General features: G+C 46.5%; 203 protein-coding genes, 1 tRNA gene, 1 pseudogene and 1 riboswitch (2 of these 206 running past the window's edge). Of the genes and pseudogenes, 175 read left to right on the top strand and 30 right to left on the bottom strand.

Translation table 11 applies throughout. From position 1 onward, the window contains the following. The 3 genes from AR543_RS17840 to AR543_RS17830 all read left to right on the top strand — a co-directional run. Positions 1-340, top strand: the end of a protein-coding gene (locus AR543_RS17840; RefSeq protein ID WP_060535761.1) for an Ig-like domain-containing protein. It extends 1,550 nt beyond the left edge of the window; 340 of the gene's 1,890 nt are visible here — the last part of the coding sequence; its start codon lies off the left edge, out of view; the stop codon is at positions 338-340. 211 nt (positions 341-551) lie between these two features. Next, positions 552-833: a hypothetical protein gene (locus tag AR543_RS17835; RefSeq protein WP_060535760.1), complete on the top strand. Its 282-nt coding sequence runs from the start codon at positions 552-554 to the stop codon at positions 831-833. 243 nt (positions 834-1,076) lie between these two features. Continuing rightward, positions 1,077-1,148, top strand: a tRNA-Val gene (locus AR543_RS17830). Positions 1,149-1,296: 148 nt separating this feature from the next. Here the strand turns inward: AR543_RS17830 and AR543_RS17825 are convergent. Beyond that, the gene (locus AR543_RS17825; RefSeq protein ID WP_060535759.1) at positions 1,297-1,767 is read right to left on the bottom strand and encodes a GNAT family N-acetyltransferase; all 471 of its coding nucleotides are present in this window, start codon (positions 1,765-1,767) and stop codon (positions 1,297-1,299) included. A 314-nt stretch (positions 1,768-2,081) separates the two neighbouring features. Here AR543_RS17825 and AR543_RS17820 point away from each other — a divergent pair, with 314 nt between their 5' ends. From AR543_RS17820 to murI, 7 genes are all read left to right on the top strand, one after another. Next, the gene (locus tag AR543_RS17820) at positions 2,082-2,324 is read left to right on the top strand and encodes a hypothetical protein (protein ID WP_060535758.1); all 243 of its coding nucleotides are present in this window, start codon (positions 2,082-2,084) and stop codon (positions 2,322-2,324) included. 124 nt (positions 2,325-2,448) lie between these two features. Continuing rightward, entirely contained in the window at positions 2,449-2,757 is a 309-nt protein-coding gene (locus AR543_RS17815; RefSeq protein ID WP_060535757.1) for a hypothetical protein, read from the top strand. Positions 2,758-3,161: 404 nt separating this feature from the next. Beyond that, the gene (locus tag AR543_RS24365; RefSeq protein ID WP_158523989.1) at positions 3,162-3,320 is read left to right on the top strand and encodes a hypothetical protein; all 159 of its coding nucleotides are present in this window, start codon (positions 3,162-3,164) and stop codon (positions 3,318-3,320) included. Between the two features lie 310 nt (positions 3,321-3,630). Beyond that, positions 3,631-4,185: a DUF3841 domain-containing protein gene (locus AR543_RS17810; protein WP_060535756.1), complete on the top strand. Its 555-nt coding sequence runs from the start codon at positions 3,631-3,633 to the stop codon at positions 4,183-4,185. 396 nt (positions 4,186-4,581) lie between these two features. Next, entirely contained in the window at positions 4,582-5,190 is a 609-nt protein-coding gene (locus AR543_RS17805) for a YdhK family protein (protein ID WP_060535755.1), read from the top strand. Between the two features lie 238 nt (positions 5,191-5,428). Continuing rightward, positions 5,429-6,424: an alpha/beta hydrolase gene (locus AR543_RS17800; RefSeq protein WP_060535754.1), complete on the top strand. Its 996-nt coding sequence runs from the start codon at positions 5,429-5,431 to the stop codon at positions 6,422-6,424. A gap of 113 nt (positions 6,425-6,537) precedes the next feature. Next, positions 6,538-7,308, top strand: coding sequence for a glutamate racemase (gene murI, locus AR543_RS17795; protein ID WP_060535753.1), 771 nt, complete (start codon positions 6,538-6,540; stop codon positions 7,306-7,308). Positions 7,309-7,502: 194 nt separating this feature from the next. On the opposite strand, the gene AR543_RS17790 is transcribed toward murI, so the two are convergent. Beyond that, a complete protein-coding gene (locus AR543_RS17790; protein ID WP_060535752.1) occupies positions 7,503-7,943 on the bottom strand; it encodes a hypothetical protein in 441 nt (146 codons plus the stop codon). A gap of 319 nt (positions 7,944-8,262) precedes the next feature. On the opposite strand from AR543_RS17790, the gene AR543_RS17785 reads away from it, so the two are divergent. Both AR543_RS17785 and AR543_RS17780 read left to right on the top strand, forming a co-directional pair. After that, positions 8,263-10,542 carry a glycoside hydrolase family 3 C-terminal domain-containing protein gene (locus AR543_RS17785; protein WP_060535751.1) on the top strand — a complete coding sequence of 760 codons (2,280 nt, stop codon included), beginning with the start codon at positions 8,263-8,265 and terminating at the stop codon, positions 10,540-10,542. Positions 10,543-10,707: 165 nt separating this feature from the next. Next, on the top strand, positions 10,708-11,151 hold the full coding sequence (locus tag AR543_RS17780; RefSeq protein ID WP_060535750.1) for a GNAT family N-acetyltransferase: 444 nt from the start codon (positions 10,708-10,710) through the stop codon (positions 11,149-11,151). A gap of 328 nt (positions 11,152-11,479) precedes the next feature. Here the strand turns inward: AR543_RS17780 and AR543_RS17775 are convergent, their stop codons facing one another. Further along, positions 11,480-12,220 (bottom strand): MBL fold metallo-hydrolase, encoded by a 741-nt coding sequence (locus tag AR543_RS17775; RefSeq protein ID WP_060535749.1) that lies wholly within the window; start codon positions 12,218-12,220, stop codon positions 11,480-11,482. Between the two features lie 279 nt (positions 12,221-12,499). Between AR543_RS17775 and AR543_RS17770 the strand changes: the two genes are divergently transcribed. Continuing rightward, positions 12,500-13,054: a stalk domain-containing protein gene (locus AR543_RS17770; RefSeq protein WP_060535748.1), complete on the top strand. Its 555-nt coding sequence runs from the start codon at positions 12,500-12,502 to the stop codon at positions 13,052-13,054. A 162-nt stretch (positions 13,055-13,216) separates the two neighbouring features. After that, complete coding sequence (locus AR543_RS17765; protein ID WP_060535747.1) at positions 13,217-13,528, top strand: DUF1292 domain-containing protein; 312 nt, start codon at positions 13,217-13,219, stop codon at positions 13,526-13,528. Between the two features lie 216 nt (positions 13,529-13,744). Here the strand turns inward: AR543_RS17765 and AR543_RS17760 are convergent, their stop codons facing one another. Then, entirely contained in the window at positions 13,745-15,223 is a 1,479-nt protein-coding gene (locus tag AR543_RS17760; RefSeq protein WP_060535746.1) for an aminotransferase class I/II-fold pyridoxal phosphate-dependent enzyme, read from the bottom strand. Positions 15,224-15,513: 290 nt separating this feature from the next. Between AR543_RS17760 and AR543_RS17755 the strand changes: the two genes are divergently transcribed. Continuing rightward, the gene (locus tag AR543_RS17755) at positions 15,514-16,833 is read left to right on the top strand and encodes an MFS transporter (protein WP_060535745.1); all 1,320 of its coding nucleotides are present in this window, start codon (positions 15,514-15,516) and stop codon (positions 16,831-16,833) included. 281 nt (positions 16,834-17,114) lie between these two features. Here the strand turns inward: AR543_RS17755 and AR543_RS17750 are convergent, their stop codons facing one another. After that, positions 17,115-17,750, bottom strand: a complete 636-nt coding sequence (locus AR543_RS17750; protein WP_060535744.1) for a YktB family protein — start codon at positions 17,748-17,750, stop codon at positions 17,115-17,117. Positions 17,751-18,019: 269 nt separating this feature from the next. Between AR543_RS17750 and AR543_RS17745 the strand changes: the two genes are divergently transcribed. The 3 genes from AR543_RS17745 to AR543_RS17730 all read left to right on the top strand — a co-directional run bounded on the left by AR543_RS17745 (position 18,020) and on the right by AR543_RS17730 (position 21,182). Further along, complete coding sequence (locus AR543_RS17745; protein ID WP_060535743.1) at positions 18,020-18,616, top strand: hypothetical protein; 597 nt, start codon at positions 18,020-18,022, stop codon at positions 18,614-18,616. Positions 18,617-18,818: 202 nt separating this feature from the next. Next, a complete protein-coding gene (gene gndA, locus AR543_RS17740) occupies positions 18,819-20,234 on the top strand; it encodes an NADP-dependent phosphogluconate dehydrogenase (protein WP_060535742.1) in 1,416 nt (471 codons plus the stop codon). A 423-nt stretch (positions 20,235-20,657) separates the two neighbouring features. Beyond that, positions 20,658-21,182, top strand: coding sequence for a shikimate kinase (locus tag AR543_RS17730; protein ID WP_227871773.1), 525 nt, complete (start codon positions 20,658-20,660; stop codon positions 21,180-21,182). A gap of 264 nt (positions 21,183-21,446) precedes the next feature. Here the strand turns inward: AR543_RS17730 and AR543_RS17725 are convergent, their stop codons facing one another. After that, entirely contained in the window at positions 21,447-21,752 is a 306-nt protein-coding gene (locus AR543_RS17725) for a rhodanese-like domain-containing protein (RefSeq protein WP_060535739.1), read from the bottom strand. Between the two features lie 191 nt (positions 21,753-21,943). On the opposite strand from AR543_RS17725, the gene aroA reads away from it, so the two are divergent. The 4 genes from aroA (at position 21,944) to ptsP (ending at position 27,725) form a co-directional block, all read left to right on the top strand. Further along, entirely contained in the window at positions 21,944-23,233 is a 1,290-nt protein-coding gene (aroA, locus tag AR543_RS17720) for a 3-phosphoshikimate 1-carboxyvinyltransferase (RefSeq protein ID WP_060535738.1), read from the top strand. 36 nt (positions 23,234-23,269) lie between these two features. After that, positions 23,270-23,701: a CoA-binding protein gene (locus AR543_RS17715; protein WP_060535737.1), complete on the top strand. Its 432-nt coding sequence runs from the start codon at positions 23,270-23,272 to the stop codon at positions 23,699-23,701. Between the two features lie 377 nt (positions 23,702-24,078). Beyond that, entirely contained in the window at positions 24,079-25,959 is a 1,881-nt protein-coding gene (locus AR543_RS17710) for a glucose PTS transporter subunit IIA (protein ID WP_060535736.1), read from the top strand. Then, positions 25,956-27,725 carry a phosphoenolpyruvate--protein phosphotransferase gene (ptsP, locus tag AR543_RS17705; protein WP_060535735.1) on the top strand — a complete coding sequence of 590 codons (1,770 nt, stop codon included), beginning with the start codon at positions 25,956-25,958 and terminating at the stop codon, positions 27,723-27,725. The genes AR543_RS17710 and ptsP overlap by 4 nt, the downstream gene beginning before the upstream one ends. Before the next feature lie 70 nt (positions 27,726-27,795). On the opposite strand, the gene AR543_RS17700 is transcribed toward ptsP, so the two are convergent. Next, positions 27,796-28,323, bottom strand: a complete 528-nt coding sequence (locus AR543_RS17700) for a type 1 glutamine amidotransferase domain-containing protein (protein ID WP_060535734.1) — start codon at positions 28,321-28,323, stop codon at positions 27,796-27,798. A 370-nt stretch (positions 28,324-28,693) separates the two neighbouring features. On the opposite strand from AR543_RS17700, the gene ytxJ reads away from it, so the two are divergent. Both ytxJ and ccpA read left to right on the top strand, forming a co-directional pair. Next, entirely contained in the window at positions 28,694-29,035 is a 342-nt protein-coding gene (gene ytxJ / locus AR543_RS17695) for a bacillithiol system redox-active protein YtxJ (RefSeq protein ID WP_060535733.1), read from the top strand. Between the two features lie 116 nt (positions 29,036-29,151). Continuing rightward, positions 29,152-30,156 (top strand): catabolite control protein A, encoded by a 1,005-nt coding sequence (gene ccpA / locus AR543_RS17690; protein ID WP_046214835.1) that lies wholly within the window; start codon positions 29,152-29,154, stop codon positions 30,154-30,156. Between the two features lie 284 nt (positions 30,157-30,440). On the opposite strand, the gene AR543_RS17685 is transcribed toward ccpA, so the two are convergent. Next, the gene (locus AR543_RS17685) at positions 30,441-33,545 is read right to left on the bottom strand and encodes a transglycosylase domain-containing protein (protein ID WP_060535732.1); all 3,105 of its coding nucleotides are present in this window, start codon (positions 33,543-33,545) and stop codon (positions 30,441-30,443) included. A gap of 599 nt (positions 33,546-34,144) precedes the next feature. On the opposite strand from AR543_RS17685, the gene tyrS reads away from it, so the two are divergent. The 3 genes from tyrS (at position 34,145) to AR543_RS17670 (ending at position 40,296) form a co-directional block, all read left to right on the top strand. After that, on the top strand, positions 34,145-35,401 hold the full coding sequence (gene tyrS, locus AR543_RS17680) for a tyrosine--tRNA ligase (RefSeq protein ID WP_060535731.1): 1,257 nt from the start codon (positions 34,145-34,147) through the stop codon (positions 35,399-35,401). 269 nt (positions 35,402-35,670) lie between these two features. Beyond that, positions 35,671-37,929, top strand: a complete 2,259-nt coding sequence (locus AR543_RS17675) for a methyl-accepting chemotaxis protein (protein ID WP_060535730.1) — start codon at positions 35,671-35,673, stop codon at positions 37,927-37,929. A gap of 315 nt (positions 37,930-38,244) precedes the next feature. Beyond that, a complete protein-coding gene (locus tag AR543_RS17670; RefSeq protein WP_082472269.1) occupies positions 38,245-40,296 on the top strand; it encodes a methyl-accepting chemotaxis protein in 2,052 nt (683 codons plus the stop codon). 147 nt (positions 40,297-40,443) lie between these two features. Here AR543_RS17670 and rpsD read toward each other — a convergent pair whose 3' ends face one another. Next, positions 40,444-41,043: a 30S ribosomal protein S4 gene (gene rpsD / locus AR543_RS17665; protein ID WP_060535728.1), complete on the bottom strand. Its 600-nt coding sequence runs from the start codon at positions 41,041-41,043 to the stop codon at positions 40,444-40,446. A 394-nt stretch (positions 41,044-41,437) separates the two neighbouring features. Between rpsD and AR543_RS17660 the strand changes: the two genes are divergently transcribed. The 4 genes from AR543_RS17660 to AR543_RS17645 all read left to right on the top strand — a co-directional run bounded on the left by AR543_RS17660 (position 41,438) and on the right by AR543_RS17645 (position 45,712). After that, positions 41,438-43,402, top strand: coding sequence for a sensor domain-containing diguanylate cyclase (locus AR543_RS17660; protein ID WP_060535727.1), 1,965 nt, complete (start codon positions 41,438-41,440; stop codon positions 43,400-43,402). Positions 43,403-43,555: 153 nt separating this feature from the next. Beyond that, positions 43,556-44,671, top strand: a complete 1,116-nt coding sequence (locus tag AR543_RS17655; RefSeq protein WP_060535726.1) for an aminopeptidase — start codon at positions 43,556-43,558, stop codon at positions 44,669-44,671. A gap of 233 nt (positions 44,672-44,904) precedes the next feature. Then, positions 44,905-45,159 carry an HPr family phosphocarrier protein gene (locus tag AR543_RS17650; protein WP_060535725.1) on the top strand — a complete coding sequence of 85 codons (255 nt, stop codon included), beginning with the start codon at positions 44,905-44,907 and terminating at the stop codon, positions 45,157-45,159. Between the two features lie 253 nt (positions 45,160-45,412). Further along, complete coding sequence (locus tag AR543_RS17645; RefSeq protein WP_017814671.1) at positions 45,413-45,712, top strand: Fpa/YlaN family protein; 300 nt, start codon at positions 45,413-45,415, stop codon at positions 45,710-45,712. Between the two features lie 235 nt (positions 45,713-45,947). On the opposite strand, the gene cax is transcribed toward AR543_RS17645, so the two are convergent. Further along, positions 45,948-47,009: a calcium/proton exchanger gene (gene cax, locus AR543_RS17640; protein ID WP_060535724.1), complete on the bottom strand. Its 1,062-nt coding sequence runs from the start codon at positions 47,007-47,009 to the stop codon at positions 45,948-45,950. Positions 47,010-47,430: 421 nt separating this feature from the next. Between cax and AR543_RS17635 the strand changes: the two genes are divergently transcribed. Next, positions 47,431-47,823, top strand: a complete 393-nt coding sequence (locus tag AR543_RS17635) for an Asp23/Gls24 family envelope stress response protein (protein ID WP_060535723.1) — start codon at positions 47,431-47,433, stop codon at positions 47,821-47,823. Positions 47,824-47,919: 96 nt separating this feature from the next. On the opposite strand, the gene ftsW is transcribed toward AR543_RS17635, so the two are convergent. Beyond that, positions 47,920-49,242, bottom strand: a complete 1,323-nt coding sequence (gene ftsW, locus AR543_RS17630; protein ID WP_174703753.1) for a putative lipid II flippase FtsW — start codon at positions 49,240-49,242, stop codon at positions 47,920-47,922. Between the two features lie 288 nt (positions 49,243-49,530). On the opposite strand from ftsW, the gene AR543_RS17625 reads away from it, so the two are divergent. From AR543_RS17625 to AR543_RS17595, 7 genes are all read left to right on the top strand, one after another. Continuing rightward, on the top strand, positions 49,531-50,745 hold the full coding sequence (locus AR543_RS17625) for a M20 metallopeptidase family protein (protein WP_418304202.1): 1,215 nt from the start codon (positions 49,531-49,533) through the stop codon (positions 50,743-50,745). A 157-nt stretch (positions 50,746-50,902) separates the two neighbouring features. Then, positions 50,903-51,346 carry a YlbF/YmcA family competence regulator gene (locus AR543_RS17620; protein WP_060535721.1) on the top strand — a complete coding sequence of 148 codons (444 nt, stop codon included), beginning with the start codon at positions 50,903-50,905 and terminating at the stop codon, positions 51,344-51,346. Then, positions 51,318-51,638, top strand: a complete 321-nt coding sequence (locus AR543_RS17615) for a YlbG family protein (RefSeq protein WP_060535720.1) — start codon at positions 51,318-51,320, stop codon at positions 51,636-51,638. The genes AR543_RS17620 and AR543_RS17615 overlap by 29 nt, the downstream gene beginning before the upstream one ends. 435 nt (positions 51,639-52,073) lie before the next feature. After that, entirely contained in the window at positions 52,074-52,511 is a 438-nt protein-coding gene (locus AR543_RS17610) for a hypothetical protein (protein ID WP_060535719.1), read from the top strand. Positions 52,512-52,680: 169 nt separating this feature from the next. After that, positions 52,681-53,583, top strand: a complete 903-nt coding sequence (locus AR543_RS17605) for a LysR family transcriptional regulator (protein WP_174703752.1) — start codon at positions 52,681-52,683, stop codon at positions 53,581-53,583. Between the two features lie 131 nt (positions 53,584-53,714). Next, on the top strand, positions 53,715-54,590 hold the full coding sequence (locus AR543_RS17600) for a PHP domain-containing protein (protein ID WP_060535717.1): 876 nt from the start codon (positions 53,715-53,717) through the stop codon (positions 54,588-54,590). Positions 54,591-54,673: 83 nt separating this feature from the next. Next, positions 54,674-55,420, top strand: coding sequence for an NAD-dependent epimerase/dehydratase family protein (locus AR543_RS17595; RefSeq protein ID WP_060535716.1), 747 nt, complete (start codon positions 54,674-54,676; stop codon positions 55,418-55,420). Between the two features lie 180 nt (positions 55,421-55,600). Here the strand turns inward: AR543_RS17595 and AR543_RS17590 are convergent, their stop codons facing one another. Then, the gene (locus AR543_RS17590; protein WP_060535715.1) at positions 55,601-57,421 is read right to left on the bottom strand and encodes an Rqc2 family fibronectin-binding protein; all 1,821 of its coding nucleotides are present in this window, start codon (positions 57,419-57,421) and stop codon (positions 55,601-55,603) included. Positions 57,422-57,766: 345 nt separating this feature from the next. Here AR543_RS17590 and dapF point away from each other — a divergent pair, with 345 nt between their 5' ends. The 16 genes from dapF (at position 57,767) to rpe (ending at position 76,070) form a co-directional block, all read left to right on the top strand. Beyond that, on the top strand, positions 57,767-58,603 hold the full coding sequence (gene dapF, locus AR543_RS17585) for a diaminopimelate epimerase (protein WP_060535714.1): 837 nt from the start codon (positions 57,767-57,769) through the stop codon (positions 58,601-58,603). Positions 58,604-58,703: 100 nt separating this feature from the next. Next, complete coding sequence (locus AR543_RS17580; RefSeq protein ID WP_060535713.1) at positions 58,704-60,596, top strand: bifunctional homocysteine S-methyltransferase/methylenetetrahydrofolate reductase; 1,893 nt, start codon at positions 58,704-58,706, stop codon at positions 60,594-60,596. 32 nt (positions 60,597-60,628) lie between these two features. Further along, a complete protein-coding gene (locus AR543_RS17575; protein WP_060535712.1) occupies positions 60,629-61,516 on the top strand; it encodes a YicC/YloC family endoribonuclease in 888 nt (295 codons plus the stop codon). A 63-nt stretch (positions 61,517-61,579) separates the two neighbouring features. Beyond that, positions 61,580-61,840 (top strand): extracellular matrix/biofilm regulator RemA, encoded by a 261-nt coding sequence (gene remA / locus AR543_RS17570; RefSeq protein WP_017814687.1) that lies wholly within the window; start codon positions 61,580-61,582, stop codon positions 61,838-61,840. Between the two features lie 67 nt (positions 61,841-61,907). Then, the gene (gmk, locus tag AR543_RS17565; protein ID WP_060535711.1) at positions 61,908-62,480 is read left to right on the top strand and encodes a guanylate kinase; all 573 of its coding nucleotides are present in this window, start codon (positions 61,908-61,910) and stop codon (positions 62,478-62,480) included. Between the two features lie 46 nt (positions 62,481-62,526). Continuing rightward, positions 62,527-62,760: a DNA-directed RNA polymerase subunit omega gene (gene rpoZ / locus AR543_RS17560; protein ID WP_017814689.1), complete on the top strand. Its 234-nt coding sequence runs from the start codon at positions 62,527-62,529 to the stop codon at positions 62,758-62,760. A 465-nt stretch (positions 62,761-63,225) separates the two neighbouring features. Then, positions 63,226-64,455, top strand: coding sequence for a bifunctional phosphopantothenoylcysteine decarboxylase/phosphopantothenate--cysteine ligase CoaBC (gene coaBC, locus AR543_RS17555; protein ID WP_060535710.1), 1,230 nt, complete (start codon positions 63,226-63,228; stop codon positions 64,453-64,455). Then, positions 64,452-67,004, top strand: coding sequence for a primosomal protein N' (gene priA / locus AR543_RS17550; RefSeq protein ID WP_060535709.1), 2,553 nt, complete (start codon positions 64,452-64,454; stop codon positions 67,002-67,004). The genes coaBC and priA overlap by 4 nt, the downstream gene beginning before the upstream one ends. 252 nt (positions 67,005-67,256) lie before the next feature. Beyond that, positions 67,257-67,736, top strand: a complete 480-nt coding sequence (def, locus tag AR543_RS17545) for a peptide deformylase (RefSeq protein WP_060535708.1) — start codon at positions 67,257-67,259, stop codon at positions 67,734-67,736. A 9-nt stretch (positions 67,737-67,745) separates the two neighbouring features. After that, on the top strand, positions 67,746-68,696 hold the full coding sequence (fmt, locus tag AR543_RS17540; protein WP_060536835.1) for a methionyl-tRNA formyltransferase: 951 nt from the start codon (positions 67,746-67,748) through the stop codon (positions 68,694-68,696). Beyond that, a complete protein-coding gene (rsmB, locus tag AR543_RS17535; protein WP_174703751.1) occupies positions 68,693-70,168 on the top strand; it encodes a 16S rRNA (cytosine(967)-C(5))-methyltransferase RsmB in 1,476 nt (491 codons plus the stop codon). Before fmt ends, rsmB begins: the two co-directional genes overlap by 4 nt. 220 nt (positions 70,169-70,388) lie before the next feature. After that, positions 70,389-71,435, top strand: coding sequence for a dual-specificity RNA methyltransferase RlmN (gene rlmN, locus AR543_RS17530; protein WP_046214858.1), 1,047 nt, complete (start codon positions 70,389-70,391; stop codon positions 71,433-71,435). Positions 71,436-71,441: 6 nt separating this feature from the next. Beyond that, a complete protein-coding gene (locus AR543_RS17525; RefSeq protein ID WP_060535707.1) occupies positions 71,442-72,215 on the top strand; it encodes a Stp1/IreP family PP2C-type Ser/Thr phosphatase in 774 nt (257 codons plus the stop codon). Continuing rightward, on the top strand, positions 72,212-74,434 hold the full coding sequence (pknB, locus tag AR543_RS17520; protein ID WP_060535706.1) for a Stk1 family PASTA domain-containing Ser/Thr kinase: 2,223 nt from the start codon (positions 72,212-72,214) through the stop codon (positions 74,432-74,434). Before AR543_RS17525 ends, pknB begins: the two co-directional genes overlap by 4 nt. A gap of 47 nt (positions 74,435-74,481) precedes the next feature. Continuing rightward, complete coding sequence (gene rsgA / locus AR543_RS17515; protein ID WP_060535705.1) at positions 74,482-75,405, top strand: ribosome small subunit-dependent GTPase A; 924 nt, start codon at positions 74,482-74,484, stop codon at positions 75,403-75,405. Positions 75,406-75,407: 2 nt separating this feature from the next. Then, the gene (gene rpe / locus AR543_RS17510) at positions 75,408-76,070 is read left to right on the top strand and encodes a ribulose-phosphate 3-epimerase (RefSeq protein WP_060535704.1); all 663 of its coding nucleotides are present in this window, start codon (positions 75,408-75,410) and stop codon (positions 76,068-76,070) included. A 290-nt stretch (positions 76,071-76,360) separates the two neighbouring features. Here rpe and rpmB read toward each other — a convergent pair whose 3' ends face one another. Continuing rightward, the gene (gene rpmB, locus AR543_RS17505) at positions 76,361-76,549 is read right to left on the bottom strand and encodes a 50S ribosomal protein L28 (protein WP_082472268.1); all 189 of its coding nucleotides are present in this window, start codon (positions 76,547-76,549) and stop codon (positions 76,361-76,363) included. Between the two features lie 458 nt (positions 76,550-77,007). Here rpmB and AR543_RS17500 point away from each other — a divergent pair, with 458 nt between their 5' ends. The 3 genes from AR543_RS17500 to recG all read left to right on the top strand — a co-directional run bounded on the left by AR543_RS17500 (position 77,008) and on the right by recG (position 81,838). Continuing rightward, positions 77,008-78,816, top strand: a complete 1,809-nt coding sequence (locus AR543_RS17500; RefSeq protein ID WP_060535702.1) for a DAK2 domain-containing protein — start codon at positions 77,008-77,010, stop codon at positions 78,814-78,816. Between the two features lie 96 nt (positions 78,817-78,912). Further along, a complete protein-coding gene (locus tag AR543_RS17495) occupies positions 78,913-79,773 on the top strand; it encodes a DegV family protein (RefSeq protein WP_060535701.1) in 861 nt (286 codons plus the stop codon). Positions 79,774-79,786: 13 nt separating this feature from the next. Then, entirely contained in the window at positions 79,787-81,838 is a 2,052-nt protein-coding gene (gene recG, locus AR543_RS17490; protein WP_060536834.1) for an ATP-dependent DNA helicase RecG, read from the top strand. 407 nt (positions 81,839-82,245) lie between these two features. On the opposite strand, the gene AR543_RS24360 is transcribed toward recG, so the two are convergent. After that, on the bottom strand, positions 82,246-82,527 hold the full coding sequence (locus AR543_RS24360) for a hypothetical protein (RefSeq protein WP_060535700.1): 282 nt from the start codon (positions 82,525-82,527) through the stop codon (positions 82,246-82,248). A gap of 521 nt (positions 82,528-83,048) precedes the next feature. On the opposite strand from AR543_RS24360, the gene AR543_RS17480 reads away from it, so the two are divergent. The 31 genes from AR543_RS17480 (at position 83,049) to AR543_RS17335 (ending at position 117,776) form a co-directional block, all read left to right on the top strand. Further along, positions 83,049-84,743, top strand: coding sequence for a sensor histidine kinase (locus AR543_RS17480; RefSeq protein ID WP_174703750.1), 1,695 nt, complete (start codon positions 83,049-83,051; stop codon positions 84,741-84,743). Continuing rightward, on the top strand, positions 84,740-85,600 hold the full coding sequence (locus AR543_RS17475) for a LytR/AlgR family response regulator transcription factor (RefSeq protein WP_060535699.1): 861 nt from the start codon (positions 84,740-84,742) through the stop codon (positions 85,598-85,600). The genes AR543_RS17480 and AR543_RS17475 overlap by 4 nt, the downstream gene beginning before the upstream one ends. A 207-nt stretch (positions 85,601-85,807) precedes the next feature. Beyond that, a complete protein-coding gene (locus AR543_RS17470; protein ID WP_227871905.1) occupies positions 85,808-87,148 on the top strand; it encodes an L-lactate MFS transporter in 1,341 nt (446 codons plus the stop codon). Positions 87,149-87,416: 268 nt separating this feature from the next. After that, positions 87,417-88,022 carry a HEAT repeat domain-containing protein gene (locus tag AR543_RS17465; RefSeq protein WP_060535698.1) on the top strand — a complete coding sequence of 202 codons (606 nt, stop codon included), beginning with the start codon at positions 87,417-87,419 and terminating at the stop codon, positions 88,020-88,022. A gap of 439 nt (positions 88,023-88,461) precedes the next feature. After that, the gene (locus AR543_RS17460; RefSeq protein WP_060535697.1) at positions 88,462-89,484 is read left to right on the top strand and encodes a serine/threonine protein kinase; all 1,023 of its coding nucleotides are present in this window, start codon (positions 88,462-88,464) and stop codon (positions 89,482-89,484) included. A gap of 744 nt (positions 89,485-90,228) precedes the next feature. Continuing rightward, complete coding sequence (locus tag AR543_RS17455) at positions 90,229-92,397, top strand: hypothetical protein (RefSeq protein ID WP_060535696.1); 2,169 nt, start codon at positions 90,229-90,231, stop codon at positions 92,395-92,397. A 310-nt stretch (positions 92,398-92,707) separates the two neighbouring features. Continuing rightward, complete coding sequence (locus AR543_RS17450) at positions 92,708-93,133, top strand: hypothetical protein (RefSeq protein WP_017814712.1); 426 nt, start codon at positions 92,708-92,710, stop codon at positions 93,131-93,133. A gap of 82 nt (positions 93,134-93,215) precedes the next feature. Continuing rightward, a complete protein-coding gene (locus tag AR543_RS17445; RefSeq protein ID WP_060535695.1) occupies positions 93,216-93,668 on the top strand; it encodes a DnaJ domain-containing protein in 453 nt (150 codons plus the stop codon). Between the two features lie 27 nt (positions 93,669-93,695). After that, the gene (locus AR543_RS17440; RefSeq protein WP_017814714.1) at positions 93,696-94,232 is read left to right on the top strand and encodes an FHA domain-containing protein; all 537 of its coding nucleotides are present in this window, start codon (positions 93,696-93,698) and stop codon (positions 94,230-94,232) included. A gap of 19 nt (positions 94,233-94,251) precedes the next feature. Then, positions 94,252-94,788 carry an FHA domain-containing protein gene (locus AR543_RS17435; protein ID WP_017814715.1) on the top strand — a complete coding sequence of 179 codons (537 nt, stop codon included), beginning with the start codon at positions 94,252-94,254 and terminating at the stop codon, positions 94,786-94,788. 13 nt (positions 94,789-94,801) lie between these two features. Continuing rightward, the gene (locus AR543_RS17430; RefSeq protein ID WP_060535694.1) at positions 94,802-95,665 is read left to right on the top strand and encodes a PP2C family protein-serine/threonine phosphatase; all 864 of its coding nucleotides are present in this window, start codon (positions 94,802-94,804) and stop codon (positions 95,663-95,665) included. Between the two features lie 11 nt (positions 95,666-95,676). Next, on the top strand, positions 95,677-97,440 hold the full coding sequence (locus AR543_RS17425; RefSeq protein ID WP_060535693.1) for a PP2C family protein-serine/threonine phosphatase: 1,764 nt from the start codon (positions 95,677-95,679) through the stop codon (positions 97,438-97,440). Between the two features lie 54 nt (positions 97,441-97,494). Next, positions 97,495-98,820, top strand: coding sequence for a hypothetical protein (locus AR543_RS17420; protein ID WP_060535692.1), 1,326 nt, complete (start codon positions 97,495-97,497; stop codon positions 98,818-98,820). After that, complete coding sequence (locus AR543_RS17415; protein ID WP_060535691.1) at positions 98,817-99,506, top strand: hypothetical protein; 690 nt, start codon at positions 98,817-98,819, stop codon at positions 99,504-99,506. Before AR543_RS17420 ends, AR543_RS17415 begins: the two co-directional genes overlap by 4 nt. Before the next feature lie 22 nt (positions 99,507-99,528). Next, positions 99,529-102,216 (top strand): acetate and sugar kinases/Hsc70/actin family protein, encoded by a 2,688-nt coding sequence (locus AR543_RS17410; protein WP_060535690.1) that lies wholly within the window; start codon positions 99,529-99,531, stop codon positions 102,214-102,216. A 715-nt stretch (positions 102,217-102,931) separates the two neighbouring features. After that, the gene (locus AR543_RS17405) at positions 102,932-103,708 is read left to right on the top strand and encodes a hypothetical protein (RefSeq protein ID WP_060535689.1); all 777 of its coding nucleotides are present in this window, start codon (positions 102,932-102,934) and stop codon (positions 103,706-103,708) included. Positions 103,709-103,831: 123 nt separating this feature from the next. Next, positions 103,832-104,491, top strand: a complete 660-nt coding sequence (locus AR543_RS17400) for a hypothetical protein (RefSeq protein ID WP_060535688.1) — start codon at positions 103,832-103,834, stop codon at positions 104,489-104,491. Continuing rightward, positions 104,472-105,887: a phage baseplate assembly protein V gene (locus tag AR543_RS17395; protein WP_060535687.1), complete on the top strand. Its 1,416-nt coding sequence runs from the start codon at positions 104,472-104,474 to the stop codon at positions 105,885-105,887. Before AR543_RS17400 ends, AR543_RS17395 begins: the two co-directional genes overlap by 20 nt. A gap of 61 nt (positions 105,888-105,948) precedes the next feature. After that, positions 105,949-107,253 carry a pentapeptide repeat-containing protein gene (locus AR543_RS17390; RefSeq protein ID WP_227871772.1) on the top strand — a complete coding sequence of 435 codons (1,305 nt, stop codon included), beginning with the start codon at positions 105,949-105,951 and terminating at the stop codon, positions 107,251-107,253. Beyond that, positions 107,250-107,795, top strand: coding sequence for a hypothetical protein (locus AR543_RS17385; RefSeq protein ID WP_060535685.1), 546 nt, complete (start codon positions 107,250-107,252; stop codon positions 107,793-107,795). Before AR543_RS17390 ends, AR543_RS17385 begins: the two co-directional genes overlap by 4 nt. Positions 107,796-107,912: 117 nt before the next feature. Next, the gene (locus AR543_RS17380; RefSeq protein ID WP_060535684.1) at positions 107,913-108,332 is read left to right on the top strand and encodes a DUF4280 domain-containing protein; all 420 of its coding nucleotides are present in this window, start codon (positions 107,913-107,915) and stop codon (positions 108,330-108,332) included. Between the two features lie 18 nt (positions 108,333-108,350). After that, positions 108,351-111,260 carry a contractile injection system protein, VgrG/Pvc8 family gene (locus AR543_RS17375; RefSeq protein ID WP_060535683.1) on the top strand — a complete coding sequence of 970 codons (2,910 nt, stop codon included), beginning with the start codon at positions 108,351-108,353 and terminating at the stop codon, positions 111,258-111,260. 21 nt (positions 111,261-111,281) lie between these two features. Further along, positions 111,282-111,782, top strand: coding sequence for a hypothetical protein (locus tag AR543_RS17370; protein WP_060535682.1), 501 nt, complete (start codon positions 111,282-111,284; stop codon positions 111,780-111,782). Positions 111,783-111,820: 38 nt separating this feature from the next. Further along, complete coding sequence (locus AR543_RS17365) at positions 111,821-112,039, top strand: hypothetical protein (protein ID WP_087071283.1); 219 nt, start codon at positions 111,821-111,823, stop codon at positions 112,037-112,039. 551 nt (positions 112,040-112,590) lie between these two features. Continuing rightward, the gene (locus AR543_RS24760; protein ID WP_060535680.1) at positions 112,591-113,817 is read left to right on the top strand and encodes a CdiA C-terminal domain-containing protein; all 1,227 of its coding nucleotides are present in this window, start codon (positions 112,591-112,593) and stop codon (positions 113,815-113,817) included. 6 nt (positions 113,818-113,823) lie between these two features. Beyond that, positions 113,824-114,339, top strand: a complete 516-nt coding sequence (locus AR543_RS17355; RefSeq protein ID WP_060535679.1) for a hypothetical protein — start codon at positions 113,824-113,826, stop codon at positions 114,337-114,339. A gap of 483 nt (positions 114,340-114,822) precedes the next feature. Continuing rightward, the gene (locus AR543_RS24755; protein WP_227871771.1) at positions 114,823-115,035 is read left to right on the top strand and encodes a hypothetical protein; all 213 of its coding nucleotides are present in this window, start codon (positions 114,823-114,825) and stop codon (positions 115,033-115,035) included. After that, the gene (locus tag AR543_RS24750; RefSeq protein WP_227871770.1) at positions 115,032-115,172 is read left to right on the top strand and encodes a hypothetical protein; all 141 of its coding nucleotides are present in this window, start codon (positions 115,032-115,034) and stop codon (positions 115,170-115,172) included. The genes AR543_RS24755 and AR543_RS24750 overlap by 4 nt, the downstream gene beginning before the upstream one ends. Positions 115,173-115,569: 397 nt before the next feature. Further along, entirely contained in the window at positions 115,570-115,779 is a 210-nt protein-coding gene (locus AR543_RS17345) for a hypothetical protein (protein WP_060535678.1), read from the top strand. Between the two features lie 112 nt (positions 115,780-115,891). Continuing rightward, complete coding sequence (locus AR543_RS17340) at positions 115,892-117,262, top strand: nucleic acid/nucleotide deaminase domain-containing protein (protein WP_060535677.1); 1,371 nt, start codon at positions 115,892-115,894, stop codon at positions 117,260-117,262. A 4-nt stretch (positions 117,263-117,266) separates the two neighbouring features. Further along, the gene (locus AR543_RS17335; protein ID WP_060535676.1) at positions 117,267-117,776 is read left to right on the top strand and encodes a hypothetical protein; all 510 of its coding nucleotides are present in this window, start codon (positions 117,267-117,269) and stop codon (positions 117,774-117,776) included. 294 nt (positions 117,777-118,070) lie between these two features. Here AR543_RS17335 and nfi read toward each other — a convergent pair whose 3' ends face one another. Continuing rightward, positions 118,071-118,790: a deoxyribonuclease V gene (gene nfi, locus AR543_RS17330; protein ID WP_060535675.1), complete on the bottom strand. Its 720-nt coding sequence runs from the start codon at positions 118,788-118,790 to the stop codon at positions 118,071-118,073. Positions 118,791-119,153: 363 nt separating this feature from the next. Here nfi and AR543_RS17325 point away from each other — a divergent pair, with 363 nt between their 5' ends. The 7 genes from AR543_RS17325 to AR543_RS17295 all read left to right on the top strand — a co-directional run bounded on the left by AR543_RS17325 (position 119,154) and on the right by AR543_RS17295 (position 127,828). Next, entirely contained in the window at positions 119,154-119,663 is a 510-nt protein-coding gene (locus AR543_RS17325; RefSeq protein WP_060535674.1) for a hypothetical protein, read from the top strand. A 38-nt stretch (positions 119,664-119,701) separates the two neighbouring features. Then, entirely contained in the window at positions 119,702-121,021 is a 1,320-nt protein-coding gene (locus tag AR543_RS17320) for an MFS transporter (RefSeq protein WP_060535673.1), read from the top strand. 280 nt (positions 121,022-121,301) lie between these two features. Continuing rightward, a complete protein-coding gene (locus AR543_RS17315) occupies positions 121,302-122,168 on the top strand; it encodes a DUF6612 family protein (protein WP_060535672.1) in 867 nt (288 codons plus the stop codon). A 413-nt stretch (positions 122,169-122,581) separates the two neighbouring features. Next, positions 122,582-123,292, top strand: coding sequence for a YitT family protein (locus tag AR543_RS17310; protein ID WP_227871769.1), 711 nt, complete (start codon positions 122,582-122,584; stop codon positions 123,290-123,292). Positions 123,293-123,491: 199 nt separating this feature from the next. Next, the gene (locus AR543_RS17305) at positions 123,492-125,399 is read left to right on the top strand and encodes a hypothetical protein (RefSeq protein ID WP_060535670.1); all 1,908 of its coding nucleotides are present in this window, start codon (positions 123,492-123,494) and stop codon (positions 125,397-125,399) included. Between the two features lie 26 nt (positions 125,400-125,425). Then, positions 125,426-126,088, top strand: coding sequence for a DUF1266 domain-containing protein (locus tag AR543_RS17300; RefSeq protein ID WP_060535669.1), 663 nt, complete (start codon positions 125,426-125,428; stop codon positions 126,086-126,088). A 36-nt stretch (positions 126,089-126,124) separates the two neighbouring features. After that, positions 126,125-127,828 carry a molecular chaperone HscC gene (locus AR543_RS17295; protein WP_060535668.1) on the top strand — a complete coding sequence of 568 codons (1,704 nt, stop codon included), beginning with the start codon at positions 126,125-126,127 and terminating at the stop codon, positions 127,826-127,828. Positions 127,829-127,889: 61 nt separating this feature from the next. Here AR543_RS17295 and AR543_RS17290 read toward each other — a convergent pair whose 3' ends face one another. Then, the gene (locus tag AR543_RS17290; protein ID WP_060535667.1) at positions 127,890-129,095 is read right to left on the bottom strand and encodes an MFS transporter; all 1,206 of its coding nucleotides are present in this window, start codon (positions 129,093-129,095) and stop codon (positions 127,890-127,892) included. A 101-nt stretch (positions 129,096-129,196) separates the two neighbouring features. On the opposite strand from AR543_RS17290, the gene AR543_RS17285 reads away from it, so the two are divergent. Further along, the gene (locus AR543_RS17285) at positions 129,197-129,748 is read left to right on the top strand and encodes an RNA 2'-phosphotransferase (RefSeq protein ID WP_060535666.1); all 552 of its coding nucleotides are present in this window, start codon (positions 129,197-129,199) and stop codon (positions 129,746-129,748) included. A gap of 263 nt (positions 129,749-130,011) precedes the next feature. Here AR543_RS17285 and AR543_RS17280 read toward each other — a convergent pair whose 3' ends face one another. The 3 genes from AR543_RS17280 to hxlA form a co-directional block, all read right to left on the bottom strand. Next, the gene (locus AR543_RS17280; RefSeq protein ID WP_060535665.1) at positions 130,012-131,031 is read right to left on the bottom strand and encodes an LLM class flavin-dependent oxidoreductase; all 1,020 of its coding nucleotides are present in this window, start codon (positions 131,029-131,031) and stop codon (positions 130,012-130,014) included. Between the two features lie 342 nt (positions 131,032-131,373). Further along, entirely contained in the window at positions 131,374-131,946 is a 573-nt protein-coding gene (hxlB, locus tag AR543_RS17275; RefSeq protein WP_060535664.1) for a 6-phospho-3-hexuloisomerase, read from the bottom strand. Between the two features lie 4 nt (positions 131,947-131,950). Beyond that, on the bottom strand, positions 131,951-132,583 hold the full coding sequence (gene hxlA / locus AR543_RS17270) for a 3-hexulose-6-phosphate synthase (protein ID WP_017815318.1): 633 nt from the start codon (positions 132,581-132,583) through the stop codon (positions 131,951-131,953). Positions 132,584-132,964: 381 nt separating this feature from the next. Here hxlA and AR543_RS17265 point away from each other — a divergent pair, with 381 nt between their 5' ends. Beyond that, complete coding sequence (locus AR543_RS17265) at positions 132,965-133,324, top strand: transcriptional activator HxlR (RefSeq protein WP_060535663.1); 360 nt, start codon at positions 132,965-132,967, stop codon at positions 133,322-133,324. Positions 133,325-133,417: 93 nt separating this feature from the next. Continuing rightward, positions 133,418-134,071 (top strand): SDR family oxidoreductase, encoded by a 654-nt coding sequence (locus AR543_RS17260; RefSeq protein ID WP_060535662.1) that lies wholly within the window; start codon positions 133,418-133,420, stop codon positions 134,069-134,071. A gap of 149 nt (positions 134,072-134,220) precedes the next feature. On the opposite strand, the gene AR543_RS17255 is transcribed toward AR543_RS17260, so the two are convergent. After that, a complete protein-coding gene (locus tag AR543_RS17255) occupies positions 134,221-134,406 on the bottom strand; it encodes a DUF2188 domain-containing protein (RefSeq protein ID WP_060535661.1) in 186 nt (61 codons plus the stop codon). 430 nt (positions 134,407-134,836) lie between these two features. Continuing rightward, positions 134,837-135,796 (bottom strand): peptide-methionine (S)-S-oxide reductase MsrA, encoded by a 960-nt coding sequence (gene msrA / locus AR543_RS17250; RefSeq protein ID WP_060535660.1) that lies wholly within the window; start codon positions 135,794-135,796, stop codon positions 134,837-134,839. A gap of 490 nt (positions 135,797-136,286) precedes the next feature. On the opposite strand from msrA, the gene AR543_RS17245 reads away from it, so the two are divergent. The 4 genes from AR543_RS17245 (at position 136,287) to AR543_RS17230 (ending at position 139,353) form a co-directional block, all read left to right on the top strand. Then, positions 136,287-136,979, top strand: coding sequence for a TerC family protein (locus AR543_RS17245; protein WP_060535659.1), 693 nt, complete (start codon positions 136,287-136,289; stop codon positions 136,977-136,979). A gap of 317 nt (positions 136,980-137,296) precedes the next feature. Further along, positions 137,297-138,250 carry a Gfo/Idh/MocA family protein gene (locus AR543_RS17240; protein ID WP_060535658.1) on the top strand — a complete coding sequence of 318 codons (954 nt, stop codon included), beginning with the start codon at positions 137,297-137,299 and terminating at the stop codon, positions 138,248-138,250. Between the two features lie 72 nt (positions 138,251-138,322). Then, positions 138,323-138,676 carry a hypothetical protein gene (locus AR543_RS17235; protein ID WP_082472264.1) on the top strand — a complete coding sequence of 118 codons (354 nt, stop codon included), beginning with the start codon at positions 138,323-138,325 and terminating at the stop codon, positions 138,674-138,676. 413 nt (positions 138,677-139,089) lie between these two features. Continuing rightward, on the top strand, positions 139,090-139,353 hold the full coding sequence (locus AR543_RS17230; protein ID WP_060535657.1) for an AbrB/MazE/SpoVT family DNA-binding domain-containing protein: 264 nt from the start codon (positions 139,090-139,092) through the stop codon (positions 139,351-139,353). 119 nt (positions 139,354-139,472) lie between these two features. On the opposite strand, the gene AR543_RS17225 is transcribed toward AR543_RS17230, so the two are convergent. Next, positions 139,473-140,297, bottom strand: coding sequence for a helix-turn-helix transcriptional regulator (locus tag AR543_RS17225; RefSeq protein WP_060535656.1), 825 nt, complete (start codon positions 140,295-140,297; stop codon positions 139,473-139,475). 218 nt (positions 140,298-140,515) lie between these two features. Between AR543_RS17225 and AR543_RS17220 the strand changes: the two genes are divergently transcribed. From AR543_RS17220 to AR543_RS17190, 7 genes are all read left to right on the top strand, one after another. Beyond that, positions 140,516-141,598 (top strand): Gfo/Idh/MocA family protein, encoded by a 1,083-nt coding sequence (locus AR543_RS17220; RefSeq protein WP_060535655.1) that lies wholly within the window; start codon positions 140,516-140,518, stop codon positions 141,596-141,598. A 126-nt stretch (positions 141,599-141,724) separates the two neighbouring features. Continuing rightward, the gene (locus AR543_RS17215; protein ID WP_060535654.1) at positions 141,725-142,492 is read left to right on the top strand and encodes a sugar phosphate isomerase/epimerase family protein; all 768 of its coding nucleotides are present in this window, start codon (positions 141,725-141,727) and stop codon (positions 142,490-142,492) included. Beyond that, positions 142,485-143,573, top strand: a complete 1,089-nt coding sequence (locus tag AR543_RS17210) for a Gfo/Idh/MocA family protein (RefSeq protein WP_060535653.1) — start codon at positions 142,485-142,487, stop codon at positions 143,571-143,573. Before AR543_RS17215 ends, AR543_RS17210 begins: the two co-directional genes overlap by 8 nt. A 179-nt stretch (positions 143,574-143,752) precedes the next feature. After that, positions 143,753-144,721, top strand: a complete 969-nt coding sequence (locus AR543_RS17205) for a sugar phosphate isomerase/epimerase family protein (protein ID WP_017815305.1) — start codon at positions 143,753-143,755, stop codon at positions 144,719-144,721. Positions 144,722-144,742: 21 nt separating this feature from the next. After that, entirely contained in the window at positions 144,743-145,474 is a 732-nt protein-coding gene (locus tag AR543_RS17200; protein WP_060535652.1) for a ThuA domain-containing protein, read from the top strand. Between the two features lie 285 nt (positions 145,475-145,759). After that, complete coding sequence (locus AR543_RS17195; protein WP_064505686.1) at positions 145,760-146,458, top strand: uracil-DNA glycosylase; 699 nt, start codon at positions 145,760-145,762, stop codon at positions 146,456-146,458. Positions 146,459-146,602: 144 nt separating this feature from the next. Further along, complete coding sequence (locus tag AR543_RS17190) at positions 146,603-146,920, top strand: winged helix-turn-helix transcriptional regulator (RefSeq protein WP_060535651.1); 318 nt, start codon at positions 146,603-146,605, stop codon at positions 146,918-146,920. Positions 146,921-147,066: 146 nt separating this feature from the next. Here the strand turns inward: AR543_RS17190 and AR543_RS17185 are convergent, their stop codons facing one another. After that, a complete protein-coding gene (locus tag AR543_RS17185; protein WP_060535650.1) occupies positions 147,067-147,795 on the bottom strand; it encodes a Crp/Fnr family transcriptional regulator in 729 nt (242 codons plus the stop codon). Positions 147,796-148,129: 334 nt separating this feature from the next. On the opposite strand from AR543_RS17185, the gene adhE reads away from it, so the two are divergent. The 10 genes from adhE (at position 148,130) to AR543_RS17130 (ending at position 165,695) form a co-directional block, all read left to right on the top strand. Further along, positions 148,130-150,742, top strand: coding sequence for a bifunctional acetaldehyde-CoA/alcohol dehydrogenase (gene adhE / locus AR543_RS17180; RefSeq protein ID WP_060535649.1), 2,613 nt, complete (start codon positions 148,130-148,132; stop codon positions 150,740-150,742). Positions 150,743-151,858: 1,116 nt separating this feature from the next. Beyond that, positions 151,859-154,126, top strand: coding sequence for a formate C-acetyltransferase (gene pflB, locus AR543_RS17175; protein ID WP_060535648.1), 2,268 nt, complete (start codon positions 151,859-151,861; stop codon positions 154,124-154,126). Between the two features lie 320 nt (positions 154,127-154,446). Continuing rightward, positions 154,447-155,184 carry a pyruvate formate-lyase-activating protein gene (pflA, locus tag AR543_RS17170; RefSeq protein ID WP_060536829.1) on the top strand — a complete coding sequence of 246 codons (738 nt, stop codon included), beginning with the start codon at positions 154,447-154,449 and terminating at the stop codon, positions 155,182-155,184. Positions 155,185-155,516: 332 nt separating this feature from the next. After that, positions 155,517-157,139, top strand: coding sequence for a glycoside hydrolase family 3 protein (locus AR543_RS17165; protein ID WP_060535647.1), 1,623 nt, complete (start codon positions 155,517-155,519; stop codon positions 157,137-157,139). Positions 157,140-157,393: 254 nt separating this feature from the next. Further along, on the top strand, positions 157,394-159,628 hold the full coding sequence (locus AR543_RS17160; RefSeq protein WP_060535646.1) for a stalk domain-containing protein: 2,235 nt from the start codon (positions 157,394-157,396) through the stop codon (positions 159,626-159,628). A 286-nt stretch (positions 159,629-159,914) separates the two neighbouring features. Beyond that, positions 159,915-160,460 carry a Fur family transcriptional regulator gene (locus AR543_RS17150; protein ID WP_060535644.1) on the top strand — a complete coding sequence of 182 codons (546 nt, stop codon included), beginning with the start codon at positions 159,915-159,917 and terminating at the stop codon, positions 160,458-160,460. Next, the gene (gene yidD, locus AR543_RS17145; protein WP_060535643.1) at positions 160,457-160,777 is read left to right on the top strand and encodes a membrane protein insertion efficiency factor YidD; all 321 of its coding nucleotides are present in this window, start codon (positions 160,457-160,459) and stop codon (positions 160,775-160,777) included. Before AR543_RS17150 ends, yidD begins: the two co-directional genes overlap by 4 nt. A 431-nt stretch (positions 160,778-161,208) precedes the next feature. Further along, on the top strand, positions 161,209-163,236 hold the full coding sequence (metG, locus tag AR543_RS17140) for a methionine--tRNA ligase (protein WP_060535642.1): 2,028 nt from the start codon (positions 161,209-161,211) through the stop codon (positions 163,234-163,236). A 219-nt stretch (positions 163,237-163,455) separates the two neighbouring features. Continuing rightward, entirely contained in the window at positions 163,456-163,881 is a 426-nt protein-coding gene (gene mntR / locus AR543_RS17135) for a transcriptional regulator MntR (RefSeq protein ID WP_017815291.1), read from the top strand. A 182-nt stretch (positions 163,882-164,063) separates the two neighbouring features. Further along, positions 164,064-165,695: a family 10 glycosylhydrolase gene (locus AR543_RS17130; RefSeq protein WP_060535641.1), complete on the top strand. Its 1,632-nt coding sequence runs from the start codon at positions 164,064-164,066 to the stop codon at positions 165,693-165,695. A 152-nt stretch (positions 165,696-165,847) separates the two neighbouring features. On the opposite strand, the gene AR543_RS17125 is transcribed toward AR543_RS17130, so the two are convergent. Both AR543_RS17125 and AR543_RS17120 read right to left on the bottom strand, forming a co-directional pair. After that, entirely contained in the window at positions 165,848-166,243 is a 396-nt protein-coding gene (locus AR543_RS17125; protein ID WP_145953930.1) for a hypothetical protein, read from the bottom strand. A gap of 5 nt (positions 166,244-166,248) precedes the next feature. Next, positions 166,249-167,241 (bottom strand): DUF1385 domain-containing protein, encoded by a 993-nt coding sequence (locus tag AR543_RS17120; protein WP_060535639.1) that lies wholly within the window; start codon positions 167,239-167,241, stop codon positions 166,249-166,251. A gap of 275 nt (positions 167,242-167,516) precedes the next feature. Between AR543_RS17120 and AR543_RS17115 the strand changes: the two genes are divergently transcribed. From AR543_RS17115 to AR543_RS17020, 20 genes are all read left to right on the top strand, one after another. Continuing rightward, positions 167,517-168,593 carry a M24 family metallopeptidase gene (locus AR543_RS17115; RefSeq protein ID WP_060535638.1) on the top strand — a complete coding sequence of 359 codons (1,077 nt, stop codon included), beginning with the start codon at positions 167,517-167,519 and terminating at the stop codon, positions 168,591-168,593. Positions 168,594-168,889: 296 nt separating this feature from the next. Further along, on the top strand, positions 168,890-169,447 hold the full coding sequence (efp, locus tag AR543_RS17110; RefSeq protein WP_060535637.1) for an elongation factor P: 558 nt from the start codon (positions 168,890-168,892) through the stop codon (positions 169,445-169,447). Positions 169,448-169,701: 254 nt separating this feature from the next. After that, positions 169,702-170,955, top strand: coding sequence for an aspartate kinase (locus AR543_RS17105; protein ID WP_060536828.1), 1,254 nt, complete (start codon positions 169,702-169,704; stop codon positions 170,953-170,955). Between the two features lie 184 nt (positions 170,956-171,139). Then, positions 171,140-171,625 carry an acetyl-CoA carboxylase biotin carboxyl carrier protein gene (gene accB / locus AR543_RS17100; protein WP_060535636.1) on the top strand — a complete coding sequence of 162 codons (486 nt, stop codon included), beginning with the start codon at positions 171,140-171,142 and terminating at the stop codon, positions 171,623-171,625. 41 nt (positions 171,626-171,666) lie between these two features. Further along, positions 171,667-173,010 carry an acetyl-CoA carboxylase biotin carboxylase subunit gene (gene accC / locus AR543_RS17095; protein ID WP_060535635.1) on the top strand — a complete coding sequence of 448 codons (1,344 nt, stop codon included), beginning with the start codon at positions 171,667-171,669 and terminating at the stop codon, positions 173,008-173,010. Positions 173,011-173,072: 62 nt separating this feature from the next. Further along, positions 173,073-173,480, top strand: coding sequence for an Asp23/Gls24 family envelope stress response protein (locus tag AR543_RS17090; RefSeq protein WP_017815282.1), 408 nt, complete (start codon positions 173,073-173,075; stop codon positions 173,478-173,480). 82 nt (positions 173,481-173,562) lie between these two features. Further along, on the top strand, positions 173,563-174,102 hold the full coding sequence (gene amaP / locus AR543_RS17085) for an alkaline shock response membrane anchor protein AmaP (RefSeq protein WP_060535634.1): 540 nt from the start codon (positions 173,563-173,565) through the stop codon (positions 174,100-174,102). A 15-nt stretch (positions 174,103-174,117) separates the two neighbouring features. Further along, positions 174,118-174,351 carry a DUF2273 domain-containing protein gene (locus tag AR543_RS17080; RefSeq protein ID WP_046214944.1) on the top strand — a complete coding sequence of 78 codons (234 nt, stop codon included), beginning with the start codon at positions 174,118-174,120 and terminating at the stop codon, positions 174,349-174,351. A 259-nt stretch (positions 174,352-174,610) separates the two neighbouring features. Further along, a complete protein-coding gene (nusB, locus tag AR543_RS17075; RefSeq protein ID WP_060535633.1) occupies positions 174,611-175,063 on the top strand; it encodes a transcription antitermination factor NusB in 453 nt (150 codons plus the stop codon). A 132-nt stretch (positions 175,064-175,195) separates the two neighbouring features. After that, the gene (gene folD / locus AR543_RS17070; RefSeq protein ID WP_060535632.1) at positions 175,196-176,053 is read left to right on the top strand and encodes a bifunctional methylenetetrahydrofolate dehydrogenase/methenyltetrahydrofolate cyclohydrolase FolD; all 858 of its coding nucleotides are present in this window, start codon (positions 175,196-175,198) and stop codon (positions 176,051-176,053) included. A gap of 13 nt (positions 176,054-176,066) precedes the next feature. Beyond that, complete coding sequence (gene xseA, locus AR543_RS17065; RefSeq protein ID WP_060535631.1) at positions 176,067-177,452, top strand: exodeoxyribonuclease VII large subunit; 1,386 nt, start codon at positions 176,067-176,069, stop codon at positions 177,450-177,452. Beyond that, positions 177,421-177,681: an exodeoxyribonuclease VII small subunit gene (gene xseB, locus AR543_RS17060; protein ID WP_060535630.1), complete on the top strand. Its 261-nt coding sequence runs from the start codon at positions 177,421-177,423 to the stop codon at positions 177,679-177,681. Before xseA ends, xseB begins: the two co-directional genes overlap by 32 nt. 43 nt (positions 177,682-177,724) lie before the next feature. Then, positions 177,725-178,576 (top strand): polyprenyl synthetase family protein, encoded by an 852-nt coding sequence (locus AR543_RS17055; RefSeq protein ID WP_227871903.1) that lies wholly within the window; start codon positions 177,725-177,727, stop codon positions 178,574-178,576. 187 nt (positions 178,577-178,763) lie between these two features. Then, positions 178,764-180,665 carry a 1-deoxy-D-xylulose-5-phosphate synthase gene (gene dxs / locus AR543_RS17050; RefSeq protein ID WP_060536827.1) on the top strand — a complete coding sequence of 634 codons (1,902 nt, stop codon included), beginning with the start codon at positions 178,764-178,766 and terminating at the stop codon, positions 180,663-180,665. 313 nt (positions 180,666-180,978) lie between these two features. Beyond that, positions 180,979-181,839 carry a TlyA family RNA methyltransferase gene (locus tag AR543_RS17045; protein WP_060535628.1) on the top strand — a complete coding sequence of 287 codons (861 nt, stop codon included), beginning with the start codon at positions 180,979-180,981 and terminating at the stop codon, positions 181,837-181,839. A 489-nt stretch (positions 181,840-182,328) separates the two neighbouring features. After that, a complete protein-coding gene (gene ahrC / locus AR543_RS17040; RefSeq protein ID WP_017815272.1) occupies positions 182,329-182,778 on the top strand; it encodes a transcriptional regulator AhrC/ArgR in 450 nt (149 codons plus the stop codon). 137 nt (positions 182,779-182,915) lie between these two features. After that, positions 182,916-184,655 carry a DNA repair protein RecN gene (recN, locus tag AR543_RS17035; RefSeq protein WP_060535627.1) on the top strand — a complete coding sequence of 580 codons (1,740 nt, stop codon included), beginning with the start codon at positions 182,916-182,918 and terminating at the stop codon, positions 184,653-184,655. A 449-nt stretch (positions 184,656-185,104) separates the two neighbouring features. Next, positions 185,105-185,929: a sporulation transcription factor Spo0A gene (gene spo0A, locus AR543_RS17030; RefSeq protein WP_060535626.1), complete on the top strand. Its 825-nt coding sequence runs from the start codon at positions 185,105-185,107 to the stop codon at positions 185,927-185,929. Between the two features lie 303 nt (positions 185,930-186,232). Next, complete coding sequence (locus AR543_RS17025; RefSeq protein ID WP_060536826.1) at positions 186,233-187,090, top strand: pentapeptide repeat-containing protein; 858 nt, start codon at positions 186,233-186,235, stop codon at positions 187,088-187,090. Between the two features lies 1 nt (position 187,091). Continuing rightward, positions 187,092-187,595, top strand: a complete 504-nt coding sequence (locus tag AR543_RS17020; protein WP_060535625.1) for a GNAT family N-acetyltransferase — start codon at positions 187,092-187,094, stop codon at positions 187,593-187,595. Between the two features lie 954 nt (positions 187,596-188,549). Here AR543_RS17020 and AR543_RS17015 read toward each other — a convergent pair. Then, positions 188,550-189,416, bottom strand: a complete 867-nt coding sequence (locus tag AR543_RS17015) for an AraC family transcriptional regulator (protein ID WP_060535624.1) — start codon at positions 189,414-189,416, stop codon at positions 188,550-188,552. Between the two features lie 1,016 nt (positions 189,417-190,432). Here AR543_RS17015 and AR543_RS17010 point away from each other — a divergent pair. The 11 genes from AR543_RS17010 (at position 190,433) to lipB (ending at position 203,012) form a co-directional block, all read left to right on the top strand. After that, positions 190,433-190,897 (top strand): HNH endonuclease, encoded by a 465-nt coding sequence (locus tag AR543_RS17010; RefSeq protein ID WP_060535623.1) that lies wholly within the window; start codon positions 190,433-190,435, stop codon positions 190,895-190,897. A 368-nt stretch (positions 190,898-191,265) separates the two neighbouring features. Continuing rightward, positions 191,266-191,751 (top strand): hypothetical protein, encoded by a 486-nt coding sequence (locus AR543_RS17005; RefSeq protein WP_060535622.1) that lies wholly within the window; start codon positions 191,266-191,268, stop codon positions 191,749-191,751. A 366-nt stretch (positions 191,752-192,117) separates the two neighbouring features. Next, positions 192,118-192,657 (top strand): VanZ family protein, encoded by a 540-nt coding sequence (locus AR543_RS17000; protein WP_060535621.1) that lies wholly within the window; start codon positions 192,118-192,120, stop codon positions 192,655-192,657. A gap of 230 nt (positions 192,658-192,887) precedes the next feature. After that, complete coding sequence (locus AR543_RS16995) at positions 192,888-195,215, top strand: heparinase II/III domain-containing protein (protein WP_227871768.1); 2,328 nt, start codon at positions 192,888-192,890, stop codon at positions 195,213-195,215. A gap of 418 nt (positions 195,216-195,633) precedes the next feature. Beyond that, positions 195,634-195,849 (top strand): hypothetical protein, encoded by a 216-nt coding sequence (locus AR543_RS16990; RefSeq protein ID WP_060535619.1) that lies wholly within the window; start codon positions 195,634-195,636, stop codon positions 195,847-195,849. Between the two features lie 147 nt (positions 195,850-195,996). Then, a complete protein-coding gene (locus tag AR543_RS16985) occupies positions 195,997-196,788 on the top strand; it encodes a class I SAM-dependent methyltransferase (protein WP_060535618.1) in 792 nt (263 codons plus the stop codon). Between the two features lie 49 nt (positions 196,789-196,837). Continuing rightward, positions 196,838-198,256, top strand: a complete 1,419-nt coding sequence (gene lpdA / locus AR543_RS16980; protein ID WP_060535617.1) for a dihydrolipoyl dehydrogenase — start codon at positions 196,838-196,840, stop codon at positions 198,254-198,256. A gap of 342 nt (positions 198,257-198,598) precedes the next feature. After that, positions 198,599-199,627 (top strand): thiamine pyrophosphate-dependent dehydrogenase E1 component subunit alpha, encoded by a 1,029-nt coding sequence (locus tag AR543_RS16975; protein ID WP_017815250.1) that lies wholly within the window; start codon positions 198,599-198,601, stop codon positions 199,625-199,627. Then, entirely contained in the window at positions 199,627-200,610 is a 984-nt protein-coding gene (locus AR543_RS16970; RefSeq protein WP_060535616.1) for an alpha-ketoacid dehydrogenase subunit beta, read from the top strand. The genes AR543_RS16975 and AR543_RS16970 overlap by 1 nt, the downstream gene beginning before the upstream one ends. Before the next feature lie 83 nt (positions 200,611-200,693). Beyond that, complete coding sequence (locus AR543_RS16965) at positions 200,694-202,109, top strand: dihydrolipoamide acetyltransferase family protein (protein ID WP_060535615.1); 1,416 nt, start codon at positions 200,694-200,696, stop codon at positions 202,107-202,109. 192 nt (positions 202,110-202,301) lie between these two features. After that, positions 202,302-203,012 (top strand): lipoyl(octanoyl) transferase LipB, encoded by a 711-nt coding sequence (gene lipB, locus AR543_RS16960; RefSeq protein ID WP_060535614.1) that lies wholly within the window; start codon positions 202,302-202,304, stop codon positions 203,010-203,012. On the opposite strand, the gene prli42 is transcribed toward lipB, so the two are convergent. Next, entirely contained in the window at positions 202,989-203,084 is a 96-nt protein-coding gene (prli42, locus tag AR543_RS16955; RefSeq protein ID WP_087071281.1) for a stressosome-associated protein Prli42, read from the bottom strand. The genes lipB and prli42 overlap by 24 nt on opposite strands. Before the next feature lie 166 nt (positions 203,085-203,250). Here prli42 and AR543_RS16950 point away from each other — a divergent pair, with 166 nt between their 5' ends. The 7 genes from AR543_RS16950 (at position 203,251) to AR543_RS16920 (ending at position 209,518) form a co-directional block, all read left to right on the top strand. Next, positions 203,251-204,378 (top strand): M20/M25/M40 family metallo-hydrolase, encoded by a 1,128-nt coding sequence (locus AR543_RS16950; RefSeq protein ID WP_060535613.1) that lies wholly within the window; start codon positions 203,251-203,253, stop codon positions 204,376-204,378. Between the two features lie 199 nt (positions 204,379-204,577). Next, on the top strand, positions 204,578-205,144 hold the full coding sequence (locus AR543_RS16945) for an NUDIX domain-containing protein (RefSeq protein WP_060535612.1): 567 nt from the start codon (positions 204,578-204,580) through the stop codon (positions 205,142-205,144). Further along, positions 205,141-206,325, top strand: a complete 1,185-nt coding sequence (locus AR543_RS16940) for an endonuclease Q family protein (protein WP_060535611.1) — start codon at positions 205,141-205,143, stop codon at positions 206,323-206,325. The genes AR543_RS16945 and AR543_RS16940 overlap by 4 nt, the downstream gene beginning before the upstream one ends. A gap of 281 nt (positions 206,326-206,606) precedes the next feature. After that, a complete protein-coding gene (gene fur, locus AR543_RS16935; RefSeq protein ID WP_060535610.1) occupies positions 206,607-207,080 on the top strand; it encodes a ferric iron uptake transcriptional regulator in 474 nt (157 codons plus the stop codon). 134 nt (positions 207,081-207,214) lie between these two features. Then, on the top strand, positions 207,215-208,114 hold the full coding sequence (xerD, locus tag AR543_RS16930; protein WP_060535609.1) for a site-specific tyrosine recombinase XerD: 900 nt from the start codon (positions 207,215-207,217) through the stop codon (positions 208,112-208,114). 87 nt (positions 208,115-208,201) lie between these two features. Further along, a complete protein-coding gene (locus AR543_RS16925) occupies positions 208,202-208,681 on the top strand; it encodes an Imm26 family immunity protein (RefSeq protein WP_060535608.1) in 480 nt (159 codons plus the stop codon). Between the two features lie 12 nt (positions 208,682-208,693). After that, positions 208,694-209,518 carry a purine-nucleoside phosphorylase gene (locus AR543_RS16920; protein ID WP_060535607.1) on the top strand — a complete coding sequence of 275 codons (825 nt, stop codon included), beginning with the start codon at positions 208,694-208,696 and terminating at the stop codon, positions 209,516-209,518. A 287-nt stretch (positions 209,519-209,805) separates the two neighbouring features. On the opposite strand, the gene AR543_RS16915 is transcribed toward AR543_RS16920, so the two are convergent. Both AR543_RS16915 and AR543_RS24355 read right to left on the bottom strand, forming a co-directional pair. Continuing rightward, positions 209,806-210,681, bottom strand: coding sequence for a DNA/RNA non-specific endonuclease (locus AR543_RS16915; RefSeq protein WP_060535606.1), 876 nt, complete (start codon positions 210,679-210,681; stop codon positions 209,806-209,808). Between the two features lie 82 nt (positions 210,682-210,763). Continuing rightward, on the bottom strand, positions 210,764-212,278 hold the full coding sequence (locus tag AR543_RS24355; RefSeq protein ID WP_158523988.1) for a M14 family zinc carboxypeptidase: 1,515 nt from the start codon (positions 212,276-212,278) through the stop codon (positions 210,764-210,766). Positions 212,279-212,515: 237 nt separating this feature from the next. On the opposite strand from AR543_RS24355, the gene AR543_RS16905 reads away from it, so the two are divergent. From AR543_RS16905 to AR543_RS16875, 7 genes are all read left to right on the top strand, one after another. Next, positions 212,516-212,830: an ArsR/SmtB family transcription factor gene (locus tag AR543_RS16905; protein WP_017814346.1), complete on the top strand. Its 315-nt coding sequence runs from the start codon at positions 212,516-212,518 to the stop codon at positions 212,828-212,830. A 35-nt stretch (positions 212,831-212,865) separates the two neighbouring features. After that, positions 212,866-213,333 carry a DMT family transporter gene (locus AR543_RS16900; protein WP_418304229.1) on the top strand — a complete coding sequence of 156 codons (468 nt, stop codon included), beginning with the start codon at positions 212,866-212,868 and terminating at the stop codon, positions 213,331-213,333. Between the two features lie 12 nt (positions 213,334-213,345). Continuing rightward, positions 213,346-213,810 carry a DMT family transporter gene (locus AR543_RS16895; protein ID WP_060535604.1) on the top strand — a complete coding sequence of 155 codons (465 nt, stop codon included), beginning with the start codon at positions 213,346-213,348 and terminating at the stop codon, positions 213,808-213,810. A 237-nt stretch (positions 213,811-214,047) separates the two neighbouring features. Beyond that, the gene (locus tag AR543_RS16890) at positions 214,048-215,436 is read left to right on the top strand and encodes a TldD/PmbA family protein (RefSeq protein ID WP_060535603.1); all 1,389 of its coding nucleotides are present in this window, start codon (positions 214,048-214,050) and stop codon (positions 215,434-215,436) included. Positions 215,437-215,440: 4 nt separating this feature from the next. Next, the gene (locus AR543_RS16885) at positions 215,441-216,784 is read left to right on the top strand and encodes a TldD/PmbA family protein (RefSeq protein ID WP_060535602.1); all 1,344 of its coding nucleotides are present in this window, start codon (positions 215,441-215,443) and stop codon (positions 216,782-216,784) included. Between the two features lie 322 nt (positions 216,785-217,106). Continuing rightward, positions 217,107-218,441: a diaminopimelate decarboxylase gene (gene lysA / locus AR543_RS16880; RefSeq protein WP_060535601.1), complete on the top strand. Its 1,335-nt coding sequence runs from the start codon at positions 217,107-217,109 to the stop codon at positions 218,439-218,441. A gap of 187 nt (positions 218,442-218,628) precedes the next feature. Beyond that, positions 218,629-219,060: a peptidylprolyl isomerase gene (locus AR543_RS16875; protein ID WP_017814352.1), complete on the top strand. Its 432-nt coding sequence runs from the start codon at positions 218,629-218,631 to the stop codon at positions 219,058-219,060. A 273-nt stretch (positions 219,061-219,333) separates the two neighbouring features. Here AR543_RS16875 and AR543_RS16870 read toward each other — a convergent pair whose 3' ends face one another. Beyond that, entirely contained in the window at positions 219,334-219,534 is a 201-nt protein-coding gene (locus tag AR543_RS16870) for a helix-turn-helix transcriptional regulator (protein WP_060535600.1), read from the bottom strand. 208 nt (positions 219,535-219,742) lie between these two features. On the opposite strand from AR543_RS16870, the gene AR543_RS16865 reads away from it, so the two are divergent. The 10 genes and pseudogenes from AR543_RS16865 to ribH form a co-directional block, all read left to right on the top strand. After that, positions 219,743-220,909, top strand: coding sequence for an amidohydrolase/deacetylase family metallohydrolase (locus AR543_RS16865; protein WP_060535599.1), 1,167 nt, complete (start codon positions 219,743-219,745; stop codon positions 220,907-220,909). Then, complete coding sequence (locus AR543_RS16860) at positions 220,863-221,966, top strand: DgaE family pyridoxal phosphate-dependent ammonia lyase (protein ID WP_060535598.1); 1,104 nt, start codon at positions 220,863-220,865, stop codon at positions 221,964-221,966. The genes AR543_RS16865 and AR543_RS16860 overlap by 47 nt, the downstream gene beginning before the upstream one ends. Positions 221,967-221,969: 3 nt before the next feature. After that, on the top strand, positions 221,970-222,725 hold the full coding sequence (gene dagF / locus AR543_RS16855) for a 2-dehydro-3-deoxy-phosphogluconate aldolase (RefSeq protein WP_060535597.1): 756 nt from the start codon (positions 221,970-221,972) through the stop codon (positions 222,723-222,725). Beyond that, positions 222,718-223,767 (top strand): sugar kinase, encoded by a 1,050-nt coding sequence (locus AR543_RS16850; protein WP_060535596.1) that lies wholly within the window; start codon positions 222,718-222,720, stop codon positions 223,765-223,767. Before dagF ends, AR543_RS16850 begins: the two co-directional genes overlap by 8 nt. A 24-nt stretch (positions 223,768-223,791) precedes the next feature. Then, positions 223,792-224,508, top strand: coding sequence for a GntR family transcriptional regulator (locus AR543_RS16845; RefSeq protein ID WP_060535595.1), 717 nt, complete (start codon positions 223,792-223,794; stop codon positions 224,506-224,508). A 265-nt stretch (positions 224,509-224,773) separates the two neighbouring features. Further along, positions 224,774-226,378 carry an amidohydrolase gene (locus AR543_RS16840; RefSeq protein WP_060535594.1) on the top strand — a complete coding sequence of 535 codons (1,605 nt, stop codon included), beginning with the start codon at positions 224,774-224,776 and terminating at the stop codon, positions 226,376-226,378. 107 nt (positions 226,379-226,485) lie between these two features. Further along, positions 226,486-226,667: riboswitch (FMN riboswitch) on the top strand. A gap of 571 nt (positions 226,668-227,238) precedes the next feature. Beyond that, positions 227,239-228,339: a bifunctional diaminohydroxyphosphoribosylaminopyrimidine deaminase/5-amino-6-(5-phosphoribosylamino)uracil reductase RibD gene (gene ribD / locus AR543_RS16835; RefSeq protein WP_060535593.1), complete on the top strand. Its 1,101-nt coding sequence runs from the start codon at positions 227,239-227,241 to the stop codon at positions 228,337-228,339. 168 nt (positions 228,340-228,507) lie between these two features. Further along, positions 228,508-229,179 carry a riboflavin synthase gene (ribE, locus tag AR543_RS16830; protein ID WP_060535592.1) on the top strand — a complete coding sequence of 224 codons (672 nt, stop codon included), beginning with the start codon at positions 228,508-228,510 and terminating at the stop codon, positions 229,177-229,179. A gap of 57 nt (positions 229,180-229,236) precedes the next feature. Continuing rightward, positions 229,237-229,868, top strand: a pseudogene (gene ribB / locus AR543_RS16825) (3,4-dihydroxy-2-butanone-4-phosphate synthase); the annotation flags it as partial. Between the two features lie 459 nt (positions 229,869-230,327). Beyond that, a protein-coding gene (ribH, locus tag AR543_RS16820; protein WP_060535591.1) for a 6,7-dimethyl-8-ribityllumazine synthase crosses the window boundary here: on the top strand, positions 230,328-230,686 show its 5' portion. The gene runs 109 nt beyond the window's last position; 359 of the gene's 468 nt are visible here — the first part of the coding sequence; it begins with the start codon at positions 230,328-230,330; the stop codon falls past the right edge of the window.

Raw genomic sequence — 230,686 nt, 5'->3', positions numbered from 1 at the left:
TGTTGGTTCTGCGACACTGACAGGCTCTTATCAGGGTCTTACGGCAACAGTCAAAGTCAATGTAACATCCAAGCTGAAAAAGCTGACGATTTCCGAGAAATCCCTGAAGCTGACTACTGGTGATGCCAAGACAGTAGTCTTGACAGCTGAGTACGATACCGGCGAAATTGTGGATGTTACCAAAGCTGCAATCTGGACCACCAGCAAAGTAACGGTAGCGACTGTAAAAGAAGGCAATATTACAGCAGTAGCGAAAGGCTCTTCTTCGATCAAAGCTGATTTTGGCGGCAAACGTGCTTCGGTAACAGTAGCTGTCAAAGATGTCGCAGCTGCCAAGTAAGATAGCTATTATAAACAAAATAAGTATTGGTACGTCTGTAGATCATTAGTCCAAAATTCCAACCCCCTGCTGCAAGAAAGCAGGGGGTTTTTGTTGCCATAGAGGAAAATAACAATCTTTTCCTTGCCAAAAAGCAATAAGCCTTTTAAGATGTAGGAACATAAGTTCTTGTGTGAAATTAAGAGTTCTGATAATCAAAAGGAGGAAAACAATGCTGGATGATCAGGAGAGGAAATTGCTGCGTGTGCTGTATAACTATTTTGCCCGTCAGCGCCGGATGCCTGACTGGCGTGAACTGTCGGCCATGACATATCGCTCAGTCGAGGAATTGGTACATATATTGACTGCACTGGAGAATAAGAATTACATATATTGGGATAACAAAGAGGACCTGGGGACTCTGGTTATGATCGAGGGTTGGGAGCGTCAAACCAGACAGCCACGAACAGCGGTATCGCGCTCAGAGAATGCTTCGTACTGGACACAATATTGATGATTGCGATAAGCTGCAGATTCAGCTGCATCTATACGAGGCAGTATCAGGATCGGCAAATGGAGATAGCTGGGTTGCAGACATCGTTACAGGATTTATACATTCCGCCTATTGTTTATACGGACAGGCGATCTCAGCCGGATAACGGAATAATGACTCTGATTATCCGGGTTTGAAGATCAGCAAGTTAGATATTGACAGTCCTGATGCGATTTGGTATATTACTTCTTGTGATTATTATACGACCTGTTAGCTCAGCGGGAGAGCACTATCTTGACAGGGTAGGGGTCAGTGGTTCGATCCCACTACAGGTCATACCGAGAAAGTCCTTGTATATCAAGGGCTTTTTTCTTTTTTTATAAAGCAAATAATTGGGATCCATGATTCATAAAGAACAGAATGGAGACGGTCTATTCTGTCTTCTTATAGGATAGCTTCAATCTTCGTATTTTTTCCTCTAGATCTATTGGTTAGACATGCTGGTAGATTCACTTCTAACCATAATTTTCTCCCCATTAATATCCAGTTCCCCGTTGAATCGAAATCCGAATTTCTCATATAGATACAGTGCACCTTTATTATCTTCAAAAAGACTTAGATAAATATCGGGTGAACCGTATAGACCTTGCAAATGATCGATTAATGCACTTAGCATGATCGTACCCAGTCCACGTCCTTGATACTTTTCATCAATCAGAAAGCGATCCAGCCATACTCGTCCTGCATTTCCTTCACTAGGAAACCAGCCATACATAGCAAAACCAACAAGTGCATTATCAGCATACAGCCCCGCTGGTTGGTAAAAGGAGCATTCCTTCGCCTCCTCCAGACATTGAGCTGTATTCTCGATATAAGAGGCTTGATTTGGAGCAACACGCAATGCCAGAATAGCCAGAAGATTGGCTGGAGTCACGTTTTTGATTTCTATATTCATAAAGTTCACCTGGATTTCTGAAGACCACGGAGTGGTTCTCCTCATTTTGATTATTATGATTTAGAATAAGGGATATTGTTATAATCCTACCGACAGCTAGATGTTTATTTAATTATGTATATTTTAAAAGAATGAAGGAAGCTACTCCAACCTATCCATCATAATCTGGATCATTATACAGTAGAATATAGACTTGACGAAGTAACAGTGATCGATTTCTGTAATGAGTTTACGGGAACAATATCTGTAATAATATTACACGAGCAACAATTGAATGCATCGTTAAAAATGAATAATACCCGGAGGTAAACGGCATGGACGAAAAAGCGTATGCTTATATTGATCGTACAGCAGAACAAGTATTTCATGTACTGGATAATTACGAAATGGCTCAAAAAGAAGCAAAAGGAACGGTGATCGAATACCGTGGTGAACATGCCGGTGGTTATCCAGTTGTAAATCAGCGACAGCTGATCATTTATGCTGGACGCCGTATCGAAAAAGAGAATCAGCCGATTCCGCCGTATATCCAGGCTGCTATTGACGCACTTTCCTAGTTTTCAAGATTCTGGATACAATATTTTATAGGCTTTTAGTAGCAAGGGCTTTTGGCTTTGTGTATAATTGAAGTTTGAAATTAGAGCAAAACAATAGTCTTTTATGTAAAGGAGCTAACACAATATGGGTCAGCGTTACCGAATTACCCGGGAAATGCAGCAGGGCGATGGAGCACAGCAACCGATCACGCTTGAAGAATGCAAAGCTTATTTTGAATTGCATCCTGATATCGTATATACACCGGTCTTCACGGTCAAAGGAGAAACTACAATGTCGATCGAAGGAGATTTTTTCCTCTGGGAGATCGAAGGAGCTACGATTCCTTTCCGCCATTTTGATGGTGATCTGTATGTATCCGGCATGAATGAAGCGGTTATTCCCAAAATGATCGAGATTGCCAGCGCGCTGCGCGCTGATATTGCCGAAGATTGATAAATACAGCGGCTGAATACAGTTAGCTTATTGCATACTTAGTGCGGTTACACCTTATCCAGCTGACCCCTATCTTGACAGGGTAGTGGTCAGCTAGCTGTATAGCTTAAACACCAAAAATAAACACATTAACTATAGTGGGTCAGGAAAATAAGTCAGGAAGTCAGAGGAAGTCAGCAATCATTTTTGACATCCTGACCTATACACAAAGTTCCTGTCTTGATAAAAAGCTCCTGTCCCCGAATGGCATGGGGCTTTTTATGTTCTCAGCTTCCTTATCCAGAGCATGTAATGAATTATTTCTGAAAATAAATAAAAAAATGTACAAATTACTGTTTTAAATTTACAGTCAGAGGGTGATATTAGATAGACAACGAATTTACAATTTTGGAGGCATGAGAAACGTGGAAAACAGAAACGAACAGTATGAATTTAACATAGAGAACGAAATGGATTCCTTTATGATGCAAGTGAGTCAAATCGTTAAAAATCGTGATAACTCGGATCTGGCTGTACGAGGCAAAGTGACTCAGCTTCTTAGTCAGTATATGGAAGCCAACTAAAACAATCATCTAATATGGCATCGTAACCATGGATTATATCCTGGCTACAGATCATGCCTATAACCTACAACGTGCAGTTCTGGATATCGAACAGATATCGGGCTGCACGTTTTGATTTTATTGCCAGTCTTTCGGTGTAAATGAAGGGGAGACCGGATTGCACTTAAATTTTGCTGCTTTTTTTGTTATGATACATAGATTATGAACAAGTCTGCTATACTAACCAAGCTGATCGGATACAATTACCGGCTGCCGGTGGATACATATAGGATTGCGCCGTATCGTTATGCAGGAAAGGAGAGCAATTATAATGAAAAGAAAATATCCTGCTGCTTCGACATCTAAATATTGGACGATACAGTCCCTGTCTGCCTGGGAGCAAGCTCAGCAGACAGGCTTTTTGGAAGGGCATATCGATCATATCTCCTATCCGGAAGCTTATCACTGGATGATGGATCAGATGACGGAACGGTTGCCTTTTTATGATGGCAGCTATCCGGTATGGGTATGGAAAGAAAAGCCCGATCTGCTGCAACTGAATCATTTTACCGGCCGCGAACAATGCGTGTGTCTGACGCTGTCTCTGCATCCGCTGAATGTACTGTTGTCGGATTTTCAAGAATGGCATTCGGTATTAAATAATACATTTAATGCGGTGGATCACATAGAGTGGGAGGAATTCCGGACGGGCTGTTCGACGCTAACCAAGGAACAGAGCTGGCTGCGTATCTTCGATCTTGATCGCCTGAAACATGAGGAGGACAGACGCTTGCAGGGAGTCACCGGTCGTGTACGCCTGCAGCAGGTTCTGAAAGCCGAATACCTGGTCGAGCCAAGTCTGGCGAAACGGTATTATTATTGCTAACCGGATACCAAGATTAGGCAAAGGGCCAGAAGATTACATAGAAGATGAGCTGAATTGGAATACGTGAGTAGAATCGCTGACGGAATCCTGTAGATTGCCTGACACAATCATCATAAAGACACAATGAGAGTACCGGCTTAAAGAGAGGTACTCTTTTTGTGATATGGTATCTAAGTATGCAATGCAAGTATGTTTTAGAATATGTATTTGACTATATTTAAAGTGCTGAATATTGATATTGTCAGACTAATCTGCCTAGTTAGCGGTGGGATTGTCAAAGTATATTCATATTTATTTTATTCAATATACCATACAGGGGTATAGTATATAGAGAGAGGGGTAAGGAAATACAAAGTATTAAAAGAAAAATAAAACACAAAAAAGGAGCATGAAATTATGAGAAAAGCGCTAATGTCTGCCGGAATCGTTACACTGCTTATTATGACTGGCTGCAGCAATAGCGATGCAACCCATTCTGCTGCAACCGACAAAAATGCATCAAATACTGTACAAGGTGAAACGGCACCTGATGATTCCATGGCGATGGGAAATGAGACTGCCGGCGGACAGATGCATCACTCCGGCTCTGCGGAACTGCCAGCAGGTCTGCAAACTGCCCAGAATCCTGAATTTCCAGTAGGAACTACTGTTATAATGAATATGGATCATATGCCGGGTATGAAAGGTGCACAGGCTACGATTGCAGGAGCATATGATACAACAGTCTACAGTGTATCGTATACGCCTGTTACGGGAGGAGAACCGGTCAAGAATCATAAGTGGGTTATTCATGAAGAACTGCAGGATGCCGGTCAGTCTCCACTCAAGCCGGGAAGCAAGGCAATACTGAATGCAGATCATATGCCAGGCATGAAAGGCGCTCAGGCAACTATTGATTTGGCGCAGCAGACTACCGTCTATATGGTCGACTATACACCAACTAACGGCGGAGAGCCTGTCCGGAATCATAAATGGGTTACCGGCGAAGAATTGTCTGCAAAATAAGCAGGATAGCCGCTGAACTGATTCAATTGTATAAACAACGGATATACAATATATGCAGGAGATCAATGATATCCCTCGATAGATAAGCTGCTATTGTTTATTTCGGGGACTGTATATTAATATGAATACAGCGTTACGCTTTTACCAAGCAAGCCTTTTGCGAGAGGCTTGCTTTATTTGGGCCGTATGTGCAGAATAGACAGGGGCCCGAACCCACTACATTTATACAGGAGGTCCCATGGCGCAGTTTACATATACAGGGTTGCTTAATCGGACAATGGAAATCTACGAACAGCATGGAAGCGCAGAAGCGTATCATTTTATAACAGAGCATCAGGCGGATGGGGTCGGCAATCCGGCACAGATCTACAATCTGCGCTATAGTCTGGCTACGGCTGCAGATATGCATGAGGAAGCATTGCAATTACTCCGGGAAGCGATAGAGCAGCAGGAGTACTGGTATTCTCCGGAATACCTGATGGAAGAAGAAATGCTGGAGCCTTTGCGGCACGATCCCGAGTTTGAGCGGCTGATTGGAATCTGCCGGGTCCGCGAAGCGCAGGCTCTCACCGAAAATAGTGCCAAGCTGAATATTGTGTTGCCTGATCAGGAAAAGCCGGCAACTGCATTCCATACGATCTTTGTCCTGCATGGAGAACAGGAGAATATGGATATCGTGCAGCCTTACTGGAGCTCTCTGCTCGATCGAAACTACAAGCTGGCATTGCTCCAGTCTTCCCAGATTCAGTTCTCAGGAGCGTATGACTGGGTGGATATCGATACCGGAATGGAAGAACTCAAGCAGTCCATGGAAGAGCTCGTTCGTATCGATAATCCGCAAATGGAGATTCGGGATTGTCTGCTGCCCGAAAACGCGTTGCCTTCCGGTAAAAGACCTATTCTGGCAGGGTTTTCTGCCGGTGCCAGAGTGGCAATGAATACAGCGGCTGAATATTCATCTGGTGTACGAGGGCTGATCCTCGTCGCTCCCTGGATGCCTGATCGGGAAGAATGGGAATTGGGATTGAATGCCTGGAAAGAGCATGGCGTGAAGCTGTATATGATTTGCGGCGAGAGTGACGAAGAATGTCTGCCTGGTGCACAGGAACTGGCAGAAGCGCTGGACTTCAAGGGTATTCCATATGTATTCAAAAATATAACCGGTCTGGGTCACGATTATCCGGCCCATTTTAACCAGCTCTTGCAGGAAGCTGCGGCATTTATCGAAGGCTAATGCGCCAATCTCCTTTTATTTTCAAATGGAATCGAAAAAGTTATAATCAGATATAGATAACAAAATGATTAGACAAGACATATCGTGAATGGACAGAGGGAAGAGTGAACGGAGTGAAGATAGGAATTTTTGATTCCGGTGTTGGCGGTTTGACCGTGATGCATGAAGCGTTAAAGCTGATGCCGAACGAAGATTATGTATTTTATGCGGATACCCGGCATGTACCTTATGGAGAAAAGTCCAAGGATGAAGTCCGGCAGTATGTGATCGAGGCTGCAGATTATCTGGCTGCTCAGGATATCAAGGCACTCGTGATCGCCTGCAATACAGCGACCAGTATCGCTGTAACAGATCTGCGGCAAAGATATGACTTTCCGGTAATCGGGATTGAACCGGCTGTCAAACCTGCAGTGCAGAATAGTATTATCAAGCATAAAAAAGTATTGGTGTTGGCGACCCGGCTAACGTTGAATGAAGAGAAGTTCCATAATCTGGTCAAAAGTATCGATACCGAAGATATTGTGGAAAGTGTACCAATGCCCGGTCTGGTACAGTTGGCGGAGGAGCGCAAGTTTGGAGATGAGGACGTCATTCCTTATTTGCAGCAAGCACTGGGGGATTTGGATCTGCGCCAGTACGGTACTGTAGTATTGGGCTGTACACATTTTCCTTATTTCCGCAGTAACCTGCGACGTTTCTTCCCCGAGGAAGTCGATATTATCGATGGAAGCAATGGCACAGCCAGACATCTGCAGCATGTTCTGCAGGAATGCGGCCAGATCGGGGATGGCACCGGACAGATGAACTTTGTCAAATCTGGTGTACCCGCAGAGAGCCCGGAAGAAATGATGGATTACCGGCATCTGATGAGCTTGTTATCCTGAGCAGAGACAATGACCTGAATCAATAGCAATTATTCCAATAGCGGATACCTTGAAGCAGAGGTATCCGCTATTTTTTGTGAGTATGCGCGAATAGGTGGATAGTTGGATGAAAGCGGTTAGATTACCTGATCGTGTGAATAATAGTATGAATAGATTATAGCGCTGGCATAGAGCAGTCAGATATCAGGGATAGATTAGGATATGTGAGAAACCACCTGGGTACGTGATTTTTGGGAAGTATAGGAATTGTGCTTGCGATATGATTTGGACGAAGACGAAGAATGTCTGGACGCTGTCGCTGATTGATGCTGGTGTGCTGCATTAGAAGTGAAAGATTGTAGAGTAGCAGTGAAGGTAGAAGGGGAAGCAGTCACTGACGAAGACGATCTGGCAGCAACCGGAGTGGCCGAAGCAGCAGCCAGCTGTTTAACAGAAATAGTGGGTCTGATCGCCTTGGAAGGCTGCCAGGCTAGAATATTCTCTTCCCGGAATGTACGAGGTTCTCCCGAACGCAAACAATCCGCATATACCAGGCCATTGCGTATTCGCTTAATCTCAATCCGCCGCTGGGACAGTTTGCCGGACTGGTCCATATATACAATTTCAAGTAATTCTCCAATATGTTTGGCTAGCATAATCATCCCTCTAATCAGAACGTTTGTTCTCTTATTTATTCTTATTATATACGAACAAGTGTTCTTTTTCAATCTATTCCTTTTGTTAAATTAAAATGATTTTGATGAAAACTATGCAACGTATCGGTATCGTATTAGGCGATTTCATTTATTATTTTTGGATACCGTACCAATTTTCTGTGGATTTTACCATACACAAAAATTCGTTGGCCTTATGCTAATAAGGGGTAAGTGAATAAAGAGTAACTGTTATAGGCAAGGCAATAATTTTTTGTTGGCAGACTTTACTTTATTTCATTTGAATACGCAGGAGGTATATATGAATTCATCACATTCGATCAAGGAACTGATTTCCAAACTGACACTGGAAGAAAAGGCAAGCCTGTGTTCGGGGCTTGATTTTTGGCATACACAGCCTATTGAGCGCCTGGATATTCCGTCTGTTATGATGACAGATGGTCCTCATGGTTTGCGTAAACAGGATGCAGAAGGAGATCATCTGGGCCTGAATGATAGCGTACCGGCGACATGCTTTCCTACAGCAGCAGGCATGGCGGCTTCGTGGAACAGAGAGCTGATGCACCGGGTTGGGACAGCACTTGGACAAGAATCGCAGGCAGAAGAGGTAGCGGTCATTCTGGGACCAGGCGTGAATATCAAGCGTTCTCCGCTATGCGGACGTAATTTTGAATACTTTTCCGAAGATCCGTATCTGTCCTCGGAACTGGCTGCAGGTCATATTCAGGGTGTGCAGAGTCAGGGAGTAGGAACATCGCTCAAGCATTTTGCCGCTAACAATCAGGAGACCCGACGGATGTCGGTAGATACAATCGTGGATGAACGCACACTGCGTGAAATTTATCTGGCCAGCTTTGAGGGAGCCGTGAAACAGTCACAGCCATGGAGTGTAATGTGCTCTTACAACAAAATCAACGGTGTATATGCCGGAGAAAGCCAGGAACTGCTCACCCGCATTTTACGAGAGGAATGGGGATTCGAAGGATTCGTTGTATCGGACTGGGGAGCGGTGAATGAACGTGTAGCTGCACTGCAGGCAGGCATGGAACTGGAGATGCCGACAAGTGCAGGGATCGGAGATTCCAAGATTGTAGCTGCTATTCAGCAGGGAACGCTGGAGGAATCTGTGCTCGATACAGCGGTAGAGCGCCTGCTGAATTTTGTATTCAAGGCTGCAGCACAGAAAAGAGAAGCTTCCTTTGATTCCCGTCAGCATCACCAGCTGGCTCGTGAGGTTGCTCGTGAAAGTATGGTACTGCTCAAAAATGAAGATCATCTGCTGCCGCTTCGCAAAGAAGGAAAGATTGCAGTAATCGGTGAATTTGCCGTTAAGCCGCGCTATCAGGGCAGCGGCAGCTCTCATATTAATCCGACCCATCTGGATCAAGCGCTGGATGAAATCCGTATACTTGCAGGCGATCAGGCCGAGATTACGTATGCAGCCGGTTATGATCTGGACAGTGATGAAGTAAAAGAAGAACTTGTGCAGGAAGCAGTCCGGATCGCTTCCGAAGCCGATGTAGTCATTCTGTTCACCGGCCTGCCGGATCGTTATGAATCCGAGGGATATGATCGTGAACATCTGGATTTGCCGGATAATCACCAGCATCTGATCGCAGCGCTCTCGGATGTACAGGACAATCTGGTGGTAGTTCTCAGTAACGGTTCGCCGGTAACGATGCCGTGGCTTAACCAGGTGAAATCAGTATTGGAAGGTTATTTGGGTGGACAAGCTGGAGGCGGTGCAGCTGCCGATCTGTTGTTTGGCGAGGTTAGTCCCAGCGGCAAGCTGCCCGAGACGTTCCCTGTGAAGCTGAGCGATAATCCGTCATTCCTGAACTTTCCGGGTGAAGGTGATCGTGTCGAGTACCGTGAAGGCTTATTTGTAGGTTATCGCTATTATGATCAAAAGCAGATCGAACCGCTGTTTCCTTTTGGATATGGACTGAGTTATACCACTTTTGAATACAGCGATCTCACCGTAAATACGTCCAGCTGTACAGACGAAGATACCGTGAAGGTAGAAGTGACTGTCACGAATACAGGTTCGGTTGCGGGGCAAGAAATTGTACAACTCTATGTGCATGATGTAGAGAGCACAGTAATTCGGCCTCAGCAGGAACTGAAAGGATTTGCCAAAGTCAATCTACAGCCTGGAGAGAGTCGGAAAGTTACCTTCGAACTGGGTAAGCGTGCTTTTGCTTATTACAATGTGAATATTGGAGACTGGCATGTGGAGACCGGTATGTTTGCGATCCGTATCGGAGCTTCTTCCCGTGATATTCGTCTGGAAAGTACAATCGAAGTGAAATCAACAGTCAGTCTGCCGGTTACGTTTCACCGCAATACGACGATCGGCGATGTAGCAGCCAACCCGGCAACGGCTGATATGGCCAAGCAGTTTGCCGAACGCTCCGGATTGAATGAAATGATGGGAGACAGCCAGGATCTGCTGCTGGCGATGATCAAATATATGCCGCTGCGTGCAATGATCGGATTCGGACAGGGCAAATATACCGAAGAAATGCTTAGTCGCGATATCGCGGAACTGAACCGTCTTCATGCCGAGTATAACGGCTAATCGTTCGATCAAACGGCTTCTTTCCATTATGGGAGGAGGCCGTTTGCCTGTACACGGACGATCCGCATAGTAGTCAGCTCTTTCAATAAAAGGTACAATAATGACAAAAATCAGAACAATGGATCGACCGTTTGTTGGTTTGACCGGGTGGAGGAGAAGACAGAGATGACAAGAGAAATAATAGAGGTTCAGAATCAGCAGCAGCTGGATGCGTGCTTTGCTATTCGGCGTAAAGTATTTATTGAAGAACAGAATGTGCCCGAGCATATTGAAATAGATGATTATGATCGGCTGGACAGCAGTACTTGTCATGTTCTTTTACTGGAAAAGGGTCAGCCGGTAGCTACGGGACGAATCACGACCTATACAGACGGCTCTGCTAAAATACAGCGAGTGGCCGTATTGCCGGATTACCGTAAAGGTGGATATGGTACTTCCCTGATGAACGGAATAGAAGACTGTGCACGCAGTCATGGGTATACCCGGGCGATCCTGGATGCACAGTGTCATGCCGAAGGATTCTATGAGCGTCTGGGTTATCATACGATTTCTGCAGAGCCTTTTGATGATGCTGGCATTCCGCATGTACGCATGATCAAGGATCTGTAGACTGACAGGTGATCATTCTGCTCCTACTAAACAGCTATATCTAATAGCTGCAGCTATCTGGTAAGCGTATAAATAGGAATGAATACCAGAAAAAAGCTGCTTTTCCGATTAGCGTATCAACCGGGAAAGCAGCTTTTTACTTGAAAAGAATATATCCCATGCTGGCTGGCCGACTTGTGATATCAGGCATGAATAAGTATCTATACGCAGTAGTATGCAATGATACAGCTCAATTCAGCTCGATACAGATCAACACAAGTCAATGCAACTCATTGCAATTCACTGTAGCTCACTGTAGCTCGCTGTAGTTCACTGTACAGCCTGACCGTTATTCGGGAAAGCGATAAATACGATGCTGTTCCAGAAATTCCATACCTGCTGTCTGGCCTTCAAAGTCGTCTTTATCGTCATTATAATGCATTAGTTTCACCCGGGAACGCACCGCTTCGGGCAGCGACATCAGCTCATCCAGCGTAGCATGGACAATACCCGGCGGATGCAGCTGGCAGTCATGCAGGATCTGTTTGACACCGCGATCATGAACAAGCTGTTCCAGCAGATCGGAATGGAACTTCATATCGGCACTGTAGAAAATCTCATTATTGATCAACACGGAGTAGCTGTTTTTGCCTTCGATATGGGGAGTTTGTATCAGTTCGACGGTTAGTCCTTCAGCGAGCTGAACCGATTGGTCGGCTACCAGCGGTTTGACATCAAATACATCTTCCAGCTGTTCAATGCCTTCCTGACTCATACCGCCATACAGTGTATGCTCCCACAACGGACGAATCAGCGTACTGGCAATATACAGTACTGGCTTGCGGTTATGTACAAATTTGCCGCGAAAGCCCAGTTCTTCGAGTCCGCCTACATGATCGCCATGGATATGTGTAATCAGTATGGCATCAATATCATTCAGGTCTTTGCCCAGCTCATGCAGCGCCGCAGGAGCGGTGATTCCGCAGTCGATCATTAACGTATAATCTCCGGCCTGTACCAGTGCATTGTTGTTGTAATATTTTTTGGCAAAGGCATTGCCAGTACCGAGCATCTGTAGTTCAATTGACATATATATCCTCCTGTTCTTGGTCAAAGTATGGATCTGGAGCCAGCCTGGTCACTTTTGCTACATGCTTATTACCCTGTTCTGTTATCACTTTACCATGAGCAGGACCGGGAATGGAAATGCTCTTATCTCCCTTAAATTTCGCTGCAGAATACAGCAGTGCAAAAGATCAAAAGGTTACAATTTTTTTACCGCAACTGATACAGAGTTGAAGAGTATACATGTATGGAAGATGAGTATGTTACTGATTGTTTAGTATACATTTTGAAGGAGGGGCAACGTATGATGTGGAAAAGGGTAGCTGCCTGTACACTGGCTTTCTTTTTGATGGGAAGCTCGGTTCTGTTTGCAGATTCCGCTTATCAGCAGGTGCGGGTCTGGATTAACGGAAATGAAGTAGATGGCGGTTCATATGTAATCAATGGCAAAACGTATGTGCCTCTGCGTGAAATGGACGGATTGGTTGATTATGATAATGATGCCAAAACGGTAAAGCTGTATAAACCGAATGTACATATCTTTTTGTTCAAAGGGGATACTGCCTTCGGCAATGTAAGCAAAGGCAAGCTCAAATTTAATGTATTTACCCAGGTCGATAATCTGGAGACTGATATTGCTGCAGTGAAAGTAGCGATTACCGATCCTTCCGGCAGCCAAAAAGATATTCAGAGTCAGGATATTACCCAGCAAAAAGATAACTTCTGGTTCCGTACGTATGACTTCACTTATAACTTCGCAGCATCCGGTGAATACAAGGTTGGCTTCTATATGAAGAAGTCCAAATCCAGCGATTATGTACTGGTCTCCGAGAAGGTTATAACAGCGCTGAATCAATAAGGGAATCGTATAAATGAACATGTAAATGGTTCAATTGACCTGTACGATGTAAAGTGGTACGATACACAAGTGTTATTTTTAGTATGGAGCTACTGTCCGGATTTGGCAGGTCCATCAAACGTAAAGATATCATCCAAACTTATACCGAAAGTGGGTTATCCTATGAGCGATAAACATGTACACGACGAGAATTGCAACCATGATCATGAACACGATCACGAGCATGAGGAGTTTGTACTCAGTCTGACAGACGAAGAAGGCAACGATGTAGAAATGGTACTCGTTGAGACTTTTGATGTAGGCGAGAAATTGTATGCATTACTGCTGGAGCGTGGCAATCCGGAAGCGGATGGCTATATCATGCGTCTGGAAGAAGAAGAAGACGGTATGGTACTGGAAAATATCGAAGACGAAGCAGAATGGCAAGCGGTAGAGCAGGCATATGCCGAGCTGGTTGCAGAATCTGAAGAGTAATCTTCTATAGGCTGGCAGTTCTACTGTCAGCATTCGGTATTGCATCATAAAGAAAAGAGTTCTGTCCCTTTGCGGAGCAGGACTCTTTTTTTGTATCATCATGTATCGAAAAGCAAAGTAAATGAGTATAACAAAAAGACGACCTGCATAAACAGGCCGCCTTTTTGTTCTATTTTAGAATATATATCAGTTACACACTATCAGAACGACATTTTTTTAGAAAATAGCATCTGTTTCTACAATGACTTTGACATTGCGTACACTGCGATCTTCCGGGCCTTTGACAGGGAGACCGACTTTGACATGGTCGGTAATGTAGTCGATATTCTCCTGGGAGATGACTTCACCCGGCAGGAGGATCGGAATACCCGGCGGATAGACATAGATAAATTCTGCGATAATCCGTCCTGCCGATTCTTCGAAAGCAATGGTCTCGGTATCTCCATAAAAGGCTTCGCGTGGAGTCAGGGACAGCTGTGGAATCTCGGGAATCTTCACGACCAATTCCTTGATCTCGCGGCCGCTGCCATAGAATTCGGTAGCCATCTCGGTCAGAGCACGAATCAGCGTATCCACGCTATCCTGTGTATCACCCGGAGTCACCAGACAGAGAATATTGTACATATCACTGAGTTCAATCTCCAGATTGTAATGGTCACGCAGCCAGTTCTCTGCATCATAACCGGTAATACCCAGATGACGAATATGAATTGTCAGCTTGGTCGGATCATAATTAAAAGTTGCTTCGCCGCCGAGCAGCTCTTCGCCAAAGCAGTACAGTCCTTCGATTTTATTGATTTTGCGGCGTGTTTCCTGAGCCAGTCCGATCGTACGCTCAGCCATTTCGTGTCCATTCAGTGCCAGATTCCGGCGCGATGTATCCAGCGAAGCGAGCAAAATATACGATGTCGAAGTGGTGGTCAGCATACTGATAATCGTCTGTACCCGCTGCGGGTTCACATGACCATTTTTCACATTAACGTTCAGTACGGAACTCTGGGTCATGGAGCCGCCCAGTTTGTGTACGCTGGTAGCAGCCATATCTGCACCGGCAGCCATAGCCGATACCGGCAGCTTTTCATTAAAATGAATCAGTACACCATGCGCTTCATCGACGAGTACCGGAACGCCGCGGCTGTGAGCCAGATCGACGATTTCCTTGAGATCGGCACATACGCCGAAATACGTCGGATTAATCACGAGTACCCCTTTGGCATCCGGATGACGATCGAGCGCCCGGCGTACCGAAGAGGTAGTAATGCCATGATCGATCCCCAGGTTCTCATCACGTACCGGAGAAACGAATACCGGCTTGGCTCCTGCAAAGATAATCGCTGACATAATCGATTTGTGTACATTCCGTGGAACAATCAGTTTGTCGCCGGGTGAGCAGACGGTCATAATCATCGTCATGATCGCACCGCTGGTTCCCTGTACGGAGAAATACGTATAGTCTGCGCCGAATGCATCGGCAGCCAGCTTTTGAGCTTGTTCGATCACACCCATCGGTTGATGAAGATCATCGAGTGGTGCGATATTGATCAGATCTATAGAAAGGGCATTATCCCCAATAAACTCTCGGAATTCCTGATCACTGCCGAGTCCTTTTTTGTGTCCCGGAATGTGAAATTGCACGGGATTGCTTGCCGCATGCTGCTTAAGGGCAGTGAAAAGCGGAGTTTGCGTATGATCCATCGAAGCTGTCACAACCTTTCTAAAGGTGGAATATGGGTAAACATTTTAAAACCAAACAAAAATGAGTATAGCAAAATGAGGGGGGAATGCAATAGTTATCTTGAGAGAGAGTTGCAGACGGCTAATTGCCCCGTGCTACAATACATATGCCTATTCCGACAAATCATGAATTCTTTTCCAGTTTCATTCCAATTTAAAATGACTGTTTATTATTGGCTGAGGATCGGAGCAGCGGATAGACAGAAGAGTGAATATAGTCTATTACCAGGTCAGCCCGAGAGGAGAGTTTCATGTCGGCTACTACCAATCATTCGAACAATCTTCATTTTTCCAAACGCAATCATCGATTCAACTTTATCTGTCTGTGGCTGCTTATTTTTCTTGTTGAATTTGTAAAAGGCGGGCTTCTGGTTACGCTGCTGCCTCTGTATATGGGGCATCTGCTCGGACTGCCTGCTTTTACAATCGGGCTGGCATTCGCTCTTCAATATGTAGGGGATAATGCGCTGCGCAGTCCGGCGGGCTGGTTGGCAGAACGACTGGGGTTCCGAGTGACGATGACGCTGGGAATGATACTTGTGCTGCTGGCGGTATGGATCATGGCGACGGTACAGCATACCGGCTGGCTGATTACGGCCTGCGCCATCATGGGAATCGGCAGCGCCCCACTCTGGCCCTGTGTCATGTCCAAGATTACGGATCTCTCCAGTGACAATGGCCATTATGGCACACCGATGAGTATTATCGAGATCGCTTCGCTGGGCGGAGCCGGACTCGGGCCGGTCATTGTCAATTGGCTGAGTAGCCGCGATTCCTACGATTTTATATTCCATGTCCTGCTTGTTGGTATGGTCGTGGTCATTGCTGTCGCACTCTGTTTGCCAGGCAAAAAGCGCAAACCATCCTTTCCAGACGTTACCGATAGCCCCTCAAAGCAGCAGGAACTGTCCGGATTGCAATCGCAAGCTTCAGAGACAGATCAAGTGACTACTCCGGAAGAAAGCGGCAAGCACGTAGGGAAAATCCACTATTATATAAAGCTGATCCGTTCGCTTCATATTCATCCATTATTGTATCCGGCCTTATTTCTGCAATCTTTTGCACTAGGCATCCTCACGCCGATTATTACGCTGTATGTAGTCAGCGAGCTGGGATTGACACCTGCGTATTTCAATGCGCTGCTGATCGGTGGAGGAGCTGTCACCGTACTTGGGCTGATTCCGGCCGGGAAATTCATTGATCGTCTGGGCAGCCGTCTTTTTTTGCGAACAGGATTTCTGCTAGCAGCTATGGCACTTATTGGACTGGCTTCGACCCGTATGCTATTTTGGATCTGGATATTTGTGCTGGGAGCAGGATTTAGTTATGCGATGATTCTGCCCGCCTGGAATGCGCTGCTGGCCCATCTGGTACCTGCTGAGGAAAAGGCAGCCGTATGGGGATTGTTCCTTACGCTGCAGGGCTCCGGTCTGGTGATCGGTCCGCTTGTCTCCGGTAAATTATGGGATGCTATTAGCCCGCAGGCGCCTTTTTTTGTAAGTGCTATGGCGATGGTATGCTTATTCGTTATTCACTGGGTGATGGTTAGGCATCGGCCGGATTTGAAGTAGAGCAGTAAGAAAAATCATTTACAGGTATAACAAACAAAGTTATCGATTAGATGTATAAATAATAAAAAAATAATATAAACATTCAACATGGACTAACCAAATGCAACAGCCCTTTTTCCCGGAGCCTTGAAGGCTGGAAAAAGGGCTGTTAGTCATGAACAGATTAGTATTTGTACGGAGAAAGGGTTGGTCATACATTGTACTTGCTGTCTATCCATGTACAAGATAGGAGTACAGAATATATTATTTTCGATCCTGCTTTTATAGGGTTTGGAGCTGGTTTAGGCAAAAGCCATTTTGTACAGGGGCAGCAGCTGCTCAAAGGTTTGTTCCACTTTTTGAACAAAAGCATCGCCATCACCCAGCAGCGGATCATCTTTGGCAATACGCAGACCGCAGACAACCTCGGATTTTTTGATGTTTTGAAGTTTGGTACCGATTGCCAGCAGCTGCTGATCATCCATGTCAGATTGCAGGGTGCCCTGTGGAGACATATGATCAGTCGACCAATAGAAATGATCAGGTACGGTTTTTTTGATTTCCTGCAGATGTTCAGCAATTGCTTTACCGAAATCCACTTTGCGCGGGCTCTCATAAATAATGGCAAACACTACAAACACATGGCTGCCAAACATGCCTACTTCAAAATGAGGCAAAGCCTTGTAGCCACGCTTGTTGGCTGCCCACGCCACCCATGTATCTTTGGGAGGGTTAACCGTACGGCGTGCGTGCTTGGCCACATGCACATACATTTCTTCGCCGCTCAGAGCGGACAGATGCGACTGGATCATCTCACCCAGCATAGTGAGCTTCGGACGGACTCGTTCGATCAACGCTTCCATGCGCGGCTCCAGTCCATCGATGGAGAATACTTCAAAATCACGGGTATCGAACCCCGGAAAAACAGTCGAATTCATTTTCAAAAGCCTCTCTTTCTGACAGTTGCCACTTCTAGCCGAATTATAGCACAGGATTCACTACATATTTCATGAAGATTACATGTGTCTGAGTTGTTAACTGCTTAGATGATCCTGCAAACGGGTAAAAATAATCAAGTCAAACCAGTAATTATTCTCATATTCCGTTTTTATCTTACTACCATTTAAACCTGCACAATATCCAGAATGGATCGTTTATACATGAACAGTTATACCAATAAATAATACAGGGAAAAGGAGGGACTACCATGAACAAGAGCTATGAAGTGGAATACTGCAATCTGGAACTTCGTTTTGAACGCCGGGATATTCAGAACCTGATCCGCGATTTGATCAAAGAGGGTTATTCGCTGTACTGGCGTGAAACAGAAGACTCTTTTATCGTATCGATCCGTACCGATGATCATATGACGAAGCTGCGTTTTCAGCAGACTCAGGAAGGCTACAAATTGATCGGTGATTATCGTATCCATGACGCACGTTTGGCAGAATGGATGGAAAAGCTGATTGGTGATACCAAGGGCCATGCGATCGTAAAGCGGTTCCGGGATCAGCAGATTCTGGTGGAAAATATACTGTTTGGCGAAGTAATCCGTATGGTCGAGATTTCCGGATTTGAACAGCGTATTCTGTATCAAAAAGAATCGACACCGACACGTGAATCGCTCAATGCCCTGTATATGTCAACCGAAGGCGAGCAGCGTATTGAAGCGACCGAGCGCAAGATAGACGAATCGCTGGATCTGCTGAACGAAGCAATCAAGGCAGGCGATACCGAGCGAGTAGAAGAGTGCAAAAAAGTGTTGGAAAATCTTCGTTTTGAGCTTGTACGCTTGGAAAAGTAAAGTTTGAGGCGTGATATGCATGGGGTTCGTAAAAATAGTTTGAATTTTACGTAAAAAATTCAACATTTTTATGAACTTTCATGGGATCACGCCTTTAGACTTTCTTTATATCCATAAAACATGTAAAATGTTGAATTGACTCAACTGAGATTATACAGATTAGTGAATAAAAAATATTGTAGTAAAGGATGGAGAACCAGAAATGTCCAAACAACAAATTGGTGTAGTTGGTCTTGCCGTTATGGGTAAGAACTTGGCTCTTAACATCGAAAGCAAAGGGTTCAGCGTATCTGTATTCAACCGCTCCCCGCAAAAAACGCATGACCTGATGGAAGAAGCCAAAGGCAAAAATATGGTTGGTACGTTCTCAATCGAGGAATTTGTCCAGTCTCTGGAAGTTCCACGCAAAATTCTGATCATGGTTCAGGCGGGTCCTGCTACAGACGCTACCATTGAACAGCTGGTTCCACATCTGGATCAAGGCGATATTATTATTGATGGCGGTAACGCCCATTTCCCTGATACACAGCGCCGCAGCAAAGAACTGGAAGACAAAGGTTTCCGCTTCATCGGAGCTGGCGTATCCGGCGGTGAAGAAGGCGCACTGAAAGGCCCGGCGATTATGCCAGGCGGACAGGAAAGTGCCTACAAGCTGGTTGAACCGATCCTGACTTCTATCTCTGCACATGTTGACGGCGATCCTTGCTGTACATATATCGGACCGGACGGTGCAGGCCACTATGTGAAAATGGTTCATAACGGTATCGAGTATGGCGACATGCAGCTGATCGGTGAAGCTTATAACCTGCTTACTTCTGTACTTGGTGCAGACACTAAAGAACTGCATTCCATTTTCGATGAGTGGAACAAAGGCGAGCTGGACAGCTACCTGATCGAAATTACAACTGATATCTTTACCAAATACGACGAAGAAACCGGCAAACCGATGGTAGATGTAATCCTCGATGCTGCCGGCCAAAAAGGTACAGGTAAATGGACGAGCCAAAGTGCACTGGATCTCGGTGTGCCACTGTCCATGATTACCGAATCCGTATTCGCACGCTTCCTGTCCGCGATCAAAGAAGAGCGCGTAGCCGCAAGCAAAATCCTGAGCGGACCAAAAACAGAAAGCTTCTCCGGTGACAAAGCCGAATTTATCGAAGCGATTCGCAAAGCACTGTACGCTTCCAAAATCGTATCCTACGCTCAAGGTTTCGCACAAATGCGTGCTGCTTCCGACGAGTACGGCTGGGATCTGAAATACGGCAACATCGCCATGATCTTCCGCGGCGGCTGTATTATTCGTTCCCGCTTCCTGCAAAACATCAAAGATGCTTACGACAAAGACGGCGGCCTGAAAAACCTGCTGCTCGACGACTACTTCAAAAACATCGTTGAAAACTACCAAGATGCATGGCGTGAAGTGGTAGCTACAGCAGTTAAATATGGTATTCCTGTTCCTGGTTTCTCCAGCGCACTGGCATACTTTGACAGCTACCGCACCGAGCGTCTGCCAGCCAACCTGCTGCAGGCACAACGCGACTACTTCGGCGCTCACACCTTCAAACGTGTGGACAAAGAAGGCACATTCCACTACGAGTGGATGAAAGAACAATAATCCATTTAACCGCTGTACATTTTCCAAAGATCTGTCCAGTCACAAATGAATAATTAATAAATATCAGTACTCTGATATGGTTAATAAAAGCCCCCTCTTTCTATCAAACAGAAAGAGGGGATTTTTTATTAAATTGCCCACTCTCCATTTGTGAGGGACTTGATATTTGCAAATCGCACGGAACGAAGGGGAGGAAAATGCCATAAGGCCGACATGGAAGAGGGAGTTTTTACCCCCATCCCTACCTGTTCGGTCAAAACTCCCCTCTTCACCGGAGGCCGCAGGCATTTTCCTCCCCGAAGTGGTCCATCTGCGATCTGCAACGATCCATCCCTCACCCCCCACCTTCTAAAGGATTGTCTAAACTTTCCCCCATATGGTATGATGTGTGGAATAAAATAGATGCTGAAAGAGGTGTGCATATTGCATCAGGAAAGTGAAATTCAGCATGCCAATATCATTCTTGTCGGTATGATGGGAACTGGCAAAACGACCGTAGGTACGCTGCTGGCTGAGCAGCTATCCTATCCGCTCGTGGATATGGATACGATCATTGCCGAGAGGGAAGGAATATCGGTACAGGAGATTTTCCGTACCAAAGGCGAAGCCTATTTCCGCGATCTGGAAAGCCGGGTGCTGGACGAAATGCTTCAATCAACCGGTCAGGTTATTTCTACCGGAGGCGGATGCGTATTGCGTGAGCTGAATCGTGCCATTATGCTGGATAAAGGACTGGTTGTAGCATTGACAGCTGATGTGGACCATATTGTAGGACGCGTAGCAGGCGATAATAATCGTCCACTGCTTGCAGGTGATACAAGGGAGCGTGTGCAGACCATTATGAAGGAACGCAAGGATGCTTATCGGTTTGCCCATGTCACGGTGGATACATCGTTATTAACCCCGGAAGAAGTCGTTTCTCATGTTTTAGCACGTTACCGCGTCTAAGCTTTTTAGGTTTTAGGCATGGAAGTGAACAATGTTTAGGGTTGAAGTAAAGGAGTATAGTTCATTAGGGTGGATGCTCGTATTAGGAACATGAATCCGTGGTGAACATTCTTTTACAGGGCAGATAGATTGGCTGGATACAGCAGTTCGTATCCATTTGATGATGGAGGAGTGTTCGAAGGACATGCAGTCTGTGTATACAGTATGCTTGAAGAAGGGCCAGAATAGCTGCAGCTTGAAGGCTGACATAAAAAAGAGGAAGGCTTATTCGCCTTCCATCCACTCAATCATACCGCCCGACATATTGAGGCAGTTATCATAGCCATTTTCATTTAAATATTCGCGCACACGTTCACTGCGTGCACCGCTACGGCAGATCAGAACAGTCTGCACATCCGGATCAATCTCTTCCATCCGGCCGGGAATCTGATTCATTGGAATATGTCTGGCACCTTCAATCATGCCATAAATAACTTCATCATGCTCGCGTACATCGATCAGCTGCAGTTTTTCACCATCCGCCAACCGCTGACGCAGTTCGTCTGTTGTAATCTGTGTTTCGTTAGCCATAATATGTTTTACCCCTATTCTTTGAGTTGTGGAATAATTATGAAGAGCAGATAATAGCACTGCTTAAAAATTAAAATGATCTGTGTTCATCATACCGAGCATCATATGTACTGTCAATTTGATAGCTGTTTTGGCAGCAATTTAAGCTTCGTCATACGATTATTATTTTGTATAAATAAGGAGACTGAATCATGGATGTTATCGTTACCCCTACCCCCGTATTAAAAGGAGAGATTGGCGCTTTATCCTCCAAAAACTATACAACTCGTTACCTGCTGGTTGCCGCTCTGGCTGAAGGTACCAGTACGATCCATTTCCCAGCACACAGTGAAGACAGTGATGCGATGCGCCGCTGTATCCGTGATCTGGGAGCCACACTGGAAGAAGACGAAGAAAAGATTGTTATCACCGGTTTTGGCAGTCGTCCCAAAGACATCAAGGAACTGAATGTAGGCAACGCTGGTGCGGTATTGCGCTTCCTGATGGCGATTGCAGCCCTGTGTCCGGAAGTGACATTTGTGAATACATATCCAGATTCACTGGGTAAACGTCCACATGATGATCTGATCGAATCGCTTGGTCAGCTGGGTGTAGAAGTAGAGCATCAGCAGGGGCGTCTGCCGATCACTATTCGCGGCGGACAGCCCAAAGGCGGCAAGATTACCGTCTCCGGCAGTGTCAGCTCCCAGTATCTGAGTGCGCTGCTATTCCTGACCCCGCTGCTTGCAGAAGACAGTGAAATTACGGTACTGCATGATCTGAAATCCAAAGTGGTGGTTGGACAGACGCTTGAAGTGCTGTCCCAGGCAGGTATCGTTATCGAAGCGAGCGAGGATCTGATGCACTACCGTGTACCGGGGCGTCAGCAGTACAAAGCCCAGGAATATACTGTACAGGGAGATTATCCTGGTTCAGCAGCTGTGCTGGCTGCTGCAGCGGTAACCCAGTCCGATGTAACCATTCATCGTCTGCCTGTAGAGAGCAAGCAGGGTGAAAAAGCAGTAGTGGATGTACTCAAAATGATGCAAGTACCGCTTACTCATGAGAATGATATTGTGCATGTACAGGGTAATGGTCATCTCAAAGCAGTAGAGTTCGACGGCGATGCTGCTACCGATGCTGTGCTGGCGATGGTAGCAGCCGCTGTATTTGCCGAAGGAACTTCACGTTTCTATAATGTAGAGAATCTGCGCTACAAGGAATGTGATCGTATCACCGATTATTTGAACGAACTACGCAAAGCCGGTGCCCATGTAGAGGAAAAGCAGGCAGAAATTATCGTACATGGCCGTCCGGAAGGCGTTGAAGGTGGCGTTACGATCGATGCGCATTATGATCATCGTGTCATTATGGCATTGTCGATTGTCGGACTGCGCGCCAAAGCGCCGATTCGTATTCAGGATGCCCATCATGTGGCCAAGTCCTACCCGCAGTACTTTGATCATATCCAGGCGCTTGGTGCCCAGGTAGAATGGGTATAGAGTTGAATATCCCATGTAATAAAGGAGGCGGACAGGATGGCTTTTGAGAATCCTTCCAGAGAAGAAATCAAGAAAATACTTGAAGAGGTAGGTACGATCGCTGTTGTAGGGCTATCGGACAAGCCTGATCGCACTTCATATATGGTAGCAGGAGCCATGCAAAGCCGTGGCTACCGCATTATCCCGGTCAATCCGATGGCAGCCGGTCAGCAGATCCTCGGCGAGACCTGCTATGCCAGCCTTCGCGATATTCCGGAGCCTGTCGATATGGTCAATGTGTTCCGCCGCAGTGAGTTCTGTGCCGAAGTAGCCCAGGAAGCAGCAGAGGTGAATGCTCGTACGCTTTGGCTGCAGCTCGGCGTATTCAGCGACGAAGCAGCCGAGATTGCCCGTCAGCATGAGATGAATATCATTATGGACCGCTGTATCAAAGTCGAAGAAGCTATTTTGCGCCCGGTTCGCAGCTAGTTGCCAAGTTTGCATTTAGGTCCGGGTTGATTGTCTGCATTTTGTATTCCGGTAGGATCAGCTTGAACCAGGCAGTCATGTTTGTCGATGATAGAATAAGAAAAGCTGGAATACAGCCAATCGCATATCATTTTTGGAATGCACCCTTTACAATGAATATGGGACGCCTTTTCAGGTGATCCGGTACGCATTTGGGGTGCATTTTTGCTTTGGATCTGGATAGATACAAAATATGAAATAGTATAAAATTATCAGATATGCGGCTCTTTTGGAGGTCTGTTCCGTTGCGCTGAAAACAAGGTGCACAAAATGTATAAACAGCTTTGACAAATGAATACCAACAGCGTACCATCAGGTATAGGAAGGGGGAAGGCGCGTTGAACTGGCTAGGTTCCCTGCAGCAGTTCGGAAGGGCAATTATGCTGCCAACGATGGTACTTCCAGCTGCAGCCATACTGCTCAGTGTTGGCGGACTGCCATGGGATACATGGGGCGCACCCGTGATCTCGGAAGTCGCTACTGTAGCAGGACAGAGTATCTTTCACTATTTACCTTTCATTTTCGCGATAGGCGTCGCGCTGGGACTTGCCAATCAGGAAGGACCCGCCGGTCTGGCTGCATTTGCCGGTATGGCGTTGTACGACTATGTTATTCGACATTTTAGCAGTGAATTAATCCAGCCTTCCACATTAATCGGCATTATTATCGGTGTTATTGCCGGAGCAGCCTACAGGCGATTCAAAAATGTGCGGCTTCCTGAAGCGATCCAGTTTTTTGGCGGATCGCGTTTTGTTCTTTTATTTATGGGATTATTCTCTTCCCTGTTCGCCTGTCTGATGCTGTGGATGGCTCCACTGCTTCAGGATGTACTTAATGGGCTGACCTGGGTGCTATCTACGATGGGCGGTCTGGGATTGTTTCTGTACGGAGCACTGTACCGCGTGCTGTCGGCTTTTGGATTGCATCATTTGCTTAATAATATTGTCTGGTTCCAGATCGGTTCTTATGAAGCACATGGAGATATTGTGCAGGGCGATCTGCCGCGCTTTTTCAGTGGTGATCCGACGGCTGGTATCTATATGGCCGGATTGTATCCGGTGATGATGTTTGCGCTGCCTGCAGCTGCTCTGGCTATTATTCATGAAGCGAGAGAAGATCTCAAACCCAAAGTCCGTAAAACATTTATGCGGGCGGCTCTTGTCTGCTTTTTGACAGGAGTGTCCGAACAGATTGAGTTTGCGTTCCTGTTTGCTTCACCAGGACTATTCATGATTCATATTTTCCTGTCCGGGCTGGCGATGTGGATTACGTATGCGCTGGATATCCACCATGGATTTTCTTATTCTGCGGGTGTAATCGATTATGTGCTCAATTATCATTTATCCACCAACGCCTGGCTGCTGATCCCGATTGGTATCGCTTATGCGCTGGTCTATTATGCCATTTTCCGGTTTGCTATTCGGCGGTTCCGCATTCCGACGCCCGGACGCGAGGAAGCCTCGACACTCGGCGACTGGGTCGGGAATATTCCGTATCAGGCACCGCTTATTTTGCAGGCACTGGGCGGCAAGGACAATATTGTACAGGTCGAAGCCTGTATTACCCGTCTGCGTCTCACCGTAGTCAATGACCGCCTGCTGGATAACCGGGCGCTCAAGGAACTGGGGTCTGCCGGACTGATCAAGCTGGGTGGAGGCAATGTACAGATTGTATTTGGTACGTATTCCGAGCTGATCCGTGAAGAAATCCGCAAGCTGATGGAACATGATCTGTCTCATGTAAAATTCTGTGCTCCGGTACAGGGTCGCATGATTCCGCTGGCGGAAGTGCCGGATCAGATTTTTGCCGGTAAACTGGTTGGTGAAGGGGTAGCTTTTGTTCCTGACAGCGGCGAGCTGGTCGCACCGGTAGCAGGTACAATTATTCATATGTATCCAACCATGCATGCACTGGGGATACGAACCGTAGAAGGGGTGGAGATTCTGCTTCATATCGGAATTGATACATCCCAGCAAAAGGGATGCTTTGAAGCTTATGTTGCTGCCGGAGATGTGATTGAACCCGGACAGCTGTTAATCAAGTTTGATCTCGATACCTTGCAAAAAAACGCACCGTCTCTTGCGACACCTATGGTTATTACCAACCCTGACCGTGTACGATCCTGGAGCTATGCTCCATTCAAACAGGTGAAAAAAGGACAGGGTACAGTAATGTCGGTCGTACTGCATGATAAGAACGGTGGGGAGGAAAAAGCATGATTCAGGGAATTGCGGCTGCTGCAGGAGTAGCCATTGGAAAAGCATTTGTACTGCCTACCTGGGAATGGGATGTACCCGATCAGAAGCTGGATACGGTCGATCTGACCCAGGAGTTTGAACGTTTATACGAAGGAATACGCACATCCAAGCACGAGATCGAATCGATGAAAAATGAATTCGAGGAAATTGCGGGTCCGGAAGAATCCAGCATTTTCGATGCACATATTGCTATTCTGGAAGATCCCGAGTTTATGAATGAGATCCGGGGTCTGATCGAGCGCCAGTACAAGGCAGCCGAAGTGGCTGTGCAGGAAGCTACGGATCATTTTGTCACCATGTTCGATCTGCTGGATGATGAATATATGAAAGAACGGGCAGCCGACATTAAGGATGTAGGCAATCGTCTGCTCAAGCATCTGCTTGGTGCACCGGAAGTCACACTGCCCACTGACACACAGCCTTATATTCTGGTCGCCAAGGAGCTGCCTCCTTCCCAATTGGTGCATCTCAATCCTCAGCATGTGCTGGGTATCGTAACGATGATGGGCGGCAAAACATCTCATTCGGCGATTATGGCACGTGCCCTGGGAATCCCGCTCGTCTCGGGACTGGAGAATGAATTGGAATCTTTGATCCAGACAGGAGAAATGGTTGTAGTAGATGGCGATCAGGGCAGAGTATATGTAGAGCCCGACGCGCAGACCGTGGAATCCTATCAGCGCCTGCGTACCGAACAGCAACAGCGCAAGCGCCAATTGGCACTGCTCACTTCGGTTGAGCCGGTGACTGCAGACGGCGTGAAAATGCGTTTGTCTGCCAATATCAGTTCAATCAAAGAGCTGGATATTGCACTAAATCACGGAGCCGAAGGCGTAGGGCTGTTCCGGACCGAATTTATGTATATGGATCGAAAATCCCTGCCAGAAGAACAAGAGCAGTTTGAGATTTATCGAATGGTAGCGGAGAAATCCAAAGGTCAGCCGGTAGTTATTCGCACACTGGATATTGGTGGCGACAAAGAGCTTGATTATTTTGAACTACCAGAAGAAGAAAATCCATTTCTCGGTTACCGGGCGATTCGTATCTGTCTGGATCATCCGGAGATGTTCCGGACCCAGCTGCGTGCGATTCTACGTGCCAGTGCGTATGGCAAAGTCAAAATTATGTATCCCATGATCTCTTCACTGGAGGAGCTGCGCCGGGCGAATGAAGCATTGAAGCAGGCTAAGCAAGAACTGGATCAGCGCGAAATACATTATGATTCCGATATCGAAGTAGGGATTATGATCGAAGTGCCGGCAGCTGTAGCTATTGCCGATCTGTTGGCAGAGGAATGCGACTTTTTCAGTATCGGCAGTAACGATCTGGTACAGTATGTGCTGGCGGTAGACCGGATGAACGAGCATATCGCGCATATGTATAATCCTTATCATCCTGCTGTACTGCGTATGCTGCGGACGACTGTCGAGGCAGCGCGTGCCAGCGGCATTCCAGTGAGTATCTGCGGAGAAATGGCTGGAGATGAGCGCTCTCTGCCGTTCTGGATGCACCTCGGTGTACGACAGCTGAGTATGTCACCACAATCCCTGCTGCGCATTAAGCAATCTATTTTGCACACTTCATCAACCGAAGCTGCGCACCAAGCTGCTCATTGGATGAAGCTCAAAACAGCGGCCGAAATCGAGCAGGGGATGAGCAGTTATAACCGGGCACTGCACGAATTGATTGCTGCAGACGAGCAGTTGGCCTGCTCTCCAATATCCTGATAGTATTGCAATAATATATAAAATAAATAACCGCTCCCATACAGGAGCGGTTATTTGTGTCTAAAGACGCTTATTCACCTGCAAGTGCATCGCAGAATGCTTTGCCATAAGGAGGCAGATCCGGCGGCCGACGCGCCGAGATAATATGTCCATCAACGACTACTGCTTCGTCTTTCCAGATAGCTCCGGCATTCTCCATATCATCACGAATACCCGGTGTAGAGGTAACGGTTACACCCTGAAGAATCTTCGCCGAGATCAATACCCAGCCTGCATGGCAGATCTGACCGATCGGCTTGCGTGCTTCATGCATCTCGCGCACCAGTTCAAGTACTTTGGGATAACGGCGGAGTTTGTCCGGCGCCCATCCTCCGGGAACGAGTATACCATCATAATCGGCGCTATCCAGTTCATCAAAGCTGTATTCCGCTTCGGCAGGTACACCATATTTACCGATATACTTTTTGCCTTTTTCCGCACCGGCGAGATGAACTTCAGCTCCTTCTTCGCGCACACGATATACCGGAACCCATAATTCCAGATCTTCAAATTCTTCATCAACCAGAGCAATAACCTTTTTGCCTGCTAATCTCATCATGAACTTCCTTTCTTTACCAATTGGTATTGGATTAAAAATAATAGCCTGATTCAGTCCATTAATCTGCTGCTATGGGCTATATTGTAGCAAAATAACAAAAAGCAATCAAAAAGTAGTGTAAATAAAAGTTGTTTTATTGTTTCAGGGACCTGATGTTAAGGATAAATAGATATAATTGCTTATAATTGTATATTCCATGAAATTGAAATGAGAATGTTCATGAAAGTAACTTTCAAGCGTAGAAGCCGAAAAAAGCGGTAACAATGACAAAAAAATAGATTTTTCGGCCGTTTTTTGGTAAGATACTTATGATAGTTAATCATGAAAACGTTCTTACATTCTGGATAGCAAAAAAGGGGATGTGTGGATAATGACAAATGTAAATCAACTGACAACGATCGACCAATTACAAGAAGCTCTCGACCACACTGCAGAGAGACCACTTCTCGTATTTAAACATAGTACCCGTTGTCCGATTAGTGCAGGCGCATATAGTGAATTTCAATCTTACCTTGGTGGCAGTCCGAGCGAAGAGGTAGATTACGGATTGATTTATGTAGTAGAGAATCGTGATGTTTCCAATGCGGCAGCAGAGAAACTGGATCTCAAGCATGAATCGCCACAGGCTATATTGATCAAAAACGGAGAACCGGTATGGAATACATCGCATTCCCGTATTACTTCAAGCGCATTACGTGAGGCACTATCCTGAGCATCATTTCATATGATTGCATACCATAGTGTTTTATCGTATCATGAACGTAATTGAAAAATTAAGAAAAATGTTGAAAATGTAACGAAAATTTATTGGTAATGGAGAGAAGGCACGTGACAGTAACTATTTACGATGTAGCACGCGAAGCTGGCGTATCCATGGCTACCGTATCCCGGGTAGTAAATAATAATCCCAACGTCAAACCACAGACCCGCAAAAAGGTCTATGAAGCGATTGAACGTCTGGGTTATCGCCCGAATGCCGTAGCGCGTGGATTGGCAAGCAAGAAAACAACAACCGTAGGTGTTGTTATCCCCGATATTTCAAATTCAATCTTTGCCGAAATCGCTCGTGGTATCGAGGATATCGCCAATATGTACCATTATAATATTATCCTATGTAATGCGGATAAGAAAAAAGAAAAAGAGATTCGCGTTGTGAACACTCTGTTGGAGAAACAGGTGGATGGTCTGCTGTTCATGGGTGGAACCGTAACCGAAGATCATCTGCAGGCATTCCAGACTGCTGCGGTACCTATCGTACTGTGTGCAACACGCGACGAAGAAGGTATTATTCCTTCGGTTGATATCGATCATGAACAGGCTGCATTTGATGCAGTAAATACACTGATCCGTCACGGACATCGTGATATCGCGATGATCAGCGGCACACTGCAAGACCCGGCGAATGGTTATGCCCGTTTCCAGGGATACAAAAAAGCACTGGAAGCCGCTAATATCGAATACAAAGAAGACTGGGTACGTATCGGCAACTATCGTTACGAGTCCGGCGTAGAAGCGATGAAGTACTTTATCGGGCTCAAAAAACGTCCGACAGCTATTTTCGCGGCAACTGATGAAATGGCGATTGGTGCTATTCACAGTATCCAGGATGAGGGACTAAAAGTGCCAGATGATTTCTCTGTCATTTCTGTCGATAATATTCGTATGGCATCCATGGTACGTCCGCAGCTGACAACGGTTGCGCAGCCGATGTACGATCTGGGTGCAGTAGCTATGCGTCTGCTAACCAAGCTGATGAAAAAGGAAAACGTGGACAATCCTCGCGTTATCCTGCCTCATGAGACCATTCTGCGTCTGTCCGTAAATCAGCGTTAATTTTGCCATTATACACCTGATTAAGATAAATCAAACCTCCTGTCTCTATTGAGAGCAGGAGGTTTTTGTATTTTATTGGAGTTGCAGCACTAGAGTGATCGCCATACAAGCAGTTAGCAGTTAGCAGTTAGCAGTATATACTAACAAAAAAAGCGCACAACCCGGAATCTGCTGATTTCCAGGTCATGCGCTTTTCATTTAGAACAAAGTTGCTTATGCTTCTATAAAATACACCAGTATATACAGCGAAGCCATCTTGTATCTGGTTATATTTATCATTCTGACTACTCTCTATAGGCTACTGCAGAGGTAGGCTTGGAGGACTGGTCGCCATTTACAGCTACCACATAGAAGAATCCTCTGATTGCCGATCCTGTATTGTATTGATATACAGGATCTTTGACATCCCCGATCAGGCTATACGGGCCACCGATCGAATGGCTAAAGTAAACCTTGTAGCCTGTCGTTGTTTTGGATGGAGCTCTCCAGGTCAGATCGGCAATACCCGAGCCGCCCGACTTGACGCTAAGCGAGGAAGGACTATCCGGTGCGCCGGTATCATTCTCTTCCTGCTGCTCTTCATCATCGGAGCCGGAACCCAGTTCACTGCCTTCCATCGGTTGATCATCCGGAACGACTTCTTCCTGTACAGGTACAGGGCTATAGCTCACGGCACCACTGGAAGACGATTCATGACCGCCTACATCCACGGCAGTAACGTAGAAGGATGAAGCACCGTCACCCGGTACACTGGAGCTGAAGTAGTTGCTGCCCAGCTGGATCGATTTCTGGTATTGATACGATCCGCCACCAGTGGAACGATAGAGACGATAGCCCACTACATCTGCCGAACCGCTGGAGTTAAAGGTAATGCTGGCACTGCCGCCGCTAATTGAGATACGTACATTGCTCGGAGCTGCTGGCGCGCTGCCATCGTCTCTGCGCGGATCTACAGCTGTCGGCGCATCTGCACCCGCATCTTCCGGCAAATAATGGCTCAATGAGTATCTCGTACCAGATGACTTGGACAATGCATTTTGCAGATCCTTGATCAGCTGTGAAATAGGCATCTCACGCTTGACGACAGTTCGCTGATTTACCATATCATCCGGCGTACTGTCCTGCGGAATATAATTGACACCGTTATAGGTAATATATTTGGCATAGGATACACCATCGTCAAAGTCCTTGGGTACAAACTTGGCATTGAAAATATCGGTAACGAGCTTGCCGGATCGCCGTGTAGCGCTGGTCGGCAGCTTGCCGCTGTAACCCGATACGGTCTGGGTAACAATGCCATCCGGTTTGGTAAAGGAATCGGTTTTGAACAGCTCTGGATCGCTATCCGTTACTCGGTTCATAATCGTTGCCCAGAGTGTACGGGCACGCTTCTTGCCGTCTTCGGACAGTGTATTGACTGGCTCACGATAACCAGCCCATACGCCAAGTGTTACATCCGGCGTAAAGCCCATAAACCATACGTCCGCATAATTCTGGGTAGAACCTGTTTTACCGGCGATCGGAATTTTGCCGTATTTGTTGAACAGGCTTTGCAGAGAACGACCTGTACCATCGGAACCCGAGATAACGGTACGCAGCATATCGGTCATCAGATAGGCAGTCTGCTTGGAATAGACACGTTTTGGTTCTGGTTTATGCTGATAGACTACATTGCCATACGGATCCACAATTTTGCTGATCATATAAGCATCATTAAATACACCATTATTCGGAATAGAGCCATATGCATTGGTGAGCTCTTCGACAGTTACTCCGTATTTCAAACCGCCGAGCACGCCGGTCTGAGCGGAATAATCATCCTGGGTAATCGTAGTAATACCGAGCTTTTTGGCAAATGCCCATGCTTTGGCGATGCCGACTTTCTGGTTGAACACTTTGAGGGCAGGCAGGTTCAGCGATTCATTCAGTGCTGTACGTGCAGTAACTAGACCCTGATAGCGTCCATTGGCGTTACCCGGGATATGATAGCCCCTGCTGCCATTTTCCATAATGAGCGGCGCATCGTCCAGAATACTGGCCGGCTGCACAGCTCCGGAATCCAGGCCGGGCAGATAGGCGGCAATAGGCTTCATGGTGGAGCCAGGCTGCCGTGTCATCTGGGTCGCATAGTTCATCTGTTCTTCCTGGAAGCTGCGACCTTCAATCATGCCCAGAATCGCTCCGGTTTTATGATTGATCATCATTGCTGCCGTTTGTTCTTTTCCTTTGCTGCTGCTGTCAGGTGAGAAATTGCTGCTGTCCGCTGCAATTTCATGCATGGTGTTATAGACCGTTTTGTTGATCGTCGTATACACACGGTAGCCACCGGTAAGCAGCTTTTGCCGCGATTCTTCCAGCAATTCACTATATTCCTGGGAAGAAACTTTGGCTTTATCCAGATCCGGGTTATTCAGCTTCAGCAGAATCTGTGCACCCTGCCGCTCTGTCTCCATCATCAGATACGGATACGTAGAATAGGCTTTGGCTGTCGGCTTGGCAAGAGCACCTTTGATATCAAAATCCAGTGCTTCGCGATACTGTTGATCGGTAATTTTACCCAGATCCTTCATACGCTTCAGTACGAGCTGCTGACGCTCTACAGCCCGATTAAAACCGGCTTCGTTAAAACTGCCGCCGCTGTTAAATGCAGAATAGGCACTTGGAAGCTGGGGTAGACCCGCCATATAGGCAGCTTCTGCAATATTGACTTCATTCAGATCATTAATCCCGAAGATTCCTTTGGCGGCTGCTTTGATACCAAAAATATTGTATCCACTGGAGCCTTTACCAAAAGGCATTTTATTCAGATACGCTGTTAAAATTTCATCTTTGGTCAGGAAACGCTCGATTCTCATGGACAACAGCATTTCCTTGATTTTACGGTCATTGGTTTTGTCCGCACTCAGAAATACCCGTCTCGCTAACTGCTGGGTGAGCGTACTGCCGCCTGTCTGAACCGACTCATTGAGCACTTTCTGTTTGACAGCGCGAAGTGTACCATTCATATCCACACCCATATGTTCATAAAACCGGTTGTCTTCTATGGATATAATAGCATTGATAACGGATTGCGGAATTTGGTCAAACGTAACAAGTCTCCGGTCTTCCTCGGTTCTGAGCTGACCTATTGGAGAAGCGTCACTAAAATAGGCAAAGCCGGTTACCGCATTTTCATCAATCGACTTTACAATTTCTGCACGCGAACGTACCGGTTCATCTTTTACAATGGAAGAGACGTAGCCCAGCAAAATACCACCAGCGAACAGGCAGAAGGTAAAGCCTGCAATCAAGATCCACTTGATGGTTGTCCAGATCCTGCGGCCCCGGGAGCGGGTACCGGTGGAACGGTCAGGTTTTTTTGTTGGACGAATGTCCTTCTTTTCAGCCATGATTCTTCCCCCTTTTACCAGCCACTATTATAGCATAAAACATGAGTGTGCAATCAGTTTCTTACGACCGATAAGCAGCGGATAGGCACAAAGTCGGAAGTTATAGCGTTGACTTGACTGTATGAGTGTGATATAAACGTAATATCTTTACAGCAATATCAGACAATTGTATATGGCAAAGGCTGAGAAAGACACCCAGTAGAAGTGAAGATGATCCTGAATCAGAGAGCCGGTGGTTGGTGCAAACCGGAGAGGACTTCCTTTGAATTACAGGTCTGGAGCCGTCCGGTGAAAAATGTATACCTAACCCCGATCAGGGTAGGGAGCAGACAGAAGCCAGGACCGGAATAGAATATTCCGTTATGAATAATGAAGTGAGAATCATGAATGATTGTTCTCAGAATCGGTACTGCCATGATAGCAGCCGAGAGATGAATAATAGATCAGATTCTAATTAGGGTGGTAACGCGAGACCTGCTCGTCCCTTTATAGGGGCGGACAGGTCTTTTTTGCATTCATTTAGGATATCGCAAGCCTGTCCGTCCTGTCAGGAACCGATGAATCAGGATAAAAGAAGGCAACTTAAAGGAGCGATTATGATGACAAAATGGGAAGAATTAACACCAGATCAACAAGCCGAAGTGGAGCGTCAGCTAAGCGTAATCCGGCGCGGCGTAACCGAGATTGTACCGGAGGATGAACTACGCCGCAAAATTATCAAATCCGTGACAACCGGTAAACCTTTGACGGTGAAGCTGGGTCTTGATCCTTCTGCACCTGATATTCATGTAGGCCATACCGTTGTACTGCAAAAGCTGCGCCAGTTCCAGCAACTCGGTCATATGGTTCAGCTGATTATCGGCGACTTTACCGGACGAATCGGTGACCCTACCGGCAAATCCGAGACACGCAAACAGCTTACCGAAGAACAGGTCAAACATAATGCAGAGACTTATCAGAAGCAGATCAACAAAATTCTTGATCCTGCGCAGACCAAAGTATACTTCAACTCGGAATGGCTGAGTCCGATGAACTTTGCAGAGGTTGTTAACCTGGCTGCCAAAGTTACCGTGGCACGCATGATGGAACGGGATGATTTTACCAAACGTTTCCAGGGTGGACTGCCAATCAGTATTCATGAATTTTTCTACCCGCTGATGCAGGGTATGGACTCGGTGGCACTGGAAAGTGATATCGAGCTGGGAGGTACGGATCAGAAGTTCAATCTGCTGATGGGTCGTACACTGCAAAAAGAGTACGGCAAAGAGCAGCAGGTAGCCATTATGCTGCCACTGATCGAAGGTCTGGACGGCGTGCAGAAGATGAGTAAAAGTCTGGGCAACTACATCGGTATCGATGAAGAGCCAAATGAAATCTACGGTAAAGCAATGAGTATCCCTGATGAACTGATGGTGAAATACTACGAGCTGACTACAGACATTTCCAATGAGGATCTGGCTGCACTGCGCAAAGGATTGGAAGATGGTAGTGTACATCCCCGTGATGCCAAAATGAATCTGGCTCATACTTATGTTCGTATGTACCATAACCAGGAAGCGGCAGAAGCGGCGAAAAATCATTTTGTTACCGTATTCCAGCAGCGTGCACTGCCGGATGATATTCAGGAAGTAACTCTGGAACAAGGTATGCTCACAGACGGAAGTATCGGTTTGATCGACCTGATCAGCCATCTGGGCTTTGCTTCTTCGAAGAGCGAAGCAAGACGCAGTGTACAGCAGGGTGCTGTCAAAATCAACGAACAGAAAATCGACGACGTGAATGCTACGATCACACCCGCAGATGGAGATATCGTACAGGTCGGTAAACGCAAATTTGCCAAACTGAAAACCAGCTGATTTATTGAAACAGTACACGCATTCCTAATTAAATATTGCTAATTAGCACATTAAATACACGCTCTTTTCACGGAACCACAGGTGAAAAGAGCGTGTATTTTTTGTGTAGTTTTTTTAAGTGAGAAAACCTGTAGACACTTTCTTAACACAAATATTGCATGAACAATAATTGTATGAATATAGTTCTAAAGTTATAGAAGCAGTAAACCGATATATATATATAGATTGTGGGGTTAATTTGAATACATAATAGAGGAGACAGGATTATCGTGAGACGTTTTCAATTTAAAAGTATCCAGGCGCGCACACTCGCAACCTTATTGCCGATTGTGCTGATCGTGCTGGTACTTATTAGTGTGCTTTCTTACCAGTTCGCCAAGCAAAAGCTTAATGAAGAAATGAATAATACGGCGACCAGCAGCCTGAATGGTGTGACTGCGAGCATCAAGGAGCAGATTACCAACAATTCGACCGTTGCTTCTTCACTGGCAGCTGCAGCCGGGCAGGCTCATGAAACAATGAATATGGATGATTATGCCCAGCTTACCGAACGCTGGACGATGCTGAGTGCAATGACGTATGGCAGCGGCATTTACTTTGCTGCCGATGCATTTGATGACGGAGTCAAATACCACTCTGTCTATGCAGCGCGCAAAGGAGACAATATTTCGGCTACTTTTGAATATGATGATCCGGCGTATGATTATTTGAGCAAGCCATGGTATACAGGCACATTGGGTAATTTTGACCGGATCTATTATACTGAGCCTTTTACCGATGAAAAGACTGGCATTACGATGATTACAGCAGGTAAAACGATCCGCAGTGCTACCGGACAGGCTCTGGGAGTCGCAACATCGGATTTGAATATTAACAGCATTCGCGACTATGTGAATAATATGGATATTGGAGCGATCGGCCACGCGCTGCTGCTCGATCATAATGGTAATGTGCTCGCCAGCAGCGAGACCGGTATCAAAGCAGGCGGTGGATTTACCGGAGCAGATGGTATGAACAAAGCTGCACTGGCTAATGTAATGGCACAAAATAAAGGTCAAACTTCTATTCAGCTGGCAGGTCAAAGCTACACCTTGTATTTTCAGACATTGGAGGGAACTGGATGGAAGACAGGGATTGTTTTGTCCCAGGCTGAAATTCAGGAACCTGCACGCGAAATGCTGCATACCCTGCTGATTATTGGTGGTATCAGTCTGATCGTACTGGCAGTAGCCATACTGTGGAATAATCTGGGCATGATTCGTGAGATTCGCAAAATGATGAACCTGAGCCGCAAAATGGCAGCGGGTGATTATTCCGATCGGCTGGAAGTGAGCCGCCGTGATGAGTTTGGGCAAATGGCTGTGGAATTCAATCATATTCTCGCATCTACCGGCGCGGTAATCCAGAGACTGGATGAACAATCTTCCCTGATCCAGACGACTGCAGCGCATATGGTCGATGATTCCAGACAGACTGCAGTAGACGCGCGGCATAATGTGGATGAGCTGGTAGATATGGAGCAGGGGTCTCAGACACAGCTGCAAGCTACGGATGAAAGTACAACAGCCATGGAAGAAATGGCAGCGGGCGTACAGCGAATTGCCGAATCGGTACAGGAAGTAGCCAGTGCTGCACAGCAGATGGAACAGAAAACCGGAGAAGGCAACCAGCAGCTGCACAAAGTCGTCAAGCAAATGGATTCAGCCAAGCTGGTCATGGACGAAGCTGGTAAAATGGCTGGCTCGCTCAATGAACGGGCACAGCAGATCAGCAGTATTATTGATGTGATTCAGGGCATCAACAAGCAAACCACACTGCTGGCACTCAATGCTTCGATCGAAGCGGCACGTGCAGGAGATGCAGGACGCGGATTTGGTGTGGTCGCTTCCGAGATCAGTAATCTGGCAACCAGTGTAGGTGACTCTACCAAAATGATTACTGCGCAGATTGTCGCTATGCAGGAAGAAACAGCCGCTGTATTGATGGGAATGGAAAGTGGAGCAGTACGCGTGACCCGTGGACTCAGCTCGCTGGAAGATACACGCCGGATGTTTGACTCAATCAAAGGAGATGTGGAGCAGATGTCTGCAGAGATCCAGGAAGTATCCTCAGCTTCCGAAGAAATGTCTGCAGGTGCACAACAGATAACAGCTTCACTCGAAAATCTGGCGGATATCGCCAAAAATACTTTATCCAAAGCAGGCCAGGCCAATAAACGTTCTGTGGAGCAGCTAACTGCGCTTGATCGACTCGAAGGATCTGCCCAGTCGCTGCACCATATCTCGGATACCCTGAATGAGCTGATTGCACAGTTCCAGACAGAACCTGCATCTGTAGCCAATCCAGAGACGGAGGCCGGTTCGTCCGATAAGCATGAGCTTGCTGATGAACAGGAACAGGCGCAGCAACAAGATGAAGTAGATGTGGAGTCCGCAGCAGACACAGATCAAAGACAGCATGAAAAAAATACCTCAGAAAAATATTCAGAACAATCGGAGACCGATACATCCGGACCTCAATCCGCTTGATTCGCAAGTGATACATTCCAGCAGCTACTAAATAAAAGGAATAGAACATGGTTCTATTCCTTTTTGCTACAGACAGATTTATTGCAAGTATATTTGCATACCCAGCTGCAAAAATCTCTCTTCTGCCGCGATGGGATAGCTCTGTCTATGATTTGCATACTGAAGAAGATCACCTGCGATACATACCAGCCCTTTCTCACAGATTTCCATATCGATGTATATTTTATGGTCTGCTTACTTTGCTATATAGATTTTATCCAAAAATGTCGATAAAAGGATTTAGATAACTATCCTACCATGGAAAGGAAGAAGGATTTGACCAAATATCGATTCAAAAGCATCCAGGCCAGAATGATGTGGACTGTCATGCCTATTATATTTGTTGTACTTTTGCTTATCAGTGGTATCTCTTATGAGTTTGCCAAGCAAAAGCTGAACGAACAGATCAACAACAGTGTCAGCCACTCTTTGAACAATGTAACCGACAATATTAACAATCAGCTGTCCAGCCATTCGCTGCTTGTATCTTCATTTGCGAATACAGCAGGGCAACTCGGCTCCGATGTTGATATAGCCAGATATACAGCCATTATCGAAAAAGATCTTAAACAAAGTAATATTACTTATGGACTGGGCGTATTTTTTGCAGCAGATGCGTATGCTCCAGGAGTGAAATATCGTTCTTCTTATGTACACCATGACGGGCAGCAGCTTACGGCTACGAATGAATACGATGATCCGGCTTATGATTATCTGAATCAGGCATGGTATACAGATACTGTAGCTGCCAAGCCCAATATGTATTATTCGGCTCCGTATGTGGATAGTAAGCTCAATGTATCCATGATTACAGCAGGTCAGGCGATCTATGATGCCAACAATAAATTGATCGGGGTAGCGACCGGGGATCTGGATATGAGCAATATTCAGAGTATCGTCAGCAAGCTGAATGTAGGTATGGGAGGAACAGCTGTGCTGACCGACCGTGAGGGCAATATTCTGGCAAGCGGCAATCCGGCTTTGAAAACAGGCAGCTCGGTATCCAATGCTGCCGGCAGCGCCTTTGAACAGCAGCTTCAGAGCAATGCTTCCGGACAGATGAATCTAACTCTCGGTGGTGAAGATCAGCAGTTCCTGTTCCATACAATCGAACAGACCGGCTGGAAAATTGGGATTATGCTGCCTGAAGCACAGGTGCAAAAACCTACCAATGATCTGCTACTGCTGCTCAGTATTATCAGTCTGATCGGCATTGTGATTATTCTAAGCACACTGTGGATGAATAACCGCAGTATGGTCAAAGAAGTTCGCAAAATCCGCCAGTTGAGTGATCAGATGGCACAGGGAGATTATTCCAATGAGCTGACCAGTGATCGCCAGGATGAGTTCGGGCAAATGTCCGATGGATTCCAGCGTGTATTAAAATCAACTTCTGCGGTAATCAGCCAGCTGCGTGAGGAATCCGAGACCGTGCAGGAGACGGCAGGTCATCTGTCTGATGGAATGTCCCAGGCTGCGCGTGAAGCCCAGCAAAACGTGGAACAGATGGAGAAAGTGAAACATGGAGCAGAAGTCCAGATGGTAGCTGCTTCGGAAAGTACAACAGCCATGGAAGAGATGGCTATCGGTATTCAGCGTGTCGCAGAATCGGTACAGCAGGTATCCGAGGCGACCCAGGGAATTGATCACAAGACCCGCCAGGGCAATGCCAAGCTGGCTGAACTGAATCAGCAGATTCATACAGCCAAAAATGCTTTGGATCAGGCAGGAGAAGTCGTACACTCTCTGGATGAACGTTCGATCCAGATCGGCGGTATTATTGATATTATTCAGGAAATCAGTGGACAGACCAAGCTGCTTGCCCTTAATGCTTCGATTGAAGCGGCGCGTGCAGGCGAGCATGGCAAAGGATTTGCTGTAGTCGCTTCGGAAATTAGCAAACTGGCTGAAAACGTAAGCTCTTCTGCAGGGCAGATTACTACCCAGGTAAGTGCCATGCAGTCAGAGACACGTGCTGCTTTGCAGGGCATGAAGGAAGGCAGTATGCAGGTAAATGAAGGACTGCATGTTCTGGAGGAGATCGAAGCAAGATTTATTGCTATTAGTCGTGATATTGAGCGGGTAGCAGATGAGGTGCAGGAGGTGTCTTCAGCTTCCGAGCAAATGTCTGCGGGTTCGGAGGAAGTGAGTGCATCGATTAGCCAGCTGGCTGACATCGCCAGAACGTCTTCGACAGGAGCAGCGAATGCGCTGGAACGCTCGCGGATGCAGTTGAGTTCACTGGAAGAGCTGAATCAGTCTTCCCAATCACTAAATCGGGTATCCGATGCACTGAATTCGGTTGTTTCACAATTCAAAGTTCAATAATAAAAAGAATGGGGCAGGTAGAACAGCCAATTGCCGAGAATAGAAAGAATCTATTGTCAGCATGAATCTGTCGAACCAGCCCCATTAAAATTGTATATAAAGCATAAAAAAACCGCCGGAGATTCCGGCGGTTTTTGATCGTTAAGATTAACGGTTGTACCACTCAACGATTTGTCTTTCATCGATGTCTTGAGTCAGTTCGGAACGCTCAGGCAGACGGATGTATTTTCCTTCTGTTGCGCCTTCGTTGAACTCAACATAAGCTACCAGATGAGTGCGGTTTTCCAGAGCTTCTTTAACGGAAGTCAGGCCACGGCTTTTTTCACGAAGACCGATTACATCGCCTGGTTTTACGGAGTAAGAAGCGATATCTACTTTTTTACCGTTTACAGTCACGTGACCGTGAGCTACCAGTTGACGAGCACCTGGACGGCTGTTTGCGAAGCCGATACGGTAAACGAGGTTGTCCAGACGGCTTTCCAGCAGGAACATGAAGTTCTCACCAGCGATGCCTGGCAGTTTTTGTGCTCTTTCGAACAGTGTAGCGAATTGTTTTTCACCCAGACCGTACATGAAACGCAGTTTTTGTTTTTCTTGCAACTGCATACCGTAGTTGCTCATTTTTCTGCGTTGGTTAGGACCGTGTTGTCCAGGAGGGAAAGGGCGTTTCAATTCTTTACCAGTGCCGCTCAGGGAAATACCTACGCGACGGCTTAATTTAAATTTAGGACCAGTGTAACGTGCCATTTATAGCAAGCTCCTTCGTAATTAAAGTATAGTTTTTGATAAAAATACGGGGCTTTGGGTCTTTGATTCAAGTTGCCGCTTATGATTTGTCGTGAGGCAGGATAGAAAACCACACTACTGACAGGAATGTTCAGCCGCAGTCTTGTCAGCAACCATAAGCGTGAGGGTGAAACAACGTTACGCCCAAATCAGAATCTATCCATTCTTCATCAAGAATAAATTATATCTTGAATATAAACATAAAGTCAATCATTTTCACGCAATAATCCAAGAGAAATTTTCCGGGTTCGTTGTTTGGAATTATACGTGCAATCCGTGGAGTCTGCTTGTAAAATGAAAATGATTCATATCTAATATTCACCGGCTGAATAGGCCGAATGATGAGGAGGATTTTATGCCAGACCATCCATGGAATTCGCCAGCGCAGAGCTGGCGCGCTGAAGCCGGGCATACCTCCTACCCTGTGGTGCCTGTCAATGATGACACGTTCTGGCTGCAAAAGGCAGATATCGGCGAATCTGATTTTCTGCATATTGAAGCATTGCTTGAAGAATCTCTCAAAGACTGGTACGAGCAGAATCGGATGATTGATAAAGTCTGTCATTCTGCCTGGTTTTTGCTGAACCATCAGCGTAAATATATAGGAGGAGTGGGCCTGCTGTCCGGCCAGGAGCTGCTGATCCAGCAGTCTATCAAAGACCGGCAGCAATCTGAAGCAGCTGCAACATCATCTGCAGAACCGTCAGGGGTCATCACATGTCCGCTGTATACACGTACAAAGGGTACATTGTTTGTGCTGCTTGGCTGTATTTCCTCAGCAGACCATCCGGTATCGGCAAATGATTTGGAGATGCTGGGTATGCATTATCGGTCGTTATTTTACAAGCGGTTTGAATATACGTTTGTCGCCGATATGCTGAGTTCGCAGACGGTCATTGAACGTGAGGCACAGCGTCGTACCGTACTGTTCCATATTATTCAGCGGATGTATGACAAGTTCGAGGTAGATGCGATTATTACAGAGATGTTCGCTATAGTGGATCAGATGTATCCGCTTGTTCAATTCGAGCTGTTGGTATCGCAGGGCGCTCAGAATCGGAATCCACGCGTCAAGCCGCTTGTGATGCAGTCTTCTGCAGATGATATGTGTGTACGTACCTTTTCGACTGGTGAAGTATCGGTTGCTGTCCATCCGGGTACAGATGGCAATTCCGATAAAATGGAAGCAGCGCTTCCACTGATGGGCAAACAGGGGATATATGGTGTTTTTCACATTATGGCGGATTATCCGCTGGAGGAAGAAGATCTGGAACTGTTGATGATTATCGCAGAGGCTGCCGGACGGACTTTTGAAAATGCCAGGCTGTATGAACAGTCTCAGATGCTCAATGAAGATCTGCGGCTGATCAACAATATTACCCACCGGCTCAACCAGAGTCTGAAGCTGGAGGAGATATTTCAATTTGCGGTGGGCGAGCTGCTGAAAGTATTCAAGGCCGAGCATGTGATCGTGCTGTACTTGAATCCGAAAACCGATCGATTCGAAATCGTTTCAGGGAACGTTCCCGCGCTGGATGGCGGTTCGGTCGACAAAAATGAAGGCTATACCGGATTGATTTACCGGAACAAGGAGCCGATTATTATGTCCGATTATTGCAGCGTACCGGGCACGGAATCGATTTTTATGAGAGAAACAGGTTCGTGCTCGATGATCGCTTCGCCGCTTATGAGCAGCGGAGAAGTCAATGGCGCTATTTATCTGGGCCATCCGCAGAGTCATTACTTCTCTTATGACAATTTTAAATTGCTGCAGGTTATTACGACCCATATCGGACTCTCGGTATCCAATGCTGCGCTTCATTCAGAAGTTCAGCGGATGGCGAGCCGGGATGCATTGACCGGGTTGTATCAACGGCGATATCTAGATGATTCGATCAGCAATTATCAGAATGCGACGTATAGTGGATCGCTGTTAATGGTCGATATTGATAAGTTCAAGGTAGTCAATGATACGTACGGTCACCAGGTGGGCGACGAGATTCTCAAGCAGGTAAGCCGGATTATTCAGCGGCTGATTCGTGACGGAGATATTGCTGCCCGGTGGGGTGGCGAGGAGCTGGCTGTTTATTTTCCACAGGTGGATAAAAGCCGTGCCTACCATATCGCTGAACGGATCAGGGAGACAATAAGTGAAGAGACGGATCCCAAAGTAACGGTATCCGGCGGAGTGGCTGACTGGAACTGGAAAGATAAGGATGTCAGTGTGGAATCACTCTTTTACAGGGCAGATATGGCATTATACCAGGCCAAACATAATGGACGGAATCAGATCCGGATGGATGCGGAGATGCGGGGTTAAATCCGCAATCGTAAATAAGCAGCACAGCAGATTATCCCTGACAGGGAATCGAGCTGTGCTTTTTTGGTGAGGACAAAAAACAGGTGCGCATGGTACACTGTTTTTTGAATAATTAACCGTTGTTCAAAAACATCATGAAAAGGGGACGAGACAATGCAGGATCCTAGAATAAAAGTACTCGCCAGAAATCTGGTACAGTATTCCATCGATGTACAGCCAGGCGAGAATGTACTGGTCGAAATGATCGGTACAGAGCGTGATCTGTTAAATGCGGTTATCCACGAAGTAGGTGCCAGAGGCGGTAATGTGTTTGTACAGCTGACAGACCGCAAGGTACAGCGTGCAATGCTGATCAATGCGACCGAAGAGAGTCTGGCTGCATGGGCAGCACTTGATCTGGAGCGTATGAAACAGATGCAGGGATACATCGGTATTCGTGCCGGCGATAATATCAATGATCTGGCTGATGTGCCGGAAGAGAAAATCAAAATGTACAACCGACTCTACCAGCACTCGGTACATAGCGAGCAGCGTGTCAAGCATACCAAGTGGGTTGTACTGCGCTATCCAAATGCAAGCATGGCCCAGCTGGCCGGCATGAGCACAGAAGCGTTTGAAGACTTTTACTTTGATGTATGCAATCTGGATTATGCCAAAATGGATAAAGCCCAGGATGCTCTGCAGGCACTCATGGAACGTACCGACAAAGTGCGTCTGGTCGGCAAAGATACCGATCTTGCTTTTTCGATCAAAGATATCGGTGCCAAAAAATGCTCCGGTCAGCGCAATATTCCGGATGGTGAAGTATTCAGTGCACCGGTACGCGATTCGGTCAATGGTACGATTACGTACAATACACCGACTGTATACAATGGCATCAGCTTTGAGCGTGTCACATTCCGTTTTGAAAACGGCAAAATTGTAGAAGCATCGAGCAATGATACCGAGAAGCTGAATAATATTCTGGATTCGGATGAAGGCGCGCGTTATATCGGTGAATTCGCAATTGGCTTCAATCCGCATATCCTGCATCCCATGAATGATATTCTGTTCGACGAGAAAATCGCCGGCAGCTTCCACTTTACTCCAGGACAGGCTTATGAAGAGACCGATAACGGTAACCGCTCTTCTATCCACTGGGATCTGGTATTTATCCAGCGTCCGGAATACGGCGGCGGCGAAATTTATTTTGACGATGTACTGATTCGCAAAGATGGCATTTTCGTACTGCCTGAGCTGGAGCCACTGAATCCCGAGAACCTGAAATAAGGAATATTGGTGTCAATGATAACCGGTTCGCAAAATACTGTTATTCATAGCTTGATCAAATAGGCAAAAAGAGGTTATATATGGATAGGGCGCCTGATAGGCGACTTCACGATATAACCTCTTTTTCTCTGAAAATGGACCTAAGAAAGAAGTTGCATAAGAAAGCGTATTCATTTATGATGTAAGGGAAAACGAGGTTTAGTGAAATTCAAAGCAAAATAGGAGGGTTTCTCATGGCAACCAGTAACACAAATAACGCAGCAGTCGTAGAGATTGCACAAACTGCCGGTCAGTACACTTCTTCAATCGTACTGCAGTATGAAACCAAGTTTATCGATGTCAAAAGTATTCTGGGACTGTTCACTACGCTGGTAGCCAACCATAACTACGAGCTGCACGTACACGGACCAGACGAAGAAGCAGCCAAAGCTGCGGTTGTCGCTGCTTTTGAAAAACATGGTCTAAGCGTCAAACTTGCGGATAATTAATGTATATCAGAAATGCTGCTGTCTATAGGACAGCAGCATTTTTGCTTTCACGCGATGCTCTTCGTGTTCATTCTGCTGTTGTAACAGTACCATACATGCAGAAAATGGAAGGAATAACGAGCAGCATGGATAGATATTTTAAATATAAGATATTTCCGCCCGATTTACAGGGAGGTTCTTGTATTGCCCTTCAATTTCGTCTAATATTAAGAATAGTAATGGCCGAGAGTTCTTGAACATGGGGGGGAAGAACATGACTTCATCTGATTTGCAAGAGCAGTTGAATATAAAAGCATTAAATCTTCTTCAGGAAGATGCACATAAAATCGAAAAGTTGATCGAAATCCAGATGGAGAATTTGGATACCCGTTACTGTCCTCTCTATGAGGAAGTGCTGGATACACAGGTATACGGCTTTTCCAAGGAAGTGGATTTTGCTGTACGTGCTGGTCTGGTGTCGGATCCTGTAGGCAAGCAGCTCATCAGTAATCTGGAGCGTAATTTGTCCGTATTGTATGAAGCCATGAACAATAAGACACAGTCTGCAGAATAGCAGATTTGAATGACATAGAAATGCCTGTACTCTGCTATTTAGGGTACAGGCATTTTTGCTATAAGTACTGTACAATCTGTCAAACCTGCAGATAGGATGTAGGCAGGATGATCGTCAAAAGACCCTCTCCCCAGACTGCACAGGGCAGCTGGTAGACAGGGTCTTTATTTAAACTGGTTTATGATGATCAACAAAGCCTATACTTGGATCATACAGTGGACTTTGAGTCTCTTTTTTAAACGAGATAGAAAGATACACCGAGTATAATGTACACAACCAGCAGCAGAGTACCTTCATACCAGTTGGTTGAACCATCCTGAATGATCGACTTGGCGATAAAGACGGATACCATAATAGCTACCAGTTCCAGCGTAGTGAAAACGATATCCATCGTGTTGCCCAGGAAAAAGCTGACAAAGATCAGTACAGGAGCTACAAATAAAGCAATTTGCAAGCTGCTGCCGACTGCGATTTCGACAGAGGCACCGATTTTATTTTTCATGGCAAGCATAATCGCTGCACTGTGCTCGGCAGCATTACCGATAATGGCAACCACAAAGGCACCAACAAATAACTCGCTGAATCCAAAGTCCTCGGTAAAGGTTTCGAGTGTACCCACGAGCCATTCACTGACAAAAGCAGTCATAACGGTTGCAATAATCAGATAAAGAATAGATCTGCCTTTGCTCCATTCTGGAGACTCATGCTCGTCGTCACCTTCATTGGTGACATCTGCCAGATAGGTCTTGTGAGTAAACATCGAGAAGATCAGCCAGGCGATATAAGCCAGAATGAGCAGTCCGGCTACGATCAGACTGAGTGTGTCCACTTCGGTACTCGTAATAGAGTGCGTATTCAGGAACAGTGCCGGTACGAACAGGGCAATAACCGCTACGATCATAAGCGATCCATTCATGCCTGCCAACGAGACGTTGAAGTTCTGCACTTTGAATTTCACGCCGCCGGCGAAAATACTCAGACCAAGTACCAGCAGCAGATTACCGATAATAGAACCGGTCAGACTGGCTTTGACCATATCGTACAGTCCTTCGCGCAGCAGCATGATGGCGATAATCAGCTCAGCTGCATTACCGAAGGTTGCATTCAGAAAGCCGCCCAGCCGCTGTCCGGCATAGTGTGCTACATTCTCTGTTGCACGTCCCAGGAATCCTGCTACCAGTACAACAGCAATCGCCGATACGATAAACTGGAGGATCGGATTCAGATGGGCATAATGAGCGATTGCACTGAATACGAAGAAAATAATAAGCAGAATAGTAGAAAGATTCTTTTTCATTGCGCCACCTCACTTTTGAATAAATATATGTTTGATATTCTACATATGGTTGATGCTTCCACTACAGAATCAATGACAGGACGAACAGTACGGCAGCGGTCTGCGAATGTACCGTACAGCGTGATCTTCCTATTCATTAACCAATCATCCGCCGCATATGACCAGGTTTTGTTATATTCGCACAGGTCAGGACATGGGAATCGCATCATACTAACTATGTAAATTCTTTAACAATATACCCAAATCTAATGAAAATGTAAACGACACAGCATAAACGTTTCATAAGCAGAAATAGAGGGTATAAATATTGTTTTTGAATATCTGCGCAATATGCAATAAAATAGAGAAGTAAACATTATGGTTAGTTGCATCCAGGTCGCAATATGGCTAACAGGGATGCAAGCTTTGGAGGAGGATGGACATGACCGAATCATTACAATTGGAGATGGGCACAATCAAGATTGCCGACGATGTCGTAGCAAAAGTGGCGGGCATGGCCGCACTGGAGACACCGGGGATTGCTGCTATGTCCGGCGGATTATCCGAAGGATTCGCCAAACGTCTAAGCGGTAAGAATGTACAAAAAGGGGTAACTGTTGAAGTCGGACAACGCGAGGCAGCCATTGATCTGCGCATCATTGTACTGTACGAGACACCGATTCACGAAGTATGCCGTATGCTCCAGCAAAATGTGCGTGAAGCAGTAGAGAACCTGACCGGTCTCAAAGTGGTCGAAGTAAATGTCAAAGTAGAAGGCGTCGCCTTCAAGGATGACATGATCGATTTTGAGCAGCCAGTTCGTTCCAGATCCTAAGCAGCCTATACAAAAGCATACCAGAACTGCACATACAAAAACGGCGGGGATTCCCCGCCGTTTTTTATATTAGTATTTGGTTTGGATACCGGATGATTATTTCATCCGCATCGAGACAGATTGACGACGTGTGTATCCATTGCCGGTCTCCTGCTTTTCAGCAAGAGCACGATTGGTTTCTCTGGAGATACTGAGCATAATACCCATACTCAGCATCATAATAACGAGTGAAGTACCACCATAACTGATAAATGGCAGCGGAACCCCGGTAAGTGGGATCGTCTTGGTCACCCCGCCGATATTGATAAAGGCCTGAATCGCAAACAATCCCATAATCCCGACACCGGCCAGTGTGCCGAAAATATCCGGACACCTGAGTGCGATAATAATGCCTCGCCAGATAAAGTAGGCATACACGAGCAGGAACAATACGGTTCCGATCAACCCGAATTCCTCACCGATAATAGCAAAAATAAAGTCATTGTACGGATTGGGCAGATAATGCAGCTTCTGAATACTTTGACCGAACCCGGCGCCTGTAACGCCGCCTTCGCCAATGGCTATAAGCGACTGAAGCATGTTGTAAGTGCCGCCTGTCGGATCGGCAAATGGGTTGAGATAGGCTTCAATCCGGTCGGCTCGGTAGTTGCCGCTGGCAGGCTCATCTTTAGTGAACAGAGAACTGATGCCAAATACAATTGCCGCCCCGAGTACAAGCAGCATGACAGAAGCCATAATATGCTTCATACTGGCTCCGCCCACATAAATAATGAGGCCTGCTGTTGCGACTAGAATCATACAGGAACCAAGGTCAGGCTGCAGCATGATCAGTCCGGCGACGAGTCCGACGATCAGCATAACCGGAATATAACCGGTTCGCAGATCCCTGAGTCGATCGCCCTTTTTGGCAATCAGAGCAGACAGATAAAGGATAACCGCCAACTTGGCAAATTCCGCTGGCTGCAGTGAAGCACCACCCGGCAAGCGAATCCAGCTTCGTGCACCATTCAGATGTACGCCGACCACAAGTACGGCCAGCAGCAGAACTAGGGTGACGAGGAAAAAGGGCGCAAACCACTTTTTATATTTACTGTAATGGGCTTTCATCGCAAAGAACATGGCGATGGTACCGATAATGGCATACATAATGTGACGCTTCGTAAAGTACAGTGCATCATTATTATAGCTGGCACTGGTCAATGCAAGACTGGAGCTGGCACTGAATACCATCAGAATACCAAAGCCGATCAGCACAAAGGTCAGAACGAGCAGCTGAAAATCCGGTGCTCCTTTTTTGATGACTTTTGGAGCTGTCTGTGAAGGTCTAGGCATGTTACGGACATTGGAATTTTTGGTACGGTAACGATCCGCAATACTCTGGTTGGAAGATCTTGATGTAGTTTGTCTTATTTTATTCATTCATGTATCCCCGGTAATGGAACGGATATGTACAATTGTGCAGCACGGTTGTCTATGTTCAGACGATTTTTCATCATGCACAAATCCTCCTTTGAAATAAAAGCAATCAATTATGTTAAGTTTATCTTTCATGATAGTACGTTTTAAAAGCAGGTGCAAGCTTTTGGTCGCTTTTGGATGAGTGCGCATAAAGGCATTTTACAAACAACTGTTTTTGCTTCAAAATAATGCCTAACAGTTTATTTAACCTTCATTAAGCAACTGAAACATGAAATAAGGTAAAAAAGAATGAATTTAGGTATACAGCGAAGGGATGGAGTGCAGATGGGGGATTACAACTGGCAAGCGTTATATCCGGATATGGTAAAGTGGCGGCGTTATCTCCACCAGCATCCGGAGCTGTCTTATCAGGAACATCAGACCATGGAATTTGTCGCAGAACGTTTGCGATCTTTTGGCGTAGAGATTCAGGTAGGCGCAGGCGATACCGGAGTGATTGGCGTGATCAAAGGCAGCCTGCCTGGCAAAACGGTAGCACTGCGTGCCGATATGGATGCGCTGCCCATCCAGGATGAAAAAGAATGCGAGTATGCTTCACAGGTGCCTGACGTGATGCATGCCTGCGGCCATGATGGCCATACCTCCGGTCTGCTGGCGGTAGCACGTTATTTTAGCGAGAACAGGGAGCAGCTGCGTGGTGAAGTGCGTCTGATTTTTCAACCTGGCGAAGAAGTATGTCCGGGTGGCGCGCTCAAAATGATCGACGCAGGTGCGCTGGAAGGTGTGGATGCGATCTATGGCGTCCATCTGTGGACTCCATTTGCAGCAGGTACGCTGGCAAGCGCGCCAGGACCTGTCATGGCATCAACCGACGAATTTTTTATTACGATTACGGGAAAAGGTGGCCATGGCGGTATTCCGCATGTGACCGTGGACAGTCTGCTGACCGGTGCTCAGCTGGTCGTACAGCTGCAGTCGATTATCAGCCGCAATGTCAATCCGCTTAATCCGGCAGTGCTGACAGTAGGCACGATCCAGAGTGGTACGGCGCAAAATATTATTGCAGAGAACTGCCGGATCACCGGAACTGTACGAACATTTGACGAGGAGACACGGGCATTGATCCGTCAGCGGATTGAAGAGGTCAGTCGTCAGCTGTGTGCGCTGAACGGGGCAACAGTGGATATCGAGTATATGATGGGTTATCCGACGCTGGTTAATCATGCCGGTGAGACCGAACGCTTTTTCCGGGTAGCCGAAGAGATGTTTGGCAAAGAGCAGGTGTTCCAGACTCCGCCGATGATGCCTGCCGAGGATTTTGCCTATTATGTGCAAAAGGTCCCTGGCTGCTTTATCTTTGTAGGAGCAGGCAATGCGAGCAGTGGAGCTATCTATCCGCATCATCATGCCCGATTTGATATTGATGAGTCCTCTATGCTGAATGCAGCCCGCATTCTAGCAGGGATGGCTGAGGATTTTCTGAATCAACCGGAAATAGAATAGTGCTAACTTGCTTATGGCAGAATCCGTAACATGCTGTTTATTGTTTTTGGAAAAAGGCTTCTAATCTGCCAATTCCTTATGCTATGATGGAAAGGACAGCACGTGTGATTTCCACGTATAATCGCTGTCCATTATATACAGGAATGGGATGAACTTCATGAGCGTAACCGAGACCAGAACGGTTGATATGGCCGAAGTCTTGACATGCGCCTATGATTTGGGCGATATGATCAACAATTCTATCGAAGTCGCGAATTATCTATATTGGAAAGAACGGATGCAAGTCCATCCGGAAGTACAGCGCTTGGTAATCAAGCTGAATAGCAAGAAGGAGCTTTTCGAGGAAACCCAGCGTTTTGGTCATTTCCATCCCAATTATCATGCGGCGATGCAAGAAGTCGAAGCTGTGCAGGAGGAAATGCAGCGTATCGAGGAAGTTCGCAGATTCACCGAAGCTGAGAACAACCTGGATCGCATGCTGTATGAGATGTCTGAGATGATCGCACATTCGGTCTCCGAGACAATCAAGGTTCCAAGTAATGATCCTTTACCAAAAGGAGGCGGATGCGGCAGTGGAGGCTCATGTGGATGCGGCGGATAACAATCCGCGCCAAGAACAGGAACAGGCAGTTTTTCCGGAACGGATCGGATATATTATCTGGGTCAGTGATGTAAAAGCAGCCCGTAATCTGGAGAAATACGGATGTGTACATTATATTTCACGCCGTATGCAGTATGTAGTGATGTATATGAATTCCGAAAAAACGGATGATATAATCAAAAATATGCGCAGACTTCCTTATGTACGGAAGATCGAACGTTCCTATCGTAACGAAATCAAGACAGAATACAGCAAAAATGTACCGGATCAGACGCAGTTCTACGGTATTTAATTTTACAATTTATCAATAATGGGGATGCAGGCAGCACTCATTGGCAGAGTGCTGCGGCAGGCCCGACTGAAATATAGCAGCGGCCATTGGGTCGCTTTTTTTATTCTTTTCTGGAAAGCGGTTTCATAAAAGGGTGTAAATTGGTATAAAATAGTAAAATATATGATATAATTTTTAACTTTTTGACTTTATGGGTTAAAAGAGAGTAAGGAACTGTCGATATACTCTGTAGTGGGACTCAAGAACTGTAGGAATAGTACAGTTAATCAATTAATATGATAAAAATGACACCGTAACGTAGTCTGGGCCGTAAAACAATATATCAATTGGTAGCTTTCTCGTCCTATTGTAGGTCTTTAGATTTATAAAACGATAATCAATAGGCACTAATACTTAGGCGGAAAGACCTGCGAAGATGGGGAGTGAATAATTATAATGAGAGACAAAGTAATGGAGCGCTGGAGTACTTATGAACCATTTCATGTTGCACTGGGCGAGAAAAAAGTGGCAGATGTAGTTATTACCAATCATGCTATCAGTCGTTTTAATGATCGGATTGCCAAATCAGATACCCCTACAGAAGATATCGCTTCCTTTATGTGGGATAGCCTGAAGCAGGATCGCATCATCTCCTATTATCGCAAGGAAGAAGATGTGTATCTGATTGACGAAGATGTGGTTGTTGTTGCTGAGTTTGCTGAACTGCCCGGTGAATTTGATCTTGCAGGCAATCCGCTTCACAAAATGATCGTAGTTACTTTCCTTGGGAAAATGTCCGAAACGATCGAACTCCGTGATCTGAAATCTTATTATTCATGGTTGAGACACTCTCGCCGCATGACGCTAATCAAAAATAGCCGTAAACGCAAATAATACTTCATATTTTATCAGGTACATTTATGAATTGGCCTAACTTGCCTTCGTATTGGAGGAGCAGGCTGCCTATCATTAATACGGACCCGGAGAGCCTGCATATGCAGGCTCTTTTGTTATGTGCTTTTTTTGGGGTACAATCAAAGTACGACCAAGGAGGGAAACGGCATTGGCATTTAACTTTCATCAATTACATATATTTTATACAGTTGCCGAGCGGGGAAGTTTTTCGGCAGCAGCCCAGGCGCTGCACATGACCCAGCCGGCAGTGACCATGCAGGTGCAATCGCTGGAAGATCATTTTGGGACCAAGCTGCTGATTCGTACAACCAAACGAATCGAGCTGTCAGAAGCCGGTCATGCGCTGATGCCTTTTGCGCGTCGGGGCATAGAGCTGATGCGAGAAACAGATGCGGCAATGTCGCGATTTACCGATAATATGGCCGGTCGGCTGATGCTGGGGGCGAGTAATACGATTGGTGAGTATGTGCTGCCCCGCCTTCTCGTTCCGCTAGGGCAGCGTTATCCCGATATGAAAATTATGCTTAAGGTTATGAATACGACACAGATTCTGGATGAGATCAGTCGTAACCAGCTCGATTTTGGTCTGATTGAGGCGCCGGTAGAGCATCCCGATATGACGATCAAGCCGGTCATGCAGGATGAACTGAAGCTGATCGTGCCTGCGGGACATCCGCTGGATGAACTGCCCAGGATTACACTGGAAGATGTGCTGAATTATTCTTTTGTGCTGCGGGAGAAAGGATCGGGTACAAGACAGGTTATGGAGGAAGAATTTATCCGGCATCATATGGATCTGGAACGTATCGATACGGTTATGGAACTGGGCAGCACAGGAGCGGTTAAGTCGGCGGTAGAAGCCGGATTGGGCATTACGATCCTCTCGCCGTCTTCGGTGAAGCATGAAGTGGCACTGGGACTGCTCAAGGTACTGGATATCCAGAATGTCTCTTTTCAAAGACAGTTCTATTCGATTCATCTCAAATCGACACTGCTTGGTATCCCGTCGATTGCTTTTTTACAGTTTTTGCAGGAATATTCGTTAACCTAGTGTAGTACCGGATAGGGTGAATACAATTCGGATGTTCTGGACAGACGAATTAGTGTATCCCCTATATCCAAGACAGATGATATAGGCAGATTGTACAGAACATGAATATAAACAGACAGGAGTGAACACAGATGGATAATAAAACAACCCTGCAGCTGGGCTATGTCGATCTGCACAGCCATACACAGGCTTCGGATGGAATGAATACGCCTGCCGAAAATGTGCAGCTGGCTGCTGAAGCTGGCTTGAGCGCACTGGCTATTACAGATCATGACACCGTGGCAGGAGTGGCAGAAGCACTGGCAGCAGGTGAGCGGCATGGAATAACTGTCGTACCGGGAGTAGAAATCAGTACGATGGAGGATGGCAAGGATATTCATATTCTCGGATATTACATGAATATCGAAGATCCCGTTTTTCTGGAAAGGCTGGCCGGACTTCGTCAGATCAGGGATACACGCAATGAGATGATTCTGGAAAAGTTGCGCGGGCTTGGTGTCGAGATTACGATGGAAGATGTATTGAAGCAGCTCGGACGCGAACTGCTGCCGGATGAGAGTATCGGACGACCGCACATGGCAGATACGCTTGTAGCCAAGGGTTATGCCGAAGATATGCGCGATGCATTCAACAAATACCTGGCCCAGGACGCAGCCGCCTATGTATCTCCGCCACGTATCCGTCCCCAAGAAGCAGCACAATGGATTATAGAAGCAGGTGGGGTTCCTGTCATGGCGCATCCAGGAATCTATGGAGATGACGCTCTGGTCGCTCGTATACTTGGTGAAAGCGCACTGGCGGGTCTGGAGGTATATCATTCGGATCATTCACCAGAAGATGAACAGCGCTACTTGGAGCTGGCAGAGCAGAGAGAGCTGATTGTGACGGGTGGCTCTGATTATCATGGAGAGCGTCAGGGCAAAGTATTCCATGGTGCACTTGGCAGCAAACGGGTACCGGCCGATGTATTGACGCGGCTACTTGAACGGGCTTCAAGTCAGGCATAGAGCATATATTGTAAAAGCAGTCCCTTTAGAAGTCTGTCCTGTCATTTTTCGATTCTAAAATGGGTTTCACAAAGGAGCAGTATATGCGGATATTAATTACGGGTTCTTCCGGCAGAATAGGCACGGCGCTTACCGCTTATCTCGTGGACAATCATGATCTGGTGCTGGCAGATCTTCATTTTGATCGGCTGCCTCCAGAGATTCGGGAGCAAACTGAGCAGCATGTTATTGATCTGTCTGATCTGAAAGCCTGCCTGAAATTAACTTCCGGTATAGACAGGGTAGTCCATCTGGCAGGCAATCCTTCACCGGATGCGGACTTTTATGAGCATTTGCTCGATAACAATATCAAAGGTAGTTATAATCTGTTCCACGCCTGTCAGCAAAATGGAGTACAGCGCATCGTATTTGCCAGCAGTGCACAGACGATGGAAGCCTATCCTGTAGATGTTCAGACCACAACTTCCATGCAGGTGCGCCCCAAAAATATGTACGGAGTCAGTAAAGTATTTCTGGAGTCGCTCGCCAGCTACTATGCCTATGAACAGGGACTGGAAAGTGTGGGACTGCGAATCGGTGCATTTGATGACTTCCATCCGGGAGAACCGATGACCGTGCGCGATACGAGTGCTTACCTGAGTCCGCGAGATCTGTGCCAGCTGGTGGAAAAGGGATTGACTGCTCAGCTAAGAGAGCCCTTCCTACTCGTAAATGCGATTTCGGATAATCGCTTCAAACGACTTAATATTGAAGAGGCGATTCGTGAACTGGGCTACAAACCGCAGGATGATGCGTTTGCTTTGCAGGAGATTTTCAAGGATCGGAAATAAGTGTGAGGGAGCTGTTGGTCCATAATATACACCTATGCGATCAGTACGAATAGTATGTATCAAAAAAGCGTTCCAAACGTCTATTTTCGACGTATAGGAACGCTTTTTTATGCATGATTAGGCAGGTGCTATCAGACAAAATAGCTCTACCCATCTTTGCAGACTACCGGATGCAGGCTGTTACATTTTGATCGTGCTGCTCAGGCGTTTGATCATATCTTCTTCCGGTGTGATAAACAGGGTCGTCTGATGATCGTAAATAACGAATCCCGGCTTGGAACCGTTCGGTTTGTGTACATGGCGAATCTGGGTATAATCGACCGGTACACTACTTGATTCCTTGGCCTGGCTAAAGTAGGCAGCGAGCTGCGCCGCTTCGGCCAGCGTAGCATCGCCAAATTCGCTGCTGCGGATAACGACATGGGAACCCGGAATATCCTTGGTATGCAGCCAGGTATCATTATTATTCGCCATTTTGTTGGTAATATATTCATTTTGCAAATTGTTTTTGCCTACATACATTTCGATACCTTCACTGGAAGTATAAATATGCAGGGTCGGACGATTGTCTTTCTTTTTCTTTTTGTTCTTTTTGTTGCGGTTGCGGACGTAGCCCTGCTCGGCCAGTTCTTCACGAATCTCGTCGATATCCTGCAGGGCGGCACTTTGCAGCTGCTGGAGCAGGGAATCGAGATAGGCAATTTCTTCATGCGTACGGGTCAGCTGTTCTTCGATTACCGCAAGGCTGTTTTTGTATTTGTTGTACTTTTTGAAATAGCGCTGGGCATTATCGGAAGGAGATAGCTGCGGATCAAGCTGGATCTTGATCGGGCGCTGCTCTTCATCATAGAAATTGATAAGCTCAATTTCTTTGTCTCCTTTGGTAATCTGATGCAGGGAAGCGAATAGCAATTCACCCTGAATACGGTATTTCTCGGCATCGTCCGCTTCCAGTTGATCTTTGCGCAGATTATCGAGCTTTTTAATGTTTTTGCTGCGTTCGTTTTGCAAAAAGCGCAGCAGATCACTCGTTTTCTGCTTGACGGTATCGCGTTCTGCCTTGTTGCCATAATACGCTTCGATACATTCGCTCATCGAAGCATAATGTTTTTCTTCGTCCTGAATTTGTACAAGCGGTACAGCCGAGAAAACAAGCTTGTTCTTGGCATTGAGTCCGCTCACGGGATCAAACTGTCCCTGACGTACCTGTTCCATTAATGTATCAAAAGAGGTCCACAATGCATCCGCATCTACCCGATCGGGTAACTTGGATGAAGCTGGATCCGATTCATTGGCGTTCAAGTCCGGAGCTGGAGCATCAGAATGTTGTGCAGAAGCAGCAGAAACGGAACTATTCGCTGCACGCTGTACGACTTCGCTCGCAATCAATGGGCTAATACCTGTGAAAGTATCCAGAATAAAACGGGCGGATGTATCTGTATACTCGGCATAGCTGCTTGTAAACGGCTCCCGACCGGTTTCCAGCGGATTCAACTTGTTCTGCTGCGGGGGCTCTTGATAGCTGAAGCCAGGCATAATAATGCGGTAGCTGCTGATTGCCGGAGTCACATGATGGATACCGTCTATAATCGTATTTGTCGACGGATCAAGCAGAATCAGATTACTGTGTCGACCCATTAGTTCCACAATAATCCGTTTGACCGATACATCTCCCAGCTCATCACGCTGACGAACCTGGAAATGAATAATACGCTCCATGCCCACTTGCTCAATTGCCTCAATAATCCCGCTCTCACAATGCTTGCGCAGCAGCATACAGAACATCGGCGCTTCCTGCGGATTCATAAAAGACTGCTCGGTAAACTGCACACGCGGATACGTCGGATTCGCACTAAGCAATAATTTACGATTCTCCCGCTGTGCCCGAATCTGAAAAACAATATCACTATCTGTAGGCTGATAAATCTTATTAATACGCGACCCCACCAGAATCTGCAGATCCTGTACAATCGCGCGAGTTACAATACCATCAAGTGCCATATCAATTCTCCTATTCTAGCGTTTAACTTGTTAAACGCGGTGTTCAAATGAAAAAGCAATTTTTGCGAAGCAAAATATTGTACAGAACAGCGTTTAACTTGTTAAACGCGGTGTTCAAATGAAAAGTGATTTTTGCGAAGCAAAATATCTTGCATTACAAACGTTTAACTTGTTAAACGCGGTATCCAATAAAAAAGCGATTTTTGCAAAGCAAAATATCGCGATATTCTTACTCCCAATACACCTATTCTATCATGCCACAAAGCATTCGCAATTTATAGTCGTATCATGTATGCTTACCCAGTAGGAAGTGATTAAACAGCATATTCAGGGGAGAGAGCAGCGATGGAATTTACCAAAATGAACGGACTTGGCAATGATTTTATCGTAGTGTACGGCGAGCCTTCTCTGCCCGCCAATGCGGCGGAGCTGGCGATTCGGCACTGCAACCGGTACTTTGGGATTGGTGCAGACGGGCTGGTCTTTATACTGCCTTCAGCCCGGGCGGATTATATGATGCGGATTATTAATGCAGATGGATCGGAAGCAGAGCAGTGCGGCAATGCGATCCGCTGTGTAGCCAAATATGTATTTGACCACGGTCTTGCGGCAGGCACCGAGATTCAGATCGAGACGATTGGTGCTGGCGTACAAGCAGTCACTGTACAGGCAGAGAATGGCAAAGCGGTTACGGTACGTGTCGATATGGGCGAGCCTGTACTGGAAGCCGGTCTGATTCCGGTAGCAATAGAAGGCAATCCGGTGCTCAACCAGCCGATAGAGGTGGAGGGAGAGCAGTTTCATTTTACAGCTGTATCGATGGGGAATCCGCATTGCGTGATCTATGTAGAGGATGCAGTGAGTTTTGATCTGCATCAATGGGGACCGCAGCTGGAGACGCATCCACTGTTTCCACGCAAGGTGAATGTAGAGTTTACCACTGTACAGAGCCGCGACCGGATCGATATGAGAGTCTGGGAACGCGGAGCAGGACCGACGCTTGCCTGTGGTACAGGAGCCTGTGCGACACTCGTGGCTTCGGTGCTGAATGGTTATTCCGACCGTAATGCGCATGTCTCGCTCAAGGGCGGAGACCTGTATATTGAGTGGGATGAGAGCAGTAATCATGTCTATATGACTGGCCCGGCAGCAACGGTATATACCGGACAGACGCTGGATTAAGCTCCGGTTATACCTTTTAGCTATATCAGCCATTTCTGCCTCGATTTGCTTGGGATTTATGATACATTTAAGCATAAATCGATACAGCGAGGTGTGGCAGATGAAGCCGGATTTGCGATCAAGATGGACAGACGGTGTTATTGTAGGCGACGGAGCAATGGGAACCTATTTATATCAGCTGGGATTCCCGGTAGGCATTTCCTATGAGGAGCTGAACCTGCTGAGTCCGCATATTATTGAGGATGTGCACCGCCAGTATGTCACTGCAGGAGCAGAGATGCTGGAGACGAATACCTTTTCTGCGAATCACGAGAAGCTCGCCAAATACGGGCTTGAACATAAAGTGGAAGAAATTAATCGTGCAGGGGTGCGCATTGCCCGTCAGGCTGCTGGCGACCAGGCTTATGTCGTGGGTTCGGTCGGCGCAATTCGCGAAGGCAAGCGCTCCAATACACCACTACCACAGCTGCGCAAATATTTCAGGGAACAGCTGAATGCGATACTGGAAGAAGGCGTGGATGGCATTCTGCTGGAGACGTTTTTTGAGCTGGAAGAGCTGGCTGTTGCGCTGAAGCAGGTACGCAAGCTGACCGATATTCCGGTCATTTGCCAGCTGACGGTAGAGGATGCGGTGCGTACATTGGATGGCTACAGTCTGCCGGATGCTTTTGCTATTCTGACAGAAGCAGGAGCAGATATGGTCGGTCTGAACTGCCGTGTAGGCCCCAATGGTACCATGCGTGCGCTGGAATATGTACGCGGCAAAGTATCATTGCCGCTGTCTGTGTATCCGGATGCGGGTGTAGCCAGCTATGTGGATGGTGAATACCGCTATAAGGCGAAGCCTTCGTATTTTGGTCAAAGTTCGGTTCGTCTGGCAGAATTGGGCGCCAGAGTAATCGGCGGCTGCTGCGGAACAACGCCAAAGCATATTGCCGCGATTGCGCGTGCGCTGGCTGATTATGTGCCTGCACCACTCGACTTTTCGAATGTGCAGGTTCCTTCGCCGCAGATCAGTATTACGATGGAAAAGGATATTCTCGGCGGCTGGGGCTCTGATCGTGATGATGTGCCGCCTACGCTGGTTGAGCTGGTCAAAGAACGACCAACAGTGATTGTGGAACTTGATCCGCCGCGTGATCTAGATATTACAGGGTTTATGGCTGGAGCCGAAGCGCTCAAAAAAGCCGGAGCCGATGCGGTGACGATGGCGGATAATTCACTGGCGGTTACGCGGATGAGCAATATGGCGCTGGCTCATCTGGTTCAGCGGGAGACCGGACTGCGTCCGCTCGTGCATGTCACATGCCGGGATCGCAATATGATTGGCAACCAATCGCATATGATGGGACTGAATGCACTGGGTGTGGATCATATCCTTGCCGTCACAGGTGATCCATCCAAATTCGGTGATCTGCCGGGAGCAAGCTCGGTCTACGATATGACTTCATTTGATATGATCCGAATGATCAAACAGCTCAATGAGGGTATCGCCTTTTCGGGCAAAGTGCTCAAACACCGGGCGCGCTTTGTTGTTGGAGCTGCCTTTAACCCGAATGTGAAGCATCTGGACAAAGCCGTGCAGCGTCTGGAAAAGAAAATCGCTGCAGGCGCCGATTATGTCATGACCCAGCCGGTCTATGACGAGCATCTAATTCGTGAGATGCATGAAGCGACCAAGCATCTGAGCGTACCTGTTTTTATCGGTATTATGCCGCTGGCCAGCGGGCGCAATGCGGAATACCTGCATAATGAGGTTCCGGGGATTCAGCTGCCTGACCATATTCGCGGCCGTATGGCTGGTCTGGAAGGACCGGAGGCGAGACAAACAGGTGTCGCTATCGCCCGCGAGCTGCTGGATGTGGCCCTGGAGTATTTTAACGGAATTTATATCATGACTCCATTTATGCTGTATGATATGAGCGCGCAGCTTACAGAATATGTATGGGCAAAAGCAAAGCAGCGTCCGAACCCCTTGTTTCATGGTAAATAATCAATTACAATAGAATAACGGATGTGATGCCGATGTCATTCAGTATGACCGGATACGGTCAGTCCGCCGTTCAATATGGCGGCTACAAAATCCAGATTGAAGTCAAATCCGTCAATCACCGCTACTGTGAAGTGATGCTCCGGCTGCCCCGCGAATGGGCTGGCCTGGAAGACACGCTGCGCAAACTGGTACAAAGCCGGCTAAAGCGGGGACGGATTGATGTGTTTGTAAACAAGGAGCAGGATGGCGGCGAACAGGCAGCACTGAAGCTGGATCAGGCAGCAGTCCGATCCTATATTCAGGCAGCCCGCGAGCTCCAGCAGTTCGGGGAACTGGAAGGTCGGCTGGATATCAATCAGCTGCTGTCGCTGCCCGGGGTCATGACCGTTCAGGAGAATGGGAACGATGATGATCCGGAGCAGTGGAGAGAGCTACTGGAGCAAGGTCTAGGCGAAGCGCTGACAGGCCTGCTTGAGATGCGTGTCAGAGAAGGCCGTCATCTGGCGGAAGATCTGCGCGGAAGGCTTGATCATCTGCAGCAGATTTACGCCGAGATGCGCCGTTTGGCGCCTACAGTCGTAGAAGAGCATCGTGTCCGGCTGCGTCAGCGTCTGTCCGAACTGCAGGACGGAAGTTTTCACTGGGATGAATCCCGGGTGGGGATGGAAATCGCCATTTTCGCGGATCGTTCCAATATTGACGAGGAATTGACACGTCTGGCGAGTCATTTTGAACAGTTCAGAAATCTTCTGCATACCGATGAGCCGATCGGGCGAAAAATGGATTTCTTGCTTCAGGAAATGAACCGGGAAGTGAACACCATTGGTTCCAAAGCTAATCATCTGGCTCTAGTTAACCATGTCGTCGAGATGAAAGCGGAGCTGGAAAAAATCCGTGAACAAGCCGCCAATTTGGAATGAAGACCAACAAGCGACCTTATTTCGGCGCGATTGAGTCAAATGTATAGGGGGAAAAACCTGAAGATGGCAATCAAACTTATCAATATTGGTTTTGGTAATATTGTATCAGCGAACCGGATTATCTCAATCGTAAGCCCGGAATCCGCGCCAATCAAACGTATTATTCAGGAAGCGCGTGATCGTCATATGCTGATCGATGCCACCTACGGAAGACGTACCCGTGCGGTTATCATCACAGACAGCGATCATGTTATCCTGTCGGCTGTACAGCCGGAGACTGTAGCACATCGTCTGTCTCTCAAAGACGACGATAACGACGAATAAACAAAAACAGGCTGTCGGCCTCCTTGCTGTTGCAACGACCGTCGACAGCCCTACATTGGAGTGTACCATGTCTAAGGGATTATTATTTGTATTATCCGGTCCGTCCGGTGTGGGTAAAGGAACCGTAAGCGCAGAACTGCGTATTCGCAAGCCTGAGCTGATTTATTCGGTATCGGCGACGACTCGTCAGCCGCGAACCGGCGAAGTCGATGGAGTGAACTATTTCTTCAAGACACATGATGAGTTCAAAAAGATGATTGATAACGATATGCTGCTGGAATATGCGGAATATGTAGGTAATCATTATGGAACGCCGCGTGATTTTGTGGATAGAACGCTTGAGGCAGGTAATGATATTTTCCTGGAAATTGAAGTACAGGGCGCATTGAAAGTGATGGAGAAGTTTCCGGAGGGCGTATTTATTTTCCTGACACCTCCATCATTTGAAGAGCTGCAGAATCGTCTGCAAAATCGGGGAACCGAGACGATGGATACGATCAACAATCGTATGACCGTTGCTGCGGATGAACTCGAAATGATGAAGCATTACGATTATTCGGTAGTAAATGACGAGATTGATCTGGCGTGCAAGCGTATCGAGAGCATTATTATTGCCGAGCATTGCAAGATCCGCAAATAAGAGGCTGAAGCCTGAGCTTCGAGCCCAATGAAGAGGTGCTTAATTCATGTTATATCCTTCTATTGATGAAATGATGAACAAAGTAGACAGCAAGTATTCCCTCGTTGTAGCAGCTTCCCGTCGTGCAAGACAACTGCGCGATGGCAGCAAAAGCGAACTGCATGATCCACGTTCCCACAAATATGTAGGTGTGGCATTGGAAGAAATCTACAATGACAACATCAAAATCGAGCGCAGAACCGAAGCCGAGCTGGAGCAAAGTGATCGCGAAAACAAATAAATTTTTCTTTAAAGGCATCGATCATCTGGTGGCTATAAGAAAAATGAAATAGTAGCAGCCGGTAATCAGACCGGCAGACAAGGATAACAACCGCGAGGTTGTTATTTTTTGTGCCCAAAAAAGATAAAAATATAACGATTAAGCAGCAGTACAGGGTACAGGTGCTTGGGTGATGCCGATAATATTCTGCGCTGCAGATCATAAACTCATGTCAGAATAACCGGAAGAAGCTCTTTCTTCCGGTTACTTTTTTGGTGAAAAAGAGGTATAATTAAGGGATTGAACATGATGGTGCTAGATAGCGGAATGTTCGATCTTTTTTTGTCCTGAAGGCTGTACAAACAGGCAATCATAGATAATTCTATTATATATTTTTACGATATCGAATACAGGAGTAGACGAAGAAATCCACTCTTTTTTACTTTCTTTATTTCCAATTATTCTATAGGAAAGCAGGGAAAATAGATGCTACGAGGTAAAAAGATCGTACTCGGTATTACAGGTGGTATTGCAGCCTACAAAGCAGCTGCGCTGTGCAGTGGTCTGGTGAAGCAGGGAGCGGATGTACATGTCATCATGACGGAATCGGCTTCCAAATTTATTACAGAGCTGACGCTGCAGACGCTTTCCCGTAATCCGGTTCATATTGATACATTTGACGAACGTAATCCGGAAGTAGTAACACATATCCATCTGGCCGATCTGGCCGATCTGGTGCTGATCGCGCCGGCGACAGCCAATACCATTTCCAAAATGACACTCGGTCTGGCAGACGATATGCTCTCTTCCATGCTGCTGGCAACTACGGCTCCGATTATGGTCGCTCCGGCAATGAATGTACACATGTACCAGCATCCGGCGATTATTCAGAACATGAATACACTGGTCAACCGTGGTGTACTGATGATCGAACCGGGCGAAGGCATGCTTGCCTGCGGATACGTGGGTAAAGGTCGTCTGGAAGAACCCGAGACGATTATTCGTGTCGTTAACGATTTCTTTGCTGCCCAGCAGCAGCGTGAAGCGATGCGTCAGCTGCTGGCTGGACGCAAAGTAACGGTAACTGCAGGAGGCACTATAGAGCGGATAGATCCTGTACGTTATATTACCAATGATTCTTCCGGCAAAATGGGCATAGCCGTCGCTCGCGCTGCACATGCGATGGGCGCAGAGGTACGGCTGATCGCTGGTTCTATACAGGTGCCGCTTCCAGAAGGAATCGATACCGTACAGGTGCAATCGGCACAGGATATGTACGAAGCTGTACTGGGAGAGTGGAATCATACTGATATTATGGTTCAGACTGCTGCAGTTGCCGATTATCGTCCCAAGACTGTACATGCTACCAAAATGAAGAAAAAAGACGATGATCTGGTACTTGAGCTCGAAAAAACAGTTGATATTCTGGAAAGTCTTGGTCAGCGCAAACAGCATCAGTTTTTGATCGGCTTTGCTGCAGAAACGAATAATGTGGACGAATATGCGATGGACAAAGTAAAACGCAAAAATTGTGATCTACTGGTAGCTAACGATGTAACCAAAGCTGGAGCAGGCTTTGGTACCGATACGAATAAAGTACAGATTTATGATGCTGGAGGACTGGTTGAAGATCTGCCGCTGATGAGCAAGGATGAGGTGGCGTTCCAACTGCTGCAGATCGCTGCAGGCCGGTTAAATGGGGTGTCTGCTTCATGAGCAGGATTGCCCAGGTCATTGTCGATGTACCCAGCCGGGGTACCGATCGGCCGTTTGATTATATTATTCCCGAATCCATGCAAGGCTGGCTGGAGATCGGGAGCCGAGTAGGCGTTCCTTTTGGTCCGCGCACTCTGCAGGGATTTGTCGTGGGGTTGAGTATGGAATCGGATACTCCCGCGGTCAAGCTCAAGCCGATCAAAGAGCTGCTCGATCTAACTCCTCCTTTGTCCGAGGATCTGGTCGAGCTGTCGGAATGGATGAGTGCGCGTTATGCGTGCCATCGGATTACTGCACTCCAGGTTATGCTGCCTGCTGCTCTCAAAGGCAAAGCGGAACGTTATATCCGGGTAACTGATCGTTCGGAATGGGCAGAACGCGGGTCGAATCTGCAGCGTGATCCGGATGAACTGGTTTTGTTTGAAAGTGCAGATGAACTGACGGATATGGAAGCGCAGATTGTTGCACATATCCAGAAGCAGCAGGAAGTTCGGATGGAACATCTAACCCGCAAGTTCGCCAGTCACGCGGATGTGATCAAGCAGCTACTGCAGCGCGGCGTATTATCTGAGAGCCGCAGCATTCGCGATAAAGTACAGAAAAAAACAATCCGTACCGTATCCCTGCATTTGCCCGAAGACGAGATTCGTACCATTATCGAAGAATTCCCGGCCAAAGCACGGCGTCAAAAAGAAGTGCTTACCTTTATCGCAGATACCGGTGGCGAGATTCCGCTCAAGGATATTATGACCGTACTCGGCGTAACCGCAGGCACAGTCAAATCGCTGGCAGACAAAGGTTATATTGTTATCCGTGATATGGAAGTATTCCGTGATCCGTACAAAAACCACAGCTTTGCACCGAGCCAGCCGTTTGTGCTAACAGATGAACAGCAGATGGTCTACAATGCTATTGTTCAGCGCCTGGATACACGCACTGAAGGAGAATTTCTTGTACACGGTATTACAGGGAGCGGCAAGACCGAAGTCTACTTGCAATCGATCCAGCGTGTGATTGAGCAGGATCGCCAGGCGATTATGCTCGTGCCCGAGATTGCTCTGACTCCCCAAATGGTAGAGCGCTTCAAAAGCCGTTTCGGCGATCATGTCGCGGTGATGCACAGCCGTCTATCCAGTGGAGAGCGTTATGATGAATGGCGCAAAATCCGCGAAGGTCAGGCACTCGTGGCGATTGGTGCGCGTTCGGCGATTTTTGCTCCTTTTGCCAATCTGGGTCTGATTATTATGGATGAAGAGCATGAGACTTCCTACAAGCAGGAAGAGAGCCCCAAATATCATGCCCGCGACGTAGCAGTACATCGTGCTCATCAGCATGGAGCGGTTGTGATTCTGGGTTCGGCGACGCCTTCACTGGAAAGCTACCATGCAGCCCGTTCCCAGAGCAGCGACGAATTCAATCCGGCACTGCTGGAAATTCACGGACGGGCGCTGGGAAGCGAGCTGCCCGAAGTTCATATCGTCGATATGCGCGAAGAGCTCAAGGAAGGCAATCGTTCGATGTTCAGCCGCCCTCTGCATCAGGCGATCGAAGATCGTCTGGAGAAAAAGCAGCAGATTGTACTGCTGCTGAACCGCCGCGGTCATTCGACCTTTGTCATGTGCCGTACATGCGGCTATGTAGCAGAATGTCCCAACTGCGATATTTCCCTCACGTTCCACCAGCGTTCCAACAATCTGCGTTGCCATTACTGTGGGCATGCACAGCCGGCACCTGAGATCTGCCCGGAATGTGGCAGCGAGCATATCCGTTACTTTGGTACAGGGACGCAGCGGGTGGAGGAAGAACTGGCCAAACTGTTCCCGGGCATCCGCGTCGTACGTATGGATGTGGATACCACTACACAAAAAGGCTCGCATGAGAAGCTGCTGAACCAGTTCAGGGATAAGCAGGCAGATCTGCTGCTCGGTACGCAGATGGTCGCCAAAGGACTGGATTTTCCGGATGTAACACTGGTCGGCGTTATTGCTGCCGATTCGGCGCTGCATCTGCCGGATTTCCGTGCTGCGGAGAAAACATTCCAGCTGCTTACCCAGGTAGCCGGACGAGCGGGGCGACACCATTTACCCGGTGAAGTTATCGTGCAGACGTATAATCCCGATCATTACTCGGTTGTCCATGCCAGCCGTCACGATTATGCATCCTTTGTACGTGAGGAGCTCAAGCATCGCCAGGTGCTCAGCTATCCGCCGTACTGCCGACTGGCACTGATTACCTTTTCCCATGAAAAGCTGCCGCTGCTCGTGCGGATTGCGGAAAATTATGTGCAGATGGTCAAGGATCATTCGCATAAGCTGGGCTGGCTCGGTAGTCTGGAGCGTTTCTCCGCCGAAGCGCTGGATGTACTGGGACCTGTCGCTTCCCCGATTCCGAGACTGAAAAATAGATACAGATTCCAATGTATGATAAAATGGCGTGGAGATATGGACGTTGCCCGGCTGGCAGAGCATATATCGGAGCAGCTTCAGGACAGCGTACGGGATAAGGATCTTCAGATCAGTATCGACGTAGACCCACAGGTATTGATGTAATCATCCGTCAAATAATGATCCGGGATACATTTCCAGTATTATAATGGATCGCGACCAGGCGGTATAACGGATATGGGATAGCCAGAGCAAAGGGGCAGCAGCTGTTGAAGTGCTGCCCTGTACTCTGCGTACAAACAGGAATACCTGTCAGACCGAGAATAACAGTATGCACTGCACCTATGTGTGATTGAAATCTGTAATGCACAGCAATAAACACTTGTAATGTAGAATAAATAAAGGATGGGATACCCGATGGCAATTCGTATTATTGTAAAAGAACCTGATGAAGTATTGCACAAAAAAGCAAAAGAAGTAACCAAAATTACTCCTAATGTACAAAAACTGCTGACTGATATGGCGGATACCATGTATGACGCAGATGGCGTCGGTCTGGCTGCACCGCAGGTTGGTATACTGAAGCGCGCGATCGTCGTGGATGTAGGAGATGATCATGGTCTAATTGAACTGATCAATCCGGAGATTGTATCCAGCAGCGGAGAACAGTTCGGTTCGGAAGGCTGCCTGAGCATACCTGCACTGAATGGCGAAGTTCGTCGTGCAATGGAAGTGACTGTCAAGGGGCTGGATCGCAACGGACAGGAAATTACCATTACCGGACGTGAACTGCTCGCACGTGCGCTGCAGCATGAGATCGATCATCTGAACGGTGTACTGTTTACCGATATTGCCGAGCGTGTCTATGACCGCAGACTGGACGAGGAAGGAGAATAAGCGTTGACTATTAAAATTGCATTTATGGGAACACCTGATTTTGCTGTAGCCAGCCTGAACGTGTTGCTGGAAGAAGGCCTGAACGTGGTCTGTGTAGTCACGCAACCGGATCGTCCGCAAGGACGCAAAAAAGTACTGACGCCTACTCCGGTCAAAGCAGCAGCGCTGGAGCACGGACTGCCTGTTCTTCAGCCGCAGCGTATGCGCAGTCCCGAAGCGGTAGCTCAACTGGCTGCTTATGAACCGGATCTGATTGTAACTGCTGCCTATGGACAGATTCTGCCCAAAGCGGTGCTGGAGCTGCCTCGTCTGGGCTGTGTCAATATTCATGGTTCCTTGCTGCCCAAATACCGCGGTGGAGCACCTATTCAGCGTTCTATTATTAACGGAGAGACCGTAACCGGTATTACGCTGATGTACATGGCGGAAGGACTGGATACCGGAGATATGATTTCCCGTCTGGAAGTTCCGATTACCGATGAAGATACCTCAGGAACATTGTTTGCCAAAATGAGTGAAGCCGGGGCGGTACTGCTACGTCAGGAACTGCCGCGTCTGCTGCAAGGACCGCTTGAAGCGGAAGCGCAGGACGATGAGCAGGCGACATATGCGCCTAACCTGACACGGGACGATGAGAAAATTGACTGGTCGAAAAACAGCCGTGCTATTTATAACCAGATTCGCGGACTTGTACCTTTTGCCGGTGGATTCACCCTCTGGAATGATGAAGTATTCAAAGTATGGAAAACCCTCCACCCTGATCCATCGGCTTCGTTGCCTGCAGGTGCGGCAGACGCTGTGCCGGGTACAGTCGTGGACATAGGAGCCGAAGGCATTACCGTGCGTACGGGAGATGGCGTTATTACATTGACCGAAGTGCAGCCAGCAGGTAAAAAAGCACTGCGCGCAGCAGATTTTGTACGCGGCACATCCCTGACCAAAGGCACGGTGTTCCAGTGAGCGACCAGAAGAAAAATAATAGCAATAGCGGTCAGTCGCGTCCTGCCGGAAATAGACATAATACGCAGCGGCAGCGTACTGGCAGCGGCTCACCTCGCAAATTGTCAGCCCGTGATGTAGCGCTGAATGTACTGACCGATGTAGAAGTAGAAGGTGCTTACAGTAATCTCAAGCTGAATCAGGCACTAATTCAGGCGGATCTGGAACGTTCGGATACGGGTCTGGCTACAGAGCTGGTCTACGGCACCGTCGCCCATCTGAATACGATTGATTATTTTCTTGACCAGCTTGTCGCCAAAGGCATCCAAAAGCTGCAGCCATGGGTACGCAATCTGCTGCGCATGAGCTTTTACCAGATTTATTACCTGGATCGCATTCCATCCCATGCTGCGGTGAATGAAGCTGTCAATATCGCCAAGCGTCGTGGACATCAGGGTGTATCCGGTATGGTAAATGGTGTTCTGCGCAATGTGCTTCGTCAGCTGGATGAATTATCGATTCCGGAAGGTCTGCCGGCGGCGCAGCGGATATCCCTGCAGTATTCTCATCCACAATGGATGGTGAAGCGCTGGATCAAGCAGTACGGAGAAGAGACAACAGAGCAGATCTGTATGTCCAATAATGAACCTCCAGCTGTCAGCGTGCGGGTGAATACATTCCGGATTTCGCGTGACGATATGATGGCTACACTGAATGAAGCCGGGTATTACGCACAGCCTTCGGCAGTCGCTCCGGATGGTATTCTGGTAGGCGGCAGCGGCAATATGGCGTTGACGGACTGGTATCGTGAGGGACTGATTTCTATTCAGGATGAGAGTTCCATGCTGGTAGCCGAAGCGGTTCAGCCACAGCCGGGCATGAAAGTGCTGGACTGCTGCGCAGCTCCTGGCGGCAAAACAGCACATATGGCCGAGAAGATGAAGGATCAGGGGCAGATTATTGCCAACGATATTCACGATCACAAGCGCAAGCTGATTGATGATCAGGCACAGCGCCTGCATCTGAATATGATCGAGACAGCGATCGGCGATGCACTGACGCTAACCGAGCGTTATCCGGCAGCTTCGTTTGACCGTATCCTGCTGGATGCACCATGCTCGGGTCTTGGCGTGATCCGGCGTAAACCGGATCTCAAATGGAACAAATCGCCGCAGGATATTCAGGATATTTCCGAGCTTCAGCAGCAGCTGATCCGCCAGGTATCCACGCTGCTCAAGCCGGGCGGGATTTTGGTATACAGCACCTGCACAATTGAATACAGCGAGAATGAATACGTGGTTCGCAGCTTCCTGGAGCAGCACCCTTCATTTGAAGCAGCGGACACACCGCTTTCTCCTCTAAAGGAAGCCGCTGCCAAGCAGCGAGTTTCCTCAGGCAAAAAAAGTACCGAATCCAGTATCGGGCTGCAAATATTGCCGCAGGATTATCATTCGGACGGATTTTATATTGCGGCTTTGCGCAGAATGAGTTAGTATAGGGTCTTAGCACAACTACGGATATACAATAACGGCCTACAGCAGGTACGTCAGACAATGCTTTCGCTCTAAAATAGCAGAAGCTGGCGGGTACCTCTTTAGGCTTTCTTTTTTTTGTGCTAAAATAGTAAAGATGTAAACCCGATGTAACTCGTATTGCAAATGATCAAAAATGACTTACAAAAATAAGAGCCAAAGAATAGGTGTGATAAATCCAATGAAACCCTTTATATATGATTATTCGCTGGAAGATCTCCAGGCATGGGTGCAAGAAAATAACGAGCCTGCTTTCCGTGCAGGACAAATTTTTGACTGGCTGTATGTGAAGCGTGTATCTTCTTTTGAGGAAATGACGAATCTTTCCAAAGGACTGCGCGCCAAGCTGAACGACCAGTTTTCTTTTGTAACACTGAGCGAAATTACCAAGCTGCAATCCAAAGACGGTACAGTGAAATTCCTGTTCGGCCTGCATGATGATCATGCGATCGAGACGGTTATTATGCGTCACAACTATGGTAACAGTATCTGTGTAACAACACAGGTTGGCTGCCGGATCGGCTGCACATTCTGTGCGTCGACACTGGGTGGACTGAAGCGTAACCTGACTGCAGGCGAGATCGTAGCCCAAGTCGTTCAGGCACAGAAAATCCTGGATGAGACCAATGAGCGTGTCAGCAGTATCGTGATCATGGGCTCCGGTGAGCCGTTCGAGAACTACGAAGCAACCATGAAATTCCTGCGTATCATGATTCATGAAAAAGGCCTGAATATCGGTCAGCGTCATATCACCGTATCCACCAGTGGTATCGTACCGAATATCTACAAATTTGCAGACGAAGAAACCCAGATCAATCTGGCAATCTCTATCCATGCTCCAAACGACAAGCTGCGTTCCAAACTGATGCCGGTTAACCGCCGTTTCCCGTTTGATGATGTGATGAAATCCCTGCATTACTATATGGAAAAAACAGGACGCCGCATTACGTTTGAATATGCACTGATCGGCGGCGTGAATGACCGTCCGGAGCATGCTGAAGAATTGGCAAATGTCCTCAAGGATATGATGTGTCACGTCAACCTGATCCCTGTCAACTATGTACCTGAACGTAACTATGTGCGTACACCACGCAAAGATATTTTTGAATTCCAGCGTATCCTGGCGGATAAAGGCGTTAATGTAACGATCCGTCGTGAACAGGGTCACGATATCGCTGCGGCCTGCGGACAGCTGCGGGCGAAGCATATGGAATCGACAGCGAGGTGATCAGAGTTGATTAGAGCAGCGCAGCTGAGTGATAAGGGACGCGTTCGACAGGTAAATGAGGATTCGGTGTGGATCGGCAGTATACAGGAAGAATATACACTTGGTATTGTGGCAGACGGAATGGGGGGCCATCGGGCAGGCGATACAGCCAGCCAGCTGGCCGTCCAGACGGTAGTGAGCGATCTGCAGGGGCTGGAGGCCGGATTATCGGCTGAAGCCTGCCGTGCAGCGCTTCATGACGCTATTTTGCATGCCAATGACATTGTTTTTCATATGGCAAAGACGAACAGCGATTACTACAACATGGGAACGACGATCGTAGCGGCACTTTTGCGCGGCAATCAAGGCATTATTGGGCATATTGGAGACAGCCGGGCTTATCTGGTCGGCGAGGATGAACTGCGTCTGTTGACGCAGGATCACAGCCTTGTCAACGAGCTGCTCAAAACAGGGCAGATCAGTCAGGAAGAAGCAGCTGCCCATCCGCGTCGCAACGTACTGACACGTGCGCTGGGAACGGATTCCGAAGTGAGTGTGGAGCTGGATGATATTCAATTGTCAGCCGGAGAAGTTCTGCTGCTCTGCAGTGATGGATTGACCAATATGATTACCGGTGATCAGATCGAGACCGTTGCGCTGGCAGGGATTCCGCTGGAAGACCGTGCCAAGCATCTGGTCGCTCTTGCACTGGAAGCCGGTGGGGAAGATAATATCACGGTTGCCCTGTTCGAAATCAATGACACTGCACCCAGGTCGGATACAAAGGGGTGGACATCGTGATAGGACGCATTCTGGGCGGTCGTTATGAAGTACTCGAAGAAATCGGCGGCGGTGGTATGGCACTCGTTTATCGTGCCAAGGATGTACTGCTGAATCGCCATGTAGCGATCAAGGTACTGCGTCAGCAGTTTGTATACGATGAAGAATTTATTCGCAGATTCCGCCGTGAAGCTCAATCTGCGGCATCTTTGTCTCATCCGAATGTTGTCAGCATTTATGATGTTGGACAGGAAGATGATATTCATTACATTGTTATGGAATATGTAAACGGCCAGAATCTGAACGAAATTATCAAGGAACGCGCTCCTTTGCCGGTCGAAGAAGCGGTGCGAATTGCAACGCAAATCTGTGATGCACTGGAACATGCGCATCATAATCAGATTATTCACCGTGATATCAAGCCGCATAATATACTGATTGGCCGTAACGGACGGGTAAAGGTAACCGATTTTGGTATTGCCCGTGCAGTCACATCGACCACGATTACACAGACAGGTTCTGTTATCGGTTCGGTACATTACTTTTCTCCCGAACATGCCAAAGGCGTAACGACCGGAGAAAAGTCTGATCTTTACTCGCTCGGAATTGTTCTCTACCAAATGCTGACCGGCAGACTTCCTTTTCAGGGAGAAAGTCCTATCAGTGTTGCGCTGAAGCATCTGCAGGATGAGTTCGAAGATCCAAGACTCATTAATCCGCTGATTCCGCAGAGCGTAGAGAATATTATACTTAAATCAATGCGTAAAAACCCTGCAGAACGATATCATTCTGCCCATGATATGCTTACGGATCTGGATACTTGTCTGCTGCCAGAGCGCAGCACGGAATCCAGAGTCTACTTTGCGAGTAATGATGATGACGAGCAGACCAAGGTCGTATCAGCGATTCGCCCCAACTCGATCCCGGTCGGTCTGCCGGATGATGAGGTGCGAAGCATGGAGAGAGACCGAGGCAAAAGCAAAACGGCGACAGCTTCCAAGCAGAAAAGCCGTAAAAAAGCAGCGATTATTATCTCTTCGGTGCTGGCAGTACTGCTGATTATGTTTGTGATTGTATTCTATGTAAATCAGACGCTGAACAAGGATGAGGTTACCGTTCCGAGTGTCACGAATATGACAGAACAGCAGGCCAAGGTAGAGTTGCAAAAATATGGTCTGGCAGTCGCAGATGACGTACACCGAGAGTACAAGGAAGGGATAGCACCCGGTACGGTGTATGAACAGGATCCGCAGCCGAATACACTGGTCAAGCAGAATACCGAGATCAAACTCAGCGTAGCCATGGCCAAAGAACTCAAGAAAATGCCCGACTTTACCAATTCGACGTATGATGATGCTCGCAAAGAGTTGATCGAGATGGGCTTTAAGGATGATCAGATTGCCAGACAGGATGAAAATAACGACAGTGTAGAAGCCGGTAAGGTATTTGACCAGAAGCCGGGAGCGAACGAAGACGTAGACCCTGAATCCCAACCGGTCACGCTAACGGTAAGCAAAGGCGTATCTACAACATCGGTTCCATCGGTAGCAGGTATCAGCCAGTCGGATGCCCAGTCCAAAATTTCTTCTGCCGGCCTCAAAGTAGGCAATGTGCAGCAGGAAGCAAGCTATACGGTTGATAAAGGCAAAGTCACCCGTCAGAATCCGCAATCTGGTGGTTCTGCTACCAAAGGAAGTGCAGTGGATCTGTGGATTAGCACCGGTTATCCGCCGGAAGCACTGAATTACACGTATACGGTATCGGTACCACCAGCTACAGCAGGCAAAACCAGCAAAATCAATATTGTCTATACGGATGCGCGTGGTGCTGACCGCGACTGGGGAACCAAAACAATTGATTCCCGCAAATCGCTGCAGATCAATATGGTGCTGGACCCTAACCAGAATGGCGTTGTTAAAGTCTACCGTGATGGTCAGTTCCTGGATACTTTTGCGATTGGATATAATGAAGCCAAACAGGGAACACTACCTGAAGGTGTAGTGGAACCCGAAAATACCGGAGAAGTAACCCCTCCACCGGAGACTACAACTCCACCAGCCGAAGAGACTACGCCTCCGGAAGAGCAGGAGACAGAGGATCCCGCCGCAGTAGATGGCAGTAGCAATGGAAACGGCAATGGTATTGGTAACGGAAATGGCAATGGTCAAGGAAATGGCCAAGGCCAGGGGAACGGTAATGAAAATACCGATGATACGGGTAATGATACGAATACACCGTAATTGAAGATCATGATTCAAAATGCAAGATCAATGAGAGGACGGATTACATGCCAGAAGGCTTAATCGTCAAAGCGCTAAGCGGATACTATTATGTAAAACCCGAGCAGACAGATGAGGTGGTTCCTGCGGATCAACCGGCTACTATACAGTGCCGGGGCCGCGGAATCTTCAAAAAAAGAGGGGAATCCCCTCTGGTCGGCGATCAGGTTATCTTTTCATTGACAGAAAATGGAGAAGGCACAGTAGACAAAATACTGCCGCGGAGGACGGAATTAATTCGTCCTCCTGTGGCTAATATTCGTCAGGCTGTCTTGCTGTTTTCGGTAAAAGAACCGGATCTGAGCCTGATTCTGCTGGACAAATTCCTGGTACATATCGAGCATGCTGGCCTGGAACCGTTGATCTGCTTTACCAAAATGGATTTGCTGCGTGAAGAAGATACAGTGATGCGCGAGGCTGTAGAGAGAGCCAAACAGCTATATGAGGATATTGGTTATCAGGTTATTCTTACCAGTGCCGAACTGGATATGGGTACCGATCAGATTCGCCAGGAGCTGAATAACAAAATCAGCATGTTTGCCGGACAGTCAGGTGTGGGTAAATCCTCCTTGCTGAACAAGGTGATTCCGGGCAGCGATCTGAATACCAGCGAAATCAGCTTGCGTCTCGGTCGTGGTAAGCATACCACCCGCCACGTAGAGTTGATCGAACTGGAGGGTGGCGGCTATGTGGCCGATACTCCCGGTTTCAGTCAGCTGAATTTCACGCAGCTGGGCGTCGAGGATCTGGGCTCATGCTTCCGCGAATTTAATCGCTATTCCAGTGACTGCAAGTTCCGTGGATGCACACATTTACATGAGCCGGGCTGCAAAGTGCTGGATGCTCTGGAAAACGGAGAAATAGCCAACAGCCGCTACAAGCACTACGAGCAATTTTATCAGGAAATGAAAGATGAGAAACGGAGGTATTAATCATGCATAAAGTAAAAATAGCCCCTTCTATTCTGTCAGCGGATTTTGGTAAACTGCTGGCTGAAGTCGCTGATGTCGAGCGCGGCGGAGCGGATTGGGTGCATATTGATGTAATGGATGGCCACTTCGTTCCGAATATTACATTCGGAGCGCCGGTAATGCAGTCCATCTCGGCACATACCGGTCTGTTCAAAGATGTTCATTTGATGATCGAAAATCCGGATCGTTATATCGAAGATTTCGTCAAAGCTGGAGCACAGATGATTACGGTTCACGCCGAAGCATGTACACATCTGCACCGCGTTATTCATCAAATCAAGGAACATGGTGTCAAAGCAGGCGTAGCGATCAATCCGGCTACACCGGCAGCAGCGATCCGTGAAGTGCTGGAAGATGTCGACATGGTGCTCGTTATGACCGTGAATCCGGGATTTGGCGGTCAGAGCTTTATCCCGCGTACCGTGAACAAAATTCGCCAGATACGTGAATGGGCCAATGAGATGGGGCATACGGCTCTTCATATCGAAGTAGACGGTGGTATTACAGCTTCTACAGCCAAACAGGTCGTAGAAGCAGGAGCAGATGTACTTGTAGCCGGCAGCGCCGTATTCAATACGCCTGACCGTGCCAAAGCAATCCGGAGTATCCGCGATAGCCTTCACTAAGAAGCTGCCGTGTGACTGCTGAATATAAACGGCAGTAGCCAAGAATGGATCTTATAACTACTCGCACATATTTGTGGACAAGCTGTTCATCTTATACGAGTTAATAGGTATAATAACAAAGCGCTAATCCATTTACAGGATTAGCGCTTTGTATGTTTAATCTTAGATATCGCTTGAATATTATTGCTGCAAAGATGGATACACCGGTGATCGCAGAACAGTTCTACCGATCTGAATATAGCAAAAAAGCATCTCTAGTCAATAGAGATGCTTTCTTCATCGACATATCATTATACGCGGGTAACTTTACCGGATTTCAAAGCACGAGTACTTACGTATACGCGTTTTGGTTTACCGTCTACGAGGATGCGAACTTTTTGAACGTTCACGCCCCAAGTACGGCGGTTACGGTTGTTAGCGTGGGATACGTGGTTACCGCTACCAGCTGTTTTACCAGTTACATAACATTTACGAGCCATAGTTACACCTCCTATTTCCAAAAAAGTGCATGAAAACAACACTCATAACATATTATCACAATCAAGAAAGCGACGTCAACACTTCTAAATACTTTATTTATTTCTGTAAAGGGTTATAGTACAATATAAGGTAGTTCAATATGTATTTTTTTTGCATGATTGGCAGGTATCATTTTGCCAGCTGACAGAGTAGTGAACCTATACTGTCAAGGTTCGCATGCAGCCAAATACACTACATTACACAAGGCTTTGCCCGTTATTGGTACTTGGTACAAGTACAAGGTTCTAAATTATTTGAAACGGGCAGAGAACAGAAAGCGTATAAGTAACCCATATATGCTTTTTTACAATACAAATAATTTAATAAACAAACCTGAAAACGAAAAATCAAAATGTGTTCTGTCCAAATATCATCCCGGACAGAGCTGGTATGGATACATGAGGAAGGGGAATTATCATTGAGTAAGCGTTCTTTAAATGGAACTGATTTTACCGCTATGGTATTGGCGGGAGCGGAGCGTCTGCATCAGCATGCGGAGCACGTCAATTCCCTTAATGTATTTCCTGTGCCGGATGGCGATACAGGAACCAATATGAATCTGACCATGACTGCCGGAGTGAATGAACTCAAACGCAGCAGTTCTCCGATGATCGGTCAAGCAGCTACAATACTGTCCAAAGGCTTGTTAATGGGAGCCCGCGGTAACTCCGGCGTTATTTTATCCCAGCTGTTCCGTGGTTTTAGCCGGGCGGCTGCATCACGGGATGAACTGAATGCCGCTCAATTTGCAGCTGCATTACAAAATGGCGTGGAAACTGCCTACAAAGCTGTAGTCAAGCCTGTTGAAGGCACCATTTTGACTGTTGCCAAGGAAGCAGCCAAGCATGCAACCTATTATGCACGTCGTACGACCGATATTACGGAATTGATGGGCGAAGTACTTCGACGCGCCCAGGAGACGCTGGCCCAGACGCAGGAAATGCTGCCGGTATTGAAACAGGTAGGCGTAGTTGATTCCGGTGGTCAGGGGCTTGTATATATTTATGAAGGGTTCTATGCCTATCTGCAGAATGGAACGACAGCTACAAGTACAGAGCAGACATTTGCAGCCGTTCATACAGGTCAGGCTATGCAGCCGGGCATTACAGGTACATCCAATCCAGCTTCAGCTTCTGCAGTAGCTCAGAATCCTGCATTTGATACACCGATGCCGGCTCAGGCACGCCTGGAAACCGAAGATATCGAATTCTTGTATGATATGGAATTTTTCATTAATCGTCAGCTGGGACAGAACCGTAATGTTCGTTTTGAGGAAGAGAAGTTCCGTCAGGCACTGGCTGTAAATGGCGACTCCATTATCGTTATTGCCGATGATGAGGTTATCAAGGTGCATGTTCATTCCAAAGCGCCGGGTGAAGTGCTCAATCTGGCTCTGCAGTACGGAGAAATTACACAGATCCATATTTTGAATATGCGTGAGCAGCATCGCGATTTGCTGTCTGCCGGACTGGATATTGCTCCGCCGCCCGATCTGTTTGCCGATATTCCACAGGAACCGCTTGATCCGCAGACAGCAGCTGTTCCTCCTGCAGAAGAAGTAGCAGCTTATGGACTGATTGCTGTTTCGTCGGGCGACGGTATTTCGGAGATTTTCCGTAGTCTTGGGGTAGATACGATTCTGGCCGGCGGGCAGACGATGAATCCGAGCACGGAAGATTTCGTCAAAGCAGTAGAGAATCTGTCTGCACGTCATATCTTTATTTTGCCAAATAACTCGAATATCGTACTGGCTGCACAGCAGGCACGCGATCTGCTGGAAGACAGCCGTCAGATTACGGTTATTCCGAGCAAAAGTATTCCGCAAGGGATCGCTTCTGCTTTTGCTTTCCAGGAAGACGAGAGTGTGGATATGAACGAGAGCAATATGACAGAAGCACTGAATCATGTCAAATCAGGTCAAGTAACCGTAGCAGTACGCGATACGACAATGGAGAATATCGATATCAAGGAAGGTCATTATATCGGAATTTACAATTCCAAAATCGTAGCTACTGCCCCGGCACTGCTGCAGACCTGTCAGGAGCTGCTGTCTTCGATGATCGAGGATGGTCAGGAAGTGGTAACCGTACTGGTAGGTAGTGAAGCAAATGATGCAGATACGACAGCTCTCGCGAGCTGGATCAGCGAAACTTATCCCGATGCCGAAGTGGAAATCCATGAAGGCGATCAACCGGTATACCATTACCTGTTCTCTGTAGAATCCTGATTATTAAGAAGTGTTATATATCAAATACTGCGGAATGTCTGATACAACCGGCATTTCGCAGCAGTTGTGTATTTTGGAGAGAAGGAGGGATAAGCTATGACACATACCATTATTGTGACAGAAAGCACGGCAGATATCCCTGCAGAACTGATTGCAAAGTATGATATACGCATTATCCCGTTACGATTATTTTTTGGAGAACAGTCTTATGCGGATGGAGTCGATATCACTTCGGCTGAATTTTATAGCAAGCTATCTGCTTCAGCGCAGCTGCCTACGACTTCCCAGCCTTCACCGGCCGATTATACAGCAATGTATGAGAAGCTGACAGCAGAGCATCCAGGCAGTCCAATCGTATCTATCCATCTATCTTCGGGTCTTAGCGGTACGTATCAGTCGGCGACGATCGGACGCTCCATGCTGGATGATCACAGTCATATTACCGTGATTGACTCCAAGTCGGCATCGTACGGATATGGACTGGCTGTTGTACATGCAGCCCGATTGGCCCAGCAGGGCAAAAGTGTCGCCGAGATCGAAGCAGGTGTAGCGCATATACTCAGCAGACGTGAGCTTTATTTTATGGTGGATGACCTGGAATATCTGCGCAAAGGCGGCCGGATTGGCAGAGCCTCGGCGGTACTAGGGACACTGCTCAACGTCAAGCCGATTCTCTCTATCGACGAGAACGGTGTCATCTATCCGGTGGAAAAGGTACGCGGGCAGAAAAAAGCAATGACACGCATCGTTGAGATGATGCGTCAACATCTGAATGTACGTAAAATTAATCTGGCTCTTGGACATACGGCGAATCGGGAATCGTGTGAACCCTTGCTGCAGATGATCAGAGAGCATTATGAGATTGGCGAACTGGTCTTTTCTGAAGTGGGGCCTGTGATTGGTACACATGCAGGACCGGGCACAATCGCCATGTTTGCATGGCCGGATGAGGAATAGATGAGGGATGATGATGAATATCAATCTGGATCAGATTGGCGTTCGGCAGGTCAGTGGCGTGAGTGCTTCCAAAGAAGGGGAGCTTCACGCCTTTGGCATCTCTACTGTACTTGATCTACTGGAGTATTTCCCGTTCCGGTATGAAGATTATCGGCTTCGAGCGCTTCAGGAGGTCAAGGACGGCGACAAAATTACGGTTGAAGGCAAGATTGTCGGCCTGCCGGTATTACAGCGCTATGGCAAAAAATCACGTTTGACCTGTAAAGTAATGGTGGATGACTGGATGGTAACAGCAACCTGGTTCAACCGTCATTTTCTCAAAGACCAGCTCACTTCCGGCAGAGTAATTATTCTGACGGGCAAATGGGATCAGCGCCGTTCGACTATGACTATTACCGATTCGGAATTTCCGGATAAAGGCACCCAGCGCAGCGGCAGTCTGCAGCCGGTTTATTCGATCGGTGGCAAGATTACACAGACCTGGCTCCGCAAAATGATCGGACAGGCGCTGGATCAGTATGGAGAAATGATTCCCGAAGTGCTGCCGCAGGAGCTGATTCGGCAGTACAAACTGATGCCACGCAAGCAAGCCATTCGCCAGCTGCATCAACCGGTTGACGCAGGCGAAGGCAAGCAGGCGCGTAGACGGATGGTGTATGAGGAATTATTTTTGTTTCAGCTCAAATTGCAGGCCTATCGCAGTATGAATCGCAAGCGGTCGACAGGTATTGTGCATACGACGGATAATGCGACGATTCGCGAATTTGTACGCAGTCTGCCGTTCGAATTGACCGATGCGCAGAAGCAGGTAGAACTCGAAATTCTCAAAGACATGCGTTCACCCCATAGTATGAATCGACTGCTGCAGGGGGATGTCGGTTCAGGCAAAACAGTTATTGCAGCGATTGCCTTGTTTGCAACGGTTCGTTCCGGTCATCAGGGAGCACTTATGGTACCAACCGAGATTCTGGCAGAGCAGCATGTACGTTCACTCAAGCGCATGTTTGAGCCGTTTGGCATTACAGTGGAGATGCTGACCAGCAGTGTCACAGGACGCAAGCGCAAAGATCTGATCGCTTCCCTGCAAATGGGTATGACCGATATTATCGTCGGCACCCATGCGTTGATTCAGGAAGATGTCTTTTTCCGCAGTCTGGGTCTGGTTGTCACAGATGAACAGCATCGCTTTGGTGTCAATCAGCGCAGTGTACTAAGACGCAAAGGGTTTGACCCGGATGTACTGACTATGACGGCTACACCGATTCCGCGGACGCTGGCAATAACAGCATTTGGCGATATGGATGTATCTACCATTTCCGAACGTCCAAAAGGACGCAAGCCGATCTCCACGTACTGGGTCAAGCAAAATATGATGGACCGGGTGATGGGCTTTATTTCCAAAGAGATCGATCAGGGGCGTCAAGCCTATCTGATCTGTCCATTGATCGAAGAGTCCGATAAGCTGGATGTGCAAAATGCGATTGATCTGTACGTACAGATGGATCAGGCATTCCCGAAATATCAGGTTGGACTGCTGCATGGCCGGATGAGCGCTGCGGAAAAGGAAGAAACAATGCGTGCCTTTTACAGCAATGAAATGCAGCTGCTGGTCTCTACGACAGTTGTCGAGGTAGGCGTCGATGTACCAAATGCTACGCTGATGATCATTATGGATGCAGACCGATTCGGGCTGTCCCAGCTGCATCAGCTGCGCGGACGTGTAGGTCGGGGAGAGCATGAATCATTCTGTATCCTGATCGCCGATCCCAAATCCGATATTGGTCAGGAGCGGATGCGGGCAATGACCGAGACGGATGACGGTTTTGAAGTATCCCGGCGAGATCTGGAGCTGCGCGGGCCTGGCGAATTTTTCGGAACGAAGCAAAGTGGTCTGCCGGAGTTCAAAATTGCAGATATGGTCAGCGATTTTGAAGTGCTGGAAATTGCCCGCAATGATGCAGCCAGACTGGTCAGCAATGAGTTTTTCTGGACGTCTCCGGAATATGAGCCGCTACGTGAGTTTTTGAACAGACAGCAGGTCTTCCAGGGCGAACTGATTGACTGATTTTATGAATCGGGTTCACTAACTGATTTTAGCTGATGTTATCGATTCATTGTATCGAATAGGTTGATAGTATCTGAACGATTGGCAGCTTGTATCCAAAGAAGTGTATACACCCCATATACAGAAATTACACAAAAGGTTGTATTCTCCAATTCATCAGTCATAGCGGCTGAGTGGATAGAGAATACAACCTTTTGTGTGTGATAAGATTTATACATAAAGCAGTTAGAACATACCATTACTGCGAAGAAAGAAGAAAGAAGAAAGAAAAAGAAAAAAAGAAAAAAAGAAAAAAAGAACAGAGAAAAAGTTAGAGAAAGAAATCAAATACTGAGAAGATTACATACTCGAAAAGATAACTTTTCAGGTATCCGTTTCTATACTTGCAGCTTAAAACAGCTTATCGATCAAAACTCCTGATCCTCATGGATATCGACCAGCCGTTCAATCTGCTGTCTGGCCAGCTGCAAATCGTCTTCATGTCGCCGCTGTGTAATTTGCCCGGAAGTCTGCGCTTCCTTGAGGGTCATACTTATGTGCTCGAGCAGCTGCTCGCTGAATTGTGCGGCACTGAAGCCTTGATGCTCTGCAATATGCCGGATACTGTCGCCATCCTGCAAATACTGCTTTAATTCCAAAGGTGTAAGTCCAAGCAGACTGGCTGCTCCATCAAGAATATAGGACAGCATAAGCTCGGAGTCGGGAGCTGTATCTGAACTTTCGCTATCAGACTGCTGGCGATCTATCAGCCGATCCGCATATAATTGGCCTGATGCTGATGCTGATGCTGATGCTGATGCTGATGCTGATGCTGATGCTGATGCTGATGCTGATGCTGTATATAAATCGGAATAAGGGCTGTTGTGTAGAGATGAAGATAATCTGCTGGAATCCGGCATGAAGCCAGTAGATAGTAAGGTCCGGTTAGGACCTGTTTTGAATCCGGCTGCGGCAGATAAAGATGTACTGCACGCTGTGCTGCCTATAGAAATGGCCAGAGCCATCGAACTACCGGTAAGAATAGGTTTCATCTTCATGATGTTTCCTGCCTCTCTGCTGTAAAGATACTGTGTACATTGTACCCTTGCTGCATGAACAGTCGGTTAAGGCAAACTTAAATTTGGATGAAATTGACGCAAAATGCATGCTTTTTGCAAACCTGTCACACACCAGTTGGATACATCGTTTATACTATAGATTATGGGTTTTAATGACGAAGCTGGAGGCATTGGCATTGAGCGGAAACTATACAGGTATTATATTGTTGCAACTATTCGAACGGGCAGCTTTGCTGCTTATTTGCTTGTTTTTACTCAGCAAGCTGCCGCATTTTCGGCAGATTTTCCAAAAGGAAGTGCTGGATACCAAAGACCGGATTATTTTATCGGTTATTTTTAGTGGGTTTGCTATTTTGGGCACGTATACCGGCATCAATGTAGAAGGCTCTCTGGTCAATGTGCGTATTATTGCAGTCGTGTCCGGGGGGATTCTTTTTGGATGGCCGGTGGGTCTGATTACAGGTGTGGTATCGGGGCTGCACCGCTATCTGATTGATATAGACGGAGTCACTTCATTGCCCTGTCTGATCACCAGCATTATCGCTGGTATTTTATCGGGATATATTCACAGCCGGATCAGCCGCAAACGGCGCTGGATCGTTGGAATTATTGCAGGGATGGCCTGTGAAGCACTGACCATGCTGCTAATTCTGCTGATGGCGAATCCGGCAGAATTGGGGCGTGAGATTGTCTCGATTATTGCTTTGCCGATGATTATTGGTGAAGTGAGTGTAGGACTGATTGTTTTATTTGTACAGGGTGTAGAAGGCGAGCGGGAAAATATTGCTGCCAGACAGGCAAAGCTTGCGCTGGACATCGCCAACAAGACCCTGCCGTATTTCCGATCGATCAACAGCGATTCGCTGCGCAAAATATGCACTATTATCCGCGAAGATATACAGGCTGATGCGGTAGCAATTACAGATACGCGATTTATCCTGGCTTATGTAGGGATTGGCGAAGAGCGGTATAATATTGGCAATGAGATTATTACGGATGCGACCAAGCAGGCGATTTCCAGCGGAGAGATTGTCATTATTAATGATGATACCGAGGGTAAGGTGCCGAATATTCAATCCCTGATTATTATTCCGCTCAAGGAGAAAAGTATCGTCACTGGCGCTCTCAAAATTTATTACAGCAAAGCCTACAAAATCACCTATTCCCTGCAGACGTTGGCTGTCGGGCTGTCCCAGATCATTTCCACTCTGATGGAAGTTTCACGGATCGAGCAGATGAAGGAGATGGCCAACAAAGCCGAGATCAAGGCGCTGCAGACAAGTATCAATCCGCATTTTCTATTCAATGCACTAAATGCGATTGCGTCCTCTATCCGCATTGATCCGGATAATGCACGGGAAATGATTATTAATCTGTCCGGTTATTTGCGCCATAGTCTGGAATGGAGCGATCAGCTGATCGATATTAACAAAGAACTCGGTCAGGTAGTCAATTATGTAGAGATTGAGAAAGCACGATTCGGAAGCAAGCTGACGGTTATTTATGATATCGACGAAGAAGTGGAAGTAAAGATTCCAAGCCTGATTATTCAGCCGCTTGTGGAAAATGCAATCGTGCATGGTATTCTCAAAGGGAGAGGATCTGGTACAGTCACCCTGTCTGTCAAAGATCGTGGTGAAGAGGTAGAGATTATCGTAGAAGATACCGGCACAGGCATAGAGGATGAAATTATCCGCAAAGTGTATACCAGTCAGATGCCGGAAAATCGGATCGGTCTCTCCAATGTACATCAGCGGGTAAAGCTGATCTACGGAGAAGGGCTGCATATCGAGCGGCTAGACAAAGGTACCCGCATCCAATTCAAGATCAAAAAGGAGCGTCTATGAAAGCAATCGTAGTGGAAGACGAATTTCTGGCCCGGCAGGAGCTGGAATACTATATCAAAACGTACAGCAGTATCGAGATCACGGGAAGCTTTGACGATGGTCTGGATGTGCTGAAATATGTGCAAAATCATGAGGTGGATGCCATATTCCTCGATATTAATATTCCGTCTCTTGACGGCGTACTGCTCGCACATAATATCAGCAAATTCTCGCGCAAGCCGTATATTATTTTTATTACAGCGTACAAGGAACATGCGGCCGAAGCATTTGAGATCGAAGCGTTCGACTATATTCTGAAGCCATACAGCGAATCACGGATTACGTCCATGCTGCGCAAGCTAGAGAATACGTATGAGCGTGATCAGCAGCGCACAGACGGTATCACCAGTCCGAATGCGCAACGTCCTTCTGCAAGCTCCCAGCAGCCGGACCATACGAGTTCAGCAGCTCATCCTGTTGTAGGCAGCAGCCAGGCTTTTGTACATCACCAGGTCGATCATCCGGCCGCTCATACTGCTCATGCGCTGCAGGGCAAGATCAGTCTCTGGAAAAATGACAAGATTCAGGTAATCCCTGTAGATGACGTCTATTATGCCTCAGCGAGCGAGAAGGTGACCCACGTATACACCCGTCGGGACGAATATACGGTAAATGCGAGTATCAGCGAATTTCAGGCTACATTGCCGGAGGAGTATTTTTTCCGTTGTCACCGTTCTTATATCGTGAATATCAGCAAAATACGGGAAATTGTTCCGTGGTTTAATAACACTTATTTACTTCGATTACATGATATGGAATACGAAGTTCCGGTCAGCCGAAGCAAGGCCAAAGAGTTCCGGCAGATCATGAATATATAAAGGCATTTCATTCCGTAAATACCGCATTTCATTCCGCATTCGTTATCGGCTCCTTATTGGAGGGGTATACTTGGGGTGTAGAGAATTCTCGATAAACGGACTGCTTCATTGCTAGACCAGGCAGCCTGCACAGGTTGAGTACCTTTCACCCTGTATACACACTATACTTTGCGGTAATTACGGAAAGGAACATCCACTATGAGCCAAATGTTAACTCACACTCAAGCTTCGATGTCACAACCCCAATCTTCCAGCAAGCCTGCCAACCGCTGGCTGATCGCGCTCGGAACCGTTATTGTACAAATGGGACTCGGTACCATTTATACCTGGAGCCTGTTCAATCAGCCGCTTGTTGACAAGTTTGGCTGGGAACTCAGCTCGGTTGCTATTACATTTTCGATTACCAGCTTTGCACTGGCATTTGCCACTTTGTTCTCGGGTAAATTACAGGAAAAATGGGGGATTCGTCGCCTCATTGGAACAGCTGGTATTGTGCTTGGTCTGGGTCTTATGCTTAGCTCGCAGGTATCCTCCTTGTCACTGCTGTATTTGCTGGCTGGTGTAGTTGTCGGCTTTGCAGATGGTACCGCCTATATGACTTCACTCTCGAATCTGATTAAATGGTTCCCTGAACGCAAAGGACTGATCTCGGGTATCTCGGTGGGTGCTTATGGTACAGGTAGTCTGATTTTTAAATATATCAATGGTTCGTTGATTGGTTCAGCCGGTGTATCGATGGCATTTCTGTACTGGGGAATTATTGTTCTGCTCATGATCGTTATTGGTTCACGCCTGATTCGTGAAGCGGTCGTCACTGACACTGCTCCTGCTCAAAACGCTCAACAAGTGAAAAATGGTACAAACAAACATCAAAAAGTATCGACATCTGCGCCAATGGTCGTCAATCATAACTATTCCGTCAAGGAAATGCTCAAAACCAAAGAAGCGTACTTACTGTTTATTATGTTCTTTACCGCTTGTATGAGCGGTCTGTATCTGATCGGTATCGTCAAGGATATCGGTGTAAAGCTGGCAGGTCTGGATCTGGCCACAGCAGCCAATGCCGTTGCCATGATCGCCATTTTCAATACGGTGGGCCGTATTATTCTGGGCGCACTGTCAGATAAAGTAGGCCGGATCAAAGTCATTTGCGTTACCTTTATCGTGACAGCTGCGGCGGTGGCTGTACTGAGCTTTGTACCATTGACCTATGGCATTTTCTTTGCTGCTGTAGCAGCGATTGCGTTTTGCTTTGGCGGTAATATTACCGTGTTCCCTACCATCGTCAGTGATTTCTTCGGTCTGAAAAATCATGGCAAAAACTATGGAGTGATCTATCAGGGCTTTGGGATTGGTGCTTTATCCGGTTCATTTGTAGCTGCATGGATGGGCGGCTTCAAGCCAACCTTTATCGTGATCGGTATTATGTGTATTATTTCTTTCCTGATTGCGGTATTTATCAAGCCTCCGGTAGCGCCGCAGGCAGCGCAGGAAGAAGCCGCCAAAGAAGCCAAATGGAGTGCCAAACCGCATACAGCACGTGGATAATTATTCCTGCATAGCGCTGAATGGGATATCAATAAAATCGGTATACAAAACCATTATGGTGGATGATCATTATAAACAGCCTGCAATCCGGACACTGACTTTTTTCGGGATCGCAGGCTGTTTTGTATATCCACAAAATAGCTGCTTTGAATATAAGTAATATGGAAATTAAATTACAAAATTTAGAAAAATGATTCTTGAAGCTGGGAATATAGTAATATTAAATATAACTATCTCTATCCCAACCCCAAAAGGAGGAGTGAGACGTATGTTGCAGATCCGATTATGTACCCGGCCGCAGGTCATTTATATGAATCTGTTGGAAGCGTTATCCAGGGAAAGTCGTCTATCCATGTTAAAAGCGCAGCATGAACCGGTGGAACGAAGAGAACTGATGGCGGAAGCGGGATATTATACGTTTGTGATGGATGATCATTCAACGCTGGTTTATGTGATTATCGACCAGTCTACCAGTATTCCGTATTTGCTCTTATCCGGCCCTTCTGCCGAGGAGGCGGCTGATTTATTGTACAGTACGGGAATGGTAGGCTCGGCCGATGAAGTGATGCAGTGGTGTCTTCAGGCGGATACTACAGAAGACAAAATAGATGCGATTTGCCGGCTAGGTATTGCCTCCTACTTTCAGGCACGACCTGATATAATAGAAATTTTTACGCGGTATATGCAGGATACGGATGTGCGAGTCAGACAATCTGCTGTATTTGCAACCAGCTTTGTAGGCTGGCAGGAGTTCGAATCCATGCTGCTGCGCACAGCGGAGAAAGACCCGGATGAGCGCGTATCGATGATTGCAGAGAGCGCTATTCGTATTATGCGTAATAGCGACTGGAAAGTCGAGAGAACGATGCGATAAGCAGCTAATCCGTAAGCGCTGTTGAGTGTACTTGAGACTTTCCTGTTTGGATAATGGATCTGCTCTATTCGGTCTGTATGCTCTTTTCGTCTTCAATAGTAGCCGAATATAAAAGCGGTAAGGGCATAGACGATGCTTTTACCGTTTTTGCCATTACAGTAGATAAGCTTGAAAAGTTGAAACCAAGCAACCAAACACCAAAAAAAGCGGAAATTTGCTGAAATCGGGCAAATTTCTCTATTCAAGGAATCACATTCTGCTGATTTCATGCTAAAATGGCTATAATAACGGCCATACATCATTTGTACAGGCTTTTCTGTGCATAAAATATGATAGTACCATGGCATGTTATTTATTCCTCGCCGGCAGGTGGGTATCGATCCCAAAAGATTGCCCGTACAGGACCGCTATGCCGGGGAAAGTTGCGAAGAGGTGGACGATGAACAAGAAAATGAACAATCCGGCCCTTACCCGCAATCAGAAGCTTGCAAATACATATCTGATTCGCCGCACATTATCTGTCAGCGAATTATCTGTTGTCTATGTGGCAAGACATATGGAAAAGGGCACCCTGCATGTAATCAAAGAATTTTTCCCAGGAGCGCTGGTGGAGCGCAGTCGTGATCGCCGGTCTGTGCAATGTTCCCAGCCAGGGCTAAAATCTAAATATACCGAAATGCTGTCTACCTTCCGTCAGGAGGGCAGTATTCTGCGTGAATTGAATCATCCGGGTATTGTGAAATATGAGGACGAGTTTGAGGAAAATAATACGGCTTATCTGGTAATGGAATACTGTCGCGGCATTACGCTGGATCGTTATATCCGTCAATCTGCGCCACAGGCTGACCCTGCTTTTATGCAGTCCAGACTGTTGCCGGTTATTGAAGCGCTGGAGCATATTCATCAACTCGGTTATATTCACCGGGATGTAAAGCCTAGCAATATTATGCTGGTCGAAGATGGACAGACCAAGCTGCTGGATTTTGGATCGGCAGTACGGTATCAGAATAAAACCCACAGTATCCTTACCACTGCAGGCTATTCGCCGATCGAGTTTTATTCCGGGCGTTCAAGTCAGGGACCGGTATCGGATATTTATAGTCTGGCCGCTACGTTCTATTTTTGCTGTCAGGGCAGGGCTCCGGTCGATGTGCCCAAGCGTCTGTTTAACGATACCCTGGAAAAGCTCGGAAGTGAGCAGGTATCTTCTCCAATCCTTTCGCGGGTTATTCACTGGGGATTGGCGGTGTCGGCTGATAAGCGCTGTACTTCGCTGAAATGGTTCAAAATTGCTGTGCAGGCAGAACGTTTCTGGAAGCGAAATCTGGTGCTGACACGCAGCAAAAAGGGGGCTTCTGCAGCAGTTGAACCCGAGTCCATCACTGTACCGGACACAGCTTCTTTATCTGCATTTGCCGATGCAGAAGAGAGTATGAAAGAAAGCACTCATTTATCCAAATAACGAATCATGCCATCATCTAACAAGAGTATATAACGAAAACCACACGTCGATTGTGTGGTTTTTTTTGTTAGAAGAATGTAAAACTTTCTTTCAAATCATTTTACAAATTAGAAGAATATTACATATAAAGACGCAAAAAAGCAAAAATAATCTGTAAACTGCTCAAAAATGGACTATTTTTAGAATCATATTTGTGCAACTCAAAAATAGTACTAAAGTTTCGGTGAATTTTCTAAAGTTAATATAAAAAGATAAGATTTTACAGACGATACTTAATAAATGGATACTTAATTTTTGATATCGCCCAGTAAGGTAAAGGGAAATTCAAATTCCTTATCAAAATGACTTTTAATTGAAAAGGCGAACGTGCTTTCCCATATCAGGACTAAAGACCTGTATCGACGCAGAATAGCATATTTTTCATTAAAAGTAAAAAAGTAATAGAAATTAATTTATATTGTTATTTTTTCGACAGTAATTTTCGGTAAGAAGGAATAATTCACTGATTTCGACAATATCCCTTATGTATTTATAGTCGTATTTTCCTATAATAAAGGCTGAATTCAAAAAATTGACAACCTATACTATTCATATTGTATGATACTTTTTGTAACTCGGAAGTCATGGAACTGAAATGGGAATTGCAAACACCGTTTTAATCGTATTCGTATTTCCTCAGCTGCTTCCGGCTCCGGGTGTGAACGTTGTATACATAGCGTGAAGGCCAGAATGGAGGAAATTGCGTTGGATATTATTAATCAAACGAACCGTACAATGCTTTTTGAAGAAATTAACCCGGAAAAGCTCGATCTAATCACCCTGGTTGGTGATGTCAAAGGTATCGATAGCCTCAGTGACGATAAAATCAAGGAAATCAGCCAGCATTTGCTGGTGCGCAGCTTCGATGATTTTCTGAACAAATTTACACCGACTGTATATTCTTTCTTTAATGCAGCGAATCAAAAAGTAGTCTATACGCTCAAAAAGCCGGAAGGTATTGCTGATGACTGCATTTCCGAAATTCGCATCGACCAGAACAACGATTTCCTGAAAATGCTGTTTACCCTGATCGACACCAAGCGCAGCCAGGGAATCACTAACGTTGACTTTAAATTCGAGAATCTGCTGGATATGATCTCTCCCAAAAAAGTAATGGATGATATCCGTCAGGTACGTAAAGAAATTCATTATATGTATGGACAGTATGACCAGCTGGATGAAGCAGATCCGAAAAAACTGGAAATGGGCGACAAGCTCAACCAGATGTTCGAGGAAGCCAGCCAGAACTATAACAATGTTATGGCGATGCTGCCACTGGCTATTGAAGATATCAAAACTCGTCTGCTGCTGGGAAGTGCCCAGGATGATCAGACGGCTGAAGAATTCCGTATCGGTATGCTGACGATTGGTGAAGGCGGCGAACTGCAGATCGTAGAAGCTCCCAAAGCGGATACGACCGAGCTGATGCTGCTGGACGATAACGGCACAACCGAGCTCATCTCTGTTTTTGAAGAAGATTATGAGAGTGTGAGCGAGAACCCTTCTATGTACGTCAAAGATCTGGTTGTTCGTACATTCTGTCCGCTTCCTGCGATTAACACGGAAGTCAATACAGAGCTGGAAGTACAGAACTACAATACGTATCTGGAGTTCTACAAAAATGCCAAAGACGAATTTGTAAAAGCTGTCAAACCTCTGGTAGAGAAACTGCTCGGTGTGAAGATGTTCTTCGACCAGTATGCAACCAAAAACCGCGGTATGGCACCAACACTGCTCATTACCAATACCAAGCTCGATATGCTGGTGAAAAGTACAAACGCACCGCGTCTGGAGACATACCTGAACACGGTCAACTCCAAAAACGACTTTACCGACACGATCTGGTTCGGTATCGTACCATCTATTGAAATGGAAGCAGCAGGCAATGTTCGTGTCAGTCGTGCCCGTTTCAAAGGAACGGAGAAATCGACCAAGCAGGAAGGCAACACGCTGGAATCCCTGTCCATGCTGCTGCAGATCGTCAAAAATTACAAAGTACAGCTGTTCTTCAACTTTGAATCCGGTGAAGAAACGACATTCAACCATGTGGCGACTTCCGGTATCGACAAGTTCATGGAGAAATGTACACCATTGCTGCGCCAGGATTACAGCGAATTCGCGATTCCTTGCGTACCGAACTTTACGATTATTCCAAAAGACAAATCCGGCGTTATTATCGATAGCCGCATGATGCAGACCGAAGCCGGTGTGCAGCTGTCCAAGGAAAAAGAAGATATTCTCAAACTGTGGATCGAAGGTGTCTACGTGGGAGCTGCTTATGTGGCTGCTGGTCTGGTATCTGCGTATCAGTGTCCAGAATATCTCAAAGAAATGTTCAAGGATGTACAGCGCGACGCTCCAGGCGTACGCTTTGATATCGAATCCGGCGATAACAGCCTGCGTTTCGTAACCACGATGGCCAAGGAAATTACCGGTTTCACAAACAGCATCAAGGATTCTATTAACCGCCGTAACTTCGGCTTCGTATTCTCTTCCGAAAATGCGCAGCTGCAGGGCAAAGATATCCGCAGAATTACCGTATACAAAGCAAGAAGTCTCGCCATGTCCGAAGACGGCTTTGATTCAATCTACAAAACACTGGTCAGTACGTATGTAGAACGTATCCTGCGCTTCCAGACAAGCGATTTCAAATACGAGAATATCGTCAAATTCTTTAGCAACAATCCAAGCAGTCAGAAGAGCCGCTGGCTCGGTGCCAAAGGCGCAGTCAATTCCATTGTTCAGGACGGCGACGATCTGAATTATGTGATCGACGAGAAAAATAATCTTTGCAATATTGATCTGGTATTTAACGGCAATGTGAAGAACCTGGAAGTTACGATTACCAAGGCGACCAGCGCTGCCAGAGCTTGATCATTAATTATTTGCAACAGGACACGGCAGGGATTCCGCAATGTGAAGACGGGTACAACCGTCTGGCATCCCTGCCTCGCCTGATGCCTTATCGGCAATATGCTGTACAAGCATCGGGTAACAAGCCGGAACCGTTATACATAGAGTCATCGGCGGTATGCTTACTTTAGGACTTATTACAGGAACTTCATAGCAAGCGTAGTTGTGCCGGTACTCAGGTATAATGCTCAGGTTGTATGTTGGGAGCGCCCTAACAGGCTCGCTCTTTTACATAAATTAAAAAAAGCACTTATATCAAGGAGGAACACAAATGGGTTTCACACTCAAAGTAGAAGGCGCAGAAACAATTGAACTGGGCATGGACAACATCCAAACGGTGATCTATGACACAGATACACCGGACGATTCCAACGCTCGCTCCACAGACGTTGGTTCCACACTGAGAATCACAGGTAAAATCATCACAGCTACCGATGGTGACAACGCAGATGACACCATGAAACTGGCACTGTGGTCCCTGGTACCTGCTGAGAAAGCAGATTGCTACCGCAAAGTAACACTGGAAGTTATCGCTGCTGATCAAGTGATCCGCAAAATCTACTTCCCTAACGCTTTTGTTGTAGATTACACAGAGCACTTCGGTGATGTAGAAGGCGTAGGTCAATTCTCGATCTACATCAAACAAAAGAAAGACAAAACCGAACTCGCGAAAATCGAGGGCGGATACGCAGTTTAATCCACCAAGTTGGAGCCGTGCAGCTGCGCGGCTCCATAACTTACTTTTAAGTAGCTTTTTTTATTAAGGGAGGCAGGATCGCTTGATCAATTATTATGAGGTGTTGGGGGTATCCCGAACAGCTACAGCAGCCGAGATCAAACAGACCTATCGCAAGCTCGCCAAACAGTACCACCCGGATACCAATCAGGGCAGTACAGAAGCTGAACAGAAGTTCAAGCAGGTACAGCAGGCTTATGAGATTCTGAGTAATGACGATACCCGTCAACAACACGATCAAAAGCTGGCAGGAGCATCAACAGGTCGCACTGCTCCCAATGGACAGACAGCAGGCAACCGTGCTTCCAACAAAACGACTGCATCGGCAGGCAGCAAAGATTTTGACCCGCGTGATGTGCAAACCCAGTTTGAGCGCTTTTTTGGTTTTAATCCCAAAAATAATAATGTATCTATCAAAAAAGATGACAACAAAAAGAAAAATCCGCTGGATACCTCGGCAATTTTTGAACAGTATTTTGGCCCCGGAAAAAAATGATCGTGAAGTGATGGAGGTTGTACATAAGTGAAATCGGAAAGAACCGCAGGTTTATGGTGTATTGATATCGGTATTGCACTGATCTCGCTGTCTACACTGGTGTATATTTTTGTAATTCCATCGATTTTGCTAAAAATTGTAGCGATTCTGGCTATGGTTGTTGCTTTCGGCTGGTATGCCTATCACCATTTTTTCAAAAATCAAACCGATGTACCCGTTTATCAGGAAGTGCGCGAAATTATTCTTATCGATGAATTCGGCGAGCGGATCAAAGGCTGGGATATCGTTGGAGAAACCAGCATGCTGATCGGCAAAAATACCCGTCACAACAAAGTGGATATTGATCTATCCGGCAGCGACTATGCTTCACTCATTAGTTCGCAGCATGCCGTACTGAATTGTGTCAATGGCGAATGGTATGTAGAAGATGCAGATTCCAGCAATGGTACCGGTATTCGTTCTGCAGCCCAAAATAAGTCCAATAAAATCGAAATCGGACGTCCCTATCAGATTGGACCGGGAGACGTTTTATATATTGCGAACACCAGACTACTCGTAAATTAAGATTGGGAGATGAGCCTAAATGAGTTTGACCAGATGCCCGAATGGACACATGTTCAGTACAAGAAGACACGGAAGTACTTGCCCTTATTGCAATACGGTTGTAGCTGCTGAAGCGGCGTATCCGAATCAGCGTCCTGCTGTACGTGTTCAGGATGAAGAAGACAAAACAATGCCTTACCTCGGAGAGACAGTAGGCATTCATCCGGTTACCGGCTGGCTGGTCTGCATCGAAGGACCACAATTGGGTCAGGATTATCGTATTATGGCGGAGAAAAACTTTATCGGTCGTGCTGAAGAAATGCATATCCGTATTATTGGTGATAACACAATTTCCAGACGTAATCATGCCGTTATCGTCTATGATCCGAAAAAGCGCAACTTCTATCTGCTGCCGGGTGATGCTTCGGGACTGGCTTACCATAACAATGAGGCCGTGTATTCGCCGGTAGAGCTGAATGCGTATGATGTGATCCAGCTGGGACACAGCAAATTTATCTTTATCCCGTTGTGCGGTGCCCACTTCGAATGGGAAAACAACGCCATGATTGCAGAATAGGAGAACGAATCGTATGAGTGGAATACCTTATATTATCGTGCTCTGTGCCTGTATTGTACTAATCGTACTCATCATCTGGCGCCGCCGTTTAGTAGCAGGAATGCAGGGAGATCTCATTCTGGTAGGCGAGACAGCCAGAGAAGCTTCTCAGGTGCTGATCGGTAATGGCCAGACGATTGGAACACGCGCCGAACAGGATGACTATTTTGCCAGCAAAACGACTGCAGCCGGTACACTAGCTGTTCTGGCGGACGGAATCAGTGGTCTGGCCAACGGAAGAATGGCGAGTACGCTGGCAGTTACGACTTTCCTGCGGGAATATGATGAAGTACAGAATTACCAGCAGATTCCGGATTATATGGAAGAAGCGGCCTATGCGAGCAACCGCGAGATTGTCCAGCAGCTCAAAGGCAATCACGGAGGCACTACGCTAGCTGCCGTTGTCATTAACGGACATCATCTGTACTGGGGAGCCGTAGGCGACAGCATTATCAGCGTATTTCGCAATAACAGCTTTATTCCGGTCAACTCCATGCATACGCTGGGTGCCGTACTGCAGCAAAAAGTACTCGCTGGCGAGATGACCCGGGAGCAGGCAGACAGCAGTCCACAGCGCAAGCAGCTGGTCAATTATCTGGGCTATGAAGCTTTTGACAGTATGGAAATAGGAGACTATCCATTCGTACTGCGTCCAGGGGACAAAGTACTGCTGTGCAGCGACGGTATTCATGACGCGCTGACAGAAGTGGAACTAGAAGCTATTCTGACAAGTACAGACGATCCGCAGGATGCTGCTGATCAGATCATTGATAGTATTGAGCAAAAAAATCTGAAGCATCAGGATAATGCGACTGTCATCATTATGCAGCAGGGCTAACGGGGGTACCGATGAGAAGGGAAAATAGCGATGTAAAGACGGCTTTTGTGTCGGAAGCAGGCTCTTTGCTCGATAATCGTGATTATTTTGCATATACGGAACTGGATGATATGGCCTGTTATGTACTGGCGGATGGGCTGGATGAAGATCAGCAGCAGCGCAGCGCCGAGCTGGCTGCCAAGATCATTCTCGAGAACTTTATGGAAAAGCCGACAATGTCCAAATGGCGCATACGCAGATGGTTAAAAGAAGCACATGAGACGCTCAAGTTCGAGAGTCGCCGGATGCGCCTCAAGGCCAGTCTGCTTGTTGTCGTTACCGACTATACCAAGTATGTGTGTGCCTCCAGCGGGAATACCCGTCTGCATCATCTGCGTAACGGTCGTTTGTTGCTCAAAAGTAATGACCAGAGTCTCGCCCAGATTATGGCGGACCGCGGCAAGCTGGCACCGGACCGTGTATATCATCACGAAGAGAGCAGTAATCTGATGCAGTACCTTGGCATGCCGGAAGGATTTGGAATGTCCTTTGTCCGCAAAACGCGTATGGTCGATGGCGATGTACTGCTACTGAGCAGTGCAGGACTGTGGAAAGGTCTCGACCTGACCGAAATTCTGGATTCGCTATCTGAAGCCAAAGGCCCGGAGGAATTCACGGATACGCTGGAAGAGGTACTGCTGAGCAAGCAATCTTATTACTATGACAACTATACGGCAGCAGCCGTTTATATGAACAAGGTGTATCAGGATGATCCCAAGAAAAAATGGCGGATTATCCGTCGTATTCTGATTGCTGCATTGGTATTTTTTGTACTCGGTGGGGGCGTATTATGGGCCACCTATCGCAATATCGAGAAAAAAGCCGAAGCGGCGGCCAATCTGGTCGAGTATCAGCAGACCGGTGATCAGTATACCCAGCAGGGCGATTACAGCAAAGCACTCAAGTCTTATAGTCAAGCCCGTAATGCGGCGATCAAGATCAAGGATCGCCTGCACAAGATAACACTGACCGACAAGATGAAAATTGCCCAGGCGCTCGTCGATGGTGATGGTCATCTCAAGAACCAGGAATACGATAAGGCCATTATCAGTTATCAGCTGGCGCAAAAGCAGGCGGAGAATTATCCGATTTTCAGTGAAGCGGATATCCAGAAAAAGCTGGATCAGACCAAATCGTTTGCCGCTGTAAATGAAACAGTCAAAGATGCGGATCTCAAGTTCCAGTCCGGCGAATACAGCGCAGCCAAAAAGCTGTATGAACAAGCGAGCAAAGAAGCTATTCAGGCTTCCTACACAGATGCCCAAAAAGATGTAGCAACCAAGCTCAATGATACACAGGCCAAGCTGGATGATATTCAGCAGCAAACCCAGGAACTGCGCGCCGAGAAACAGGAAAAGCGTGGAGACAAGGCACTGGATGCCGGCAACTATGATCTGGCTGTAGATGCTTATGGGGATGCACAGGGCATTTACCAGGATATCGATAAGCTGGAGAAAGTACTGGCGATGGAACGCAAAATCAGCAAAGTCGAAGCCGAGCAGGACAAGCTTGCCGAAGAAGCCAAAAGTGCTGCTGATGCGGCATCCGCAGCATCTGCCCAGGCAGCGGCTGCAGCAGCAATGAACAACAGCATGCCAGCAGCTGCAGCAGGCACAAATGCGGCCGGTACAGCAGCCAATAGCCCGGATACAACAGCTTCCGGCACAAGCGGTACAGCAGCCGGTACAGGTTCGGGAACACAGTACGGACTGACAGACAGCCGGATTGCCAGATAATATTGGTCTTTCTATAGAGTTAGAACAGACAGCAGGGAAAGGAGAGGGTGATCCATGAAAGAAATGCTGGAGTCCCTCATGCAGGACCGGATTCATAAGCTGAGCCAGCTGGAAGATCGCAAGCTGATGCGTCAGCTGGTCAATGAATTCCTCGTTAATATGGTTGATTATCAGGATCAGATGCTGGACAAGCTGGAACAGCGTGTACTCGAAGAAAGTAAAACGCTCAGCAGTCTGTATGATATTCATACTACGGTCTATCGCCAGGAGGACTGGGATGCGTCGCATGAATTCCTGCATCCGGTATTGCCGGAAGATGTACAGCCACAGGTGCTGAGTCTGCCGGAATTGCTGATGATCCAGCCAGGAACGGAACAGCCTTTGCAGAATCGACTGGTTCGTCTTTTTCTGGAAATGGACAGTGCGCAAATACGATTACTTACCCGGAGTGAGCGCATTTTTCGCGCGCGGGTGACGACAGATGCAGGCGTGTATCATGTAGGCGTTCAGCTCAGACCAAGTACCGATTATCAGGAGGAAATTGAGCGGCTCTATCATAATTTCCAGGTAAATGGACTGGCTTGGCGTACTGTACATCATCCTTATATTTATAAATTTGTAGATGTCATGTTACATAGCTGGGAACAAAAGCCGCAACCGGAAGAATCTATTGTCTCGATCACTGTAGATATGGAAGAGTATGAACCGTATCAGCGCCCCGGCTGGATTCCGGTATGGAACGTGCAGCGATTAAAGATCAAGAACAGCGGATTTCCGATTCCGGCGCTGGACCGGATTCATTATGAGCATATTATCTCGCTGCACAAATACGGCTCGGAGCATGGGTATCTGGCTGATGGAGCCGCTTCGGATATCCGGTATATCAAGCGTAGTCCGGGAGAGATGGTCATCGTTTCTCCGGGAGACCGTTCGGGATTCTGGGATATTATCAAAATCAACCGTCCGGTTGAGCAGCGCTGGTCCTCCTCCTCGTATCCATTGCTGAGTAATGGTCATCTAGATCAGTTTGTACATCATCACGCTGCCGGCCAGATGCTGCCGGTACGTACCATGGGAGAACTCACCCGAATGGTTCGGGCGCAGCAGGCTTCGGCTGGCGTTGAACTGCAGAATGTACAGGTTCGTCAGAATGCCACCGGTGTATATGCTGATCAAGCAGGCGAAGAGCCTATCGAACTGAATCCGTTTCTGGGGGATAATATTCGTCTGGATGCACATCGTCCGGTGTTGGAGCTTTGTTTCCGCCGTTTGCCGGAACATCGCCTGCCTGCTTTTCTGCATGGTGACCAGCTGGCTTATCTTACGGCTGAACTGCAGCGCCAGCTGCCGGAATATCGCTGTAAAGGAGTCTGGCTGTGAACTATATCTGGGATTTGATGATCAAAGCACAGGATAATGGCATCCAGCCGCAGCAGATTCATTTCCGGCCGGCTCGCAATTACTCACCGTATATGGAGCTGAGTCTGTATGATTTGAATGCGACTACAGTGGATACGTATGTGGAACTGAATCCGTACTATCGTTTTGAGCAGCTGTTTGGCAGCTGGTTCCACCCGGATCTGGAAGAGGATGAGGAGTTCCGACATGCCTTGTTCGATATTATCGTCCATTTCCTGGCGCAGATGGATATGTATCAGGGGATGACCCGTAGAGAGTATCATATTCGTTTTATTTTGCGTGATATCGAAGAAGGTGTATTTGGAGAGACCGCTGTACATCAGCTTGCGCTGCTCAGCCGGGAAGAACGGGAGCAGCTGGGAGAGCAGCTACTACGTCTGTACGAGACCGGAGAGCCGCTTGCCCTGCTGCGTCGTATGCTTCGTGACTGGTTTCCGCGTTCCCTAATGTATGTGAACCGTGAAGAAAAGGAAGAACTGATGATCTATATCGGCAAGCAGGATACACCGCCGAATGTGGCCAAAGTCGAGCTGCTGCTAACCCTGTTCCTGCCTGTGCACTTTGAAGTGAGATTGTATTGGACGCATCATTTTGGTCTGATCGGCACAGGAGAGACGATGATTATGGACCGGATTGCCATGTATTGATTGAGGGAAAGGAATGACTGCAATGAATAAAACATACTCCTACCGGCTGCACAATCATCCGCTGGAACCCCAGAGCAGTAAAGGCCAGGCACGCTTTACCAGAGAAGAACTGGAAGAGATGACTACCTTCGAGCTGCGCAATATTTGTTATAAAGAGCGTCTGGTGGAAGGGATCGCCGGTACACTGGACCGCGAAGAATTGATCCGTACCATTCTTAAGTTCCGTGGTATGCAGAACACATTGCGTATCGAGCAGTTCCGCAAAGGTGGATTTGAGCGGATTCAATCGGTACTGGGACGGTATCTGAATGCGCAGAAGCCTGATCATGGCAGTATCAAAGTACCTGCCCGGATCGTACTGTATCAGGGAATTCGCCTGGGTCGACTGGATGGCTACAAAATCGAATCTGGTACGGTGATCGGCGAGAATGTACTGCTCGTGAACGGCAATGGAGAGCTATGCGGTATTCTGAATGTCAAAATGATCGAAGACCAGCCGGGCAAATACTTGCTGAGCGCACCGAGTCACTGGGAACACCGGATAACCTCGAACCAGAATTACAGTCTGTATTTCACCCGTCGTCAGGACTCGGATTATCTGTATCATGCCTATTACAGCGATCGTCCGCTTATACCGTCCAATCTGCACTATTACCGGGTACCGGTAGCGGAACTGGAGATTCGTATGCCGGAGCCGACCGATACGGTATTGGCTATCGATTTTGGCACGTCCAACACGACAGCAGGTGCTTATTTGGGCAGCGGTTATGGATCGATGATCCAGCGGGAAGATTCCCCGGTGCGCAGTACGGATCGTCTGCTTGGCGAAAGCAATGCCTATCGTACCCAGGATGCCGTCAACTATGTGGTCTTTCCGAACGTAACCGACAAGCAGGAGCAGTGGCTGGAACTGCTGCCTACGCTGGCAGCTGCAGCGGATTGCGCGGATCCTGATAATGTCCGTCTCGTCTATGGCTATGATGCGCTGGCCTATATTCAGCGCAATGGTCATAACAGCAGAGCTACGGTATTTCGCGGCATGAAGCGCTGGGTGAACGACTATGAGCGTGTGGAAGAGCTGATGGATGCGGCAGGCAATACCGCCTATCTGTCCCGCAGCGAGATTCTCAAAGGTTATATCTCCTATGTTGTCGAGACGGCTGAACAGCAGTTCAAATGCCGTTTTGAGCATTTGCATATTTCCAGTCCAGTCAAACTGAAAACCCAGTTCCTCGACATGTTTAACCAGATCCTGCCGGATTACCGGATCGAAATGAATGATGCGCTGGATGAGGGCATGGCTGTACTGTACAACACGATTGCCGACCAGATTGATAAAGGCACTTATATCGACGGCGAAGAATACCAGGCGCTTGTTATTGACTGTGGCGGCGGAACAACTGACCTCAGCTCCTGCCGCTTCAGTATTCACGAAGGACGCATCTCCTACGGGCTGGATATCCATACCAGCTATGAAAATGGAGATACCAATTTTGGCGGTAACAATATCACCTACCGGATTATGCAGTGGATGAAAATTGTTTTTGCTGAATGGTACAGCGGTCAGCAGCGCCGGATCGATATGGACGCCCTGATCGATATTCCCGGTGCCGAGCTGTTCCGCTATGTGGATGAGTACGGTATCAAGGCTGTGTATGAAGGCATGGATGCACGCTATCTGGAAGCGGAGAAGATTATTCCGACAAAGTATCGGGATTATGAGCATCACAGCCGGGATGAATATCAGCGGGTGCGCGGTAATTTCTACTTCCTGTGGGCGATGGCCGATCAGATGAAGCAGGAATTTTTCCGCAAAACCGGTATTCTGCGCAGCCGCTTCCAGGATGATAACGAGACCATTCTTGACAGTGATATCAAGATTACCAAGGTAGACCGCTGGTTCCTGTCGATCAGTGAGCCGGATGGACGACTGCGTAATGAGTACCGTCCACCGGATGTGGTATTTAATATTCGCGAGATTAATCAGTTGATCAAGGCAGATATCTACGAGATTGTCCGTAAGTTCCTGGATGAGTTCTATCAGGATGGACGATTGCAGGATTATTCGATTATCAAACTGACCGGGCAGTCCTGCCGGATCGACGTGTTCCGTGAAGCGCTCAAGGAATTCGTTCCCGGCCGCAGCATCGAGTTCCGTCAGAAGGCCAAAGAAAACAGCCAGGTGCCGGATCTCAAGCTGGCCTGCCTGCGCGGAGCGATTCGCTATCTGAATGCCAAAAAGATCGGCATGATCAAGCCGGTACTGACTAACGAGATCCCGGCAATCCCGTATTCGGTTAGCGCCTATACGCATACCCGTCAGGAGAAAATGCTGATCCGCAGTCTGGAGCGTAACCGTACGTATGGTAATGTCTCCCGGCCGCAGCATACATCCGAGATCGAATTCTTCGTCTGGGCTGATGACGGCAGTCTGCGCCATCGATACATTTACAAAGGCTGGGCACCGAGCTTCCGCCAAGTTGTGTATGAAGAGATTGCCGAGATGTATGGCGATCATATCATCCAGGACGAGACGGATTCGATCAGCAACGGCGAGACCAAGTTCTTCGTCTTCGCTGGCGATCAGCGCTGGGGATTCAATGTGGTACCGGTACTGCGCGAGAATGAGCAGCTATATGTAGCGAACCGTCAGTTCTTTGCCTTTGAAAATGATCTGTCGGAGCTCGATTTCTTCGACGGTACCAAATAGGTTATACCTGCTGTTACTGCATGAGTAACAGTTGGAAATGGATATGAAATAAATGTAGATACCGGTTGAGGTATACATTCGATAGATTGACCAACAGCCTCATATCAACGTTAATTTTCAAAGCTAAAGATTCAGTTCATACAGTCCGATTCAACAAGACGCATTGATGATTGATAATCGTTTTATTTGCTTTTTTATTGCAGAAAATCGGTTATAAAGCAGGTATATCATGAAGTTGCAGAGCGGGGAATTTCTCCGCTTGCTGCGCTTCTTCAGAGTGATTCTGTTAACTCGTTTGTGTTCTCCATGTAATTGAAACAGATATATACAGTATTCGTTTCAGGTCGCATAATACCGACAGTTCCTTTCAATAGACCTGTCTATAATCCTTTAGCCGGAAAGGCCGGCTCATTACCAGGGATCGGGTTCTGCTTGTTCCTGAACTATAGTAATCCAACAACCCAAAAAGAAAATAAATCAGTAAAGGAGCAGTGAAATAGCCTTTTCCCAAATAAGTAATACTACTGGAACACCACTAGATCAGAATACAGCCAACACAGAGAGCAGAAGCAACAGAGTCACTCTGAAGCAGCGAAGCAATTCAAAACCCAAAGTGCCAAGCGTTTGGCATCATAAACGCGATTTCAGATAAAAAGTGATTTTTGCAAAGCAAAATATTTTACCATATCGCAGCAGAAAGAAGGGAGGAGCCGGTATGTTCCAATATAGTTATCCCCGGTTCGAGAAAGGACGCGTACTCAAAACAGAGATGCTTGCCAGTGTGCGGGATTATCCCCGCAGTCTGGTCGACGTGCGCTATCACGAGTACAGCGATGGCATTATTACAGGTGCACAAGTGACAGTTAACGAGCGTGAGCTGACGATTGCTCCAGGAATTATCAAGCATCAGGGACGGTTGTACGTGCTGGAGCAGCAGCAGCATATTGAATACGATGCAACCGGTGTGGAGACTATACTGAAGGTGCGTTTTTACGAGAATGGATCAGACAGGGATTTTGAACGGTATACCGGAGAGATTGTACTGGAAGAAGAGATCGACAGTAACAGCGAAATCGAGCTGGGCCGATTCAAGCTGAAGCATGGAGCTGTACTGCGATCGGAATATGTAGACTTTGCCGATCTGGTGACAGAGTATAATACGTTCCATACGATTCATATTCAGTACAGCGGCATTGGAGAAGCGACGGTATCGCCTTTTGTATTCCGCTGGTTTGCCCGCGAACTGTTTGCCCAGGGAGCCAGCCACCCGAATCCACTGGATCTGTCATTCGGACTGATGTGCCTGAATGAGGAACGTATCCAGCGTGCCGCAGTGCTGAGTTATCTCTCTGCCCGGTTCGGTCACCCTTACCGCGAGATGGACAATACCAAGATTCACCATTCCCTGGAACGCGTACTCGCCGAGAACGGCGGCCGCCGCGGCAAGTCTGGTATGCAGCGCTCCGGTCCGCAGCGGATGCTGGTAGATTAGCGTAGCAGTTAAATTCCAACAAGATAATGTTACAAGTTATCCTTGGTTTAGATCTTTATAAACAACATATTGGATGCAGCAGTTTAGTGTAATTAAAAGCAAAATAAGAGGAGACGTTTGTTAATGAAGTATATGGATGAGTATGTTATTTCTCAAATGTATGGAACCCAGTCCGAGAAGTCTTCTCTATCTATTGATCAGCAAACAGGAGAAAGATTATCGGCTGCAGAAATGGAAGATTTCATCCAAGAACAAACGATTATAGTAAACGAGCAGCCGATTCATTTTACAAAAGTAGAGTTGTTGGATCAGGGCATCGAATGTTTTCTCCCAGACCATTTTGTTATCATGCCACCAGAAGAGGCTCGTTTGAAATATCCATCCGAGCAGCGTCCAACCGTGATTTACTGTAATCTGGATGGTACAGTCGATTTTACTCTGGATCCATCAGAGATGGAGGCTGAAGATGGCGAACTGGAGCAGATTGCTAAGCAGTTGTCGGTTATGATTCGCGATGTACAGCCTATCCGCAGCTGGAAAGGAATGGAGACGCTGGTAACCGAGCATATGACAATGACCATCATGCGCTTTGTAACATCAGCGATTGATGGTCATATTTATAATGAAATGATGTTATTCAATCATAAAGGGAAAATGCACATCGGAACATTCCATTGTGAAGCTGAGAAGTTGGAACAGTGGAAACCAGTGACCGAAATTATTATTCGTTCGCTGCGTCCTCTGACAGAAAAGGAGCACATTTATGAGTCTGGATTATCATAATTTACAAATACAGCCTTTTCCATTAGTGAACTTGGAAGAATTTACGTTGACCAAGAAAATTAATGAACATACACATTTGTATTTTACAGGTATAATTCCCGAAGAAATGAAAGATAGCTATATTAATAGTACGGAAGCAGATACGGTTATTCAAGTAGGGCAATTGGATGATACCGGACAGATCAAGCCGCTTTTTAGTGGAATTGCACTTTCTGTCGAGGTGAAGGTAATACGAGGTGTATATTATCTGGAAGTAGAAGCCGCTTCGCATACTTATCGAATGGATGTACAGCGCCGAATTCGTTCCTTTCAGGATATACAAATGACTTTACCAGAGTTACTTCAACAAATAGGAAAGAACTACGATGGGCTGGATGTGATTGATGGGGCGACGGGTGGAGCAGCTATAAAGCGTATAGCTGTTCAATACAAAGAGACAGATTGGGAATTTCTTCGTCGGCTGGCATCACGCTATCATACCAGTCTAATGCCAGTAGCACAGTTTGATGATCCTAAATTTTACTTCGGTATTCAGGATACATATCAGCCTATAGCATTAGATCATACGCGTTATACGGTCCGTAAACGTATGGTGCCTTTCCGCTATTTTAAGGAAAATGACAGTGCAGCCATGGAAGAAAATGATTTTATCGTGTATGAAGTGGAGACAGAAGAAGTATTGGATCTTGGCAGCCACATTCATTTTCAAGGAAAAAGTCTATATGTCACGGAAGCTTATATGGATATGTATAATGGCTTAATTCGTCATTTATACGTGCTTTGTTCTTATAAAGGGTTACGTCAAAAGAGTTACTATCAGGAGAATCTGGCAGGTGCGTCTCTGAATGGTACAGTCATAGATGTACAGAATGATCAAGTGAAAATACAGCTGGATTGTGATGAAAAACAGGATATATCCAAAGCCCACTGGTTCTCATATTCCACACTATATAGTGCAGGTGATCATACAGGATGGTATGTGATGCCCGAAAAAGGCGACCCTGTGAGTCTATACTTTCCCGGCAGCAGAGAAGAAGATGGATTTGCACGAGGTGCGATACGCAGAGCTGCAAGAAATGCACCCAATAATAAGCTATCCAATCCGAATGTGAAAATATGGCGTACGCCATATGGACGCGAAATACAATTGGCACCAGATGGGATTACTGTTAGTGCACAGGATGGAGCCGTATATATCCATTTGGATAACAAGAATGGTATTCAGATTGTAAGCAATCAACAGGTAAGTATCTCGGCTGGTGGTAATCTTAGCCTATCAGCTGGCAAAACAATGAGTCTGTCAGCAGGGGGATCGCTGACACTGGATTGTAATGGTAGCCATATTAATCTAAGCGGAACGACAGATGTAAAAGGTGCCGAAGTAAAATCCAATTAGCATTAGATCCGAATTCAAATGGCAGGAATATATGCACGGTAGAGCAGGTGAGAATATGAGGTTGACGAACAATGCTCTTATAACTCTAGAGCAAAAAGAGAATATTCGTTATAAAGTTAGAATACGTATTCAACAAAGATTGAAGAACGACTATTGTCAGTTTCAGCATGAATGGCTAAAAGAAATAAAATCAAATTTTATTTCTTTTTGTCAGGATATTCAGAGCCAGCAGTTGCTGGGAAATAAGGCAGAGATTCATTATATCCTTTATTCGCTGCTGCGTACTGGACTGCTGGATAATCATTCTGCCTATCTGATTCAGGCAACAGATGAACATAGTGTCTTTGATCGCAATTCATTGGAATACGAGTATGATGGACAGTGTCTGTATAACTATTGGAACATATTGATAGAAGATTTGGTCGTAGAAGCGAAAAACAGCGGATGGAATATAAGTGAGGCTGAATTGGATAGTGTTCGGCTGGAAGAAGCAGAATATTTCCATCACGCTATGATTCCTTTGCTGCGTAAAGCAGTTCGACAGGCTGTTCAATTACCGGAATATACAAATCTGCTTCGTGCATCACAAGTCGAGATACGAGCAGGAGAGTATCTAGATCAAAGCATTTGCATATATAAAGAAGATCGTAATGAGCAGGATCAAATGTCAATACATCAGTGGATTTTAGAGAAGGCGCCGCACACTTATGGTTATCAAAATATTCATGATATTACATTGTCATGGATAGAAGCTATGCATCAGGATTTCAGATATACAACGTTTCAACGAATACAAGTAGAATTGTCTCGTCTGGATTTTTCTATTCTGACAGGTACACAGTGGCAGGCCTGCAAAATACAGAAGTCTGCTCTGCTATTCAGTCTTCTGCATGGAGCGGATTTTAGTGGCTGTACATTGGAATATGTTGTAATGGATGGAGTCATGGGAGCGTCGGGAATAGAAGAACTGGATTGGGAACCACTTGGATATGATGGCGTAGATTTTTCTTCTTCACAGCTTGTGCAATGCTGGCTTCGAGAATCCAAATTACAAGGAGCTTCCTTCCGCTCCAGCCGTATGGATCAAGTCGATTTTAGTAAAGCTTCATTGCGAGGAGCAGATTTCAGTGAATCCAATCTGAGCAATACTGTATTTCAGGATGCCGATCTGCGAGATGCTTGTTTTGATCATAGTCAGCTAAGTGGTATTTCCTTTGCCGGAGCCAATCTGCAGGGAGCGTCTTTTGCGGGAGCAATGCTTGAAAATACAGACTTTACAGGTGCTTTATTATCTATCGAACAATTGGATAGGCAGCAGCGCCGTGATGCGTATGGAATCAATATAACAGGAGGCAGGCTGCAATGAGATATTTTCAATTGTTGGGCGATGACCGTATAACTCATGCCATTCGGCCACCTGCCTGGTCATTACTCCAGCAGCGTGAAGTACTGTCTGCAGTATCTTATCCTGGTGCAGAGTTACCACCGCTCACCATTCCTGTACATGAGGATAAGTATGCTATCTACCCGGATATGCTGAACGTTCCGGCACCGCTCGTCTCCGATCAGGTTAAGCAGCTATTGGAAAAATACCTGCCTACTATTGGATGGCGTGCTGTTATGCTGTCAGATATCGATCGTGGCAGTCAAAATTTATATTGGTTGCTGCAGCCGCCTGCTATTGAGGCTCACTCAATGCAAAGTACATTTCGTCCGGACGGTACGTTGGAGCAGCTCGTGCTGAATCACGAGAAAATCCATCAACCTGTATTCCAAGTTAAAGGATTACGCGAACCTTATGTTTATATCAATCTGGCAGCAGCCGAAAGTCTGTTACGCCGATCTTATACAGGCATTCGTCTAATAAGGATACCTACAATTGCAGCAGATCAGCAACATCAAATATAGATGATGATCACCTTTATGAATAGTTGCTCTATCTGGTCAGTACCTAAAACAAATATACATTTCTATAAAAATGCTGAGTACAGCAAAAACATAATGTATCCAAGAAAGGAGAAACGCATGGATCATTCCCAAGTTCAGGCAGGTAATGGTGCCAAAAAAAGTTACGTTGTAGCGGGTGCTATTCTCAGCTGCAGTCATGGCACCCAGCCAACCCGATTAAAAAGACCTTTTAGTCATGGTGTATATGTGAAGAATAAAGCCCAAATGAATATTGGTGATTATCTGCCAGGCACGAATATTAGTTCCTTTGGCAACTGCTCATGTTTGCAGAACCCTGCTGTACAAAGCAGCAATATGGTAGATATCTATGGGGTTAAGAAAGCACCCTGCGTTCCTGTACTTACTCGTCCGTGGCTGAATGGCAAGTCTGACGTATTGATTGAGGGGCAGCCAGCCCTTACCCATAACTGCACCCACCAGTGTCTGTATGGAGGCAATATCAAAATTGAGGATGACGGCCAGGAATTAGATTTCTAGGATAGGAGATTACATACCTTGACTTTACTATTCAAAGGGATTGGCTATGAAAGTCTGCGACTGGATGGTCCGATCCATCCGCAGCGCTTGAATGAGCTAAGCATTACCCGTAAACTAAATGAACATGGTTATATGACGGTCACAGGTATTTTGCCCGAAGAAGAGGGAGCTCAAGCGATTCAAACTGAACTGGAAGGGCAACCGGTCGTCCTGCGTCAGTTAGACGAGGAAGGTCATTCGGTGCGTCGTTTGTTTCATGGACGTATTACTCGATTTACGGTTCACTGTATTCGAAGTATCTATACCTTTGAGCTGGAGGCGATCTCGCAGTCTGGTCAAATGGACATGGAGCGCAAATGGCGATCCTTTCAACATACCGAACAGACATATGCTGACTTAGTTGCTACTGTGGTACGTGAATATACGTATGGGGATGCGATTGATACGATAGCGAATGCTACTACGTTAGGTGGTCTGATACTGCAGTATGATGAGACCGATTGGCAGTTCCTGAAGCGATTGGCCTCCCGATTTGGTTCAGTACTTGTACCGGAGATTACGGCTGCGTCGCCCAAAGTCTTCTTTGGCATGCCGGAAGGAAAGTCCTATACGCTCGGTGAAGATACCTTTTACCGAATTCGCAAGACCTTTGGACAGACCCGCTCAGCTGGCGGAGAGGTAGAAGAATATAGTACACATGCAAGTGCTTCTTCTAATAACAAGCCTATGCCTGGCTATATCTCCTACTTTATCGATAGCCTGCATTACTATGCACTGGGTGATCATCTAACCTTGCCAGCAAGTGCCGGTTCGACTGAGTTGGTTGTGGTACAGGCAGACACTGTGCTGAGAGATGGATTACTTGAGACTTCGTACGAACTGCAACATTCTCAACAGATCCGTTTCTACAGCTATGACAATGAGCAAATCATCGGAATCACCCTGACCGGTACGGTACAGGAAGTAGCGGCTGACTTTGTACGTGTGAAGTTGGATATCGATGAGGATTATTATCACAAGCATCCGAAAGCAGCCGTTAACAAAGAATTAGGCTGGTTTCCGGTCAGTACTCCGTATGCCGCCGAACAGCATACCGGCTGGTATGACATGCCCGAAAAGGGAGAGCAGGTAGAGCTGCATATCCCCAATTCCCTGGAATCCAATGCCCATGTGATGGGCAGCTTGCGCCAGCAATCGTCCGGTGTTAGCGATCCGGATACCAAAATATGGAGCCACCCGGCAGGCAGTCAGGTGCAGATGGATGGGCAGGAACTTCGTTTGTCTACGTCTGGTCACATGACCATTTCCCTGCAGCCGGACAGTGGGATCGAAATTACCAGTCCAGGGAGTATTGGCATTCAGGGAGGCAGTGTGCAGCTCCATGCTTCGCAGCTGTTGTCTTTGGAAGCCGGGGAAGCGATTCGCCTAAAGGGCAGCCAGAGCAGTATGATTGTAGATGGCGATACGGATCTACATGCGCCGACCATTCATGAGGTAGGAACAGTCAAAGCCCCTGTAGTTGTAGCCGATCTGGCGCCTGTACCGGAACCACCGCTAATGACGGTAGAAGCGTACCAATCGGGTCAAGCCGCAGCGCAGCAGCAGAAGTCTAAAGTATCTGCCAAAGTTACTCCACCTACAGACACTGCTCGTACGACTGCACTTTCCGGTTTATTATCAAAAGCAATGGGTTCAATTCCGCTTGTACTAGGTGGAGCTGCTCTTATGGCTACTGGTGCACCCATGGCAGGTATTACTGGTGCAATGATGATGATTTCTGCTGGAGCACCAGTAAGAGTATCTGGGAACACAAATGGAGGAGGCGGCAGCAAAAAAGGTGGTCTTCTCGGTGTATTGGGCAAACTCGTTTCCACAGCAAGTCATTTATATAATACAGCAACTGAAAATGAACAAAATGCCCGATTTGCTATGTTTCGGGCATTAGGAAAAGTGTTTACTCAGGCTCGTCATATCTCTAAGTTGATTACTGATCCTAAAGAGTATATCCGGCAAGTTCATACTGAAATGGATCATGCTTATCGAACGTATCAGCAGGTACCACCGGAAATACGTCAATACTGGAATGCTCGTTACGCGGCTTACCAAGCTGCGAATAGCAAACCGGAATATGACTTTAGTCAGTACCATAAAGTTTTTCTTAATGGTCAATGGTATCTTAGTAAAGATGGTAAATTGGATCAAGATGCTCTACGTGCTACTAAAGCCTATAAAGAAGAAATAAAGAAGGGAACAATTCAGTCTGAAGAGGCTGGAGGACAGCAAGATATTATGCTGGAGCAATTGAACGCGGCTGAGGCAGGCTACAATTTGTGGAATGGTCAACCGATTAGTGAAGCACAATTTCACTTGATGCAGATTGATTATGTAATGAGCAATGTGCCTGGAATTGGTGGGTTACGACGGGGAATAGGTATTAATGGCCCTGTCCGACAACCAGTAGATATAAAATTTCCGAATAGGAGAATACCAAGCAATCAAATCCCTAGTAGAATTAAAGAGAATAAAGATGCTGATATTACTTATTATCGTGTTCAAGGCGGTACACCACCAAATGCAAGTTGGGAGCGCATTAAAATAAATGGGGATACTAGTATTAGTATTGAAAAAGGTATTAATGTTAATATAAGTACTGGAAATATTGAACATGCAAGATATTTCTTGAGAGAGAAACGGCCAGGTGGAGAGATAGTGGCATTTGATATGCCTAAATGGTTTGATGATTTTGTAAAAGAAACTGCAATTGACCAGAAAGGGTATAAAAAAAATCCGATGAATCAAAGTAAAAAGGCTCCTAAAATAGTTGATCCAACTACTCCAGGAGATTCTTATGAATTCCCCCCAATATGGTCCGAATGGTTTGAAGAATATGCAAAAAATGGTAGGAGAATAGACGACGTAAAAGATTAAAATATTGAATCAGGTGAAACAATGAAACTAAATGTAGAATATGCTGAAAATATCATTATAGCAGTTAAATTTAAAGGTGAATTTACTTGGTTTGTTACAGAAAAAGACTATTGGTATTTAGATTTAGTTAAATGGGAAAATGCTTTTATAGATAAAGGACACGCGATTTTTAATCAAGGAGATTATTCTGATCGTTTTGATATACCTATACTGGACGAAAAGTCGGCAGATGCCTTTTTGTGTGAAATAAGTGAATACAAAGCAAGCAAGGAAGAACTAAGTGAACTAATATTAGCAATTGACTTGAATGATACTAAAATGAAATATGCTATAATGAACTTGATACCATGCTTATTTATTGACTTTGATGAGAAGTTATTAATGTCACAATTTCCGGAGCCTGCTTCTTTTGAAGAATATGTACCGAAGGATTGGAAAGGTTCTTATGAAAACTTTTTAAACAAAATTCCAAGTCAAGAAAAATATTGGATATTGGACGGTAAAGATATTTTTAAATTATAAAACTAAGGTTTATAATGTTATTAAAAGGAGATGTCAAAGTGACTCAAAATAATAAATTGAATTTATTAAGTGAGAAGTTTGTAAATGCAGAAACAGGACAAGAAATCGAAGGAGTTACAATAATGGTTGATGGAAAACTCAAACAGGCATTAGACATAATAATCAACCAATCTGAGGAATATACAAATTATACAGAGATTATACGTGATATTATATTTATTGGAACCCAAAAAGTTGCTGAATCAATAAAAAAATAATTTTATGTACGTTTATTTTATAGATTTTATCAATTAAAATAAAGCGATTCATCTAATTCCTATAAGACTTTTTGTAAGAATAGATTCTTTATAAGAAAATAAGATTTGGTTGAGAAAATCTATTTAAAGTTAATAAGATTTTGAACAAGTATATTACAGCTAATATTAATTGTAATATACTTGTTTTTGTTATTTACATAATGTTCGAGATTGCTATTATGAGTCCATTACGAGAAGGGGCAACTGAGTTTGTCTGCATGAAATCGATTTTTAGTCGGGTGCCTATGCCGAACCCACCGCTAATGATAATCAAAGTATATCAAGCCAGTTAGGCATTAACACAGCAAGCGAAGGTTAAAGCATAAGCAGCAGTGGAAGCATCCAAAGCCCAAATAACGTATCCTGCTGAGCAGAAGAAAGCGAGCGGATTATTGGAATTACTATTTAAAGTTACAGCCACTATTCCGGCCAAGATAACGAGCAAGACACTGGTGGGGATTAATAGTCCTCTTGCAAGAGTAGCTGAAGTTATGATGTAGGTTAATTCTACCTTGCCAGCACGCCGATCCTGTGGCGGAGGAAGCAGTAGAGGAAAAGGCTCCTTATTAGCGAGTATCGCCAGTTCGGTATGGCAGGGAATTGTAAGACAATATGAACATGATCAAGAGCAGCGAACCGACTATGATCACTGGATTTTAGGAAAGGTATTTACCAGCGCTCGTAATCTAATTACATCTTCTAACTCTTTAGATTTTGTGAAAACACTGTGGAATGAATCTTTATCGTTCACAAATTCATACCAGCAAGTGCCAGAAAAGATCCGAAAACAGTGGAATAAAGAATATACGGAGCGAGAATTGAAAAGGCTCGGAGAAATGGACATCAAAGATTTAACCTTAGCTGAGGTGCTGCAGTTAAACCCTGGAGGATGGAAATTTTTTGATAAAGAAGCTGAAGGTTACTATATTACACAAAACTATTATACGTTATGGATGTATGGTAGTAACGCGTACAAACGTTTAGATAATGCGATGTATGGTAGCGGTTATTTTTTACCTAAGCTAGAAGAGATGTGTAAGCAAGGAAAGGATCTTTCTCAGCTTACTGTAGCTGAAATGGATGAAATGAGTCAGAGTGAAGGGCTCAAATTGGAACGTATTAGCTTACTTACTACACTTGCTTTGGACTTTACAGGTTCAAGGAGCATAAGTAGCGGATTTTCAGAACATCTTCCTACTGGAAAAGGAACAGGAAAAACAACTGCTAAAACTTCAGGTCATGCAATACCCGAAAAAAATGTGCGTTTTAATCAAACACCTAATATTAATTCAACAGTTCCTTCATTGAGTAAGGGAGGAAAACCTAAAGGAAATTATGCACCTCCTAATGGAGGTAGAGGTAATGTAAGGCAAAATGAGGCAGCTGATTTACTTGCTGAAAAAGGTTATGATATTCATATGTTAGATGAGATTGATGGAGGTAATGGTTATGGTTTAAAAATAAATAAAAATCCTGACTTTCTAATTGAAAACAAGGTATTTGATTGTTATGCTCCTGAAGCTAAAACATCTTTCGATAGTATTACTGGAAATATTAAGGAAAAAACTAAGAACCAGGCAAAACATATTGTGCTTAATTTGGATGATTATCCTTCTGAAAATATAGATGATTTGCTGAAGGAAATTGTAAGACAAACTAATCCTAAAGCCAATTTAAAGCATCTTGACGAACTCATTATAGTAAAAAATGGAGAAGTGTATACAGCTTATGGGAGGTAATTGATAATGGATTATGATTTATTTATAGATACTAATCTTGATCAAAATAGTATAGCTCAATTTCTATATAAAGCGGCAAAAAATGTTATTGGTAATAATGTAATAATCAAAGAAGAGAAACACCCGTTAGGTTATAAGTATATATATATAGAATGCCATTATTTTTCATTAGATATTGATTTAGAAGATGATGACGATGATATAGAAGAATATAAACAGGTAATTTTGAAAGATCATAGTGTTGAAATCAATACTCGTTGCAGTGTTCAATTTATTTCAAATAAATTTGATATTGGATGGCCTAAATTTTTAGAATGGATAGGCGAGATTTTAAAGAATACAAATGGGAATTTAATTGTGATAGATGATAGTTCCTTTCCAGTAATGAAAAGAAAAAATAAGGTTTTGTATGTAAATAGTAACTTAGATGAATATAAATTAAAATATATTACTAAAAAAAATCTAAATAATTTAAATTATCCCTATGTAGAAAATGATTTTTTTGAAAATAGTGAACTTTAAATTTTAATATCAAATATCAAATTTTATGTATAGTAAAATTTGATATTTAGAAGCTCATGATGAGAGTATATAACTCTCATCATGAGCTTTAAAATTCTAAATAATATTATTTCCTCATATAATTATTTAAATTAAAATAACAATCATAGAATTTTAATTGGGAGAGTACATACTGAAAATATTAAGTTTAGGAGTCTGTAATCGTAAAGAAAATTGCTGAAGTAAATTATAGTACAAATTATATAATAAGGCTTCAAGAGATCGAGGATAGTGAACAATTATCTCAAGAACTTGAACGTATAAAGGAGTGAAGATATGAATTTCAATATCAATGAAATAGTAGATTATTATGATTCCGAACCATAAAGGTATAATTACTATTATTTACTATAATTTGGTACAATTTATACAAATGCTGATTTTATGGTATCAATTGGAATACCAGAGATATTTGATGATTTCGTGTTCTACAGAGCGGAGAATATGAAAAAAATAATTGGAGGCGTGAAATTTATCATGGTAGGGCATCATGCCTTACATGGATTTTCGGATCAAAAACCGCTTTACTTACTTGAAGAAGGAGATGGAGTGTTTACAGTTTCATCTCTTCATAATCCTCCAATTTATAAATTGAATAAAAATTTAGAAATATTTTTTTGTTTCATTTTATACGATATGAATTATATACAGAAATGAAAAAAGCAGAAATATACACTTCACAGAATTACGCACATGAGTTGCGTAAATTATATATGCAATATGATGCTGATACTATGGAGAATGTTGAAGGATATTGGTCACATTTAATTGAAGATTATGAAACAGGTTTATGATATTTAAAGGTGTGATGAGAGATTGTTAATTCATTATAAGGTATAATAAATGACTTCAAAATCTCTAACTTGTTATAAACAGGTTAGAGATTTTGAAATTTTTACATCAAAAATTCTTGTGAAAATATTAAAGTGATTAAATTTTATATAAAGTTACATATTATTAAATGGAACGCGTCAAACTTTAGATTCTGAATTTTTTAAGTCTAGGGCCCATTTCTTAGACAGCCTGTACTAGATAAAAGCAGAGAGTGAGGATCATTGCCATATTTTCAAATAAAAGTTTCGCTTTTTCAATTTCAGAGCAATCTCTCTGCAACTGGAGAGCGGAATAGAGATTAGCAGTCTCGGTCATATCAGCATTCAGGGCGTCAGTGTAAAGTTCAATACTTCGCAGTTGCTGTATGTAGAAGCCAGAGAAGCGATTCGTCTGAAAAGCGGTCAGAGCAGCATGATTATCGACGGCGATACCGATTTGCATGCGCCGACGATTCATGAGGTGGGAACAATCAAAGCCCTTGTAGTTGTAGCCGATCTTACCCCAGTGCCAGAGCCACCGCTAATGACGATAGAAGCATACAAAGCGGGGCAGGCCGCAGCAGGCTAAAGTATCTGCTAAAGTTACTCCACCTACAGACACTGCTCGTACGACTGCACTTTCCGGTTTGTTATCAAAAGCAATGGGTTCAATTCCGCTTGTACTAGGTGGAGCTGCTCTTATGGCTACTGGTGCACCCATGGCAGGTATTACTGGTGCAATGATGATGATTTCTGCTGGAGCACCAGTAAGAGTATCTGGGAACACAAATGGAGGAGGCGGCAGCAAAAAAGGTGGTCTTCTCGGTGTATTGGGCAAACTCGTTTCCACAGCAAGTCATTTATATAATACAGCAACTGAAAATGAACAAAATGCCCGATTTGCTATGTTTCGGGCATTAGGAAAAGTGTTTACTCAGGCTCGTCATATCTCTAAGTTGATTACTGATCCTAAAGAGTATATCCGGCAAGTTCATACTGAAATGGATCATGCTTATCGAACGTATCAGCAGGTACCACCGGAAATACGTCAATACTGGAATGCTCGTTACGCGGCTTACCAAGCTGCGAATAGCAAACCGGAATATGACTTTAGTCAGTACCATAAAGTTTTTCTTAATGGTCAATGGTATCTTAGTAAAGATGGTAAATTGGATCAAGATGCTCTACGTGCTACTAAAGCCTATAAAGAAGAAATAAAGAAGGGAACAATTCAGTCTGAAGAGGCTGGAGGACAGCAAGATATTATGCTGGAGCAATTGAACGCGGCTGAGGCAGGCTACAATTTGTGGAATGGTCAACCGATTAGTGAAGCACAATTTCACTTGATGCAGATTGATTATGTAATGAGCAATGTGCCTGGAATTGGTGGTTTCGGACGGGGGATAGGTATTAATGGTCCTGTCCGTTTGCCAAACGGTATGAAGTTACCCAATATTAAAATACCAAAAAATCAACTTCCGTCAAAAAGTGCAAGTGCAAGTAATTCTTCGCAAATTCCTAGAACAGGACCAGAATGGGATGAATATTTCCGTTCAAGATATGGTAATGAGAATGTTATATGGCAAGCTGATAAAAATAAACCGAAAAGTAAAATTGTTAGTACAAAACCTGCTATACAAGTTCAATATGGAGATTCTGATTTAAGCGCCATGGCAAAGAACTATCGTGTGGAGAATAAAGCATTTGACTTAAGAAACCTTGTAGTAGCAGAGGTTGAGATAGATGGAGTGCGCACTTTGAAAGTTTTTGAAAGTACAGCACTACCTACTATCAAAAAAGACGGAAGTACAGAACTAAAGAAAGTACATTCTGAAAAAGTGTTGGTAGAAGAGAAAAAAGCTGCTGAGTTAAATGGAAAGACCTATAAAGTTCATAGAGTATACACTGAGAGAGAACCTTGTGATCTCGGTGGGCACAGTTGTAAAAAGCTACTGGCTGAAGAACTTCCTAATACTGAAGTGACTTACAGCTTTGAGTATGGAACAGAGAAAAAATCAAGAGACAGAGGAAATGCTGCTTTAGCTGAAGAACTAAAAAAAATAGAGGAGTGACAGCATGAATTTTGATATTAAAGAGATTAGTAATTATTATGGCGAAGATAAATGGCAGTATAAACTAAATGATTTACTTAATATAGGTATTAGTAACGAAAATGCAAATTTTATTAGTGAGAAAGGATTACCAAAAGTTTTTTCTGATTTCACATTTTATAAATTTGATAATTTCGAAAAAATTTCATTAAAAGATGCTCATATTATAAAAATTGGTGAATTCTCTTTTAGTAAGAGTGGGTTATTTTTAAAACAAGATGAAGATGAGCTTTTTTCGACTTCTTCTTATCATGGTTCTAATATATATATATTAAATAAAAACTTAGAAACGTTTTTTCTGTTTCATCTTATTAAAGATAAAATTGCACAGAATATGATAAAAAAAAATAAATTCGATTCATATAAATATGCAATAGAATTAAAAAATAAATATAATGAGAATGACTATATGGCTATGGAGGATCAAGAGGGTTATTGGTCACATCTAGTAGAAGATTATGAAACTGGCCTATAAAATTAATTAGGTAAGATTATGTTAATAAAGATCATATCTAATGTTATTAATATGATTAAGGATATTTTAGAAACTTTGAAAACGTCAAGTATAACGTATTAACAACTAAAATGCAGACTACAATCTGGAATTAAAAACTACGCTATTTAAATCTATATTCTTGAGCAAAAGCTTTAATATACAAAATAATCAATAATCTAAATCCAAATAATGAAAAGTTTAAATAAAAGCAACAGTTTCACTATTGTTTATGAAACTGTTGCTTTTATTTAAATTAGCAGTATCAATAATATTTTATTGGTCAATCTCTAAAATATTATAAACATCAACTTCATTCTCCAGCTCTTTCAAAGCTTTGCGTACCAGCTGGTCTGCCATCCGCGTCGTCTCCGGCAGGCGATAGCGAGGAGTGAGCCGCAATATCCATTCATTCGCCGTCTCCAGACTAATCCTATGCCCTACAGATACAAATACAGGCTTCACATCCGTCTGCGTACGTAGTACACTCCCGATCTGCTGCTCTTCATCAATCAGCGCAGAAGAAGATCCTCGTAACCGATCCGGCTCTGTGTGTTCCCCAACCAGCCTCGTCTTGCCGCATCCTATCGCAGGTATATTGAGCAGTACACCCAGATGACAAGCCAGCCCGAACCGTCTCGGATGAGCGAGACCCTGGCTGTCGCATACGATCAGCTGGGGTTCATGTTCAATCTGCTGAAGTGCTTTGATCACAGGCGGTAGTTCACGGAACGAGAACAGACCGGGCAAATAAGGAAACTGTACAGCATCCTTTACCGTAACCGATTCGATCACTTCCAATGTAAAAGCATCCAGAACAACAACAGCTGCAATCAGCTGGTCGGTATGTTCACTGTATGCGACATCCACTCCGGCAATATATTGTATATTTGGCAGCTGATCCTGGGTGATCACCTGATTCGCAAGCTCTTTTTGAAGCGATGTCGCTTCTTTTTCATTCAGATCCCAGCGATGCTGGATATGTATTTTCAACATTTCTTTTCCACCTATCGATATGTAATTATACTCGACCTAGACACCTAGACACCTAGACACCTAGACACCTAGACACCTAGACACCTAAACATTCACATGAGCCAAGAATATAAATCGGCTCAATTACTTACCTGCATTATACGTTTAGAACCAGCTTCACAGCTTACAGAGAAGCTCCAATATTCACTTTACTTCTTAAAGAAGCAACATGATTCCATATGGCAACATTCTGCTTCCATATCCAGTATTGTGGTTTCCATATTACACATAATACATAGTATAATGTCAGAATGTAAATAAACACAGATTCTGTACATCAAATCCACATAAACTACAATCTATTCGGGTAGGTGATTACATAGTATGAGTACCTCTATCAAGTATGGTGAGAATATTATTGTGGCTGTTCGCCTCGAAGGCAGCTGGCGCTGGTATGTTACGGAAAAAGAATACTGGTTTATGGATCTGCCCCGGTTCAGCCAGGCTTTTACGAATAAAGGATACGACATATCTTCAGATGCAGATTATGGATACCGGTTTCATATTCCGGTGTTGAATGAGCAGACGGTACATTCCTTTCTGCATTATATTGAAGAAGAACAGATTAGCGTGGAGGAACTGAGAACAGGGCTGGCGATTCAGGCGAACGCTCATGATGGAGATCTGGAAATGTTGGCAGGCTGGGTGCCTGCACTGCTGGTAGATTTTGATAACCGGCAGTTATCTTCCTATTTCCCAGAACCGGCTTCGTTTGAACAGTATGTTCCGGAAGGCTGGACAGGACATTACGAGAATTTTATGGAGCAGCTGCCTGCCGAGCAGAAATATTGGTTAACCGATACATCGAACTACTTTGGCACAGGTCAGCAATAGCCTCTGTATAACAACAATCGCGGGAGTGCACACATCCAATGAACAAGCCGATACGATTGTATCCTTCTTTTTATTATTTGATTGGTACCCAGACACTATCCAATGCGGCTGATATTATCTATATTATGGGTATTATCTCGCTGGTTATGGCAGGTACGGACTCGATTCTGGCAGGGGTGTTTGTTCCCTTTTTCCGTTCATCTTCGCAGCTGCTCAGTGGTCTGGTGGCATCACTAATGCTGGTGAGGTTTCGGCTGGCAAGACTTTTACTTTTTTGCCAGTTTGGTCAGTTTGTTATTTTTGCTGTGCTGGCACTGTATTTATGGGTATCGCGGGAGCAGGCTTCGCTACCTCTGATTTTCACTTTAATTTTTGGGATGTCTTTTCTGGATGGCTGGACGACACCGGCGCGCAATAGTCTGATTCCCCGGCTTGTTCATCGTGATGAGCTGCTGAGAGCCAATGGTATGGTCTCGGTCAGCGACCAGATTATTCGCTGTGCCGGCTGGGCGATGGGAGGTATTCTGGTAGCCTGGATTGGAGCTCTATCCACGCTGATGCTGGCGGGAATATTCTATGCAGTCGCAATGGTATTTACTGCTTTTATCCGCGAGCCGCAAACTGCTGAGGTGGAGAATTCGGCAAATACAATGGATGCGCCTGTGATTGCCCAGCGCGGAGAAGCTGCTGCTTCTGATGACGAACAGATTGCATCCGCGTCAGCAGACAGTGAACGTGAATATATGAAGACATTGACAGAAGGCTGGCAATTGATCTGGCGCAAACCCAAAATTCGCACATTGATCTTTATGGATATGGTCGATATGCTGGGCGGCTCGGTATGGGTAGGTGCATTTATATTGGCATTTGTTGTGCAGGTGCTGCATCAGGGTGAGGAATGGTGGGGATTTATCAACACCGCTTATTTTGCCGGAGCGATCGGCGGAGGACTGCTGGTCGTGGGGCTGGTTCGCTGGTTAAATGGCCGGGAGTTCCGGGCGATGCTGCTGGGTATTGGGATTTATTCCATATTAACGTTGGTATTTGCTGTAACGACGAATCCGTATATTTCATTGCTGCTGGTCGTGGCGATGGGTCCGGCAGCCGAACTCGCGGCTGTCAATCGGCGGACACTGCTGCAGCTCAGTGTAACGAGAGAACAGCTGCCTAAGCTGCTGTCTGCCCAGGATGCTACGCTCAACTTTACATTTTGCATCTCGCTGCTGATTATGGGCTGGATTGCCGAACAGTTCGGGATTGTCAATCTGTATCTGCTGGCAGGTATCATGTCGGTATGTGCGCTGGTTGTCGGATTACTGAGCCGATCTGCTTTTCGCCAAAAGAGAACCCTATCTTAACTACGGTCAGCAGACTACAGCAAAGATAAGAGATACACAGAAACAACAGAAAGGTTCCTAAAAGGAAATTCTGCTGTTTCTACATATGAAAGACGATAGACTGATGGAAAAGTAATAAACAAGCAAGATAGTCTAACCACGAAATGAAGAGTCTATGCTATATTAAAAAGATAAAAACCTGACATTAATATTACTACCAATTTTTTGGGGCTTGCCGCCCTTTTATTTCCAATTAAATTACTGTATAATAAGTTGACTATAAAAAATGGGGGTTTTTGTTTTGAAAAAGTTTAGCGTTGTATTACTCGGAGCAGCAGTAGCTGTATCACTGGCAGCTTGTGGTAACGATCAGGAAGCCGCAAAAGCACCTGCTAACACTACCGCACCTGCAGGCACAGAAGCATCCACTACTGCTCCGACAGCCGTACCTACAGCAGATGAGCTGCTTACCAAAGCAAGTGAAGCAGCAGCTAAAGTAAAAAGTTATGCTGCAGATGCAGTCATCAAGCAGGATATCACTGTAAGTGTAGATGGCAAGGAACAGAAAATGCAGAATGAAAACTCCACAACAATGGAAGTTGTTCAAGAGCCAATGTCTGCTCACATGAATATTTCTACTAAAGTTGTACAAGGTGGACAAAATCAGGAGCAAAAGCAGGAATTGTACATAACAAATGATGCAGTGTATCTGAATGCCAATGATACCTGGCAGAAAGCTCCAGACTCTGCCAAGCAGCAATTTGTTGATCTGATCAAACAACAGGGTACCCTGAAAGATACGATCGATCGTATGAAGTCCATGGCAAGTGACACCAAAGTAACCGATGAAGGCGATCACTACAATCTGGTAGCTACGCTGACCGGTGACAAAGTAAAAGAACAGGCTCAAAAGTTCCTGAGCGGTGATGCTGCCAATGCACAAATGGCTGAAATGATGAAACAAATGAATATTCATGATATGGAAGTTACTTATATGATGGACAAAACAACTTCCAATCTGACAGGTGCTGCTGTCAAAATGACAATGGACATGGATCAGCAGGGACAGAAAATGAACCTTGTAATGGATATGGACAGCACGTATTCCAAATACAACGAGTTCGACAAGATTGAAGTTCCGGCTGACGTTGTAAAAAGCGCGAAGTAATTAATTACAAGAAACACGGTATATGCACTATAAAAGGCTGTAAACTCAACGATCCAATGGATTAGGCTGAGTTTACAGCCTTTTTCTGTAAATTACAGTCGTTAATCATCCCAAATGAAGAACAAGCAAGTTGTTTAGCAACAGCATCGGCGTGGTATAATAAATATAGCTTCATATTCTATAATCAAGAAAGGATCAGGATACCATGTGTCCCCGAAGGATGATTTCCCAAAGGACGATTTGGAAACGTTATGATCTCTCCTATACTTAGCTTTTCCGTAGAGTAGTCATTATTTGGATCTATTCTTACGGAAGAGGAGATAATTGTATGCGAAGGACAAAGTCCTCAAGGTGTACCTCCCGTAAGAACAGGTCTTGTCAGACCACACTTACGAGAAAACGAGGGAGCCTGTATGAGGAGAAGAACAAATTGGAACACAAGCTGGATGGTGGCAGGGAAACAAATCCTGGCCATACTATTGGGTACGTTTATTCTGGCGTTTGCTTATTATCATATTAATTTTTACAACAATCTGTCGGAAGGCGGATTCGTAGGACTGGCACTGCTGGGCAAGTATTTGTTTGGTTGGTCGCCGGCCTGGAGCACATTTGTACTGGATATTCCGGTTATTTTACTGGCCTGGTGGCTGAAAGGGCACCGTTTTATGGTCTACACACTAATTGGAGCGGCATCATTTTCTATCTTCTATTCGGGATTCGAACAGCTATCGCCGTTTGTCGTGGACTTACACGGGAATCTGCTTATTGCAGCAGCTCTATCTGGTCTGTTGACCGGTCTCGGAGCAGGTATTGTGCTCCGTTATGGAGGGGCCACGGGAGGCGACGATGTATTATCAAGATTAATCAGCGAATGGAAAGGCTGGAAAATCGGTAATGTTTTCTTTATCGGCGATGTAATTGTACTGGGCTTGTGCCTGTTTTTCCTGCCTTTCAAAGAAACGATGTATACAATGCTGGCAGTCTGGTTGGCAGGCAAGATGATTACGTGGACGATAAATGTAAAAGTGGGATTCAAGCTTCCTCATTTTATGCGTCCGGACAAATCGGTTGCACCGATTCAGATTCCTGTTAAAACATCAGCATCTGTTCAGCAGTCGCACTAAATGAATAACCGATAAATAATAAGTATGATCCGCTTGGGACTCTGGTGTCCAGGCGGATTTTTTCTTTTGCACAACTATGCAAGTTATATAGTGTAACGTATAGTATTCTGCAAAAATACGACTTTTGTATGGTTAGCTTGATCGCTAACTTCTTATAGAATAAAGCGATTGAGAAGATATGGAAATGAGGAAAAAGTAAATGAACATATGGATGCAGCTGGGGATAGAAAAAACCAATGATATTCGCGCAATCAAAAAAGCCTATGCCAGCCTGCTCAAGCAGACACATCCCGAAGACGATCCCGAAGGCTACCAGCAATTAAGGGAAGCGTACGACAAAGCAGTTCAATGGGCACGCACTCATCAAGATTCAGACTCCAGCACAATCCAGGAACCGAGCGCCGAACATGATCATTTGGTGCAATCTACATATAAACAAGATAGCCGACAGAATCTTCATCTTGAAAAAGGACCTGGTCTCACTCTGGCGGAGGATGATGAGTCAGATAATCATAAAAAATTACATTTATTATCCCGACTGAACTGGCAGCAGGCAGTGATCGAGGAAAATAATATCGTAAAAGAATTCATGGAGCAGACTGCCAAGTTATACAGCAACTTCGCGATGCGCGTCGAGCTGAAGAACTGGATGGAGCTAATGAATCGTCCAGCGGTATGGAATATAAGTATGCAGGAGGAGATTGGCGAACGATTGCTTGATTTCCTGGAAGAACATCATTATCTACCACCGGCTGTATGGAGTCTATTGGAACGTACATTCAATTGGGCGCAGCAAATGGAAGAGGATGATTCCTATTTTGCTACTCGTTATCCGCGCGTTTATTTTCATATGTTTAGCGCTTCATTCGAGACGGATGAAGGCTATACCTGGTTAGGACGTTATGCGGACAAGGATATGGAGCATTATCTATTCTGTCGAGCAGCTGCCTATTCCGAATTAATGATGGGTGAAATGAAAGAAGCTGGAAGCAGGATTGTGCAGGCAATGGAATTAATACAGGATGATGCCGATCTGCTCCGAATCCGGATACAGTACCATATGCTGAATGAAGAACGGGAACAGGCAGCTGCGCTATGCAGTAGCTGGCTTCAGAATAGACCAGATGACAAAACAGTTCACCTGCTTTATTTCCGTTTACTGGAGACGGATAAAGATGCACAGGAGAATGAAGCCTATCTAAGGCAGCTTTTGGAACGTTATCCTACTGAAACGCAGCTGCTGCTTGCAGCTGCTCGTCTTGATATGAAGCGACAGGAGTGGGAGCAGGCAGAGTCCTTCTGTCAGACGGTACTTCGCTCTCAGCCTGCTCATGCAGAAGCCATTCTGCTGTTGGCCGAAGTACAGACCATGCTGCTGGAAAAAGGAAAACCGGAGCAGCGCACCTTATTGAACCTGGAGCTTGGCCGCTGGACGACAGCTGTTCGGGTTAAGCGGTTTTTCGGAATACTGCTGAGGGAAAAGTGGCCTGTAATGCTGCTCATGGGACTTCTTTGCGTAGTGATTTGGTATACCTATCCATCCACTACGGGACATTTACTAACAGAATACCTGAGGCCTACAGAAATTCACGAAGTCAAAACAGGTGCCGATCTGTCGAGTCTGCAGCCCGGTGATCCGGTTCACGTATATGCCAAAGGCGGAACCTATACCGATATGCAGCTGCTGAACTGGGTACATGGGGAAACGTTTATTATGTCTTCTGCCAAAGCCAAAGCGAACAATGTATTCAACGCCAGCGGTTACTTGTATGTGGTTCGTCTGGGACAATATTCGGTACCGGTAAGTGTCAATTATGAGACAGCTACCAAGCTGTATAATAACCAGCCAGCCGAGCTGACCGGAAATGCATACCCACTGCCATCCGATCAGTTAGGCGTAATAAAGAAAAAAATGTTGGGTTATGCATCCAATTCGCTGGAAGGGTATCCGTTAACCTCTTATTATATTCAGGCCAAGGAAGGCAAGGCTTTATCCACGCTGCCGCCTGCTCCTTCGATCATCAAATTTTATGTTTTTCTGATCCTTTTATTGTTTACTTTTTTCCTGCAGGGTGTGTATCAGGCATGGAAATTTGGCAGATATTAGACAAAACCAGCAAAGGAGGGAATAGAATGATTGCAAAAAAACAGCGGATGCTGACAAAAGACGGGTTGGCTTTGTTATCGATCTACGGATCATCCAGTCTGCAGTATAGTGAATATTTTCAGCAGAATCCAAAACTGCTTGTCAGAAATAAAACAAATTGCCGGAATTCTCTCAAAGTCTTTTGGCATATTGGGGATAAGGAAAGTATGATACGGCATATGGACTGGATCATCGAGACAGGATATCGCGAGGAATACAATATGCTGCACAAGCGCTTCTCGATGATGACCGATTCTGCCTGCCAAGCGTATATCCATCGTCTTGCGGCAGATTCAACGACACGTTACCAGGCAGGAGTCGTTTATCAATATCTCTATTCTGCTCCTGCTGCGGGGATAGTAGCGTATGATTATGCTTTGGCTCTTTATTCGGCTTATGCTGGTGCAATGGCCGGCTATCTGACCCAAGACGAAAAAAATCATTATGTTTCCCGGATTATACAGCAGATTCAACAGGAAATTACGGGACCCCACGATTATGTACTCGGTTATATGATAGGTGTCCAATATGTGCAGACAGAAGCCGATCCCGAACATATGGCCAAGCACAAAATTGCATTTACCAAAATGATCACTTCAGCGAAAAGTCTATTGTATACCGTAAGTTTTTGGAAGCAATCCTTTGCCTAATCAAGAAACCGTTCTGTCGAAAGGAGCAATCATAGTATGACAATGATCGGAATTGATCTGGGAACAACAAATAGTCTGGTAGGCTGCTGGACCGAAGCTGGACCAAAGCTGATTCCCAATGTACTTGGTAAATATCTAACTCCTTCTGTTGTGAGCGTGGATGATAACGGGGAGGTTCTGGTCGGTCAGATCGCCAAGGAACGTATGATTACTCATCCGCAGGTCACTGCTTCTGCCTTTAAGCGTTATATGGGAACCGAGAAGCGCTATCCGCTCGGCAGGTATACATTTACACCGGAAGAACTGTCCTCGTTTGTTATTCGTTCATTGAAAGAAGATGCCGAAGCGCATCTGGGACATCCGGTAACCGGAGCTGTGATTAGCGTACCAGCGTACTTCAATGATACTCAGCGCCGGATGACCCGGCGTGCAGCCGAGCTGGCAGGCTTGAAGGTAGAACGCTTGATCAGTGAGCCGACAGCAGCTGCTATTTCGTATGGACTGCATGAACAACAGGATGAGACGACTTTTCTGGTATTCGACCTGGGCGGAGGAACATTTGATGTTTCCATTCTTGAGTTTTTTGAAGGCGTAATGGAAGTCAAATCAATTGCCGGAGATAATTATCTGGGTGGTGAAGATTTTACCCAGCTGCTGATATCCCATTTTATCGCTATACATAATCTGGATGAGGAATCGCTGGATTCCAAGGAGCGCTCTGCTTTATTCAAGCAGGCAGAAATCTGTAAACGCGAGATCAGTACGCATCCAGGACGAGGACAGATGGTATTTACAAAGGGCAAGCAGCAATACGAGCTGGAGATAGATCGCGATGAATTTGAGCAAATTGCAGCGCCTTTGATACTCCGTCTGCGTCATCCTGTAGAGCGTGCTATACGGGATGCACAGTTATCTCCTGAAGATCTCGATGCGGTTATCCTGATTGGCGGTGCTACACGCATGCCTATGATTCGCTCGGTGATCAGCAAGATGTTCGGCCAGCTTCCTTTTACACAGATCAATCCCGATGAGGCGGTTGCGCTGGGTGCTGTGATTCAGGTAGCGCTCAAGGAACGCAATGAAGCGCTCAAAGAGGTTATTCTGACCGATGTCTGTCCATTTACACTAGGGATAGAGACAACTCATGCTACCGATGCAGGCGGCTATGATGAAGGGCATTTCTCCCCAATCATTGAGCGTAATACGCCAATTCCGGTAAGTAAAGTGGAAGAATTTTGTACCCTTTATGATAATCAGCAGCAAGTTAAACTGAATATCTTCCAGGGAGAAAGTCGGAAAGTCAAAAATAATGTAAAGATTGGTGAGCTTCGTCTGGATGTTCCTCGGGGGGCTGCAGGAGAGCAGGTCTTTGCAGTACGATTCACGTATGATATCAATGGTATTCTGGAGGTTGAAGTAACTGTAGTCAGTACCGGAGTAACTCGTACCCTTATTATTGAAAAAGAGCCGGGTAAAATCTCGTCAGAAGAAATCCGCCAGCGTCTGGAGCAGCTCAAGGATATCAAGATTCATCCCCGCGATCGTATAGAAAATCGGTTGCTGCTGGCACAGGCCGAACGATTATATGAAGAAACGCTCGGTGAAAAGCGTCGGGAGATCGAATTCTGGACTCGCAAATTCGAAAATGTACTAGCTCTGCAGGATGAACATAAATTAAAAGCAGCCAGAGCAGAATTCAAAAAGCAGCTGGAACAATTGGAAAAATGGTTTGATTATTAATGCTGATCAAGGCTCTGTAAAATATACAAATAAGGATACACATAAGCAAAAGACATCCGGCTCAGGCCGAATGTCTTTTCTTTTTTTCTACCATATAGTAACTGAGTATTGCTCCGCACATTCCGACAGCAGCAATCAAACCGCCAACCAGCGGCACATAGACCAGTCCTGCATGGGTAATCACCACACCACCTAGGAAAGCTCCGGTTGCATTACCCAGATTGAGAGCAGAATGGCTGGAGGTCGCTGCGAGCCGTGGAGCTTCATGAGCCAGATTCATAATGCGCAGCTGTATCCCCGGCATAATGCCAAAAGCAGCCGCACCCCACAAAAAGATGAATACAAGAGCCAGCCACGGCATATGCAGCACACCTGACAGAATGATCAGCATCAAGGACAGAATAGCAAAAATGGTAATAATGGAAGGCATCAGTTTCCAGTCAGCGAGTCTGCCGCCGACAATATTGCCCAGCGTTACTCCGATCCCGTACATAACCAGAATCCAGGTGACACTGCTTTCCTGGAAGCCGGATACATCTGTTAGCATCGGTGTAATGTACGTAAATACTGTAAACATACTGCAGCAGCCAAAAGCACCAGTCAGCAGAATCAGCAGCACCTGTGGCTGCAGCAGACTGCGCACTTCTTTGGACAGGCTTGGCTGTGCTGCTTGTTCGATACGCGGAATAAGGAATATAATTCCTAACAGCGAGATAACGCCCATCACCGTAATTGCGCCAAAAGAAGCACGCCAGCCCAAATGCTGTCCGATCAGTGTACCAAAAGGAACGCCAATAATATTGGCAATGGTAAGCCCGGCGAGTACCATAGATACCGCTCCAGCGCGTTTGTCTGGTCGTACCAGGCGGGCAGCGATTAATGAGCCTGTACCGAGAAATGTACCATGAGCCAGCGCTGTCACCAGTCTGGAGCCCATTAGCAGGCCGTAACTGGGTGCAAGAGCAGCTACCAGATTACCGATAATAAAAATAGCCATTAGCAGACAAAGCAGCTGCTTCTGGGCGATACGATTGGTCGCAATAGTGAGGATGGGAGCGCCTACGGCTACACCAAGCGCATAACCGGTAATCAGCTGCCCGGCCTGCGGGATCGTTACGCCCAGATCATTGGCTACATTGGGCAGCAGTCCCATAATAACAAATTCGGTCATCCCAATCGCAAAAGCACCGGCTGTCAGACAGAACAATGCAGCAGGGAAGCGGTCATTTTGTGGAGCCGTTTGTTGCGGTGATACTGTATTTTGCATGATTTCTCTCCTATTTCAAAAAATATCTATATGTATGATATATTCATACTAACATTTCAAATTGTAAATGAACATGATTCGACGGGAAAGGAGCAAGATGAATGTTGGAACAACAGCAGGAAAAACAGCTCAGCAAATGGATTAGCCTGATTCTGCGACACTCGCCCGAACAGTATGGCATTGTATTGGATGAAGATGCCGCCTGTCCGATCAGTGAACTCGTACAGGTGATTGGCCAAGAGCGTAAATGGAGCTTTGTCACCGAGGAGCATATCCGTTATGTGGTAGCACGTTCGGATAAGCAGCGCTTTGAGATTATAGATAACCGGATTCGTGCACGATATGGGCATAGCCGTCCGGCTATTCATTATGAACCTTCCCAGCCACCTGAAATGCTGTATCATGGTACGTCGGTACAAGCCTGGGCAGTGATTGAACAGGAAGGACTTCGTCCAATGGGCAGAAGATATGTACATTTATCCGAAAAGACCGATTTTGCCGAGTTGGCTGGCAAACGAAAAGGAAAGCTGGTATTGCTGAAAATCAATACAACAGCAGAGGGAGCCGAAGATATTTTATTTTACAATGCTGGTCATGGTGTCTGGCTGTGTGACCGGATACCTGCACAATGCATCAGTAAAGTATCGTCATAGACCATGAATCCATTTCCATCAGGAAGCGCGCCAGTGATCAAGCCTATACCCATCCAATGGTTGTACAAGCTTATATGGATTGTCTAGCAGCATGGGACGATTGTATAAAATTAATCTTTGCCCACCGACTTCTGTAACATAAAGGATTCTGAAATAGGTGAACCCAACCAAAAAAGCAGCGCTGCACAAATCAGCGACTGCTTTTTGGTTGGGTTTTGCTTTGTCGACAGTATCAATTCTCAATCAGAAAAGCGATGGCTGGATTAATGTTGACCTAATTGAAAAGCTTCAGCCAGCAGTCGATAGGAACGAATACGTGCTTCATTATCATGAATCGCCGACACGATCAGCAGCTCATCTGTTTGATAATCAGCAGCAAAACGCAGCAGTTTCTCGCGAACCTGATCGGGTGTACCGACTACACGGAAGCGGCGGGTATCTTCGATATGTGCTTTTTCAGTGCTTGTATACGGATATTCTGCTGCCGTTTTGGCAGAAGGCAGATACGGCATAGGACGATTCTCGCGCAGCATCAGGAAGTAGAGATCATTACTGCGCATATGATACTCGGCTTCTTCTTCGGTCTCTGCGCAAGAGACCGTAATTGCCGCTAGTGACTTGGGTGCAGAAGCCATAACGGACGGCTGGAAGTTCTCCTTGTAGTGGGCTACTGCTTCTTCACCGCCAGCTGTACCAAAAAACTGGGCAAATGCATAGGAAGCGCCAGTCATCGCCGCCAGTTCTGCTGTACCGCCGCTTGAGCCAAGCAGCCACAGCTCGGGAGTCGTAGAAATGCTCGGTTCGGCAATCAATCCGGCAAACCGATGATCGGATGGTGTAGCGTCATTCAGATAGCCGATCAGATCGACAATCTGCTGTGGGTAGCGGTCAGCACTGTGCATAGAAGGGAATTTGCCTTCCTGCAGCGCACGTGTGGCAAGCGGCATTCCACCTGGTGCACGTCCTACACCCAGATCGATCCGGTTGGGATAGAGCGCTTCGAGCAGCCGGAAATTCTCGGCGACCTTATAGGCACTGTAATGAGGCAGCATGATGCCACCGGAGCCGACGCGGATACGCTTGGTCTGGGATGCTACATGAGAGATCATGATTTCGGGACTGGAATGAGCCAGACTGGGAGAAGCATGGTGCTCGGACATCCAAAAGCGGGAATACCCTAGTTCATCTGCAGCCTGAGCAAGCTGGAGTGTATTGGACAATGCATTGGTAGCATTATGTCCTTCATTAATATGAGACTGGTCAAGCACGCCTAATTTCAACATGAATGTTCACCTCGATTTGTATTTGGGCCGTGCTGCTAAGATGAAAACTCTGCCAAAAAGCAAAAAGCAGCAAAGGTGCAAGAAGGTCGTAAGTTTATCTGATCTGATATTTCGTAACTTTTTAATACTATGTTACTTTAATAGCGTAACTAATAGTATAGTTCATTTATATGAAAAATACAAAGTGTATCCTTATTCTTTTCATAGAACGAGATTATGAATATTGTTCTGCACTATGTATTAATGACCAAAAAATCCAGCCTCCTGTTGAATAGGAGAACTGGATTTCTGGTTTTATATTCTTAAACAAAGTACGGTCATGAGATTGATCATACCGACAGGCTATTCCAGATTAGCATGATTGGTAAACATCGCTGCCGAATCGCCGCCGCGTTTTTCCATCAGACGCAGCATAATGGCATCGAACAACAGCAGTACCGTTTGCTCAAACAGGGAACCCATCGGCTGTACTGTTTCATAACTTCCCTGATCCGCCGGATCTTTGGGAGAACCGGGAACCTGTACGACCCAATCCGCCAGTTTGCCGATTGAAGAATCCGGAAAAATGGTAACAGCAGCGAGCTGTACATTTTCTTTGCCGGCTTTTTGGGCCATAATATGAAGTCCCTGGGTTTCACCCGAACCGGAAGCAATAATCAGAAGATCTCCTTTACCAGCCCGCGGAGTTACTGTCTCGCCTACTACATAAGCATCGAGTCCCAGCTGCATCAGACGCATCGCTAGCGCTTTGGCCATCAAGCCTGATCGTCCGGCACCTGCAGTGAATATTTTGCGTGCATTCAGAATCTGCTCGGTCAGCTGTTCTACCTGATCGGCCGGAATCGCTGCCAGTGTACCCTGCAGTTCCTGAATAATCCGTTCAAAATGTCCGGAAATGCCAGTCAGTGTACTCATCTACTTACGCCTGAGCGATCAGTTCGCGGATCTGGGAAGCTGCTGCCGCTTTGTCGTCTTGGCTGGTGATGCCGCCGCCAACGATAACCAGATCAGGGTTGGCTTTGATTACTTCTGGCATCGTTGCCAGTTTAATACCGCCAGCTACTGCTGTTTTTGCTGTTTTAACTACGCTTTTGATTGTTGCCAGATCTTCGAAAGGATTCTGACCGGCAGCTTGACCGTCATAGCCAGTGTGTACGCAGATATAGTCTACGCCCAGCTCGTCCAGTTCTTTGGCACGGCTAGCGATATCTTTAACGTTGATCATATCAACCAGTACTTTACGACCCTGTTTTTTGGCTTCGTCTACACAACCTTTGATTGTCAGATCGTTACTTGCACCCAGTACAGTGATAATATCTGCACCAGCTTCGGATGCTTTCATGATTTCATAACCACCGGCATCCATAATTTTCAGGTCAGCCAGTACTTTCAGATTAGGGAAAGCTTCTTTCATGGCTTTAACGGCATGCAGGCCTTCGTTAATAACAATAGGTGTACCGATTTCCACGATATCGATAAAAGGCTCCACTTCTTTAACAAGTGCGATACCTTCCGGGATATTTACAAGATCCAGAGCGAGTTGAAGTTCCATAAGATCAAATTCCTCCTGTAAGATGCCATATGGGCATGAATTGGTATAGTAGTACGATGCGAACAATAGGAATTACATGCAGAGTACACGGTTGTGATTTTCTGTCTGTATATGTTGCGTTCGCTGTAGTGCTAGTATAAAGTAAAATACATGACTTTTGTAAGTACGCACTTTTTTTTTACATAGTGTCTAAAAGTATACTATGGGAGCAAAATCATGCCGATATCATTATACACAAGCTTATCTTACCCACTGATCGCATTGTTATACACCTATAGAAGGTAGGCACGGGTAAGGCAGCAACGAAAGCTCATAGTTGGAAAATATACAGTAGACAATATGGGAATTTTAATAAGGAATATATAATGGAGGAATGAATAAATGCGTGAGCGTATATTTAACTGTGAAAAAGAATTAACACTGTCGGTGATCGGCGGCAAATGGAAAATGCTGATTCTATGGCATCTTGGCAAAACAGGAACCAAACGTTTTGGCGAGTTAAAATCGCTGATTCCCGGTATTACACAGCGTATGCTGGTCAGTCAGCTGCGCGAGTTAGAAGAAGATTTGATCGTTCATCGTGAAGTATATCCGGTCGTACCGCCCAAAGTGGAATATTCGCTGACCGAGGTTGGAGAGAGTCTGATGCCAATTCTTGATGCAATGTATAACTGGGGCAAAAACTATATGGAAGTGGCTGAAATCGAGCCGGTAGAGATCAAGCCGGCATCCTGGAATTAAATGCGGTCTGTGCAAATTTGCAAATAAAAGTGTAAGAACCCCTTGTTTACGGTTATAGATACAGAGAGCCAGATGAACAAGGAGGACATAACAATGAATATTGCAATTATCGGAGCTAATGGACAGATCGGCAAAATATTAACACAAAAGCTGGTTAATACCGGTGAACATCAGGTGACTGCAGTGATCCGCAAGCCGGAGCAGGCAACAGCATTTGAACAAATGGGTGCCAAAACAGCGATTGGCAATCTGGAAGGTACTGTAGATGAATTGGCCCAGGTGATTCAGGGAGCAGATGCTGTTGTATTTGCTGCCGGTTCGGGTGGCAGTACCGGAGACGACAAAACATTGCTGATTGATCTGGATGGCGCAGTGAAAAGTATGGAAGCAGCCGAGCAATTCGGTATTAAGCGCTTTGTATTGATCAGTGCTATGTTTGCCTATAACCGCAGCAAGTGGTCGGACTCTATCAAGCCATACTATGTAGCCAAACATTATGCGGATCGTATGCTGGAAGCGAGCACTCTCGATTATACGATTATTCGTCCGGGAGGTCTGCTAAATGATGAGGGTACCGGACAGATTGAAATAGGGGAGCAGCTCAGCGAAGGCGGCAGCATTCCGCGTGAAGATGTGGCTGAGGTTATCGTATATGTGCTGGATCAGCAGCATACGTACCGTAAAGGCTATGATGTTATTTCAGGCAAGCAATCTATTGCTGAGGCCGTACAATCCCTGTCCAACTAATTGCCGAATATAGTCGAGTATGTATAGATGCTTCTTGCACAATATCGTAGAGGCTTCCTCATACAAGATAAGATATACAGTAAGGTATACAGAAAAAATAGCAAAAACCCGGATGCCTGGAGCACCCGGGTTTTTGGCTATTTGCTCTTTTATTTATCTTTTCCTTCAGGATGATTGGCATCCCATTCTTCGGCTTTGGAGGTACCGATTGCAATAGCACGTCCTTCATCATACCCTTCATCCAGCAAAGCATTGGCAATCTCGACAGCTTTTTCGCGTACGCGTTCATCCAGATTTTTCATGGAAGTAGGGTAGTCATTTTTGGTCCATGGCATAAGTATCGCTCCTTTGATAAATATTGGGATCGGGCAGCTATTGTAGAGTATCTGCGGATACCCTTTCACAGCTCTATGTATACCATGTACCCTTACAGACCAAGCAGCGAAACGCATACCGTTGTTCGCCTTGATACAGAGTATTCGCAGTCGCCGCAGTCAGAAGGATATTCATTCGGGAAAAGTCGCAGTCCACAAAACCTACAGCTGGCGGTACACAGATACAATAAACCTGCTTCAAGCATTCACATCAAAAAAAGAACCTTTCCTGCCTGAGGGCAAGGAAAGGTTCCTGTAGTTGCATTTGATGGTCTTGGACCGTTGTTATGCAACTAACCCGATATTACAAGGCTTTCGTTATATTACTGTAAACCACGATACCTCATCGTATCAATGACAATGTATGGCGCATTGTACATCTTCAAAAGTATTACTGGAACAGCACGTTATACTCGCCATAGCCTTCTTCTTCCAGCTTTTCTCTCGGTACAAAGCGCAGAGCTGCAGAGTTGATGCAGTACCGTAATCCGTTCGGACCCGGACCGTCATCGAAAACATGACCCAGATGGGAATCGGCTTCGCGGCTGCGTACTTCGGTACGGACCATAAAGTGGCTGACATCCATATTTTCTTTTACATGATACTCCCGGATCGGACGGGTAAAGCTCGGCCAGCCGCAACCGGAATCATATTTATCCGTTGAGCTGAACAGCGGCTCACCCGATACGATATCCACGTAGATACCATCACCATGATGATCCCAGAATTCATTATGAAAAGCAGGTTCGGTACCATTTTGCTGGGTAACCTTGTACTGCATTTCGCTCAAGCGGTTTTTGAGATCGGATTTATCGATCTGGTTGGACCAGTGCTGCTCGATAAAAGCATCGCGTCCAGAACCTTTGCGATAGCGTTTGTAATGACCGGTATTCTTTTTATGATAATCCTGATGATAGGTCTCGGCTTCGTAAAAAGTCTGGGCCGGTGTAATTTCGGTTACGATCGGCTTGTCAAAGCGGCCGCTAGCCTCCAGCTCCTGCTTTGATGCTTCAGCCAGTTCGCGCTGATGCTCGTTATGATAGAAAATGCCGGTACGGTACGAAGAACCGCGGTCATAGAATTGTCCGCCTGCATCGGTCGGGTCGATTTGCTGCCAGAACAGTTCCAGCAGTTTCTCATACGGGAAAATAGCCGGATCAAACACGATCTGTACGGCTTCCGCATGACCGGTAGTTTCTTTGCAGACCTCTTCGTAGGTCGGGTTCTCGGTATGTCCACCTGTGTAACCGGAACGAATACTGATAATACCTGGCAGTTCCTCAAACGGGGTTACCATGCACCAGAAACATCCACCGGCAAAGGTTGCTTTTTCGTAATGGGATTCACTCATTATATGTTTCACTCCATTCTTGAGAGATAGGTAAAAGAAGATGGTTTGCTGTATAAAATCTATTTTGTGAATGGTTCAATAAAATTTTATACAATTATAATTATAAACCATTTACTATAATAAAACCAAAAATCACTTACTTTAAATCAAAATGTTTAAAATTAATAGTATGGCATAACAGATATAGACAATATCGTTATAGCCAATATGATGACATTGTTGTATAATCATGTTATTGTTCTGAGATAGTTTCCAAAGGGGAGTAGCTTCCTACGATAAAGCCGTCATTACGGGATTAAGTCCCCGGCTTTATTGGCAGCAGATTATAATGCTGTTAGCGAGACCTTTGCCTAATTATGTAATTGGGTGAGGTCTTTTTTGATGCCTGCATCGCCATCACCCAATTACGGTGGTGGCGTTTTTTGATGTCTGGAATCTGTCTTCTGACTCTAATTCCGGCTAAAGCCGAAAGCAAAAGGGGATTACATGTATGGAGTTATTTACTGTGGAATTCTGGATAGCCCTAGCGTCGATCGTTTTGATTGACCTGGTACTGGCTGGTGACAATGCAATTGTTATCGGTATGGCTGCCCGTAATATTCCAAAGGAAAATCAGAAAAAAGTAATTATCTGGGGAACAGTCGGAGCGTTTGTTATACGAGCCATTGCTACACTGCTGGTCGTATATTTGCTGCATATTACCGGCTTGCGTCTGATCGGTGGTCTGGCACTCGTATATATCGCCTACAAGCTGCTGGTTGAAGAAAAAGAAGAAGATAATATCTCGGCCAGCAGTCAGATGTGGGCAGCGATCCGTACGATTATTATTGCGGATGCGATGATGGGACTCGACAATGTACTGGCGGTTGCCGGTGCGGCACATGGAGACTTTCCGCTGGTAGTGGTAGGGCTGGCAATCTCTATTCCGATTATGGTCTGGTGCAGTACTTTGATTCTCAAACTGATTGAGCGTTTTCCGTGGATTATTGCGCTCGGGTCTGCTATTTTGGCCTGGACAGCAGCCAAGATGATTATCGAAGAACCGCTCATTAAGGCGTATTTTGAAAATGGCTTTATCAAATACGGATTTGAACTGGTTGTTATTGTGCTGGTAGTCTTGATCGGCCTGCGCGTCAAGAAAAAGAATGCTGACGCCAAAGCAGCCAAAGAAATTGCTTTGTAAGTAGAATTTGCTGTTTTTGATCTGGTTACAATTTATAATCAAGAGTTGATGAAGCAAGAGCCGCTGATCTGATGATATTGATTTTGATGATTGATTGCCCAGACACCGTACATTTCGGTATGGCGCATAGAATCGGAAAGGTCCTGTTACGATTCAGCGGCTTTTGCTATGCGATTTTATTTGCTTGCTGGTTAGTATACTAAACAGCAGACACTGGCACGCATCCTGCATATTATGTTTATATATAGAAGAGAAGATTCCGTAGCATACATATCAATATGAATGCATCATTTCAGATGGAAGGAGAATGAACCCTGATGACAAGTGAAAGCCAAGCAGGACGTCGTCAACGAGTGGCGCTGATCGGAATTGGTGGAATAGCGCAAAAGGTGTATCTGCCGCTCTTGTCCAATCATCCACAGGTTGAACTGGTCGGTGTATTAAGCCGCTCGGAAGCTACTGTGCACCAGACGATGGAGACCTACCGTCTGGCCAAAGGAAGCATCCAGCCGGAGGATATCGCAGGTTGGGATGTGGATGCAGTATTCGTACATAGTCCGACACCTACACACTACGATATTGTTACCAAGTGTCTGCAGCAGGGACTACCTGTCTATGTGGATAAGCCTTTGTCCTATTCGATAGAGGAATCACGCCGAATGGCAGCTTTTGCAGAGGAACGCGGACTGCTGCTGGCAGTCGGCTTCAATCGCAGGTTTGCTCCACTTTATAACCAAGCAAAATCCTGGCTGGCCGAAGCAGGAGATTGGGAGCTGTGTGAAGCTGTCAAGCATCGTACCTCTGTACAGAACTCTGCTGCACGTGAGACAGTATATGACGATTTGATTCATATGCTGGATCTGCTGCTGTGGCTGGGTAACGATGATTATCAATTGGTATCGAATCAGCTGCGTCAGCAGGAAAATGGCGCAATGCTGCATGCCTCCGGTATGCTCTCTCTTGGCAGTCAGCGTTATGCCAGTTACAGTATGGCACGCAGCGCCGGAAGTGATTTGGAGAAATTATCGCTGCATGGCAGTGGACGCTCGGCAGAAGTGATCAATATGGAGAGCCTTTATCTATATGAAAAAGGTCAATTGCCGCAATCCGGAGGTTTTGGCAGCTGGGATACCATATTGCAGCGGCGCGGTTTTGCAGGTGCAGTAGATCATTTCCTGAATCATCTTCAGACTCCGGAGAATTGCAGTATTCGGGCAGATCGGGTGCTGAAGACACATATGCTGGCCGAGCAGTTGACAGCCGGATTATAATATTCAAGTTAGGAAGACTGGATAAGCTAAATTATTATTATGTACACATTTTTAAGAAAAGGAGGTACTTCAATGGATGATTATGAATTTATGACACGGGAAGAGCAAATGAAGAAGCGTGAAGAGCAGGTGTTGGAGAGTTATCGTCAAGATGAAGATATGATGATTCTTGTATTTACCCAGTGGTGTGTAAATAATGGATTTGATGCCAAAGATCTATACCAGCGTGCATATCCGGATCAAGTGGATAATCAACGTCTGGAACAGGGTATTCGGCTGACTGTACCCAAAGAAGAAGCAGGCGATATTCCAAATGATACGCTGTTTGGTGTATTATCCGTATACGGTAACGAAGATTTGGCTTTTGTAATTAGCGAGGCCCTAGAAGATCAGGAAGCTGCTCGTAGAAGACAGGGTGAAGAGTAGACTTTTTTAGGTCGTTATCCAGCAGCCACTATTAAATGAAAATGATACTGTTTTCTTTCGACAAAAAGGATATAACACATGAATCCTTAGTATTTGCGAATTAAATATGTACAAAATCAGCACAACTCCGGCGAGTCGATTCACATGGTGAATACGGCCGCCGGTTTTTTCGTCTATCAACTTCAGTATAGCAACAATAAACTTCGGAAATACATACATTTAGACATTATTTATTCAGTTTTTACCATGCTAAGACATCGATATAAATTTATTTAAAAATTTATTATTTAAAAAATTATATATAATTGCGAATAACAACTTGGCAACTGATTGGGGATATGGTTTAATGATAAATATTACGAATAAAAAAATTGTAGATAAATGTAGAATGTTGACATTGGAGGAGAAACACGATGATGAAAGCTACCGGCATTGTAAGAAAAGTGGATGAATTGGGAAGAGTAGTTATTCCGATTGAACTTCGCCGCATTATGAATATTGATGTAAAAGATGGACTGGAGATTTTTGTAGACAGTGATCGCATCATTTTGAGAAAATATGAGCCTTCCTGCATCTTCACAGGAGAAACCGAAGATCTTGTTTATTTTAAAGGAAAATTGATCAGCCGTAGTATTATCAGCGAGCTGACCGAACTGCACGCTTCCAAAAAGAACTGAGTCCAAAAGAATCCATACATTTGTATCGGATAGCATATATGTCATCTATAATAAAAAGGGCTGCTATGTGCAGCCCTTTTTGTTTGGGATTATATACATATGAGCAAATAGTAAGACTATTACGTAATATGCTCGCGTTTGGAAATGCGGAATTCTTTGGGGGACATTCCGAATTTGGAACGGAATACCCGGTGAAAATAAGTATAGTTGGCGAATCCTGACGATTCTGCGACTTCCTCCAGTGGCATCGGACTAAACATGATACGCTCCTGCGCCATATTCAGCCTTACTTCAAGCGCGTACTGCATGATAGTCGTATCAAAAGCTTCCTTGAACAGATGAACCGCTCTCGATACACTGATGCCGATATGCAGCGCAATATCCTCTAATTTAAAGGTAGAAGAGGCGTTTTCTTCGATATAATTTTTGATCTGGTATGCCAGATAAGTTTTGGGCCCACCGGTAGGCTGCTCTGATAAATAGCGATCTACAGACAAGCAAAGTATTTTCATATAATGAGAAAGGATCTCTGGATAAGGATTATCCATACGCCGTTTTTCCATTGAAATCTGGCGCATCAGATCCATAATATTATCCGTCAGCGGAATCTTGACGCGAGCTGGACGCTTGCGCTGATGCCACCATTCGTCCGCCCATTCCCCACCGAAAAAGATATGATAATCGCCACTTTCTACGATAGATTTGCCGGTAGAAGCGGGTGTGTAATCGATTCGCAGCTCATAGGGCTGATCAGGCGCATAGATATGAAGATCCCCTACCTCCACATTGACCAGCTGACCATTCTGCCGCAACTGGCAGCCGCCTTCGGTCTGAAAGCGGAACAAATAGTTCTGTATTCCCTGAGGTTCGTGCATATGAAAAGGTTTCCGGTGGAAGGAATATCCGGCTGTGAATACTTTACATTCTTTTCTATCTACATCCATTAAATGATCCTCATTTCAGCAACAAATTTAAATTTTGACCAAATAGTTCATGTTTCGATCATATTATTCATTTTAATTGATGCGGTTTAGTAATACTATGGTTACAAGCTTAAAAACACCATCTTTTCGATGTAATACACAAACGGACAATGGTATGGATAAGTCCAGGTATACATAAGGGGTTATCATACATTGCGCAAAACAGAGGAGGATTACCTGTGAAGCGAATGAAAGCCGGATTAGTCGGATGCGGTAACATAAGCGCTATTTATCTCAAAAATCTCAAATCCAGTCCGGTTGTCGAAATTGTGGCATGCGCTGACATGGTGATTGAAAAAGCCAAAGAACGGGCTGAAGAATTTGGTATTGTAAACGTCTTCACTCCAGAAGAACTGATGAAGCAGGAAGAGATCGAATTGATTATTAATCTGACGATTCCTGCTGCACATGCGAGCGTAAATCAGGCAGCCCTGGCTGCAGGCAAGCATGTATATGCCGAGAAGCCATTCGCCGTATCGCTGGACGATGGACGGCGTACGCTGGAGAAAGCCAAGGAAGCAGGCAAGCGGGTAGGCAGTGCACCGGATACTTTTCTTGGAGCCGGTATTGAGACTGCACGTCATGCGATTGAGAGCGGCCTAATCGGGCGTCCGATTGCAGCCTCCGCATTTATGATGGGAGCAGGTCCTGAATCATGGCATCCCGATCCCGAGTTCTTTTATGCCCCGGGTGGCGGACCCATGTTCGACATGGGTCCTTATTATTTGACAGCGCTCGCAAGCCTGCTTGGTTCGATGACAAGAGTTAGCTCTTCTGCCGGAATCCAGATGCCGGATCGTGTAATACACAGCGGTCCCAAAGCGGGTACACCAATTCGTGTACAGACGCCTACACATCTGGCCGGAACCGTTGATTTTGAGAATGGTGCGATTGCCACGATGGTAACGAGCTTTGATATTCCGGGAGGATCGCAGCTGCCACGTATGGAAATCTATGGCACAGCGGGAACACTGGATATTCCGGACCCCAACTTTTTTGATGGAGATGTTCGTCTGAGACGGGCCGGTTCGGATGAATATGAGACGTTGCCGCCGGTATTTGAACCGGTCAATAATGATCGCGGCAAAGGGGTCAACGAAATGGTGCAGGCGATTCAGGAGAATCGACCGCATCGTGCCAGTGGCGAACTTGCTTATCATGTACTCGAAGTGATGCATGCTTTCCAGCGTTCATCGCTCGAAGGCAAACATGTCATTATTCAGAGTCGTGCAGGCTATCGCCAGGGCAGCAGTGATCAGTAAGCTGCTGCAGCACATTTGTTGACTGCCAGGCCTAAATTTAGGAATACGATTTGTAACGACAACCAGATATCACATCAATAGCTGTAATTTATGATTACAAACTACCCTACAGGAGTGATTGAAGCTATGTTAAAAGTCGGATTGCAATTATACACAGTACGTGAAGACCTGGAACGCGATTTTGAAGGAACGATTGAAAAAGTAGCAGCTCTGGGATATCAGGGCGTAGAGTTTGCCGGATATTACGGCAGAACAGCAGAACAGGTCAAAACCCTGCTGGACAAGCATAACCTGGAAGTAGTTGGTGCACATACGCCGTACGCAGATCTGCTGGAAGATGCACAGTCCCTGATCGATTTTAACAAAGCGATTGGTAATCGTTATATCATCGTGCCTTATCTGACCGAAGAGCAGCGCGGCAATTGGCCGGAAATTTTCGAAAACCTGCGCAAACTCGGTGAAACTTGCAATCAGAATGATGTGGTATTGCTGTATCACAACCATGATTTTGAATTTACTGAAAAAATCGGCGAACGTACTGTACTGGATGCTTTGTACGAAGAAATCCCTGCCGACCTGATTCAGGTAGAGCTGGATAGTGCATGGGTAGAGTACAGCGGTTATGATGCCGTGGAATATATCGATAAGTATGCAGGTCGCTTGCCGATTGTACACTGGAAAGATTTCAAGCATACCGATGATGGTATCCAGATGATGGAACTTGGCGAAGGCGAAGCACCTGTAGCACGTATTGGCGATGCGGCAGACAAAGCCGGAGCCGAGTGGATCGTAGTCGAGCAGGATAATAGCCTCCAGGCTCCTATGCAAAGTATCGAACAAAGCATGAACTGGGTGAAAAGCTATGGCGCCAAGGGAGGCGTCGTTAATGTCTGATCAGGTACTGAATATCGGTATTATTGGCTGCGGAGGGATTGCCCAGAACAAGCATCTGCCGAGTCTGTCCAAGCAGCCGCTTGCACGATTGGTTGCCTTCTGTGACATTGTGGAAGAACGCGCTTCTGAAGCAGCCCAGCAGTATGGCAGCGACAATGCCAAAGTATATACCGATTACAAGCAGCTTCTGGAAGACGGGAGTATCGATGTGATTCACGTCTGTACACCCAATGACTCTCATGCGGTGATTACAGTGGATGCCCTGGAATCCGGCAAGCATGTGATGTGCGAAAAACCGATGGCCAAATCGACTGCAGAAGCCCGCACGATGGTAGAAGCTGCACAGCGTACAGGCAAAAAATTGTCGATTGCCTACCAGAATCGTTTTCGTGACGATACTCTGTATCTGAAGCAAATGGTAGAGCAGGGTGATCTGGGAGATGTCTATTACGGCAAAGCACTTGCACTGCGCCGCCGTGCAGTCCCTACATGGGGAGTATTTCTGGATGAAGAAAAACAGGGCGGCGGACCATTGATCGATATCGGCACTCATGCACTGGATATGACCCTTTGGTTAATGGACAATTACAAACCGAAAAGTGTAATGGGAACTACATTCCATAAGCTGGGCTCCCGTCAAAATGCCGCTAATGCTTTTGGTCCTTGGGATCCGGAACAGTTCAAGGTAGAAGATTCGGCGTTTGGTTTTATTACCATGGAAAATGGAGCGGTCATTTCCCTGGAATCGAGCTGGGCCATCAATCTACGCAACTTTGCCGAAGCACAAAGCATATTGTGCGGTACAGAAGGCGGAGCCGATATGACAGATGGACTACATATCAACGGCGAGAAAAACAGCCGGCTGTATGACAGCAAAATTGATATGGGATCCGGCGGAGTAGCTTTTTATTCCGGCGGTTCCGAGAATGAAGCAGATCGTGAAGCGAGAATGTGGCTCGAAGCGATCGTGGAAGATAAAGAGCCTCTGGTAAAACCGGAGCAGGCACTGGTCGTGACGCAGATTCTTGAAGCGATCTATGAATCGGCTCGTACCGGTAAAGCCGTTTATCTGGAATCCTGAGTATAGTCATTCATATAGAATTTGTATCCATTTAAGGTAAATTTTATTTAAAAAATTCCTTAAAATGCAAACTTTTCACCTTTACTTTACGTATTAATAGATATAGAATCTTCGCGGCAGCAGATATTGCATGGTATTCACCTTACCACTAAAAACAGTTGAACCAGGAGGATGAACGAATGAAATTAGGCGTATTTATGGTATTGCTCAACAATATGGGCTTCGAGGAGGCGCTGGACTATGTAGCTGCAAAAGGTGTAAAAGCAGTCGAAATCGGTACCGGTGGCAACCCGGGTAACGTACACTGCAACACCGATGAGCTGCTGGCCGATAATGGCAAGCTCAAAGCATTCAAGCAGGCGATTGATTCACGCGGTCTGATCATCAGCGCACTGAGCTGTCATGATAATCCGCTTCATCCGCAAAAAGCGATTGCCAAAGAAGCACACGACTCTTTCATCAAATCCGTACAGCTGGCTGAGAAGCTGGAAGTACCGGTAGTTAATACGTTTTCCGGATGTCCAGGTGAGAGTGACGATGCCAAATATCCGAACTGGCCTGTAGCTCCATGGCCGAATGATTATCGTGAACTGCTGGACTGGCAGTGGAATGAGAAGATTATTCCTTATTGGACCGAGACAGGCAAGTTCGCTGAACAGCACAATGTCAAAGTCGGTCTGGAACTGCATGGCGGATTCTCTGTTCATACACCAGGTACGCTTCTGCGTCTGCGTGAAGCCGCTGGGGAAGTGATTGGAGCCAACCTGGATCCGAGCCATATGTGGTGGCAAGGCATTGATCCGGTAGCCGCAATAAAAATTTTGGGGAAAAATGGCGCAATTCATCACTTTCATGCTAAAGATACGCTTACAGATACCGATAATATGAATATGAACGGTGTAACGGACATGCACTCCTACGCTGAGATGCAAGATCGTGCATGGCAGTTCCGTACCGTGGGTTATGGTCACGATGTAAAAACGTGGGCTGATATCGTCAGTGCACTGAGATTAGTTGGATATGACTATGTCGTTAGTATAGAGCATGAAGACGGACTGATGTCCGTAAATGAGGGTTTCACTAAAGCCGTCCATAACTTGCAGCAGGTAATGATCGAAGAAGAACTTGGCGAGATGTGGTGGGTCTAACAACAGGGAGGCAATAATAGTATGATTAACGTAACAGTCTGGAATGAGTTTGTACATGAGCAAATCCGCGACGACGTCAAAGCTGTATACCCGGATGGAATTCACAAAGTACTTGCAGACGGATTGACCAAAGAAGGGTTCGCCTGCCGCACAGCAACACTGGATCAGGATGAGCATGGTCTGACAGAATCCGTTCTGAACTCTACCGATGTTATGCTGTGGTGGGGACACACTGCACACGACCTCGTTGATGATGATATTGCTGAAGCTGTTGTAAGACGTGTTCAGGAAGGCATGGGATTGATCGTGCTTCACTCCGGACACTTCTCCAAACCGTTCAAGCAATTGATGGGTACCAGCTGCGATCTGAAATGGCGTGTCGCAGACGAACAGGAAATCCTGTGGTGTGTTAACCCGAATCATCCGATCTCGCAAGGTGTTAATCCATCCATCACACTGGATAAAGAAGAAATGTATGGCGAGTTCTTCGATGTACCGGCTCCCGATGAACTGGTATATCTGAGCAACTTTGAAGGTGGCGAAGTATTCCGCAGCGGCTGTACCTACCGTCGCGGTCATGGTAAAATCTTTTACTTCCGCCCAGGCCATGAAACGTATCCTACGTATTACAACCAGGATATCATGCATATCATCTCCAACGCAGTACGCTGGGCACAACCAGCAGAAAATGCCCGTCCTGCATTTGGACGGACTGAGCCAAAACGTGCTATCGGCGGTAAAGTACTGGTATAAGCATTCAATAATCACACAACCAGAGCATTTTCAGCATAGGAGACAGGCTGAATACGTTCTTCGGTTAAACGAAGATAACTAATCATACTCCAGCAACCTTGTTGTTTGAATCCCGTTATATACACGATTGCCGGTAAGCCTTGCTTGTATGTTGGAATTCAAAGCATAGCAATAAACAGAGTACGTCCGCAGAAAACTGGCGGGCGTACTTTTTATATGGGCAAAATACAGAAAATTGGGTAAATAAAATATGTATACAAATTATCCGGAAAATGGGGTATGGATATGTTTAACTACAATGAGTCAGACACGCATATCGGACCTGCACCGCTGTCTCCGGAATTGGTTCATGCCTGTATGGAGAGAGTCAAGGATCTGAGATTGGAGGGATTCCTGACAGGATTCGGCAGATGGCCTGGCAGGCTGATGATGGTAGGCGAAGCACCCGGCGCCACCGAGGTGCAGAATGGAAGACCTTTTTCCGGTCAGGCAGGTAAAGTGCTGGATGGATATCTCGAAGCTTTGGAGATCACAAGAGATGATCTATACATCACCAGCTCGGTGCGCAGCCGTCCGTATAAAGACAAGCCAGTCAAAGGAAATCCCGATCGTCTCAGTCGTTCCAACCGCACACCGACCCGGGCAGAGGTGTTAGCATTTGCTCCGATTCTGGATCAGGAAATTGCTATTGTACAGCCGGAGATTCTGATTACACTGGGTAATATTGGTCTGCAGCGGCTGCTTGGAGACGGATATACTATTACTGCTGTACATGGACAGCCTATTTACAGCAAGATTCAGCAGGTAGACAGAGATTATCCGGAGAAAGGATATTATTGGTCCGATCAAGAATATTGCATTTTCCCTATGTATCATCCTGCAGCAGTGCTGTATAATAGATCATTGACCGATGTTATTGCTGATGATCTCAAGCAGCTGCGAGAACTGATTGGTCAAAAGTCGCAGATAGTGGAACACAAGTAATGATCATAATGTTTTCGTTTTCTTATTAGGTAAAATGTGTTAAAATATATGTGCTAACTAATTGTAAGCTTACATCCATTTTATATATACAAAGCTTACGACAACCCATTATTGTGCTATGGACGGATGAAGAGGTGAAAAGACATGGAACAGCATCAATTGGGATTATGCCCTCGTTTTGAGACCGCTTTTTCTTTTCTCGGAAAAAGATGGAATGGTCTGATTATTCAGTCTCTGATGAGCGGACCAAAACGTTTTAAGGATATCTCGAACCTTATTCCGATGATGAGCGATAAAATGCTTTCGGAGCGAATGAAGGATCTGGAGGGAAGCGGTATTCTGACTCGCCAGGTGTATCCGGAGACTCCGGTACGAATCGAGTATGAACTGACCGACAAAGGCCGGGCACTTCAACCGGTTATGGATCAAATTCAGAATTGGGCAGAGCAGTGGGTAGATTAATCCAGTGCATGTCAATCCGGGCCGGCATTCGCTGTCTCAATTAAAAAGCTTTCCGCTTGGTATTTATCAGCGGAAAGCTTTTTTTGCATATCAGTTATAAAGTTAATCGCGCAATCGGGCAACGCCGGGGAGAGAAGTCGGCGTAATCAGATTCGGCAGATTTCTCGTGGGCACAGCTCGCAGTGGCATACCTCTTGGAGAGCTTCCAGATCATGAATAATGATCATGCCATGCTCGTATTCAATCACTTCTTTTTTGCGCAGATCACTCAGCATACGGTTGACGCTTTCGCGTGTAGCTCCGATCATATTGGATAGATCCGTATGGGTAATCTTTTTGTTAATCAGGATCGATCCGTCTTCATTATAATCTTCACCGTACGTATTGCTGAGACGAATCAGCGTCGAGCAGAGCGCCCCTGGTTTGCCATAGAGCATAAGGTCGCGCACTTTGGTCTGGGTAAGGCGATGATGCGTACCCATCCATTTCATAAAGTCGATAGCAAAGTCACAGTGCTGGCAGATAATCATCTCCAGGTCTTTATGCTCGATAACCGCAACTTCTGTATCTTCGAGAGTCTCTGCCGTAAATCCGAGCCGTGTACCGGAGAACGGATCAGCCTGTCCGATCATATCACCAGACTGATACATATATAGAATAAGTTCTTTACCTTCATCGGTTGATTTGGTCAGTTTAACCCGTCCACTTTTGATAAAATAGAGTTTGTCGGACAGATCACCTTCCCAAAATAGATGCGATCCGGAAGGGATGCTGCGCTCTGTCGCATAGGCCAGCATACGTTCCATATTCATCTCCGAAAAACACGAGGTGTTTCCTTCGACATTCGTACTCATAATTTCTGCAGATTTATTCATGTTCGTCCTCCCCTTCATCTCCCAATTATACGCGAAAATAATCGGATTGCATCATGTTTTAAGGAAAAATTTACTAAATTCAAATTGAATGCATATTGTGTTAAATTCATACATTTAATAGTATGATCATCATTCTTTTGAAATTTAAACTTTGTGATTATTTTCACTTATATTATAACGCGCGTTACTTCAAAATGCAAAAAGAAAAAACAAAATGATTAATATTTTAAAAATAAAAATTGATTGTGAAAAAAATCACATTATGATTTATATCTCTATGCTATGATCAGTGCGTAGACAGAAAGCACCACACATTCTGAGGAGGATGAGAGAAATGGCTGTTAAAAATGATGCCACTCGCACCGTAGAAGTTACTGCACAGGAAGAAATTCAAAGAATGATTGACAAAGCGAACAAAGCACAAGCCGCATTTATGAAAATGAATCAGGAACAAATTGATGAAGTTGTACAGGCTATGGCACTTGCCGGACTGGACAAACATATGTATCTCGCCAAGCTGGCTGTTGAAGAAACAGGCAGAGGGGTATATGAAGACAAAATCACCAAAAACATCTTTGCGACTGAATATATATATCACAGCATCAAAAACGAAAAAACAGTTGGTATCATTGAAGACAATGCATACGACAACTTCCAGAAAATCGCTGAACCGGTTGGTACGATCATGGGGATCACTCCTGTAACCAACCCAACATCGACTACCATGTTCAAAGCACTGATCGCCATCAAAACGCGTAACCCGATTATCTTCGGTTTCCACCCATCTGCACAGCAATGTAGTAAGGAAGCTGCAAGAATCCTGCTCGAAGCAGCTGTCAAACATGGCGCTCCTGCAGATTGTATCCAGTGGATCGATAATCCTTCCATGGACAAAACGAATGCACTGATGAATCATCCTGATGTTGCATTGATCCTCGCTACTGGCGGCGGCGCAATGGTCAAAGCGGCTTACAGCTGTGGTAAACCTGCACTCGGCGTAGGTCCTGGTAACGTACCTGCCTTTATTGAGAAAAGTGCAGACCTCAAACAAGCGGTAACCGACTTGATTCTGTCCAAATCGTTTGACAACGGTATGATCTGTGCATCCGAACAAGCTGTGATCATCGAAGAACCCGTATTCGAGCAAGTGAAAAAACTGATGATCGACAACGGTTGCTACTTCCTGAGTAAAGAAGAAGTAGGCAAACTGACTGCAGGTGCCATGAATGTAGAGAAATGTGCAGTCAATCCGGCAATCGTCGGTCAACCAGCAACCAAAATCGCTGAAATGAGCGGTATCACTGTTCCAGCAGGCACCAAAATTCTGGTCGCTGAACTGGAAGGTGTAGGAACCAAATATCCATTGTCCGCTGAAAAACTCAGTCCTGTACTGGCTTGTTACAAAGTGAAGACGGCAGAACAAGGTATCGAACGTGCTGCACAAATTGTAGAATTCGGTGGTATGGGTCACTCTTCGGCTATCCATTCCAACAATGATGAAGTGATCCAGAAGTTCGCAGATCGTCTGCAAACCGGACGTATCATCGTGAATTCACCTTCGACACATGGCGCCATCGGCGACATTTACAATACGAACCTGCCTTCCCTGACACTGGGCTGCGGATCGTATGGCCGTAACTCGACATCTTCCAATGTAACAGCAGTCAATCTGATTAACGTGAAAAGGGTGGCGCGTCGTACCGTGAATATGCAATGGTTCAAGATTCCTTCCAAAGTGTACTTTGAAAAAGGTTCGACTCAATACCTGGCCAAAATGCCAAACATCAGCCGCGTTATCATCGTTACTGACCCAATGATGGTACAACTGGGCTATGTCGAAAAAGTAGAACATTACCTGCGTCAACGTCAGACACCGGTAGCGATCGAAGTATTCTCCGATGTAGAGCCGGATCCATCGACAACTACAGTAGAACGCGGCCGTCAAATGATGGAACGCTTCCAGCCTGACTGCATTATCGCACTCGGTGGCGGATCACCAATGGATGCTGCCAAAGGCATGTGGCTGTTCTACGAATATCCTGATGTAGAATTTGACAACCTGAAACAAAAATTCATGGATATCCGCAAACGGATCTACAAATACCCGCATCTGGGACAAAAAGCGCAATTCGTAGCGATTCCTACTACTTCGGGTACAGGTTCGGAAGTTACCTCGTTCGCGGTTATTACAGACAAAGAAAAAGGCAATACCAAATACCCTCTGGCAGACTATGAGCTGACTCCGGACGTAGCGATTGTAGACCCTGAATTTGTCTACTCCCTGCCACGTGTAGCTGTAGCCGATACCGGTATGGATGTACTAACTCATGCGATTGAAGCCTATGTATCGAATATGGCAAATGACTACACTGATGGTCTGGCGATCAAAGCGATCCAATTGGTCTTCCAATACCTGGAACAGTCGGCACTGCAAGGCGACAAACTGGCTCGTGAAAAAATGCATAATGCTTCGACGATAGCCGGTATGGCCTTTGCCAACGCATTCCTGGGCATCAACCACAGTCTGGCACACAAATGGGGCGGACAATACCATACAGCACATGGACGTACCAACGCGATCCTGATGCCGCATGTTATCCGCTACAATGCGAAAAAACCTACCAAATTCGCATCGTTCCCTAAATACTCGCACTTTATCGCTGACGAACGTTACGCTGAAATTGCCCGTATCCTGGGACTGCCGGCACGTACTACCGAAGAAGGTGTAACCAGCCTGATCAACGCAATTCGCGATCTGAACCGCAAACTGGGTATCCCTGAATCGTTCGAAGCACTGGGCTTTGATGCCAAAGACTTTGAAGCACATGTCGATTACCTGGCTGACCGTGCATTTGAAGACCAATGTACAACTGCCAATCCTAAAATGCCGCTGGTAACCGAACTGGCTGATGTATACCGTAACGCTTTCTACGGTAAATTTGAGTAAGACCACAGATCGATGCAAGCCGCTCATAAATAGCAGCAAACCTCATATAATTGTATAACGTAGTTTATTGATAATCGGGATTGCTTCCATTTAGCTGCTGTACGCAGCAGGTGGAAGCAATTCTTTTATTATTTTGTTTAGTCGCATATCATTGGGCTGCAACTGCAACTTTTGAGCTTATTAATAAAAGAATGGATGAGGCTGGTTAATGGGGAGCGGAGGCAGCAAGCGCTCCGGCAAGGGATTCTCCTTCCGGCCTCCGGTTAAGAATGGATATGTCTGAATCACCGCTTACAGCGGTACATATCCATTCTTAAATGTCGGCTTGAAGGAGAATTGCCTTACCTTCGCTGCGAGTAGTCTAGTCTATGAATAGTCCAATTCATGTGCAGCGGTATAGGTATTTTTGTACTCATTAATCCATACCAGAGAGGGGGTGATAGATGGAAATTTAGCATGATGAAAGTAAAATAGAATGATGTCGCACCGTGCACCTTCTAATGATGCAATAAGCACGGAACGGAAGAAAGGAAATAAGGGCAGTGACGACATTTAAGCCTGGAGATTCACCTTTGCCCTAACACTTCAGAATCTCCAGGCTTAACAGGAGGAGCAGCTCTTATTCCTTTCTGGAGTGGTGAATGAGTGCTATATGAGTAGTGAATCAGTAGCGTTTCAACCACATTTCTGCACAGAACAAATCTGTAAAGTGTTTCTTCCAAAGTAATGACGCAGCCATAACTTTATCGCTTATTTTCTTCAAAGTGATGTAGTATCATTTTGAACACTTCAAACTTGCAGCAACTGTATCTCTATTTCATTGCCCGCTGTACTGCTGCTTGGCTGGAGTCGGCAACAAAATGTTGTTCTGTAATCTAGAACTTCAGCTGCAGCATATCAATCTGTTATATATTTAAAATTGTGCTGTACCAGTGACAGAAAGTGATAAAAATCATATTTCGTCTCTTTATTTGTGATATATGTCACATACTCAAACAGGTCTGTCCGTCATAATAAAGACATAGCCGGAGCACACAGTAGCCGGTCCAATGTTTAGTCAAGGTACAGCCACAATATCATTTGTGATTAAATTCACAAATTATGGAGGGATTATCAATGTCGGTAATCGAGAGAAATGTAATGGACCAATCACAACAGGATGCATGGAGAGGTTTTAACAAAGGCAAATGGACCAACCATGTTGATACTAAAAACTTTATTGATGAGAATATCAATCCTTACCTTGGAAATGAATCATTCCTGGCAGGACCTACTCAAAATACAAATGATCTATGGAAAATTGTATCTCAACTCTCCAAAGAAGAACGTGAAAGAGGCGGCGTATGGGACGTTGATGTAAATACTCCGGGTTCGATCACATCCCACGGTCCTGGTTATCTGGACAAAGAAAAAGAACAAATCGTCGGTGTACAAACAGACGAGCCGTTCAAACGCTCTATTCAACCTTACGGTGGTATTCGGATGGTCATCGATGCTTGTAAAGCTTACGGCTTTGAAGTTCCGCAATCGATCGTCGATACATTCACCAATATCCGCAAAACACATAACCAGGGTGTATTCGATGCTTATACTGCAGAGATTCGTGCAGCCCGTAAATCCGGTATCGTAACTGGTCTGCCAGATGCTTACGGTCGCGGTCGTATCATTGGTGACTATCGCCGGGTAGCATTATACGGCGTAGACTTCCTGATGAAACAAAAACAGCAAGAGCATGATCAAACAATCGGCGAAGGCATGGATGAAGCAACCATTCGCCTGCGTGAAGAAATCAGCGAGCAGTACCGCGCACTGAATGAACTGAAACAAATGGCAGCCGCTCACGGTATGGATATTTCCAAACCGGCTCAAAACGCCAAAGAAGCTTTCCAATGGCTGTACTTCGGTTATCTGGCTGCCGTCAAAGAACAAAACGGTGCAGCAATGTCTCTCGGACGCGTATCTTCTTTCCTGGATATTTACATCCAGCGTGACCTGCAAGAAGGTACACTGAACGAAGAACAAGCTCAGGAGCTGGTTGACCATTTCGTAATGAAACTGCGTATTGTCAAATTCCTGCGTACTCCGGATTACAATGATCTGTTCAGTGGTGACCCAACTTGGGTAACCGAGTCGATCGGTGGTATGGCGGTTGACGGAACAACAAGAGTAACGAAGAGCAGCTTCCGCTTCCTGCACACCCTATACAATCTGGGACCTGCACCGGAACCAAACCTGACTGTCCTCTGGTCCGAAAAACTGCCGGAAGGCTTCAAAAAATACTGTGCCAAAGTATCGATCGAGACCAGCTCGATCCAGTATGAAAATGATGATCTGATGCGTCCGATCTATGGCGATGACTACGGTATTGCTTGCTGCGTATCCGCAATGCGTATCGGTAAACAAATGCAGTTCTTCGGTGCTCGTGCCAACCTGGCCAAAACACTGCTGTATGCGATCAATGGTGGTAAAGACGAGAAATCCGGTGCTCAGGTAGGACCAGAATTCCCGGCGATCACTTCTGAATATCTGGACTACGATGAAGTAATCGCACGCTACAAACCAATGATGCAATGGCTGTCCAAAGTATACATGGATGCGCTGAACATCATTCACTACATGCATGACAAATACAGCTACGAACGTATCGAAATGGCACTGCATGACCGTGATATTCTGCGCACTATGGCTTGTGGTATTGCCGGTCTATCAGTAGCAGCCGATTCTCTGAGCGCTATCAAATATGCCAAAGTCAAACCAATTCGTAACGAGCAAGGCATTGCAGTCGACTTTGAAATCGAAGGCGAATTCCCTTGCTACGGTAACAATGATGATCGTGTCGACCAGATTGCTGTTGAACTCGTTGAGACATTCATGGGCATGATTCGCCAGCACAAAACGTATCGTGAAGCTGTACCGACTCAATCCGTACTCACTATTACTTCCAACGTCGTATACGGTAAGAAAACGGGTACTACACCAGATGGACGTAAAGCAGGCGAACCATTCGCACCTGGTGCCAACCCAATGCACGGACGTGATAAAAAAGGTGCCCTGGCATCCCTGAGCTCTGTTGCCAAACTACCATACGAACACAGCCTGGATGGTATCTCCAATACCTTCTCGATCGTACCAAAAGCACTGGGCAAAGAAGAAGAAATCCGCAAATCCAATCTGGTAGCTATGCTTGACGGCTACTTTGGCAGCGACGCTCATCACCTGAACGTCAACGTCTTTGACCGTGAGCAGCTGATCGACGCGATGGATCACCCGGAAAACTATCCACAGCTGACAATCCGCGTATCCGGATATGCCGTTAACTTTATCAAACTGACACGCGAACAACAGCTGGATGTCATCAACCGCACATTCCACAACGCAATGTAATAGAACGTGCAAAATGCAATAAAAAGTACAAAAGAGCATCCAAAAAATATATTCAAATTACCGCACCAATGCTTGCCAACTGCAATTCTTTTAGAAATTAGTGTTTCTCCCGACACTGAGCGGAGAGTAAATGGAATTGCTCTGACGCCGCCTTTGTGCCAGGATATCGACTGCTTCAGCAGTCATTCCAGATATCCTGCCACAACAAGCGGCAGAAGAGCAATCCATTTACTCGAAGCGGTGTCACTCTAAAAATCCCGCTAATTTCTATCTGAAGCAGCAGTGGCAAATCACACCACAAGGAAAGGGGCTGAATGATCATGGTAACAGGCCGTGTTCACTCGCTGGAAACATTCGGTACTGTCGATGGTCCAGGTATTCGTTTCGTATTATTTATGCAGGGGTGTCTGATGCAATGCCAGTATTGTCATAATCCCGATACCTGGAATCTGGACGGAGGCAAGGTGATGCAGCTGGAAGAAGTGCTGGCTGAGATTGAGCCTTACCTGAATTACTACCGCAGCTCCGGCGGTGGACTTACCGTATCGGGCGGCGAACCGACTCTTCAGGCTCCTTTTGTCAAAGCATTGTTCAAAGCGGTAAAAGAACGCTGGAATCTGCATACTACCCTGGATAGTAACGGATACAATGATGGGGAAAAGATTCATGAACTGCTGGAAGTGACTGATCTGGTTATGCTGGATCTGAAGCATATTAATAACGAAAAACACAAAAAGCTCACCGGAGTATCCAATGAGCGCACGCTGAAACTGGCACAGTGGTTATCGGATCATGAGCGCAAAATGTGGATACGCCATGTGTTTGTACCCGGCATTCACGATGCTGAAGAAGATCTGATTGCATTGGGTGAATTTATCGGCACTCTCAAAGGTGTAGAAAAATTCGAAATCCTTCCTTATCACCAGATGGGCATTTACAAATGGCAGTCGCTGGGCCGCATCTATCCGCTGGATGGCGTGCCTTCTCCGACTGACGAAGAAGTAGAACGTGCCTATCGCCTGATCGAACAAGGACGCCGCCAGGCGACCTGCGTATAACTTATACGTATAAGTGCTCCAATATACGCACAAGATACAGGTTAATGTACATGCTGCTGCAGGATCGATATGCAAAATGAAATATGGGCTGCAGATGATTGGGTCGGAATGCATTCGGGGGGATGCAGGATGGGAATCACAACAGACATGTGCCGGAATCAGCCTTTCTGTCCTTTGGGATAGAGAGGCTTTTTCCTGTTTGTTGCTAGTATTGCGGTAATAGGGAAGGTGATTATTTAGTCTAATCAGCAGGAAGACATGTTCTTGTTGTCACATGAGCTTGCTCGTATACTGAAGAGGCATAACCAGTCCATGATACAGGGAGGATATACATGAATAGGATTCAGTTATCGGATCTGACGCTTGACCAGAAAATCGGACAGTTATTTATAGGCGGATTTCATGATATTGTGCCGGATGAGCAAGTGACAATATTGATTGAGCAGTATGCGATGGGCGGAGTCATCTATTTCCGCCGCAATATAGGGACACCGCAGCAAATTCAAGAATTATCAGCTAGTCTTCAGCAGATAGCCATTCGTCAAGGTCTGCCTCCTTTATTAATTTCGATTGATCAGGAAGGTGGCATGGTTAGCCGGATTGATCGGGAAGAACTTAGTCTGATTCCGGGCAATATGTCGCTTGGTGCAGCAGACGATCCAAAACTAACAGGTCAGGTGGCTGCTATCAGTGCACGAGAGCTTCGTACGCTGGGGATTAATCTCAACCTGGCTCCCTGTATCGATGTGAATAACAATCCCCGTAATCCGGTAATCGGGGTAAGATCCTATTCCGAAAAGCCGGGCAAAGTAGCCGAGCATGGAGCTGCAGCGATCATGGCTATGCAGGCGGAACAGGTCGCTGCAACAGCCAAACATTTTCCCGGACATGGAGATACGGATGTAGATTCCCATTATGGGCTGGCTTCTGTGCCTCATGGCAGAAACAGATTGGAGAATGTAGAATTACTTCCTTTTCAGCGTGCTATCGACGTTGGCGTAGATTTGATTATGTCTGCTCATGTAATATTTCCGGCATTTGAGACGGAACAGATTCCGGCAACGCTATCTGCGGCAGTATTAACCGGTCTGCTGCGGGAGAAGATGGGATTTCAGGGATTGATCATTACGGACTGTCTGGAAATGCATGCTATTGCCAAGCACTTTCCTATTCCGGAAGCAGCAGTACGATCGCTGCAGGCAGGTGCTGATTTGCTGCTGGTCAGTCATACGATGTCCGATCAGGTGGCTGCTATCCAAGCGGTTCGTACAGCTGTAGATGAAGGCAGATTGACCGAAGCGCGTATTGATGAGTCGGTTCAGCGTATTTTATCGCTAAAAGCCAGAAGGGAAATGAACCGACTGATTTCGGAACAAGACGATCATACATTCCGCCTGCATACCACAGAATCCGAAAATGTACTTCGTGAAGCAGCATTGCGCAGTATCACCGTTGTAAAAGATAATGGTCAGCTGCCGCTGCCAACCGAACAGCAGGGACTGGTTATTTGGCCGCAGGTTACCCGCGAGACCGAAGTGGATGAGCCAGCCGGTCACTATGCCAGTCTGAGTGAGGCACTTCGTTCCTATCATGTTATGACAGACGAGATGATTATAGATGCAGAAGTGGAAGATTCACAGATTGCGCAGGTTATGCAGCGTGCGCAGACAGCAGATTTTATCCTGATGGCGACGTATACATCAGCCGGCGAACTTCCGGCAGGGCAGGCCAGACTGACTGCCGCTCTTGCAGCGCTGCCGGATACTCCGCTTATCGTAATATCTGTACGTAATCCGTATGACATCAATCATCTGCCAGAAGTGGATACGTATATATGCTGCTATGAGAATCGTAAATATGCGATTGAAGCGCTGGCAGCTGTTTTGACAGGCAATCAGACGCCTACTGGTAAACTACCTGTCAGCCTGAATCCATATTATCTTGCTGAAATATAAAGGTTCCTTTCTATTTCTTTTTCAAAGAAATGCAGCTGGATGGGGATATACATTCCCATCCATTTTGACTAATACCTGTCGCAGCTGTCAGTCCATTTGTGTCTAAAATGTGAATGACAAAAAAAGCAGCAAGCTTTCCTTAAGAACAGAGAAACTTTTTGAAAAGTACTGCGTCTTAATAATGTGTCATTTCGGGGGGATTCTGTTTTTTGACATTTAAATTACAGTAGATTGCTACAAGAAGGAGTCGAATAATGAAATTCAAGAAGAGTTTTCTAGTGGCTGTTCTCGCCTCTACACAGATCGTTGCAGCATATCCTGCCAGTCAGGCATTTGCAGCAGAAGGTGATACAGACACGGGTATTGTACAGGACGTATATGATAATGCCCCAAATACCTATACGGTTCCATCCATCAATCCTGCAACAGATACAACCGGGACAGATGATCAGACAGGCGCAGACGACGGAACTACAGAAGATACGACGTCACCTGCAGATCCAGCGACTACACCGGCTGTACCTGCTACACCAACACCAACTGCACCTACTACACCTGCTGAGCCCACTACAAGCCAGCCATCCGTAGTAACAGATGTATACTCTGCAGGACCGAACAAACTGATTTTCATGATGAATTCCAATCAGATTTACCGTGATGGTAAATTGTATTATTCCAACCAACCGATGACGGTTAAAAATGGAGTATCCTATGTATCTGTGCGTGCACTGGTAGAGCGTGTTGGACTGACGCTTACATATGATTCCAAGACCAAAGAAACCGTCATGAAAAAAGACGGTAAAGAACTGCGTTTCACAACAGACAGTAAGTATTACACAGTAGATGGTGTACGTACACTGATGAAAGGCCCTTCTTACCAACAGAAAAGTGTATTCATGGTACCGCTGACGTCCATCACGGCTGCACTGAATATTCCATATACGGTTCAAGGCAAAATGGTAATCATGGATCTGCAGGTAAAACCTACGGCTTCCTTTACCGTGTCACCTACAGCTATCTATGCTACGCAAACGACCGTACAGTATACAACCAAAACCAAAACACCTGATGGTGGCCCGGTTGCGGATGAGCGCTGGACAGGACGCGAAGATATTTTCGCTGAAGCCGGTTCTCATGTCGTAACGTACCAGATCATGGATTCTGCCGGACAATGGAGCGATCCATATACGGTAACAATCAATGTACTGCCTCCCAATCAGCCGCCGGTAGCGATGTTCACAACCAACAGTGAATCCTACCGTATGGGTGAAGTTATCAACTATACCGATATGAGTACAGATGATGAAAATGCTATTGATGCCGGTAAAACACAATGGGTCAACAAAGAACTGGCATTCTTCACACCGGGACCACAGACAATTACACTGACTGTCACCGATAAGCATGGTGCGACAGGCACGTACAGCAAAACAATCAATATTACCAATGATACATTGTATACAGCAGAGCAGTTCTATCCGCTGTTCACACCTATCGGTGATTCTTTCAATATCAATGGTGCCGAGATCCCAACATGGCAGACAATGACTTCTGAAGTAACTTCGGAGCCGGTACGCCTGATCCGCAGTAACAGCCCGGAAAGAACATTGTCCGAAGGTATTGTGTACCAGGAAAATGCAAGCGGACCAACACGTATTATGGTTCACCATGTTAATGAAACCGGCAAACGCGTTAAGATGTACGTTATTGCAACCAATACCAATGCAACACCTGCAACACTGAATATTCAGGATGTAGGTTTTGGTGGTCCTAACGTTTATGCTACTGCAGCAGGTAAAGTTTCTATCGATCGTTATTACAAATCTCTGCAATCCGGTACAGATGCACAGACTGTAGTTATCCAACCGGGACAAAGTCAGATCATTTTCAATCAACTGAATGCAACAACGATCAAACCGGACAATGTTATCTCTCTGTATGGTGATCTGGTGAGTGATGCTACTGTTCAATATACAGTAATGATGGTTGATGAAAATGCAGATCCGATCGCTTCCATGGCTACTCTGCCTAAACTGGATCGCGACGGTATCCACAACCGTGGTACGTATGACAATGCAACACGCATTATGCATGTACCTGGTCTGATCGGTAATTCCAATGTACGTATTCCACTCGGTGACAACAACAGTGATCCAAACCTGACAGGTACAGATCCAATGTCCATGACCGAAGCATCCAATGCTGGTAACTTTGGTGTACTGTACAAAATCAAACTGGATATGGTAGCACCAAACACGCTGATTTCCTTTAATGCGCGTGGTGGTCGTTACTCTGGTTATATCTTCGTGAATGGTGTTAGCACACCAATCAAAAACAACGGTGCAGCTACTTCTGCCAACGATAATGTAGTTATCTATCGTACCGGCGCACTGGATACAGAATCCGTAGAGATCTGGTTCACAGCAGCACCGGGCAGCAATCTGCCGGTTAACCTGCTGTTCAATCAGCTGCCGGCCAAAAAGCAGTAATCTGTAAAATGCACTCATTTTTATAATTGTTCCACCGAAATGAAAAGGCAGCCGTATAGCTGTCCTGTACTACGACCGGAGCCTGCCCTGCAGCTCCGGTTTTTATTTTGCTTACCGGGTTGCATGAAATCAGAATCACCTTTAGAATCAAATAGATTGACAAAAAATAGTGCCTCCAGAACTCGGCATTGCTTTGGTTTTGGTATATAATAGTTATTATTACGAATAAAATATAAACAATGGTTAAAATAGAAATTAGCTGCAACCATGACAGGAGGAGCGACTCATGCTGTCTACCGAGGAAATTATTAATATTATGTCAAAACAGGGACTGCGGATTACCGATCAGCGCCGTACACTGGCCAAACTGTTTGCGGAAGCACCGGGTTATCTGACAGCCAAAGATGTCTATGAATATATGGGACAAAAATACAGCGGACTCAGCTTTGATACTGTGTACCGCAATCTGCGTGTCATGCAGGAGCTGGGTGTACTGGAGCAGATCGTATTCGAAGATGGCGTCAAATTCAAAAGCCACTGCAGCCAGGATCATCATCACCATCATATGATCTGTTTGCAGTGCGAGAAAACGTATCCGATCGCTTTTTGCCCGATGGATATGACGGATATGCCTGAGCAATTTGAAGTCATTCGCCACAAGTTCGAAGTGTTCGGTTATTGCAAGGACTGCCGGATGCAGCTGGGTAATCTTCCAGCGGATGAACAGGCGGCTGCCGGCAAGGGTGGGGACGGCAAAGAAGGACCGGCACTGCATCTGAAAACCAGTGTGCCTGTAGCACATACCGAATATGCGGCAGGCAAAAGCCAGTGAATAAGCCACAGAAATGGAGCCGCCGAGCCGTACAGGTGCCGATCCATATATATCGCAAATTTATTTCTCCACTCAAGCCGCCGAGCTGCCGGTTCTATCCGACCTGTTCCCAGTATGCACTGGAAGCGATTGAGGTTCATGGCGTATTCAAAGGCAGCCTGCTGGCAGCGATACGTATCGGCAAATGTCATCCGTTTCATCCGGGAGGCATCGATCCGGTACCTCCCGCAAAAGAGCGGAAAACGACTGGTTCGGAACGTGCAGCAGCTTCTTCATCACAAGAGCCGGAGCTGATACAGAACCGTCGTAATGCTTGACAGTTTCCCGGAGAATTAGGTATATTCAATTACACAAGTCATATATACGTTTCCAGTGAATGGATAAGTATACGGGTTAGGCCCAGTACAGAGAGCCGGAGCAGCTGTGAACCGGTCTGGGAGCCGCTGTAGAAGATGGTCCGGGAGGAACTGGAGTCGAGCGAAGCACACTTGTTCAGAGTGTAGGACGTAAGGCTGCAGCGTGAGCCAGCGTTAATGGCCGGCCTGCAAAGGTCGCTGAGCCTGCTGATGTAAATGAGCAGGGAAGTTGGGTGGTAACACGTGAGTACAAGCTCTCGTCCCATTAGGGACGGGGGCTTTTTGTTATGCCGTCATCAGAGCTTTCGCCGGATAAATTTGATTATGCAGTATATACCGCTATGCCTATACCTGATGCTGTTTTCGTTGATTCTAACCAAGGAGGAATAATAATGTCTGATAACAAAACGTTCTATATTACCACACCTATTTATTATCCGAGTGACAAGCTACATATCGGTCACGCGTATACAACGGTAGCCGGCGATGCCATGGCTCGTTACAAGCGTATGAGAGGGTACGAGGTTCGTTACCTGACTGGAACCGATGAACACGGTCAGAAGATCGAGCGCAAGGCCGAAGAGAAAGGTCAGACTCCACAGCAGTTTATCGACGGAATCGTTGAAGGAATCAAAAGCCTGTGGAGCAAGCTGGATATTTCCTATGACGATTTTATTCGTACAACCGAAGATCGTCACAAAAAAGTGGTACAGGAAATTTTTGACCGCCTGCTGAAACAGGGCGACATTTACAAAGGGGAATACGAAGGCTGGTACAGTATTCCGGATGAAACCTACTATACCGAGACCCAGCTGGTCGACGTTGTGCGTAACAATAAAGGCGAAGTGACCGGCGGTAAAAGCCCGGACAGTGGCCACCCGGTCGAACTGGTCAAAGAAGAATCCTATTTCTTCCGTATGAGCAAATATGCAGATCGCCTGCTGCAGTATTATCAGGATCATCCTGATTTTATCCAACCCGAATCCCGCAAGAACGAGATGATCAATAACTTTATCAAACCAGGTCTGGAAGATCTGGCGGTATCCCGTACAACCTTTGACTGGGGTGTCAAAGTCAAAGATGATCCAAAACATGTCGTCTATGTATGGATCGATGCATTATCTAACTATATTACAGCGCTGGGCTATGGTACCGACAATCCGGAGCTATTCAACAAGTTCTGGCCTGCTGATATTCACCTGGTCGGCAAAGAGATCGTACGTTTCCATACGATCTACTGGCCAATCATGCTGATGGCGCTGGATATCCCGCTACCGAAAAAAGTATTCGGTCACGGCTGGCTGCTGATGAAAGATGGCAAAATGTCCAAATCCAAAGGTAACGTGGTTGACCCCGTGACACTGATCGACCGCTATGGTCTGGATGCGCTGCGTTATTACCTGCTGCGCGAAGTGCCGTTTGGTTCGGATGGTACCTTTACACCGGAGAGCTTTGTAGATCGCGTCAATTCTGATTTGGCCAATGATCTGGGTAACCTTCTCAACCGTTCGGTCGCAATGATCGATAAATATTGTGACAGTACGATCCCTGGCTATGCTGGTCGTGTACTCGAAGTAGACGGGCTGCTGGAAGATACGGTTCAACAGACAATTGATAAAGTCGAACAGGCGATGGAGAAACTGGAATTCTCGGTAGCTCTCACAGCGATCAGTCAGCTGATCAGCCGTACCAACAAATATATTGACGAGACCCAACCATGGGTACTTGCCAAAGATGAAGCCAATCGTGCCCAGCTGGATTCGGTTATGTACCATCTGGCAGAGTCGCTGCGGATTATCTCCGTGCTGCTGAAGCCATTCCTGACACGTGCACCCAAGCAGATCAGCGAGCAAATCGGTGCAACTGCCGAAGAACTCAATACCTGGGACAGCATTCGTACGTATGGGCAGATTCCTGCAGGTACGCGGGTGGTCAAAGGCGATCCAATCTTCCCAAGACTGGATGCCAAGGAAGAAGTGGCTTATATCGTGGAAGCGATGGGTGGCGTACTCAAAGCAGCTGATGATACCAGTGATCAGGCAGCGACAGAGCAGCAGACTGTAACCGCACCAGCTGCAGAGCCAATCGAAGAAAAAGCAGAAATCAGTATTGATGATTTTGCCAAGGTAGAGCTGCGTGTAGCACAGGTTATCTCTGCCGAGCCGGTCAAAAAAGCGGATAAACTGCTAAAATTGCAGCTGGATCTCGGTACAGAGCAGCGTCAGGTCGTATCCGGTATCGCCAAATTCTACACACCGGAAGAACTGGTAGGTCGTAAAGTGATTTGTGTAACCAACCTTAAACCGGTCAAATTGCGTGGTGAAGAATCGCGTGGTATGATCCTGGCAGCTTCCCATGGAGATCAGCTGACACTGGCTACTGTGCCGGATGGTATGCCTAATGGAGCTGTTGTAAAGTAAAATAGCAGGCGTACAAGCCCGCTTTCGTCATAACCGGAGAACCTTCAATGCATGGTCTTTGCGGCATCATTGAAGGTTCTTTTTATGGCGCAAAACGCTGTTAAAACTTGCCAAGCTGTCTACATTCCATGTATGATTATTGAATGAATTATGTGCCGGATACGTATACTACGGCGCCTGTATCACAAATAAGAAAGTGTATGCCAAAGGGGGAGCAAGATGCCAACGCCCAGTATGGAAGACTATTTGGAGCGCATCTACAAGCTGATTGATCAGAAGGGTTATGCGCGTGTATCGGACATTGCGGAGGGATTGGAAGTTCATCCTTCATCCGTAACGAAGATGATCCAGAAGCTGGATAAGGATGAATACCTGATTTATGAGAAATACCGCGGACTGGTACTGACCAGCAAAGGGAAAAAGATGGGCAAGCGCCTGGTAGACCGTCATCAGCTGCTGGAAGATTTTCTGGGTATTATCGGTGTGAATCCCGATTATATATATAAGGACGTTGAAGGCATCGAGCATCATCTGAGCTGGGATTCGATTACCCAGATCGAGACACTGGTCGAATATTTCCGCCGCGATCCGGAGCGTGTAGCCGAACTGCAAAGACTGCAAAATGAGCTGATTAGCGATTCATAGGGCAGACATCTGTCGATTATCTGGCAGATGTCTTTTATTTTGTCCGCAACTTTTGTGGACGGTACAGGTCTAATTAAGTGAAGTTATTGCAGATGATTGAGACAGAGTCGAAGAGTTGTCGTTACAAAAGCAGATGAGCCAAGTCTATTGAAGCAGGTAAAAGATTTACTGGAGGTACATGGATGAAAATTTATCGGTATTTATCATTATTTCTTGCTATTGTCGTTGTTTTTCCGTTGGTGAGCAGTACATTGTACGCCGCCGATACTAACATCAAAATCGTACTGGATGGCAAAAGTATTCAGGGAGATGCTGCTCCATATGTTACCCGTGATACGAATGTCACGATGGTGCCGCTGCGTCTGATCAGTGAAAATATGGGTGCCGAGATTGCCTGGGATCAGCAGAATAGTACAGTTACTATTACTCACGGTACCGACAAATTGATACTTGCAGCCGGACAGCCGACAGCTACAGTGAATAACAAGTCGGTCGCGCTGGATACTTCGGTACAGATCAAAAGCGGCCGTGTGATGGTGCCGCTGCGCTTTATCGGTGAGGGACTCGGTCTTGGCGTCAACTGGAATCAGTCCACACAGACTGTCACGTTGACTACCGGCGGCGGTACGGATTCCAGCACAGGCAGTGCCAATGGAAAAGGAAGCACACTGAATGCTTCGCCTTCCACCAAACCGACAAACAGTACTCCAGCCGCTTCCAAAGAGCTGCGTGGTGCCTGGATCTCCACAGTATTTAACCTGGACTGGCCAAGCAGTTCCAATGCAGCCAAGCAAAAGCAGGAATTCTCCAAGCAGCTGGATGATCTGCAGGCTATGGGCATGAATGCAGTATTCGTACAGGTACGTCCTTCGGGGGATGCGCTGTATCAATCGGCAACGATGCCATGGTCCAAATTCCTGACCGGTACACAGGGCAAAAATCCTGGCTATGATCCACTGGAATACATGGTATCCGAAGCGCACAAGCGCGGTATGGAGATTCATGCCTGGTTCAATCCGTTTCGGGCAACGACCGATTCCAAAACAGCTACACTTGCTTCCAATCATGTCGTACGTCAGCACCCGGACTGGGTAATTTATTTTGACGGCAAATACTATATCAATCCAGGTATTCCGGCAGCCCGTCAATCGATTATTGATACAGTAATGGAAGTTGTGAACAACTATGATGTAGATGGTGTTCATATGGATGACTATTTCTACCCGTCATCCGAGACTTCTGTCAAGAAGTTTAGTGATGACAAGGCTTATGCCGCTTACAAAGGCAGCTATACAAGCAAAAGTGAATGGAGACGTGCGAATATCAACAGTTTTGTCCGTGATCTGGGCAAATCGATTCATGCGTCCAAGCCATCCGTACGTTTCGGGATCAGCCCGTTCGGCGTATGGCGTAACAAATCCAATGATATTACAGGTTCCGATACCAAAGCTGGCGTAACAGCTTATGACAGCATGTATGCCGATACACGTACCTGGATCAAAAATGGCTGGATCGACTATATCGCTCCGCAGGTCTACTGGAGCTTCTCCTTGCCGGCAGCCCATTATGATAAAGTCGTAGACTGGTGGGCCAATGAGACCAAGAATACAGGAGTCGATCTGTATATCGGTCAAGCTATTTACAAAATCAATACACCGGAAATTGGCTGGAATACATCCAATGAAATCATTAACCAACTGAAATATAACGAGAAATACAGCAATATCAAAGGCAGTATCTTCTTTAGCTACAAAGATCTGAAAAAGAATCCGCTGGATATCGTCAGCAAGCTTCGTTCGTACTGGGGCCTGTAAAACGAAAGGCTACTCAGCAACCAATTCACTGTATATCAAAGAAAACCACAAAAAAACCATCAAGCCTCTATAAGTAGAGAGGTTTGATGGTTTTTTTTGATATAAAGCAGAAGCTGAACAAAAATGGCGCTGAGGGGTAGAGAACTGTTCATTTAATGAAACTTGGGTACATCCTCATCATCTTTGCCTTTGTTGCCCTGGATCACCTGGAATGGATAATTTTTTTTCGGTTTGCCGGATGAAGAAGGAGTACTTTTGGCAAAAGGAGCCGATTTACTTGATGTTTTGTACTGACTTTGCTGCGATTTGACTTTGGCCATTGTACGTGCAGAAGGCTTTACTTTCGGTTGTTTGCCCATACCGGTAGTAGCTCTGGAAGAACGCAGCAGCATAAACGCAATTGCCAGAATAACTACCGTTACAATCAATCCGCCCCAGTTAAAAGTGGCAGGCATGAATATCATCCGATATACCGACGAAGCGAGTCCAATCACAGCCAACAGGATCATCACGACGAAAATAATCAATTGAGGAAATGACCTTCTCATTTTTATCATCCTTTCACAGGGTCAGGAGAAACTTCGGGAACAGCAGATGATGCAGACGCATGAGCCAGCTGCGCATCCAGTTCACGCATCCGGTTAAAGGAAGCGATAGATACTTCCAGCTGATCAAGGGTAGGCTCCTTGGTCGTCAGCAACTGCAGCCACAGACCCGGATAACCGAGATAACGCAGTACCGGAATATCACGCAGGCTGTTAGTGAATTTCAGAAATTCAAACGAAACGCCTATCACGAGAGGAAGCAGGATAATCCGCTGAAGGATTCGCTCGGCGAGTCCATCCCAGTGGAACAAGGAATAAATAATAACACCGATAATGACAGTCAGAATAATAAAGCTGCTGCCGCAGCGATAATGCAGACGGCTGAACCGCTGGACATTCTCCGGTGTCAATTCGGCACCATTTTCAAAAGCGGTAATCACTTTGTGTTCAGCCCCATGATACTGGAACAGTCGCTTGATCAACGGTGTCTGGGAGATACCCCATAGATACACAAGCAGTAGTATGATTTTAATAACCCCTTCTAGCAGAGTATGCAAAAAAAGGTTATGGAACAGATTTTTGAACAGTAGACCTTCGAGCATAGCGGGTACGATTGTAAAGATCAGCTTGCCGACGATTAGGGACAACACACCGACTACAGCTACACCCAGGACCATGCTGAGACTTCTTTTGGATTCTTCTTTTTGTTTCTGCTGCGCATATTCTTCTGGGTCCATCTGGTCCTCGGAATAGGCATCTGCAGCATAATTAAGATGTTTGGAGCCTTTGGCGCTGGAGTCAATCAGACCAATAATACCGCGCAGAAGCGGAATGCGGCGGAGTGTACGAACCCAGGGCTTGTCCTGTCTGGGAACTTCCAGGTAGGTGATCTCACCATCTTTGCGTCTTACTGCGGTTACGTTGACGTGCTTTCCGCCAAACATGACGCCTTCGATTACAGCCTGGCCGCCATAGCTGACTGGAGTGGATTGTTTTGGCAAGTAGTGTCACCCTTCCATTATTCTTCATCATTCCTGAAAATGATGGTTTCGCATATTCCATGACCGGCTGAAAAATGTTTGCCGACTAAGCATTTCATATATAGTAGAGATGCTTATTACTCATATTGTAGCGGATTTTACGTACCATTACCAGAATCTGCAGACAGGGGTCAAAAAGTGAATTATTTAACTGACTATTCTCAAAAATACGCAGGGTATGGTAAAATAATCTCTGGCTATTTGCAAGACAGAACGGAGCGAAGGGGAGAGGTTCAATGAGTACAGTACGTTTAAATAAATTGCGTCAGGCCATGAAGGAACGCCAGCTTGAAGCGATGTTCATCACAAGCAGTGTTAACCGCAGATATTTGACTGGATTTACCGGTTCGGCAGGCTATGTTATCGTAACGGCAGAACAGGCTTATTTGTTAACCGATTTCCGTTATATGACACAGGCACCTGAACAGGCTGCAGCGTTTACCGTGGCCGAGCATGCTCCAAACGTAGTGGATACAATCAAAGAACTGCTTTCCAAATGGGGGGTACGTTCGATCGGTTTTGAACAGGATCAAGTACCTTACAGCAGATATGCAGCCTACAAGCAGCATCTGGCTCCAGTGGAACTCGTTCCGGTCTCCGGTATGCTTGAGAGCATCCGTAACTTCAAGGATGCAGAAGAAATTGCCATCATTGAACAGGCAACAGCCATTGCCGACCGTACGTATGACCATATCCTGAGCTACATCAAGCCAGGAGTTACCGAAAAGGAACTGGAACTGGAGATGGAATTTTTCATGCGCCGCCAGGGAGCATCCGGTCCGTCGTTCGAGACGATCGTCGCTTCGGGTGTACGTTCTGCTCTGCCGCATGGAGTAGCCAGCGACAAGCCGATCGGCCACGATGAATTTATTACATTTGATTTTGGTGCTATCTACAATGGATATGTATCCGATCTCACACGTACGGTATTTGTCGGTACGCCGTCGGACAGACACCGTGAAATTTATAATGTAGTGCTGGAATCCCAGCTGCATACACTGCAGTATCTCAAGCCGGGAATGAGCGGCAAGGAAGCGGATGCACTTTCCCGCGACATTATTACCGCACACGGTTACGGAGACGCCTACGGTCACAGCGCCGGTCATGGTATTGGTCTGGAAGTGCACGAAGAGCCTCGTTTGTCCAAACTCAGCGATACCGTGCTGCAGCCGGGCATGGTTGTAACCGTAGAACCGGGCATTTACATACCTGGATTTGGCGGCGTACGTATCGAGGATGATGTACTGATCACCGAAGATGGAATCCGTATTCTGACGCATTCCAGCAAAGAATTTACGATTTTACCGGTCTAAGCAGCTTCTTTCTGCGGTTAGCAGGATCAGGAGTCATGTTTGCCGAATAAAATAAACTGGGATCGCTTCGATTGGACACGTTGATCAAATGACGTTTGTAAAAGCGGTCATAGTATACTTTCCAAGCGTTCGTCGATCGCAGAGTTTAACCTTTAAACAGAATATCCTGTAGATTATGGGGTATAGTACAATATATAGGCAGTCTGCCGGGCAGACCTTTTGCAGGATTGTCCGGCTTTATAGATAGGCGTATATTGTATCAAACTTGGCTTTACCATATATGAGGAGGCGTTATTTTGATTTCAGTTAACGATTTTAAAACAGGTTTGACCGTAGAAGTAGAAGGCAACATCTACTCCGTTATCGAGTTCCAGCACGTAAAACCAGGTAAAGGTGCTGCATTCGTGCGCTCCAAGCTGAAAAACCTGCGTAACGGTAACATTGTTGAGCGCACATTCCGTGCAGGTGAGACAATTGCGCGTGCACAGATCGAAAACCGTGGCGTACAATACCTGTATGCAAGCGGCAGCGAGCATGTATTCATGGACAACGAAACGTATGATCAGTTCGAGCTGAACGAAAGCCAGCTGGAATGGGAACTGAAATTCCTCAAAGAAAACATGACCGTTAACATCGTTAGCTATCAAGGCGAGATTCTCGGAATCAACCTGCCAACATCTGTTGAGCTGGAAGTAACCGAGACCGAGCCGGGTATCAAGGGTAACACAGCTACTGGTGCTACGAAGAGTGCAACAATGGAGACTGGCCATACGGTTCAGGTTCCTCTGTTCATCAATCAGGGCGACAGATTGATCATTGATACACGCGAAGGTAAATACGTATCCCGCGCCTAATGATCTGCACACAGGCGATTTCGCCGCAATAGTGGAAGGCTGTTCCTTCACCCTCATGCAGGGTGACAGGGACAGCTTTTTCTCTATAGGTAAATGAGTGTTTAAAATTTGCGGTAGTACTTAGCGCGTTGTCGTATTATACTGGTAAAGACTAAGTATTTTCATGCAAAAAAATGCATGTTATGCTGGATACGCTGTTCAATCCGGGCTGCGGCCGTGCTGTATGCCTGTATCAAGTAGGGAGTGAAGAGGTCTTGGCTTTGTACGTGATGAAGTTCGGCGGGAGCTCCGTCGGGGATATTGAGCGCATGCAACGTGTAGCAAAGCGCATTATTGAAAAGCAGGATGAAGGTCATCAATGTGTTGTAGTCGTCTCGGCAATGGGAGACACAACAGATGATCTGATCGACCAGGCACGACTACTGAATCCGAATCCGCCTGCGCGTGAAATGGATATGCTGATGACAGTCGGCGAACAGATTTCTATCGCGATGCTGTCGATGGCGATTCATCATCAGGGACGCGAAGCCGTATCCTTTACCGGCTGGCAGGCAGGCTTTGAGACCGAAACGGAACATGGACGCGCGCGAATCGTGGATATCCGTCCGGCCAAAGTGCTGAATGCGCTGGATGCAGGAAAGATCGTTATCGTTGCCGGTTTCCAGGGAACAACGGCGGACGGCGAGATTACTACATTCGGACGCGGTGGTTCCGATACGACAGCTGTTGCATTGGCTGCAGCGATTCAGGCAGATACATGCGAGATTTATACGGATGTTGACGGTATTTATTCGACAGATCCGCGTATCGTCAAATGTGCACGCAAACTGAATGAAATTTCTTATGACGAAATGCTGGAACTGGCCAACCTGGGCGCAGCTGTACTGCATCCGCGCGCAGTGGAATATGCCAAGCACAACAATGTACGCCTCGTTGTACGCTCCAGCTTTAACTATAATGAAGGAACCGTGGTGAAGGAGGAAGCAAGCATGGAACAGGGAGCAGTAGTCAGTGGAATCGCTTACGATAAAAACGTAGCGCGGATTACGATCAGAGGGGTTAACGACCTGCCTGGCGTACTCGCCAAAATGTTCGGTGAACTGGCATCCGCCAAAATCGACGTGGATATTATCGTGCAGAGCGGTGTCATGAATGGCAAAGCAGACTTTTCCTTTACCGTCAGCCTGGAAGATCGTCTGGGCGCGCTGAATGTGATCGAGAATATCGGCGGCGAGCTTCCGTATGAAGAAGTGACTTCCGAAGTGGATTTGGTCAAAGTATCTATTGTCGGCGCAGGCATGGTCAGCCATCCGGGTGTAGCTGCCCAGATGTTCAAAGCGATTTCCGATCAGGGAGTCAGCATCAAGATGGTCAGCACCTCCGAAATCAAAGTATCCTGCGTGATCGAAGCAGGCAAGCTCAATGATGTGGTCTCTGCCCTGCATACAGCGTATGGTCTGGATACCGAGGAGCAAGCATTTGTTGGCGGACCGCAGGATCGTCGCTAATTTCTGGTTACAAAGTCAATAATATATAGTGTTATTCACGGCGGGGACATCATTTTAAAGAAGATGTTCCCGCCTTTTTCATGAATATGCTATAATACATAGCGTTATGTGAAATTACCCCTAACTGAGTGTTTTACATTATACTCAGGTTGCAGGCAAAGAAGCCAAAGGAGTGAATTAATAGATGTTTAAATTAAACGAAATTAAAGAACTGATTCAACTGGTGGACGAGACGTCTGTTCAGGAAGTTGAAATCGAAAACGAAGGTTCCCGTCTGGTGATCCGCAAGCCTGGTAAAGCAGAGACTGTCTACATGCAGGCTCCAACTGCTGCACCTGTTATGCAGCCAGCTCCAAGCCAGCCAGCTGCTGCTCCACAGGCTGCACCTAGTGCTCCGGCTGCCGCTGCTGTACCGGAAGTGGATCCGACTCTACATACCATTGCGTCTCCAATGGTCGGAACGTTCTACCGTTCCCCTTCTCCAGAAGCGGGTTCATTTACAGGTGTAGGCGAGAAAGTAACCCACAAATCCGTTGTATGTATCATCGAAGCGATGAAGCTGATGAACGAACTGGAAGCGGAAGTGAACGGAACGATCGTGGAAGTGCTTGCTGAAAACGGACAGCTCGTTGAATACGGACAGCCTTTGTTCCTGGTAAAACCGGAATAATCAGTGCTATTCGTGTATAAGGCCGGAGGAGGAAAAGCCAAATGAAATTTCAAAAAATATTAATCGCGAACCGTGGTGAAATTGCGGTTCGTATTATCCGCGCATGTCGTGAACTCGGTATCTCGACAGTAGCGGTCTATTCCGAAGCCGATCGTGATTCACTGCACGTTCGTCTTGCGGACGAGGCTTACTGCGTAGGACCTACGCTGTCCAAGGACAGTTATTTGAATCTGACCAATCTGATGAGTGTAGCGACATTGACCGAGTGTGATGCTGTTCACCCGGGTTACGGATTCCTCGCGGAAAACGCGGATTTTGCAGAGATCTGTGAATCCTGCAATATTACCTTTATCGGACCATCTCCAGATGCGATCAACCGTATGGGAGATAAATCCGAAGCGAAGCGTACTATGCTGGAAGCCGGCGTACCGGTTATTCCGGGTTCCGACGGTATCGTCGAAGATCTGGATGAAGCGGTGAAAATCGCCCGCGGCATCGGATATCCGGTCATTATCAAAGCGACTGCCGGTGGTGGCGGTAAAGGGATTCGTCTTGCAGAAGACGAGGAGTCTCTTGTGAAGCAGATTACCAATGCCCAGCAGGAAGCCGAGAAAGCATTCGGTAACGGCGGCGTTTATCTGGAGAAATACCTGACTGGCATGAAGCACGTCGAAGTGCAGATTATCGCTGACCGTCACGGCAATGCCGTGCATCTGGGCGAGCGCGACTGTTCCGTACAGCGTCGCCGTCAGAAACTGGTCGAAGAAGCACCATGTCCGGTACTGTCTCCGGAACTGCGTGCCGAAATGGGAGCAGCAGCCGTACGTGCAGCACAGGCGGTTAATTACTCCGGTGCCGGTACGCTTGAGTTCCTGCTCGGTCAGGATGGCCAGTTCTACTTTATGGAGATGAATACGCGTATCCAGGTAGAGCATCCAGTTACAGAAATGGTCACTGGCGTGGATCTGATTCAGGAAATGATCCGTGTAGCCGAAGGCAACCCGCTTTCCTTTACCCAGGAAGAAGTGAAAATCAACGGCTGGTCGATCGAATGTCGTGTGAATGCGGAGGACCCTGAGCGCAACTTTATGCCAAGTCCCGGCAAAATCGGATTCTATCTGCCACCAGGCGGTCCAGGTGTGCGTGTCGACAGTGGTGCTTACCCGGGTTACACGATCTCGCCTTATTATGATTCGATGATCGCCAAACTCATCGTATGGGCACCAACACGTGAAGAAGCGATTGCCAAAATGAAGCGTGCACTGGATGAATTCGCGATTGAAGGCATTCATACAACGATTCCTTTCCACATGCGTCTGCTTAGCCATGAGACATTTGTACGCGGTGATTTTGATATCAAGTTCCTCGAAGAAAACGAGGTATAATCCGGTTTGTCAACCAAACAGGGACGTGTTATATTTAGTTTATCTGGCAGGAGGTGTATAAAATGAGTACATTACCGACTGAATTCGAACGGACCGATATCGGAGAAATCCAGATTGCGCCGGAAGTGATCGAAGTGATTGCCGGACTGGCTACGATTGAAGTGAACGGTGTAGCCGGAATGAGCGGCGGCTTTGCCGGCGGTATCGCCGAACTGCTCGGACGCAAAAATCTGTCCCGTGGTGTAAAAGTGGAAGTTGGACAGCGCGAAGCAGCTGTAGACGTATCCGTGATTATCAAATACGGACATCGTCTGCCAGAAGTGGCGGCTGAAATCCAGCGCAACGTCAAACGTTCGATCGAAACCATGACTGGACTGAATGTTGTCGAAGTAAACGTACAGATCCATGATGTTCATCTGGAGACGGTTGAGCGAATCGAAGAGACTGAATTTACACAACGTGTGAAATAAGTGAGCAGCATCAATCTGCTCAATACTGAACCCCCGACGTCACTGTCAGGGGTTTACTATAATGTAAGGAGGCTGCACATTCTTGGCTAAAATCATGGATCGGCTGTTATTGTTTATTTACAGCCTGAGTATTGGAATTTTATCTGTGCTGGCGATCCTGCTGCTGAGCGGACAGGTGCCGATGGAGCTTGATTACCGGAATGAGCAGACCCTTTATATTACTGTCATTGTCGTGGCGGTTATACTGTTCCTGCTGAGTATTCGCTTTTTCTATGTCTCGATTCGTACCGAGCGTGGTCATCTGAATGCTGTCCATCAACGTACAGAATTCGGTGATATACAGATCTCTCTGGAGACGATCGAGAATATGGCGCTCAAAGCAGCAGAGCGTACACGCGGAGTTCGTGATGTCAAAACACGCGTACGTGTGGTAGAATCAGGTCTTGAGATTATGATCCGGGCGATTGTGGATGGAGAGCATTCCATTCCCGGTCTGTCGGAAGACATGCAGAAAAGTATTCAAAAACAGATCGAGGATATTACCGGTATTCCGGTCTCGTCTGTTGCTGTGTATATTGCCAATATCGTTCAGTCCCCTGCCTTCAAAAGCAGAGTGGAGTAGAAGGGAGTTCTCCTGATGATGTGGAAAGCGATCTGGGACACTCACGGTGGACGAATCCTTGGCGTACTGGCCGGTATCGGCTGCGGCATACTGTATCTGACCATTGGCTTTTGGGATATGTTGTTCTTTGCATTGTTAGTGTTCATAGGTTATATCGTCGGCCGTAACCGGGATCTCCGGTTGGGTCCAACCATTCCCTGGCAGCGGATCAGTGAATGGCTGGCAGACCGCTGGCGTCCATTTCGTTGAACCCTGTCATACATCATTCCCGGATTGCAATCCTATTTATAGCAGGCAGTACCGGGAATGCTGAATGACAGGTTTTTTTGTTGGTATATACAGGGTTTATAGTGATATGACACAGGAAAACAACCGGTGTTCTTTTTCGCGAAGACAGCGGATTTGATAAACCGGCAGGCGCTGGCCGCCTGACCGTGAAAAATACAAGGTGTATGTGTCTGGTTAGGATATCTAACCCTTCACGCAATCACCAGGAGGATAATTAGCAATGAAAAGAAGATTAGCGCGGGAAATTACCGTACAAAGCCTGTACCAGATGGAAATGAACGAGGTCAAAGCAGAAGAAGCGATTATGATTCTGCTGGAAGAAGCTGCAGCCGATAATGAATCCGAAGTTGAACTGAGCGATGAAGCCCAGCTCAAAACGTATGTACTGGATGTAATTAACGGTATCTGGGCGAACAAGGAAGCGATTGACCAGCTGCTGGTAGATTATTTGCAGAACTGGCAGGTTAGTCGTCTGTCCCGTGTAGATCGTCAGATCCTGCGTCTGGCTGTATATGAGATGGTATTTACCGAAGGCGTACCTGCCAAAGTTGCGGTCAATGAAGCGATTGAATTGTCCAAGCATTTTGGTACCGAAGAATCCGGCAAGTTTGTTAACGGCGTACTTGGTAAAATGATTCATGATCTGGATAAACTGAAGTCCCAAAAAGGCTGATCAACCGCAGTAAACGAATAGCATCCGCACCCTAGAATAGCCCACTGCATGAAAATAAATGATGGTAAGCTTAACCCGTATGCGTTACCCTATCAAAAATTAATTTTCTGAACAGATAAAGGAGCGATTATCATGGCAGCAACAATCATTAGCGGTAAACAGATTTCCGAGGAGATTCGTCACGACATCAAGCAGGAAGTGGACAAAATGAAAGCTCAGGGCTTCCAGCCAGGTCTGGCAGTTGTCCTCGTCGGCGAAGATCCGGCTTCACATGTTTATGTACGCAATAAAGAAAAGGCCTGCCATGATTTGGGCTACTATTCCGAAGTACACCGGCTGTCAGCAGACACTTCCCAGGAAGAATTGCTGGCCATGGTTCACAAGCTAAATAATCAGGAAAATATTCACGGGATTCTCGTGCAGTTGCCGTTGCCGAAGCAGATCGAAGAAAAAGCGATTATCGATGCTATTTCTCCTGAAAAAGATGTGGATGGATTCCATCCCATCAATGTAGGGAATCTGGTGATCGGTGATGACAGTCTGCTGCCATGTACACCGGCGGGTGTGATCGAGATGATCAAGCGTACCGGTATCGAAATGTCCGGCAAACATGCCGTTGTAATCGGCCGCAGCAACATTGTCGGGAAGCCGGTCTCCCTGCTGCTGCAGCGTGAGAATGCGACAGTAACGATGTGTCATTCCCGTACCACCAATATGAAAGAACTGGCCCGTCAGGCGGATATTCTCGTGGTAGCGATCGGTCGCGCCAATTTTGTGGATGCGAGCTATATCAAGCCGGGTGCAGTAGTTATTGATGTAGGCATGAACCGTCTGGACAATGGCAAGCTTGCCGGTGATGTGGACTTTGAAAGTGCCAAAGAAGTGTCCGGTCCGATCACTCCGGTACCGGGTGGCGTAGGTCCGATGACGATTACCATGCTCATGCAGAACACACTGGTAGCTGCCAGACGCGCCTACGGTTTGAACTGAGAAAGGGGATCTTATGCAGCAACAGCAGCGTATATACTCCATCAAGGAGATTAACAAATATATCCGGATGAAAATGGAGTCCGATTCGCTGCTCTCCGAAGTATGGCTGAGAGGCGAAATTTCGAACTTCACTCACCATTCCAGCGGACATATGTATTTTACCCTCAAAGATGAAAGCAGCCGTATCAAATCGATTATGTTCTCTTCCTATAATCAGCGGTTGCCCTTTATTCCCAAAGAAGGCGCCCGTGTGATCGCCAAAGGCTATATCTCGGTATATGAACGGGATGGTCAATACCAGTTCTATGCGACCCAGATGCAGCCTGACGGTATCGGGAGTCTTTATCTGGCTTATGAACAGCTCAAGCAGAAGCTGGAACACGAAGGTTTATTTGATTCTGCGCGTAAACGTCCACTGCCGCAATACCCGCGCACAATCGGTGTTATCACTTCGCCAACAGGTGCAGCAGTACGTGATATTCTGACGACGATTCACAGGCGCTATCCGGTCGTGAAGATTGTAGTCTATCCGGTACTGGTACAGGGCAAGGGAGCAGCACCATCCGTGGTCAAGGCTATCCGCAATCTGAACCGGATCGGGGAAGCCGATGTGCTGATTGTTGGTCGTGGTGGTGGCTCATTGGAAGAACTGTGGGCATTTAACGAGGAAATGGTGGCTCGTGCGATTGCCGAGTCGCGAATTCCCGTTATTTCTGCTGTTGGTCACGAGACCGACTTTACGATTGCCGATTTTGCAGCGGATCTGCGTGCAGCTACTCCAACAGCAGCAGCCGAACTCGCGGTGCCCAATATTATCGAACTGCGTGCACAGGTGCAGCAGATGCGTCGTCAGCTCAGACAGGGATTGCTGCGCCTGTCCCAGCGCCAGCGTGATCGCCTGAATCGCCTCAAACGCTCACCGGCTTTGCTGCATCCACAGCGTCAGCTGGTGCAGCATATGACCCGTCTGGATATGCTGGAGCGTCGCCTGACTAGCAGTCTGCAGCGTCGTTCCCATGTCCAGCGCGATCGTCTGGGACGTTTCAATCAGCGTCTCGCCAGACACAATCCGCAGGAACAGCTGATCTATGCACGGCGGCGTACAGATTCGGCACGTCGTCAGTTAGAGCTCCGGATGCAGCAGATATTACGGCAAAAACAACAAAAACTCGGCTTCGGCCTCAAACAGCTGGATGCCCTGAGCCCGCTCAAAGTGATGGCACGGGGATACAGTCTGGTATACGATGAACAGCAGGAACAGCTGGTCAAATCGGTTGATCAGGTGACCACAGGTGAGATGATCACCGTCAAGCTGGAAGATGGACAATTGAATTGTCAGGTACAACATATCGAGGAGGCGGACAACAATGGCAAAGGCAGCAAAGGAACAGGAGCTTAATTTTGAACAGGCGATGGACCGGCTGGAAGAGATCGTCTCCGAACTGGAACATGGCGATGTCCCACTGGAAAAAGCAATTGATCTTTTTCAGCAGGGCATGAAGCTGTCCCAGGTATGCGGCTCCAAACTGGAAGAAGTGGAACGCAAAATTGAAATGATCGTGGAGGAAGACGGAGAACTGCGCAAAAAACCTTTTGATAGCGCAGAAAGCGGTGAATCGATTGAGTAACCGTCCGGAACTGAAGCAATATATTCAGGACATTTCCACTTATATGGAATCACGTCTGCAAAATGCTCTGCCGGCAAGCTGGCAGGTGCCGGATACACTGCAGCAATCTATGTTGTACTCGCTGATGGCTGGCGGCAAGCGTCTACGGCCAGTATTCGTAATCGCTGCAGCCGAAGCGCTCGGAGGCAGCAGGGAAGCTGCTGCTCCGGTCGCCTGCGCTGTGGAAATGGTGCATACGTATTCACTCGTTCATGATGATTTGCCGGCTATGGATAACGATGATTATCGTCGCGGCAAGTTGACCAACCACAAAGTGTACGGTGAAGCTATGGCTATTCTCGCGGGCGATGCGCTGTTGACCCATGCTTTTCATAGTGCTGCCGCAGCGCTGCAGGCGGGCGTGCCCGCAGAAGCGGTAGTTGCCATTATTAGCGATCTGGCGGAATATGCAGGACCGCGCGGTATGGTAGGTGGTCAGGTAGCGGATATGCAGGGTGAACAGGGAATGACCGAGCTGGGTCAGCTGCAGTATATTCATTTGCACAAGACAGCCGATCTGTTCATGTTCTCCCTGACCGCTGGAGCACGTACAGCCGGAGCGACAGAAGAACAACTGGCCGCACTGCGTCAATTTGGCTCGGATATCGGACTTGCTTTTCAGATCCAGGATGATATTCTCGATGTGATTGGCGACGAAGCCAAGCTGGGCAAAAAAACGCAAAGCGACAGCAAACTTCAAAAAGTCACCTATCCGTACTTCATCGGTCTGGAAGAATCACAGCGGGAAGTAGCCCGTCTGACAGCGAGTGCCAAGGCAGCGCTGCAGCAGGCCGGTCTGCAGGATTCGAGCCGACTGGAGGAAATTGCTGACTATCTGGTGCAACGTGACCATTAAAGGTTACGTATAGCCATGAAGGTTCGTCTATTCTATAGATAAACAACACTCATTCTCGCAAAAGTGACAGGATTTCGAAATAAGTCACGCTTGTGGTATAGTGAATAGTAATAATATATCGAAGAATAGCTGAATAAAATCAATTTGGATGTACATTAATGTGTCCAAAGGAAAGCGGGGAAATGGTGTGCTGCTTCCACAGATTCATCAACCAAGTGATCTCAAAGATCTAACAACCGAACAATTAACCGTACTGGCAGGAGAGATTCGTCAGTTCCTGATTGAAAAACTATCGGCAACCGGCGGGCATCTGGCCTCCAATCTCGGCGTCGTGGAGCTTACCCTGGCATTGCATTATTTGTATGACAGTCCCAAAGACAAGTTTATTTTTGACGTAGGACATCAGGCATATGTGCACAAGGTACTTACAGGTCGCATGGATCGTTTTGATACCCTGCGTAAATACAAAGGATTATGCGGCTTTGTCAAACGAAATGAAAGCGAACACGATGTGTGGGAAGCTGGTCACAGCAGCACGTCGCTGTCTGCTGCCATGGGTATGGCACTGGCGCGTGATTTCAAAAAAGAAGATAACAAAGTCGTTGCTGTGATCGGTGACGGTGCATTAACCGGCGGTATGGCTTTTGAAGCACTGAACCATATCGGTCATGAGCAGCGCAAGCTGACCGTGGTACTGAATGACAATGAGATGTCTATCGCGCCGAACGTAGGAGCGATGCACAAATATCTGGGCAAAATCCGCTCGGATAAAGGATATCTTCGTGCCAAGGATGAAGTTGAGCAATTGATCAAAAAAATCCCGGCGATCGGCGGAAAAATTGCCAAAACGGCAGAAAAGCTCAAAGATACGCTGAAGTATGCCATGGTATCCGGTGTCCTTTTCGAAGAACTGGGCTTTACCTACTTTGGACCGGTAGATGGACATGATCTGCCCAAACTGCTGGAAACTTTCCGTCAGGCGGATAACGTAGACGGTCCGGTACTGATTCATATTGTAACGATCAAAGGCAAAGGCTATTTGCCGGCTGAAGCGGATTCATACAAATGGCATGGTATCACGCCATACAAAATCGAGTCCGGTCAGGTGGTCAAAGCTGCAGGTAATCCAATGTACACCGAAGTATTCGGTCAGACATTAATTGAACTTGCGGAGCAGGATGAGCGTATTGTAGCTGTTACACCGGCAATGCCGGGTGGATCGGGATTATTCCCGTTTGCCAAGCGTTTCCCGGATCGTATGATTGATGTAGGTATTGCCGAACAGCATGCAGCTACAATGTGTGCGGCGTTGGCAATGGAAGGCATGAAACCGGTCTATGCGGTCTATTCTACCTTTATGCAGCGTGCATACGATCAGATCGTTCATGATATTTGCCGTCACAATGCCAATGTCATGTTTGCGATCGACCGTGCCGGCTTTGTCGGAGCAGATGGAGAGACTCATCAGGGCGTTTATGATATCGCCTTTATGCGTCATATTCCGAATATCGTGATTATGATGCCCAAGGATGAGAATGAACTGCGTCATATGATGAAAACGGCGCTTGATTATAATGAAGGACCAATCGCTTACCGTTACCCGCGTATTAATGGTCTCGGTGTAGCGATGGATCAGCAGCTGGTTCCAATCCCGATCGGTACCTGGGAAAAAGTTCGTGAAGGTGAGAATTATGCAATACTTGCTTCTGGACCGATGGTACAGAGGGGTATGGAAGTGGCAGAAGAACTCAAACGTGACGGCATGAACGTGGCAGTAATCAATGCAAGGTTCATGAAACCACTGGATGAGCAAATGCTGCTGGAATTGGCAGACAAAGGTACACGTATGCTGGTTGTCGAAGAAGTATCCCAGGCTGGAAGCATGGGTAGTGCTGTACTGGAATTCTATGCTGCCAAAGGGCTGCATGATGTTACGGTAGGTCTGATGGGCGTGCCTGATGAATTTATCGAACACGGCAGTATCAAGGATCAGCAATGTGAAGCAGGCCTGACACCGGAGAATATTGCCGCATCCCTACGTGCACTTGCTCCCGGCAAAGCCTGGACGTTCCAAAAAAATTCCGTATAATCTATTGGTGTCCGAATATGGCAGCAGAAATAGGTACCCCAAAAGATTGTATATAGTGGGAGTTTCTATACGAAGCTGGCAGACAGACAACAGTGAAATCAATATCAACGAAGCGGGAAGGCATCTTTCCGCTTCGTTTGCTGTTTGGGTGCAGGAATAGTTCCAGAATACTATTTTTCTTGCTTTCTGCCTCTATAAGTCAGAAGAAGGCCGAACGGCATAAGAACCAGGAGTAAGGTGGAGAACTAACAGCATTCACATAGCACGGATTCAACAAGAATGATTATTAAAATGAAGGTAGGAGTTACTTACCATGGCAAGTGATAAAGAGCGGGTTGACGTATTACTCGTAGAGCAGGGATATTATGAGAGCCGGGAAAAGGCCAAAGCAGCTGTTATGGCAGGTCTGATCTACGCCGGAACCGAACGCTTGGAAAAGCCGGGAATGAAAATCGGCCGGGATACTGCGCTAAATGTCAAAGGTGCTATACATCCATATGTAAGCCGTGGCGGACTGAAGCTGGAAAAGGCACTCAAGCATTTTGGAATCGATATGACGGGGCGTACCATGCTGGATATCGGTTCATCTACCGGAGGGTTTACAGATTGTGCCCTGCAAAATGGTGCAGAGTATGTCTATGCGATTGATGTAGGCTATAATCAGCTGGACTGGTCGCTGCGCAATCATCCGCAGGTGTGTGTGATGGAACGAACGAATTTTCGTTATATGACCCCCGATCAGCTGGAAGGTCCTATGCCCAACTTTGCCAGTATTGATGTATCGTTTATCTCTTTGCGTCTGATGCTGCCTCCGCTCAAGGAGCTGCTGGGCAAACCTGCGGATATTGCTGCGCTGATCAAGCCGCAGTTCGAAGCCGGACGTGAAAAAGTAGGAAAAACCGGCGTGGTACGTGATCCCAAAGTACATCAGGAAGTACTGCTGAACGTACTGACTTTTGCTCGTGAATTGGGATACGTATTAAAAGATCTCACGTTCTCGCCGATTACAGGAGGAGAAGGGAATATCGAGTTCCTCGCTCACTGGTATCTGCCATCCGGCGAAGGAGACGATACGATCGAACAGCTGGATATACTGGACATTGAGCAGCTGGCTGCCAAAACAGCAGCAGAAGCTTCTCATACTTTTAGAGGCGGAGCAGCCAAACACCAGTAAAATTGCAGCTATAGGACTGCAAAACCACCTGTAGCTGTATCATCAAATAAAGCTATACTTTATCTGTCGGCAGACATAGGGAAAGCCTGCTGCTAAGCATCAAGCTAGCAGCAGGCTTCTTTTGCCGAGGACTGTAGCGACTATAAGACAAGGGATAAGGTTGTAAAAAATTTAACGATTAAAGTTTTATTTGGCTATTGATTTACGAACAGATATTCCTATATAATGAGAACGAACGTTCCGCCCATTGCTGAATCTGGCTTAGGGTTGGACCTTGCTGTTCTGGATGTTACAATAGGATAATGTGCGAAGCTGGATGGAATGTCGTTAAATGGACTACAATATTTTCCATTTATACAAAGGATTATACCTGATCCACAGCGAATAATTATAGGTCTGACTGCATAAGACAGACTGGATATTCACAGGTATTGGCGACACTAATCACTTGCATGCTAACTATAGAGCATACCATTAACGGAGGTCTGTATGAAGGGACAGCGACATATCAAAATTCGAGAAATTATTACACATCAGGATATCGAGACACAGGATGATCTGGTTGAAGCACTGCGTCAAGCGGGCTTCCAGGTTACCCAGGCTACAGTATCCCGGGATATCAAAGAACTATTGCTAATCAAAATTCCGACAGATGACGGAAGATATAAATATTCTTTACCAACGGATCAACGCTATAACCCGGTGCAAAAGCTTAAACGTGCACTGGTGGACAATTTCCTGCAAATTGACTTTACGACCAATCTGGTAGTTATGAGATGTCTACCCGGTACAGCCAACTCCATTGCTTCCCTGATTGACAGCATGGAATGGTCGCAGATCATGGGTACCATTTCCGGTGACGATACGATGCTGATCATCTGTCGCACCGAAGAAGACAGCCAGAAAGTAATCGAGCAGATTATGGGATTCATCTCCTAAGCATACAATCTGCATGATCAATAACGTCGTACTTCAATACAGCCGGTTGTGATAAGCAGCCTGCGATTTGCCGGAACTACAGTCCTGTGGTGAAAAGCGTTGCTCCCCAGTCTTGTACACGAAGAGGAGTGAGCTCCATGCTGGTCATGCTGAGCATTAAAAACCTGGCTGTTATTGAAGAAATCGACGTTTACTTTCATAAAGGATTCCATGTACTGAGCGGTGAGACCGGTGCTGGTAAATCCATCATTATCGATGCGCTCGGTCTTATTGCAGGCGGAAGAGGCTCAGCGGATCTGGTTCGTTACGGATGCGACAAAGCAGAGATGGAAGCGCTATTCGAACTGCGTACCACTCATCCGGTATGGGATACATTATCTCGTCTCGGTATTCAGGGAACAGCAGAGGAGCATCTGGTGATTCGCCGCGAAGTGACCGTAAATGGCAAAAGCACCGCACGTATTAACGGTCAGCTCGTTAATCTGTCTATGCTGCGTGAAGTAGGCGAGCAGCTGGTTAATATTCACGGCCAGCATGAGCATCAATCTCTGATGAAACCGGAGCGTCACCTTGGATTGCTGGATACATTTGGCGATGTGAAAATCGGTCCGGTCAAAATGAAATACCACGAGCAGTATAATGCCTACATCAAGGTAGAGCGCGAACTGCGAGATCTGCAGGAAACCAGTCAGAAAACGTATCAGATGATGGATTTGTACCGCTTTCAGCTGGAAGAAATCTCTTCCGCGAATCTGCAGCCGGGTGAAGATGAAGAACTGCAGGAAGAGCGCCTGCGCCTCGCGCACAGCGAGAAAATGATGGATTCCGTATCCGGCAGCTACCATAATCTGAATGGTGATGGCAGCATGGGAGCACTTAGCGTAGCATTATCCCGTCTGGGGGATGTATCCCGTTATGATTCCAAGAATCTCGATCCTATCGTAGAGCAGCTGCAATCCGCTTATTACCAGCTGGAAGATGCCGTTTACCAGCTGCGCAGCTATCAGGAGAATATTGAATTCAATCCGGGCCGCCTGGAAGAGGTGGAATCCCGTCTGAATCTAATCTCCGGACTACGCCGCAAATACGGAGAGAATGTAGAACAGATTCTGGAGTATTACGAGAAAATCCAGCATGAGACGGATTTGCTGGAAAATAAGGATGAGCGTCTGCTGGAGCTTACCGACAAACGTGACAAGCTGCGTACCAAACTGCTGGAAACAGGCGAGCAGCTGAGCAAACTGCGCCGCGAATGTGCGCAGGAGCTTGCAGAGCAGGTAGAAGCGGAGTTAAAAGATCTACAGATGCAGCGTACTTCCCTGCGCGTAAATATCGACTATATCGAAGATCTGAATGGTGCTTGCTGGAATGGCCGCAATATTCGTATTACCCGTCAGGGTATCGATACAGCGGAATTCCTGATTTCACCGAATCCGGGCGAACCGCTTCGTCCACTGGGCAAAATTGCTTCCGGTGGTGAGCTGTCGCGTATTATGCTGGCACTCAAAAGTATCTTTGCCCGTCATGATCAGGTACCTGTACTTGTATTTGATGAAGTGGATACAGGAGTCAGCGGTCGTGCAGCACAGTCGATTGCCGAGAAGCTGTTCAAGTTGTCTTCGGAATGCCAGGTATTCTCGATTACTCACCTTCCGCAGGTGGCATGTATGGCAGATCACCAATATCTGATCGAAAAGCAGATTATTGGCGATCGCACAGCTACCCGCGTAGTCTCCTTGCATGAAGATGGCCGGGTCGATGAACTGGCACGTATGCTGGGTGGTGTCGAGATTACCGAGAAAACGAATCATCATGCCCATGAGATGCTCAAACTGGCAGAAGCACGCAAAGATGTTACCTCTTATGCGGTGCATTGATTTCAAGCCAGTGCGCAGGCAGCACGATGAGGCGATATTTACTTTACTGCTTGTGCTGGAATAGTCGCATTCCAGCAATCATAACGAAGGAGAGCTTGAGATAAGCTCTCCTTTTTTGTAGCCATTACATAATTGATGGGCAGAAGCGTATATAGTTCTATACCTAGCTATATACGTGAATACAGAATATGAATAAACGGTAAATGATAAAGGCAATGCGTTTTGAATAAATGCTATATATTCCTCATAAATAAAATGTATTTTTGAAAAAATGGTAAAAAGCCCCGATTTTTATTTTCGACAGAAGGGATTAGGATAAAAATGTCGAAACTATAAAAGGTGAGGCGAAAAATGAAATAAGCGAGAGATATAATCATGTGAATATGAATGATGCAATCAGCATTTTGCCAATTAATCATGTTAACCAATGACCCAAGGGGGAGTTTTTGATGTCTACTATTCGAGTATTACTGGCTGATGATAACCGCGAATTTACAAATATGCTGGCTGAATATATTTCCAATCAAGAAGATATGGAAGTAGCAGGAGTTGCTTTTAATGGAGAAGAAGTATTGAAGACGATCGAGCAGCTGCCTGAACTGCCGGATATACTTATTCTGGATATTATTATGCCTCATCTGGATGGACTCGGCGTACTGGAGCGTCTGCGTGATATGAATTTGAATCCGGCACCCAAAGTGATTATGCTGACTGCGTTTGGTCAGGAGAATATTACACAGCGTGCAGTTCAGCTGGGAGCTTCCTATTACATTCTGAAGCCTTTTGATATGGAAGTGCTGGTGAGTCGTGTACGTCAGTTGGTCGGTGTACCTGTAACAGCTGGCGGCGGCACTATGCAATCGTCAGGCAATAACAATACCCTGAATAAATCATCGATCTCTTCACCACCAAAAAGCCGCAATCTAGATGCCAGCATCACAGCGATTATTCACGAAATCGGTGTGCCGGCCCATATTAAAGGCTATCAATATTTGCGTGAAGCGATTACGATGGTATATAACAATATTGAGATCCTGGGTTCGATTACCAAAACATTGTACCCGGCAATCGCCGAGAAGTTCAAAACCACGCCATCCCGTGTTGAGCGGGCAATCCGTCATGCGATTGAAGTCGCCTGGACAAGAGGCAATATTGACAGCATTAGCCATCTGTTTGGCTATACAATCAATATCAGCAAATCCAAGCCAACCAACAGTGAATTTATTGCTATGGTAGCCGACAAGCTGCGTATTGAAAATAAAGTATCCAACTAATGGAGTAAACGAATCGGGTAAATGAATACACCACATTCATCATACCTGTCATAAGATCAATACACAGCATGAAAACACACAGACTACATTTTGAGCAGAAGCGTTCATCTCTAATAGATGAGCGTTTTTGCATGTGAGATGTATTCTTTGCTTTTATCATTTTAAAATGAATAATCACATACTAAATAAGCCATTTCTTTTCATTACATTGTTAACTGTTAAAAGGAGGACAACTCATTGTCACAGCCCAAAAATCCGATGGCCGGAAAATCAACTTATCCTGCCACTACGCAACCTGCAAACATGCCTGCTTCTACGAAGCATTCCATCTCGCTCAGAGAACATTTGCGGGCAGATTGCGAACAGTGTGTAGGACTATGCTGCACTGCATTGGCTTTTAGTGCTTCGGCTGATTTTAATATGGATAAGGAAGCCGGGCAGCCTTGTTATCATTTGCAGGAAGATTACCGCTGTGGAATTCATAACAAACTGCGCGATAAAGGGTTTCGTGGATGCACGGTATATGATTGTTTTGGGGCAGGGCAGCAAATTGCCCAGTATACGTTTGATGGACAGTCCTGGCGGCAGCAGGAGATCGCACAGAAGATGTTTGAAGTCTTTCCGATTATGCTCCATCTGCATGAGCTGATCTGGTATCTGGAGCAGCTTGTTACATGGGATACAGCATCGGGATTACATAGAGCTGCGTCCGAACTGTCCGGAAAGCTGCTGTCATTAACCTATCTGAATCCTGCAGAGCTGCTGCAGCTCAACCGGGGAGAGCTTCACATGCGTGTGAATCAATTACTGACAGAAGGCAGCGAACAGGTACGCTCCGAGACCCGACGCCAATACCGTAAAGCAGCCGGGAGACCGCGCGATTATCAACGTGGAGCCGACCTGATCGGTCAAAATCTGCGTAAAGCCAATCTGATTGGCAGTAATCTGCGAGGAGCATATCTGATTGCTGCCGATCTAAGGCAGGCAGATTTACGGGGAGCGGATTTGATTGGAGCAGATCTAAGGGATACCGATGTACGCGGAACGGATCTGAGCCAAACGTTATTTTTGACGCAATCTCAGATCAATGCTGCGATAGGTGATCAAAATACGATTTTGCCTGATGTATTGCTCCGTCCTGCTCACTGGAAAGTGAAATAAGATGTCTCCTACTGTATTATCTATCGTACCTATTCATACTATTCTACGAATAGACAGAGCTGAATTTTTCTCGCAGCACTGGGGTGGTACAGAAATGGTCATATCCAGCGGAGTGTATGATTGTCTGGAACTCGACGGATATGCAGCTTTGACAGAGGAGAATCATATTGGTGGAATCATTACTTTTATAATTAAATCACAAGATGATTTATGCGAGATCATTTCGCTGGATAGCCTTTACGAAGGTCGTGGCACAGGCAGTCAGCTGTTGGCTCAAGTAGAACAGACTGCTGCTCTAAAAGGATGCCAAGAAGTAAGGCTGGTTACTACCAACGATAATCTTGAAGCGCTCCGCTTTTACCAGAAAAGAGGGTACAGGCTGACAGCCTTGTATCCGGATGCTGTCCGTTGTGCCAGATTGCGCAAACCGTCTATTCCACTACTGTCAGATAACGGAATTCAGATCCGGGATGAGTTGTTATTGAGCAAGCTGCTGCTAGATTAACGTTTTATTCAATTCCTAGTTGCTTAGATATTCCTATCCTGTACAGATAGATTGAAAAATGAGCTACAATTCATTACAATTTAACAGTAGCGCAGGATGAGCAGCTGTCAAAGTCATCCGTCGCCTAAAAGAGAAGCAGAGAAAGTAAATATCGTATAGACCATGGACCAAAGTGGTTTGTGTGAATAGCGGATATAACTATTGTATTTCTCTGGAATATACAAACCTATGAATACAACGATGAAGGGAGGAGACAATATGGAAAAGATGAATGCCTGGGTATTTGTTATTGCTACATATGTAGTAGCGGTAGGTGTATTTTTTGGTACATGGAAAATTAGTGATCTGGTGTTTTTCCAGTAAACCGGTGAGGGATATCTTATCTGTATGATATCAATTATCTTTAAAATCTAAATTATCTTTAAAATCTAAATTATGGGTATGTTCTGAATCATTAATATGATTTGAATTATTGGTATGATCTAAATTATAGATAGGATATCAAGCGTAACTCGATTCTACCAACCGTAACTTGGGCTACCATTTTTCCTGTACATACTCTGTTATATACAGACAACAGGACTGCAAAAAGGGCTATCCATTATCTATGGACAGCCCTTTTCATTTTATTAAGAGATGATGCATTTCGCTGATGCTATGTCTAGTAGGATACGTATAGTAGAGATTAATGTACATCACATACAACTAAAGAAAGAAACAAAGTAAGATAATATTAAAATGAAAATATTTTGGCTCTGAAAATTCACTACATCATTATCAATTTCCATAGTATACTTTGCCCAGCATTTCAGCATTTCAGCATTTCAGCATTTCAGCATTTCAGCATTTCAGCATTTCAGCATTTCAGCATTTCAGCATTTCAGCATTTCAGCATTTCAGCATTTCAGCATTTCAGCATTTCGTTATTTTTATTTGTATAAGGACAATAAGCAGTCAGGTCCATTCTTTCCGATAAGCGAGAGGGGTACAGTCCACTCTTGCTTTGAATAAATTAATAAAATGCGAAACATTATAAATACCGACTGCGCTAGCTATCTGCTGAATACTTTTATCCGAGTAACGCAGCATACCTTTGGCTGCATTGATTCGAATATTGATCAAGTACTCAATCGGTGGCAGTCCTATATACTGCTTGAAATCTCTACTGAGTTGAAACTTGTTGGTGTTATATTTTTGGGCGAGATCATCGAGTGTGATTGGATCGGTGTAATGCTTCTCCAGAAATTGCTGCAAGTCCAGAATGGAAGCAGGAATAGTGTTGCTCTTCTCGCCGGTATGAATAGAAGCCAGTACAACCTCGGTAAGCAGCTGGACAATAAGCTGCGAACTTATCAGTTCGGTTTTATTATTTCGGGGAATCTGAATCTGTAACAGCTGGCGGATTAACTCGGGAATTCGTGAGGATTCAGCCGAATGACAGACAGGGAACTGCCTTTGATGAAACTGTTCGTAATATCCATCTAGTGTGGCACCCTGTACATGGACCCAGAGAAACTCCCAATCTTCCTCCTGAATAGCCTCATAGCGCTGATAATCCATACAATCAATAAAAAACAGATCGCCCTGGCTAAGCATATATTGCTGACCCTGATAATGCAATCTGCCGCGTCCGGAAAGTGTATGCAGAATTAAATAAGAGTGCAGATGATCCCGCTCCGTGAAGTAGGGAAAAGTGGCTTTGAAGCGACCAATCTCCTGTACAAAAAAGTAGGTCGCTTGTGCAGTTGAAGACGGAGTAAGAATCAGACGGGTAGAATCGTCTGCCTCTATATATGAAGCTTTTTCCTGTTCGCTCATCATCAAATCGTCCTCCTGCATAGATCACATGTATAGAGAAGTAAAACTTGACTATCAATAGCAAGGGTTGAATCCCATTTAAATTGTAAGCGTTATCTTCGAAATTGGCAATTACTTCATGAGTAAAGGTGTAGGTATTTTTACATGGTAGGTATGGGCTGCCAGCAATTACTACCTTTTATATAGAGTGAATAAAGAAGTATGTAAACGATATGGCTGTTTTCTAGAAATATATCACCAAAAAATAGAAACGATTCGACATAAAAGGAAGTTAAACTTTTTAAAGGGAAGGGAAGGGAAGGGAAGGGAAGGGAAGGGAAGGGAAACCCAGCCAAGATCCAGAGCAAGAGTGAAAAAGAACAAGAGATAATCGAAAGCCATTCAACCAGGAAAATAGGTGAAACAATCATAAATACTCAAACAGCAACTACGGAAAATAACCGAACCAATTGAAAAGAAACACCAAAGATAAAGTAAAAAGGCCACCCGCAGGTGGCCTTTTTAACCCAGATGGCGCTATTTAACTTTGACCGCATCCCGCGCCGCCGGAATTCTGATAATTAAACCAGAACCTCGGTTTGGGTAAAGGACGCGTTCAACATGTGACTATTGATGTTGACGCACCTCCTTTCTGTATGAACTTATTGTAGCATAGGTTTACATAAACTTCTAGTACTTTTTGCAAAAAAAGATAAAAATAAACTATGCTGAAGAGAGACTGACATAGGAATATTGCGAAATTCACAATTATTTATTAAACCGCTGAATTAATAGGTGAAATTTTGCCGAATTCCTGTATAATGCCTAATAAACACAGTCAAATTATACGGAATCTGCGACTTTGTAGAAATAAAGCAGATGACAACTTCGTGTCTTCATTATAAAGTGTATTTACTGGCAATTACAAATGTCTCATAGCCAAAAGTTTAAACGCATTAACTTGATAATTACCATTACTCTGGTAAGATAGATTTTGCATGAATGGCCTAGCATACATGCGTATGATAGAGGAATACATTATGAAATTAGAAATTGAGTTGATTCCCGAATCAACGATGACGATAAATCTGCGTCAGCAGATGAGTTCCTATCGCTGGCGCCAGCTATCCAGGCAGATCCAGCAGCAGGATCAATATACCTGTCAGATCTGTAGACGCACTAAGGGACTGGAGATCGACAAGCTTCATTGTCATGAAGTATGGGATTTTGATAAAGAGAATGGCATCCAGCGGCTGATCGGTTTGCAATCACTATGCTTTCAATGTCATATGATAAAGCATATCGGTTTTGCGGAGATGAACGGCTGGATCGAGAAATACCAATTGGTAGAACATTTTTGCCGGGTGAACCGTGTGACAGCTGCCGATTATGCTGTTCATTTTCATGAAGCGGTACAGTTATGGATTGCTCGCAACCGGATCGACTGGATCGTCGAACTGGGTGAGTATGCGGATTATGAGAATTGTACCCGGGAATCAGAATAAATCGGATAATGTGAGTCTGGCTATTATGATTACATAATCTTCCTGCCTATGACTTGTCGGTACATGCATTATTAGAAAAAAACGAAGATATAGCAAAGGTACACATGTAATCTAAAGCATCGGACATGTATACCATCTTTATTATAAATTGTACTTATACTAATCAAAACGCTGATGATTACGCGGGCCTGTCATTGATAAATTTCCAGAACCTTTACAAAACTGGATAGGGTGACCGGAAGCCGGATATTCGTAGTGAAATCAAAGCTGATTGCGAATTGCATAACATGGAATTTTAGTTAAATTCACGCTTTGATTAAAACGATATTTTGTAGTACATTAGCTGTTGAAGAAAGAGGAGGTTTCTAATGTACTCAAGCAAACAGAGTGACGCTCTACACATCATGACCTACACCCTGAACAGTGGTATCAAGGGCACTGTGCCTTTATCCAACCAGCAAATTGAAGAATGGCTTGAAAGTTACAGAACCAATACCCGTTTCGTCACCAGTATCGGCAAGGAATTTTTCGGTTTGAATCCGGAACTGGTCGCTGATTTCAAAGTGCAGAATCAATTTTCCGATTATCAGCGTGTGCTGGTACCGAATCAGCCGGAAGAGGCTGTGGACCATCTAAGCTCCGCGTATAAACAAAATGAGATTCTGATTAAAGTGGACTGCAAATGCGGAACCGCTTATACAACGGATTCACCATTTATGCGTACCAAATGGTATTGCACCAAGTGCAAGGAAATTGTTTTCCTGGATCCGAAAAAAGGCAAGGTCGAGACTTCTCGTGGAGAAGCTTTTTATATGACCAACAAATACTTTGTTGAGCGTGGCCCAATCGAATAACATACACAGCCTGTGAACCGCCTTATTCTTCGTACATACGAAGAGGCAGCCGGAAGCAGGCTGTTTGTGTATGGTGGACAGTTTGAGAAAATAGGCATAGTCAAAGATCCTGTTATGCACAAACAGGAGGTAGTTATATCCATTTTCTGCAGTTGTTTAGATTAAATAATCAAGAGAAATAATAGCAATGAGCATGAGTATGAGTATGGAAGCAGCAAGTCATAAATTAGCGTAAAATGAGACTCAATCTATACACAGAGCAGGATTTAGCGGGTCATACATGAACTACCGCTTGCGGTATGTTATAATACGGGACATGTGTCCGGATAGAGGTTCGGACTCAAGTTACCGAAAGGAGGATGCGATATGCGTTCATCAATGCCGTCATACCGCTCTCGTTCGCTGCCGGTAGTTCGTTTGACGATCTGGATTGTACTTACCCTGTTATGGATGGGGCTGATTTTTAACGTATCCAATCAACCGTATCAGCAGCAGGATATCAAACCGCTACTGTCGGACTGGATCGCGGAACCGTCGCTTGCTGCATTTACGCCATCGATTGAATTTACATATGGAGGATACACAGTCAGCGGTCAACATCCTTATGATTTCTGGGAATTTTTTATTCGCAAAGCAGGTCATGTGAGTGAGTTTGCACTGCTGACTTTTTTGTTGATTCGTGTATTTTCATTGCTGACCGATGCTCGTTATGCACCTTTGTTATGGGCAGGGCTGGTAGCCTATGCGTACGCAATGACAGATGAATGGCATCAAACATGGATAGCCGGCCGTACTGGTCATTTCTCGGATACACTGATTGATGCTATTGGAATTGTATTGATGGTCGTCATCTATATGCTGATTCGTCGCCGCAGGTCTCGCAAAACAGGTCTTCATTTTGGCTGAGACAGTCTGTCGTGATTGACCACTGCCGAATTATAACAAAATAGCGTAAAGAAAGGACAGGTGTAAAAAGCCTGTTCTTTTTTTGATCACCGGCTCTGTACATCCTGATATGAAAGCTTTATCTTAATTGCGATAGGGTTATTTACAGGTCAGCAGGGAAAGGGTGGGAACTAATGGATTATAATTCGAAGGGTACCATGCAGAAGCAGCAGTGGTGGCATATAAAAAATGTGAGAAAACGTCTACACTATACCGCCGGGAAGCCAGAGTATGAAAAGTGGTGGCAGGATATCCGGGAATATGCAGGACTGGCCGTATCAGAACCTTTTCCTGTTTTGACATTTGAAGCTTTTCGAGAGTTTGGTGATACAGGTGGACGTGAGCGATATGAGCGTATTTATTTTGACAGGAGGGGCCGGATTGGTGCACTGGCGATGATGGTACTGCTCGCTTCCTATGGTGAACAGAACGAGCAAGCGATACATCTGTTGGAGCCAGGTGAAGACAGCTTGTCCAATAATCATACCCGGCAGCCTAAAGAGGCGTTTGATTCGTTTGCAAATAAACAGAGTATAGAGGAAACTCTATCTGCTGCTGTCTATATACATACACTGGAAGAAGCACTCTGGGATCTGTGTGGAGAATATACATGGTGTCTGAATGCGCATTTGCCTGCAGACAGTCTTTATCCGGTATGGGAGGAAATCGATCTGTTCGCTGCAGAGACAGCCGGTATGCTGGCTGAGCTGATTGTACTGCTGGATGGCATAGTGGATGATCGTATTATCCGGCGTATGCGTGATGAAGTACAGCGCCGGGTACTGCTGCCTGCGGGCGATTTATCCCGTACCTTTGGCTGGGAGACAGCCGAGCATAACTGGTCGGCTGTCTGTGGAGCAGGCTGCGGCATAGCGGCCTTACTACTGCTGGAAGATACAGTACAGCAGACCATAATCATAGAGCGGATGACCAAGGCGGCAGCCCAATTTCTGAATGGATACGGGGAAGATGGAGGCTGTGCCGAAGGACTGGGCTACTGGGTATACGGGTTTGGCTACTATACGTATTTTATGGATATGCTGTCAGCAGCAGACTTCTCTAATAAACTGGAAATAGATCATCATAAACTGGATCGTCACAAAAGCGATTATCGCAAAATAAAGGCTATAGCTGCTTTTCCTGAATACATGCATCTGTCAAACGGAAGATTTGTGAATTTCTCGGATAGCGGAGAAGAGGAGATTCTGCCACCGGGGCTGTTATCACGACTGACGGAAATAACCGGCCGGTTCTATTCCCTGCCGTTTGTTATGCCTGCTCTCCGGGAAGATCCCTGTCGGCGCTGGGCACATTTATTGCGGAATATATTATGGGCGGAGCCACACTGTTTTGGAATATCCGGAGCTGCGGTTGCAGATAGGAGTGCAGAGTCTGCTACTGTAGCGTATAAAGTTCAATCCGCGACTCAGACCGAGACTGCAGATCAACAGCCAACCGGGGAAAAGACAGAGCCAGAACCAGAGCAGAAACATACACATAGAGCGTTATTCAATCATTACTGGCCGGATTTGTGCTGGGTGGTTAGCCGTGCAGAATTGAATGTTCAGATAGCATACAACCTGGCGAGCTGCGAAGCAGTCAATGCGGAAGATGAGGTAGCGGTAACGAATACAACTGCTTATGTACCCCGATCGACATCTGATAAAAATGTTGAGTATGGCGTCCAGTCTTCTCTGCCTAATACCAAATTCATTGCAGCTTTGTCTGCCAAGGGTGGACATAATGACGAGCCGCATAATCATAATGATCTGGGCAGCTTTATTATACATGCAGGCGGCGAAAATATTTTTTGTGATCCTGGAGCAGGGCTGTATACCCAGTCTTATTTTGCCCCGGGTCGGGAACAGATTCTGAATATATCTTCTGCCGGACATTCTATTCCGCAGATTAATGGCTATGAGCAGTATTCAGGCCGCGCAGCTGCAGCGATAGTAGAAGTTCTCCAGATGGATGAGGCTGAGATGAAGTTGGGACTGGATCTTACAGCTGCTTATCCGGCAGAAGCAGGTCTGAAGAAAATGAGACGGAATTTCCATTGGAAAATAAATGAGGATCGACAGGAAATTAATTTACAGCTGCAGGATGATTTCCAGTTTGTCCAGCCATTCTCAGCGCCCTCCGGGCATAAGATATTGGGAGGCGGAGAATTGGAATACAATGACCGAAATTACCAAAATCGGTCGGAGCAGATAAGTATGGCTGACCAAACTATACATCGGACAGCTATCAATCAGGTTATCGAGCGCTTTATGAGTCATACTGCACCCGTTGTTTATACTGAGGAATTGATCTGGACAGGCAGCCGGGCAGAGATCAGAATGCAGATTCCGCGGGAGCAATATAACGTCGAGGTAGAAACTATCGCGCATCATGATCACGAGGGGCATCCTGTTCTGTTGTATCGTACTTCGCTAAAGGTGAGAAAGGAATGGATGCTGAATCTGCCGATGCAGGAGCTGCATTGCGGTCTGGCATTTAGTATTCGTCCGCTTGTATAAGCAGGTATTATAGAGTGGGTCTGCTATCAAAACTATCATCCTAGAAGAATGAATATATGAGATTATTTATTATTTGGCACAGCGTGATCTTCATGTACCTGTTATGTATAGAAATTAATCGTAATAGAAACGCTGGTGAAGCTGCACGGTGGACAGGAATGGTTTATTCTATGAGCAGCAGGATGTGGTAGAGAATGCATATTCGGCGTTGTTTCCTAAAACTGATTCGCCAGCCGTATTGACGACGGTCTGTCAAAATGAACTATAATAGAACAGAAGCAAGAAGGTTATCAACGACGAGCCGGGCACATTGTGCCTGGTTTATCGCGTTTATGGATAGAAATTGGTTGATAGATAGAAATTACCAACAGTCTTGCACAATAAAGGGCTGCGTATCGATAGAAAGGAGCCAGGCCTGATGAACAAAGAAGAACACCAGGAGTGGATACAGAAGACAGAAACTCTGCTTCGGCAGGAGAGATTAAATCCGGAAGACGCTGAGGCTGTGCAAAAGCTGCTTGATATCGTAAGCGAATTGACTGCCGAGAACAAGCGCCTGCGTACAGCACTCGTCAAAGCAAATTCCAACAAACCCCGGATGTCCAGCCGTCTCAAGGATGCACTGTACGAATAAAGGCGGTATGTCTGCTGGCTGCTCCATCAGCTGACCGGCAGACATAGAGAACCGTATCAAGTTATGTTAGAATAAATCTGCATTTCCGTTATAATCGGATAGGCGTTAATATGTGACAGGGATCGAGTCGAGAGGAGAATAGATGAGATGAGCGGTTATCAGACACCTTCAACTCCCACAGAAAACACCGCAGCAGCCAGTCGGAGCGGCTATACTAGCCCCAAGGCAGCAGCTTATCTGGCAAATAAACGTACACAGGGTCTATCGCTGGAACGCATTGTGTTTCTCGGTAGAACTTTTGAAGAGTATATGTCCATTTTTGGACTGGCACAGAATGACCTGCAGGGACAAAAGATTCTGGATTGTCCGGCAGGAGCCTGTTCCTTTGCAGCTGAAGCTTCACTGCTTGGAGCAGAAGTGACTGCTGTAGATATGGCTTACCATTTTGATAATGAAGAACTATATAACAAAGGGCAGCAGGATATCCGGCATATGATTCAGTCGATGACGGAAGCCCGTGATCAGTATGACTGGTCTACACTGGGAAGTATCACGCAGCTGGAAAACCTGCGTACCGAAGCGCTGGAGCAAAGTTCCCTGGACCGCAGAGTTCATCCGAATCGTTACATACCGGCTGTATTGCCGGATCTGCCATTTGGTAATAAGACCTTCGATCTGACGGTATCTGCACACTTTTTGTTTCTGTATGCGGATCGTCTGGATGAAGAATTCCATATCCGCTGTCTGCAGGAGCTGATGCGGGTAACCCGTACCGAAATTCGCATTTTCCCGCTGGTCAATCTGAAAAGTGAACGGGTGGCCTTTGTAGAAAAAGCTGTGGCGGCGGCAGGTCAGGGCAGCTGGGAGATACAGGAGATTCCTACCGATTACACGTTCCAAAAGGGTGCTGACACGCTGCTTGTACTGAAGCGTGTATAATAAAGAACAGCTGTTGAGACAATTCAGGAAAAGAGAGTGAATATTCATTATGACGATTAATTGTGATATTGCGATACTGGGCGGCGGAACCGGAGGATATGTAGCTGCCATCCGTGCAGCACAGCTGGGCAAAGATGTAGTCATTATCGAGCAGGATAAATTGGGCGGTACCTGCCTGCATCGAGGCTGTATCCCCAGCAAAAGTCTACTGCGCAGCGCTGAAGTATATGCACTGATGCAGGACAGCGAGCAATACGGTGTAGCAGCAGAACAAGTCTCGCTGCAATTTGACCGTGTACAGTCCCGCAAACAGGGAATCGTGGATCAGTTGCACAAGGGTGTACAGTATCTGATGCGCAAAAATAAAATTCGTGTGGTACAGGGACAGGGACGCGTCATTGGCCCTTCGATCTTTTCTCCGCAGAGCGGTGCGGTAGCCGTAGAGCTGGAAGATGGCGAAATGGAAACCGTGGTATCGAAAAATCTTATTATTGCTACAGGCTCGCGTCCTCGTTCATTACCGGGTCTGGAAGCGGACGGACAGCTTATCCTGAACAGCGATCACGCTTTGCAAATGGATCAGCTGCCAGCCTCCATGCTGATTGTTGGCGGCGGAGTCATCGGTATGGAATGGGCATCGATGCTGAACGATTTTGGGGTGCAGGTTACAGTGGTTGAAGCAGCGCCGCAGATTCTGCCGCTGGAAGACGAAGAAGTGTCACGCGAATTGCGCAAACTGATGGAAAAGCGCGGGATTACTATTTATACAGGTGCTGCGCTGCAGCTTGATTCGTACCAGCCAGGTGAACAGGAATTCACGATTCAGATGGTACATCAGGAAAAGACTGTGGCTATAACAGCTTCCCGGATGCTGTTGTCGGTTGGACGCCAGGCCAATGTAGAGACGATTGGTCTTGCCAATACGGATATTCGTGTCGAGAGCGGATTTATCAAAGTAAATGAAAATATGCAAACCAGCGAATCGCATATTTATGCAATCGGTGACGTAATCGGCGGTCTGCAGCTGGCTCATGCAGCCAGTCATGAAGGGATTACCGCGGTCAATCATATTTGTGGACAGGAGACGCATTATGATCCTGATCAGGTATCCCGCTGCGTATATACACGTCCCGAAGTGGCAAGTGTGGGTATCACCGAGAAAGAAGCAGCTGCCCGCGGCGTCGATGTCAAAGTCGGCAAGTTCCCTTTCCAGGCGATCGGTAAAGCGCTGGTATACGGGGAAAGCGATGGATTCGTCAAAGTAGTAGCTGATCGCAACACCAATGATCTGCTTGGCGTACAGATTATCGGACCACAGGCGACCGATCTGATCAGTGAAGCGGCGCTGGCGCAATTCCTCAATGCCACACCATGGGAAATCGGACAAACCGTTCATGCGCATCCCACTCTCGCCGAGATTATGGGTGAAGCGATGCTGGCTGTAGATGGCAAAGCCATCGGCATGTAAAAGTGAATAATCATGAAGAGATGGACTCCCAATCGTCAGACTGGAGAAATCCATCTTTTCTTTTTGCGGCAGATGTGATTATAATAGGGTTAGGCTCAAGTCTTAGTACCAGGTTTTAAGACAAGCAGATACAAGCAGTGGATCGTTCCTGATCCCTGTTTGTCATGCACTGCGCAGAAGGCGCCGAAGGAAGCAGGCGGACAGACATTTCGCTGTGAATTTGCGCAATGACTGTGCAGACGTGTAACCTTTATAGTATAGGTTGTACAATATTGTCATGCTGGTAAACAGTCAAGAGGGAGAACCTTGTTCTCTCCGTCATTTATGAAGGAGGTACCTGTAATGAAAGCAGAAGGTACTATTGACCAACAAACACGGCACGGGAAGCTCGGTTTGTCCGATGCCCAGGCTATTGAAATTTATCGATATATGATGATGGCGCGCAAGTTTGATGAGCGTTCTCTGCTCCTGCAGCGCGCAGGTAAAATTAATTTTCACGTTTCCGGAGTAGGTCAGGAAGCGGCGCAGGTCGGTGCAGCTTTTGCACTGGATCGGGAAAAGGATTACTTCCTGCCGTATTACCGTGACTATGGATTCGTGCTGTCTGTCGGTATGACTGCGCGTGACCTGATGCTGTCGGCATTTGCCAAAGCAGAAGATCCGAACAGTGGCGGTCGTCAGATGCCCGGTCACTTTGGCAGCAAGCGTCTGCGCATCGTAACAGGCTCCAGCCCAGTTACAACCCAGGTGCCTCATGCAGTCGGCGTAGCGCTGGCTGCGAAGATGAAAGGCGAGGAACTGGTATCATTCGTTACTTTTGGTGAAGGTTCCAGCAACCAGGGAGATTTCCATGAAGGCTGTAACTTTGCCGGCGTACATAAACTGCCGGTGATTATTATGTGTGAAAATAACCAATACGCGATCTCTGTACCGATTCACAAGCAACTTAGCGGCAAGATCAGCGATCGTGCACTCGGTTATGGCTTCCCGGGGATCCGGGTGGATGGCAATGATGTGCTGGAAGTCTATGCAGCGGTCAAAGAAGCACGCGAACGTGCGATTAGAGGAGAAGGTCCGACACTGATCGAAGCAATGGTCTACCGTCTGTCTCCGCATTCCACTTCGGATAATGATCTGGCTTACCGGACCAAGGAAGAAGTCGATGCCAACTGGGAAAAAGATGGCGTTCCAAAATACAAGCAGTACCTGATCGACTCCGGCATCTGGACCGAAGAACAGGATCAGCAGCTGCAAAAAGAATGCACCGAGATTATGAAAGAAGCGACGGAATATGCGGACACAGCTCCTTATCCGAGCGCGGATGACCTGCTGAAGCATGTATTTGCAGGGGACGGGGAGGATGTTCAGTAATGGCAATGATGGAATATATCGATGCGATTCGTCTGGCGATGAAAGAAGAAATGGCGCTGGATGAAAATGTATTTGTACTTGGTGAAGATGTAGGCGTCAAAGGCGGCGTGTTTACAACAACCAAAGGACTGCAGGAAGTGTATGGAGAAGAACGTGTCATGGATACACCGCTGTCCGAATCTGCGATTGCAGGGGTAGCGATCGGTGCAGCCATGTATGGCATGAAGCCGATCGCCGAGATGCAATATTCGGACTTTATGCTGCCGGCAACCAACCAGATCATCAGCGAAGCGGCCAAAATCCGCTACCGCTCCAATAATGACTGGACTTGTCCGATCGTGGTACGTGCGCCTATTGGCGGCGGTATCTTCGGTGGACTGTACCATTCCCAGTGTATGGAATCTGTGTTCTTCGGAACAGCGGGACTGAAAATTGTAGCGCCGTATTCGGCTTATGATGCCAAGGGACTGCTCAAGGCAGCTGTCCGCGATCCGGACCCTGTGCTCTTTTTTGAAAATAAAAAATGCTATAAACTGATCAAGGGCGATGTACCGGAAGACGACTATACCGTACCTATTGGTGAAGCCAATCTGCTGCGTGAAGGCGATGATATCACCGTAATCAGTTACAGTCTGCCACTGCATTTCATTATGCAGGCAGCCGAGGAGTTGGAGCAGGAAGGCATTACCAGTCATGTACTGGATTTGCGTACGATTCAGCCGCTGGACCGTCAGGGCATTATTGATGCTGCACGTCGTACTGGCAAAGTACTGATCGTACATGAAGACAATCTGACCGGTGGTGTCGGCGGCGAAGTGGCCGCTATTATAGCGGAAGAGTGCCTGTTCGATCTGGATGCACCAATTCGTCGCCTGGCTGGCCCGGATTCACCGGCTATGCCAATCAACCCGCCGCAGGAAAAAGCGTATATGCTCAACAAAGATAAAGTTAAAGCGGCCATGCGCGATCTGGCTCTTTTCTAGAATACAGTCAATTCCGATCTATCAAAACAGCTGCCGTCATTACCGGTCATACCGGAACACGGCAGCTTTTAGGAGTGAATATCATGTCCCAAAAAGGAAATCCGACCGATGTCGTGATGCCGCAGCTCGCAGAGTCTCTGGTATCCGCTACAATCGCCAAATGGCTCAAGCAGCCAGGTGAGACGGTTGAGCAATATGAACCGATCTGCGAAGTCATTACCGATAAAGTAAATGCCGAAATTCCTTCGGTACTGGAAGGTGTAATGGGTGAATTGCTCGCTGCCGAAGGACAGGAAGTAGCAGTCGGCGAAGTAATCTGCCAGATTTATACCGGAGCCGGTTCTGCAGAAAGTGCTTCATCTGCTCCTGCTGCCTCTGCTCCATCAAATGCGCCTGCCCAGACACAGCCAGCTGTATCGGCTCCTGTGCAGTCAACTGCTGCTCCGCAGCGTCAATCTGAGCCAGCTGCAGCTGCCGGTACAGCAGGCGCCATGTCCGGTCGTTATTCGCCAGCTGTACAATCGCTGGCTTCCGAGCATGGACTCAATCTGTCCCTGATTCAGGGTACGGGCGCAGGCGGGCGCATTACCCGCCGCGATGTACTCAAAGCGCTGGAGAATGGTACAGCTCAAGCGCAAGCACCGGCTGCCCAGCAGTCTACCGCACCGTCAGCTCCAGCCGCTCCACCTGCAAGTGCAGCTGTTACTACAGACTATGCGGTTCGTAACTCCGGAATGCATCTGAGTGAGACACCGGCGATTCCCAAAATCGAACTGGAACAGGCCGAAACTGCACCGGCACGTGGTGAACATCTGATTGATGTAACGCCGTTGCGCAACGCCATTGCACGTAATATGCGCCAGAGTGTGTCCGAGATTCCTCATGCATGGACGATGATCGAAGTGGATGTGACCAATCTGGTCATGCTGCGCAACAAGCTCAAAGAAGAGTTCAAGCGCAGTGAAGGCATCACGCTAACCTATCTGCCTTTCCTGATCAAAGCAGTTGTAAATGCGATCAAGGATTATCCGATTATGAACTCGGTCTGGGCAGTAGACAAGATTATCGTGAAGCGCGATATTAATGTCTCGCTGGCTGTTGGTACCGAAGATTCGGTTATGACGCCGGTGATCCAGCGTGCCGATCAGAAAAATATCGCCGGTCTGGCTCATGAGATTGAAGATCTAGCACGTCGTACCCGTGAAGGCAAGCTCAAGCTGGATGATATGCAGGGTGGTACATTTACCGTCAATAATACAGGTTCCTTTGGTTCGGTCCTGTCTTATCCGATTATCAACTATCCTCAGGCAGCGATTCTGACTTTTGAATCGATTGTAAAACGTCCGGTCGTGATCAATGATATGATCGGTGTCCGGTCGATGGTGAATCTGTGTCTGTCGCTGGATCATCGTATTCTGGATGGCGTTATCTGTGGACGATTCCTTCAACGTGTAAAAGACAATCTGGAAAGCTATAATCTGGAGACCAAGTTGTATTAAGCTCCCGTTTGCGTTACATTGAAATAAAGCAGGCAGCGGGTTGCTGCCTGCCCTTTTGAATGAAATGAACTAATGAATAGGCATAACAGGTATGTAAAGGTTGACAAACGTAACGGTTTTGTCGACCTTTTGCTTATCATCCGGGCAAAATCGGAATAGGTCTGAATCATCAGGGAAGGATGTGCTTTGTTGATGGGGAAATCAATTGAAGTATCCTATACACCGCTCATGGAATATGCGGCAGCATGGGACAAACAAAAGGAAATTGTACGCGGTATTGACGATGGAGAACAGGGGGAGCAGCTGCTGCTGCTTCAGCATCCGCCTACGTATACAATCGGTTCACAGCGTCATCCCGAGCATCTGCTCTGGAGTGAAGAGGAGCTGAAAGAGCGTGGTATAGCACTGTTCCAGATTGACCGCGGAGGAGATATTACATATCACGGACCGGGTCAGCTGGTCGGGTATCCGATCCTGCTGCTGGATGCAGCCAAAGGCATAGATCCACACCGGTATCTGCGCACACTGGAGCAGGTTATTATTGATTATTTGGCAGATCAGGGAATCGTGGCCGGACGCAAAGAAGAATACACGGGTGTATGGATAGGTGATCTCAAGATTGCCGCGATTGGCATCAAGTTCAACAAATGCCGCAGCCGCAAAGGATTTATTACGAGTCACGGCTTTGCTTTTAATATTGCTTCGGGTATTCAACAGGCGGGGTTCACAGGGATTATTCCATGCGGAATCGAGCAGTATGGAGTCACTTCACTGGAGGATATTACCGGCCGCTCGTATACAGTGGAGCAGGTGGCACAGGATATTGTGCCTCATTTTATGCGTCATTTTGAGTATGAGCAGCCGGATCATGAAGTGATCTTACAGCAGAGGCTGAATGATTGAGAACAGCACCGATCCGATAATAGCGATCAGCATCACATAAATAAAAATACGAAACCATTTTTTCTGTTGCATTTCTCATGACTCCTTTGTCTGTCCCTCGGCAGACGGACAGGTATCGGTAAAATAAATAATCTTTTTTATCATACCGACTGCACGTGCGTTTTGCAAAGCTTTCAGGCAGATAATCGCAAGGACAGCATGAAATTAATGTGACAAACATCCAAAGGAGCGAATCATTGTGGTATCCGAAAGTAGATTAATCGAAGAATTCATGGAGCTTGTACAAATTGATAGTGAAACCAAGCAGGAGCGTATTATCGCCGATCGTCTGACCGAAAAGCTGCTGACACTTGGCTTTACAGTGATCGAAGACGAATCGTCCCTGCGTACCGGACACGGAGCAGGCAATCTGATTGCTACGTTGCCGGCGAATACGGATGCACCGATTCCGAAGATTTTCTTTACTTCCCATATGGATACGGTCAAGCCGGGTAACGGCATCAAGCCGGTGATGGACAGTGAAGGCTGGATCACCAGTGAAGGCGAGACGATTCTGGGAGCGGATGACAAGGCAGGTGTCGCCGCATTGTTCGAGATGATTCGCGTCGTAAAAGAACAGAATATTCCGCACGGACAGATTCAACTGGTTATTACAGCTGGTGAAGAATCAGGTCTGATGGGTGCACGTGCGATGGACCCTGGCCTGCTGGATGCAGACTTTGGTTATGCGCTGGATTCTAATGGAGCAGTAGGCACTATTGCAGTAGCTGCACCAACACAGGCACGTGTAGTTATGGAAATCTACGGCAAGTCTGCTCATGCCGGAGTGAACCCGGAAGATGGCATCAGCGCGATTCAGGTAGCAGGCAAAGCGATCTCGCGCATGAAGCTGGGACGCATCGATCATGAGACTACCGCGAATATCGGCAAATTTGAAGGCGGCGGCGCAACGAATGTGGTCTGCGATTATGCTCGTCTGGAAGCGGAAGCACGTAGCCTGGTGCACGAAAAAGTAGAAGTGCAGCTGGCAGCCATGAAGGAATCGCTGGAAAATACATGTGCCGAATTTGGCGCGACTGCCAAATTCCAAAGTGTCATTGTATATCCGGGCTTCAAATTCACGGAGGAAGATGCCGTAGTGCAACTGGCACAGCGTGCTGCAGCCAATCTGGGATTGCCCAATGATATTTTCCATACCGGTGGTGGCAGCGATGCGAATATTTTCAATGGCATGGGTGTGCCTACAGCCAATCTGGCAGTCGGCTACGAAGAGATTCATACAACCAATGAGCGCATTCATCGCAATGAGCTGATCAATGCAGCCCGTCTGGTGATTGAGATTGTGCGGGAGACAGCGCGTCAGTAATTTGTGGACGATACGTATTCATTTAGATAAATAACATCTCATTCTGTCTAAAAAAGTGCAAAAATGTGTAAAGAGTAAGAGTTGAATCTTTATTAAGCCTTATCTTGGCTGCAACCATCACATCGAAACGGATAGTCGGTACAGGTAGAATTGGTACCGGCAGAACGTTTACTTTCACAAATGCAATGGAGGGAACAGAATGGCTGAACATACAAATAAACAACTGGATGAAATCACACTGTCCACGGAGTCCATCTACAAAGGCAAAATTATTTCCGTACAGGTGGATACCGTAAAGCTGCCCAACGGAGACGAGAGCAAGCGTGAAGTGGTACGCCACTCCGGAGCAGTCGCTGTACTGGCGATTCATAATGATCGCATGATCGTGGTCGAACAGTTCCGTCAGCCGCTGGGACGCACACAGGTAGAGATACCTGCCGGCAAGCTCGATCCGGGCGAAAAGCCGGAAGATGCGATTAACCGTGAATTGAAGGAAGAGACCGGTTATACCGCGAAAAGCATGAAGCTGCTGTTCTCCTTTTATACTTCGCCGGGTTTTGCGGATGAGATTATTCATCTCTATCTGGCTGATGAACTGACTGCAGGAGATGCCGAGCTGGATGAAGATGAATTCCTGGAAGTAACCGAAATTACGCTGGAAGAAGCATTTGCCCAGATCCGCGAAGGACGCATGAGCGATGCCAAAACTATTATGGCTGTGCAGGCATGGCAGCTGCTGAAGCTGGGAGCCCAGCCGGGACAATGAGTTCGTTGCAGCGCGTGTATGCCGATCTCCATATCCATATCGGGCGAAGTGAGGATGGGCAGCCGGTCAAGATCAGCGGTAGCCGCAACCTGACTTTTGCCAATATAGCCAAAGAATCTTCCCAGCGTAAAGGAATTGGATTGGTCGGTATTATAGATTGTCATTCACCGGGTGTACAACAGGATATCCGCAATTATATGGCTTCCGGCGAGATGGTAGAATCTTCGGGTGGAGGAATTGTATACGGAGATACAACGATTCTGCTTGGATCGGAGATTGAGATCCGTGAGCCTGGATATCAGGAAGCGCATGTACTTGTCTATTTCCGCGATTTGGAGCGGATGACCGACTTTAGCCGGTGGATGGGCGGTCATATGAAAAATCTGCAGCTTAGTTCCCAGCGTCTCTATGTCTCGTACCGGGAGCTGCAGCATCAGGTGAAGCAGCGGGATGGGTTGTTTATCGCGGCGCATATGTTCACGCCGCATAAAGGCATCTATGGCAGTGTGACGCCAAGAATGAGCGATGTGCTGGATATGGACAGTATTGACGGCGGAGAGCTGGGCTTGAGCGCCGATACGACAATGGCCGGTTATCTCAGTGAGCTGGATCGTTATCCGCTGCTGACCAATTCGGATGCTCATTCGCTCGGCAAAATTGGTCGTGAATATAATGTGTTCCGGATGCAGGAAGCTAACTTTGACGAATTCCGTAATGTGCTGCAGGGACGAGAAGGACGAGGAATTGAAGCCAATTACGGTCTGGACCCGAGACTGGGCAAGTATCATCGTACCTACTGTACCAACTGCGAACATATTATTCATGAGGCAGAGCCGGCACTGGAGCGCTGTCCCTACTGCGGCAGCACCCGTCTGACGATTGGCGTACTGGATCGGATTCTGGGAATTGCCGACCGGACAGAACCTCAGCCGCCATTGGATCGGCCGCCGTACCGTTATCAGGTCCCGCTGGCTTTTATTCCCGGTCTGGGTCCTGCCAAAATGAACAGACTGCTGGAAGCGTTTGGTACAGAAATGAGTATTCTGCATAATACATCCCGTGAAGAACTGGATGCTATTGTAGGGAGCGAGATTGCCGGTTATATCGAACTGGCCCGCACCGGACAGCTGACGCTAAGCGCCGGAGGCGGAGGCACCTACGGCAAGGTAGTTACCGGATAGTGACTCTGTAAACCAGCAAAAGAAATGCCGCAGCATCTGCGACTTGTCCGCAGAGATGCTGCGGCATTGCCTTTTTGTATACCAGCGCAGCAGCAAAGGCTGTATGTTGGCAATTGGCATCCGGCATCCTCCAGCACAGCAGGAAATTGAGCTGGTTTTGCCCGAAGGCAACACGACTGTGCGAGTACACTAAAAAGTTTGACTTTGTCTTGGAACTGACCCTATAATAATTGGAGTGAGCATTTAAGCGATGCAGTGATTTCCACAGGGGGAGGGCAAAAATGGAAGCACGGATCGATAAAATCAAACATCAATTACAATCCAAAGGTTACAAATTAACACCCCAGCGGGAAGCCACTGTCCGAGTGCTCCTTGAGAACGAAGAAGACCATCTGAGTGCCGAGGATGTATTCATGCTCGTGAAGCAAAAGGCTCCCGAAATCGGTCTGGCCACCGTTTACCGTACCCTCGAGCTTCTGAGTGAACTGCATGTCGTGGAGAAAATCAACTTCGGCGACGGTGTCGCACGTTATGATCTGCGTACCGATACAAGCAAGCATCATCATCATCATCTGATTTGCGTGCAATGCGGAAGTATGGACGAGATCCGCGAAGACTGGTTGGGACCGCTCGAGGAGCGACTGGACAAGGAATTTGATTTCTCGGTTCTGGACCACCGACTCGATTTTTACGGGGTTTGTTACCGCTGCAAGGACAAAGAGCAGCAGGATGGCAGCCAGAATAATCCCGAATAATGAATTGAATAACTGAATTGGATACCAGAGACTCTCGCCCGATGTTTGGCTGTTCGGGAGGGAGTCTTTTTGCGTAACCGTCTAGCTTCTGACAGACGATACTATCAAATGACTGCAAAGGAGGCTGATTTCCAGTGAGTGATTATTTGGAGAGATTTATCCGTTATCTGACCGAAGAGAAGGGATTATCGCGGAATACGCTGGAATCGTACCAGCGGGACCTGAATCAGTTTCTGGAGTTCGCCGGACAACGTCAGCTGACAGAACCGGATCAGATCCGCAAAACACATATTGCCCTGTTCCTGGGAGAAATGCGCCAGATCGGCAGAGCGTCATCCACCATTACCCGGATGACGGTTTCCCTGCGTTCATTTTGCCAGTACCTTGTTCGGGAAGGGATTATTCAGCAGGACCCGTCTATACATATGGAAGCACCCAAAGCAGAGAAACGTCTGCCGCACGTTATGACTGTCGAGGAAATGGAGCGTCTGCTGGATGCTCCGGAAGCGTATACTTCGCAGGGAAGACGTGACCGCGCTATGCTGGAACTGCTGTATGCGACAGGCATACGCGTCTCCGAACTGATCTCGGTCAATGTAGAGGATGTACGGCTCGACCTGAGATTCCTGCGCTGTGCCAGTAGTTCCGGCAAGGAGCGGATCATTCCCATTACCGGTGTCACCGTCAAACGTGTAGGTGAATATATAGAAGAAGGCCGTCCGCAGTTGATCCGGAATCATCCGGAAGAACAGGCTCTTTTCGTGAATCAGCTCGGTACCAGGCTGACACGGCAAGGCTTTTGGAAAATTATCAAAAAGTATGCGCGTGAAGCAGGGATTGAGACCGATATCACTCCACATACACTGCGGCACTCTTTTGCTGCCCATCTGCTGGAAAATGGAGCCGATCTGCGCTCGGTACAGGAAATGCTCGGCCACGCTGACATCTCCACGACCCAGATCTATACCCAGGTATCCCGGAAAAATATGAAGGATGTATACGAGGCCCATCATCCGCGTGCCAATGCGACCTGATTTGCGGAGCAAGTGCAGTCAGCCTTTCATACGCTTCTGTGTCTGATTATTTGCACAAACAGTACGCTGCCGGGAAGGAGAATAAGTATGCCAAGAAGAAAGTATGGGACTGGCGATATTTTTATTATTCCGATGTATGATGGCAGATTGGCTATTTGTCAGATTATTTATGCACTGCGTGGGAGTTTGAGAAAGGCCCTTCCGTTTGGAGTGCTGCATATCGGTAGCGAAGAGCAGCTGCCTGATGGTCATGATGGGGAGTTTCTGACTTTCCAGAATCACAGGGGAACTTTTCAGATTATTTTTGGTGCGGCTTCCAATATCAATAAAGGCAGCTGGCGAGTGACAGGTCATCTGCCGCTGACGCCGGAAAAAGAAGCCATGCAAACGTTCCAATCCAGTACACATCTGTATCATGGAGATGAGTATCTCGGTGTGCTGCCACAGGAAGAGTGGCACAAGTATCCGGTACTTTCGGTAGCCGGTAACGAACGGGTCCAGCAGTACCTGGCACAATATGAACAGGCTGCCAGTCCCGTTACCAATATTGATCGTAAACCAATTTGAGGAGGCAATACAATGACAGCTATTACACAGGCAACTATTCAGGAAGCGGCAGCTTATATCCGTAGCCAGAGCGATATCACACCGGAAATCGGTCTGATCCTCGGCTCGGGTCTGGGGGTACTCGCAGATCTGGTTGAAGAAGGCGTATCTATTCCTTATAACAGTATTCCGCATTTCCCGGTATCCACGGTAGAAGGACATGACGGCGAACTGCTGCTGGGCAAAGTACAGGGCCGTCCGGTCGTTATGATGAAAGGCCGTTTCCATATGTATGAAGGCTATGGCCCGGAAGTGACAGCTTTCCCGGTACGCGTAATGAAAGAACTCGGCGTATCCAGCTTGCTGGTGACCAATGCAGCTGGCGGTGTGAATACATCGTATGAGCCAGGCGATCTGATGGTACTGAGCGACCATCTGAACATGACCGGTCGCAATCCACTGATCGGACCGAATGATTCCGCACTGGGTGTACGCTTCCCGGATATGTCCGAAGCCTACAGCCGCCGTCTGCGCCAGATCTTCAAGGATACAGCAGCACAGCAGGGACTGAAAGTACAGGAAGGTGTCTATGCAGGACTGCTTGGCCCTACGTATGAGACGCCTGCAGAGATTGTAATGCTGCGTACACTTGGCGCCGATGCTGTCGGAATGTCTACGGTATCCGAGACTATCGTAGCGCGTCATGCGGGTATCGAAGTACTCGGTATCTCCTGTATCACCAATATGGCAGCAGGTATCCTCGATCAGCCGCTGTCCCATGATGAAGTCATGGAGACGGCTGAGCGTGTACGTGATCAGTTCCTGAAGCTGGTACTGGCGGTTATTCCGCAAATGTAATAGCTTGCATAAGCAGACGATGCATGGTTTGTACCAATTGCTCGTTTGGTAACTATGTATATATTTGTCCATAAAGTATAAAAAGAGCCTGTGGATTATCCACAAGGCTCTTTTTGATATCTTGCTTTTTTGAATAGATTCCCAGGCAGACCATTATGCCAAACCTGCATGATCAGTAAACATTTGCTGATCGCTGTATAACGAGTCGCACAGTTTACCATAGCTGCCGGGCATGAATAGGTGCTATATATACAGCTGCATATATTTTCTCTGACTGCTGCTGTGGATTATATATGAATATCCTGTACACTTTCAATCGTCATACTGGTTGCTACCGCTTCTGCCGGATAAGCGTCATGTTCGCGCAAATGCCGGAAATCCAGACCGGTCAGTTCTTCAATATGGGCGACTTTGACCTGATACGTTTTGTAAGGTCCCAGTTCATCTTCGGTCTGCATTGTACGGAGCAGTCCTTTTTGCGAGATCAGATAAGCAGTGACAGAGAGCTGACCGTTATCCTTGACGATCGCAGCGACTTTCCAGTATTCTTCGGGCAGCTGGATGCCGCGGTAGGCAATATCACTGTCACGGAACACAGGCCCGGTGAAAATTGTAGCTTTGCGCTTGTTGCTACGGGCATGCTCCAAGATATAATCTTCCAGACCCAGCCAGGTATCCTGATTCAGGTCCTTGTGCTGGGGAGCGCAGTTGGTAAAGTGAAAAGTATCTACATTGGCGCGATCGGCATCCTTGCCCCAGATCGGATCCCGCCGCCGCACGAGATGGCCCCGATCCAGATCGTTATCTCGGTAAATCTCATCCCCACTCTGATACTGTTCATCCATACGCGAGTCATACCGCCACTTGTCCGACCGTCCGGCATCCTGAAGCTGGCTGCCATCGATATTGACTACCGTATAAATGGCGAGCCGCCGCGAACGGCTCATAACAATAGAGAAGTGGGTATAGTCGAGAATAATGGAACTGTTGTGCAGGGGAGCAATATCTTTGATCAGCTCTGCGCTTAGCCCCGGATGCGGAATCTCGTACTGCTCGCCGAGAAACTTGCTGTCATAGCCGTCTGCCTGTTCATACCAATCCATACCCATTGCTTCACCTACACGTATTTTCTCATCTGCATAACGCTCGTCCTGCGGTGCCATTATACCAGCCTCCTTGGATTGTAATAGAGCTCATACATTAAGTATCCAAATAAAGGGAGTTATAACCGGGTGAAGCGGCTATTTATTCTCCATAAGTCGATGAACCGACTGTATCGCTGTCTGCAGGGGGATCGCTATGGCCATTCTCTGCCGACTCTTCAGCCATATTGCTGTCGACCGGTGCCGGATTGGCTTCCGGACTGGTAAAGCGAAGACTGTTATCTGCTGCCTGAACTTCAAGCATAGCTCCGGTGACCTGACTGATCAGACGGGCCGGTACATAAATAAGATTATCCACCATCTTTGGTGCAGCGCTCAGCGTGATCGTTTTGCCGTTCAGCTGAGCATATTTGCTGTTCAGGGTGAAGCTGACAGTTCCACCAGCACTGGAAGTAGCGGTTACAGTTCTGGAAGACTGATCCCAGAACGGAACAAATCCGTAATGCGTCAGCAGCGGTTTGTAGGCTACGTAATTGACGCCATTTTCCCGGAAAGCAGGGATACGCGTGTCTGGCTGCTGATCATCAATCCATACGCTGACTGATGCAGAGACAGGCGAATCTGGAGTAGACCCGGTATTCTTTTTCGCCCAGAGAGCATAGCTTTCCTGAGCGAGCCATAGCCCGATTTTTTTGTTGCGTCGCCATTCTTCGGCAAAAGCAGAGACGGGCAGATGGGTCTCGCCTGGCTTGATCCCGATCTCCGGCGTGAAGGCAGGCCGTTTGAAAGCAGTAATAAACCAGTCGGTGTAGCCACCGCCCGACGAATCGCTGCGCTGCGGCATCAGCCGATAACCGGTATAATCGCTGAACAGTCGAGCCAGCCGCTTATCCCGCGGTAGATTGGCCGCTAGCGTATGAAAGCTCCAGTAAATAATCCGTCCGGCCGAATGATACGACACGGCAATTTCCGGATCAATCTCATAGGTGAAGTTCACCATAGCTTTGTTTTCCAGCGTTTGTACAGGGGAAGACCCTTTATGATTACGCCAGAACGGATAAGGGATATTCGCTTCCAGAGTAGACCAGTAAGAATCATACTGGCGATTCGGATCGATCCCCTGTAGGTTGGCTTTCCAGCGCTTGAAGTTCCGGCTGCCGCCATTCATGGTGATAAGTGCCTGATGAACCGAAGCGGGGAAAGCATCAAGACCCAGCTGTTGCAGAGTTACACCGTCCGGATTCACCATCGGAACAAACCAGATCCTGGTCTTGTTCAAAATGGCACGCGCATCATACCCTTCAAATTTGCGATTGGCACTGTAGGCAGCAGCATACTGCTCAATCATGTACATATTGAGTGTAGTAGTCAGCCACTCACGGGCATGATGAGAACCATTAATAAACAGAGTGGCTTCGCCATGACCCAGACCGACTGCCCAGATTTCCCGACCATAGCGGGTAGTACCAATAGAGCGATATTCGATAATATCCGGGTATTTGCTGGCGAGCGACTGAATATCTCTGGTTAGCCTTGTATAGGTATAAGTGGCTGACGGATCAACCACATTTCCGCTACGGGCTTCTGCGGTGGAGGGGATAAGGATATCAGGCAGAACCAGCAGTATGGACAGGAGAAGCAATATGATTTTTTTCAAAGCAATCCTCCTTGGGATTCATAATATGTATTCTTGCCGCTGAATAATGTATACGGATAAAAAAATGCAAAACGAAGCAGGAAATCACAGCAGCTTTTAACAATTATATCAATACTTTACATTAGGTAATATCAAAATTTGGCTTCTGCATGATTAAAATGAATAGAAGCAGCAATATAAATCGATCATGTCCAATTGATTTGACATATCGGTATAATTCGATATACAATACTCCGCATGAATGAAATTGACATTTTCAAGGCCCTTTCCAACGAGACACGCCTCAATATATTGAGATGGCTTGGAGAACCTGAGAAAAATTTCCCCAAACAGCAAGCACATTTGCCCAAGGAGGTTAGTATCAAAGGCGGCGTATGTGTAGGTGATATTCAGGATAAGGTAAATTTATCCCAGTCCACCGTCTCTCATTACTTGTCCATCATGCAAAAAGCTGGATTACTGGAGGCTGTACGTTACGGTCAGTGGACCTATTATCGTCGTAATGAGGATACCATCAAGAAATTGGCCCAGTTCTTGGATAAAGAAATCTGAATTCGGCTGATTTCTTTTTTGATTATGTATATCGAATATTCTCGATAAATAAATTAAGGGAGAGGGTTACTATTTCCAAATTACTGATATATCTGACAGCCATGATTGCAGGCATGTCACTCAGTATAGAAGCAGCGATTGGAGGAGCGCTGGGTGAGCATGTAGGCGAGCTGGAGAGTACTTATTACATTTTCATTATAGGAGCGATGGCTACGTTTCTGGTTACTCTGTTTTTTGGTAAAGGCGATTTGCGGCAGATTCTCACCGTACCTAAGTGGAATCTGACCGGCGGATTGCTGGGCGTCGTCTATCTGGCACTGCTAGTGATCAGCGTCACATTGATGGGCGTCGGCGTCTCGGTGACAGCGGTAATTGTCGGTCAGATTATTATGAGTATTCTGATTGAACATTTTGGCCTGCTCGGTTCGCCGCGTATTGCGTTTAACCGTAATCGTCTGATAGCTGTTGTGCTGCTGATGATATCCTTTGTGCTTGTATTATAGAGGGAGGTATTTATGAATATTATTATGCTGTTGCTGCCGCTGCTGGCAGGGATCGGGCTGAGTGTCCAATCCGCTGTCAATGGGACATTCGGCAAGCGGGTAGGTACGATAGAAAGTGCGTTTTTCACCTTTTTTACAGGAGCGATTTTCCTGACGATTATCGTAAACTTTTTTGGACAAGGGAATATACTGAATATTCATGAAGTTCCCAAATGGCAGCTGCTGTGCGCGATCTTCGGCGTAATCTATCTGTCTCTGATGGTACTGGCTGTACCGAAAATTGGCGTAACCGCAGCAGTCATCTCGGTCATCGTCGGTCAGCTGGTAGCGAGTATGGTGATCGACCATTTTGGCTGGTTCGAGAGTGAAGTGGTTCCGTTTGGCATCAAGCGGCTGATCGGAGTAGTACTGATGTGTATCGCACTGTATTTCGTTTTCCGTGAGAAAACAGATAAAAGTACTGCATCTTCATCCTAGGTTGCTATGCCAGACATATTATCCGAATACAGGCTGGCGGATAAAATAGACAGAGATAAAAGCTGCTCTAATCACAGGTACAGGCAAGACAATAGAATGCGTTAGGAAGCAGAGAATGTTAGTGGTACAATATGGAATTAAGACGGTGAACAGACAGACAGGATCGCTTGAATGCAGCCTGTCTGTTCTTTTACATAACAAATCTGTTCTCCTATCATTTATTTTTGGAGGGATACGATGCTGCAACCTGCACTGGTAGAGAAAATATTGAACGCTGCGCTGGAAAGCGGTGGCGATTTTGCAGAGATTTTTGTGGAAGACCGCACAGATCGTGATCTAGGAATGCTGGGCGGCGTAGTAGAACGTGCATTATCCGGACGCGATTATGGAATAGGCATTCGTATTCTTCAAGGTGTTTTTTCAGTCTATGCCTATACAAGCGATCTGCGTGAAGAGTATCTGATTGAGACAGCCCGCAAGGCTGCACGTGCACTCAAAGGATCATCCGGCGATCTGGTGCTGAATTTTAACCAAATTCAATTCGAAGATCGTCACCCCATTTTGCAGCGCCCATCGGCAGCGCAGAACAGCCGCAAAATCGAACTGATGCGTCAGGCGCATGAAGCACTGAAAACGTCTCATCCGTTGATCGAGCAGACCTCGGTCGGTATCCTGAATTGGGAGCAAAAGGTGCTGATTGCCAATTCGGATGGATTATGGGCGGAAGATACACGAACCTACACACGAATGCGCATGAGCGCAATTGCGGTAGACGGTACGCAGCGCCAGTCGGGATTCCGTGGACCGGGAGCCTATGCGGGATTGGAACTGCTGGAGCAGATGGATATTGCAGCAGAAGCGCGCGAAGCCGGACGAATCGCGGGTACGATGGTCAAGGCTGGTTATGCGCCAAGCGGACAATTCCCGGTAGTGATCGAGAATGGCTTTGGCGGTGTGCTATTCCACGAAGCCTGCGGACATGGTCTCGAATCGACAGCGGTTGGTATCGGCGCTTCCGTATTTGCTGGCAAGCTGGGTCAGCAGATCGCTTCACCACTCGTTACGGCGATTGACGATGGCACGATCCCGAATGCCTGGGGCTCGCTCAATATCGACGATGAAGGGATGCCTACCCAGCGCAATGTACTGATTGAGAATGGTATTCTCAAAGGCTATCTGATCGACAAAGTAGGATCTCGTCGCATGAATATGCCACCTACCGGTTCCGGCAGACGCCAGTCGTACAAATTCGCACCGGCATCACGGATGAATAATACTTTTATTGCAGAAGGCAGCTCTACCCGCGAAGAGATGATTGCCAATACAGAATACGGTATTTATGCCAAATCCATGGGTGGCGGCTCGGTAAATACAGCGACCAGTGATTTTAACTTTGCGATTAACGAAGCCTATATGATTCGCAATGGTCAGATCGCTGAACCGGTCAAGGGAGCAACACTGATCGGCAAAGGACTGGAAGCCCTGCAGCATATCGATATGGTCGGCAATAACCTGGATCATGGACAGGGCATGTGCGGCTCTATCAGCGGCAGTCTGCCGGTGAACTGCGGTCAGCCGACACTGCGTGTATCCAAAATGACCATTGGCGGCAGAAAGGGGGAATAAGCAGATGAATATTACCGATTTTCAGGAAATGTTGTTCCGTCAGGGGGAGCAGTATGGATATACCGATATGGAAATTTATTATTCCGGCAGCCGGGCCATCTCGGTTGTGGTGCGTCAGAGTGAAGTAGATACCTACCGGATTACGGAGACGAATGGATTATCATTCCGCGGCGTAATCGGTGGCAAGATGGGTTATGCTTTTACCGAGAAAATTGCCGAAGACAGTATGATGTTCCTGCTGGAAGAAGCGGAAGGCAATGCCGCAGTATTGGAAATGGAAGATGACGATGAATTGTTCGCCGGTTCGGAACAGTACCCGCAGCTGAATACCTATTCTGCGCTGCTGATGCAGACCGATCCGGATATATTGATTCAGGCGGCGCAAAAGGTGGAACGTGCTGTACTGGCAAGCGATGAACGAATCAGCATGGTACGACAGAGTGCTGCCAGTGTACGGGAACACGAACTGCTTATTGCCAATACAAGAGGACTGCACTGCCATCAGCAGGACAGCGTGGGCAGTGTAAGCGTCTATCTGCTGGCCGGAGAAGGGCAGGATACGGTAACAGGAGGCTGGTTCGAATATTCCCTGACCGATTTCTCCGAGATCCAGCTAGAACAAATCGCAGCGCGTGCGGTAGAAGAGACGGTATCCAAGCTGGGTGCTGCGTCGGTACCTTCGGATAATTATCCGGTTATTCTGCGGGAGGATGCCGCTTCCAGTCTGCTGCAGACTCATGCTTCGATTTTCTCGGCAGAAAATGTGGAAAAAGGCTTTTCCAGTCTTGTCGGCAAACTCGGCCAGCGCATTGCAGGCAGCAATATTACTCTGATCGATGATCCGCTGATGCCAGGCGTTCCGGGAGCATCTATCTTTGATGCCGAAGGGGTAGCCGCGCGCCGTAATGAACTGATTCAGGAAGGAACACTGATGACATTCCTGCATAATCGCAAAACAGCGGCCAAAGCAGGAGCAGAGACAACTGGTAATGCTTCCAAAGGTGGATACAAAGGCAAAATCGGTGTATCCTATCACAATCTGTATCTGCAGCCAGGTACACGCAGCCTGGACGAACTGATCGCTTCGACCGAACGCGGCATTCTGATCACCGAGCTGCAGGGGCTGCATGCCGGTACCAATCCGACCAGCGGGAATTTTTCACTGGCTTGTCTGGGCTATCTGATCGAGAATGGCAAAATCAGCCGTCCGGTGAACCAGATCACGGTCTCTGGCAATTTTTATGATCTGCTTGGTGAGGTGGAGGAGCTGGGTAATGACCTGAGATTTACCGGCAGCTGTACCTCGCCTTCGCTCAAAATTGCTTCATTGTCGATTTCAGGTTCTTGATCTGACATGAGGATCGATGGGACCAGGCAATAGATAGGATTGAATAATAGCTAAAACAATCAAAAAGCCAAAGCCTGCTGTTGAGTAGCTTTGGCTTTTTGATATATTCATTCGAATGAGATAGCAGAAAAAGGAATGGAATTTGAATAGTATTTCTCAGAAGCATGCCGTCTAATGGTAAAATGGAAGGAAACCCCTAACTTCACCAGGCAAGCTGCATCAGCCCCATATAATACAAATGTTCAGTACAATAGTCCATTCTGCACCTGTAGGAACCGTTCTATACTGACTGTACATTCAAATGAACGAACGGAGGACAACAATGTATTTACATGGAACAAGCAAGATCAACGAGCAGGGACATCTGGAAATTGGCGGTTGTGATACGGTTGCTCTAAAAGAACAGTATGGCACGCCTTTATATATTATGGACGAACAGTTGATTCGTCAGCGCTGTAGAGAATACATGGATGCTTTCCGGGCAACAGGGATGCAGTTCCAGGTGGCTTATGCGAGCAAGGCATTTTGCACAATGGCTATGTGCCGGCTAGTAGAAGAAGAAGGATTGTCACTGGATGTCGTCTCGGATGGAGAATTGTATACAGCGATGCAGGCGGGGTTCCCTGTCGAGCGCATCCACTTCCACGGCAACAACAAGACGCCGGAAGAGCTGGAGCTGGCGCTGGATGCAGGTATTGGCTGCTTTGTAGTCGATAATCTGATCGAGCTGCATCTGCTCAACGCGATCGCTGCGGAAAAAGGGCTGCAGCCCAAAATTCTGCTGCGCGTGACTCCAGGTGTAGAAGCGCATACGCATGAATTTATTTCCACCGGTCAGGAAGATTCCAAGTTTGGCTTTGATATCGGCAACGGTTCGGCGTATGAAGCAGTTGTACAGGCAGATCAGCTGTCCAGCGTTGAGCTGCTCGGTCTGCATTCGCATATCGGTTCGCAGATTTTTGAAGTGGATGGTTTTGAAGTGGCCGCTCAGCGTGTAGCCGAATTCGCCCGTCAATTGCAGCGGGATAAAGGCATTTACTTCTCTGTTATCAATCTGGGCGGCGGATTCGGTATCCGGTACACTGCGGAAGACAGTCCGCTCCAGGTAGCCGATTATGTGCAGGCTATTGCGAACTCGATTCAGAAAAATTTTGCAGACAGTGATGGAGCGGTACCGCAGATCTGGATTGAGCCGGGTCGCAGTATCGTCGGTGATGCTGGCACAACATTGTATACTGTAGGTACGAGTAAAGACATTCCCGGCATTCGCAAATATGTATCCGTCGACGGCGGGATGTCGGACAACCCGCGTACAGCCCTATATGATGCCAAATACGAAGCCGTGATCGCCAACCGTGCCCACGATGATTCGTCCGAACTGGTATCGGTTGCCGGTAAATGCTGTGAGAGTGGAGATATGCTGATCTGGGATATTGAACTGGCTCATCCGGTGTCCGGTGATCTGCTCGCTGTCGCTTGTACGGGTGCCTATAATTATTCCATGGCGAGTAATTACAACCGTCTGCGCCGTCCGGCAGTCGTACTGGTTAGTGAAGGGAACAGTGATGTCATTGTCAGCCGGGAAAGTTATGCAGATCTGGTAGGCAATGATCTGGTTCCTGCTCGTCTGCAGGCATCTGCAGCTCTGCGCAGCTAATCGTTTATCGCGAGATACGCCGTAATTGCTATAATCTTTTGCGTTGAAATGAATTTCATAGTAAACTGGTAGGGTGCTGTGCTGATCGCCTTTGCGGGTATTCAGCATGGCATCCTGTATGTATTTTCAATATACAGCTTGTTGAATAGACTCAATAATGCTGATCCACGAGAGGAGATAGATGATTATGACAAAACAAGCGAAAATCAAATTGGAAAACGGCGGCGAGGTTGTTATCGACCTGTTCGATCAAGACGCTCCAAACACAGTGGCTAACTTTGAGAAACTGGCAAGCGAAGGTTTCTACAACGGTCTGGTCTTCCACCGCGTTATCCCTGGTTTCGTAGCTCAGGGCGGATGCCCTAATGGTACAGGTACAGGTGGTCCGGGTTACATGATCGATTGCGAAATCAACCCGAATAAACATGAGCGCGGTTCCCTGGCAATGGCTCACGCCGGCCGCAACACAGGCGGAAGCCAGTTCTACATCGCTTACCAACCACAGCCTCACCTGGATGGACAGCACACTGTTTTCGGTAAAGTCGTAAAAGGTATGGAATACGTTGATGCATTCCAAGGCCGCGACAAAATGGAAACTGTTGAAGTTGTAGAAGTATAATTAAGTGCAATATTGAAATCATATTGTTCGCGCGCTCTGTTATAGAGTGTGCTGGCGAAATCAAACAGGCTGCTCCATGTCATTGCGACATGGGCAGCCTGTTTTTTATTTTTAATGAAACCTATATAATAGCGGATCAGTCTATCTATTTCGTTTTTGTTATATGGATTGTGTGTTTTGTGTTTTGTGTTATGTAGCCAAAACGCTATATTTCTATAAACAGGCGTAATTTCAAATATTTTTCAAAATATAGTCGTTTTCGAATCGTTGACTTTATTCCTTCTCATCTACCCAAAACAATTCATCCAGTGATTGATGGACCGCATAACAAATCTCCAGGCACAATCGTAATGTAGGATTATAGCTGCCTTTTTCAATCAGACTGATCGTCTGACGGGTTACACCAATCTGGTCAGCCAGCTGCTGCTGGGTAAATCCTGCTTGTACGCGCGCCTGCTTCACTCTATTTTCCAAATCATCCACCTCTTATTCTATGTAATATATATATTGCATAGTGTAAATTATAGTTTACATCTTCGTTAAACATAATAACGTTATGTTTATTTTTGTGAGAATCTGTGCTAATTTATATAACAAGTAACGAGACGACTGTTGGCTCTGTCCCTATGAAGCGTTGAAGTGGTATCTGAATTCTATGTATCCAGGCCAGGAGGTTGAGGCAATGCAACATGACACAGATGGACCGCATAGACTGCTGCTGCGCAAGGCGATGCTGCTGAGCGGTGAGCAGGTGGATGTACTGATTACAGACGGGATCATTTCCTGGATTCAACCATCCGATATAGGGAATCAGGATTCTGCATATGATGATTCGGCTATGCAGCAGGTCAATTGTGAAGGTTGGTATCTGACCAGCGGCTGGATCGATATGCATGTGCATGCCTACTCGGAATTGTCTCCGTATGGAGACGAGATTGACAAGATTGGTATCCACCATGGAGTGACGACTATTGTGGACGCCGGCAGCTGTGGAGGCGATGATATTCATGAACTGCTTTATCAGAGCGAGGGTACACGTACATCGCTATTGGCTTTTCTGAATATTTCCCGGATCGGGCTGCGGCGCGTCGACGAGCTGTCCAATCTGGAGTGGATCGACGCCGATCAGGTAAAAAAGGCTGTACAGCATTATCCCGATTATATTGTCGGACTGAAAGCCCGAATCAGTTCCAGTGTGGTACAGGAGCAGGGCATTAAGCCGCTGCGACGGGCTCGGGAGCTGTCTACCCAGACGAATCTGCCTTTGATGGTACATATCGGTTCAGGACCGCCGGATATCCGGGAGGTACTGAATCTGCTGGAAGCAGGAGATATCGTGACGCATTATCTTAATGGCAAATCGAATAACCTGTTTGATGCAGCAGGGGATCCGCTGCCGGAATTGACAGCTGCTTTGCAGCGGGGGATTCATCTGGATGTGGGTCACGGGTCAGCCAGTTTTTCTTTTCGTGTAGCCGAGCAGGCCCGGCATGCCGGAATTCCGCTATATACGATCAGTACGGATATTTATCGACGTAACCGACTCAATGGACCGGTGTATAATATGTCCAACGTACTGAGTAAATTCCTGTACCTGGGATATGAACTAGCCGATATTATGGAAGCGGTAACGGTAAATGCAGCAGAGTGGCTGAATCGTCCGGAATTGGCTGATATGAACCTCGGACAGCAAGCGAATCTCACATTGTTTGCGATTGAGCCGGGGCCGGTTCTGTTAACCGATTCGGAAGGTGAACAGCGGACAGCCTCACAATATATCGAAGCGAAAGGAGTCGTCAAAGATGGAGCATACTTTGCATGCCAAATACGGACTCAAGCGAGTCATTAATGCGAGTGGACGGATGAGTATCCTCGGTGTATCTGCACCTACCGATACGGTAATGGAGGCGATGAAAACAGGTGGCCAGAGCTATGTCGAGATTGCTGATCTGGTGAACAAGGCAGGCGATTATATTGCCCGGCTGATCGGATCGGAAGCGGCTGTTGTCGTCAATTCGGCATCCAGTGGAATCGCCCTCTCGGTAGCAGCGATAATTACAGAAGGGAATATCCGGCGCAGCCTGCGGCTTCATCAGGAGCCGATCGGTCGTAACGAGATTCTGATGTTCAAGGGCCACAATGTACAGTATGGAGCACCGGTCGAGACTATGGTTTATCTGGGAGGCGGGAAGGTTGTAGAGGTAGGTTATGCGAATGAAGGACGAGCCGAACATTTGGAAGAGGCGATCACCGAGCATACCGCAGCGATCCTGTATGTAAAATCTCATCATGCCGTGCAGAAAAACATGATTACATTCGAAGAAGCCTGGGAAGTGGCGCATCGTCACCATATTCCGATGATTATTGATGCGGCTGCCGAAGAAGAATTATCCAAATATATTGCCTACTCCGATCTGGTTATCTTCAGCGGTTCCAAAGCGATCGAAGGGCCGACCTCCGGCATTGTAGCTGGTAAACGCATGTATGTGGAGTGGCTCAAAATCCAGCTGCAGGGTATCGGACGGAGCATGAAAGTGGGCAAGGAAACCACATTTGGTCTGCTGCAGGCACTGGATGAGTATCAGGACAAACCCGATCGCAGCGAACAGGAGAAGCAGGCACTGCAGGACATAATGATGCCGCTGTCCGGGCAGCAAGGGATTACGGTCAAGATTGTTCAGGATGAGGCAGGCCGAGCTATTTTCCGCGGCAGAGTACATATTGATTCGTCTGTGGCACAGCTGACTGCGCAGGAAGTCAATGATCGTCTGCGTGAAGGAGATATTGCTATTTATACACGGGATTATGGCGTCAAGCAGGGCTATTTTGATATTGATCCGCGTCCGCTGCTGGGAGATGATCTGGAAATCATCGCAAGCCGTATTCGCGAGATTACAGGAGGCTGACCAATGACCAACTTATCCGCAAGACTGTATCGCAACCGCGCAGCATTAAATGTGCTGGCAGGCAGTATCGATAATGCCAGGCAGGTATTTGAAGCTGCACAGGGCCACGTACTGGTCGGTGTATTGTCCAAAAATTATCCTGACGCTCCATCAGCCGCAGAAGCAATGCAGGCCTACGGTGCAGCTATCGAAAATGCAGTATCGATAGGGCTCGGAGCAGGAGATAACCGTCAGGCGGCAGTAGTCGCCGAGATTGTTCGCAGCTATCCGGGAGCGCATATCAATCAGGTATTTCCGGCTGTAGGTGCTACACGGGCCAATCTGGGCAGCAGAGACAGCTGGATCAATAGTCTGGTCTCGCCCAGCGGCCGTCCGGGATATGTGAATATCTCGACAGGGCCGGCCAGTGCGGCCGGTACCGAGCCGGCAATCGTACCTGTCAGAGCGGCGATTGCACTGATTCGAGATATGGGTGGCAACGCCATCAAGTACTTTCCAATGAAAGGTCTGGAACTGGAAGCAGAGTACCGTGCAGTCGCAGCAGCATGTGCCGAAGAGCAGTTTGCCCTCGAACCGACAGGCGGCATAGATCTTGATAATTTTGGGGCTATCGTGCAAATCGCACTGGAAGCAGGTGTACCCCAGGTGATTCCGCATGTATATTCGTCGATTATAGATCCGGCCACTGGAGATACATCGGTGAAACATGTACAGACCCTGCACCGTACATTAACTGAACTGGTGGATCGCTATGCCTGAGATTCCTGCAGATGCACAGAGTGGAGCAGGTTGTCGTGTGGCGGCTTTTGGCGAAGTGATGATGCGTCTTCAGGTGCCAGGCTATGAGACGCTGGCACAAGGTAGTGAATTGAAATATACATTTTCCGGTACGGGAGTGAATATTGCCTCAGCGCTATCCCGGCTGGGGCATGACGGTTATCTGGTCACTACGCTGCCCTCCAATCCGTTGGGAGAGGCAGCAATCGCGTATTTGCGAAGATTGGGTATCTCGACCTCGCTGATTCAGCGCAGTGGTAAATATATCGGCATGTACTTTTTGGAAAATGGTTTTGGCCCGCGTCCGGGCAGGGTGACGTATACCGATCGCCTGGGCAGCAGCTTTAATACAGCGGATCCGGATAATTATGATTATGAGCAGATTGCCGGGCGAGTCGGATTGATCCATTTTTGCGGCATCACGCTGGCTATGAACGAGCAGGTACGCCAGCAAATGAAGCAGTTGGCAGCAGCTGTACGTCGGCAGAATGGACAGGTCGTCTTCGATTGTAATTACCGACCGACTCTCTGGGGGAATGACAGCTATGAGATCGCTCGTCCCCATTATGAGCAGATGCTGGAGCATGCAGATATCGTTATGATGAACGAACGGGATGCCGTAAGCATACTTGGCATGAGTACAGGCACACTAGATCGGCTTGACCAATTAAAACAATTGATTCCACAGGTCGCGAAGAAGTATGATATTGCTGTGATTGCCGGAACTCACCGGGCGATTCATGAGAATACTATGCATTCGCTTCAAGGGTACATTTACAAGAACGGCACATTTGTCTTTTCCCAAATCCTCACGTTTCCGGTGCATGACCGGATCGGTGCGGGTGATGCCTATACTGCTGGTATTATTCATGGACAATTGACCGGCATGGCTATGCAGCAAATGGTTGATTATGCAGCCACCGCAGCGATGCTGGCCCATACGGTGACAGGCGATACTCCGCTCTCGACCGATATGGAGATTCGGCAGGCCATGATGATGCAGGGCAGGGATGTAGACAGGTGACAAGCAGAAAGGCAGGGACATTTCATGTCCATTACGCGAAAAAAAGGACCTTTGTATTTACAGGTCAAGAAGATTATCAAAGACCGCATTCTGCATGGCGTCTATCCGATGGGAACCACGATCCCCTCCGAGCCGCAGCTGGAAAGCGAGTTTGGCGTCAGCAAAATGACCGTACGCAATGCGGTGCAGGAATTGGCCCAGGAAGGCTATGTCGAAAAGCGCAGTGGTGTCGGCACAACCGTTATCCGCAATACATCCCTTTCCCGGTTGTCTAAGGGCAAACGCTTCACCGAATTACTGGTGGAAGAAGGACACCAGATTCGCAAGCAGCTGCTGCACTCGGTTTGGGTCACCAATGAACCGGATAGCGAAATCTACCGTCTGTTCGGACCACGCTGTCTCAAAGTAGAACGGCTATACTGGCTGGATGAGCAGCCCTATATTCATTATGTGAACTATCTGGCGCCCGTATTTCCGCTATCACTGGAATTAAAAGGGCTGGAACTGCAGTCAATGTATGATCTGATCGAGGATTACGGGATTGAACTGCATAATTTCAAAGACAGTTTTACGGTAGGCACTGCCGACTTTGCCACAGAAGCATTGCTGCGGGTGGAAGAGAATACAGCACTGCTGCAGCGGCTGCGCTATTCTTATGATACCGACGGCAATCTGATTGAATACAGCAGAGGCTTTTACAATACGGAGCTTCAGCATTATCTGGTCAATTATGATGTCTAGCAAATATCTTCTGGAGTGGTAATAAAATACGGGAATACAAACAACACCGGGCTTCTGTGCAGAAGTCCGGTATTGTTTGTATTTTGGAATATATGTGAATCAATATCTGCTGCTGTTACTGCTATGAACATCCGCTATTGCTCCTGCATGAATATCTAATACTCCATCCAGATCGAGCCGCTGGTTTGCTAAACTTGGATTATGCTAAAATGACAGTACATCATACTACATACGGATTTACAGCCGTAGCCAAGGGAGAATACACATGCCGGGAACTTTATTTATCAACGGACGATTTAACCAACTTACCGGACTGCCGGCTGGAGCCGATGCGGTCTATGCCGAGAATGGCCGGATTCGGGCGATTGGCAGTACCGGGGAATTGAAACTGCAGCTGACAGGCACAGACTATAATACCGTCGATTGGCAGGGGAATTGGGTGCTTCCCGGATTGGTCGATTCCCATATGCATTTGTCCATGCACGGAATGAAGCTGTCCATGCTGGACTTTTCGAATGTACGCTCCAGGGAAGAGATGCTGCACATGATTCGTGAGCGGGTGAATAGTACACCGGCCGGAGAATGGATTCTGGGACTGAATTGGAACGAAAATTCATTTACGCCGGCGATTCCGCCGCTGCGCCGGGAACTGGACGAGATCACAACCGATCACCCGATCTATCTGACCCGTACCTGCTTCCATGCGTATCTGGCCAATAGTGAAGCTTTCCGCCGTGCAGGCGTAACAGCAGCCACTCCCGATCCTCAGTCAGGTGCATATGGCCGCGATGAGGCCGGAGAATTGAATGGCTGGGTGTATGAGGAAGCCAATATGGCTTTTGCTGCAGTACAGCCCGAACCCGATTATGCCACTCGCAAAAATGCTATCCGGCGTGCCTGCGAAGATGCACTTCGTCTGGGTCTGACCGGAGCGCATACAGAGGATCTGCGCTTTCTCGGCAGCATTGAGACGATGCGCCGAATCTACCGGGAACTGCGGGAAGAAGGACTGAATTTCCGCAGCCATCAGCTTATTTACTATACACATCTGGATGAAGCCGAAGCACTCGGTGTACGCGCTGGAGACGGAGATGAATGGATGCGGATTGGTGCAGCCAAGATTTTCTCCGATGGTGCGATCGGCGGTAGAACAGCACTGCTTCAGCAGCCTTACAGTGATGCACCTGCTACGAAGGGGATGGCGATTCATCCACAGGAGCGCCTGAATGAAATTACTGTCCGTGCCCGCAGTCTGGGCTTCCCTATTGCTGTGCATGCTATTGGTGACGGTGCTGCCGATATGACTCTATCAGCAATGGAGGCTTATCCGCTGCAGGGAATCAGTCATTTGCCGGATCGCTTTATTCATGCACAGGTGCTGGATGCGCCATTGCTCAAGCGGATGACACGGCTGCAGATGATCGCCGATATTCAGCCGCGGTTTGTAGCGAGTGACTTCCCGTGGGTGATGGACCGGGTAGGGTCGGAACGTACGCAATATCTCTATGCCTGGAAAAAAATGCTGGATGCAGGTGTAGTGTGTGCCGGTGGCAGCGATGCGCCAATCGAGCCGCTGAATCCGCTGCTCGGCCTGCATGCAGCCGTGACACGGCGCAGACCCGATATGGCAGAGCCGGCCAATGGATATCTGCCAGAAGAGCGGCTCAGTATTCATGAAGCTGTACAGCTGTTTACAACTGGCAGTGCTGCTGCAGTAGCCGAGCAGGATCATCGTGGCTCGATAGCGATAGGGAATGCGGCGGACTTTACAGTACTGGATCGTGATCTTTATGAAAGTGCGGAGACACTGCTGCAGGCGAAAGTCAGGATGACGATCGTAAATGGTCTGATAGGATATCAGGAGTCATAAATAAATCTTAAATACAAGATATCTTGATTTTTGATCGTGTAGATGATATGATTTCACCATCGCACTGCAAGACAGCATTCGTGATAACCAATATAATTCCATAATATATTTATCCTCGGGGCGGGGTGAAATTCCCCACCGGCGGTGTTGAGACAGGATCGGACGCGTTCATGCGCTTCCTTGATCAGTCTCTCAGTCCGTGACCCGTAATCTGTGCCTTGTGGCCGGATGCGGTGGATCTGGTGAGAATCCGGAGCCGACAGTATAGTCTGGATGGGAGAGGAAAGAGAGTACCGCCATATATAATGGCAGTATTTCATTTGTTATTCATTATGCATAAGGTAATGGTTCTATTTGCAATGTCTTTTTCGACCTGGTCGGATAAGATTGCAGGATAGAATATCTGTCGGCATCGTCTGTGCAGCTGTCTTGATGACAGAACCTTATTGGATGTACATGAAATGTACAGGAACCGGAAGTTGGGACCAGGTGTATTTGATGTATCCGTTTGTCTGCCTGAGGCGGATCGGAACACTTTTACCTGTGTTTTGCTTCTCGAACTGGACATTATCTGCATAAATGTACTGTAAATGGATAACGAATTTAGATTCCTTTTATACACTCAGCCCCGTAGATCCGGCATTTTGCCGATTTGCGGGGCTTTTTAGCGGCTGTATAAGGTGAGATTGTTTGTTCTTTATAATTTTGTTACTATGTTATGAATAGTAACCATATATATGGTCTGCAGGATATTCAGGAAGCATCTGCTCCAGCAGTATGGTGCCGATCTGGCAGCTTGCCGGACGTATATATGAAATCGATCCAGCAGAATCATTGACTCACCCAAAGGAGCCTCGAAAATGAATATATTAAACGATGAATTCTATATGTCACTTGCCCTGGATATGGCCGAAAAAGCCCAGGGACAAACCGATATTAATCCGGTTGTCGGCTGTGTAGTAGTCAAAGACGGACGGATCGTCGGAATGGGAGCCCATCTGAGACGGGGCACCGGACACGCCGAAGTACATGCGCTCAATATGGCGGGTACAGAAGCGGAAGGTGCTACAGCCTATGTCACACTGGAACCCTGCAGCCATTATGGCAAAACACCGCCATGCAGTGACCGTCTGATCAAAGAAAAGGTCAAGCGGGTAGTCGTAGCAGCGGTAGATCCCAATCCGCAGGTCGCCGGTTCTGGCATTGAACGTCTGCGCAGTAACGGCATCGAAGTGATAACCGGAGTGCTGGCTGAACGTTCCGAGCGTCTGAACGAGACTTTTAACAAATACATCACAACCGGACTTCCATTTGTTACGCTCAAGACAGCCAGCACACTGGATGGACGTTTGGCTTCCCGTACAGGCGATAGCAAATGGATCTCGAACAGCGATGCCCGTGAGCGTGTACATGGGATGCGTCATCGCCATCAGGGGATTATGGTCGGCATTGGTACCGTACTGGCTGATGATCCGGAGCTGACTACCCGTACAGCGACACCGGGTATCAATCCGGTACGGATTGTAATCGATTCGCAGCTGCGTATTCCCGATCAGGCCCGATTGCTGAACACAGAGCAGGCGGATACAATGATAGTTACTACTGCACAGGCAGATCCTGTACGTGCCAGTCAGCTGGAGAGTCGAGGCATTCGGATTTTGCGCTGTGGAGAGGGGCCTCATGTTGACCTGACGCTGGCGATGCGGATGCTGGGAGAACAGGAGATTTCCTCGATTCTGCTGGAAGGTGGCGGACGGCTCAACGGCTCTATGCTGGAAGCTGGTCTGGTCGATCGGGTAACTCTGTTCTTCGCACCAAAGTTGATCGGTGGCGATATGTCGACGTTTACCTTTGACGGATTCGAGAAAATGAATCAGGCAGTTACTCTGGAGCAGGTAGAAGTGGAGACGCTGGAGGACAACGTCTGTATCAGCGGACGTACTCGTTATCATCATCTGTAAATAAACGGCTCTGCGATAGATGTAGCCATCAGGCTGCGCATCTGTTGCAAATATAATACCAAGTATTCACATATATTTATTTGATATTTCGTTTAAACAGAATTCAGGTTCGAACAGAGTTCCAGGATGTATTGATAGAAACATAGTCTGAAGTCAAGGAGGATACCCATGTTTACTGGATTAATTGAAGAAATCGGCACGCTCAAGCGCAGTGAACGCCGGGGAGAGACGATGGTACTCGGGATTGCTGCTTCACGCATTATGCCTGGGTTGGCTATTGGCGACAGTGTCGCATGCAATGGAGTCTGTCTGACAGTTACCTCGATAGCCGGTTCTCTGTTTACAGTAGATGTAATGCCGGAGACACACCGGCTGTCCAGTCTCAAGGATCTGCGTTCCGGCAGTCCGATCAATCTGGAAAGGGCTATGGCGGCTAATGGAAGATTTGGTGGTCATATTGTCCAGGGACATGTGGATGGTACAGCGGTTGTTGAACAGGTAGAACATAATCAGAACGCGGTTATTTTTCAAATCAAGCCACAGGATACATCGCTGTTCCGCTATATTATTCCCAAAGGCTCTATCGCTGTGGATGGCATCAGTCTGACTGTCATTGCAGTCATGAATAATACTTTTACGATCTCGATCATTCCGCATACGCTCAAAGAAACAGTGCTTGCCCATCGCAAGCCGGGAGATACTGTGAATCTGGAATGTGATGTTCTAGGCAAGTATGTAGAACATATGCTGCAGTATCGCTCTGCTTCGCCGAATGATGCCCAGCAGGGTTCCCAATCTACACTGACAGCGAACTTCTTGCAGGAGAACGGTTATATGTAAACGGCTGCGGTTTGGTGTATACCAACCATACATTTACAAACAAAGGAGGCCAACATTATGGATAACGAACTTTCTGGATTGGACCGGATAGAAGAAGCGCTCCAGGATTTGCAGCAGGGCAAGGTCGTCATCGTCGTAGATGACGAAGATCGCGAGAACGAAGGCGACTTTATCGCACTGGCGGACCATGCTCCCCCCAGGTTATTAACTTTATGGTTACTGAAGGCAGAGGTCTGGTCTGTCTACCAATCACAGCAGAACGAGCCGAGGAATTGCAGTTACAGCCAATGGTTGCCCAGAATACGGATTACCATGGCACGGCATTTACCGTATCGGTCGATCATGTGAGCACATCGACAGGTATCTCTGCTCATGAACGCTCCATGACCGCTAAGGCAATTACCGACCCAGCTGCAGGCCCCGAGCATTTCCGCCGCCCGGGTCACATGTTTCCTTTGATCGCCAATCCCGGCGGTGTCTTGTCGAGACCCGGTCATACCGAAGCCGCTATCGATCTGGCCCGTCTCTGCGGAGCATCTCCCGCAGGCGTCATCTGCGAGATCATGAACGAAGACGGCACCATGGCTCGCCTGGATCAACTGCGCACCCTGGCTGCCAAACATAACCTGAAACTCATCAGCATCCAGGCTCTAATCACCTATTTACAAAAACAAAACAGCTCCATCCAAAGCAACCCATCTTAATCCATTATCATAATAACACCAAGCCAAACTGATGAATGATAAGGTGGATCATTCCAAGCTACATTAAATCAAGCAAAACAATCCAATCATCAACTACCAAATCACTATAACAAGACCAAATTCACACCATCATCACAAAACCAATTAACTCTGTCTCCCAACCTATCAATACCAGCTAAACCCCGGCAAGCAGCGCAGCGCCCTTGCCACTCTACCGGCCCTACCCTTTTTTTCGGGAGATATGCAAGTAACTCAGATGCACGGAGCGAGGGGAAAGGAATGATCCACAAGGCCGACATTTAAGAATGGATATCGACTGCGGAGCAGTCTTTCCAGATATCCATTCTTAACCGGAGGCCGGCGGAGCATCCTTTCCCCGAGCGGCCCCATCACAGAGCACGGGCTGTTCTCCCACTAACCCCAATCGAAATGAGGAATTTAACCATGGCTAACATTTTTGAAGGACATTTAGTATCACAGGATCTGAAATTCGGTATCGTTGTTGCCCGTTTTAACGAGTTCATCACCAGCAAGCTGCTCAGCGGTGCGCTGGATGCTCTGCAGCGTCACGGCACGCCACAGGACAATGTAGATGTCGCATGGGTACCTGGCGCTTTTGAAATTCCGCTGATTGCCCTGAAAATGGCCGAATCCGGCAAATACGATGCAGTTATCACCCTGGGCACTGTTATTCGCGGATCTACTTCTCATTATGACTATGTCTGCAACGAAGTCGCCAAAGGCGTATCCGCGATCAATCTGAAAACGGGCGTACCGGTGATCTTCGGTGTTGTAACTACCGA

The organism is Paenibacillus bovis (assembly GCF_001421015.2).
Classification (GTDB): Bacteria; Bacillota; Bacilli; order Paenibacillales; family Paenibacillaceae; genus Saccharibacillus; species Saccharibacillus bovis.
This window is presented reverse-complemented; position numbering and strand designations above follow the sequence as displayed.

Excerpts from the sequence above, each read along its gene's own strand:
- AR543_RS17335 (WP_060535676.1), top strand. The coding sequence starts at position 117,267 with ATGAATTTTGATATTAAAGAGATTAGTAATTATTATGGCGAAGATAAA.
- coaBC (WP_060535710.1), top strand. The coding sequence starts at position 63,226 with ATGCTACGAGGTAAAAAGATCGTACTCGGTATTACAGGTGGTATTGCA.
- AR543_RS16925 (WP_060535608.1), top strand. The coding sequence starts at position 208,202 with ATGCCAAGAAGAAAGTATGGGACTGGCGATATTTTTATTATTCCGATG.
- AR543_RS17460 (WP_060535697.1), top strand. The coding sequence starts at position 88,462 with ATGAACAAGAAAATGAACAATCCGGCCCTTACCCGCAATCAGAAGCTT.
- AR543_RS17790 (WP_060535752.1), bottom strand. The coding sequence starts at position 7,943 with ATGCTAGCCAAACATATTGGAGAATTACTTGAAATTGTATATATGGAC.
- AR543_RS17645 (WP_017814671.1), top strand. The coding sequence starts at position 45,413 with ATGACTTCATCTGATTTGCAAGAGCAGTTGAATATAAAAGCATTAAAT.
- AR543_RS16975 (WP_017815250.1), top strand. The coding sequence starts at position 198,599 with ATGAAAGCAGAAGGTACTATTGACCAACAAACACGGCACGGGAAGCTC.
- AR543_RS17225 (WP_060535656.1), bottom strand. The coding sequence starts at position 140,297 with ATGGATGTAGATAGAAAAGAATGTAAAGTATTCACAGCCGGATATTCC.
- rpmB (WP_082472268.1), bottom strand. The coding sequence starts at position 76,549 with ATGGCTCGTAAATGTTATGTAACTGGTAAAACAGCTGGTAGCGGTAAC.
- remA (WP_017814687.1), top strand. The coding sequence starts at position 61,580 with ATGGCAATCAAACTTATCAATATTGGTTTTGGTAATATTGTATCAGCG.
- AR543_RS17405 (WP_060535689.1), top strand. The coding sequence starts at position 102,932 with ATGTTCCAATATAGTTATCCCCGGTTCGAGAAAGGACGCGTACTCAAA.
- AR543_RS16865 (WP_060535599.1), top strand. The coding sequence starts at position 219,743 with ATGCAACATGACACAGATGGACCGCATAGACTGCTGCTGCGCAAGGCG.
- hxlB (WP_060535664.1), bottom strand. The coding sequence starts at position 131,946 with ATGAGTACACTGACTGGCATTTCCGGACATTTTGAACGGATTATTCAG.
- AR543_RS17825 (WP_060535759.1), bottom strand. The coding sequence starts at position 1,767 with ATGAATATAGAAATCAAAAACGTGACTCCAGCCAATCTTCTGGCTATT.
- AR543_RS17715 (WP_060535737.1), top strand. The coding sequence starts at position 23,270 with ATGGCTTTTGAGAATCCTTCCAGAGAAGAAATCAAGAAAATACTTGAA.
- gndA (WP_060535742.1), top strand. The coding sequence starts at position 18,819 with ATGTCCAAACAACAAATTGGTGTAGTTGGTCTTGCCGTTATGGGTAAG.
- AR543_RS17685 (WP_060535732.1), bottom strand. The coding sequence starts at position 33,545 with ATGGCTGAAAAGAAGGACATTCGTCCAACAAAAAAACCTGACCGTTCC.
- AR543_RS16985 (WP_060535618.1), top strand. The coding sequence starts at position 195,997 with ATGAGCGGTTATCAGACACCTTCAACTCCCACAGAAAACACCGCAGCA.
- AR543_RS17495 (WP_060535701.1), top strand. The coding sequence starts at position 78,913 with ATGACACATACCATTATTGTGACAGAAAGCACGGCAGATATCCCTGCA.
- AR543_RS17575 (WP_060535712.1), top strand. The coding sequence starts at position 60,629 with ATGTCATTCAGTATGACCGGATACGGTCAGTCCGCCGTTCAATATGGC.
- AR543_RS17195 (WP_064505686.1), top strand. The coding sequence starts at position 145,760 with ATGTTTAACTACAATGAGTCAGACACGCATATCGGACCTGCACCGCTG.
- AR543_RS17295 (WP_060535668.1), top strand. The coding sequence starts at position 126,125 with ATGACAATGATCGGAATTGATCTGGGAACAACAAATAGTCTGGTAGGC.
- xseA (WP_060535631.1), top strand. The coding sequence starts at position 176,067 with ATGCAGCAACAGCAGCGTATATACTCCATCAAGGAGATTAACAAATAT.
- AR543_RS16850 (WP_060535596.1), top strand. The coding sequence starts at position 222,718 with ATGCCTGAGATTCCTGCAGATGCACAGAGTGGAGCAGGTTGTCGTGTG.
- AR543_RS17290 (WP_060535667.1), bottom strand. The coding sequence starts at position 129,095 with ATGCAAAATACAGTATCACCGCAACAAACGGCTCCACAAAATGACCGC.
- AR543_RS17010 (WP_060535623.1), top strand. The coding sequence starts at position 190,433 with ATGAAATTAGAAATTGAGTTGATTCCCGAATCAACGATGACGATAAAT.
- AR543_RS16915 (WP_060535606.1), bottom strand. The coding sequence starts at position 210,681 with ATGGCACCGCAGGACGAGCGTTATGCAGATGAGAAAATACGTGTAGGT.
- AR543_RS17205 (WP_017815305.1), top strand. The coding sequence starts at position 143,753 with ATGAAATTAGGCGTATTTATGGTATTGCTCAACAATATGGGCTTCGAG.
- AR543_RS24755 (WP_227871771.1), top strand. The coding sequence starts at position 114,823 with ATGAAAAAAATAATTGGAGGCGTGAAATTTATCATGGTAGGGCATCAT.
- lipB (WP_060535614.1), top strand. The coding sequence starts at position 202,302 with ATGGGGAAATCAATTGAAGTATCCTATACACCGCTCATGGAATATGCG.
- AR543_RS17820 (WP_060535758.1), top strand. The coding sequence starts at position 2,082 with ATGGACGAAAAAGCGTATGCTTATATTGATCGTACAGCAGAACAAGTA.
- AR543_RS17760 (WP_060535746.1), bottom strand. The coding sequence starts at position 15,223 with ATGGATCATACGCAAACTCCGCTTTTCACTGCCCTTAAGCAGCATGCG.
- AR543_RS17700 (WP_060535734.1), bottom strand. The coding sequence starts at position 28,323 with ATGATGAGATTAGCAGGCAAAAAGGTTATTGCTCTGGTTGATGAAGAA.
- AR543_RS17150 (WP_060535644.1), top strand. The coding sequence starts at position 159,915 with ATGCTGTCTACCGAGGAAATTATTAATATTATGTCAAAACAGGGACTG.
- AR543_RS17745 (WP_060535743.1), top strand. The coding sequence starts at position 18,020 with ATGAACAAGAGCTATGAAGTGGAATACTGCAATCTGGAACTTCGTTTT.
- rpoZ (WP_017814689.1), top strand. The coding sequence starts at position 62,527 with ATGTTATATCCTTCTATTGATGAAATGATGAACAAAGTAGACAGCAAG.
- nfi (WP_060535675.1), bottom strand. The coding sequence starts at position 118,790 with ATGTTGAAAATACATATCCAGCATCGCTGGGATCTGAATGAAAAAGAA.
- AR543_RS16860 (WP_060535598.1), top strand. The coding sequence starts at position 220,863 with ATGGAGCATACTTTGCATGCCAAATACGGACTCAAGCGAGTCATTAAT.
- AR543_RS17285 (WP_060535666.1), top strand. The coding sequence starts at position 129,197 with ATGTTGGAACAACAGCAGGAAAAACAGCTCAGCAAATGGATTAGCCTG.
- AR543_RS17165 (WP_060535647.1), top strand. The coding sequence starts at position 155,517 with ATGAATAGGATTCAGTTATCGGATCTGACGCTTGACCAGAAAATCGGA.
- AR543_RS17395 (WP_060535687.1), top strand. The coding sequence starts at position 104,472 with ATGAGTCTGGATTATCATAATTTACAAATACAGCCTTTTCCATTAGTG.
- rpsD (WP_060535728.1), bottom strand. The coding sequence starts at position 41,043 with ATGGCACGTTACACTGGTCCTAAATTTAAATTAAGCCGTCGCGTAGGT.
- AR543_RS17305 (WP_060535670.1), top strand. The coding sequence starts at position 123,492 with ATGAACATATGGATGCAGCTGGGGATAGAAAAAACCAATGATATTCGC.
- AR543_RS17750 (WP_060535744.1), bottom strand. The coding sequence starts at position 17,750 with ATGAATTCGACTGTTTTTCCGGGGTTCGATACCCGTGATTTTGAAGTA.
- AR543_RS17000 (WP_060535621.1), top strand. The coding sequence starts at position 192,118 with ATGCGTTCATCAATGCCGTCATACCGCTCTCGTTCGCTGCCGGTAGTT.
- AR543_RS17020 (WP_060535625.1), top strand. The coding sequence starts at position 187,092 with ATGTCTCCTACTGTATTATCTATCGTACCTATTCATACTATTCTACGA.
- AR543_RS17130 (WP_060535641.1), top strand. The coding sequence starts at position 164,064 with ATGAAAATTTATCGGTATTTATCATTATTTCTTGCTATTGTCGTTGTT.
- AR543_RS17435 (WP_017814715.1), top strand. The coding sequence starts at position 94,252 with ATGAGTTTGACCAGATGCCCGAATGGACACATGTTCAGTACAAGAAGA.
- AR543_RS17775 (WP_060535749.1), bottom strand. The coding sequence starts at position 12,220 with ATGTCAATTGAACTACAGATGCTCGGTACTGGCAATGCCTTTGCCAAA.
- tyrS (WP_060535731.1), top strand. The coding sequence starts at position 34,145 with ATGACAAAATGGGAAGAATTAACACCAGATCAACAAGCCGAAGTGGAG.
- AR543_RS17200 (WP_060535652.1), top strand. The coding sequence starts at position 144,743 with ATGATTAACGTAACAGTCTGGAATGAGTTTGTACATGAGCAAATCCGC.
- AR543_RS17800 (WP_060535754.1), top strand. The coding sequence starts at position 5,429 with ATGGCGCAGTTTACATATACAGGGTTGCTTAATCGGACAATGGAAATC.
- AR543_RS17725 (WP_060535739.1), bottom strand. The coding sequence starts at position 21,752 with ATGGCTAACGAAACACAGATTACAACAGACGAACTGCGTCAGCGGTTG.
- cax (WP_060535724.1), bottom strand. The coding sequence starts at position 47,009 with ATGAAAAAGAATCTTTCTACTATTCTGCTTATTATTTTCTTCGTATTC.
- nusB (WP_060535633.1), top strand. The coding sequence starts at position 174,611 with ATGAAAAGAAGATTAGCGCGGGAAATTACCGTACAAAGCCTGTACCAG.
- prli42 (WP_087071281.1), bottom strand. The coding sequence starts at position 203,084 with ATGCAACAGAAAAAATGGTTTCGTATTTTTATTTATGTGATGCTGATC.
- pflB (WP_060535648.1), top strand. The coding sequence starts at position 151,859 with ATGTCGGTAATCGAGAGAAATGTAATGGACCAATCACAACAGGATGCA.
- AR543_RS17470 (WP_227871905.1), top strand. The coding sequence starts at position 85,808 with ATGTTAACTCACACTCAAGCTTCGATGTCACAACCCCAATCTTCCAGC.
- AR543_RS16990 (WP_060535619.1), top strand. The coding sequence starts at position 195,634 with ATGAACAAAGAAGAACACCAGGAGTGGATACAGAAGACAGAAACTCTG.
- AR543_RS16875 (WP_017814352.1), top strand. The coding sequence starts at position 218,629 with ATGACAAAACAAGCGAAAATCAAATTGGAAAACGGCGGCGAGGTTGTT.
- AR543_RS17380 (WP_060535684.1), top strand. The coding sequence starts at position 107,913 with ATGGATCATTCCCAAGTTCAGGCAGGTAATGGTGCCAAAAAAAGTTAC.
- AR543_RS17755 (WP_060535745.1), top strand. The coding sequence starts at position 15,514 with ATGTCGGCTACTACCAATCATTCGAACAATCTTCATTTTTCCAAACGC.
- AR543_RS17610 (WP_060535719.1), top strand. The coding sequence starts at position 52,074 with ATGAGAGACAAAGTAATGGAGCGCTGGAGTACTTATGAACCATTTCAT.
- AR543_RS17055 (WP_227871903.1), top strand. The coding sequence starts at position 177,725 with ATGGAATCACGTCTGCAAAATGCTCTGCCGGCAAGCTGGCAGGTGCCG.
- AR543_RS16845 (WP_060535595.1), top strand. The coding sequence starts at position 223,792 with ATGTCCATTACGCGAAAAAAAGGACCTTTGTATTTACAGGTCAAGAAG.
- AR543_RS17785 (WP_060535751.1), top strand. The coding sequence starts at position 8,263 with ATGAATTCATCACATTCGATCAAGGAACTGATTTCCAAACTGACACTG.
- xseB (WP_060535630.1), top strand. The coding sequence starts at position 177,421 with ATGGCAAAGGCAGCAAAGGAACAGGAGCTTAATTTTGAACAGGCGATG.
- AR543_RS17185 (WP_060535650.1), bottom strand. The coding sequence starts at position 147,795 with ATGAATAAATCTGCAGAAATTATGAGTACGAATGTCGAAGGAAACACC.
- mntR (WP_017815291.1), top strand. The coding sequence starts at position 163,456 with ATGCCAACGCCCAGTATGGAAGACTATTTGGAGCGCATCTACAAGCTG.
- AR543_RS16970 (WP_060535616.1), top strand. The coding sequence starts at position 199,627 with ATGGCAATGATGGAATATATCGATGCGATTCGTCTGGCGATGAAAGAA.
- AR543_RS17770 (WP_060535748.1), top strand. The coding sequence starts at position 12,500 with ATGATGTGGAAAAGGGTAGCTGCCTGTACACTGGCTTTCTTTTTGATG.
- recG (WP_060536834.1), top strand. The coding sequence starts at position 79,787 with ATGAATATCAATCTGGATCAGATTGGCGTTCGGCAGGTCAGTGGCGTG.
- AR543_RS17240 (WP_060535658.1), top strand. The coding sequence starts at position 137,297 with ATGACAAGTGAAAGCCAAGCAGGACGTCGTCAACGAGTGGCGCTGATC.
- AR543_RS17580 (WP_060535713.1), top strand. The coding sequence starts at position 58,704 with ATGAAGCCGGATTTGCGATCAAGATGGACAGACGGTGTTATTGTAGGC.
- AR543_RS17595 (WP_060535716.1), top strand. The coding sequence starts at position 54,674 with ATGCGGATATTAATTACGGGTTCTTCCGGCAGAATAGGCACGGCGCTT.
- AR543_RS24750 (WP_227871770.1), top strand. The coding sequence starts at position 115,032 with ATGAAAAAAGCAGAAATATACACTTCACAGAATTACGCACATGAGTTG.
- rlmN (WP_046214858.1), top strand. The coding sequence starts at position 70,389 with ATGAAACCCTTTATATATGATTATTCGCTGGAAGATCTCCAGGCATGG.
- AR543_RS17090 (WP_017815282.1), top strand. The coding sequence starts at position 173,073 with ATGAGTACATTACCGACTGAATTCGAACGGACCGATATCGGAGAAATC.
- AR543_RS17480 (WP_174703750.1), top strand. The coding sequence starts at position 83,049 with ATGACGAAGCTGGAGGCATTGGCATTGAGCGGAAACTATACAGGTATT.
- AR543_RS17650 (WP_060535725.1), top strand. The coding sequence starts at position 44,905 with ATGGCAACCAGTAACACAAATAACGCAGCAGTCGTAGAGATTGCACAA.
- AR543_RS17780 (WP_060535750.1), top strand. The coding sequence starts at position 10,708 with ATGACAAGAGAAATAATAGAGGTTCAGAATCAGCAGCAGCTGGATGCG.
- AR543_RS17430 (WP_060535694.1), top strand. The coding sequence starts at position 94,802 with ATGAGTGGAATACCTTATATTATCGTGCTCTGTGCCTGTATTGTACTA.
- rsgA (WP_060535705.1), top strand. The coding sequence starts at position 74,482 with ATGCCAGAAGGCTTAATCGTCAAAGCGCTAAGCGGATACTATTATGTA.
- AR543_RS17410 (WP_060535690.1), top strand. The coding sequence starts at position 99,529 with ATGAATAAAACATACTCCTACCGGCTGCACAATCATCCGCTGGAACCC.
- AR543_RS16905 (WP_017814346.1), top strand. The coding sequence starts at position 212,516 with ATGAATGAAATTGACATTTTCAAGGCCCTTTCCAACGAGACACGCCTC.
- ahrC (WP_017815272.1), top strand. The coding sequence starts at position 182,329 with ATGAAGGGACAGCGACATATCAAAATTCGAGAAATTATTACACATCAG.
- AR543_RS17340 (WP_060535677.1), top strand. The coding sequence starts at position 115,892 with ATGGCTACTGGTGCACCCATGGCAGGTATTACTGGTGCAATGATGATG.
- AR543_RS17265 (WP_060535663.1), top strand. The coding sequence starts at position 132,965 with ATGCGTGAGCGTATATTTAACTGTGAAAAAGAATTAACACTGTCGGTG.
- AR543_RS17080 (WP_046214944.1), top strand. The coding sequence starts at position 174,118 with ATGATGTGGAAAGCGATCTGGGACACTCACGGTGGACGAATCCTTGGC.
- AR543_RS17005 (WP_060535622.1), top strand. The coding sequence starts at position 191,266 with ATGTACTCAAGCAAACAGAGTGACGCTCTACACATCATGACCTACACC.
- ribD (WP_060535593.1), top strand. The coding sequence starts at position 227,239 with ATGAATATATTAAACGATGAATTCTATATGTCACTTGCCCTGGATATG.
- accC (WP_060535635.1), top strand. The coding sequence starts at position 171,667 with ATGAAATTTCAAAAAATATTAATCGCGAACCGTGGTGAAATTGCGGTT.
- AR543_RS17235 (WP_082472264.1), top strand. The coding sequence starts at position 138,323 with ATGGATGATTATGAATTTATGACACGGGAAGAGCAAATGAAGAAGCGT.
- AR543_RS17660 (WP_060535727.1), top strand. The coding sequence starts at position 41,438 with ATGCCAGACCATCCATGGAATTCGCCAGCGCAGAGCTGGCGCGCTGAA.
- AR543_RS17045 (WP_060535628.1), top strand. The coding sequence starts at position 180,979 with ATGGCAAGTGATAAAGAGCGGGTTGACGTATTACTCGTAGAGCAGGGA.
- ftsW (WP_174703753.1), bottom strand. The coding sequence starts at position 49,242 with ATGAATAAAATAAGACAAACTACATCAAGATCTTCCAACCAGAGTATT.
- adhE (WP_060535649.1), top strand. The coding sequence starts at position 148,130 with ATGGCTGTTAAAAATGATGCCACTCGCACCGTAGAAGTTACTGCACAG.
- accB (WP_060535636.1), top strand. The coding sequence starts at position 171,140 with ATGTTTAAATTAAACGAAATTAAAGAACTGATTCAACTGGTGGACGAG.
- AR543_RS17015 (WP_060535624.1), bottom strand. The coding sequence starts at position 189,416 with ATGATGAGCGAACAGGAAAAAGCTTCATATATAGAGGCAGACGATTCT.
- AR543_RS17385 (WP_060535685.1), top strand. The coding sequence starts at position 107,250 with ATGAGATATTTTCAATTGTTGGGCGATGACCGTATAACTCATGCCATT.
- spo0A (WP_060535626.1), top strand. The coding sequence starts at position 185,105 with ATGTCTACTATTCGAGTATTACTGGCTGATGATAACCGCGAATTTACA.
- AR543_RS17125 (WP_145953930.1), bottom strand. The coding sequence starts at position 166,243 with ATGAGAAGGTCATTTCCTCAATTGATTATTTTCGTCGTGATGATCCTG.
- AR543_RS16965 (WP_060535615.1), top strand. The coding sequence starts at position 200,694 with ATGTCCCAAAAAGGAAATCCGACCGATGTCGTGATGCCGCAGCTCGCA.
- AR543_RS17025 (WP_060536826.1), top strand. The coding sequence starts at position 186,233 with ATGCCTGCTTCTACGAAGCATTCCATCTCGCTCAGAGAACATTTGCGG.
- hxlA (WP_017815318.1), bottom strand. The coding sequence starts at position 132,583 with ATGGAACTTCAACTCGCTCTGGATCTTGTAAATATCCCGGAAGGTATC.
- AR543_RS17370 (WP_060535682.1), top strand. The coding sequence starts at position 111,282 with ATGAAACTAAATGTAGAATATGCTGAAAATATCATTATAGCAGTTAAA.
- AR543_RS16840 (WP_060535594.1), top strand. The coding sequence starts at position 224,774 with ATGCCGGGAACTTTATTTATCAACGGACGATTTAACCAACTTACCGGA.
- AR543_RS17215 (WP_060535654.1), top strand. The coding sequence starts at position 141,725 with ATGTTAAAAGTCGGATTGCAATTATACACAGTACGTGAAGACCTGGAA.
- AR543_RS17210 (WP_060535653.1), top strand. The coding sequence starts at position 142,485 with ATGTCTGATCAGGTACTGAATATCGGTATTATTGGCTGCGGAGGGATT.
- ribE (WP_060535592.1), top strand. The coding sequence starts at position 228,508 with ATGTTTACTGGATTAATTGAAGAAATCGGCACGCTCAAGCGCAGTGAA.
- AR543_RS24360 (WP_060535700.1), bottom strand. The coding sequence starts at position 82,527 with ATGCTGTCCTATATTCTTGATGGAGCAGCCAGTCTGCTTGGACTTACA.
- AR543_RS17400 (WP_060535688.1), top strand. The coding sequence starts at position 103,832 with ATGAAGTATATGGATGAGTATGTTATTTCTCAAATGTATGGAACCCAG.
- AR543_RS17255 (WP_060535661.1), bottom strand. The coding sequence starts at position 134,406 with ATGCCATGGACCAAAAATGACTACCCTACTTCCATGAAAAATCTGGAT.
- priA (WP_060535709.1), top strand. The coding sequence starts at position 64,452 with ATGAGCAGGATTGCCCAGGTCATTGTCGATGTACCCAGCCGGGGTACC.
- AR543_RS16940 (WP_060535611.1), top strand. The coding sequence starts at position 205,141 with ATGAGTTCGTTGCAGCGCGTGTATGCCGATCTCCATATCCATATCGGG.
- AR543_RS17230 (WP_060535657.1), top strand. The coding sequence starts at position 139,090 with ATGATGAAAGCTACCGGCATTGTAAGAAAAGTGGATGAATTGGGAAGA.
- AR543_RS17655 (WP_060535726.1), top strand. The coding sequence starts at position 43,556 with ATGCAGGATCCTAGAATAAAAGTACTCGCCAGAAATCTGGTACAGTAT.
- gmk (WP_060535711.1), top strand. The coding sequence starts at position 61,908 with ATGTCTAAGGGATTATTATTTGTATTATCCGGTCCGTCCGGTGTGGGT.
- AR543_RS17450 (WP_017814712.1), top strand. The coding sequence starts at position 92,708 with ATGGGTTTCACACTCAAAGTAGAAGGCGCAGAAACAATTGAACTGGGC.
- AR543_RS17635 (WP_060535723.1), top strand. The coding sequence starts at position 47,431 with ATGACCGAATCATTACAATTGGAGATGGGCACAATCAAGATTGCCGAC.
- AR543_RS17810 (WP_060535756.1), top strand. The coding sequence starts at position 3,631 with ATGAAAAGAAAATATCCTGCTGCTTCGACATCTAAATATTGGACGATA.
- lysA (WP_060535601.1), top strand. The coding sequence starts at position 217,107 with ATGTATTTACATGGAACAAGCAAGATCAACGAGCAGGGACATCTGGAA.
- AR543_RS16945 (WP_060535612.1), top strand. The coding sequence starts at position 204,578 with ATGGCTGAACATACAAATAAACAACTGGATGAAATCACACTGTCCACG.
- AR543_RS17260 (WP_060535662.1), top strand. The coding sequence starts at position 133,418 with ATGAATATTGCAATTATCGGAGCTAATGGACAGATCGGCAAAATATTA.
- pflA (WP_060536829.1), top strand. The coding sequence starts at position 154,447 with ATGGTAACAGGCCGTGTTCACTCGCTGGAAACATTCGGTACTGTCGAT.
- lpdA (WP_060535617.1), top strand. The coding sequence starts at position 196,838 with ATGACGATTAATTGTGATATTGCGATACTGGGCGGCGGAACCGGAGGA.
- rpe (WP_060535704.1), top strand. The coding sequence starts at position 75,408 with ATGCATAAAGTAAAAATAGCCCCTTCTATTCTGTCAGCGGATTTTGGT.
- AR543_RS17815 (WP_060535757.1), top strand. The coding sequence starts at position 2,449 with ATGGGTCAGCGTTACCGAATTACCCGGGAAATGCAGCAGGGCGATGGA.
- folD (WP_060535632.1), top strand. The coding sequence starts at position 175,196 with ATGGCAGCAACAATCATTAGCGGTAAACAGATTTCCGAGGAGATTCGT.
- AR543_RS17425 (WP_060535693.1), top strand. The coding sequence starts at position 95,677 with ATGAGAAGGGAAAATAGCGATGTAAAGACGGCTTTTGTGTCGGAAGCA.
- AR543_RS17600 (WP_060535717.1), top strand. The coding sequence starts at position 53,715 with ATGGATAATAAAACAACCCTGCAGCTGGGCTATGTCGATCTGCACAGC.
- dapF (WP_060535714.1), top strand. The coding sequence starts at position 57,767 with ATGGAATTTACCAAAATGAACGGACTTGGCAATGATTTTATCGTAGTG.
- AR543_RS17160 (WP_060535646.1), top strand. The coding sequence starts at position 157,394 with ATGAAATTCAAGAAGAGTTTTCTAGTGGCTGTTCTCGCCTCTACACAG.
- AR543_RS17625 (WP_418304202.1), top strand. The coding sequence starts at position 49,531 with ATGAATTTAGGTATACAGCGAAGGGATGGAGTGCAGATGGGGGATTAC.
- AR543_RS17355 (WP_060535679.1), top strand. The coding sequence starts at position 113,824 with ATGGATTATGATTTATTTATAGATACTAATCTTGATCAAAATAGTATA.
- AR543_RS17620 (WP_060535721.1), top strand. The coding sequence starts at position 50,903 with ATGAGCGTAACCGAGACCAGAACGGTTGATATGGCCGAAGTCTTGACA.
- ptsP (WP_060535735.1), top strand. The coding sequence starts at position 25,956 with ATGATTCAGGGAATTGCGGCTGCTGCAGGAGTAGCCATTGGAAAAGCA.
- msrA (WP_060535660.1), bottom strand. The coding sequence starts at position 135,796 with ATGAGTGAATCCCATTACGAAAAAGCAACCTTTGCCGGTGGATGTTTC.
- metG (WP_060535642.1), top strand. The coding sequence starts at position 161,209 with ATGTCTGATAACAAAACGTTCTATATTACCACACCTATTTATTATCCG.
- AR543_RS17590 (WP_060535715.1), bottom strand. The coding sequence starts at position 57,421 with ATGGCACTTGATGGTATTGTAACTCGCGCGATTGTACAGGATCTGCAG.
- AR543_RS16890 (WP_060535603.1), top strand. The coding sequence starts at position 214,048 with ATGCTGCAACCTGCACTGGTAGAGAAAATATTGAACGCTGCGCTGGAA.
- AR543_RS17300 (WP_060535669.1), top strand. The coding sequence starts at position 125,426 with ATGATTGCAAAAAAACAGCGGATGCTGACAAAAGACGGGTTGGCTTTG.
- AR543_RS17320 (WP_060535673.1), top strand. The coding sequence starts at position 119,702 with ATGAACAAGCCGATACGATTGTATCCTTCTTTTTATTATTTGATTGGT.
- AR543_RS17280 (WP_060535665.1), bottom strand. The coding sequence starts at position 131,031 with ATGTTGAAATTAGGCGTGCTTGACCAGTCTCATATTAATGAAGGACAT.
- AR543_RS16920 (WP_060535607.1), top strand. The coding sequence starts at position 208,694 with ATGACAGCTATTACACAGGCAACTATTCAGGAAGCGGCAGCTTATATC.
- fur (WP_060535610.1), top strand. The coding sequence starts at position 206,607 with ATGGAAGCACGGATCGATAAAATCAAACATCAATTACAATCCAAAGGT.
- AR543_RS17465 (WP_060535698.1), top strand. The coding sequence starts at position 87,417 with ATGTTGCAGATCCGATTATGTACCCGGCCGCAGGTCATTTATATGAAT.
- ytxJ (WP_060535733.1), top strand. The coding sequence starts at position 28,694 with ATGACAAATGTAAATCAACTGACAACGATCGACCAATTACAAGAAGCT.
- AR543_RS17190 (WP_060535651.1), top strand. The coding sequence starts at position 146,603 with ATGGAACAGCATCAATTGGGATTATGCCCTCGTTTTGAGACCGCTTTT.
- dagF (WP_060535597.1), top strand. The coding sequence starts at position 221,970 with ATGACCAACTTATCCGCAAGACTGTATCGCAACCGCGCAGCATTAAAT.
- AR543_RS17835 (WP_060535760.1), top strand. The coding sequence starts at position 552 with ATGCTGGATGATCAGGAGAGGAAATTGCTGCGTGTGCTGTATAACTAT.
- AR543_RS17115 (WP_060535638.1), top strand. The coding sequence starts at position 167,517 with ATGAGTACAGTACGTTTAAATAAATTGCGTCAGGCCATGAAGGAACGC.
- AR543_RS16885 (WP_060535602.1), top strand. The coding sequence starts at position 215,441 with ATGAATATTACCGATTTTCAGGAAATGTTGTTCCGTCAGGGGGAGCAG.
- AR543_RS17765 (WP_060535747.1), top strand. The coding sequence starts at position 13,217 with ATGAGCGATAAACATGTACACGACGAGAATTGCAACCATGATCATGAA.
- AR543_RS16895 (WP_060535604.1), top strand. The coding sequence starts at position 213,346 with ATGAATATTATTATGCTGTTGCTGCCGCTGCTGGCAGGGATCGGGCTG.
- AR543_RS17245 (WP_060535659.1), top strand. The coding sequence starts at position 136,287 with ATGGAGTTATTTACTGTGGAATTCTGGATAGCCCTAGCGTCGATCGTT.
- AR543_RS17475 (WP_060535699.1), top strand. The coding sequence starts at position 84,740 with ATGAAAGCAATCGTAGTGGAAGACGAATTTCTGGCCCGGCAGGAGCTG.
- AR543_RS17420 (WP_060535692.1), top strand. The coding sequence starts at position 97,495 with ATGAAAGAAATGCTGGAGTCCCTCATGCAGGACCGGATTCATAAGCTG.
- AR543_RS17805 (WP_060535755.1), top strand. The coding sequence starts at position 4,582 with ATGAGAAAAGCGCTAATGTCTGCCGGAATCGTTACACTGCTTATTATG.
- aroA (WP_060535738.1), top strand. The coding sequence starts at position 21,944 with ATGGATGTTATCGTTACCCCTACCCCCGTATTAAAAGGAGAGATTGGC.
- AR543_RS17325 (WP_060535674.1), top strand. The coding sequence starts at position 119,154 with ATGAGTACCTCTATCAAGTATGGTGAGAATATTATTGTGGCTGTTCGC.
- AR543_RS17310 (WP_227871769.1), top strand. The coding sequence starts at position 122,582 with ATGAGGAGAAGAACAAATTGGAACACAAGCTGGATGGTGGCAGGGAAA.
- def (WP_060535708.1), top strand. The coding sequence starts at position 67,257 with ATGGCAATTCGTATTATTGTAAAAGAACCTGATGAAGTATTGCACAAA.
- recN (WP_060535627.1), top strand. The coding sequence starts at position 182,916 with ATGCTGGTCATGCTGAGCATTAAAAACCTGGCTGTTATTGAAGAAATC.